This is a genomic window from Rhizobium sp. R635 (genome assembly GCF_002211285.1).
Lineage (GTDB): Bacteria > Pseudomonadota > Alphaproteobacteria > Rhizobiales > Rhizobiaceae > Rhizobium.
Window position 1 is genome coordinate 111804 of sequence record NZ_LOKX01000001.1, and the last position, 230686, is coordinate 342489.

211 protein-coding genes, 2 tRNA genes and 1 pseudogene (2 of these 214 only partly in view) are annotated in these 230686 nt (G+C 60.2%); 152 read left to right on the top strand and 62 right to left on the bottom strand.

What is annotated here, in order from left to right:
* The 3 genes from ATY78_RS00515 to ATY78_RS00525 all read right to left on the bottom strand — a co-directional run.
* Positions 1-509, bottom strand: partial view of a Ku protein gene (locus ATY78_RS00515; RefSeq protein ID WP_088680400.1) — the 5' portion only. 331 nt of this gene lie to the left of the window's left edge; the window shows 509 of its 840 coding nt (coding positions 1-509); it begins with the start codon at positions 507-509; its stop codon lies off the left edge, out of view.
* Between the two features lie 18 nt (positions 510-527).
* A complete protein-coding gene (locus ATY78_RS00520; RefSeq protein WP_088680401.1) occupies positions 528-758 on the bottom strand; it encodes a DUF2188 domain-containing protein in 231 nt (76 codons plus the stop codon).
* A 77-nt stretch (positions 759-835) separates the two neighbouring features.
* Positions 836-1096 carry a hypothetical protein gene (locus tag ATY78_RS00525; RefSeq protein WP_088680402.1) on the bottom strand — a complete coding sequence of 87 codons (261 nt, stop codon included), beginning with the start codon at positions 1094-1096 and terminating at the stop codon, positions 836-838.
* Positions 1097-1240: 144 nt separating this feature from the next.
* On the opposite strand from ATY78_RS00525, the gene ATY78_RS00530 reads away from it, so the two are divergent.
* The 3 genes from ATY78_RS00530 to ATY78_RS00540 all read left to right on the top strand — a co-directional run bounded on the left by ATY78_RS00530 (position 1241) and on the right by ATY78_RS00540 (position 4211).
* A complete protein-coding gene (locus tag ATY78_RS00530; RefSeq protein WP_088680816.1) occupies positions 1241-1684 on the top strand; it encodes an OsmC family protein in 444 nt (147 codons plus the stop codon).
* An 85-nt stretch (positions 1685-1769) separates the two neighbouring features.
* A complete protein-coding gene (locus ATY78_RS00535; protein WP_088680817.1) occupies positions 1770-3206 on the top strand; it encodes an FAD/NAD(P)-binding protein in 1437 nt (478 codons plus the stop codon).
* Positions 3207-3308: 102 nt separating this feature from the next.
* Positions 3309-4211, top strand: coding sequence for a DMT family transporter (locus ATY78_RS00540; RefSeq protein WP_088680403.1), 903 nt, complete (start codon positions 3309-3311; stop codon positions 4209-4211).
* Here ATY78_RS00540 and ATY78_RS00545 read toward each other — a convergent pair.
* The 4 genes from ATY78_RS00545 to ATY78_RS00560 are packed head-to-tail and all read right to left on the bottom strand — an operon-like array spanning position 4177 to position 10034.
* Positions 4177-5856: a VOC family protein gene (locus ATY78_RS00545; RefSeq protein ID WP_245313455.1), complete on the bottom strand. Its 1680-nt coding sequence runs from the start codon at positions 5854-5856 to the stop codon at positions 4177-4179. The two genes, ATY78_RS00540 and ATY78_RS00545, sit on opposite strands and share 35 nt — an antisense overlap.
* A 21-nt stretch (positions 5857-5877) precedes the next feature.
* On the bottom strand, positions 5878-7473 hold the full coding sequence (locus ATY78_RS00550; RefSeq protein ID WP_088680404.1) for a response regulator: 1596 nt from the start codon (positions 7471-7473) through the stop codon (positions 5878-5880).
* A gap of 4 nt (positions 7474-7477) precedes the next feature.
* Positions 7478-7903 (bottom strand): response regulator, encoded by a 426-nt coding sequence (locus ATY78_RS00555; protein ID WP_018244782.1) that lies wholly within the window; start codon positions 7901-7903, stop codon positions 7478-7480.
* Positions 7890-10034 (bottom strand): PAS domain-containing sensor histidine kinase, encoded by a 2145-nt coding sequence (locus ATY78_RS00560; protein WP_088680819.1) that lies wholly within the window; start codon positions 10032-10034, stop codon positions 7890-7892. Before ATY78_RS00560 ends, ATY78_RS00555 begins: the two co-directional genes overlap by 14 nt.
* 194 nt (positions 10035-10228) lie before the next feature.
* Here ATY78_RS00560 and ATY78_RS00565 point away from each other — a divergent pair, with 194 nt between their 5' ends.
* The 3 genes from ATY78_RS00565 to ATY78_RS00575 all read left to right on the top strand — a co-directional run bounded on the left by ATY78_RS00565 (position 10229) and on the right by ATY78_RS00575 (position 12259).
* Positions 10229-10600, top strand: coding sequence for a response regulator (locus ATY78_RS00565; RefSeq protein WP_088680405.1), 372 nt, complete (start codon positions 10229-10231; stop codon positions 10598-10600).
* 485 nt (positions 10601-11085) lie between these two features.
* Positions 11086-11790, top strand: a complete 705-nt coding sequence (locus ATY78_RS00570) for a LuxR C-terminal-related transcriptional regulator (RefSeq protein ID WP_088680406.1) — start codon at positions 11086-11088, stop codon at positions 11788-11790.
* Between the two features lie 31 nt (positions 11791-11821).
* Entirely contained in the window at positions 11822-12259 is a 438-nt protein-coding gene (locus ATY78_RS00575) for a response regulator (protein WP_088680407.1), read from the top strand.
* Between the two features lie 152 nt (positions 12260-12411).
* On the opposite strand, the gene ATY78_RS00580 is transcribed toward ATY78_RS00575, so the two are convergent.
* The 4 genes from ATY78_RS00580 to ybaL form a co-directional block, all read right to left on the bottom strand.
* Complete coding sequence (locus tag ATY78_RS00580; RefSeq protein ID WP_088680408.1) at positions 12412-13128, bottom strand: ATP-binding protein; 717 nt, start codon at positions 13126-13128, stop codon at positions 12412-12414.
* 91 nt (positions 13129-13219) lie between these two features.
* Positions 13220-15766, bottom strand: coding sequence for a protein translocase subunit SecD (secD, locus tag ATY78_RS00585; protein ID WP_088680409.1), 2547 nt, complete (start codon positions 15764-15766; stop codon positions 13220-13222).
* An 82-nt stretch (positions 15767-15848) separates the two neighbouring features.
* The gene (locus ATY78_RS00590; RefSeq protein WP_088680410.1) at positions 15849-16232 is read right to left on the bottom strand and encodes a hypothetical protein; all 384 of its coding nucleotides are present in this window, start codon (positions 16230-16232) and stop codon (positions 15849-15851) included.
* A gap of 54 nt (positions 16233-16286) precedes the next feature.
* The gene (ybaL, locus tag ATY78_RS00595) at positions 16287-18110 is read right to left on the bottom strand and encodes a YbaL family putative K(+) efflux transporter (RefSeq protein ID WP_088680411.1); all 1824 of its coding nucleotides are present in this window, start codon (positions 18108-18110) and stop codon (positions 16287-16289) included.
* 79 nt (positions 18111-18189) lie between these two features.
* Between ybaL and ATY78_RS00600 the strand changes: the two genes are divergently transcribed.
* Positions 18190-18450 (top strand): helix-turn-helix transcriptional regulator, encoded by a 261-nt coding sequence (locus ATY78_RS00600; RefSeq protein ID WP_088680412.1) that lies wholly within the window; start codon positions 18190-18192, stop codon positions 18448-18450.
* Between the two features lie 7 nt (positions 18451-18457).
* Here the strand turns inward: ATY78_RS00600 and ATY78_RS00605 are convergent, their stop codons facing one another.
* On the bottom strand, positions 18458-19879 hold the full coding sequence (locus tag ATY78_RS00605) for a glycosyltransferase family 39 protein (RefSeq protein WP_088680413.1): 1422 nt from the start codon (positions 19877-19879) through the stop codon (positions 18458-18460).
* 631 nt (positions 19880-20510) lie between these two features.
* On the opposite strand from ATY78_RS00605, the gene ATY78_RS00610 reads away from it, so the two are divergent.
* The 13 genes from ATY78_RS00610 to ATY78_RS00670 all read left to right on the top strand — a co-directional run bounded on the left by ATY78_RS00610 (position 20511) and on the right by ATY78_RS00670 (position 32669).
* A complete protein-coding gene (locus ATY78_RS00610; RefSeq protein WP_088680414.1) occupies positions 20511-22145 on the top strand; it encodes a globin-coupled sensor protein in 1635 nt (544 codons plus the stop codon).
* A 63-nt stretch (positions 22146-22208) separates the two neighbouring features.
* Positions 22209-22505, top strand: a complete 297-nt coding sequence (locus ATY78_RS00615; RefSeq protein ID WP_088680415.1) for an STAS domain-containing protein — start codon at positions 22209-22211, stop codon at positions 22503-22505.
* On the top strand, positions 22502-22867 hold the full coding sequence (gene cheY1 / locus ATY78_RS00620) for a chemotaxis response regulator CheY1 (protein WP_003570362.1): 366 nt from the start codon (positions 22502-22504) through the stop codon (positions 22865-22867). Before ATY78_RS00615 ends, cheY1 begins: the two co-directional genes overlap by 4 nt.
* Before the next feature lie 16 nt (positions 22868-22883).
* Positions 22884-25175, top strand: coding sequence for a chemotaxis protein CheA (locus tag ATY78_RS00625; RefSeq protein ID WP_088680416.1), 2292 nt, complete (start codon positions 22884-22886; stop codon positions 25173-25175).
* Between the two features lie 4 nt (positions 25176-25179).
* On the top strand, positions 25180-25647 hold the full coding sequence (locus tag ATY78_RS00630; RefSeq protein ID WP_088680417.1) for a chemotaxis protein CheW: 468 nt from the start codon (positions 25180-25182) through the stop codon (positions 25645-25647).
* The gene (cheR, locus tag ATY78_RS00635; protein ID WP_088680418.1) at positions 25644-26552 is read left to right on the top strand and encodes a protein-glutamate O-methyltransferase CheR; all 909 of its coding nucleotides are present in this window, start codon (positions 25644-25646) and stop codon (positions 26550-26552) included. The genes ATY78_RS00630 and cheR overlap by 4 nt, the downstream gene beginning before the upstream one ends.
* Positions 26549-27592 (top strand): protein-glutamate O-methylesterase CheB, encoded by a 1044-nt coding sequence (gene cheB / locus ATY78_RS00640; RefSeq protein WP_088680419.1) that lies wholly within the window; start codon positions 26549-26551, stop codon positions 27590-27592. Before cheR ends, cheB begins: the two co-directional genes overlap by 4 nt.
* Positions 27592-27981 carry a response regulator gene (locus ATY78_RS00645; RefSeq protein ID WP_003556488.1) on the top strand — a complete coding sequence of 130 codons (390 nt, stop codon included), beginning with the start codon at positions 27592-27594 and terminating at the stop codon, positions 27979-27981. The genes cheB and ATY78_RS00645 overlap by 1 nt, the downstream gene beginning before the upstream one ends.
* A complete protein-coding gene (gene cheD / locus ATY78_RS00650) occupies positions 27978-28532 on the top strand; it encodes a chemoreceptor glutamine deamidase CheD (protein WP_088680420.1) in 555 nt (184 codons plus the stop codon). Before ATY78_RS00645 ends, cheD begins: the two co-directional genes overlap by 4 nt.
* A gap of 16 nt (positions 28533-28548) precedes the next feature.
* Positions 28549-28938 carry a hypothetical protein gene (locus ATY78_RS00655; RefSeq protein WP_088680421.1) on the top strand — a complete coding sequence of 130 codons (390 nt, stop codon included), beginning with the start codon at positions 28549-28551 and terminating at the stop codon, positions 28936-28938.
* 168 nt (positions 28939-29106) lie between these two features.
* The gene (gene fliF / locus ATY78_RS00660) at positions 29107-30798 is read left to right on the top strand and encodes a flagellar basal-body MS-ring/collar protein FliF (RefSeq protein WP_088680422.1); all 1692 of its coding nucleotides are present in this window, start codon (positions 29107-29109) and stop codon (positions 30796-30798) included.
* Positions 30799-31164: 366 nt separating this feature from the next.
* Positions 31165-31911, top strand: a complete 747-nt coding sequence (locus ATY78_RS00665) for a LuxR C-terminal-related transcriptional regulator (protein WP_088680423.1) — start codon at positions 31165-31167, stop codon at positions 31909-31911.
* Between the two features lie 8 nt (positions 31912-31919).
* Complete coding sequence (locus ATY78_RS00670; protein ID WP_088680424.1) at positions 31920-32669, top strand: helix-turn-helix transcriptional regulator; 750 nt, start codon at positions 31920-31922, stop codon at positions 32667-32669.
* A gap of 57 nt (positions 32670-32726) precedes the next feature.
* Here the strand turns inward: ATY78_RS00670 and ATY78_RS00675 are convergent, their stop codons facing one another.
* The 6 genes from ATY78_RS00675 to motA form a co-directional block, all read right to left on the bottom strand.
* The gene (locus ATY78_RS00675; RefSeq protein WP_088680425.1) at positions 32727-33170 is read right to left on the bottom strand and encodes a hypothetical protein; all 444 of its coding nucleotides are present in this window, start codon (positions 33168-33170) and stop codon (positions 32727-32729) included.
* Between the two features lie 5 nt (positions 33171-33175).
* Positions 33176-34255, bottom strand: coding sequence for a flagellar biosynthesis protein FlhB (gene flhB / locus ATY78_RS00680; RefSeq protein WP_088680426.1), 1080 nt, complete (start codon positions 34253-34255; stop codon positions 33176-33178).
* Positions 34256-34485: 230 nt separating this feature from the next.
* Positions 34486-35526 carry a flagellar motor switch protein FliG gene (gene fliG / locus ATY78_RS00685; RefSeq protein ID WP_088680427.1) on the bottom strand — a complete coding sequence of 347 codons (1041 nt, stop codon included), beginning with the start codon at positions 35524-35526 and terminating at the stop codon, positions 34486-34488.
* 28 nt (positions 35527-35554) lie between these two features.
* Positions 35555-36142, bottom strand: coding sequence for a flagellar motor switch protein FliN (fliN, locus tag ATY78_RS00690; RefSeq protein WP_088680428.1), 588 nt, complete (start codon positions 36140-36142; stop codon positions 35555-35557).
* A 65-nt stretch (positions 36143-36207) separates the two neighbouring features.
* On the bottom strand, positions 36208-37158 hold the full coding sequence (locus tag ATY78_RS00695) for a FliM/FliN family flagellar motor switch protein (protein ID WP_088680429.1): 951 nt from the start codon (positions 37156-37158) through the stop codon (positions 36208-36210).
* Positions 37159-38031: a flagellar motor stator protein MotA gene (gene motA, locus ATY78_RS00700; RefSeq protein WP_088680430.1), complete on the bottom strand. Its 873-nt coding sequence runs from the start codon at positions 38029-38031 to the stop codon at positions 37159-37161. It abuts the gene before it with no gap.
* A 253-nt stretch (positions 38032-38284) separates the two neighbouring features.
* Between motA and flgF the strand changes: the two genes are divergently transcribed.
* The 13 genes from flgF (at position 38285) to fliP (ending at position 47226) form a co-directional block, all read left to right on the top strand.
* Positions 38285-39019, top strand: coding sequence for a flagellar basal-body rod protein FlgF (flgF, locus tag ATY78_RS00705; protein ID WP_088680431.1), 735 nt, complete (start codon positions 38285-38287; stop codon positions 39017-39019).
* A 14-nt stretch (positions 39020-39033) separates the two neighbouring features.
* Positions 39034-40431, top strand: a complete 1398-nt coding sequence (gene fliI, locus ATY78_RS00710) for a flagellar protein export ATPase FliI (protein WP_088680432.1) — start codon at positions 39034-39036, stop codon at positions 40429-40431.
* 2 nt (positions 40432-40433) lie between these two features.
* Positions 40434-40976 carry a flagellar protein gene (locus ATY78_RS00715; protein ID WP_088680433.1) on the top strand — a complete coding sequence of 181 codons (543 nt, stop codon included), beginning with the start codon at positions 40434-40436 and terminating at the stop codon, positions 40974-40976.
* Positions 40977-41140: 164 nt separating this feature from the next.
* Positions 41141-41533, top strand: a complete 393-nt coding sequence (flgB, locus tag ATY78_RS00720; protein ID WP_088680434.1) for a flagellar basal body rod protein FlgB — start codon at positions 41141-41143, stop codon at positions 41531-41533.
* Between the two features lie 5 nt (positions 41534-41538).
* The gene (gene flgC, locus ATY78_RS00725) at positions 41539-41955 is read left to right on the top strand and encodes a flagellar basal body rod protein FlgC (protein WP_028755550.1); all 417 of its coding nucleotides are present in this window, start codon (positions 41539-41541) and stop codon (positions 41953-41955) included.
* Between the two features lie 2 nt (positions 41956-41957).
* Positions 41958-42302 carry a flagellar hook-basal body complex protein FliE gene (locus ATY78_RS00730; RefSeq protein ID WP_088680435.1) on the top strand — a complete coding sequence of 115 codons (345 nt, stop codon included), beginning with the start codon at positions 41958-41960 and terminating at the stop codon, positions 42300-42302.
* Between the two features lie 19 nt (positions 42303-42321).
* A complete protein-coding gene (gene flgG / locus ATY78_RS00735; RefSeq protein WP_088680436.1) occupies positions 42322-43110 on the top strand; it encodes a flagellar basal-body rod protein FlgG in 789 nt (262 codons plus the stop codon).
* A 16-nt stretch (positions 43111-43126) separates the two neighbouring features.
* On the top strand, positions 43127-43609 hold the full coding sequence (flgA, locus tag ATY78_RS00740; protein ID WP_088680437.1) for a flagellar basal body P-ring formation chaperone FlgA: 483 nt from the start codon (positions 43127-43129) through the stop codon (positions 43607-43609).
* A complete protein-coding gene (locus tag ATY78_RS00745) occupies positions 43606-44727 on the top strand; it encodes a flagellar basal body P-ring protein FlgI (RefSeq protein WP_088680438.1) in 1122 nt (373 codons plus the stop codon). Before flgA ends, ATY78_RS00745 begins: the two co-directional genes overlap by 4 nt.
* Positions 44724-45263 carry a MotE family protein gene (locus tag ATY78_RS00750; RefSeq protein WP_088680439.1) on the top strand — a complete coding sequence of 180 codons (540 nt, stop codon included), beginning with the start codon at positions 44724-44726 and terminating at the stop codon, positions 45261-45263. The genes ATY78_RS00745 and ATY78_RS00750 overlap by 4 nt, the downstream gene beginning before the upstream one ends.
* Entirely contained in the window at positions 45260-45976 is a 717-nt protein-coding gene (gene flgH / locus ATY78_RS00755; RefSeq protein ID WP_088680440.1) for a flagellar basal body L-ring protein FlgH, read from the top strand. The genes ATY78_RS00750 and flgH overlap by 4 nt, the downstream gene beginning before the upstream one ends.
* Before the next feature lie 12 nt (positions 45977-45988).
* The gene (locus ATY78_RS00760; RefSeq protein ID WP_088680441.1) at positions 45989-46492 is read left to right on the top strand and encodes a flagellar basal body-associated FliL family protein; all 504 of its coding nucleotides are present in this window, start codon (positions 45989-45991) and stop codon (positions 46490-46492) included.
* Complete coding sequence (gene fliP / locus ATY78_RS00765; RefSeq protein WP_088680442.1) at positions 46489-47226, top strand: flagellar type III secretion system pore protein FliP; 738 nt, start codon at positions 46489-46491, stop codon at positions 47224-47226. Before ATY78_RS00760 ends, fliP begins: the two co-directional genes overlap by 4 nt.
* A gap of 80 nt (positions 47227-47306) precedes the next feature.
* Here fliP and ATY78_RS00770 read toward each other — a convergent pair whose 3' ends face one another.
* Positions 47307-49280, bottom strand: a complete 1974-nt coding sequence (locus tag ATY78_RS00770; protein ID WP_190237360.1) for a glycosyltransferase family 41 protein — start codon at positions 49278-49280, stop codon at positions 47307-47309.
* Between the two features lie 401 nt (positions 49281-49681).
* On the opposite strand from ATY78_RS00770, the gene ATY78_RS00775 reads away from it, so the two are divergent.
* The 26 genes from ATY78_RS00775 (at position 49682) to folD (ending at position 75087) form a co-directional block, all read left to right on the top strand.
* The gene (locus ATY78_RS00775; RefSeq protein ID WP_088680444.1) at positions 49682-50587 is read left to right on the top strand and encodes a flagellin; all 906 of its coding nucleotides are present in this window, start codon (positions 49682-49684) and stop codon (positions 50585-50587) included.
* A gap of 281 nt (positions 50588-50868) precedes the next feature.
* Positions 50869-51777: a flagellin gene (locus ATY78_RS00780; protein ID WP_088680445.1), complete on the top strand. Its 909-nt coding sequence runs from the start codon at positions 50869-50871 to the stop codon at positions 51775-51777.
* Positions 51778-52023: 246 nt separating this feature from the next.
* Positions 52024-52932: a flagellin gene (locus ATY78_RS00785; protein WP_088680446.1), complete on the top strand. Its 909-nt coding sequence runs from the start codon at positions 52024-52026 to the stop codon at positions 52930-52932.
* Between the two features lie 300 nt (positions 52933-53232).
* Positions 53233-54195: a flagellin gene (locus ATY78_RS00790; RefSeq protein WP_088680820.1), complete on the top strand. Its 963-nt coding sequence runs from the start codon at positions 53233-53235 to the stop codon at positions 54193-54195.
* A gap of 201 nt (positions 54196-54396) precedes the next feature.
* On the top strand, positions 54397-55026 hold the full coding sequence (locus ATY78_RS00795; protein WP_088680821.1) for a hypothetical protein: 630 nt from the start codon (positions 54397-54399) through the stop codon (positions 55024-55026).
* On the top strand, positions 55023-56348 hold the full coding sequence (locus ATY78_RS00800; RefSeq protein WP_088680447.1) for a MotB family protein: 1326 nt from the start codon (positions 55023-55025) through the stop codon (positions 56346-56348). Before ATY78_RS00795 ends, ATY78_RS00800 begins: the two co-directional genes overlap by 4 nt.
* 10 nt (positions 56349-56358) lie before the next feature.
* Positions 56359-57648, top strand: coding sequence for a chemotaxis protein MotC (gene motC, locus ATY78_RS00805; protein ID WP_088680448.1), 1290 nt, complete (start codon positions 56359-56361; stop codon positions 57646-57648).
* A gap of 1 nt (position 57649) precedes the next feature.
* Positions 57650-59110 (top strand): flagellar hook-length control protein FliK, encoded by a 1461-nt coding sequence (locus ATY78_RS00810; RefSeq protein ID WP_088680449.1) that lies wholly within the window; start codon positions 57650-57652, stop codon positions 59108-59110.
* A complete protein-coding gene (locus ATY78_RS00815; protein ID WP_088680450.1) occupies positions 59052-59615 on the top strand; it encodes a lytic transglycosylase domain-containing protein in 564 nt (187 codons plus the stop codon). Before ATY78_RS00810 ends, ATY78_RS00815 begins: the two co-directional genes overlap by 59 nt.
* Positions 59616-59895: 280 nt before the next feature.
* Positions 59896-60567, top strand: a complete 672-nt coding sequence (locus tag ATY78_RS00820) for a winged helix-turn-helix domain-containing protein (RefSeq protein WP_088680451.1) — start codon at positions 59896-59898, stop codon at positions 60565-60567.
* A gap of 126 nt (positions 60568-60693) precedes the next feature.
* Complete coding sequence (locus ATY78_RS00825; RefSeq protein WP_088680452.1) at positions 60694-61995, top strand: flagellar hook protein FlgE; 1302 nt, start codon at positions 60694-60696, stop codon at positions 61993-61995.
* 19 nt (positions 61996-62014) lie between these two features.
* The gene (gene flgK / locus ATY78_RS00830; RefSeq protein ID WP_088680453.1) at positions 62015-63502 is read left to right on the top strand and encodes a flagellar hook-associated protein FlgK; all 1488 of its coding nucleotides are present in this window, start codon (positions 62015-62017) and stop codon (positions 63500-63502) included.
* A 3-nt stretch (positions 63503-63505) separates the two neighbouring features.
* A complete protein-coding gene (locus ATY78_RS00835; RefSeq protein ID WP_088680454.1) occupies positions 63506-64552 on the top strand; it encodes a flagellar hook-associated family protein in 1047 nt (348 codons plus the stop codon).
* A gap of 36 nt (positions 64553-64588) precedes the next feature.
* Positions 64589-64936, top strand: coding sequence for a flagellar biosynthesis regulator FlaF (flaF, locus tag ATY78_RS00840; RefSeq protein WP_088680455.1), 348 nt, complete (start codon positions 64589-64591; stop codon positions 64934-64936).
* Positions 64933-65382, top strand: coding sequence for a flagellar biosynthesis repressor FlbT (gene flbT, locus ATY78_RS00845; RefSeq protein ID WP_085736226.1), 450 nt, complete (start codon positions 64933-64935; stop codon positions 65380-65382). Before flaF ends, flbT begins: the two co-directional genes overlap by 4 nt.
* The gene (gene flgD, locus ATY78_RS00850) at positions 65373-65795 is read left to right on the top strand and encodes a flagellar hook assembly protein FlgD (RefSeq protein ID WP_088680456.1); all 423 of its coding nucleotides are present in this window, start codon (positions 65373-65375) and stop codon (positions 65793-65795) included. The genes flbT and flgD overlap by 10 nt, the downstream gene beginning before the upstream one ends.
* An 89-nt stretch (positions 65796-65884) precedes the next feature.
* Positions 65885-66151 (top strand): flagellar biosynthesis protein FliQ, encoded by a 267-nt coding sequence (fliQ, locus tag ATY78_RS00855; RefSeq protein WP_011424049.1) that lies wholly within the window; start codon positions 65885-65887, stop codon positions 66149-66151.
* Between the two features lie 91 nt (positions 66152-66242).
* Positions 66243-68330, top strand: coding sequence for a flagellar biosynthesis protein FlhA (flhA, locus tag ATY78_RS00860; RefSeq protein ID WP_088680457.1), 2088 nt, complete (start codon positions 66243-66245; stop codon positions 68328-68330).
* Entirely contained in the window at positions 68327-69079 is a 753-nt protein-coding gene (fliR, locus tag ATY78_RS00865) for a flagellar biosynthetic protein FliR (protein ID WP_088680458.1), read from the top strand. The genes flhA and fliR overlap by 4 nt, the downstream gene beginning before the upstream one ends.
* Positions 69080-69086: 7 nt before the next feature.
* Positions 69087-69500, top strand: coding sequence for a hypothetical protein (locus ATY78_RS00870; RefSeq protein ID WP_088680459.1), 414 nt, complete (start codon positions 69087-69089; stop codon positions 69498-69500).
* Positions 69501-69531: 31 nt separating this feature from the next.
* Positions 69532-70095 (top strand): rod-binding protein, encoded by a 564-nt coding sequence (locus ATY78_RS00875; protein WP_088680460.1) that lies wholly within the window; start codon positions 69532-69534, stop codon positions 70093-70095.
* Between the two features lie 11 nt (positions 70096-70106).
* Positions 70107-70472 (top strand): hypothetical protein, encoded by a 366-nt coding sequence (locus ATY78_RS00880; protein WP_003570277.1) that lies wholly within the window; start codon positions 70107-70109, stop codon positions 70470-70472.
* Entirely contained in the window at positions 70472-71011 is a 540-nt protein-coding gene (locus ATY78_RS00885) for a hypothetical protein (RefSeq protein WP_088680461.1), read from the top strand. Before ATY78_RS00880 ends, ATY78_RS00885 begins: the two co-directional genes overlap by 1 nt.
* A 288-nt stretch (positions 71012-71299) precedes the next feature.
* Positions 71300-72142, top strand: a complete 843-nt coding sequence (locus ATY78_RS00890; RefSeq protein WP_088680462.1) for a WecB/TagA/CpsF family glycosyltransferase — start codon at positions 71300-71302, stop codon at positions 72140-72142.
* Positions 72143-72305: 163 nt separating this feature from the next.
* Complete coding sequence (locus tag ATY78_RS00895) at positions 72306-74066, top strand: succinoglycan biosynthesis protein exop (protein WP_088680463.1); 1761 nt, start codon at positions 72306-72308, stop codon at positions 74064-74066.
* A 121-nt stretch (positions 74067-74187) separates the two neighbouring features.
* Positions 74188-75087 carry a bifunctional methylenetetrahydrofolate dehydrogenase/methenyltetrahydrofolate cyclohydrolase FolD gene (gene folD / locus ATY78_RS00900; RefSeq protein WP_088680464.1) on the top strand — a complete coding sequence of 300 codons (900 nt, stop codon included), beginning with the start codon at positions 74188-74190 and terminating at the stop codon, positions 75085-75087.
* 6 nt (positions 75088-75093) lie between these two features.
* Here the strand turns inward: folD and ATY78_RS00905 are convergent, their stop codons facing one another.
* A complete protein-coding gene (locus tag ATY78_RS00905; protein ID WP_088680465.1) occupies positions 75094-76122 on the bottom strand; it encodes a substrate-binding domain-containing protein in 1029 nt (342 codons plus the stop codon).
* Positions 76123-76512: 390 nt separating this feature from the next.
* On the opposite strand from ATY78_RS00905, the gene ATY78_RS00910 reads away from it, so the two are divergent.
* The 6 genes from ATY78_RS00910 (at position 76513) to ATY78_RS00935 (ending at position 83567) form a co-directional block, all read left to right on the top strand.
* Entirely contained in the window at positions 76513-77874 is a 1362-nt protein-coding gene (locus ATY78_RS00910) for an ABC transporter substrate-binding protein (RefSeq protein ID WP_088680466.1), read from the top strand.
* A gap of 187 nt (positions 77875-78061) precedes the next feature.
* On the top strand, positions 78062-79075 hold the full coding sequence (locus tag ATY78_RS00915) for a sugar ABC transporter permease (protein ID WP_088680467.1): 1014 nt from the start codon (positions 78062-78064) through the stop codon (positions 79073-79075).
* Position 79076: 1 nt separating this feature from the next.
* A complete protein-coding gene (locus ATY78_RS00920) occupies positions 79077-80240 on the top strand; it encodes a carbohydrate ABC transporter permease (protein WP_088680468.1) in 1164 nt (387 codons plus the stop codon).
* Between the two features lie 34 nt (positions 80241-80274).
* A complete protein-coding gene (locus ATY78_RS00925; protein ID WP_088680469.1) occupies positions 80275-81927 on the top strand; it encodes an alpha-glucosidase in 1653 nt (550 codons plus the stop codon).
* A gap of 21 nt (positions 81928-81948) precedes the next feature.
* A complete protein-coding gene (gene ugpC, locus ATY78_RS00930; RefSeq protein ID WP_088680470.1) occupies positions 81949-83037 on the top strand; it encodes a sn-glycerol-3-phosphate ABC transporter ATP-binding protein UgpC in 1089 nt (362 codons plus the stop codon).
* A gap of 176 nt (positions 83038-83213) precedes the next feature.
* Complete coding sequence (locus tag ATY78_RS00935) at positions 83214-83567, top strand: hypothetical protein (protein ID WP_020920408.1); 354 nt, start codon at positions 83214-83216, stop codon at positions 83565-83567.
* 83 nt (positions 83568-83650) lie between these two features.
* Here ATY78_RS00935 and edd read toward each other — a convergent pair whose 3' ends face one another.
* The 5 genes from edd to ATY78_RS00960 all read right to left on the bottom strand — a co-directional run bounded on the left by edd (position 83651) and on the right by ATY78_RS00960 (position 90604).
* Entirely contained in the window at positions 83651-85471 is a 1821-nt protein-coding gene (edd, locus tag ATY78_RS00940; protein ID WP_088680471.1) for a phosphogluconate dehydratase, read from the bottom strand.
* A gap of 68 nt (positions 85472-85539) precedes the next feature.
* The gene (pgl, locus tag ATY78_RS00945; protein WP_088680472.1) at positions 85540-86238 is read right to left on the bottom strand and encodes a 6-phosphogluconolactonase; all 699 of its coding nucleotides are present in this window, start codon (positions 86236-86238) and stop codon (positions 85540-85542) included.
* A gap of 10 nt (positions 86239-86248) precedes the next feature.
* Entirely contained in the window at positions 86249-87724 is a 1476-nt protein-coding gene (zwf, locus tag ATY78_RS00950; RefSeq protein ID WP_088680473.1) for a glucose-6-phosphate dehydrogenase, read from the bottom strand.
* A 135-nt stretch (positions 87725-87859) separates the two neighbouring features.
* Positions 87860-89158, bottom strand: coding sequence for an FAD-binding oxidoreductase (locus ATY78_RS00955; protein WP_088680474.1), 1299 nt, complete (start codon positions 89156-89158; stop codon positions 87860-87862).
* A 9-nt stretch (positions 89159-89167) separates the two neighbouring features.
* A complete protein-coding gene (locus tag ATY78_RS00960) occupies positions 89168-90604 on the bottom strand; it encodes a glutamine synthetase family protein (protein ID WP_088680475.1) in 1437 nt (478 codons plus the stop codon).
* Positions 90605-90716: 112 nt separating this feature from the next.
* Here ATY78_RS00960 and ATY78_RS00965 point away from each other — a divergent pair, with 112 nt between their 5' ends.
* From ATY78_RS00965 to ATY78_RS00975, 4 genes are all read left to right on the top strand, one after another.
* On the top strand, positions 90717-91913 hold the full coding sequence (locus ATY78_RS00965) for an NAD(P)/FAD-dependent oxidoreductase (RefSeq protein WP_088680476.1): 1197 nt from the start codon (positions 90717-90719) through the stop codon (positions 91911-91913).
* Between the two features lie 177 nt (positions 91914-92090).
* Positions 92091-92234 carry a hypothetical protein gene (locus tag ATY78_RS28390; RefSeq protein WP_190237361.1) on the top strand — a complete coding sequence of 48 codons (144 nt, stop codon included), beginning with the start codon at positions 92091-92093 and terminating at the stop codon, positions 92232-92234.
* A gap of 300 nt (positions 92235-92534) precedes the next feature.
* Complete coding sequence (locus ATY78_RS00970) at positions 92535-95066, top strand: HAMP domain-containing methyl-accepting chemotaxis protein (protein ID WP_088680477.1); 2532 nt, start codon at positions 92535-92537, stop codon at positions 95064-95066.
* A 256-nt stretch (positions 95067-95322) separates the two neighbouring features.
* Positions 95323-97170 (top strand): methyl-accepting chemotaxis protein, encoded by a 1848-nt coding sequence (locus tag ATY78_RS00975; protein WP_088680478.1) that lies wholly within the window; start codon positions 95323-95325, stop codon positions 97168-97170.
* Here the strand turns inward: ATY78_RS00975 and ATY78_RS00980 are convergent.
* The gene (locus ATY78_RS00980) at positions 97143-97370 is read right to left on the bottom strand and encodes a hypothetical protein (protein WP_088680479.1); all 228 of its coding nucleotides are present in this window, start codon (positions 97368-97370) and stop codon (positions 97143-97145) included. The two genes, ATY78_RS00975 and ATY78_RS00980, sit on opposite strands and share 28 nt — an antisense overlap.
* A 90-nt stretch (positions 97371-97460) precedes the next feature.
* Here ATY78_RS00980 and ATY78_RS00985 point away from each other — a divergent pair, with 90 nt between their 5' ends.
* The gene (locus ATY78_RS00985; RefSeq protein ID WP_088680480.1) at positions 97461-98330 is read left to right on the top strand and encodes a LysR family transcriptional regulator; all 870 of its coding nucleotides are present in this window, start codon (positions 97461-97463) and stop codon (positions 98328-98330) included.
* A gap of 110 nt (positions 98331-98440) precedes the next feature.
* On the opposite strand, the gene ATY78_RS00990 is transcribed toward ATY78_RS00985, so the two are convergent.
* Together ATY78_RS00990 and aceA are read right to left on the bottom strand one after the other, a co-directional pair.
* Entirely contained in the window at positions 98441-98677 is a 237-nt protein-coding gene (locus ATY78_RS00990) for a hypothetical protein (RefSeq protein ID WP_088680481.1), read from the bottom strand.
* Between the two features lie 21 nt (positions 98678-98698).
* Positions 98699-99988 (bottom strand): isocitrate lyase, encoded by a 1290-nt coding sequence (aceA, locus tag ATY78_RS00995; protein WP_088680482.1) that lies wholly within the window; start codon positions 99986-99988, stop codon positions 98699-98701.
* A gap of 191 nt (positions 99989-100179) precedes the next feature.
* On the opposite strand from aceA, the gene ATY78_RS01000 reads away from it, so the two are divergent.
* The 5 genes from ATY78_RS01000 (at position 100180) to ATY78_RS01020 (ending at position 105784) form a co-directional block, all read left to right on the top strand.
* Positions 100180-101589 carry a helix-turn-helix transcriptional regulator gene (locus ATY78_RS01000; RefSeq protein ID WP_088680483.1) on the top strand — a complete coding sequence of 470 codons (1410 nt, stop codon included), beginning with the start codon at positions 100180-100182 and terminating at the stop codon, positions 101587-101589.
* A gap of 126 nt (positions 101590-101715) precedes the next feature.
* Positions 101716-102813, top strand: coding sequence for a polyamine ABC transporter substrate-binding protein (locus tag ATY78_RS01005; protein WP_088680484.1), 1098 nt, complete (start codon positions 101716-101718; stop codon positions 102811-102813).
* A gap of 90 nt (positions 102814-102903) precedes the next feature.
* The gene (locus ATY78_RS01010) at positions 102904-104046 is read left to right on the top strand and encodes an ABC transporter ATP-binding protein (RefSeq protein ID WP_088680485.1); all 1143 of its coding nucleotides are present in this window, start codon (positions 102904-102906) and stop codon (positions 104044-104046) included.
* Between the two features lie 4 nt (positions 104047-104050).
* A complete protein-coding gene (locus ATY78_RS01015; protein ID WP_088680486.1) occupies positions 104051-104962 on the top strand; it encodes an ABC transporter permease subunit in 912 nt (303 codons plus the stop codon).
* A gap of 3 nt (positions 104963-104965) precedes the next feature.
* The gene (locus ATY78_RS01020; RefSeq protein ID WP_088680487.1) at positions 104966-105784 is read left to right on the top strand and encodes an ABC transporter permease subunit; all 819 of its coding nucleotides are present in this window, start codon (positions 104966-104968) and stop codon (positions 105782-105784) included.
* Between the two features lie 28 nt (positions 105785-105812).
* Here ATY78_RS01020 and ATY78_RS01025 read toward each other — a convergent pair whose 3' ends face one another.
* Positions 105813-107705 carry an AsmA family protein gene (locus ATY78_RS01025; RefSeq protein ID WP_088680488.1) on the bottom strand — a complete coding sequence of 631 codons (1893 nt, stop codon included), beginning with the start codon at positions 107703-107705 and terminating at the stop codon, positions 105813-105815.
* 172 nt (positions 107706-107877) lie between these two features.
* Here ATY78_RS01025 and ATY78_RS01030 point away from each other — a divergent pair, with 172 nt between their 5' ends.
* Positions 107878-109830, top strand: a complete 1953-nt coding sequence (locus tag ATY78_RS01030) for an acetoacetate--CoA ligase (protein WP_088680489.1) — start codon at positions 107878-107880, stop codon at positions 109828-109830.
* A gap of 259 nt (positions 109831-110089) precedes the next feature.
* Here ATY78_RS01030 and ATY78_RS01035 read toward each other — a convergent pair whose 3' ends face one another.
* Positions 110090-113833: a PAS domain-containing sensor histidine kinase gene (locus ATY78_RS01035; protein ID WP_088680490.1), complete on the bottom strand. Its 3744-nt coding sequence runs from the start codon at positions 113831-113833 to the stop codon at positions 110090-110092.
* 212 nt (positions 113834-114045) lie between these two features.
* On the opposite strand from ATY78_RS01035, the gene ATY78_RS01040 reads away from it, so the two are divergent.
* From ATY78_RS01040 to ATY78_RS28395, 4 genes are all read left to right on the top strand, one after another.
* Positions 114046-114495 (top strand): phasin, encoded by a 450-nt coding sequence (locus ATY78_RS01040; protein WP_088680491.1) that lies wholly within the window; start codon positions 114046-114048, stop codon positions 114493-114495.
* Between the two features lie 129 nt (positions 114496-114624).
* Positions 114625-114701: transfer RNA gene (locus tag ATY78_RS01045), tRNA-His, on the top strand.
* A gap of 93 nt (positions 114702-114794) precedes the next feature.
* Positions 114795-115232: a DUF4174 domain-containing protein gene (locus ATY78_RS01050; protein ID WP_088680492.1), complete on the top strand. Its 438-nt coding sequence runs from the start codon at positions 114795-114797 to the stop codon at positions 115230-115232.
* Positions 115233-115281: 49 nt separating this feature from the next.
* The gene (locus ATY78_RS28395) at positions 115282-115449 is read left to right on the top strand and encodes a hypothetical protein (protein ID WP_088680493.1); all 168 of its coding nucleotides are present in this window, start codon (positions 115282-115284) and stop codon (positions 115447-115449) included.
* On the opposite strand, the gene ATY78_RS01060 is transcribed toward ATY78_RS28395, so the two are convergent.
* Both ATY78_RS01060 and ATY78_RS01065 read right to left on the bottom strand, forming a co-directional pair.
* Entirely contained in the window at positions 115446-116327 is an 882-nt protein-coding gene (locus ATY78_RS01060; protein ID WP_088680494.1) for a LysR family transcriptional regulator, read from the bottom strand. The genes ATY78_RS28395 and ATY78_RS01060 overlap by 4 nt on opposite strands.
* Positions 116324-116638: a putative quinol monooxygenase gene (locus ATY78_RS01065; protein ID WP_088680495.1), complete on the bottom strand. Its 315-nt coding sequence runs from the start codon at positions 116636-116638 to the stop codon at positions 116324-116326. The genes ATY78_RS01060 and ATY78_RS01065 overlap by 4 nt, the downstream gene beginning before the upstream one ends.
* A 178-nt stretch (positions 116639-116816) precedes the next feature.
* Here ATY78_RS01065 and ATY78_RS01070 point away from each other — a divergent pair, with 178 nt between their 5' ends.
* The 8 genes from ATY78_RS01070 (at position 116817) to ATY78_RS01105 (ending at position 125480) form a co-directional block, all read left to right on the top strand.
* Positions 116817-118313 (top strand): CoA-acylating methylmalonate-semialdehyde dehydrogenase, encoded by a 1497-nt coding sequence (locus ATY78_RS01070; RefSeq protein WP_088680496.1) that lies wholly within the window; start codon positions 116817-116819, stop codon positions 118311-118313.
* A gap of 217 nt (positions 118314-118530) precedes the next feature.
* Positions 118531-119013 carry an iron-responsive transcriptional regulator RirA gene (gene rirA, locus ATY78_RS01075; RefSeq protein WP_088680497.1) on the top strand — a complete coding sequence of 161 codons (483 nt, stop codon included), beginning with the start codon at positions 118531-118533 and terminating at the stop codon, positions 119011-119013.
* Positions 119014-119344: 331 nt separating this feature from the next.
* Positions 119345-120940 (top strand): ABC transporter substrate-binding protein, encoded by a 1596-nt coding sequence (locus ATY78_RS01080; protein WP_088680498.1) that lies wholly within the window; start codon positions 119345-119347, stop codon positions 120938-120940.
* Between the two features lie 87 nt (positions 120941-121027).
* Positions 121028-122032 (top strand): ABC transporter permease subunit, encoded by a 1005-nt coding sequence (locus ATY78_RS01085; protein ID WP_064693890.1) that lies wholly within the window; start codon positions 121028-121030, stop codon positions 122030-122032.
* 9 nt (positions 122033-122041) lie between these two features.
* Positions 122042-122932 carry an ABC transporter permease subunit gene (locus ATY78_RS01090; RefSeq protein WP_088680499.1) on the top strand — a complete coding sequence of 297 codons (891 nt, stop codon included), beginning with the start codon at positions 122042-122044 and terminating at the stop codon, positions 122930-122932.
* Positions 122932-123948: an ABC transporter ATP-binding protein gene (locus ATY78_RS01095; RefSeq protein ID WP_088680500.1), complete on the top strand. Its 1017-nt coding sequence runs from the start codon at positions 122932-122934 to the stop codon at positions 123946-123948. Before ATY78_RS01090 ends, ATY78_RS01095 begins: the two co-directional genes overlap by 1 nt.
* Positions 123945-124898: a peptide ABC transporter ATP-binding protein gene (locus ATY78_RS01100; RefSeq protein ID WP_088680501.1), complete on the top strand. Its 954-nt coding sequence runs from the start codon at positions 123945-123947 to the stop codon at positions 124896-124898. Before ATY78_RS01095 ends, ATY78_RS01100 begins: the two co-directional genes overlap by 4 nt.
* A gap of 42 nt (positions 124899-124940) precedes the next feature.
* Entirely contained in the window at positions 124941-125480 is a 540-nt protein-coding gene (locus tag ATY78_RS01105) for a gluconokinase (RefSeq protein ID WP_088680502.1), read from the top strand.
* Here ATY78_RS01105 and ATY78_RS01110 read toward each other — a convergent pair.
* From ATY78_RS01110 to ATY78_RS01120, 3 genes are all read right to left on the bottom strand, one after another.
* Entirely contained in the window at positions 125470-126717 is a 1248-nt protein-coding gene (locus ATY78_RS01110) for an FAD-binding oxidoreductase (protein ID WP_088680503.1), read from the bottom strand. The genes ATY78_RS01105 and ATY78_RS01110 overlap by 11 nt on opposite strands.
* A 73-nt stretch (positions 126718-126790) precedes the next feature.
* Complete coding sequence (locus tag ATY78_RS01115; protein WP_088680504.1) at positions 126791-127294, bottom strand: isoprenylcysteine carboxylmethyltransferase family protein; 504 nt, start codon at positions 127292-127294, stop codon at positions 126791-126793.
* Entirely contained in the window at positions 127291-128343 is a 1053-nt protein-coding gene (locus ATY78_RS01120; RefSeq protein ID WP_088680505.1) for a type III polyketide synthase, read from the bottom strand. Before ATY78_RS01120 ends, ATY78_RS01115 begins: the two co-directional genes overlap by 4 nt.
* A gap of 173 nt (positions 128344-128516) precedes the next feature.
* Between ATY78_RS01120 and ATY78_RS01125 the strand changes: the two genes are divergently transcribed.
* From ATY78_RS01125 to ATY78_RS01255, 28 genes are all read left to right on the top strand, one after another.
* Positions 128517-129053 (top strand): tetratricopeptide repeat protein, encoded by a 537-nt coding sequence (locus tag ATY78_RS01125; RefSeq protein WP_088680506.1) that lies wholly within the window; start codon positions 128517-128519, stop codon positions 129051-129053.
* Between the two features lie 35 nt (positions 129054-129088).
* A complete protein-coding gene (locus tag ATY78_RS01130; RefSeq protein ID WP_088680507.1) occupies positions 129089-129694 on the top strand; it encodes an RNA polymerase sigma factor in 606 nt (201 codons plus the stop codon).
* Positions 129691-130500 carry a Fis family transcriptional regulator gene (locus tag ATY78_RS01135; protein ID WP_088680508.1) on the top strand — a complete coding sequence of 270 codons (810 nt, stop codon included), beginning with the start codon at positions 129691-129693 and terminating at the stop codon, positions 130498-130500. Before ATY78_RS01130 ends, ATY78_RS01135 begins: the two co-directional genes overlap by 4 nt.
* A gap of 108 nt (positions 130501-130608) precedes the next feature.
* Positions 130609-131724 carry a glycosyltransferase family 4 protein gene (locus ATY78_RS01140; protein ID WP_088680509.1) on the top strand — a complete coding sequence of 372 codons (1116 nt, stop codon included), beginning with the start codon at positions 130609-130611 and terminating at the stop codon, positions 131722-131724.
* Between the two features lie 276 nt (positions 131725-132000).
* Positions 132001-132972 carry a glycosyltransferase gene (locus tag ATY78_RS01145; protein WP_088680510.1) on the top strand — a complete coding sequence of 324 codons (972 nt, stop codon included), beginning with the start codon at positions 132001-132003 and terminating at the stop codon, positions 132970-132972.
* Positions 132959-133576, top strand: a complete 618-nt coding sequence (locus tag ATY78_RS01150) for an acyltransferase (protein ID WP_245313458.1) — start codon at positions 132959-132961, stop codon at positions 133574-133576. Before ATY78_RS01145 ends, ATY78_RS01150 begins: the two co-directional genes overlap by 14 nt.
* A complete protein-coding gene (locus tag ATY78_RS01155; RefSeq protein ID WP_088680511.1) occupies positions 133540-134184 on the top strand; it encodes an acyltransferase in 645 nt (214 codons plus the stop codon). The genes ATY78_RS01150 and ATY78_RS01155 overlap by 37 nt, the downstream gene beginning before the upstream one ends.
* Positions 134184-135050, top strand: a complete 867-nt coding sequence (locus tag ATY78_RS01160; RefSeq protein WP_348626676.1) for a class I SAM-dependent methyltransferase — start codon at positions 134184-134186, stop codon at positions 135048-135050. Before ATY78_RS01155 ends, ATY78_RS01160 begins: the two co-directional genes overlap by 1 nt.
* The gene (locus ATY78_RS01165) at positions 135050-135922 is read left to right on the top strand and encodes an ABC transporter permease (protein ID WP_011424112.1); all 873 of its coding nucleotides are present in this window, start codon (positions 135050-135052) and stop codon (positions 135920-135922) included. The genes ATY78_RS01160 and ATY78_RS01165 overlap by 1 nt, the downstream gene beginning before the upstream one ends.
* The gene (locus ATY78_RS01170) at positions 135919-137250 is read left to right on the top strand and encodes an ABC transporter ATP-binding protein (RefSeq protein ID WP_088680513.1); all 1332 of its coding nucleotides are present in this window, start codon (positions 135919-135921) and stop codon (positions 137248-137250) included. The genes ATY78_RS01165 and ATY78_RS01170 overlap by 4 nt, the downstream gene beginning before the upstream one ends.
* Positions 137251-137334: 84 nt before the next feature.
* Entirely contained in the window at positions 137335-140175 is a 2841-nt protein-coding gene (locus ATY78_RS01175; RefSeq protein WP_245313459.1) for a glycosyltransferase, read from the top strand.
* Positions 140172-141341 (top strand): glycosyltransferase, encoded by a 1170-nt coding sequence (locus ATY78_RS01180; protein ID WP_088680514.1) that lies wholly within the window; start codon positions 140172-140174, stop codon positions 141339-141341. Before ATY78_RS01175 ends, ATY78_RS01180 begins: the two co-directional genes overlap by 4 nt.
* On the top strand, positions 141322-142506 hold the full coding sequence (locus ATY78_RS01185; RefSeq protein WP_088680515.1) for a glycosyltransferase family 1 protein: 1185 nt from the start codon (positions 141322-141324) through the stop codon (positions 142504-142506). Before ATY78_RS01180 ends, ATY78_RS01185 begins: the two co-directional genes overlap by 20 nt.
* A gap of 14 nt (positions 142507-142520) precedes the next feature.
* On the top strand, positions 142521-144362 hold the full coding sequence (asnB, locus tag ATY78_RS01190) for an asparagine synthase (glutamine-hydrolyzing) (RefSeq protein ID WP_088680516.1): 1842 nt from the start codon (positions 142521-142523) through the stop codon (positions 144360-144362).
* Entirely contained in the window at positions 144334-145071 is a 738-nt protein-coding gene (locus ATY78_RS01195) for an SGNH/GDSL hydrolase family protein (protein ID WP_141105608.1), read from the top strand. The genes asnB and ATY78_RS01195 overlap by 29 nt, the downstream gene beginning before the upstream one ends.
* Before the next feature lie 36 nt (positions 145072-145107).
* Positions 145108-146037, top strand: coding sequence for an SDR family oxidoreductase (locus ATY78_RS01200; protein ID WP_190237362.1), 930 nt, complete (start codon positions 145108-145110; stop codon positions 146035-146037).
* Positions 146034-146957: a glycosyltransferase family 2 protein gene (locus tag ATY78_RS01205; protein ID WP_190237363.1), complete on the top strand. Its 924-nt coding sequence runs from the start codon at positions 146034-146036 to the stop codon at positions 146955-146957. Before ATY78_RS01200 ends, ATY78_RS01205 begins: the two co-directional genes overlap by 4 nt.
* Positions 146958-146960: 3 nt before the next feature.
* Positions 146961-148043, top strand: coding sequence for a GDP-mannose 4,6-dehydratase (gene gmd / locus ATY78_RS01210; RefSeq protein ID WP_011424121.1), 1083 nt, complete (start codon positions 146961-146963; stop codon positions 148041-148043).
* Positions 148044-148047: 4 nt separating this feature from the next.
* Entirely contained in the window at positions 148048-148977 is a 930-nt protein-coding gene (locus ATY78_RS01215) for a GDP-L-fucose synthase (RefSeq protein WP_088680518.1), read from the top strand.
* Positions 148978-148980: 3 nt separating this feature from the next.
* Positions 148981-149724, top strand: coding sequence for a glycosyltransferase family 2 protein (locus tag ATY78_RS01220; RefSeq protein WP_088680519.1), 744 nt, complete (start codon positions 148981-148983; stop codon positions 149722-149724).
* A gap of 143 nt (positions 149725-149867) precedes the next feature.
* Entirely contained in the window at positions 149868-150896 is a 1029-nt protein-coding gene (locus ATY78_RS01225) for a lysylphosphatidylglycerol synthase transmembrane domain-containing protein (protein WP_245313462.1), read from the top strand.
* A gap of 3 nt (positions 150897-150899) precedes the next feature.
* Positions 150900-152231, top strand: a complete 1332-nt coding sequence (locus ATY78_RS01230; RefSeq protein WP_088680521.1) for a glycosyltransferase family 2 protein — start codon at positions 150900-150902, stop codon at positions 152229-152231.
* Between the two features lie 2 nt (positions 152232-152233).
* Positions 152234-153016: a methyltransferase domain-containing protein gene (locus tag ATY78_RS01235; protein WP_088680522.1), complete on the top strand. Its 783-nt coding sequence runs from the start codon at positions 152234-152236 to the stop codon at positions 153014-153016.
* Between the two features lie 2 nt (positions 153017-153018).
* A complete protein-coding gene (locus ATY78_RS01240; protein WP_088680523.1) occupies positions 153019-153768 on the top strand; it encodes an FkbM family methyltransferase in 750 nt (249 codons plus the stop codon).
* A 16-nt stretch (positions 153769-153784) separates the two neighbouring features.
* A complete protein-coding gene (locus ATY78_RS01245; RefSeq protein WP_088680524.1) occupies positions 153785-154645 on the top strand; it encodes an FkbM family methyltransferase in 861 nt (286 codons plus the stop codon).
* Between the two features lie 5 nt (positions 154646-154650).
* Positions 154651-156234, top strand: coding sequence for a hypothetical protein (locus ATY78_RS28065; protein ID WP_141105609.1), 1584 nt, complete (start codon positions 154651-154653; stop codon positions 156232-156234).
* A gap of 115 nt (positions 156235-156349) precedes the next feature.
* The gene (locus tag ATY78_RS01250) at positions 156350-157357 is read left to right on the top strand and encodes a fatty acid desaturase family protein (RefSeq protein ID WP_088680525.1); all 1008 of its coding nucleotides are present in this window, start codon (positions 156350-156352) and stop codon (positions 157355-157357) included.
* A gap of 20 nt (positions 157358-157377) precedes the next feature.
* On the top strand, positions 157378-158340 hold the full coding sequence (locus ATY78_RS01255) for a class I SAM-dependent methyltransferase (RefSeq protein WP_088680526.1): 963 nt from the start codon (positions 157378-157380) through the stop codon (positions 158338-158340).
* Between the two features lie 544 nt (positions 158341-158884).
* Here ATY78_RS01255 and ATY78_RS01260 read toward each other — a convergent pair.
* The 3 genes from ATY78_RS01260 to ATY78_RS01270 all read right to left on the bottom strand — a co-directional run bounded on the left by ATY78_RS01260 (position 158885) and on the right by ATY78_RS01270 (position 160920).
* Complete coding sequence (locus ATY78_RS01260) at positions 158885-159181, bottom strand: hypothetical protein (protein WP_088680527.1); 297 nt, start codon at positions 159179-159181, stop codon at positions 158885-158887.
* A 546-nt stretch (positions 159182-159727) separates the two neighbouring features.
* Positions 159728-160603 carry an ImmA/IrrE family metallo-endopeptidase gene (locus ATY78_RS01265; protein ID WP_088680528.1) on the bottom strand — a complete coding sequence of 292 codons (876 nt, stop codon included), beginning with the start codon at positions 160601-160603 and terminating at the stop codon, positions 159728-159730.
* On the bottom strand, positions 160600-160920 hold the full coding sequence (locus tag ATY78_RS01270) for a helix-turn-helix transcriptional regulator (RefSeq protein ID WP_088680529.1): 321 nt from the start codon (positions 160918-160920) through the stop codon (positions 160600-160602). Before ATY78_RS01270 ends, ATY78_RS01265 begins: the two co-directional genes overlap by 4 nt.
* A 150-nt stretch (positions 160921-161070) precedes the next feature.
* Between ATY78_RS01270 and ATY78_RS01275 the strand changes: the two genes are divergently transcribed.
* From ATY78_RS01275 to ATY78_RS01325, 9 genes are all read left to right on the top strand, one after another.
* Positions 161071-161295 (top strand): DUF2188 domain-containing protein, encoded by a 225-nt coding sequence (locus tag ATY78_RS01275; protein WP_003571562.1) that lies wholly within the window; start codon positions 161071-161073, stop codon positions 161293-161295.
* Between the two features lie 388 nt (positions 161296-161683).
* On the top strand, positions 161684-162109 hold the full coding sequence (locus ATY78_RS29040; protein WP_348626677.1) for a toll/interleukin-1 receptor domain-containing protein: 426 nt from the start codon (positions 161684-161686) through the stop codon (positions 162107-162109).
* 16 nt (positions 162110-162125) lie between these two features.
* Complete coding sequence (locus ATY78_RS01285; protein WP_088680531.1) at positions 162126-162794, top strand: hypothetical protein; 669 nt, start codon at positions 162126-162128, stop codon at positions 162792-162794.
* A gap of 966 nt (positions 162795-163760) precedes the next feature.
* Positions 163761-165536 carry a DUF262 domain-containing protein gene (locus tag ATY78_RS01300; RefSeq protein ID WP_088680534.1) on the top strand — a complete coding sequence of 592 codons (1776 nt, stop codon included), beginning with the start codon at positions 163761-163763 and terminating at the stop codon, positions 165534-165536.
* Positions 165536-167884 carry a DUF262 domain-containing protein gene (locus ATY78_RS01305; RefSeq protein WP_190237364.1) on the top strand — a complete coding sequence of 783 codons (2349 nt, stop codon included), beginning with the start codon at positions 165536-165538 and terminating at the stop codon, positions 167882-167884. The genes ATY78_RS01300 and ATY78_RS01305 overlap by 1 nt, the downstream gene beginning before the upstream one ends.
* A gap of 1300 nt (positions 167885-169184) precedes the next feature.
* Positions 169185-170849 carry an ATP-binding protein gene (locus tag ATY78_RS01310; RefSeq protein ID WP_210191789.1) on the top strand — a complete coding sequence of 555 codons (1665 nt, stop codon included), beginning with the start codon at positions 169185-169187 and terminating at the stop codon, positions 170847-170849.
* Positions 170850-171261: 412 nt separating this feature from the next.
* Positions 171262-171885, top strand: a complete 624-nt coding sequence (locus tag ATY78_RS28070; RefSeq protein WP_141105611.1) for a hypothetical protein — start codon at positions 171262-171264, stop codon at positions 171883-171885.
* Between the two features lie 310 nt (positions 171886-172195).
* Complete coding sequence (locus ATY78_RS01320; protein ID WP_088680538.1) at positions 172196-173065, top strand: DUF4747 family protein; 870 nt, start codon at positions 172196-172198, stop codon at positions 173063-173065.
* Between the two features lie 2 nt (positions 173066-173067).
* Positions 173068-173634, top strand: coding sequence for a hypothetical protein (locus tag ATY78_RS01325; RefSeq protein WP_088680539.1), 567 nt, complete (start codon positions 173068-173070; stop codon positions 173632-173634).
* A gap of 280 nt (positions 173635-173914) precedes the next feature.
* Here ATY78_RS01325 and ATY78_RS01330 read toward each other — a convergent pair whose 3' ends face one another.
* The 7 genes from ATY78_RS01330 to ATY78_RS01360 form a co-directional block, all read right to left on the bottom strand.
* On the bottom strand, positions 173915-174826 hold the full coding sequence (locus tag ATY78_RS01330; protein WP_088680540.1) for a DUF3883 domain-containing protein: 912 nt from the start codon (positions 174824-174826) through the stop codon (positions 173915-173917).
* Positions 174810-176714: a DEAD/DEAH box helicase gene (locus ATY78_RS01335; protein ID WP_088680541.1), complete on the bottom strand. Its 1905-nt coding sequence runs from the start codon at positions 176712-176714 to the stop codon at positions 174810-174812. The genes ATY78_RS01330 and ATY78_RS01335 overlap by 17 nt, the downstream gene beginning before the upstream one ends.
* Complete coding sequence (locus tag ATY78_RS01340) at positions 176714-178027, bottom strand: ParB/RepB/Spo0J family partition protein (RefSeq protein ID WP_141105612.1); 1314 nt, start codon at positions 178025-178027, stop codon at positions 176714-176716. The genes ATY78_RS01335 and ATY78_RS01340 overlap by 1 nt, the downstream gene beginning before the upstream one ends.
* A 1010-nt stretch (positions 178028-179037) precedes the next feature.
* Complete coding sequence (locus ATY78_RS01345) at positions 179038-179466, bottom strand: very short patch repair endonuclease (protein WP_088680543.1); 429 nt, start codon at positions 179464-179466, stop codon at positions 179038-179040.
* Positions 179447-180178 (bottom strand): GIY-YIG nuclease family protein, encoded by a 732-nt coding sequence (locus tag ATY78_RS01350; protein WP_088680544.1) that lies wholly within the window; start codon positions 180176-180178, stop codon positions 179447-179449. Before ATY78_RS01350 ends, ATY78_RS01345 begins: the two co-directional genes overlap by 20 nt.
* A 228-nt stretch (positions 180179-180406) precedes the next feature.
* On the bottom strand, positions 180407-181573 hold the full coding sequence (gene dcm, locus ATY78_RS01355) for a DNA (cytosine-5-)-methyltransferase (protein WP_088680545.1): 1167 nt from the start codon (positions 181571-181573) through the stop codon (positions 180407-180409).
* 265 nt (positions 181574-181838) lie between these two features.
* Entirely contained in the window at positions 181839-182774 is a 936-nt protein-coding gene (locus ATY78_RS01360) for an HNH endonuclease (protein ID WP_088680546.1), read from the bottom strand.
* Between the two features lie 309 nt (positions 182775-183083).
* Here ATY78_RS01360 and ATY78_RS01365 point away from each other — a divergent pair, with 309 nt between their 5' ends.
* From ATY78_RS01365 to ATY78_RS01405, 8 genes and pseudogenes are all read left to right on the top strand, one after another.
* On the top strand, positions 183084-184262 hold the full coding sequence (locus tag ATY78_RS01365) for a hypothetical protein (protein ID WP_141105613.1): 1179 nt from the start codon (positions 183084-183086) through the stop codon (positions 184260-184262).
* A 303-nt stretch (positions 184263-184565) separates the two neighbouring features.
* A complete protein-coding gene (locus ATY78_RS01370) occupies positions 184566-185726 on the top strand; it encodes a hypothetical protein (protein WP_245313464.1) in 1161 nt (386 codons plus the stop codon).
* A 126-nt stretch (positions 185727-185852) separates the two neighbouring features.
* On the top strand, positions 185853-186212 hold the full coding sequence (locus ATY78_RS28075; RefSeq protein ID WP_141105614.1) for a hypothetical protein: 360 nt from the start codon (positions 185853-185855) through the stop codon (positions 186210-186212).
* A complete protein-coding gene (locus ATY78_RS01380; protein WP_088680826.1) occupies positions 186212-188077 on the top strand; it encodes an ATP-binding protein in 1866 nt (621 codons plus the stop codon). The genes ATY78_RS28075 and ATY78_RS01380 overlap by 1 nt, the downstream gene beginning before the upstream one ends.
* Complete coding sequence (locus ATY78_RS01385) at positions 188074-188889, top strand: ATP-dependent Zn protease (protein WP_088680549.1); 816 nt, start codon at positions 188074-188076, stop codon at positions 188887-188889. Before ATY78_RS01380 ends, ATY78_RS01385 begins: the two co-directional genes overlap by 4 nt.
* A 26-nt stretch (positions 188890-188915) precedes the next feature.
* A complete protein-coding gene (locus ATY78_RS01390) occupies positions 188916-189839 on the top strand; it encodes a DUF429 domain-containing protein (protein WP_088680550.1) in 924 nt (307 codons plus the stop codon).
* 400 nt (positions 189840-190239) lie between these two features.
* Entirely contained in the window at positions 190240-190551 is a 312-nt protein-coding gene (locus tag ATY78_RS01400; RefSeq protein ID WP_088680552.1) for a hypothetical protein, read from the top strand.
* Positions 190552-190813: 262 nt separating this feature from the next.
* A pseudogene (locus ATY78_RS01405) lies at positions 190814-191806 on the top strand (hypothetical protein); the annotation flags it as partial.
* 21 nt (positions 191807-191827) lie between these two features.
* On the opposite strand, the gene ATY78_RS01410 reads toward ATY78_RS01405, so the two are convergent.
* Complete coding sequence (locus ATY78_RS01410; protein ID WP_245313465.1) at positions 191828-193939, bottom strand: integrase; 2112 nt, start codon at positions 193937-193939, stop codon at positions 191828-191830.
* 132 nt (positions 193940-194071) lie between these two features.
* Positions 194072-194145, bottom strand: a tRNA-Gln gene (locus ATY78_RS01415).
* Between the two features lie 244 nt (positions 194146-194389).
* Between ATY78_RS01415 and ATY78_RS01420 the strand changes: the two genes are divergently transcribed.
* From ATY78_RS01420 to ATY78_RS01430, 3 genes are read left to right on the top strand one after another with little or no spacing between them, the layout of a single operon-like run.
* A complete protein-coding gene (locus ATY78_RS01420; protein ID WP_088680553.1) occupies positions 194390-195946 on the top strand; it encodes a Ppx/GppA phosphatase family protein in 1557 nt (518 codons plus the stop codon).
* An 8-nt stretch (positions 195947-195954) separates the two neighbouring features.
* Positions 195955-196674, top strand: coding sequence for an RlmE family RNA methyltransferase (locus tag ATY78_RS01425; RefSeq protein ID WP_088680554.1), 720 nt, complete (start codon positions 195955-195957; stop codon positions 196672-196674).
* Positions 196675-196722: 48 nt separating this feature from the next.
* The gene (locus ATY78_RS01430; RefSeq protein ID WP_088680555.1) at positions 196723-197106 is read left to right on the top strand and encodes a VOC family protein; all 384 of its coding nucleotides are present in this window, start codon (positions 196723-196725) and stop codon (positions 197104-197106) included.
* 3 nt (positions 197107-197109) lie between these two features.
* Here ATY78_RS01430 and ATY78_RS01435 read toward each other — a convergent pair whose 3' ends face one another.
* Positions 197110-198534, bottom strand: a complete 1425-nt coding sequence (locus tag ATY78_RS01435) for an MFS transporter (RefSeq protein ID WP_088680556.1) — start codon at positions 198532-198534, stop codon at positions 197110-197112.
* Positions 198535-198768: 234 nt separating this feature from the next.
* Between ATY78_RS01435 and ATY78_RS01440 the strand changes: the two genes are divergently transcribed.
* From ATY78_RS01440 to ATY78_RS01470, 6 genes are all read left to right on the top strand, one after another.
* Positions 198769-199761 carry an MBL fold metallo-hydrolase gene (locus tag ATY78_RS01440; RefSeq protein ID WP_088680557.1) on the top strand — a complete coding sequence of 331 codons (993 nt, stop codon included), beginning with the start codon at positions 198769-198771 and terminating at the stop codon, positions 199759-199761.
* 276 nt (positions 199762-200037) lie between these two features.
* Complete coding sequence (gene guaB, locus ATY78_RS01450; protein ID WP_088680559.1) at positions 200038-201522, top strand: IMP dehydrogenase; 1485 nt, start codon at positions 200038-200040, stop codon at positions 201520-201522.
* 2 nt (positions 201523-201524) lie between these two features.
* Positions 201525-202079, top strand: a complete 555-nt coding sequence (locus tag ATY78_RS01455; protein WP_088680560.1) for a hypothetical protein — start codon at positions 201525-201527, stop codon at positions 202077-202079.
* A gap of 107 nt (positions 202080-202186) precedes the next feature.
* Positions 202187-202603: an MAPEG family protein gene (locus ATY78_RS01460; RefSeq protein WP_088680561.1), complete on the top strand. Its 417-nt coding sequence runs from the start codon at positions 202187-202189 to the stop codon at positions 202601-202603.
* 523 nt (positions 202604-203126) lie between these two features.
* Positions 203127-206189 carry an autotransporter domain-containing protein gene (locus ATY78_RS01465; protein ID WP_245313467.1) on the top strand — a complete coding sequence of 1021 codons (3063 nt, stop codon included), beginning with the start codon at positions 203127-203129 and terminating at the stop codon, positions 206187-206189.
* 323 nt (positions 206190-206512) lie between these two features.
* Positions 206513-207154, top strand: coding sequence for a TetR family transcriptional regulator (locus tag ATY78_RS01470; RefSeq protein ID WP_088680828.1), 642 nt, complete (start codon positions 206513-206515; stop codon positions 207152-207154).
* Positions 207155-207160: 6 nt separating this feature from the next.
* Here the strand turns inward: ATY78_RS01470 and ATY78_RS01475 are convergent, their stop codons facing one another.
* Entirely contained in the window at positions 207161-208114 is a 954-nt protein-coding gene (locus ATY78_RS01475; RefSeq protein WP_088680563.1) for a LysR substrate-binding domain-containing protein, read from the bottom strand.
* A gap of 255 nt (positions 208115-208369) precedes the next feature.
* On the opposite strand from ATY78_RS01475, the gene ATY78_RS01480 reads away from it, so the two are divergent.
* Positions 208370-208672, top strand: coding sequence for a DUF1127 domain-containing protein (locus ATY78_RS01480; RefSeq protein ID WP_088680564.1), 303 nt, complete (start codon positions 208370-208372; stop codon positions 208670-208672).
* A 121-nt stretch (positions 208673-208793) separates the two neighbouring features.
* On the opposite strand, the gene ATY78_RS01485 is transcribed toward ATY78_RS01480, so the two are convergent.
* The 6 genes from ATY78_RS01485 to ATY78_RS01510 form a co-directional block, all read right to left on the bottom strand.
* Positions 208794-209654: a DUF937 domain-containing protein gene (locus ATY78_RS01485; RefSeq protein WP_088680565.1), complete on the bottom strand. Its 861-nt coding sequence runs from the start codon at positions 209652-209654 to the stop codon at positions 208794-208796.
* A 97-nt stretch (positions 209655-209751) separates the two neighbouring features.
* Entirely contained in the window at positions 209752-211125 is a 1374-nt protein-coding gene (locus tag ATY78_RS01490; protein ID WP_088680566.1) for a glutamate--cysteine ligase, read from the bottom strand.
* A 145-nt stretch (positions 211126-211270) separates the two neighbouring features.
* The gene (locus ATY78_RS01495; protein WP_088680567.1) at positions 211271-212008 is read right to left on the bottom strand and encodes a 16S rRNA (uracil(1498)-N(3))-methyltransferase; all 738 of its coding nucleotides are present in this window, start codon (positions 212006-212008) and stop codon (positions 211271-211273) included.
* Between the two features lie 17 nt (positions 212009-212025).
* Positions 212026-213525, bottom strand: coding sequence for an inorganic phosphate transporter (locus tag ATY78_RS01500; protein WP_088680568.1), 1500 nt, complete (start codon positions 213523-213525; stop codon positions 212026-212028).
* Between the two features lie 62 nt (positions 213526-213587).
* Positions 213588-214115 (bottom strand): NUDIX hydrolase, encoded by a 528-nt coding sequence (locus ATY78_RS01505; protein WP_088680569.1) that lies wholly within the window; start codon positions 214113-214115, stop codon positions 213588-213590.
* A 268-nt stretch (positions 214116-214383) separates the two neighbouring features.
* Positions 214384-215280, bottom strand: a complete 897-nt coding sequence (locus ATY78_RS01510; protein WP_088680570.1) for a LysR family transcriptional regulator — start codon at positions 215278-215280, stop codon at positions 214384-214386.
* 146 nt (positions 215281-215426) lie between these two features.
* On the opposite strand from ATY78_RS01510, the gene ATY78_RS01515 reads away from it, so the two are divergent.
* From ATY78_RS01515 to ATY78_RS01535, 4 genes are all read left to right on the top strand, one after another.
* Entirely contained in the window at positions 215427-216866 is a 1440-nt protein-coding gene (locus ATY78_RS01515; RefSeq protein WP_088680571.1) for an FAD-linked oxidase C-terminal domain-containing protein, read from the top strand.
* Entirely contained in the window at positions 216863-218062 is a 1200-nt protein-coding gene (gene glcE / locus ATY78_RS01520; protein WP_088680572.1) for a glycolate oxidase subunit GlcE, read from the top strand. Before ATY78_RS01515 ends, glcE begins: the two co-directional genes overlap by 4 nt.
* 241 nt (positions 218063-218303) lie before the next feature.
* Positions 218304-219614, top strand: coding sequence for a glycolate oxidase subunit GlcF (gene glcF / locus ATY78_RS01530; RefSeq protein WP_088680573.1), 1311 nt, complete (start codon positions 218304-218306; stop codon positions 219612-219614).
* A 42-nt stretch (positions 219615-219656) separates the two neighbouring features.
* Positions 219657-220097 carry a hypothetical protein gene (locus tag ATY78_RS01535; protein WP_088680574.1) on the top strand — a complete coding sequence of 147 codons (441 nt, stop codon included), beginning with the start codon at positions 219657-219659 and terminating at the stop codon, positions 220095-220097.
* A gap of 24 nt (positions 220098-220121) precedes the next feature.
* Here the strand turns inward: ATY78_RS01535 and ATY78_RS01540 are convergent, their stop codons facing one another.
* The 3 genes from ATY78_RS01540 to ATY78_RS01550 all read right to left on the bottom strand — a co-directional run bounded on the left by ATY78_RS01540 (position 220122) and on the right by ATY78_RS01550 (position 222493).
* Positions 220122-220796 carry an outer membrane beta-barrel protein gene (locus ATY78_RS01540; RefSeq protein ID WP_088680829.1) on the bottom strand — a complete coding sequence of 225 codons (675 nt, stop codon included), beginning with the start codon at positions 220794-220796 and terminating at the stop codon, positions 220122-220124.
* A 122-nt stretch (positions 220797-220918) separates the two neighbouring features.
* Positions 220919-221611, bottom strand: a complete 693-nt coding sequence (locus ATY78_RS01545; RefSeq protein WP_088680575.1) for a L,D-transpeptidase — start codon at positions 221609-221611, stop codon at positions 220919-220921.
* A 135-nt stretch (positions 221612-221746) separates the two neighbouring features.
* A complete protein-coding gene (locus ATY78_RS01550; protein ID WP_088680576.1) occupies positions 221747-222493 on the bottom strand; it encodes a L,D-transpeptidase in 747 nt (248 codons plus the stop codon).
* A gap of 227 nt (positions 222494-222720) precedes the next feature.
* On the opposite strand from ATY78_RS01550, the gene ATY78_RS01555 reads away from it, so the two are divergent.
* Together ATY78_RS01555 and ATY78_RS01560 are read left to right on the top strand one after the other, a co-directional pair.
* On the top strand, positions 222721-223350 hold the full coding sequence (locus ATY78_RS01555) for a DNA-3-methyladenine glycosylase I (RefSeq protein WP_088680830.1): 630 nt from the start codon (positions 222721-222723) through the stop codon (positions 223348-223350).
* Positions 223347-223850, top strand: coding sequence for a hypothetical protein (locus ATY78_RS01560; protein WP_088680577.1), 504 nt, complete (start codon positions 223347-223349; stop codon positions 223848-223850). The genes ATY78_RS01555 and ATY78_RS01560 overlap by 4 nt, the downstream gene beginning before the upstream one ends.
* Positions 223851-223971: 121 nt before the next feature.
* Here the strand turns inward: ATY78_RS01560 and ATY78_RS01565 are convergent, their stop codons facing one another.
* Positions 223972-224676, bottom strand: a complete 705-nt coding sequence (locus ATY78_RS01565; RefSeq protein WP_088680578.1) for an HAD family hydrolase — start codon at positions 224674-224676, stop codon at positions 223972-223974.
* A 237-nt stretch (positions 224677-224913) separates the two neighbouring features.
* On the opposite strand from ATY78_RS01565, the gene ATY78_RS01570 reads away from it, so the two are divergent.
* Positions 224914-225963, top strand: a complete 1050-nt coding sequence (locus tag ATY78_RS01570) for an aldo/keto reductase (RefSeq protein WP_088680579.1) — start codon at positions 224914-224916, stop codon at positions 225961-225963.
* Between the two features lie 217 nt (positions 225964-226180).
* On the opposite strand, the gene ATY78_RS01575 is transcribed toward ATY78_RS01570, so the two are convergent.
* The 3 genes from ATY78_RS01575 to ATY78_RS01585 form a co-directional block, all read right to left on the bottom strand.
* The gene (locus ATY78_RS01575) at positions 226181-226540 is read right to left on the bottom strand and encodes a DUF305 domain-containing protein (protein WP_088680580.1); all 360 of its coding nucleotides are present in this window, start codon (positions 226538-226540) and stop codon (positions 226181-226183) included.
* A 74-nt stretch (positions 226541-226614) separates the two neighbouring features.
* Positions 226615-226983, bottom strand: coding sequence for a hypothetical protein (locus ATY78_RS01580; protein ID WP_088680581.1), 369 nt, complete (start codon positions 226981-226983; stop codon positions 226615-226617).
* 54 nt (positions 226984-227037) lie between these two features.
* Positions 227038-227796 (bottom strand): hypothetical protein, encoded by a 759-nt coding sequence (locus tag ATY78_RS01585; protein ID WP_088680582.1) that lies wholly within the window; start codon positions 227794-227796, stop codon positions 227038-227040.
* Positions 227797-227933: 137 nt separating this feature from the next.
* On the opposite strand from ATY78_RS01585, the gene hisS reads away from it, so the two are divergent.
* Positions 227934-229457, top strand: a complete 1524-nt coding sequence (hisS, locus tag ATY78_RS01590; RefSeq protein ID WP_088680583.1) for a histidine--tRNA ligase — start codon at positions 227934-227936, stop codon at positions 229455-229457.
* A gap of 174 nt (positions 229458-229631) precedes the next feature.
* Positions 229632-230686 carry the 5' portion of an ATP phosphoribosyltransferase regulatory subunit gene (locus ATY78_RS01595; RefSeq protein ID WP_088680584.1) on the top strand. 67 nt of this gene lie beyond the right edge of the window, so 1055 of the gene's 1122 nt are visible here — the first part of the coding sequence; it begins with the start codon at positions 229632-229634; the stop codon falls past the right edge of the window.

The window sequence follows — 230686 nt, forward strand, 5'->3', positions numbered from 1 at the left end:
TCGAAATTCAGCATCGTCGCGACGATATAGTCGTCATGGGGACGGATGAGCAGCGTCCGGTTGCGCCGGAAAAGCACGGCTTCGGCGAGTGCCACGACTTTGCCGTCGCGCATGCCCCGGCCGATCAGCGCCAGTGCTTCTTCATCATGGGGGTCGGCGGGCGCGAGGTAGTAGGGGCGGTCGAAGTAAAGCTTGTCGACGGCGTCGCAACCGATGAAGGCTTTGACATCCAGCACCTTGTCGCTTTGCGGCATGATTTTGGCAATCTCGTCGCCCTCGATGACGATGTAATCGCCATTCTCCATCCGGTAGCCCTTGACCTGATCGTCCCGATCGACCGGTTTGCCCGTCTCGCTGTCGATGAATTGCCGTTCGACCCGGTGCCCGGTCCTGCGGTTGATGATGTTGAAGGAGACGCGGTCGGAGGAGGAAATGGCCGTGTAGAGCCCGACGGCGCAGGCCAAGTCGCCCACTTTCAGATGACCTTTCCAGCTTGCCCGCGCGGCCATTCCATCCTCCGTCGCAAATCAGAGCCGACTGTTGCTCTTGTCGGTTTCGAGTTCTTGAAATGCCCAGCCGCCATCGGGTGAGGGATAGGCGAGCAGCGCATCGCCATCGCCGATTTTCTGGCGTGATGCGGCGTGCTTGGCGTGGACGATCGCCTCGTCCGCAGTGGCATAGGTTTCGGAAAGCGTGTTGCCGAGCTTGTAGGCCCAGCCATTGTCATGCGGCACGACCTGATAGGTGATATCGGCCATTTCGGATCTCCTCTCTTAATTCAACAATGGAAGCACGATGTCGTCCGAAAGCCGCTCACACTTTTCGGCATCATGCTCTAGTTCCGATTTGGCTTGCGACTTTCGTCGAGCGCGATGATCTTCTCGAGCGATGCGATGTCCTCGCTGGTGACGACGGGGACGGGATCGGCGGCGATCGCCTCCAGCACCTCCTGAGAGATTGCGCCGTTGCGGATTGCCCATTCCAGCGTCTCGCGCGTTTCCCGCTCGGCCTTCAGCTGTGCATAGAGCGCGACGATCAGCCGATCGCGGGCATCCATGCCCCGGCCCCGGCGATCCATGCTGCGGGCGTGCGCCATCGCAATCCACCTTTGTCACTGATTTCGTTCAGGTGTAATCAACTGATGAAGGATCGAAAGGTTCCGTCGCCGATGGGCTGCCGGCACCGTTGCGGGGCAGGGCGGAAATCATTATCCGAAGGTCTGTTGTCAGAGGATTTCATCATGGCCGATCTCAAGGCTCGTCCCCGTCCGACCGGCGCCACCGCCGTTCTCGGCCGTGTGGGCTTTCCGCATGTCACGTCCACCACCAAAGGCGAGATCGATATCGTCACCGCGCCCTCGCAGCCGGGTTTCAGCCCGCTCGATCTGCTCTATGCCTCGCTTTCGGCCTGCCTCGTGCTCAGCGCCCGCATTGCCGCCAGCCAGATGGGCGTTCTGGACAGGATCAGCAGGATCACGGCCGATGTCACCGGTGAAAAGGCAGCGGAAGGCCCCTCGCGCGTCGCAAAGTTCAACATCGCCTTTTCGATCGAGGGCGATATCGACGATGAAACGCGTGGCAAAATCGTCCATGCGGCAGAGGATGAGATCTGCACGGTGAGCAACACGATCCGCGGCAATCCCGATTTTTCCACGACGATATCGGGCAAGGCAGACTCTACATAATAATTATAGACAATTGCGGCCGGAGGATTGCGCGACCAATGCCCGGCTTCTATGCTCGGCCATCGAAAGCGATGATCCGGCCACCATGCAGCCCAAGCCAGTTCCGAAGTCTCAGCAGCCTGTCGTCGCCATCATCGGCGGTGGCGTTTCGGGCGCCGGCGTTGCCTATCATCTCGCCAGGGCAGATTGCGGCGGACGTCCCGTCATCGTGGTCTTCGAGCCGCGGGCCGAGCTCGGCCGGGGCCTCGCCTATGACACGGCCGATCCGGCCCACCGCATCAATGTCCCCGCCGCCAAGATGAGTCTGCAGCCCGGCGACATAGGCGAATTCCAGGCCTGGATCGAAGCGCGCGACGCCGTCGCCGACGATCCCGATGCGAAACGGCCCGATGGCATGCTTTTCCCCCGGCGCCGGCTCTTCGGCGAATATGTCGCCTCCCTGCTGAAGCCGCTGTTGGACGACGGCGCCGTGCGTCATCGCCGTGCTGCGGTGACGGCGGTCGAGCGCCGTGGCGGCCGCTGGTCGATCCGGGATGACAAAGGCGGCGTGACGGAGGCCGATATCGTCGCGATCGCCACCAGCCATCCGCCGCCGGCAGCTCCTGGCCGGCTCGCAGCAAGGCTTGCGGCCCATCCGCGGTTCGTCGCCGATACCACCAAACCGGGCGCGCTCGAGGTGATCCGCCGGCATGACCGGGTGCTCGTCATCGGCAACGGCCTGACGGCTGCCGACGTCATTGCCTCGCTGGCGCAGCGTGGGCACGACGGCCCAATTGCCGCGATCTCGCGGCGCGGCCTGCGTTCGCGCGGCCACGCGCCAGTGCCGCAGCAGCTTTTCGGCGATTTCGTCTCCGATGCCTCTCATTCCGCCGTCTCGCTGCTCGCGGTCATCCGCGTGGCGATAGACGCGGCGAAGATGCAGGGCATAAGCTGGCACGGCGTAATCGACCAGGTCAGGGCGCAGGGGCATGATCTTTGGCAGGCGCTGCCGATTACAGAACGATGCCGTCTCGTCCGCCATCTGCGTCCCTATTGGGATGTGCACCGGTTCCGCATTGCGCCGCAGGTCGAGGCCGTGCTCGATGCAGCGGTAGCCGCGGGTCGGCTCGAGATCCTTGCCGGTTCGCTCGCCGATGCACGTATGGAAGGCGAGCTCATCCTTTGCACCCTCCAGCCGCGACATCAGCGTCATCAGTTGGAGCGAAGCTATGACGCCGTCGTCGTCACCACCGGCCCGGCGCATGGCGGCATTCTCGAAACCCAGCCTTGGCTTGCGGCTCTTGCGTCAAACGGCCACCTGGCGCTCGATCCCACGGGCCTCGGTCTTGCCTGCACCGAGCGGTCGGAAGCGATCGGCTCGTCCGGGACGGCCGACCCGTCGCTGTTGATCTCCGGTCCCCTGGCGCGCGGCACGTTCGGCGAGTTGATGGGGCTGCCGCAGGTGACGGAACATGCCTTCTTCGTTGCTAGCGAGATCGCCGCGAAGCTGCGGGTGGATGCGCCAAATCCGCATCCCGCCTGATTTCTCAATCCGAATGTCGTTCTCCGGCTGTCGGGCGTGATTGACTTCTGATAATCACTCGGCGGCCAGCATCCCGCTTCGGCCGAGCAAAATATCGAAATCATGTCGCAGGCTGCCTCTACCGCTTCCGAAGCTTCGCCTTCCCGTTTCCCGCTTGCGGTCCTCCTCCTCGGCGGGGCGGCGATCGGCGGCTCGCCGATCTTCGTCAGGCTTTCCGAGGTTGGCCCGATGGCCACGGCTTTTTGGCGCGTGGCGCTGGCGCTGATCCCGATTTTCATCGTCTCGATGCTGAAGAAGGATGCGGGACCGAAGCCGCAAAGCCTTTCCGACTACGGCCTGCTCATTCTCCCGGGCGTCATGCTGTCGCTCGACCTTGCTGCCTGGCACCTTTCGATTACGATGACGTCAGTCGCCAATTCGACGCTGCTCGCCAACCTCGCGCCTGTTTTCGTCACGGTGATCGGCTTCCTCTTTTTCAAGGCGCGGATCAGCGGCGTCTTCATGGGCGGGCTTGCTCTGGCGCTGGCCGGTGTCGTCATCCTGAAGGGCGGGCCGGCGGCCTTGGGCAATGGCGACCTCCACGGCGATGGGCTGGCGATGATCGCCGCCTTCTTCTATGCCTGCTACATCCTTGCACTCGGCAGCCTGCGCAGCCGCTTCGATACGATGCGGATAATGCTGTGGAGCACGGCGTCCGCTGCCGTCTGCATCTTTCCGGTCGCGTTGTTATTTGAGGGCCATATGCTGCCGCTGAGCGTCTATGGCTGGTCGATGGTATTCGGCCTCGCCTTCATCAGCCATGCCGGCGGGCAGGTGGCGATCACCTATGCGCTGGCCTATCTGCCTGCGGCTTTCTCTTCGCTGACGCTGCTGCTGCAGCCGGTCGTCGCCGCAATCCTCGCCTGGGCGCTGCTCGGCGAGGCGATCGGCACGATGCAGGCGCTGGGCGGCGCCGTCGTGCTCGCCGGCATCATGGTTGCCCGAACGTCTCGCCCGTCGGCTTGACCGCCTGCTGCTCCAGTGGCGGCGGATCATCACCCATTCTCTGCAGCAGCCACTTCTGGATGATCGGCACATCGGCATCGCCGAGATCGTGTCCGCCGGGGATGACGTCGGAATCGACGGTGGCGCCCGAACTTTTCAGCCTTTCCTCCAGCTCGCTCGCATATTTGCCGTAGGCATCCGTCTTGCCGCTGATGACGAGCAGGTCCGTACCCTTCAGATCGGCATGCGGATAGTCGCTGAGCACGGGCATGGAGCGCAGCAGCACCGCTTTGTGTACGAGGTTCGGGTGCAGATAGAGCAGCGAGTTCAAAAGGTTCGCGCCATTCGAATAACCGACATAGACGGTCTTGTTGGGGTCGAGCCCGTAGGATTTGACGGCGCCCTCGATGAAGGCCGCGAAAGCCTCCGCCTCGGTCTTGATGTCGTTCTGGTCGAAGGAGAAGGGAGTAATGCGCTTGTACCAGCGCGGAAAACCTTCCTCCGTCGCCCGCCCGCGCACGCCGAGCAGCGTCGCGCGCGGTGCCGCCTTGTTCAGGAGCGGCATCAGCGTCGTCTCGTTGCCGCCGGAACCGTGCAGAAGCACGAAGACGCTGCCGTCTGGATTCGGCGGCGTATAGAAGCGATGGACGAAGGGCAGTTCGCGGTAATTGATGCGCGGTTCGCCGGGCATCGAAAATTGCGGCAGCACCACCTTCAGGTCGCCGAGATCGGTGATGGCGTCGGGCGGCGCGAAGAGCTTTGTCCCGAGGGCGGCGTGCTCCTCATCGACGATCATGCCGGGCTTGTCGGTGGCAAGCTCGATCAGCGTGCCGCTGGGTTCCCGGGCATAGAGCGAGCGGAAATACTTGCGGTCGTGCATATTGGTCGGCGACGCGTCAGTCGTCTCCAATGCCTTGCGGACGGACAGCAGCGTTTCCTCGTCCGGAGCGCGGAAGGCGACGTGATCGACCGTGCCGGTGCCCGGCGCGCCGGACCAGAAGCCGCGGGCATCGCGCACGTCGATGATGTCGCCGGATTGCGAAACCAGCCTGTCGATCGTGCCGCGATTGGCCTGGAAGCGATAGCCGAAATGGGTCTCGAGGAAGCTGCGGCTCTCGGCGGGCGTCTCGGTCAGCATGGTCGCGCCGCGCACGCGCTGGATCGCATGCTCGACCGGGATCGGGCCGCCGTCCCAGACGGCTTGTGAGGTGAGGTTCTTTGCACCTGCGAGCTTGAGGATGATGTTGTCAGGGTCCTTCATCCGCAGCACCGGCTCGCCGAATTCCTCGGCCGGCCCCTCGGAGCGCAGGCCGAAGCTCATGGCCCGTGTCAGCCAGTAGCCGATGCTTGCGGGGTCGATTGCCAGCGAAATTTCGCTGATCTGGCCATAACCGGCCCGTCCCGGCGAGCCGTCCTCCCAGGAGAGGAAGGTGAGCAGCGAACCCGGGGTTCCCGCTGCATCGCCGTAGAAGAGATGAAGTTGCGTTGCATCCTCGTAACCGGCTGTCTGCTTGACCAGCCGCATGCCGAGAAAGCCCGCGTAAAAATCCACGTTCGCCTGCACCTTGCGGGTGACGGCGGTGACGTGATGTATGCCAGATACCATCGAGAGCAGTCCTGATTGAAGCGGCGTCAGGAGCGCGAGTATGAGAGCTGCGACAGTCATACCGTTGCCAATGACCATCGCTTAGTTTTGTTCCGCACAAAGCGCAAGCGAATCGCCGCGCTGCAGCAATTCCAAATGATCGACATCCTCGAGTGCCTCTTCCAGTTGCTGGCGTGTCGGCGGCTTGACCATGTAGGCGAGCGCGCCGAGATCCCTGGCCCGCCGCATGTCGGTCTCGTCGCTCGATGTGCTGAGAATGCAGACGGGGATCTGCTTGAGGCGGGCATCGGCCGAAAGCGCATGCAGAACCTCGAAGCCGTCCATGATCGGCATGTTGATGTCGAGCAGCATCAGGTCGATCTGCGGCACGTCGGCAATGCCGGCCCGTTCTTCGAGCAGCCGCATCGCCTCACGCCCGTTGGTGGCGACATGCAGGTTGAAGTTCACTTTCTCCCGGTGCATCAGCTTGATCTTCAGAAGCTGGATATCGGCGGGGCTGTCTTCCACGAGCAGCACCTCGGCGAGCCGGCCGGAGCCTTCGCCCGGGTGCTCGGCCAGTTTGGCGTTGTGCGCCACGGGCGATGCGGCGGGCGCCGCGGACCTCGCCTCGGCGAGCGGCACTTCGACGACGAAGGTGGCGCCGGGCCCGCTTCCTGCCTCGCACCAGATCGAGCCGCCGTGCAATTGCGCGATGCGGCGGCAGATGGCGAGGCCGAGCCCGGTGCCCTCGATGCCGCGGCCGACGAGGCGCTTGAACGGCTGGAAGATCAGCTCGCGATGCTGCGGATCGATGCCCGGCCCGTTGTCATGCACGTTGAGGCGGCAGAGATCGCCCTGCGGCTCGCCCGAGATCCTGATCTCGGGAACCTTCTGTTCGCAGTAACGGATGGCGTTCGACACCAGGTTCTGCAGGAGCTGGACCAAGAGCGTCGCATCGCCCATCACCTCCGGCAGCGCTCCGCGGATGATGACGGCCCCGCGGCTTTCGATCTGCTGGCGCAGATTGTCCTCCACTTGGCCGAGCACATCGGACAGCGACACCGGCTTCAGCTCCGGCCCGCCGGAAGCCTCGAGCTTGGTAAAGCCCGAAACCTTGACGATCAGGTCTTCCATATGGTCGGCCGCACTCAGCACGTAATCGAGCAGTTCCCGGTCTTCGGCGGGAAGTGCTGCAGAACCGTGCAGGATACGGCTGAAGGATTTGATCGTCCGGAGCGGCTCCTTGAGGTCATGGGCCATGGCGCGTGTGAAGATCTCGAGCGATTGCCGCTTCTGCTCCAGCTTTGCTTCCAGAACACCGTGCATGATGGCGTTCTGGATGCAGCGATGCAGCGTCTCGGGTGACAGCGAATCCTTGGTCAGATAGTCGCGCGCGCCGCTCTTCATCACCTCGACGGCAACGGTTTCGCTGCCCTGGCCGGTCAGCACGATGACGTTGGCGGTGGGATCGTCCTCGAGGATGTCGGTAAGAACGCCGAGCCCGTCACGCCCCGGCAGCGAATAGTCGAGCAGGATGCAGTTCGGCCGCCTCTGGGCGTTCAGTGCACGGCCCTCTTCGCCCGTCTCGGCTTCGACCACCCTATAGGCGGTGCTGGAGACTCGGCCCAAGATCCGCCGATAGACCTCGCGGTCGTCGATATTGTCGTCGATGATGAGGATAGAGCAGTCTTCCGCCAATCTGTCAGTCCTCGAGCGGCAGGATTGCGATTTCGAACCAGTATTCCTTCAGCCGCTGGATGGCGGCGAAGAGCCCGTCGAGATCGACCGGCTTCTGCACATAGGTATTGGCGCCAAGCGCATAGCAGCCTTCGATATCCCGCTCGTCGTCGGAGGTCGTGAGGATGACGACGGGGATCTTGCGCCAGCCGGCGTTCGACTTGATCGCCTCCAGCGTCTTGCGGCCGTCGAGGCCCGGCATGTTGAGATCGAGCAGGATCAGCCCCGGTTTCGGCACCATCGAGGCGAGCATGTCGAGCGCTTCCTGGCCGGAGGCAGCCCATCGGATCGAGTTGCGCAGATTGGTGCGTTTGAAGGCGCGCATCGTCGCTTCGAAATCGTCTTCGCTGTCTTCGACGATCAGGATCGGTTGCGTATCACGCTGCTGCATTCTGCCCCTCGCGCTTTTTTCCCAAGGTGAAATAGAACGTCGTGCCGGCGCCGACCTCCGATTCCAGCCAGATATCGCCATTGTGCCGCGCGATGATCTTGCGGACGAAAGTGAGGCCTGCTCCGGTCCCGTCGTCGGAATCCTGCGACTTTTCCAGCCGCTTGAAAATGCGGAAAATATCCTCGTGGAACTCCTGCGGGATGCCCTTGCCGTTATCCTTAACGAAAAACACGTTGCGGGCAACCGTGCCGTCCTGGCCGACATAGCGGTCGAGATAGCCGATCGACACGAGCGGCGCCGGCTTGTCGTTGTATTTGATCGCATTGGTGATGAGGTTGCGGAACACTTCGGTCAGCCGCGGCGCGTCGCAGATCACCTCCGGCAGTCGGCCGTCGATGACGACCTTCGCATGCCGCTCCTCCAGGAGGAGCTCCATCGTCGAGACGACGTCCTTGACGATCAGGCCGATGTCCGTGCGCTTGACCGCCAGCTGCTGCCGCCCGAGCCGGGAGAAATACAGGAGGTCGTTGACGAGTTTCTCCATGCGCTGGCTGAGGCGCACGAGCCGGTTCAGCCGGCGCACCCCATCGCTGTCGAGCTTGTCTTCGTAATCCTCCAGCAGGAAGCGGGAGTGGTTGTGCAGGCCGCGCAGCGGCTCCTTGAGATCATGCGAGGCGATGTAGGCGAATTCGTCGAGGTCGTGGTTGCTGCGCTCGAGATCGGCCGTATAGGCTTCGAGCTGGGCAAGCGTGGTCTTCATCCGCTCTTCCTGCCGGGCGCGCTCGCTGATGTCGCGCACGATGCCGACGAAGGTCTTCGTGTTGCCGGTGACGACGGCGCTGATGGAAACGTCGATCGGAAAGACGATGCCGTTCCTGCGTCGCCCCGAGACCATGCGCGTCGTCCCGATGATGCGCTCCTCGCCGGTTTGCCGGTAATGGGAGAGATAGCCGTCATGCTCGGAATGGTAGGGTTCGGGCATCAGCATCTTGATGTTCCGGCCGATCGTCTCCTGCGGCGTGTAGCCGAACATAATTTCGGCTGCTGGATTGAAGCTTGCGATCGTTCCGCGCTCGTCGATGACGATGACGGCATCGGGCGTGCTGCGCACCAGCGCGCCGAAGCGGATACGCTCGCTCTCCAGGTGATGGGTGTTGCGCATGAAATAGAAGATGAGGATCGCGATCAGCCAGAGCGTGGCTGCGGTGATGGCGCGGTTGGCGATCTCCTGCCAGAACGAGGCCTCGTCATGCTTGACGGCGAAGAAGCCGAGCATGAGCAGCACGGTGCAGACGAAGGCGAAGAAAAGCGGCGCGTTCCTGTTGCCGAACCACAGCGCCGTCAGCACCAGCGGCACATAAAGAATACCGTTGGCGACGCCGAGCGGCGTATAGAGATCGACGAGAAGGCCGGTGAAGCAGACAGCCGCCGGGATCCAGAGCGGGATCTGCGCCCGGTTCGCCGGCTGCATCAGCCAGGACCGGGCAAGAAGCCCCGAGCCGAAGGTCACCATGCCGACGGCGGTGTGCAGCGCCATCGCCGCATAAGGCCCCCAGCGATAGCCTTGTTCGGCCGATGTGACATAACTGGCCAGCGCGATCATGCCGAGCGTGATGACGATGTAGCTCGCCAGTTCCTGTACCACCTGGCTTCTCGGGTTCTCCATTCGAAGCGATAGCAGCAGCGAAAGATTGCCGATCAGGAAGATCAGCGCGGTGTTCGGCCCCATGCCGCCGCCGATCTGCGCGGCGAAATCGGATGGGATCAGCAAACGCGTCACGAGCGTGTCGACATAGTGGAAGGTTCGCCCGATCGTAACGATCTCTAAGAGCCGCGCGGCCGCGATCGCCGCCGCCAAGCCCGCCGTGATCGCCGCCACCACCCGGAAGCGGCGGGCGGCCAGTGTCGAGGTGACAAGGCCCGCGCCGGAGAGCATAAAGCCGAGCGCCGTGTTGAAGGCCATGGAGGGAAAGCCGGGAATGACGGAAAGGATCATCTCGACCTGGAGCAGCCAGCCTGCCAGGACAGTCATGCCGAGAAGGAACATCAGGCAGCCGACGGCGATCGCGAAGGCACGGTAGCGCCACCGCCTCCGCTGGTCCTGCAGGTCCACGTCGTTCCTATCCTGCACCCGCGTATCCTCCTCGGTTCGCGCGGTCATTTTTTCCGAAATCGAGGAATACTCAATAGGCAAAGCCGAGGCTGTGCCGTGCTTTTTGCGAAATGATCTGCGGCAATGTATATCGAATTTTAGCAAAACGGCGTTATCGTGATGTGCACGGGCGGCAAGGATCATTCCCAACAATATCGAAGTTGCGGTGCTGGATGCCTACTTTATTTTACGTCGACGACAGCAGGGATGACCTCTTCTATCTCGACTATATCAGCAGGAAGCAGCAGATAGACGTCGATCTATTCTGTTTCTCGACCGTCGAGACGGCGTTCGACGCGCTGGAGCGACATTTAGCGGACGGCAAGAGCATGCCCGACCTGCTGATCGCCGATCTCTACATGCCGCTCGACAGCGGCATTGGGCTGATCAACCGGTTGCGCGGCGACGGCCGTTTCAAAATGATGCGGCTTGCCATCTGCAGCGGATCGGATGCCGACGAGGACCGCGCGCGCGCACTGGAGGCCGGGGCCGATTTTTATCTCGAGAAGCCGCTTGATCTTGTCGCGATTCTTCTCAATCTTTAAGTGTGGAAAACGGTGGAAGCCTCAAGGCCCATTCTCCGCCGTTCGTCCGTTGCCGGTGACAAACCGCAATTGACAAGGTCGAGGACGCATCCCAAGATGCAGCCGAAGCGAAGACAACGTAACGCAAAAATAAGCGCTGAGAGAACCGATTTACCCGCGTTCGCCGCCACGAACAACAGCCAACCCCTTAGCTGAATGGGCCAATCGGCTCTCCCGCGCTTACGTCTGGCACTGCCTTCTCGCATTCATGGATGTTGAGCACGAGAAGATTTACGATACCCAGGTAAGAACTACTGCCCCCAGTAAAATCTGCCCGTGCATCACCTGTAGTTGAGATAATTGATGATATCCGCCTTTCATATCGAAGTCCCCGTTCGATACTTGTCATCAACTGTCTCGCAATTTTTGTAGCTGTTCGCGTCTAAGACGTATATCCCAAGATTTCGGGATCGTCGGCATTGGGCGGGAGGAGAGGAAGAGTGGGAATGAACAATGCTCCGGCAATTCCCTTTCATGCCGGACCCGAGCTTAGCCGGGCGATCAATCGCACCGATTTTTTCCGCCTTTTGAAGGCGGCGGCGCAGCATTACAACTTCGACAGTTTCGCGCTTGCCCGTATTTCCGAGGCTTCGGCCCCCTTCGGCGAACGCGATATCGTCATTACCAACGTTGCTGAGCGGCGCGTCGGCCTTTTCATTGCGACGCTGAAGGAAGCGCTCGGGACCGTCCGCGCAAAGTCCGCCCAGTTTCTGGCGACGCCGGTCCACGGCCGGAGTGCGCAGCCGGAAGGCTTCGCGTCCGATCTCGTTTTCAACGAGTTCCGCAACGGCGTCTTTCTCTTCATCCCGCTGTTCACGCCGGAGGGGCGGCGATACTGCCTCGTTCTCAGCGGCGAGCGTCAGGAGCCGGATCAGGGCGAAATCGCCGATATGCTGCTCGATGCCATGCGCATTTTCGACAAGCTTTACGAGGAAATTCTGACGCCTGAAATGTCCGGGCGGTTGACCCAGCGCGAGTCGGAAATCGTCAAATGGACGAGCGAAGGCAAGACCTCGGCGGAAATCGCCATCATCCTCGGCCTGTCCGAACATACGGTCAATTCGCATATCACCGCGGCGGCCCGCAAACTCGACGCCGTCAACCGCGTGCACATGGTAGCGATCGCATTGAGAAACGGTTTGGTGTCGTGAAGTTGGTTTCGGGACTGGGGAAGTTGGGACTATGAGCACCGAAACAACTCGAAGGAGTGCTGTCAAAGTTCTCTTTGTGGACGACGAATTCATCGAATTTCGCGCGCTCAAGAAGAAGATCGCCGACCTTTCGGAGCCTGCCGTCGAGCTCGAATATTCGCCGTCGATCGGCGATGCGCTGGAAAAGATCGGTGCGGGGCGCTTCGATCTCGTCCTGCTCGATAACCGCCTTCTGCCCAATGCCGACTTCCGCGAAACGGTGCCCGAGCTACGCGGCATCGGCTACACCGGCCCGATCGGCGTCGTTTCGACCGATATTTCGGGGGGATATTTCCAGGAATTCCCGGAATACGGCGTCGATTTCCGCATCGGCAAGGACGAGATCGACGTCCAGACGCTCCAGCACATCATCCGTGAATATGTGACCTATGACGTCCCGGATTTCTGGAAGGACGATTACAGTATCTAAGCGGCGGTTTTTGCCGGGGAAAGGTGAAGCCTAAAGCATGTCGCGCAAAAGTGTGCAGCGGTTTTGCGGCAACGACATGCGTAAAACAAGGACCTAAAGCGCAAGGAGCGAATCTGAAAGATCGCGACGCGCTTTAAGACGCGGTTCTGCCGTCAGGCGACGGGCAGGCGGATGGTGAAGCGGCTGCCGGTTTCATCCGAATGTTCGAGGCTGACGTCGCCGCCAAGCGCCCTCAGAAATTCCCGCGCCGTCGTCAGCCCGAGACCGGCGCCGGGGATGGCTCCTGCCTTCGGCAGCTTCCAGAAAGCTTCGAATATTCGCTCGCGATAAGCAGGATCGATGCCCGTTCCATTGTCGGCAATCCGGATGAACCAGTCCGCTCCCTCTCGCTCCGCCGTGATGGTCACGTCAGGCGGCGCTTCGCTGCGATAGGTCAGGGCATTGGAAATGAGGTGCCGCAGCGCCAGGCCGAGCAGGGCAGGGTCGGTGCGGATAGAGGGAAGCCCGTCGCTCGTGAGCGTGGCGTTGCGGATCGACGTCTCGTCGGTCAGCTCACCCCAGATATTTTCGACAAGCGCCTGCAGATCGACCTCTTCGGGCGTCACCTGAGGCGTTCCGCCGGCGAGGCTCATCAGCGTCTTGGTGAGGCGCTGCGCGGTCTGCGCCTTTTCCATGATCATCCGCAGACTTTGAAGATGTTCGCTCTCGAGCGTCGCCTCGAGATCGTCGAGCAGCAGCTCGGCATACATGGCAATATGGCGCAGTGGCGATTGCAGGTCGTGCGAGGCGGTCGCGAGGAAACGCTTGATTCGCTCTTCGTTGTCGCCGGCTGCACTGGTTTCCGGCGGTGTCGTCGGGTTGGATGACATTGGCGGCTCTCGATCTCTATTCGCCGACAATAGAAAGAGGGCGCCGGCTCTGCAACCGGCGCCCTCTTCAAGGATGCGTTAACAACCGATTTTAGCCGGCGGACTTGCGCGGGCGGCCCTGTTCCGGCGGGATGATGTCCACGCCCGCATCGGTTGCCGATGCCTTGGCATGACGGCGGCGCCAGTCGCCGAGGAAGAGCAGGATCGGAGCCGCGATGAAGATCGACGAGGCGCCGGCAACCAGAATGCCGAAGACCATCGGGATCGCGAAGCTCGAGACGGCACTGCCGCCCCAGATCGCCATCGGCACCAGGGCGAGGAAGGCCGTCGCATTGGTGTAGAGGCTTCGCGCCAGGGTCTCGTTGATCGACTTGTCGATGATCTCGCGCAGCGGCATCGATTTGTAGAGGCGCATATTTTCGCGCATGCGGTCATAGACGACGACCTTGTCGTTCACCGAGTAACCGACCAGCGTCAGGATGGCGGCGATGGCCGTCAGGTTGAAGTCGAGCCCGGTGATCGCGAAGAAGCCGATCGCCTTGGTGACGTCGAGCACCAGGGTGACGATGGCGCCGACGGCGAACGGCCATTCGAACCGCACCCAGATATAGATGAGCATCGCGAAGCTTGCGATCACTACCGACAGGATGCCGGCCGAGGCAAGCTCGCCGCTGACCTTCGGGCCGATGACGTCGGTGCCTTCGACGGTGGCGGTCGGATCGATCCTGGCGACTTCGGCCTTCAGCTTGGTCACCGCTGCCGTCTGCGCCTCTTCGCCGCCTTCCTGCCGCTGAGCGCGAACGAGAATGCTGTTCTTGTCGCCGAAGGACTGAAGCGTGATTTCGCCGAGGCCGAGGCTATCCAGGCCTTCGCGGAACTTCGCAAGATCGGCTTCGCCCTGGGTCTTGACGGACATCTGGATGCCGCCGCGGAAATCGACGCCGTAGTTGAGGCCGGGATGGAGGAAGAGCACGACGGAAGCGATCGACAGCAGCGCAGAAACGGTGACGCCGAAGAAGCGCGCCTTCATGAACTGGATGTGCTTGTCGTAAGGGCTGAACGGGATCAGCGGCCGGATGTTCAGCACCTTGAACTTGCGGCGGCGGGTGATCTCGATCATGGCAACGCGCACAAAGGCGACCGAGGTGAACATCGAGATGATGAGGCCAAGCGCCATGGTCACGGCAAAGCCGCGAACCGGTCCGGAACCGAAGTAGAACAGGATGGCCGCAGCGATCAGGGCCGTCATGTTGCCGTCGATAATTGTGGAATAGGCACGGTTGAAGCCGGTATCGATGGCGGCGAAGGCGCTCTTGCCCTTGCGGGTTTCTTCACGAATGCGCTCGTTGATGAGGACGTTCGCATCGACCGCGAGGCCGATGCCGAGAACGACACCCGCAATACCCGGCAGCGTCAGCGTTGCGCCGACCAGCGTGAGCGCTGAGAAGGTCAGGATCGTGTGGATCAAGAGCGCGATGTTCGCCAGGATGCCCCAGGTTCCGTAGAGAACGAAGATGAAGGCTGCAACGAGGATAAAGCCGACGATACCGGAATAAACGCCCATCTTGATGGCATCGGCGCCGAGGTCGGCGCCGACGGTGCGTTCCTCGATGACGGTCAGCTTGGCGGGCAGGGCGCCGGCGCGCAGCATGGCGGCAAGCGTCGTTGCGCTGTCGGCCGAGAAGTTGCCGGAGATCTGGCCGGAGCCGCCGGTGATCGGCTCGCGGATGACAGGTGCGCTCAAGACCTTGTCGTCGAGAACGATGGCGAAGGGATTGCCGACGTTCTGGCGGGTGATGTCGGCAAAGCGGGTGGCGCCGGCGCTGTCGAAGCGGAAGCTGACGACCGGCTCATGCGTGTTGGGGTCGAAGCTGACGCGGGCATCCGAAAGGCGGTCGCCCGATATTTCGACGCGGTCGAGGACCGGATAGGAGTTTCCTTCGTCGTCTTTCAGCATGGTGACGCCGGGGCCGGGCTGGTTGTTCGGCGCGAGCATGTGGAACGACATCTTGGCCGTGGAGCCGAGCAGTTCGCGCAGGCGCGACGGGTCCTGTGCGCCGGGAAGCTGGACGAGCACGCGGTTGCCGCCGATACGCTGAATGGTCGGCTCGGAGACGCCGACCTGGTCGACGCGCTGGCGAATGACTTCAAGGCTCTGCTGGACGGCATTGTCGACATTGGCGGAGATGCCGGCCGGCGAGAAGCCGACGGTGATGGTCGCTCCGTTCGCGGTGACATCGAGATCCGCCTGGCCGGCGCTGAGGCCGGTGCTGATCGGATTGGCGAGCGTCTTGAGGTCGGTGACGGCCGCATCGCTCTGCGCGGCATCGGCGAGCGTCACGACGATCTGGTTCTGGCTGCGCACGACGGCCTTCGGCTGGATGCCCTTTTCGCGCAGGACGCGGCGAGCGTCCTGAAGCAGCGATTGCAGCCGCTCCTTGGTCAGATCGGCTTCGTCGACTTCCAGAACGAGGTGCGAGCCGCCGCGAAGGTCGAGGCCGAGCGACACCTGCTCATGCGGCAGCCATGCGGGGATGCGCTGGAGGGTGGATTGCGGCAGGACGTTCGGCAGGGCGATGAATAGGCCGAGAACGATGATCACCGTATAGGTGAGCACCAGCCATGGTGAAGTACGCATGTTGTATTCCTTGATAATCGGGAGGCCGGCGCTCGGGCGCTGGCGGCATGTCGTCAAATATCGGAAGCGCCTTGGCGCAACGTCAGGCAGCGACCGGTGGCGCGCGGGCCTGATGGGTCCTGAAGGCTGCGGCATGAAGCGGCGCTTTGAATGCCGGAAGAGGGACTGATATGTTCCAGCCGGAGAAATCGACAACCGGGGCGGTGGCAACGGTAAACGGTCCGGCGTCATGCGCCGCCTGCTTTGGCGCAAGCTTGCGCTCGGCGGCAAGCATGCCGCGCACCGCATCACGGGCGGTCAGCTGTTGCGGCTGCGGATCCCGGCCGGAAGAGGAAAGGGTATTGCTGACGGCCGCAGCCGGGGAAATGACCAGGTTGCCGCCGAGGAGCAGCCCGAGATAGGCAAAAATGGCGATGAGGATGGAAGCGGCGATACGGCCCGTCAGACGGTGCCGGTCCAGCTCCATCTTCTCCGTTCCGGCGATGTCACTCCCGTATCGGCTCAAAAGCGCGCCAATCTCTCATTCTTTTTCCAGCGGTGCAGTGCCCGTCGGAATGATTGTATCAGGCTCCTGCCTGTCTTCATAGGGAACACTCTCATGATGCACTTGGGCGAGCCGGTCAACCATGCCAAGCGCGATTTCGCGCTCGCCCATGATGACGGTGTCGGCGCCGTATTGCTTCAGTTCGTCGACCTCGGCGTCGGAATGGGCGCGCGCGACGATGAGGATCGATGGATTGACGGCGCGCGCCTGCTCGGCGATGCGGCAGGCCTCGAAGGCGTTCGGAATGGCGATGGCGAGGCTGCGGGCCGTTGCGAGATTGGCGAGATCGAGCGTCTCGCGCGCCACCGCATTGCCCATGAAGGCTTCGATCCCCTGCGCCTTCAATTCGCCGATGCGCTTGTCGGAATCTTCGATGACGAGGAAGGGTGTGCCGGATGATTTGAGGTTCTGCCCGACGATCCGGCCGACCCGGCCGTAGCCGATCAGGATGGCGTGGCCGGTAAGCGCGGTCGGGTGCACGTCGTCGTCCTCGGGCAGCGCCTGCTCCTGAGCGGCGCCCGTATCCGCGGCGGAGGAAGCGGGATCGGCCGCGGTCTCCTCGCGTCTTGCCCCTTCGAGAAGGGGCCGCATGCGGTCGCAGAGAAAGAACAGCAGCGGATTGAGGACGATCGATATGATGGCGCCGGCAAGGATGAGGTCCCTGCCTTCCTCCGGCAGAAGCCCGAGTTCGACTCCGAGCGCCGCGAGGATGAAGGAGAATTCGCCGATCTGGCCGAGGCTCGCCGAAATCGTCAGCGCCGTGCCGAGCGGCTTTTTGAAGGCGAGCACGATCAGCAAGGCGGCGACCGATTTGCCGATGACGATGATGAAGATGGTGGCGAGGATCAGCAGCGGCCGGTCGATCAGGATGTTCGGATCGAACAACATGCCGACCGAGACGAAAAAGAGCACGGCGAACGCGTCGCGCAGCGGCAGGCTTTCCTGGGCGGCGCGGTGGCTGAGCTCGCTTTCCGCAAGCACCATGCCGGCGAAGAAGGCGCCGAGCGCCAGCGACACGCCGAAGAGCTTCGCCGCGCCGAAGGCGACGCCGAGAGCGATGGCGAGCACCCCGAGCCGGAAGAGTTCGCGCGAGCCGGTGTGGGCGATGCGGTGCATCGTCCAGGGAATGAGCTTGCGTCCGAAGACCAGCATCAGCGCCACGAACAGCGCGACTTTCACCAGCGTCATTGCGATCATGGCGCCGATGCCGAGATCGAAGCCGAGCAGGCGGCTCAACCCGGCCGAAAGCGGCTCGACGGGCCCGTGGCCGTCACCGCCGATGCTGGCTGCGGCCGGGATCAGCACCAGCGCCAGCACCATGGCGAGATCCTCGACGATCAGCCAGCCGACGGCGATCCTGCCGCGTTCCGTCTCGACGAGCCGCCGCTCCTGCAGCGCCTTCAGGAGCACGACGGTGGAGGCGACCGAAAGCGCCAGGCCGAAGACCAGGCTGCCGCCTGTCGGCCATCCCAGGAAGGCGCCGAGCCCCCAGCCGAGCAATGTGGCAAAGGCGATCTGCGCAATCGCGCCGGGCACGGCGATGCCGCGCACGGACAAAAGGTCTTTCAGGGAGAAATGCAGCCCGACGCCGAACATCAGCAGGATGACGCCGATTTCGGCAAGCTCCGGCGCAAGGCTCTGATCCGCCACGTAACCCGGCGTATGCGGCCCGACGAGCACGCCGGCGATCAGATAGCCCACCAGCGGCGGCATGCGCAGCCGGTGGGCGAGGGCACCGAAGATGAAAGCCAGCACGAGGCCGCCGACGATTGTCGAAATCAAGGGCGTATCGTGTGGCATCGCTGTCTCCCGCTCTGGAAATCCCGTTCGTATTATGACATATATGGTCTATATCGACCAATATGGGTAATTTGAAATCATGGGTCAAGGCGCCAGGGAAACAATTCTGAGCCCCGCTCTCTGCCGGGCTGCACGCGGTCTGCTCGACTGGACCCAGACCGATCTCGCCGAGAAGGCGGCCGTCTCGCGCAGCACCATCCGCGATTACGAGGGACGCCACCACGACATCCACCGTGCGACCGAGGCGCAGTTGCGCCTCGCCTTCGAGGAAGGCGGCGTCAGGTTCGTGGAGATCGAAGGTGCCGGCACCGGCCTCTGCCTGCCCAATCGAACAGGCTGAAGCCGGCTCAGGGCGCCAGGCAGGCGGCGGAGACTTTGTAGATATAAAGCGTCTTGGGCTTGTAGTAGCCGTCGGCCGGCTGCCAGTTCTTCAGCACCTCGGGCGTCTCGGCGGCGCAGGTGAGGGGGGTGTCCGTCAGGAAAAGCACCTTGCCGGTGATGTCGGCTGGCAGGGCGAATTCCTGCTCGTAATAGCTTTCCGGCAGGCCCGCGGGCGCCCGCGCATAGATCCTGTAGGATGCATCGCGCAGCGTATAGAAAAGATCGGCGACCATGTCGCGGTTGTCGGTGACGATGATGTCGGTGCCGGCCTGACCTGTCAGCGCGGCCGCCTCACGGCTGACTTCGGCGCGGCCGAGATAGCGCTTCATGAGCTCGTCGCCGTTCGGCAGCAGCAACTGATGCGGAAAGATCGTCGCCAATGGGAAGAGCAGGCTTGCGATGCCGTTAATGGTGAGCGACAGCCTGAGCCCCTTCGGCCACAGCCGATGGAGCAGCCAGACGGCAAGGATGGTCCCGGCGACATAAGCGGTCACGGCCCAGTTGGCATAGGCCTTGGCGACCGTCGCCTGCAGGGTGATCAGCACCACCACCGGCATCGACAGCCAGACCAGCATCTTCTCCCGGTCGTCGCTCCTGCCCTTGATCATGCGGTAGACCGCCCAGAGCATGGCGAAAAATATGATCGGCCCGACGACGCCGAACTGGGCGGAGAAAAATTCGAGTCCGCGGCGCAGATTGATGCCGAGGTCGCTCCAATGGGCGATGTCCTGCGTATGGCGCACGGTCGTATTGTCGTGCTGCAGGTTCCACCAGAGGTTCGGCAAGGCGACGACAGCCGCGACCGCGACCGCGATGATGAAATCCCGGATGGCGATGCGCGCCGCCGGGATGAGGAGAAGGGCAAGCGCGCCGCCCGGAACGACGAACAGCACCGCATATTTCGTCAGGAAGGCGAGGCCGACGCCGAGACCCATGACGAGGGCCAGGCCGACGGAGCGCCGCTGCGTCAGGCCGAAATAGGCGAGCAAGGCGATGGCGATGAAGAACAGCAGGATCACATCGGTCGAGAAGAACACCGAAGACAGCGCAACGCCCGGCAGCGAGATATAGGTGGCGCCCGTCCAGCCCTCGATCTCCGGCCCGACGAAACGCTTCGCCACCTTCATCAGCACCAGTGCCGCGGCCATGTGGATCAGCGGCCCGAGCAGCCTGATCCAGTAGATGGCGTTGGAGCCGGAGAGTTCGGTCATCGCCCGGATCACCCAGGCGATCATCGGCGGCTTCGAATAATAGCCGAGGTCGAGATTCTGCGACCAGAACCAGTATTGCGCCTCATCGACGAAAAGGTCGGTCGCATCGAAATGGAGCGAAACGACGCGCCAAAGCGTGAAGCCAAGGACGATGAGGAGACCAGATCTGGGAGACATGAACCGAGTGTTCCGCTGACATGAAAGGCGCGAGTGCGATTACACCAAAGGCGCCGGACTGCCAACGGGAAAGGGCGAGGATACGGTTTAGAATACCCGAAGCGCGCGGATGTCGCGATTTGCGGCGAGGAAATCCAGGCGGGCAACGGCGGCAAGTACGCCCATTGCGATCAAGCAGGAACCCAATCCGAGAACAATCATTGCTCTGTCCTTGTCGACGTCATGTCTTGGTAGTCGACCGGCATATAACACGGAGCTTGCGTGTGCCTTGTAGCAGCCGTGCAACTCCGCGGGAGTATTTGTGGCGAACTGCTTTGAATTGCTTCAAAAGCCTGCAATGCGAAAGGCTTATTAACCTTCAAGCAAGGAATTAACCATAAACATTGGGTTACACGTCGGAATGGGAAGATGCACTCGTTCCCACCAGGCATGACGCCGTACCGCCGTACCGGGTCGATCCGGTATCCATCTCTTCAGACAGCTCCGAAACATAGCTGATCAGGGGGCTTCGATCCGCCGGTATAACCGGTGGTGAGAAAGGTCTCCACGCTTCGCGCTCATCGGATGCTGTGAAAGTTTTTGGCCGGGCATTCGCCCGGAAAGTGGTTGGGGACAGGCGTTGAGGCAGGACATGCCATCAGATCAGGCTCGTGGAGCGCAGGCAGGCAGCTTGCGCGACCGCCTGCGCTTTGCCGGTCTCGACGCCGATCAATGCGAACTGGTGCGCCGCAACCGGCCGGCCCTCGAAGCGCATCTGAAGGCGGGGCTGCGCGATCTCTTCCACAGGTTCCAGTCCTTCCCGGACGCCGCGCGCAATTTCGAGAGCGAGAGACAGGTCGATCGCCTGCACGATCTGCAGTCCTCGCATTGGGACGTGCTGACGGATGCACGGTTCGACAGCCTCTATGCCGAGCGCGTCAAGGTTCTCTCCGACACCGAAAGCAAGATGGGGCTCGACCCGCGCTGGCACGTGGCCGGTCACGGCGTCATGCTCGAGCATGTCGTTTCCGGTCTCGCCGAAGAGATCGCCGGTCGCCCGCTGCTACCTTCTGCCAAGCGCCGCACGCGTGAAATCTCCGATCTGATGACGGCGATCATCCGCATCGTCATGGTCGATGTGGAAATCGCCGTCTCGCTCCGCTTCAATGCGCTGCGGGCCGCCCAGAGCCGCGCGCTCGCCGATCAGCGCACCGATAGCGAGGCCGAGATCGCCCGGATCTTCGGCGATGTCATCGAAGGTCTTTCCGCCCGTGACCTGACGCGGCGCGCGCCCGTCGAGGGCGACAGCGCCTATGCAGGGATTGCCGCCGCGTTGAACGGCGCGCTCGACGGCCTGCAGGCCGAATTCACCGCCATCACCGACCGAACGGTCAAGGCCGAAGCAGCAACAGGCTCGCTTGCCGGCCTGTCGCGCCAATTCGCCGGCACCGCTTCCAGCCAGGCTGACCGCCTGCAGCTTTCCGCTGCCGCTCTTGCCGGCATTGCCGGCAGTGTCCGCGACGGTGCGGCCGAGAGCCGTGCCGCCGAACAGGCCGTTGCCTCGACACGTGCCGCGGTCGAAGAAAGCGGCGAGGTCGTCGGCCGCGCGATCAGCGCCATGGCGGACATCGAGCAGTCGGCCGAAAAGATCGGCCAGATCATCGGCGCGATCGACGAGATCGCCTTCCAGACCAATCTTCTGGCGCTGAATGCCGGCATCGAGGCCGCCCGCGCCGGCGATTCCGGCCGTGGATTTGCCGTCGTCGCCCAGGAAGTCCGGGCTCTTGCCCAGCGCTCCGCCGAAGCCGCCCGCGAAATCAAGACGCTGGTGACGACGACCAAGACGCAGGTCGATGCCGGCGTGCAGATGGTCGGGCGCACACAGGATTCGATCGGCAGCATCGTGCGGCAGGTCACCGACATCAACGCCGCCATCGCCGGTATCGCGACGAAGACGGGCGAGCATGCCGCAAGCCTCGACACCGTGTCCGCCGACGTCAGGGGCCTGGGCGCTGAGGTGGCGGACAATGCCGGCTTTGCCGAGCGCTCGGCTGAAGGCGCCGACGATCTCCATACCGTCATTGTCGAACTTGGCCAGACGATTCGCGAATTCCGGATCGCCCGCGAAAACGCCCATGCCGGGCGCTCGGGCCCGGTTCGTGTGACGTCCTCTCGCGCCATTGAAGCGGCCGCCCGTCCGGCACCGGTCGAAGACGCATATGAAAATGACGATTTTGGCCTTCCGCAGTCGTTCGCAAGCGTCGGAGGTGGGCGGAATGTTTACTAACCTATCGGATTATCGCCTCAGCTCGTCTTCTCGGGCCGGGGACAAGGGGACAAGGAAAAGCTGATGGTAGCAAAGAAGAGTGGCAAGACGCTGAATCTGACAGCGGTGCTCGACCTCAACGAGGCTTCCGCCTTGCGTGACAAACTCCTTTCCCTCAGGGGCAGCGGTCTTTCGATCGACGCATCCGGCGTCGAACGGATCGGTGCTCTCTGTGCTCAGGTTCTGATGTCCGCCGAGAAGACCTGGGAGCAGGACAAGCAGCCGTTCACCTTCTCCAAGGTGTCCGATGCATTTCAGAAAACCATGCAGCTGGTTGGCGTCAATATTGACCACCTGCTCGCCAAGGAGATTCGGCAATGAAGAAAAAAGTGCTTACCGTGGATGACTCCCGCACCATCCGAAACATGCTGCTCGTGACGCTGAACAATGCCGGCTTCGAGACGATCCAGGCGGAAGACGGCGTCGAGGGCCTCGAAGTTCTCGAAGAGTCCAATCCCGACGTCATCGTCACCGACATCAACATGCCACGCCTCGACGGTTTCGGCTTCATCGAAGGTGTCCGCCGTAACGAAAAGTATCGGGCAATCCCGATCCTGGTCCTGACCACCGAAAGCGACGCGGAAAAGAAGAACCGCGCCCGCCAGGCCGGTGCCACGGGCTGGATCGTCAAGCCTTTCGACCCGGCCAAGCTGATCGATGCCATTGAGCGTGTAACCGCTTAAACCCAGGATTTCTCCTATGGATATGAACGAAATCAAAGAGATCTTTTTCCAGGAGTGCGAGGAACAGCTCGCCGAACTGGAATCCGGTCTTCTGAAAATGAACGATGGCGATCGCGATCCGGAAACCGTCAATGCGGTGTTCCGTGCCGTGCATTCGATCAAGGGTGGCGCCGGCGCCTTCGGCCTTGACGACCTCGTAGCCTTCGCCCATGTCTTTGAGACCACTCTCGATTGCGTTCGTTCCAACAAGCTTGAGCCGACCCAGGACGTCCTGAAGGTGATGCTGAAGTCGGCTGACGTACTCGCCGACCTGACGAATGCTGCGCGCGACGGCGGCAGCGTCGATGAAAGCCGCAGCCGCGGCCTCGTCAAGGAACTCGAGGCTCTCGCCAACGGTGAATTGCCGTCTCCCTCGGCTGCCGCAGAGGCTCCCGCGCCGAAGGCCGCCGCAAAACCCGCGCCGGTCGCTGCCGCGCCCGCTCCCAAGCCGACCGACGACAGCGGTTTCCAGCCGATCCCCTTCTCCTTCGACGATTTCGGCGGCGAGGGCGATGCAGATTCCGGCCTGCCGGCCTATGAAGTCATCTTCAAGCCGCGCTTCGAGCTCTATTCCAAGGGCAACGACGCCACCCTGCTGCTGCGCGACCTCTCGCGTCTCGGCGAGATGAGCATCTATTGCAACACGGACGACCTGCCGGGCCTTGAGGAACTCGATCCGGAAGGCGCCTATTTCTTCTGGAACGTGACGATCAAGACGGACAAGGGCGAGGACGCCATCCGCACCGTCTTCGAATTTGCCGAGTGGGATTGCGACCTGACGATAAAGCCGGTCGACGACGCGGCGGGCGATGTACGCGCCAATGAAGAACTGCCGATGGTGCCGGTTCCCTTCGACCTGTCGATCCTGGACGAAACGAGCGCAGCGGAAGAGGTTTCCGCCGGCGCACGGGCTGACGAGACGGCCGCAGCCGTTGCCGCAGCCGAAACCGCTTCCAATGTGACGCAGATGGCCGCAGCTGCCGCCCGTGTCGAAAAGAAGGAATCGGCCGCTGCCGCGGCGGCCGCCGCAAATGCCGCCGCCCAGAACAATGCCGCCGGCGCCGGCCAGACGATCCGTGTCGATCTCGACCGCGTCGACCGCCTGATCAACCTCGTCGGCGAACTGGTCATCAACCAGGCGATGCTGTCGCAGAGCGTCATCGAGAACGACACGACCGGCACCTCCTCGATCAACATGGGCCTGGAAGAGCTGCAGCAGCTCACCCGCGAGATCCAGGACTCGGTCATGGCGATCCGCGCGCAGCCGGTGAAGCCGGTCTTCCAGCGCATGTCGCGTATCGTTCGCGAAATCGCCGACATGACCGGCAAGTCGATCCGCCTGATCACCGAAGGCGAAAACACCGAAGTCGACAAGACTGTCATCGACAAGCTCGCCGAGCCGCTGACCCACATGATCCGCAATGCCGTCGACCACGGCATCGAAACACCGGAAAAGCGCGCCGCCGCCGGCAAGAACACCGAAGGCACGGTCCGCCTCACCGCCAAGCATCGTTCGGGCCGCATCCTGATCGAGCTTGCCGACGACGGCGCCGGCATCAATCGCGAGAAGGTGCGCCAGAAGGCAATCGACAACGACCTCATCCCGGCCGATGCCAACCTGTCGGACGAGGAAATCGACAACTTGATCTTCCTGCCGGGCTTCTCCACGGCCGACAAGATCTCCGACATCTCAGGCCGCGGCGTCGGCATGGACGTCGTCAAGCGCTCGATCCAGGCGCTCGGCGGCCGTATCAACATCACGTCGAAGCCGGGCCACGGTTCGGTCTTCACCATGAGCCTGCCGCTGACGCTCGCCGTCCTCGACGGCATGGTGGTCACCGTCGCCGGCCAGACTCTGGTCGTGCCGCTGACGGCGATCGTCGAAACGCTGCAGCCGGAGGCTGCCGCAATCCACTCCTTCGGCGCGAACCATCGCCTGATTTCGATCCGCAACTCGTTCTGCCCCCTGGTCGATGTCGGCCGTATCCTGAACTTCCGTGCGACCCAGGCCAATCCGGTCGAAGGCGTAGCGCTTCTGGTGGAATCCGAAGGCGGCGGCCAGCGCGCCCTGATGGTCGATGCCATCCAGGGACAGCGCCAGGTGGTCATCAAGAGCCTGGAAGCGAACTACACCCACGTGCCGGGCATCGCCGCCGCCACCATCCTCGGTGATGGCCGCGTGGCCCTCATCCTCGATGTCGACGCGGTTGTCGGCGCTTCGCGCGGCCAGTCGCTCAAGGCGGAAATGTCGTTAGCAGCGGTAGGATAAGGCGATGTCGTACACCGTAAAAAGTCTGAGCGAAGGGGACCGCGAGCTGATCGCGTTCCGCATCGGCGATCAGGAATTTTGCGTGAACATCATGTCGGTTCGCGAAATCCGGGGCTGGACCCCGGCGACCGCGATGCCGCACTCGCCGGCCTATATGCTTGGAGTCATCAACCTGCGCGGCGCCGTGCTGCCGATCATCGACCTTTCGGCCCGGCTCGGCATGAAGCCGGCCGATCCCACAGCCCGTCACGTCATCATCGTCGCCCAAGTCCGGCGCAAGGTCGTCGGCCTCCTGGTCGATGCCGTTTCCGACATCCTGACGGTGACCGACGAGATCATCCAGCCGACGCCCGAGATTTCCTCCGACCTCGAGCGTCAGTTCGCCCGCGGCATCCTCGCCATCGATAAGCGCATGATCTGCCTGATCGAACTCGAAGCCCTCTTTTCCGAAACCGAAAGCGAAGCCGCATGAATGCAATGGGCGCAAAAGATCAGAGGCAGGGAGCCGACGAGGTCCTGGCGAGCGGGGAATACCCGCTGACGCGCCGCGATCTCACGGAAATCGCCGCGATGATCTATTCGGATGCCGGCATCTTCCTCAACGAGACGAAGGCTTCGCTCGTCTATTCGCGCCTGTCGAAACATATCCGCAATCTCGGCCTGTCCGGTTTCCGGGAATATTGCGCCCTCGTCGCTTCGCCGGCCGGTGCTGCGGCGCGCCGCGAGATGCTGTCGCATCTGACGACCAATTTCACCCGCTTCTTCCGCGAAAACCATCATTTCGAGCATCTGCGCGACCATGTCCTGCCGGAACTTCTGCAGCGGGCGAGGTCCGGCGGCAGGGTGCGCATCTGGTCGGCCGCCTCCTCCGACGGGCAGGAGCCCTATTCGATCGCGCTGACGGTCTTGTCGCTGATGCCGAACGCCGCCGACTACGACTTCAAGATCCTGGCGACCGACATCGACCCGAAGATCCTCGCGATCGCCCGCGCCGGCGCCTATGACGAAGCCGCGCTCGAAACCGTATCGCCCGCTATGCGCAAGCAGTGGTTCAGCGAAGTTGAGGTGCAGGGCCGCCGGAAATTCCAGGTCGACGACCGCGTCAAGCGGCTGATCACCTACAACGAGCTGAACCTGATGGCGCAGTGGCCGTTCAAGGGCAAGTTCGACGTCATCTTCTGCCGCAACGTCGTCATCTATTTCGACGAGCCGACGCAGATGAAGATCTGGCAGCGTTTCGCCGGCCTGCTGCCGGAAGGCGGCCATCTCTATATCGGCCATTCCGAGCGTGTGTCGGGCGAGGCGAAAAACGTCTTCGACAATATCGGCATCACGGCCTATCGCTACACGACCAAGGGTCTCGGGAGGAAGGCATGAGCGCGCCGGCAAGGGTTCTCGTTGTTGACGACTCGCCGACGATGCGCGGTCTGATCACCGCTGTCCTGAGTTCGGACCCCGAGGTCAACGTCATCGGCCAGGCCGGCGACGCGCTGGAAGCGCGCGAGGCGATCAAGCGGCTGAATCCCGATGTCGTGACGCTCGATATCGAGATGCCGAACATGAACGGCCTCGATTTCCTCGAAAAGATCATGACGCTGCGGCCGATGCCGGTCATCATGGTATCGACGATGACGCATCGCGGCGCCGAGGCTACCCTTGCGGCGCTGGAGATCGGCGCTTTCGACTGCGTCGGCAAGCCGGCGCCGGGCGAGCCCAGGCCCTTCGGCGACCTTGCCGAGAAGGTCAAGGCGGCCGCGCGCACGCAGCGCCAGTTCTCTCAGCCGGCCGCCGTCGTCGCGCCGCCGCCCTCCGTCGCCGATTTCCGCGTCGGCCGCAAGATCGTCGCGATCGGCTCGTCGACCGGCGGGGTCGAAGCTTTGATCGCCGTGCTGCAGAAGTTTCCGGCAAATTGCCCGCCGACCGTCATCACCCAGCATATGCCGCCGACCTTCACCAAGAGCTTCGCCGAGCGCCTCAATCGCCTCTGCGCGCCGGTGGTGCAGGAGGCGACGGACGGCGCCCGCCTCGAGATCGGCAAGATCTATCTGGCGCCCGGCGGCGAGCGTCATCTTCAGGTGAGCGGCGCCTCCGCGCCGTGCTGCCGTCTTATCGACCGGCCGCCGGTCAACGGGCATCGCCCATCGGTCGACGTGCTCTTCGATTCGGTCGCAGAACTGGCGGGCCGCAACGCCGTCGGCGTGATCCTGACCGGAATGGGCCGCGATGGCGCGGCCGGATTGTTGAAAATGCGCCACGCCGGCGCCAGAACGCTCGGCCAGAACGAAAAAACCTGTGTCGTTTACGGAATGCCAAGGGTTGCTCATGAACTTGGCGCCGTTGAGCAGCAGCTGCCGCTGTCTGCCATCGGTGAGGAAATATTGAAAATGACAGCCGCCCGAAAGGAAGGGACCGAATAATGTCGATCGCGGAGAAAATCAAAGTTCTGATCGTCGATGATCAGGTAACGAGCCGGTTGCTGCTCAGCGATGCGCTGACCCAGCTCGGTTTCAAGCAGATCACGTCCGCAGGCGACGGCGAGCAGGGCATGAAGATCATGGCCGAGCAACCGCACCACCTGGTAATCTCGGACTTCAACATGCCGAAGATGGATGGCATCGGCTTCCTTCAGGCCGTGCGCACCAATCCCAACACCAAGAAGGCGGCCTTCATCATCCTCACCGCCCAGGGCGACCGCGCGCTGGTGCAGAAGGCGGCCCAGCTCGGCGCCAACAACGTGCTCGCAAAGCCGTTCACGATCGAAAAGATGAAGGCGGCTATCGAAGCCGTGTTTGGAGCCTTGAAATGATCAATGAGGGGGCAGCCCGCCGCGTGCACATCATTCAGGGCGAGTACAAGGTTCTGAGCGACCCGAATGCGGTGCTCTCGACCATTCTCGGCTCGTGCGTGGCTGCGTGCCTCCGGGACCCCGTCGCCGGTGTCGGCGGTATGAACCACTTCCTGCTGCCCGGTTCGGCCACATCGCCGATGTCAGGCGGCGATGCCACGCGCTACGGCGTGCATCTGATGGAACTGCTGATCAACGGTCTCCTGAAGCAGGGCGCCCGGCGCGACCGGCTGGAGGCGAAGATCTTCGGCGGCGCGAAGACGATCTCGACATTTTCCAATGTCGGTGAGCAGAACGCGGCCTTCGCCATGCAGTTCCTGAGGGATGAAGGCATTCCGGTGGTCGGCTCCTCCACCGGCGGAGAACATGGACGCAAGCTTGAATATTGGCCGGTCTCCGGTCGTGCCCGGCAATACCCCCTGACCGGCGCCGAAACGCAGAAAACCGTCGCTCTCGAGCAGCGTCCCGCCGCTCCGCAGAAGCCCGCCGAAACCAGTATCGAATTTTTTTGATGGCGAGGATTTTCATATGACCTTTACCCCGGTGATCGAGCCGCCAGCGCCTGTCGAGGCGCTGAGCGACATCCTGATGCGCATCGTTTCCGAACTGCACGATGTTGCCTACCTCATCGAGCGTATCGAACCGCAGCTTCTCGACCTCGGCGGCGCCGAGATCCTGAACTCGCCTGACGCCATGAAGGTCATGCAGGGTATCGATCTGGCCGTGCAGAAGTCGCGCGGCATTGCCGAATTCATCGACACCATCACCGGCGAAATCCCGCATGGCTGGACGGTCGATGTCGCCACCGCCCTCAGCCTCGTCAAGCTGGCGGAGATGCAGAAGGCTCTGGGCGGCGCCCTGCGCCACGGCCATTCCCAGCCGCTGAGCAAGGCCGCCGGCGACTTCGATTTCTTCTAATTCTTGTCGCCCGGAAGCGTGCCGCGGTTCCGGGATGACGGCCTGCATGAAAACAAGGAGCTTTCCGCTCCGCTCGCGCTTCACGAAACGCTCGCACAAGTTTCGCCGATTATTCGTCAGATGAGGCAATAAGCCTGCTTTGTCTTTGACGGATCGTGCGAGAACAGAATGAATCTGTTAAATCAATTAGTTCAGATTTTTAAGAACTTTGGCGCCCTAGGCCGAACACGGCTGATGATTCTCGGAGGCGTCGGCGCCGTTTCCATCGCAATCGTCCTTGCGGCTGCCCTTTTCGTCAACAAACCGGCACAGGAAACGCTCTACGTCGGCCTGGATTCGCCGGATCTCAACCAGATCAGCATGGCGCTTGCCGAAGCCAATATCAATTTCCAGGTCGGCACGGATGGCTCCAGCATCACCGTCCCGGCAGGGATGACGGGCAAGGCCCGCCTGATGCTTGCCGAGCGCGGCCTGCCGAACAGCGCCAATGCCGGTTACGAACTCTTCGACAATGTCGGCTCCCTCGGCCTGACCTCCTTCATGCAGGAAGTGACGCGGGTTCGGGCGCTCGAAGGCGAAATCGCCCGCACCATCCAGTCGATCTCGGGCATCACGGCCGCTCGCGTCCATATCGTCATGCCGGAAGTCGGTAACTTCCGGAAGGCCGAACAGAAACCGACCGCCTCCGTCATGATTCGCGCAAGCGCTGCCACCGGACGCGGCGCGGCGACGTCGATCCGCCACCTCGTCGCCTCGGCCGTACCGGGGCTTGACGTCGACGACGTGACGATCCTCGATTCCGCCGGTCAGTTGCTCGCATCCGGCGACGAGACGAGCAACAGCTCGCTGAACCGCTCGCTCAACATCGTCCAGAACGTCCAGCAGGAAGTCGAATCCAACATCGACAAGGCCTTGGCGCCCTTCCTCGGCATGGACAACTTCCGCTCCAGCGTCACCGCCGATCTCAATACGGATGCCCAGCAGATCCAGGAAACGGTCTACGATCCCGAATCCAAGGTCGAACGCTCCGTCCGCTCGACGAAGGAAGCCCAGCAGTCGCAGCAGAAGCAGTCCGACAGCGCCACGACCGTCGAGCAGAACATTCCCCAGGCCGCTCCCGATGCGGGCGGCGCCGGCGGACCGGAATCGCAGGACAAGTCCGACAAGCGCGAAGAGCAGACCAACTACGAAATCAACAGCAAGACGACGGCGACGACCCGCAACAGCTACAAGGTCGAGAAGCTCTCGATCGCCGTGGTGGTCAACAAGGGCCGCATCTCGAAAATGGTCGGTGAACCCGCCGATCAGGCCAAGGTCGACGCCTATCTCGCCGAAATGCAGAAGATCGTCGCTTCGGCGGCCGGCATCGATGCCAAGCGTGGCGACGTCGTCACCGTCACGGCCATGGACTTCCTCGAGAACCAGCTGCTCGAAGAAGCCAGCGGCGGCGTCCACGTCATGGACATGCTGAGCCGCAACCTCGCCGGCATCATCAACTCGCTCGCCTTCGTCGCAGTCGCCTTCGTGGTGGTCTGGATGGGCCTGCGGCCTCTGGTGCGCAGCGTCAGCGGCAACGGTTCCAGCTCGGTACTCGGCGACGCCACGCCGGAAGCGGCCGGCCTCGAACTGCCGGACTTCGCCCCGGCGGCCGGAGCGCCCGGAGGGGCACTCATGGACGGCTTCGGATCCGACTTCGGCTTCGACAGCACCGAGGATCTGCTCAGCCTCGGCGACGACGACGGCAACTTCAATCGCCGCGTCAAGGAAGGCCCGGAACGCAAACTTTCCCGCATGGTCGAGATCAACGAGGAGCGCGCAGCGAAAATCCTCAGGAAATGGGCAATCGACGACGCAGCATAAGAAAGAGGCCGGGCAACCGGCCTTTTTTCATGTTCGCGCTGGGCTTAGCCCGGCCGCGTTGAAACGCCGTCCTGGAGAAACTGGATAAAACTGTTGAGGATCACTCGCGTAAAACGCGAATGAAGTTGCGATACAGCCAGAATCATCTTAGCCTTCCCTGTATTCTGAGGGGCGCAATTGGTCCTCGAATCACGGCACGAGCGGCAGCGAAAGTAAATCCCTAGAAGTCGGAGATGGTGATTTACATCGGCTGACTTACCCTTAGGTGATTCGAAATGGGATTCGAGCGGGGCTTGAGTTGAATCCTTTACAAAAAAAATGCTGTTGCACCGAGTTTGATCGTTCCTCAGCCGCAGGAAATTGCCAATGGAAATGACGATATTTCAGGCGAGCAAAGGCGAGAGGCAAATGGCGAATTTCGCGAGCGTGGTGGCACCGGCTTTATTGCCGCGCGACGAGCTGATTCAGCGCCTGCACGGTGTCGCCGACACTGGGAGGTTGCAGTCCGGTCTGCGTGCGCTGACCGAATATGTCGGTGCTTCGCACTATCTTCTGGCGCGCTGTGATCTCATCCAGGAAAACGGCCTCGATTTCATCGTTTCGTCGGATTGGCCGTTCGATCTGGTCAAGGATATCGCCAACGATCTGGTCAGCGGCTATGCCCGTTCGACCGAGCTGGAAAAATGCATGCAGGTCTTCCAGCCGAACTTCGCTCTTCTGCCCGATGACGCCGATGTGCCGGATGGCGCCAGCCGCCAATATTGTTCATTGACCTTCAATGTCGGCCGGTCGCGGCTGGCTTTGATGTTCCTGTTCGGCGAGGGGTTCATCCTTTCGCCGGAGCGCCTGCGGGACGTGGGGCTGCTTGCGGGTTATGTCGCCAGCTTCCTGCGCTGCGGCGGCACACGGGTCGATCGCGATTTCGAACTGACGGACCGGGAGCTGGAATGCCTGTTCTGGATCGCCGAGGGCAAGACCAGCGATGAAATCGCGATGATCCTCGGAATCTCCCGCAATACCATCAACAATTACATCACCAGCGTGATGCGCAAGACGGCGACCAAGACCCGGTCCGAGGCCATTGCCTTCGCCGTCCGCAACAATCTCGTATAGGGGGCTCCATGGCGCATCCATCATCAGGCAGGACGATGAGCAGCGCGGAGCAACTGCGCATGGTGCGTGTGAACAGGATTTCCAGCCGGTCCGACCTGTTCCCGCGGCTGATCGCGATGCAGAAGCTCGCTGATGCCCAAGGCTTTGCGATCTTTCGCGTCAGCGGCTCGGGGCTGCCGGCAAAGCAGCGCCTGGTCTGCGAGCTTGAGAACTGGGGCTCAGCCAATGCCGGATTCGGCAAGGCCTTCACGGATGCCTACGGCGATATTCTTCTCGATCATATCGATAAATCGCTGCTGCCGCTCTCATGGGCCGGCGGCTACGATCGCGCGGCACCGGGCCCGGCGGATTTCTCGCCGTTCATGACGCGGCTGCAGGACGGTATCCTGCCTTTTTCCGGCCTCGCCTTTCCCGTGCGGCTCGGCGCCGTCGGCAACGGCTTCATCCTTTTCACCGGCGATGAGATCGATCCCTCGAGCGATACGATCGTCGAATTGCACGGGCGCTGCTGCCATATCATGATGGATCTGCTCTCGCTCGATGAACGCCGCACGGCTGCCGCTGAGGCGCTCAGCGAACGCGAGATCGCCTGTCTCCAGCTTGCCGGCGACGGTCGCATCAGCGAGGAGATTGCCGAAAAGCTCGGCCTGTCGGTGCACACCGTAAACGCTTATCTCGGCTCGGCGACCATCAAGCTCGATTCCGTCAATCGCATTCAGGCGATCGCCAAGGCGATCCGGCTCGGCTACATCAGCTGAACCGGATGGATCGGCTCTTTCGAAAGAGCGGATGAAAGCTTTCTTGTCTTGAAGACGTCAGCCGGCCAGGGCCTGCGGCGGCTGATTCACGTTGTAGCGCGATTCCCGAAGGCTCTTTGCCAGGAAGCGGGTATTCTCATCGGGATCGGCCGAGGGATCCTGAAACGCGATGTGGTTGATCTCGATGCCGGCGTGGTCTTCGGCAAGGGTGAGCTGCGCGTAGACGGTGACGCCGCGCGGCTTGATCTCCAGATCGAGAACGACCTCGGGCTTGCCGCCCCACTCCAGCGTATAGTTCCCGCCAAGGCCGAAGTTCACCGTGCCCGGATGAAAGAAAAGCTCCGCCGCCGAAGCGACGAGATCGGAGAGATTGCCGTAATACTCGAAGCGCAGCAGTGAAATGAGGTCAGAAGCATCCAGAAGGCGCAGTTCTGTCGCGACCGGGCTGATCGCGTTGGCGAGGATCTTTTCACGTTGGGCAGAGTGAGGGCATTTTTTCATTCGGCTTATCTTACCCGTTTGTTCTTGGCGTTTGCGGCGTAGACCCGATGGATCAGCTCCGCAACGGCCTTATAGAAGACTGACGGTATGACACTATCGACCGAGACTTGCGCAAACATGGAGCGGGCAAGCGGCGGATCTTCGAACACCGGTATGCCGTTTTTCTCGGCGATCTCCCTGATCTTCAGCGCGATGAGGTCCTGGCCCTTGGCCAGCACCACCGGCGCGTCGTTTTCCTCGCGCGCGTAGCGCAGCGCCACCGCATAGTGCGTCGGGTTGGCGATGACGAGCGTCGCGCGGTGCACGTTGGCGATCATGCGCCGGCGCGCGCGGTCGCGCATCAGCGAGCGCTGCCGGCTCTTGACGAAGGGGTCGCCTTGCGCCTGCTTGTTTTCTTCCTTCACCTCATGCCGTGTCATCTTCAGTTCGGTGAACCAGTGATGCCGCGACCAGAAAAGATCGGCGATCGCGACGATCGCGGTGGCGATCAGCATGACGATGATGATCTTGCGCATCGCCGTCGTCATCCGCACGAGGATCGTCTGCGGATCGGAGAACATCGCGTCGATCGAGCTGAAATATTCGCTTCTCAGCACGAAGAACAGAATCACCCCGACGATGACGACCTTGAACAGCGATTTTCCGAATTCGATGAGGCCGGGCAGGCTGAAGAGCCGCGACCAGCCTTTGACGATGGAGATGCGAGAGGCCTGCGGCCGGATACGCTCGAGCACGGGCGTCGGCAAATTCTGGAAGATGGAGGAGGCGATGCCGAACACCATGAACAGGATGAAGGCAGGCGCCAGCAGCGCAGCGCTCGCCCAGCCGAGCCGGATGAAGAGCGCCAGAATATCCGGCCCCGTTTCTATCTTCCACTGGTCGGGCTGCTCGAAGATGTCGCGCAGCGTCTCGTTCATGCGCCCGACGGCGTCAGGAAGGAAGAACACTAGATAGATGAAGGTGGCGAGAATGGTCGAGAAGATCGACAGCTCGCGCGAAAACGGCACATTGCCTTTCTCCGCGGCATCGCTTCGTTTCTTCGCGGTCGGGGCTTCTGTTTTGCTGTCCTTGTCATCATCTGCCAAGTCGCGGCCCTCCGTCAAAGAAACAGGCCGCAGCCGATGCATGCCGCCCGAAAGCGTGCAGCGGTTTTGGGATGACGATATGCATCAAAGCAAAAACCTAAAGCGCCTCGCATGATTTAAGCATACGAGGCGCTTTGGAGCACGACCTATCATTGGAAGGGTAATCGCCCGTGACACGGCGATCAACAGCCGCCTTTCGGCATGCTTGATTTGTCAACAGTCTCGAAGAGTTAGGCGGCCGCCGAAGCGTCGCCTTCCTTCTCCTTGAGCTCGATCTGGCCCGAGTTGGCCAGGCGAATCGCTTCCTGCGCCACGGCGCGGCGAGCGATGGCGATCTCGCGCGGATTGACGCCGCCCATGCCGCTCTGCAGATCCGATTCGATCATGCGGCGCTGGCGTGGGCTGATGGCGGACAGAACCGATTCGCGGATCTCGGGGGGCGCACCGCGCAGCGCGACGGTAAGCACATCCGTCGAGATGTCGTTGAGCAGCATGACACGGCTGCGCTGCGGCATGTACATGAGGTCTTCGAAGAGGAAGATCTTCGGGCGGACCTTGTTGACCGATTCGCGGCTGATCGATTCGAGCGAGGTGAGCAGCGTGTCGACCTGCGGCTTGTCGAGCTCGTTCATCAGGTCGGCGACCTTCGTCGAGCCGGCCGCATTGCGCTCTGCCTCGACTTCGGCGAGCAGCGTCATGACCTGGTTTTCGATGATCTGCGCGGCCTTCGGGCTGACGGTCTTCATGTTGACCGTGCGGTTCATGATGTCGGCGCGGCGATTGTCGGGAAGCTGCAGCAGCACCTTGGCGCCGAAGGAGGAGGGCATCATCGAAAGAATATAGGCGACGGTCTGTGGATGTTCGCGCAGCAGGAACTGTGCGACGAACCCGGGCTCGGCTTCGCTCAGACGATCCCAGATCGAAGTCTCGTAGGCCTGGAATGCGGTGCGGCGGCCGAGCAGGCTGTCGACTTCGTCGGGCGTCAGGCCTTCTTCCAGAATGGCCTCGATCGCCTTGGCGTTGTCCATCAGGCCGGCGCCCTCGGTGAAGAGGTCTTCGAATTCGCCTACGAGCGACAGCAGTTCGTCCGGCGGAATGGCGCGCAGCGACTGGGCGGATGAGATAATGGTCTGCAATTCGGCCTGGGTGAAATATTTCAACAGCCGGCCGGCGACTCCCTTTCCCATAGCGAGAAGAACAGCCGCCGCCTTTTCAGCCTGGGTCAACGGTTTCCCGGCTAGCGCGCCGCCGAAATCGTCAAAGTCCATCATGGTCTAACCTCTCCGTCCCACACAGGGATCAGGCTTTCTTCGTGCTCAAAACTTCTATCAGTTTCACACCGAATCGCGTGTCGTCGTTATCAAGCACCGTAATCTCGCCGCGTGCAATCCTGCGGCCGTTCACCATAATCTCGACCGGTTCGCCGATCTTCTTGTCGAGGGCGATCGTCGCCCCTTCGTTGAGATTCATCAGGCCGGAAACCTGCATCCGGCTGGTGCCGAGCATGATCTGGACATCGATCGGAATGTCCATGATCAGTTCGAAGTTCGAACTCAGCGCGCTGCCGAGCGGAGCTGGCGACGCCTCGAACGATGAGCTGCCGCCGAAATCCATCCCTGCAGCCGGGCTGGCATTGCCGGCGCCGAAATCGCCGCCGAAATCGTCGCCGCCGAACGGGGAATCCGAAACCTCGCCGCCGAAGGCGGCCAGATCCGTTCCTGCTGCGAAAGCATCATTCTCGAGGTCGCCGCCAAACTGCGACAGGTCGCCGTCGGCATCCTGCTTCAGCACGCCGCGCAGATCGTCGATCGCCTGGTCGAGATCGGCCTCGCTGCCCGGAACGTCCAGGGGGAAGTCGCTGTTCTGCTGTGTTTTCTTCGTTGCCATGAAATCACTATTCCAGTTGAAACTTGCCTCAAACTGCCTTTGCAGCCCAAAAGCCCGAGAACCGATTAATTCATTAAATGACGGATGAGTTCGTCATCCGAATTCATCGTATCCTTGACGCGGACCATGTAGTTTTCGCCTGAACGTCCGAACTCGCACACGTAAAGTTCCTTGCTGTTGGCGCTGACCTCGACGCGAACGTCTTCGCGGTCGCGGAACGGAATGACGTCGCCGACCATCAGCTTCGATATAGTGCGCAGCGTCAGATCCTGTAGCCTGATCTTTGCCTCGAGCGTGACATGCGAGCGGCGGACCTGGTCGCCGAGCTGCTCGGTCCATTCCGGCGATTTGTTGGCGGCCTGGCGCTTCGGCTTCGGCGGCGTCACGTTGGTCTTGAGCAGCGCCGTCTGAGGAACGATCAGCGAGAATTCGGAAACGATGCCGGCCAGCGTGATCGACATGTTGATGGCGGCGGCGAACTCATCCGGCCGGTCTTCCGGCGGCCGGGCACGGGTGTCATGGGCGTGCGGAGCCGACAGGCTGAGTTCGAAACCGCCCGGCGCGTTGACGGCGGACCGCAGCACCTTGGCGATCTTGTCGAAGATCATGACCGCGAGGTCGAGTTCGATGACCGACAGCAGACGGTCGGCCGGTTCCTCGATCGTATCGGCCGTGGCGCCGAGCAGGTGCTCCATCAGCGTGATGACGAAACCGTTGCCGCAGGCGAAGGTGATGTTCTGCGACCAGTTGCGCAACACCGCGTCGACGAGCGTGACGTTGGCGCTCAGGTCGTCGATCAGGTGGTTCTTGTAGCCGATCTCGCAGCCGAGATAGTTGACCGTCACGTCGAGGCCGGTCTCGCTCTTGATGACGTCGGGGAAAAATTCGCTGTAGACGTCCCCGAAGGAGCTGCAGATCTTGGCGACCCTGCCTCTGTCGCCGAGCCCGCCTGTCAGCTTGGCGAGAAGGGCAGGATCCATTGCCGGTTTGTCATGCGAAGCATTGCTCATAGTCATTTAAGCCGCCTTGTTTTCGCCACCTGGGTTCATCATTTCCTGCTCGACTGCATCGATCGACGGACGCTCGTAGGCCGAGATCGTCTTGCGGCCGTATTCGAGAGCGACCTGCGGCACCGAGCCGTTCATGTAGGCAAGCAGCGTCTGCTTGACGATGACGTAGAGGCGGTGCTGCTTGTTGCGCACGATCTTGATCTGGGAGACCAGCGGCGAGCAGAGGCAGTAGGACAGGAGAATGCCGAGGAAGGTTCCGACGAGCGCCGAGCCGATCAGGTGACCGAGTACCTCAGGCGAATCGTTGATGTGGGCCATCGCCTTGATGACGCCGAGAACAGCCGCGACGATACCGATCGCCGGGAAGGAGTCGCCCATGATCTGTATCGCGTGGTACGGCTTCATCTTGTCGTGCATGATGGTGTTGAGCTCTTCGTCCATCAGCGCCTCGATCTCGTGGCTGCGGGCATTGCCGATGATGATCAGGCGCACGTAGTCGCAGATGAAGGCGGTCAGTTCCTTGTTTTTCAGAACGGTCGGAGCCTGCTGGAAGATCGTCGATTCGGCCGGATTGTCGATATGGGCTTCGATTTCGTTTCGCGACTTGGTGCGCAGGTCGCGCATCAGCGAATAGAGCACGCCGAGCGTATCGAGATAATTGCGTTCCTTGGGAACGGCGTGCTTGAAGGCTTCGCCGAGCGCCTTGCCGGAATCCTTCACCACCTTCATCGGGTTGGCCATGATGAAGCTGCCGAGGCCGGCGCCGCCGATGATGACGAATTCGAAGGGCTGGAACAGCGCTTCCACGTGGCCGCCCATCGCCATGAAGCTGCCGATGACACAGCCGCAAGTCACTATAAATCCGATAATGATGTTCATCGTCAGCCCAATCTGAACGTTGCTTTTCTTTGAGACCGATAGGGTTTCTGCCTTGCGTGAGGCTGATGAAAGGGCCGCTCGTGAGGCCATTGCGCGTGCCAGCTTCGCGCAAGCATCTGCCGTCAGGCTAAAGGTGACGAATGGGTGTCCGCACCCGTTTCTGAGATGCCGCCTCAGCGAATCCCGGCCGAACCAGATCAAACGACGCCCGGTTTTTCGTTCCGTTCATCGCCAATGCTTGGAGCTTACCGACATGCAATCCGGTCTTTATGTTTCTCTGTCGTCGCAGATGGCGCTGGAAAAGCGCCTGAACACCATCGCAGACAACATGGCGAACGTGAACACGACCGGTTTTCGCGGCACCGAGGTGAAGTTCGACGAGATGGTAACGAACACCAAGAACAAGCTGAATACCAAAATCGCTTTCGTTTCACAGGGCAACGACTATCTGAACGAGCAGAACGGCGAATTGCAGCACACCGGCAACATGCTCGATTTCGCCATCAAGGGCGATGCCTGGTTTTCGCTCGATACGCCGGCGGGCCGCGTTCTGACGCGGGATGGCCGCTTCACGATGAAAGAGACCGGCGAACTCGTCTCGATCCGGGGATATCCGGTTCTCGACGCCGGCGGCGCGCCGATCCAGCTCAACACGACAGGCGGCGAGCCGGCCGTCGGCACCGACGGCATCATTTACCAGAACGGCCGTCAGGTCGGCTCTCTCGGCCTCTTCGAAGCGGATATCAGCAAAGGTTATCTGCGGTACGAAAACAGCGGCATCATGACCACCGAGCAGCCGCGCGCCGTCGTCGACCGCTTCAACATCGGCGTCGAGCAGGGTTATCTCGAAAATTCCAACGTCAACGCCATGCGCGAGATCACCCAGCTGATCGAAGTCAACCGCGCCTTCGAAAGCATTTCGTCGCTGATGCGTGACAGCGAGGATTCGTTCAAGGAAGCCGTCCAGACGCTCGGAGGCAGCCGCTAGGGCGGGGTTGAAGAATGAGCAGCACGCTACTGTCCGAAGATAGTCTTTCCCCGAAGCTGACGCATCTGGCGGGCCTCGTCGATCGATACGTGTCGCCGGAGTTCGCCGTCGCCCATGGCGGTCGCGTGCAGACCATTGCCGCAGGCCATTACACGGTGCGCGGCCTTTCCCGCCATGTGCGTCTGGGGGAATTCGTCGCCCATAAATCGGCGACCGGCATCCATCTCGGGGAGGTCGTGCGCGTCGAGCCGGATCTGATCTATGTGTGCCCGATCGAACCCGGCGAGCCGATCGGCATTCACGATACGGTCATCCGCAAGGGCGCCTTCCGCATTTCGCCGTCGGACAGCTGGTGCGGGCGCACAATCAATTCGCTCTGTGAGCCGATCGACGGGCTGGGCCCGATCACCGAAGGGCTCGACCGCCGCTCGATCTCCAATACCGCGCCGCCTTCGATGACGCGCCAGCGCGTCGAAACCGGCTTCAAGACCGGCGTGCGCGCGATCGACATCTTCTCGCCGCTCTGCCTCGGGCAGCGTCTCGGCATCTTCGCCGGTTCCGGCGTCGGCAAATCGACGCTTCTATCCATGCTCGCCCGCGCGGACGCCTTCGACAAGGTGGTGATTGCGCTCGTCGGCGAACGCGGCCGTGAAGTGCGCGAATTCATCGAGGATACGCTCGGCAGCAATATGAAGAAGGCGATCGCCGTCGTCGCAACCAGCGATGAAAGCCCGATGCTGCGCAAGATGGCGCCGCTGACGGCGGTCACCATCGCCGAGCACTTCCGCGACAAGGGCGAGAACGTCCTCTTCATCGTCGACAGCGTCACGCGTTTCGCCCATGCCATTCGCGAGGTGGCGACGGCTTCCGGCGAGCCGCCGATCGCGCGCGGTTATCCCGCTTCCGTCTTCACCGAGCTGCCGCGCCTCCTGGAACGCGCCGGTCCCGGCCCCGAAGGCGCCGGCACGATCACCGCGATCATCTCGATCCTCGTCGACGGCGACAACCACAACGACCCGATCGCAGACTCCACGCGCGGCATCCTGGACGGTCATATCGTCCTGCAGCGCAGTCTCGCCGAAGAAGGGCGCTATCCGCCGATCGATCCGCTCGCCTCGATCTCGCGTCTCGCCCGAAAAGCCTGGACGCCGGACCAGGAAAAGCTGGTGTCGCGGCTGAAGGTGCTGATCCACCGGTTCGAGGAAACGCGCGACCTGCGCCTGATCGGCGGTTACCGCCAGGGCGCCGACCCCGATCTCGATATGGCGGTCAAGCAGGTGCCCATCATTTACGACGTTCTGAAGCAGTCTCCCGGTGACCGCGAATCGGCCGATGCCTTCGCCGATCTCGCCGGCGCGCTCAAGGCTGCGGCCGGCATGGGCAATCAGGGCGCACCCATCCAGAGGAGATAGACGTGGCTGAATTCGACGACGAACGCATCGCTTCCCTGAAGCCGCGCAGGAAGGCCGTCATTCTGGACCGGCTTCTGACGTTTGCCGGCCTGGCGCTGGCCGGCGCGTCGGCCTTCTTTCCCTGGTACGTCTTCTTCAACGAGGACAAGTTCGGCATCAACGTCGCCACAAGCGACAACGCCCGCGAGCTGCCGGATTGGCCGGCCCGCAACGTCTTCAGCGTCTCGCCGCTTGCCATGGTCAACAAGAACGAGGCGGACAAGAAGGTTCCGCCGATCGATACGCTGACGACGGCGACCGTCTCCAATCTCGGCAAGGAGCGTGATGGCGCCATGCTGAAGGAGGATCAGCCTTTCCCCGGCAAGTCTTCCTTCCGCCTGCTGCACGTTTCCAACGGCCGGGCGCTGATCGAGGATCCTTCGGGCATGTATGTGGTGCGGATCGGTTCGATCCTGCCCGACGAGAGCCGTCTCGCAACGCTCGAGCAGCGCGACGGCAAGTGGGTGATCGTCACGTCCAAGGGCGAAATCTACCAGAACAACTGACGCCGTTTGCAGAAGCATGAGGCAACAGGGGCTCCGCCGCGAACCGGCCGGAGCCTCTTCCTTTTGGAGGCCGCTTTCGCCCAAAGCCCTCAAAGCCTGAATTCCCGTAAGTCCCACGCAAGATTACCCCACTAGGTTCGGGACAGTAAAAACGGAGAGTTCTCATGCAACCGATCCAACTTTTCGACTTGGCTTCGCGGCAGGCGGAATGGCTGACGATCCGTCAGCAGGTTGTTGCCGGCAACATCGCGAATGCCAACACCCCGAAGTTCCACGCCAAGGACGTCACGCCCTTCGACGCCGTGCTGGATAAGTCCGAGATCACCATGGCGCGCACCAATCCGGCGCATCTGAGCGGCAACGATTTCAGCGAGAGCGGCGATATCGACGTCAAGGATGCCGCGCTCGATCAGGAAATCGGCATTCAGGAATCCGGCAACACCGTCGGTTTGGCCGAAGAACTTTCCAAGTCCGGCGATATCAAGCGCCAGTACGATCTGAACACCTCGCTGGTCAGCTCCTTCAACCGCATGATGCTGATGACCGTCAGGAAGTAAAAGTCATGGATCCGCTTTCAGCAGCAATGAAAATCGCCGGTTCGGGGCTCGAGGCACAGTCGACGCGCCTGCGCATCGTCTCGGAAAACATCGCCAACGCCCGCTCGACCGGCGACACGCCCGGCGCCGACCCCTATCGCCGCAAGACGATCACCTTCGGCCAGCAGATGGATCGCACCAGCGGCGTCGAGACGGTCAACGTCAAGAAGGTCGGTGTCGACGAAGGCGATTTCAGCACGGAATTCGACCCCAGCAACCCGGCTGCGGACCAGAAGGGCGTCGTCAAGCTGCCGAACGTCAATATCCTGGTCGAGATGGCCGACATGCGCGAAGCCAACCGCTCGTATGACGCCAATCTGCAGACCATCAAGCAGACCCGCGACCTCATCTCCTCCACGATCGATCTCCTGAAGAGCCAATAATAATGATCAGCAGCGTCCAGAATGTCAGCAATCTTTCCATGACCCGCGCGCTCGGCGCCGTCGACGCCGAAAATTCCACGTCGTCGTCTGCCGCAGCCACCATGCCGGGCACCGCGGGCGCAGCCAACGGCATGAGCTTCGCCTCTGTCATGGGCAACATGGCGACCGACGCCGTCAACAGCCTGAAGGGCGCGGAAAGCATGTCTTTCGCCGGCATCAAGGGCACGGCGACGACGCGTGAAGTCGTCGATTCCATGCTGCAGGCCGAACAGACGCTGCAGACCGCGATTGCCATCCGTGACAAGGTCGTCTCGGCCTTTCTCGACGTCACCAAGATGCAGATGTAACTGATTTGAGGACGAACAGATGAGAGCGCTCGCCATCGCAGCAACGGGCATGGATGCCCAGCAGACCAATCTGGAAGTCATCGCGAACAACATCGCGAACATCAACACGACGGGCTTCAAGCGAGCCCGCGCCGAGTTCACAGACCTTCTATACCAGACCGAACGCGCCAAGGGTGTCGCCAACCGCGCCAACCAGGCCGTCGTTCCGGAAGGCGCCAATATCGGCCTCGGCGTTCAGACCTCGGCTGTCCGCAACCTGCATCTCCAGGGCGAACTTACCCAGACCGGCAACGACCTCGACGTGGCGCTGATCGGCAAGGGCTTCTTCCAGATCCAGTCGACCGATGGCACCACGCTCTACACCCGCGCCGGCGCGTTCAACAAGAACGACCAGGGCCAGCTCGTCACCATCGACGGCTATGAGGTCCTGCCCGGCATCACCATCCCGCAGGGCTCGACAGAACTGACGATCAGCCGCTCCGGCGAAGTGACCGCCAAGCTGCCAGGCCAGACCGATCCGACCACGCTCGGCCAGCTGACGCTCGCCGATTTCGTCAACGAGGCGGGCCTTCAGCCGATCGGCGACAACCTCTTCCAGGAAACGCCGGCATCCGGCGACGCCGTCATCGGCAATCCCGACGAGGAGGGCTTCGGCTACATGAAGCAGGGCTACCTGGAATCCTCGAACGTCGACCCGGTGAAGGAAATCACCGAGCTGATATCGGCCCAGCGCGCTTACGAAATGAATTCCAAGGTGATCACGACAGCTGATGAAATGGCCTCCATCGTCAGCAAGAACCTGAAGTAAGGGGAAGGGCCGAAACATGATGTTTTGCCGGGTAGGACGCATCTCAGGATGGGTGGCGGCAGCCACGATCGCAATCGCGGGCATCGTTTTGCCCGTGAATGCGGATGCCGGCATGGGTTATGCCGTCGTCCCGACGACGATCATCTACCCCGGCGACACATTGTCGGGCAGCCAGCTTCAGGAAGTCGAGGTCACCAATCCCAACCTCGCCGGCGATTATGCCAAATCGATCTCGCAGGTCGAAGGCATGGTTTCCAAGCGCACGCTGCTGCCGGGCCGCACGATTTCGGTTTCGGCGCTGCGCGAGCCCTATACGGTGACGCGCGGCTCTTCGATCCGCCTGGTCTTCTCTCTCGGCGCAATGACGATCTCCGCCGCCGGCACGCCGCTCGAAGACGGCGCGACGGGGCAGCTCATCCGCGCACGCAATATGGATTCCGGCGTCATCGTCAGCGGCACGGTGCTTGCGGACGGCACGGTCCATGTGAGGGCAAAATGAAATTGTTCTTCCGTTTCCTTACCCTTGTCGCGGTTCTCGCCATGAGTTTGGCCGATGTCGCGCCTGCCTGGGCGCTGACGTCCCGCATCAAGGACATCGCCTCGCTTCAAGCCGGTCGCGACAACCAGCTGATCGGCTACGGCCTCATTGTCGGCCTGCAGGGAACCGGCGACGGTTTCCGCTCTTCGCCCTTCACCGAACAGTCGATGCGGGCGATGCTGCAGAACCTCGGCATCTCGACGCAGGGCGGCCAGTCCAATGCCAAGAACACGGCAGCCGTGATGGTCACCGCCAACCTGCCGCCCTTTGCAAGCCCCGGCAGCCGCATCGACGTCACGGTGAGTTCGCTCGGCGACGCGACGTCGCTGCGCGGCGGCACGCTCGTCATGACCTCTCTCTCTGGCGCCGATGGCCAGATCTATGCCGTCGCGCAGGGCGCCGTCATCGTTTCCGGCTTTCAGGCGCAAGGCCAGGCGGCGACTGTGACCGAAGGCGTCACCACCGCCGGCCGCGTGCCCGGCGGCGCGATCATCGAGCGCGAACTGCCGTCCCGCTTCAAGGACTCGGTCAACCTCGTCCTGCAACTGCGCAACCCCGACTTCTCCACTGCGATCCGCATTGCCGACATCGTCAACGGTTACGCCTCGGCGCGCTTCGGCGGCCCGGTGGCGGAGGCGAAGGATTCGCAGGAAGTGGTGGTCCAGAAGCCGCGCGCGGCCGATCTCACCAGGCTGATGGCCGACATCGAAAATCTCATCGTCGAAACCGACACGCCGGCCAAGGTCGTCATCAACGAGCGCACCGGAACGATCGTCATTGGTTCGGATGTTCGCGTCTCGCCGGTCGCCGTCAGCTACGGCACCTTGACGGTCCAGGTCACCGAAACGCCGCAGATCATCCAGCCTGAGCCCTTCTCGCGCGGCCGGACCGCCGTCCAACCGCAGACCGATATCGCGGCGGAGCAGACCGGCGGACGCGTCGCCATCATCGATGGCCCCGACCTCAGAACCCTCGTCGCCGGCCTCAACAATATCGGCGTAAAACCGGATGGCATCATCGCCATTCTCCAGGGCATCAAATCGGCGGGCGCCCTCCAGGCGGAGCTTGTGCTGCAATGATTGGTATCATCAACCTTGATATGACGGTCCTGCAGCTGCTGCGCCGGCTGGCGCTGCCGGCGGCAGGCCTCGTTCTTCTGTCGATCCCCGGCGCCTTCGCGCAGGAGCATCCGGAAGGCGCGATCACCTCTCAGGACGAGATCAAGCAGTTCTGCACGAACATTGCCGATCCCGCCCGCGACCAGCGTTATCTCCTGCAGAAGCAGGAACTGGAAAGACTTCGCGCCGACATCGACGCCCGCATGGCCGAGATGGACAAGCGCAAGGCCGAATACCAGGACTGGCTCAAGCGCCGCGACGATTTCCTGAAGCAGGCGGAAGCCGGCCTCACCGAAATCTATAAGAAGATGAAGCCGGACGCGGCGGCACTGCAGTTGCAGGACATGAAGATCGAAGTGGCCTCCGCCGTTATCATGCGGCTCGGGCCACGCCAATCGAGCCTCATCCTCAACGAGATGGATCCGCAGAAGGCTGCGGTCATCGCCAACATCATCGCCAGTGCGTCCGATCCCAATACGTCGAAGGATCCTTCATGAATATGCGTCTCACGGCTGCGATCGCCGCCCTCGCACTCCTTGCAGGCTGCCAGACTCCGACGGCGGTCAGCGAGATCGGCCGCGCGCCTGCCATGAGCCCGATCGGCAGCGGCCTGGCTTACGGCCAGACGCCGCAGATGGCGCTCTATCCGAAGCAGCCGCGCGCCGTCGCGCAGGGCTATTCGCTGTGGAGCGATTCGCAGGCCGCTCTTTTCAAGGATGCGCGCGCGCTTAACGTCGGCGACATCCTGACCGTCGACATCCAGATCAACGACAAGGCTTCCTTCGACAACGAGACCAACCGCAGTCGCTCGAATTCGAGCGGCATGAACTGGGACGTCAACGCCCAGATCTTCGGCTGGACACCCGAGTCCAAGACCGACCTGACCTACGGTTCCGACACCAGCACCGACGGCAAGGGCAAGATCGAGCGCACCGACAAGATCACCCTCCTGGTCGCGGCCGTCGTCACCGGCATCCTGGAAAACGGAAACCTCGTCATCTCGGGCTCGCAGGAAGTGCGTCTGAACCAGGAACTGCGCATCCTGAACGTCGCCGGTATCGTTCGCCCGCAGGACGTCAATGCCGACAACCAGATCTCCTACGACAAGATCGCCGAAGCCCGCATTTCCTATGGCGGCCGCGGCCGTCTGATGGAAGTGCAGCAGCCTCCGCGCGGCCAGCAGGCCGTCGACCTTTTCTCACCGCTTTGAGGTTGAACGACGATGGCAGAGCCAGACGCAGCCGCAGGTCAACCGAAGAAATCCGGCTTCCTGATGACGATCATCGGCGTGGTCGTGCTGACCCTCCTCGGCGCCGGCGGCGGCTGGGCGGTCGGCACGATCGTCGCGCCCAACATCAAGGGTGCCAAGGAAGCCGAACTGGCCAAGGAGACCGAGGCCAAGAAAAAGGCCGAAGAAGGCCTGGCGCGCATCTCGACCGAAGAGAACAACGTCGTCCAGCTCGAGCCGATCACCTCGAACCTCGCTTACCCCTCGGAGAACTGGGTGCGACTCGAAGTCGCGCTGCTGTTCAACGGGCCGCCGGATGTCAAGATTTCCGAGGATATTCACCAGGATATCCTCGCCTATATCAGAACCGTTTCCCTTCAGCAGATCGAGGGGCCGCGGGGCTTTCAATATCTCAAGGATGACCTGCAGGAACGTGTTGACCTTCGCTCGAAAGGGCGGGTATCGAAGGTCATGTTCAGGACATTTGTCATCGAATGATTCGATTCATAGTTTTCCTTGCCGCCATGATGGTGGTGCCGGAACTGGCGGTGGCGCAGCAGCTGCCGACTGATTTGTTGAACGTGCCGGTCGACGGCTCCGTCGCCGCCTGGATCATCCGCACGTTCGGCCTGTTGACCGTCCTTTCGGTCGCGCCGGGCATCCTCATTATGGTGACGAGCTTCCCGCGCTTCATCATTGCCTTTTCGATCCTGCGTTCCGGGATGGGCCTCTCCTCGACGCCTTCCAACATGATCCTTCTGTCGCTGTCGCTGTTCATGACCTTCTATGTCATGTCGCCGACTTTCGACCAGGCCTGGCAGAACGGCGTGCAGCCGCTGCTTGCCAACCAGATCAACGAGACCGAAGCCGTTCAGCGGATTGCCGAACCGTTCCGCACCTTCATGACGGCCAATACTCGCGACAAGGATCTGGCGCTCTTCGTCGATCTTGCGCGCGAACGCGGCCAGAATATTCAGACGACCGATCCGGTCGACTATCGCGTGCTGATCCCGGCCTTCATGATTTCCGAGATTCGCCGCGGCTTCGAGATCGGCTTTCTCGTCGTGTTGCCGTTCCTCGTCATCGATCTGATCGTCGCCACCATCACCATGGCGATGGGCATGATGATGCTGCCGCCGACTTCGATCTCGCTGCCTTTCAAGATTCTCTTCTTCGTGCTGATCGACGGCTGGAACCTGCTCGTCGGCAGCCTGGTGCGCTCGTTCAGCTGACCGGTTGCCGTCCATTTTCATCGCGAATAGAAAAACCCGCCGGATCGCTCCGGCGGGTTTTTCGTGCGGATTGAAAAGTCTCACTCGGCAGCGAAGGGCGCCGTGCGCGGCGGCAACGCCGGAATGTCCAGGTGATCGGGTGCAAGGCCCTGCTTGGCGCGCTCGGCCATGATTTCATAGGCCTGCTCGAGATGATGGCAGAAGCGCTCGGCGTCGAAGAGCGGCGCGATGTAACGCTTCTCCTTCAAATGCGCCTTGTATTCGGCGATCCGCTCCGGGTTCTGCGCCAGTTCGACGGCAAGGTCCTCATAGGCCTGCAGGTCGGCTGCGACGAGATCAGGTAGGTCGATAGCCCTGAGCAGGCTCTCGCTGACGCGTGAAGCGAAGTTGGTGCCCTTGACGGTCAAGACAGGCAGGCCGCCCCAAAGCTGCTCGGAGGTGGTCGTATGGCCGTTGACCGGGAAGGTGTCGATGCCGAGGTCGGCCGCCTGCTGGCGGCTGATATGGTCTTCGTAGGGTGCGCGCGGGCAGAAGATGATCCGCTTGGCGGAGATGCCCGCCGTCTGGAATTGCTTCAGGAGGTTCGCCTGGTTGCGCGGTGTATTCGCCATCAGCCACAGTACGCTGTTCGGCGCCCGCTTGAGAATCCGGCACCAACTGTCGATCGTCTCCGGCGTGATCTTACGGTTGCCGTTGAAGGAGGCGAAGATGAAAGCTTCTTCCGGCAGGCCAAGCTGCTCACGCGTGACCGGACGCGGCTTCGGGCGATGCATTGGATCGTTCGGCTGGTAGCTCTCCGGAAGCCGGCAGAATTTCTCATGATAGAACGGCTTTGCCATGTCGGGCAGCACCGAATGGTCGCCGATGACATAGTCGAGGTCGATATTGACGGTGCTGCCCGGAAAACCCAGCCAGCCAACATGCACCGGTGCGAGCGGCAGGTTGAAGGCCGTCGCGCGGCTGCCTGACGTATGGCCCTTCAGGTCGACCATGATGTCGATATTATGCTCACGCACCGCCTCCAGCATTGCCTGATCGGAGAAGCCGTGAACGTCCACGATCCTGCCCCAGCGGCTGCGGTCGGTATCGTTGTGCTTCAGGAATTCCGGGCCTGTATGGCAGAATAGCGTGACCTCGAAACGGTCTTTGTCATGCAGTTCCAGGATGCGCTGCAAGAGCTTCATCGTTGCGTGGCGATCCCAGAAGTCGGATGACATGTAACCGATCCGGATCTTGTCAGACCATTTGTGCGGCTGGTTACGGCGGAAGGCCACCCGTTCCTGGTTGAGGGGCGTGGTGCCGATCGTCGCATGCTGATTGTGTTCCTCGTTCCCGCACCAGTGCAGATGATAGAACGGATTGTCCTTGCGCAGGATTTCGATATCGCCTTTCGCAAGGGCCTCGTCGATCATGCCTTGATGCTTGCTGGCTTCTTCGAACTCATTGAATTCGCGGAGGAAAACAAGATGGAGGAAACGGAACGCGACGTTGCCGGGAAAGCGCTTGAAGAGGCTGCGCGCGAGCTTCTGGTTCGTTGGGTCATGGAGATCGTCGCCGAGCAGCAGGGCTGCCAGGCGGACGTGGTCGGGATTCATGCTCTCCGCCAGCACGGTCTTGAACGGGCTGATGATATCCCGCTGCTGGCGTTTCAGATAGATCGCGGTGATGATGAATGCGAGTTCCGCATCTTCCTGCGCCTTGGTCAGGTTGCGCATGGCGATCAGCAGCGCCTCATCCTCGTTGCCGGTCTCGTAGTAGAGCTTGGCCGCCTGCTTCAGATATTCGTAGGAATTCGGTCCTTCGCAGTTGCCGGCTAGGCCATAGGCTTTCGCGGCATCGGCTTTGAAGCCGAGCTGCACGAGGTTCTTGGCCAGCAGCGCATAGGTCTTGGCATCCTGCTGGATATCCATCAATTGGTTGAGCGTCGCCAGGGACTGTGTGTAGCGGCCCATCTGGTAATCCTTGGATGCCGCAGAGAACGAAACTTTGCTGTTCAAAACCCAACTCCGTGAAGGAAATGTTCTGGCGTGGCTGCCGATTGCCGACGCGCGCACGGGCCGTCCTCCCCGAAAATGGGGGATCGGTCCGATAATGCTATCCCGGCATCTGCCACACTCGCATTCGAAGCTTGCTTGAAACCGGTGGCGCGGTGAGCGCCCGCTCGTCCTGGAGGCTTCGCTTGTCCCAGAAAAGCGCCTACTCTTGCCGGTAAAGGTTGCTTTTCAGCAGCCATTAACTACGCCTTGTGAGGAGCCATTAACTATGCCGTGTGAGGGCAGGTAGAGCACCCGTATTTTTAAGAAGTTGGCAAGCATTGGCTGCGAGATTGCCCTGGACATGACGGGTTTGGGCCAAAACAAACAGGCGCCGAGTAGCATGAAGCTGGTCCGTCATCGCCGGTATTACAGTCCGGTATGTCCTCCTTTTTGTATCTAGTTTTCCAGGGGACAGACTTATGACAAGCATTAACACGAATTCTTCCGCACAGGCCGCTCTCCAGACGCTGCGTAGCGTCAACCAGGGCCTCAACCAGACGCAGAACCACGTTTCCTCCGGTTACCGCGTTGAAAAGGCCTCCGACAACGCTGCTTACTGGTCGATCGCAACGACCATGCGTTCGGACAACAAGGCTCTCTCGGCCGTTTCCGACGCTCTCGGCGTAGGCGCTGCGAAGGTCGACACCGCTTACACTGCCATGGACAGCGCCATCGATGTCGTCGGCGAGATCAAGGCCAAGCTCGTTGCTGCAACGGAAAGCGGTGTTGACAAGGCCAAGGTCCAGGAAGAAATCGGCCAGCTGCAGCAGCAGCTCCTGAGCATCGCTCAGTCGGCTTCCTTCAACGGGGAAAACTGGGTTGCCGGTGCTGCCGGCACCAAGAGCGTCGTTTCCTCTTTCGTCCGCGACGGCTCCAACGCCGTTTCGATCAAGACGACCGACTATGTTCTCTCGAGCGGCTCTTTGGGCAACGTCCTGTTCGGCATGAGCGGCGGCTCGGTCGAAACCTCCACCGGTATCCTCGGCACTTCGACGGGCGCGACCGGCTCGATCTACGCGATGAGCATCACCAACTTCACCGCCGGCCAGATCCAGACGGCTCTGACCAACGTTGAATCGGCTCTGAAGGCCATGACCAGCGCCGGCGCTGCTCTTGGCTCGCTCTCCAAGCGTATCGACGCCCAGGACGACTTCGTCAACGCGCTCAGCGACTCGATCGACTCCGGTGTCGGCCGTCTCGTCGACGCGAACATGGAAGAAGAATCCTCCAAGCTCAGCGCCCTGCAGACCCAGCAGCAGCTGGCAATCCAGTCGCTGTCGATCGCGAACTCCTCTTCGCAGAACATCCTGTCGCTCTTCCGCTAAGAGCGGCCGGCACAAGGTTTCCAAGTTTCGCGGCCGGGTCATCCCCGGCCGCGAAATGTTTTAAAATAAGGTTAATAAAAATCTCCCTAAGTATCAGATATTTTTAAGAAATTTTGATTTCAAATTTAGCTTTCCTTAACCATCTTGCTGTTTTCTAGGCCCATCGAAACGGCGAGTTAACCCTAACAGAGATGGTTAACAGGCATGATGCTGATCGCTGTGGGCCGGCCAAAATCCGGAATGTCCCTTTTTAAAATCTGCCAACAAGGGGCAAGCAAACTATGACGAGCATCAACACCAATAACGCTGCAATGGCAGCCCTCCAGACTCTCCGTGGCATCAACCAGGGCCTCCAGGAAACCCAGGCGCACGTTTCGTCCGGCTATCGCGTCGGCAAGGCTTCCGACAACGCTGCTTACTGGTCGATCGCAACGACCATGCGTTCGGACAACAAGGCTCTCTCGGCCGTTTCCGACGCTCTCGGCCTCGGCGCCGCCAAGGTCGACACCGCTTACGCCGCCATGGACAGCGCCATCGATGTCGTCGGCAACATCAAGGCCAAGCTCGTTGCTGCAACGGAAAACGGCGTCGACAAGGCCAAGGTTCAGGAAGAAATCAGCCAGCTGCAGCAGCAGCTCCTGAGCATCGCTCAGTCGGCCTCCTTCTCAGGCGAAAACTGGGTTGCCGGCAGCAACGGCACCAAGAGCGTCGTTTCCACCTTCGTCCGCGACGCCTCGAATGCCGTTTCGGTCAAGATGACCGACTACGTCCTCTCGAACGGCTCCATGGGCAACGTCCTGTTCGGCATGAGCGGCGGCTCGGTCGAAACCTCCACCGGCATCCTCGGCACTTCGACGGGCGCGACCGGCTCGATCTACTCGATGAGCATCACCAACTTCACGCTCGGCCAGATCCAGACGGCTCTGACCAACGTGGAATCGGCTCTGAAGGCCATGACCAGCGCCGGCGCTGCTCTCGGCTCGGTCTCTACGCGCATCGGCCTGCAGGAAGACTTCGTCAATGCGCTCAGCGACTCGATCGACTCCGGTGTCGGCCGTCTCGTCGACGCCAACATGGAAGAAGAATCCTCCAAGCTCAGCGCCCTGCAGACCCAGCAGCAGCTGGCGATCCAGTCGCTGTCGATCGCGAACTCCTCTTCGCAGAACATCCTCACGCTGTTCCGCGGCTAATAGCCCGCGCAAACATCGGCCCGCCGGTCATCCGGTGGGCCTCCGGAATCAAGCCGCGCTTCGATGGAGCGCGGCTTTTTTATTTTCATTAACTATTGATTAACCATAATGCTGTTTTCTCGGGTCAACGAGACGGCGAGTTAACCAAATTTAAGAACCGGTTAACAGGCATGAGGCTGATCCCCGTTCCCGGTGGCTTTCCGGAATGTCCCTTTTCCCATCAGCCAACTAGGGGCAATCACTTTCATGTCCAGCATTTTGACCAACGTTGCGGCAATGGCCGCTCTTCAGACGCTCCGCGGCATCAACGGCAGCCTTGAAGATACACAGAATCACGTATCGTCGGGTTACCGCGTCGAAAAAGCAGCCGACAACGCCGCCTACTGGTCGATTGCGACGACCATGCGTTCGGACAACAAGGCTCTGTCGGCCGTGTCCGACGCGCTCGGTCTCGGCGCCGCCAAGGTCGATACCGCCTATTCCGCCATGGACAGCGCGATCGACGTCATCAGCGAGATCAAGTCGAAGATCGTGGCAGCGACCGAAAAGGGTGTCGACAAGACCAAGGTGCAGGAAGAGATCAAGCAGCTGCAGGCGCAGCTGATGAGTATCGCTCAGTCGGCCTCCTTCTCCGGCGAAAACTGGGTTGCAGGCAATTCCACGAAGAGCGTCGTTTCGACCTTCGTTCGTGACGGCAACGGCAATGTTTCAGTCAAGACCACGGATTACGTCCTGAGCTCGGGTTCGATGGGCAACGTCCTGTTCGGCATGACTTCGGTTGGAGCGATCGAGACGACCTCCGGCATTATTGGCACATCAAGCGGCACGATCGGTTCGATCTACACGATGGATATCACCAGCTTCGGCTCGACCGAAATCTCCATGGCTCTGACGGCGATTGAAGCCGGCCTGGAAGCAATGACCAAGGCGGCCTCGCAGCTCGGCTCGATTTCCACTCGCATCGACCTGCAGGAAAACTTCGTCGCTTCCCTCAGTGACTCCATCGACTCGGGCGTTGGCCGCCTCGTCGATGCCGATATGGAAGAGGAATCAAGCAAGTTGACGGCGCTGCAAACACAACAGCAGCTGGCCATCCAGTCGCTGTCGATCGCCAACTCCAGCGCTCAGAACATCCTCACGCTCTTCCGCAGCTAAGTCGGACACTGAAGCTGGACCGAATCTTGCGCCCTCGTCCGGGGGCAAACGAAAAGCCTCTCGAACCGCGCCCGAAAAGGCGCGGTTTTTCTTTTTATTACAATATGTTAGTTGGCGGTGGAATAGGCGCGGCACGTTCGGTCCTCCGCTCTTGCCGAACAGGTTGATATCGAGTTAACTTCGCTTTGAGTTGATTTGCTCTTTTGCGACAAGCCGGTGGAACCTGCCGGAGGCATGACGCCACTTCCGTCGCCGCCGGCAATCCGGCCTGCCCTTTCATCTTATTCCGAGACCCTGTCGATGACCGTTAAGATTACCAGCGCGGCCGCGGTGAATGCGCTTGCGGTGCTGCGCAGCATCAACAAAGAAGCCAGCCAGACCCAGCAGCAAGTTTCCTCGGGATATCGTATCGAAACGGCCGCCGACGATGCGTCTTACTGGTCGATCGCGACCGTCATGCGCTCGGACAGCACCAATCTCGGCACGATCGGAGATGCGCTCGGCCTCGGCGCCGCCAAGGTGGATGCGACCTATACGGCGATGAATTCAGCGATCGATCTCATCACCCAGATCCGCACCAAGCTGGTTTCGGCAAGAGAGCCCGGCACCGACAAGGATAAGATCAATGCCGAGATCAGCGAATATAAGCAGCAGTTGCAGACGGTCGTCGAATCGACATCGTTTGCGGGTGAAAATTGGCTGTTGAATGGTGATGCGGCCGCCCCGCCGACATGGTCTGTAATCTCCGGCTTCGTGCGCGCGCCGACCGGCGAGTATCAGGCCCAGAGCATCGATTTCCCCTCGTCGCAGACCATCCTCATCGACAAGAACAATGCCAGCGGCGGCCTGTTGACCAAACCGGTCGACGCCCAGGCAATCAACAACAGCGGGACGGGTCCCCGCAACTACTACCTGTTGAACGCCAATTCGACGACGCCGGCGACGGGTACGGAGATTGCGATCGGCAAGAACACGACCGACGCGCAGCTCGCCGACATGCTCGACGTGACCGACGCGCTGCTCTCCTCACTGACGACGACGGCCGCTTCCATCGGCGTGATGAAGGCGCGCATCGACGATCAGGTCGACTATACCGCCAACCTGTCCGATTCGATCGACAAGAGCGTCGGCGCGCTCGTCGATACCGACATGGATGAGGCTTCGATCCGCCAGAAGGCGATCGAAACACAGAAACAGATGGCCGTCGAAGCGATCTCGATCCTCAATACGGCGTCAAGCAAGATCCTCATTCTGCTGGAATAGGGGAGGGCGCGATTACGGATGGCGGCAGGGCCATTCATCCTCGCGCAAGTTTGACTTCCTAGTTTCCGGCATGAAGGCATCGTCCGAATCCGTGCCGGTGCAAGGTCAAGCCCTTGCCCGTTTCGAGAGGGCATGACGGCGCGCAAGGTCGTTTAGAGCGGGGCAGGCATGCTGCATGCCTCGCGAATGCTGGATGGTTTTATGAGCATTTCGCTTTCCCGGTATTTGAAGGATTTCGGCGAACCGGAATCGCCGGCGCCGATCATCGACGTGGATGATTTCGCCGGCAATGGTTTTCCTGAAATGCCGAGCGAACCGGCGATCGACGTCGAGGCGGAGCGCCGCGAGGCCTATGCGGAAGGCCATGCGGCGGCAACTGCGGAATTGACCGAGAAATACGAACTCGAGGCGCGGGCACTGGCAGAGGTCCATGCGCGTGAGCTCGAGGAACTGAAGCTTCGTTACGAAGTCGAGGCGGCGGCGGTTATTGCGTCCCGTATCCGCGATATTGCCGAAGAGGTCGCCGAACTGGTCAGCGCCGGCGCCGCAGCCGCCATCGCGCCTGTCATGACCGAAGCGCTCGCGGCCAAGGCTGCCGAAAACCTTGCCGCGCTGCTGCGCGACGCGATCCTCGAAGGCGCTGCCGGACCGATCGTCGTCAGGGGGCCGGTACGGCTTTTCGACAGGTTAAAGACCGAGCTCGGCGACCATGCCGGAGCGGTTCGCCACATTGAGACCGACGATATCGATCTTGCCGTCGAAATCGGCGAATCCGTCATCGTCACCCGTATGTCCGCCTGGGCGGCCAGCTTGAAGAAAGTTCTCGAATGAGTGAAGGCGAAAACCACCACCACGGCAAGAACGAGATCATCATCGTCAAGAGACATGGCGGCGGCGATCACGATGGCGCCCATGGCGGTGCGTGGAAAATTGCCTATGCCGACTTCATGACGGCGATGATGGCGTTCTTCCTGGTCATGTGGCTGGTCAATGCCGCCAACGAGGAGACCAAGGCTGCGGTCGCGACCTATTTCAACCCGATCAAGCTTGCCGACGAAAAGCCGACCGAGAAGGGCCTGAAGAAGCCCGTCAAAAATGACGAGGGCGAGGAGAAGCAGGAAAAGTCGAAGCAGAAGGAAGAAAATCCGACCGAGGGCAAGTCAGCTGCGGACGGTGACGACCAGACCTCGACCTCAGGCGACCATACCAATTATTCTGAAGCCGATTTCTTCGAAAATCCCTATTCGGTTCTCGCCGAGATCGCGCAGGAAGTCGGCCAACAGGCCAATGTCAGCGCCAAGGGCGATGGCGGCGCGGCTGATTCCGGCCCCGCTACGGGCGCCGATGGCGGCGAAGCCTATCGCGACCCCTTCGATCCGGATTTCTGGACGAAGCAGGTCGAGGTCACGACGGCCGGCAAGTCACAGCCTCCCGGCAAGAGCGATGAGCAGCCGAGCGAGACAACCGAGATCGCAAAGGCCGAGATTGTGAAGCCCGAGGACGTGAAGCCGGTGACGCCGGCCGACCAGAAAGCGGCCAAGGACGCCAAGGGCGCGGCCGAAGCAGGGGATGGCAAGGCGGTTGGCAAGACGCCCGACGACAAGAAGGCCGACGCGCAAAAGGACGCCGATCATCAGAAGGACGCGGACAAGAGCGCGGCAAAGACGGAAGAGCAGCAGAAGGAAGCGGAGCAGCAGGAAGAAGCAAAGCAGCTCCAGCAGCAGATCGCCCAGCAGATCGGCGGGGTTGCCGGCAAACTCGCAGAAGGTTTGACCGTGACGGCGGCCGAAGGCGGCCTTCTCGTCAGCATCTCTGACCAGAACGACGACTCGATGTTCAACATCGGTTCCGCGGTTCCGCGCCAGGAAATGGTGCTCGCCATGGGCAAGATCGGCGAGATACTGAAGGATAGGGGCGGGGCTGTGGCCATCCGCGGCCACACGGACGGGCGCCAATATAAAGGGACGCAGAACGAGAACTGGCGGCTTTCGATGGATCGCGCCCAGAGCGCCTATTACATGCTGGTGCGCGGCGGGCTCGACGAGAAGCGCATATCCCAGGTCTCCGGCTTCGCCGATCGCCGGCTGAAGGTGACGACCGATCCGTTCGACGCGGCCAACCGCCGGATCGAGATTCTGGTGCAGGCGGATTAAGGATAGTCGGATGGCGCGTCGTCAGCATCGCTACCTCGGATTTGTGGCTCTCGGCCTGGCTATATTCTCGCCGGCCGCAGGCAATGCCGAGGATCCGGACGACCTTGCGCCGTACAAGATGCTGCGGTCGCTTCAATTCGTTCAGGATTCCGTGGCCGCCGGCGACCATTCGGCCGGCGAGATGCAGCGTTTCATGCTGGGCACGATCGATCAGCGGCTGCGCACCGTCGATCCCTCGGTCTTCGACGACGATCGCAATGTCGATGCCGCATTGATCTACGCGATGAGCGGCGGCAATCCCCAGACGCTCGAATATCTGATCGCCCACGACGTCAACGGCTATTTCGACAACCGTGTTACCGATGTGCTGCGCAAATATCTGAGCGGCAAGGGCCTTCTCGTCGCAAAGACGCTGGAGGAGACGGCAGGCGAGTATCGCGACAAGAAGATCGGCCCCTATCTTGCGCTGATCGGCGGCAACGTGCTGATCGCGACGAAACCGACGGACGCACTGGATCTTTACGACCAGGCGCGTCTCGCCGCGCCGGGTACGATCGTCGAGGAGGCGGCGTTGCGCCGCTCCGTCGCAATCTGCCTCGACAAGGGTATGCTCGACAGGGGGCTCGCCTATTCGCAGCGTTATATCAGGCGCTTCCTGCATTCGCCCTATGCCGGCCAGTTCGCCGATCTCTTCGTCAAGCTCGTCGTCGATCATGACCATGATGTGAAGCCGCAGGATGTTATCGACATTCTGTCCTTCATGGATGCTCCGCGCCAGCGCGAGGTCTATCTGCGCATCGCGCGCGCCGCCGCAATATCAGGCAAGCCGGAGCTGGCGCGCATGGCGGTGGAACGCGTGCAATCGCTCGGCGCCGGCACCGACAATGCCTTCGGCCCGCTTGCCGATTTCTACGGCGGCATGGCCGGCTTGCCGACCGACGACATCGATCGGGCGGCGAAAAATGTCAGCGGTATCGACGGCAATGCGCTTTCGCCGCGGGATCAGGCGCTTCAGGAGGCGGCGAGATCCGTCGCCGAGCAGATCCTGCGCGCTCCCGATCCGGCAAGCCTGACGCAAGCATCCAACCCTAATGATGATCATCAAGAAATCACTTCTGAAAAGGCTGCGGCTCTAGCCACGCAACCGGGAGCGCCAAGCGCACATCCCGAGCCTGTTCCAGGAGGTGTGGCATCGACTGGCCAGAGCCAGGATACCGACCCCTCATTCAACGCATTTGTGACGACCAGTCGATCCAGACTCGACCAGATCGACAGTCTTCTGGCGCAGGAAGGCAATTAAAATGATGGATATGAGCGTCTCGGGCGGTGCCCCAGGTACGGAGGCGGCTGCGGCTGCGAAGTCTTCGCGCCAGGCCGGAAAGGCTGACGCCGCCGACCAGAAGAACGGATTCTCCGATGTGCTTGCCAAGGCGAACGGCGGTTCGGCCAACGACCAGGCCGATGAGACACAGCCGGACCAGGGCGTGGTTGCCGAAGGCGCGGCCGAAAAGGCGGCGCGGGCGATCCGCGGCCGCAGCGGCGCAAAGCCATTGATCGATCTCAGCGATGCCGCGCTGAAGGCGCAGGCTGACGCAGAACCGGAAACGATCACCGATCTGGCCAATGTCGGAAAGGTTGCGGCCAAGCTCGCCAAGAACCAGACGAAAATGCCCGCCGATCTGGCCTTCGGCAAGCTCAATCCGAACGACGGTGCTGCAGCCGAGGTCGCGCAGGCAACCAAGGGCGTGAAGCATGCCAAGGCCGACGCACTGGAAGCGGATACGGATAAAGATAGCAGCGGGGATGACGACGGCGGCATTTCCGATGTCCTCGGCCTGTTGAAGCAGGACCCTGCCGAAAGTGCCGTGGCTTTGCCCGGCGCAGTCGTCGCGCATCAGGCGTCCGCAAAGGCCGATGAAGCGGTAACAGGCGACAAGAAGATCGACCGCGCCGACGCCAAGCTTGGCGGCCATGCGTCCGACGCGCTGGCGGCCGTCAGCAGCGCCGAGAGCAGCAAGGCGGACGACGTCGGGCTTGCCGGAGCGGAAAATGCCGACGCCGCCGATGGCAGGACGTTCAGGATCAGCCGCGCCGATGGCCGCGGCGTATCGATGGATATGCATATCGGCGCGGATCAAGCCGGACCGAAGGATGGCTCCAAGAAGGCTGATCTCGAAAATGTTTCGGTCCTCGAATCACGCCGCTATATCGGTCTGGCGCAGAACTCGAATTCCGCCGCCGTCACGGCGGCCCTTTCCGGCGATTCCGAATGGGCCCGCGCCATGCAACCGAGCTCGGCGCTCTCCAACGCGGCGGAATGGACGAGCACCGGCAAGGTGGTCAATACGCTGAAGATCCAGATGAACCCGATCGATCTCGGTCTGGTGACGGCGACCATGCGCCTGTCCGGCGATGCGCTGAACGTCGATCTCAAGGTCGAGACGGGCGCGGCTTATCGTCAGTTGAAGGAAGATCACGGCAAGATTCTCGAAGCTCTGCGCAGCCAGGGTTACACGATCGAGAATGTCACCGTCAGCATGGCGCCGGTCGAGCGTGCCGATGCCGGCAATCAGGCAGGCAGCCAGGGCCAGGGCTCCCAGCAGTCGCTTGCCCAGCAGGGGCAGGGCGGCGAGGCGCGCGAGCGCCACTATCAGACGGCGCAGCGGACGGACGGAGGCTTCAATGGCGCAGGCGAGACCGGGATTGAAGAGGTTTCTGCTGGCCGGCCTGGCAGCGGCAGCGCTGGCGGCGTTTACCTCTGAGGCGTCGGCCTCCACGGGTGCCTGCGAACGCGAGATCCAGTCGGCAGCGGCCAAATACGGCATCCCGGAGGGCATCCTCTATTCGGTCGGTCTGACGGAGACCGGCCGCAAGGGGTCGCTCTATCCTTACGCCATGAATGTTGAAGGCAAGGCGATCTTTCCCCCCTCCGAGCAGGACGCCATGAAGCAGTTCGATGTCGCCCGCAGAAGCGGGGCGAAGCTCATCGACATCGGCTGCATGCAGATCAACCACTATTATCACGGCGGGAATTTCGGCTCCGCCGAGGATATGTTCGACCCCCATCGCAACGTGGAATACGCAGCAAAATTCCTCCGCAACCTGCATGATCGTCACGAAACATGGACGATGGCGGTAGCCAGATACCATGCCGGGCCGAACAATGACCCTGCCCAGAAGCGATATGTCTGCCGCGTCATCTCCAATCTGGTCGCTACCGGCTATGGCAAGTGGACTCCCAATGCGAGTAACTTCTGCCAGAATTAATTCAATCAAAAATTGAAGATGGGTATTGTGACGAAACTGTGTCACAATATGGCAGGAATCCGGCACGAATCCCGTGCGCAAGTCATAATTAAGAGAGCGTTAACTTTTCCACGAAATTTTTGTGTGCATAAATATGGGCGCCTACTAGATATAGATCAAATCGCCACCCGGATCTTAATCAATTATTAATTTCTGCCATTAACTTTAACGAGTTGTCGCCGATTCGCGCGATTCGTACCCATAGATCATCGAAGTGCCACACTGATTCGGAGGCGGACGAATGATCGTAGTGGTTGATGAGCGTGAGCTCGTGAAAGATGGATACACATCTCTGTTTGGCCGTGAGGGCATTCCCTCCACCGGCTTTGATCCAGCGGAATTCGGCGAGTGGGTGCAGACCGCCGCGGATTCCGACATTGCAGCCGTCGAGGCTTTCCTGATCGGCCAGGGCCAGCGCAATCTGGAACTGCCCCGGGCGATCCGGGATCGGTCGATGGCGCCGGTGATCGCGGTCAGCGATCAGCCCTCGCTGGAAAACACCCTTGCGCTTTTCGATTGCGGCGTCGACGACGTGGTGCGCAAGCCGGTTCACCCCCGCGAAATTCTCGCAAGGGCGGCGGCCATTCGCCGCCGGTTGAAGGCGATCACCAACTACACCGATATCGGTGCGATCCGCGTCTTTTCGGACGGCCGTGATCCCGAGATCAACGGCGAGGTCTTCGCGCTTCCCCGGCGCGAGCGCCGCATCCTCGAATATTTGATCGCCAACCGCGGTCGCCGGGTTACCAAGACCCAGATCTTCAACGCCATCTACGGCATCTTCGATGAAGAGGTCGAGGAGAACGTCGTCGAAAGCCACATCTCGAAGCTGCGCAAGAAGCTGCGCAAGAAGCTCGGCGTCGACCCGGTCGATTCCAAGCGCTTCCTTGGTTACTGCATTGATTGGGCTTGATTTTTTCAGCCGGACGGAAGCGCCCGGCTGAACCTGGATATTTGGCCTCGCTGTCCGCATCACAGACAGCTTCACGCAAGGCCCGCCAAATACTCTTGAGCTTAACAGGTAAAACGAGGTTTTCAGATGAGCATTTTCGGCAGCATGAAGACGGCAGTATCGGGGATGAACGCGCAGGCGAACCGCCTCAGCACCGTCGCCGACAATATCGCCAACGTGAACACCACCGGCTACAAGGCCGTGTCGACGAGCTTCTCGTCGCTCGTTCTGCCTTCCTCGGGCGGCAACTACAATTCTGGCGGCGTTCAGACCTCTGTCCGCCAGGCCGTCTCCGATCAGGGTGACATTTCCTACACAACGTCGACCACCGACCTCGCCATTTCGGGCGACGGCTTCTTCATCGTCCAGGGTCCTGACGGCACGCCGGTCCTGACCCGCGCCGGCGACTTCCAGAAGGACGACGAAGGCAACCTCGTTAACGCAGCCGGCTTCCAGCTGATGGGCTATTCATACAATTCCGGCTCCCCCGCAGTCGTCGTCAACGGCTTCGACGGCCTCGTTCCCGTCAACGTCAGCCAGGATGGCCTGACCGCCATCGCCTCGACCTCGGGTGTCTTCAAGGGCAATCTCGATTCCAACGCCAATATCCCGGTCGCGCCTGCGACAGTCCCGAGCGCCAACCTTGCCACCACCACGGCCGATACCAAGAAGGTCTCGATGGTCGCCTATGACCGTCTCGGCAATAAAGTGATGTACGACTTCTATTTCACGAAAACCTCGGTCGCGGCAGCGCCGCCGCCGGCCCCTCCCGCGACTGCGGCCACCTGGGAAGTCGCGATGTTCCGCAACGCCAACGCGGCGGTTGGCGGCACTACATCCTTCCCTTACAGCGCGGGTGGCGCAGTCGGAACCGGATCGCTCACTTTCGATGCGAACGGCAAGATGACATCGAGCGGCGCCGTCACGATCACCGATGGCGTGACCGGCCAGACGATCGCCATGAATTTCTCCGGCTTGACGCAACTCGGCGCCGACTTCTCCGGCACCGGCACGCCGAACGGCCAGGCGGCGACCCCCGTCAAGGATGTGACGATCGACGGCGACGGCATCGTCTACGCCAAGTACGAGGATGGCAGCACCAAGCCGCTTTACCGTATCCCGCTCGCCAACGTCGCAAGCCCCGACAAGCTGACGCTGATGAGCGGCAACGTCTACAGCGCCAACGGTCAGTCCGGCGTTACCGTTACCGGCTTCCCGCAGACCAACGGCCTCGGCACGATCAAATCGGGTGCTCTGGAAGGTTCGAACGTCGACCTCGCCGGCGAACTCACCGAGATGATCGAATCGCAGCGCAGCTATACCGCCAATTCCAAGGTCTTCCAGACGGGTTCCGACATCATGGACGTACTCGTCAACCTCAAGAGATAAGTAAGGTAACGGGTAAGCCATGTCGCTCACGTCCGCACTTAATACCGCACAGAACATATTCAACAATACCGGCACGCAGAGCAGTGTCGTATCGAACAATATATCGAATGCGGGCAACAAGGATTACGTGCGCCGGCAGGCGATGCTCACCACGTCCCTGAACGGGGCGCAGGTCGTCCAGATCAACCGGGCACAGGAAGATGCCCTGTTGCGCCAGTATCTGAAGACGTCTTCTCAGGACAGCGCCCAGCAGGCCTTGCTGGGCGGTCTCGAGGACCTGAAATCGATCATGGGCGGCAACGACTACGAAACGTCGCCGTCCACCTATCTCGGCGTTTTCCAGGAGAAGCTTCAGGCTTTCAGAACCTCGCCTGGCAGCACGGTCGCCGCTCAGGGCGCTATCACCGCAGCCCAGGACGTCGCTACCTCGCTCAACAACGCGTCGAAATCCGTGCAGGACGTTCGCGCCACCGCCGACAAGCAGATCGGCACCGCGGTCGATAAGCTGAATACGCTGCTGAGCGAGTTCGAGAAGGCCAACAATGCGGTGAAGACCGCCACGGCTTCCGGCGCGGATGCATCCGGCGCGCTCGACGAACGTGAGAAGGTCCTCAAGCAGATTTCGCAGATCGTCGGCGTCAGCGCGACGACGCGCGACAATAACGACATGGTGCTGAGCACGCCTGATGGGACGATCCTCTTCGAGACGATCCCGCGCAAGGTGACGTTCAAATCCCAGGATGTCTATACCGCCACGACCGTCGGCAATTCCGTCTATATCGACGGTGTCGCACTGCCGCTCGGCAAAGGCTCGACGACGACGGGGCAGGGGAGCCTCCAGTCGCTCCTGCAGATCCGCGATGAGATCGCTCCCAATTTCCAGAAGCAGCTCGACGAAGTCGCCCGCGGCCTGGTCTCGCTCTTCAAGGAGCAGAACACCGCAGTTGGCCCGGCCTATGTTCCCGGCCTCTTTACCTGGAGCGGCGGCACCGTGGACACCGGCGGCACGGCCGTCGCCGGCATGGCGGCGAGCATCACCGTCAGCACCCGCGTGATCACCTCGCAGGGCGGCGATCCGATGCGCCTGCGTGACGGCGGTGTCAACGCCACCGGCCTCGTCAAAAATACAACTGGCGTCAGCGGCTACACAACTGAACTTGATCGCCTATATACCGCGATGAGTTCCGACATCGATTTCGACCCGGCAGCGGGAGCGCCGGTCGGTTTCGACGCTACCACGGGTATCGATTCGAACGTCAGTATCCTGGAATACGCCACGAATTCCCTGGGCTGGCTCGAGCAGTACCGCAGCAACGCCACGACGGCGGCGGAAAATACATCGGCGGCGTTGTCGCGCTCCGATGAAGCTTATTCCAACGAGACGGGCGTCAATCTCGACGAAGAACTGACGCTGCTTCTCGACATCGAGCAGTCTTACAAGGCGGCGACCAAGATCCTGAACGCCGTTGACGAAATGCTGAAATCGTTGCTGGATATTGCGAGTTAAGCCATGAAGAGCTCATTTATTTCAAGTTCGGCCATTCAGAATGCGATGCGACTGACGATCCGTCAGGCGCAGAACCAGATGACAAAGGCGACGATGGAAGCAACGACCGGAGTCTATGCGGATATCGGTGTCTCGCTCGGCGGCAATGCCGCCAGGAGCGTGGATTTCAGCCGCGAGGTCGACAGGATAGACTCGATCAAATCGAGCAATTCGCTTGTGACCGCGCGCATGGAATCCTCGCAGCTCGGCCTTTCCAAGATGAAGGACGTCGGCGACGGTCTCGTTTCGAAGCTGACGGCGCTCCAGGGCAGCCACGATCCCGGCAGCATCACGGTCGCCATCCAGTCAGCGACCAGCGCCCTGTCCACGATGATGGACACGTCCAATACCATGGTGAACGGCGAATATCTGTTCTCGGGCATCAACACCGACGTGCAGCCGCTGACCGACAAGACGACTGCGACGAGCGCAGCCATCGTTACGGCGTTGAACACTTATGCGACGGGTCTTGGCAAACCGGTCAACCAACTGACCGGCGCCGAAATGGACACCTTCATCACCACTCAGGTCGAGCCGATGTTCAGCGAGACCGCCTGGACAGACCCGACGACCGGCTGGTCGCAGGCATCGAGCCAGAACATGACGAGCCGCATCAGCAACTCGGAAGTGATCGAATCCTCGACCAACGCGAATTCCGAAGGCATGCGCTACTTCGCGCTTGCCTCGGTCGTGACCTCGGCGCTGCTGGGCCAGAACCTGAGCACCGATGCGATGAGCACGGTTTCGAAGAAGGCAATCAGCTATACGACGAAGGCGACCTCGGGCCTCGTGACCCAGGCAAGCCAGCTCGGCCTTTCCCAGGAACGCGTCAAGAAGTCCAACGATGCGCTCGACGCTCAGTCGAACATCATCAAGAACAAGCTCGTGGATCTGCAGGGCGTCGATCCATACGAAGCCTCGACCCTCGTCAAGACTTTGGAAACGCAGCTTGAAACCGCCTACACTATCGTTTCGAAGATCCAGCAGTTGAGTCTAGTAAACTACCTTTGATGAGCAAAGGCGCGCGATATCAAGAAGGATGCATGAATGTATCAGTTCTCATATGCCGAAGTCATGCAGGACTCGGTGGCCGACGCGAAAGAGCGGGAATGGCAGGTCCTCGACCGCTCCATTGAACTGCTGTCGGTGGCGCGCGACAAGGAAAAATATGGACGGGAAGCCATTGAAGCCCTGTTTTACACGAGACGGGTGTGGATCAGCTTCATTGAGGATCTGAAACATCCCGACAACCAGCTGGAGATCGAGCTCAGGGCCAACCTCATCTCGATCGCGATCTGGATCTTGAAGGAATGCGACAGGATCAGAAAACGTCTGTCTAATAACTACCAGGGCATTATCGACGTTACCACCATCATCAGGGATGGACTTAAATGAAAAGTACACTTCGCATTTCTCTGAAAGCCGGGGAAAGAATCTTCATCAACGGCGCCGTCCTGCGCGTTGACCGCAAGGTCGCGCTGGAATTCCTGAATGATGTGACGTTCCTTCTCGAAAACCACGTTCTCCAGCCGGAAGGCGCCACGACGCCGCTGCGCCAGCTCTATTTCATCGCGCAGATGATCCTCATCAATCCCGAGGGCAAGGACCATTCGACGGCGATGTTCCGCAAGTCGATCACCATGCTGCTCGCCTGCTTCAAGAATGAGGAGATCCTTGCCGAGCTGAAGCGCATCGACGCGCTCGTCTCGACCGGCCGTGCCTTCGATGCGTTGAAGGCCATTCGTGGCCTCTACGCCATCGAAGACAATATCCTCAACAACCACGAAATGCCGCCGACCATGGTCGAGCAGATTCGCAGGGAGATCGCACCATGGCGGTAGATGCAACGTCGAGCGTAACCAGCTCGACCTCGACGAGCACGTCGAGTGCGACCAAAAAAGCGACAATGAACTACGACAACTTTCTTCAGCTGCTGATCGCGCAGATGAAGAACCAGGATCCGACCGATCCGATGGACGCCAGCGAACAGGTGGCACAGCTTGCGACCTTCTCGCAGGTCGAGCAGACGATCCAGACCAATACCAAGCTGGACACGCTTCTGGCGAGCTCGAGCCTCACCCAGGCCAGCAGCTATGTCGGCAAGTACATGGAAAGCGCCGACGGCACCGTCAAGGGCGTCATCGATTCCGTCAAGGTTTATTCCGACGGCATCATTGCGACGACCACGGATGGCGGTAAGATACTCGTGCAGGCGGGAATCACTGTTGCCGACGAGGCTCCGAGCAGCTCCTGATGCGACAGGCGCCGACGCGCCTGTTGATGCCAACCAACGCGGCCCGGCAATGGCGGGGCCGCCTCAAGGCGATATGAGGTTGCCTTCGGATGAATGAAGCTGATGCATTGGATCTGTTCCAAGCGGCGATCTGGACCGTGCTGATTGCCTCCGGTCCGGCGGTCCTCGCCGCGATGGTGGTGGGTCTCGTCATTGCCTTGATCCAGGCGCTGACCCAGGTGCAGGAAGCGACGCTGACCTTCGTGCCGAAGATTGTCGCCGTGCTGGTCGTGGTCGGCATCACAGCCCCCTTCGTCGGCTCGCAGATCTCCATTTTCACCAATCTCGTCTTCTCGCGCATCCAGTCCGGCTTCTGAGCCCACCTTCGCGCAAGCTTCGCCATTTAATTCTCGATCCGAATTGGGCGGACCTCGTGTCCGCCTCCTCTCATGAAGAGACGGAATCGTCATGGCGCAACCACCTGCACTCCCCCTTCCGAAAGTCGCCCCGAGCCTGCGCGATATCGGTTTTGCCCTCGGCATCATCGGCATCATCTGCATTCTCTTCCTGCCGATTCCGCCGTTCCTGATCGATATGGGGCTGGCCTTCTCAATCGCCTTCTCGGTGCTGATCCTGATGGTCGCGCTGTGGATCCAGAAGCCGCTCGATTTCTCGTCCTTTCCGACCATTCTGCTGATCGCGACGATGACCCGGCTGGCGCTGAACATCGCGACGACCCGTGTCATCCTGTCCCACGGCAATGAAGGCCACGATGCGGCGGGCGGCGTCATCGCCGGCTTCGCAAGCCTCGTCATGTCCGGCGACTTCGTCATCGGTCTGATCGTCTTCCTGATCCTCATCACCATCAACTTCATTGTCATCACCAAGGGCGCCACGCGTATCGCCGAAGTCGGCGCGCGTTTCACTCTCGATGCCATCCCCGGCAAGCAGATGTCGATCGATGCCGATCTTTCGGCCGGCATCATCGATGAGAAAGAAGCCCAGCGCCGGCGCAGGGAGCTCGAAGAGGAAAGTTCCTTCTTCGGCGCGATGGACGGTGCGTCGAAGTTCGTGCGCGGCGATGCCGTCGCCGGCCTCATCATCACCGCCATCAACGTCTTCGGCGGCATCATCATCGGCTATTTCCGCCACGGCATGCCGATCGGCGAAGCGGCCGACGTCTTCGTCAAGCTCTCCGTCGGTGACGGCCTCGTCTCGCAGATGCCGGCCCTCATCGTTTCGCTCGCAGCCGGCCTTCTCGTTTCGCGCGGCGGCACCACCGGCTCCACCGACCAGGCGGTCGTCAACCAGTTGAGCGGTTATCCCCGCGCGCTTTCCGTCTCGGCCGTGCTGATGTTCGTCCTCGCCCTGATGCCGGGCCTGCCCTTTGTCCCCTTCGTGATCCTCGGCAGCCTTCTCGCCTTCGGCGCCTGGTTCATTCCGCGTCAGGTCGAAGCTGAAAACAAGCTTCGCCGCGAACAGGAGGAAAAGAAGGTCGTCCAGACCAAGGAGCTGGAGAAGGACTCGGTCAAGTCGGTGCTGCGTACCTCGGAGATCGAGCTCGCGCTCGGCAAGATGGTGTCGACCCGCCTGCTCGGCGCTCATCAGGAGCTCGCCTTCCGCGTCGGCAAGATGCGCAAGAAGTTCGCCACGCAATACGGCTTCGTCGTGCCGGAGATCAAGGTGACGGACGATATCGCCATCGCCGAGAAGTCCTACCAGATCCGCATCCACGGTACGACGGTGGCCTCGAACCTGCTGCGTGTCGGCGAAGTCCTCGTCGTCACCGGCGCCGGCCGCCGGCCGAGCATTCCGGGCGACGAAATCCGCGAACCCGCGTTCGGCATGCCGGCCGTCTCGATCCTCGAAAACTTCGCCGACGATCTGAAACGCGAGGGCTTCCAGCCGATCGACAACGTGTCTGTCGTGCTGACGCATATGAGCGAGGTCATCCGCAACAACCTGCCGCAGCTTCTGTCCTACAAGGACGTCAAGGTGCTGATCGATCGGCTCGATCCCGAATACAAGAAGCTTGCCGACGAAATCTGCTCGTCGCACATGTCCTATTCCGGCCTGCAGGCGGTACTGAAGCTGCTGCTTGCCGAACGCGTCTCGATCCGCAACCTGCATCTCATCCTCGAAGCGGTGGCAGAACTCGCCCCGCATGTCAGGAAGACCGAGCAGATCGTCGAGCACGTTCGCATCCGCATGGCTCAGCAGCTCTGCGGGGATCTCGCCGACAACGGCGTGCTGCGCGTGCTGAGACTCGGCAGCAAATGGGATCTCGCTTTCCATCAGGCGCTGAAGCGCGACGCCAAGGGCGAAGTGATCGAATTCGACATCGATCCTCGCAGCCTCGAAGAGTTCAGTGAGCAGGCCACCAAAGTTATCCGTGAGTTCATGGATCGCGGCCTGCCATTCGCACTTGTCACGTCGCCGGAAACACGCTCCTATGTGCGCATGATCATCGAACGGCTGTTCGCTACGCTGCCGGTCCTGTCGCATGTCGAACTGGCCAAGGGCATCGAGATAAAGATTTTGGGCTCTATTTCATGATAACAGACCCGCAAGGGACCGTTCTCGCGCTGTTTCTGGTTTTCTGCCGGATCGGCGGCTGTGTCCTGGCTCTTCCGGGTTTTTCCTCGGCGCGCGTGCCCGAACAGCTGCGCGTCTTCATCGCAGGCGCGCTTTCGATCGCCGTCATGCCGCTTCTCTGGGACACGATCTATCCCGCAGTCCACACAGGGGCGGGGACCTATATCGGCCTGATCTTCAGCGAAACGCTGATCGGCGTCATGTACGGCATGCTGGCGAGGATCTACACGCTCGGCATGCAGTTCGCCGCCTCTATCCTCGCCATGATGGTCGGCTACACCCAGCCGGGTTCTGCCGACGTCATCGAAGACACGCCGGAGACCAGCCTTTCGGCCTTTGTCACCTTTGCCGGCATGATGATTCTCTTCATCATGGATTTTCATCACATCGTCTTCCGTGCGCTGATCGATTCCTACACGACCATGCCTTTCGGCGGACTGGTGCAGATGCGCTCGACGTTGATCTCCTTCACCGATACGCTGGAACAGACGACCTACATCATGCTGCGGCTGGCTAGCCCCTTCCTGATCTACGGCCTGATCTTCAACGTCTCGATCGGCTTCATCAACAAGCTGGCGCCGCAGATCCCGGTCTACTTCATTTCAACACCGTACCTGCTGCTCGGCGGGCTCTTCCTGATTTATTTCTCGATTGCGGCGCTGGTCAGCCAGTTCGGCCAGTCCTTCGATTCGATCTATATCGGGCGATGAGGCGGGCATGATCGAAAAGAACCGTTCCCAAAGGCTGAAGCGCCTTCTCTCTGTACAGCGCCACATCGAACGGATGGCCGAGAACGACCTCGCCGAAACCAGCCGCCAGCGCGTCGAGGTCAATGCCGCGATGGACGATGTCATCCTTGCGCTCGGCTCGATGGACCCCGTCCATCACGCCTTCTCGCAGAATTACGCCGACCGATTCGGCAGGCTCACCATCAAGGACCAGCAGCTGACCGGCATGCAGCAGGTCCATGAGATGCGGCTGAGCCGTGAGCGCGCCAAGGGCGATCGCCTGGAAGAGGGCATGAAGGACGCCCTGGAGGCCGAGCGCCGCGAGGCCGACGACAATGCGGTCTATGATGTCATCGACCAGCAATTCGCAACGCCAGCCTCCAGCAAGCTTCAAAAACCATAATCGCTACGATCTTAATTTAGAGGATTGTAACGTGGCTATTTCGCCCCCCAGTGATCTGGTCCTGGACGTTGTCAAAGCTGCCGACCCCATGGAGGTTCAGGTGGCCCAGGAAAAATTGAAGGCAAACCGTGCGGCCTTTGCCGCCACGAGCCTCGCCGAGAACGGCAAGGGCTTCTCCAATACCGTGGACGTTCTCGACCATATCGGCCAGAAGAGCGGCCTTTCCAACATCCAGAATCGCACCAAGACCGAGGAAGTTCCGGAAAGCTACCGGAAGTTCGAGGCGATGGTTCTGCAGAATTTCGTCAAGTCCATGCTGCCGAGCGAAAGCGAAGACGTCTACGGCAAGGGCGCGACCGGCGATATCTGGAAGGGCATGATGGCCGAGCAGCTCGGCAACACCATGGCCAAGGGTGACGGCATCGGCATCGCCAAGCAGATGTACAGCGAACAGCTGCGCCGGCAGGAAGGCAAGATCGTCAATGCCTCGACCGATGACCGCGACCGCAATACCGCACTCAGCATGATCGACGACTTCCAGCGCAAGACCTTTGGCACGCCGACTGCCGAAGCCAAGAACGCAAGCGACGCATAACCGAGGGTACAATGGAAATAGTTTCGAACGAATACAGGATCAAATCCGTTCTCGGACGCCTCGAAATGATCATCGACAATGAGAACACCCGGATCGGCAGCGATCCGCAGTTCGACCTCAAGGTCTCCAACGCGCACAAGAGCCGCTGCCTTTACGAGCTGTCGATGCTTTTCCGCGATACCGATCCGGCCGAGCTCGCCGCTGCCCACCTCGATCAGCTGCACGGCCTGAAGAAGAAGCTGGTTCTCAATGCCCGCCGCGTCGAAGCGCATCTCGAAGCAGTTCGCGCCGTGGCCGACCTCCTGAAGAATGCGGTTCAGGATGCCGATGCTGACGGCACCTATTCCCAGGAACAATTCGCCGCGCGTGGAAACTGATGATCAAGCTCGTCCTCACCGGTGTCTGGGTTTGCGCCATCACCTTGGCTTCCGTCTATTTTTCGGTGTACCTGGCGACCGCGCCGGCGCCTGTGGCAACGGATTCCAAGCAGAGCACGCTCGAGCTGGTCAAGGGTGAAACGATCACGGTCCCGATCATCGGCGACGGTGCGATCACCGGTTATTTCCTTGGCCGCGTTTCCTTCATGATGAACAAGGAGATGCTGAAGGGTGTGACGCTGCCGTTGACCGAGATGACGACGGACGAGCTTTTCAGCCTGCTCGTCGGCAACAAGATGGTCGATATCGCTCACCTCAAATCCTTCGATCCGCAGGCCTTCCGCGAGGAGATCAAGAAGGGCATGAACGAGCGCCTCGGCGGCGAATATGTCGCCGAAGTGATGCTGGAACAGCTCGACTATCTCTCCAAGGAGGATGTCAAGGAAGGCGCCGCCGGCAAGCCGACGAAAGTGGGCAACCCCGTCAAGATCGTCGAGACCGAGCCGGCAGCGGAAGCGCCGGCGCCAGCCGCGCATTAAGGTCTTATCGATCATCGACGAAAGCGGCGCTGAAGGGCGCCGTTTTGCATTGGCGCTTGTGGTTAATAAACCACTTATGCGAGTAGGGAAATCCGAGGGATTTTCCTAAGGGTTGTTTGAACCAGTCCTGTTATATCAGACGTCACAGCTTGGTCTGCGCTGCCTCCCCTCGGGAGCGACGCCCTCCCGGCGTGACGCGACCGGTCCTTTTCGAGACCTCCGTTGCGGAAATGTGGGCTTGTTTTCCGGGATGTCGGGCGCATGACGCACCCTCGGCAGGAGGTTGGGATGAATCTGATTGCAAACTTCGCGGTGCTCGCATCGCGGCGGACGATCTTCGATCTGCCGGTGTGCGATCTTGGCTGGGACGATGCCCTCGTTTTCATCAACGAGCTGGCCTCCATTCCCGTCGGCCAGACCGTGGTTTGCTTCGTCAACGCCCATAACATGCTGACGGCCCTGCGCGACGACGAATATTATCGGATCATGTCGCACAATCTGGTTCTGCCGGATGGCATCGGCCTCAACATCGCATCGCAAATTGCCCATGGCGGGCCGTTTCCCGCCAATCTCAACGGCACCGATTTCGTGCCGGCCTTCCTCACTTTCATGGAAGCCCCGCGCCGCATCGGCCTCATCGGCGGCACGCGCTCGGTCATCGAGGCGGCGGCGGAAAACTTCCGCAAGCACACGCCCTGGCACGAATTCGTCGTCGTTTCCGACGGCTACTTCGACAAGGTCAATTCCGGCCCCGTCATCGAGGAGATCGAGCGTCAGAAGCTCGACATTCTGATCGTCGGCATGGGAACGCCGCTGCAGGAGAAATGGGTTCACGACAATATCCGCGCCGATCATGCGCGTCTGGTGCTGACGGTGGGCGCGCTCTTCGACTTCGTCTCCGGCGCCGTTCCGCGCGCCCCGAAGACGGTGCGGATGATGCGCATGGAATGGGCCTATCGCCTGATACAGGAGCCGGCCCGCCTCTGGCGCCGCTACATCATCGGCATCCCCGTCTTCCTCTATCATGTCCTGCGCTACCGCTTCCGCCGGCGCGAAAGAATGCTGAGCTATCCCGAAGAGCACACCAGCGCGCCGCAGCAGCCGCGGCTGGATCACAAGAAGGCAAGCTGACCGAGCGGATAATGCAGCGCCCGTCGGGCGTCTGAAAGCGGCACTGTCGTTTCTTGCCGCCGCGGTTAACCATTTCTTTGCCATGAATATTTAGAGTAGCTTAATCATCTGCGTTTCGTGCGGATGAGCGAACTCGGCCATCATGTGCATGAGATGTGGCGCAATGTACGATATCAGGGCCAGAAGCAGCTTCCACGATCGCGCAGGCGCGGGCCGGCGCGCCGATGACGATCCCTATCGACTGCCCCAGCCGAAAGGGCCGGATATCGCGCCGCCCGAAGCGGAGCTGCTGCGCGCCATTGGCCGCGCGCTCGAAGAGCAGCGCGCGAGGGCTGCGCGCACGGCGCCGCTGGTCGATCGCATCGAAACCATCCTCGGCAATCGTCTGCATGCCGCCAACGACGTCGGCCATCGTCTTCCGCAGGACGCCGCGCGCTATGAAGAGCAGATCGCCCCGGCCGACGAGCCGGTGATTTCAATCGAACCGCCGGCCGCAAGTTACGACGAGCCCGCCGAAGCCCGGCCGGCAGCGTCGCAGCGGGGCAGGGGACACTTCGGTCTAGCCGCGATGGTCGCCGCTGCGACGGTCCTCGGCGCAGGCTTCCCTCTGCTGATGCCGGCCTCGCCTGCGCTTTACCGTGCCGAAACGACGCTTGCGGTAAAGACGGATGCCGCAAGCCGGGCCGCCTTCACGCAGGCTGCCGCGAAGGGGCTGTTGTCGGCGCGGATGGTCGCATCGACGGTCGCCGCCTTGAAGCTCGATCGCGATCCTGAATTCGCCGGCGCAAGCGCGAACGCGTTGGGCGTCGCACTCGATCTCCTGTCGGCGACCGGCGCTGCCGCCGATCCGGCCTCGCGCGCCGAGGCGACGCTGAAACATGCGGTCGAGATCCTGCCGGATGCAGCCGCAGGCACGATCCTCGTGAGAGTGACGACCGGCGACAGCGGCAAATCCACGCGCATCGCGGCAAGGCTTGCCGAAGCAGCCGGCGGAGACGGGCGAGGCGGCAATGCGGAGACCGATGCCGCCTTGCGCAAGACCTACGACGACGCCAAGGCCGAGCTCGCCGCATTCACGGCAAAAAGCGGCGAAGGCAATGTCAAGGTGGCGATCGACCTTCGCCGCCAGATCGACGGGCTCGATGCCGATCTGAAAGAGGCCGACCAGAACATCCTGACCGCCAAGGCACAGGCCGATCGGCTGAAGGCAGCAAAGCTTGCCGAAGTGCTCGCCGGTTCGTTGCCCGCCGAGATGCTGTCGCCGGCGCTGCAGGATTGGCGAGACAAATATGCCGTCGCCAAAACGGCGCTGGCGCAGCTTTCCACCGAACTCGGCCCGCGCCATCCGCGCCTGTTGCAGCAGCAGGCCGAAACCGATGGTCTGAAGGAAAATATGGGCAAGGAGCTTACCCGCCTTGCCCAGGTCGCCAACGCCGCTGCCAAGGCTGCCGTCGATGCCCGCAAGGGCCTGAATGACCGCCGCAACACGCTGATCGCCCAGAGCCGGGACACCGGCGTCGATTTGTCACGCCTGACCGAGTTGCGGGAAAAGGCGAATGCTGCCCGCTCGCGCCTGGAGGAAGCAACATCCGCAGCGGCGGAAACGGCCACCGACGGTCGTATCATTCTCCTGAAGCCGCCGTTGGCAACAGCGGTATCGGGAACCGATGGCCTGGCCGCCCGGTCGCTTACCGGTGCAGCGGCGGGCCTCGCGATAGGCCTTGCCGGGGCTTTCCTGCTGCGGCTGCGCAGGCGCGCCGCCGATCCCACAGGGAAGGATATGGCAGTATTCCGGCCGCAAGTCCCACCGCTGCCGGCGCCTGTGCAGCATTCCGCGCCAGCCGATGAGGTGGAGGTTTTGCGCTCCGAAATCTCCGGCCTGCGTGACCAGCTTCGTGTTCATGCGCGGCAGCCGCTGCGCTGAACGAAACATTTCCTTGCAAGTTTGATATTGCGCTGCCGCTTTCGGACAGGATAGGGCGTTAGCGGGCAATCGGCGCCCGCCGAACATCCATAGATTGGCGCGAAACAAGGCGGAGAGACGCGTGACGACAGTAATCGATGGCAAGAACGTAGCTGCATCCGTAATCCAAACGGTCAAGAGTGCGACGGCAGCGCTGGAAAAGAGCAGCGGCGTGACCACCGGTCTTGCTGTCATCATCGTCGGCGACGATCCGGCAAGCCACGCCTATGTCGGCTCCAAGAGCCGCATGGCCAAGGAGTGCGGCTTCAAGTCCGTCCAGCATACGCTGCCGGCAGAAACGAAGCAGGAGGAACTCGCCGCCCTCGTCGCCACCCTCAACGTCGATCCGTCGATCCACGGCATCCTGGTGCAGCTGCCGCTGCCGAAGCCGCTCGACAGCGAGCCGATCATCCAGTCGATCCTGCCGGAAAAGGATGTCGACGGCTTGAGCGTCGTCAACGCCGGCAAGCTCGCCACCGGCGATCTGAAGACAGGCCTGGTCTCCTGCACGCCGGCCGGCGCCATGGTCTTCGTCCGTCGCACCCATGGCGAGGATCTCTCCGGCCTCAATGCCGTCGTCATCGGCCGTTCCAACCTGTTCGGCAAGCCGATGGCGCAATTGCTGCTCAACGCCAACGCGACGGTGACGATCGCGCACTCGAGAACCAAGAACCTCGCCGAGGTCTGCCGCAATGCCGATATCCTGGTCGCCGCCGTCGGTCGGCCGGAGATGGTCAAGGCCGATTGGGTCAAGCCGGGCGCGACGGTGATCGACGTCGGTATCAATCGTGTGCCGGCTCCCGACAAGGGAGAGGGCAAGACCCGGCTCGTCGGCGACGTGGCCTTCCGCGAAGTCTCCGAGATCGCCAGCACCATCACGCCGGTTCCGGGCGGCGTCGGCCCGATGACCATCGCCATGCTGATGGCCAATACGGTCATCGCTGCCCATCGCACTGCCGGGCAGACGCCGCCGCAGTTCTGATGATGGTTATGGCTGCTGCGGCGCAGGGCCGGTCGAGGCCCTGACGATCAACTCGGTCTTCCAAAGCTCCTGATCGGGGAAGGGCCCGGCCTGTTTCACCGTGCCGATCAGCCGCTGGGCGATGCGCACGCCCGCCGCCCGCAACGAGGAGCGCGTCGTCGTCAGCGGCACGGAGAAGCTTTCCGGCTTCAAGAGCGGCAGCACGTCGTCATGCGCGATCAGCGAAATATCCTCGCCGAGCCGCAAGCCCGCCTGGTTGACGGCGCGGATCGCGCCGAGCGCCAGCACCGTGCTGGAGCAGAGGATCGCCGTCGGTCGGTCCGGCAGCTGCAGGAAGCGCTCCATCGCCAGCAGGCCTTGCTCGTCCGTCATCAGCGCGTGGCTGGTGCAGTCTTCGTCAAGCGTCAGGCCGCGCTCGGCAAGAGCGGCGATGACGCCGTTCTTCCTGCGGATGGCGAAATCCAGATGCATCGGTCCGTTCATCAGCGCAAAGCGCGTATGGCCGAGCTGCAGCAGGAGCCGCGTCGCATCGTAAAAGGCGCCCTCATTGTCAATGTCGACGAAAGGGTAATCCGGCTCCGATCCGAAAGAGCGGCCGTGCACGACATAGGGTATGGCGAGCGATTTCAGCATGGGAAGCCGTGGGTCGTGGCCGCGCATATAGGCGACGAACAGTGCATCGACATTGCCGCTGATCGCAAGGCGGCGGAGCGCCGCCACCTCGTCATCCGGGTCGGCCGGCATGATGACGAAGTGGAAATCGTGGCGCACGGCCTCTTCGCCAAGCCCGGCCAGGAATTCGCCGAAATGCACGTCGGACTGATGGCCGGGTGCGGTCGGCATGACGAGGCCGATCGAGCCGGCCTTGCCGGTCGCAAGGCGCTGCGCCGCCTTGTTCGGCCGGTATCCGGTTTCCTTGACAGCCTGGAGCACGCGCTCCCGGGTCGCCTCGTTGACCTCGGGATAGCCGTTGAGCGCCCGGCTCACGGTCGTCTGCGAAAGTCCCAGCAATTCCGATAGCTGTTTGAGATTCACCTGCTACGCTCCCGGCTCGCCCTGGACCTGGATAAAGGCTAGTCGCCCTCCAGCGCCCAAAGCGCTTTCAATTATGTATCATTTGATGCGCTTGACTCAAGAAAAATCGCTCCATATTTCCCAAGAGGCGCTGTCGAACAGCGCTAGCGCATCGGCTCGAAAATTGGAATCGATTTTCGAGGCGCACGATACGTAGATTCAAAGGCTTAGAGTGTCCTTTGTGAATCCGGCAGGATGCAAGGCGCTCCAAGTCGCATGTTTATAGCGAGTTTTCGTGAAATCACTTGACTCTATTCCGCCGAAAGTGGAATGAGTTTAAGTGTCAAAGCGCTTTGAAATCCTTTTTGAGGGAATTCGGTGCGGTTGGGATTGTGATGGGAGGTTGATCACATGAAAAAGTCATTTTTGATGGGCGTTGCCGTCGCGGCGCTTTTTGCCGGTACTGCGTCCGCGGCCGATCTGAAGTTCGCGCCCGGGCAGGATGCCAAGTTCAATTGGAAGAGCTATGATGAATTCAAGGCCGCTCATGCCGATCTGAAGGGCGAGCCGCTGACGATCTTCGGACCGTGGCGCGGTGAGGACGAAGCCTTCTTCATGAGCGTTCTCGCTTATTTCACCGAAGCGACCGGCGTCGAAGCCAAATACTCCTCTTCGGAAAACTACGAACAGCAGATCGTCATCGATACGCAGGCGGGCTCGCCGCCGAACATCGCCGTTCTGCCGCAGCCGGGCCTTCTGGCCGATCTCGCCGGTAAGGGCTTCCTGACGCCGCTCGGCGACGACAATTCCAAGTGGATCAAGGACAATTACGGCGCCGGCGACAGCTGGGTCGGTTACGGCACCTACAAGGGCAAGGACGGCAAGGAAGCCTTCTACGCCTTCCCCTATAAGGCCGACGTCAAGTCGCTCGTCTGGTACGTGCCGGAGAATTTCGAGGAAGCCGGCTACAAGATTCCGACGACCATGGAAGAACTGCATGCCCTGACCGATCAGATCGTCAAGGATGGCGGCGTTCCCTGGTGCATCGGTCTCGGTTCCGGCGGCGCGACCGGCTGGCCGGCGACCGACTGGGTCGAGGACATCATGCTGCGCACCCAGCCGCCGGAAGCCTACGACAAGTGGACGACCAACGAGCTGAAGTTCACCGATCCGGCCGTCGTTGCCGCGATCGATGAATTCGGCAAGTTCGCCAAGAACGAGAAATATGTCGATGGTGGTGTCGCGGCCGTGGCCTCGACCGACTTCCGCGACAGCCCGAAGGGCCTCTTCGCCGTTCCGCCGAAGTGCTACATGCACCATCAGGCCTCGTTCATCCCGTCCTTCTTCCCTGAAGGCACGAAGCTCGGCCAGGACGCCGACTTCTTCTACATGCCGACCTATGCCTCGCATCCGGAACTCGGCAAGCCGGTTCTCGGCGCAGGCACGCTCGTCTCGATCACCAAGGATTCGAAGGCCGCCCGTGCCTTCATCGACTTCCTGAAGACCCCGATCGCGCATGAAGTCTGGATGGCGCAGTCGAGCTTCCTGACCCCCTACAAGGGCGTTAGCACCGAGGCCTATGCCAATCCGCAGATGAAGAAGGAAGGCGAGATCCTGACCTCGGCCACCACATTCCGCTTCGACGGTTCCGACCTGATGCCGGGCAAGATCGGTGCCGGCGCCTTCTGGACGGGCATGGTCGATTTCGTCGGCGGCAAGTCTGCCGAAGAGGCCGCTGGCGAAATCCAGAGCGCCTGGGACGGCATCAAGTAATCTTCCAAAACGATGCCGCCGGTTTGCCGGCGGCATGGCCTGCATGACTGGCCGGGTTCGCAAAGAGCCCGGCCATCGCGGGATATGTTGCGATTGGGCAATGCAAACGGGTTGACGATGACCGGCCTCGATCCGTCAGAAGAAAAGCCGGTCTGAATAAGATCAGGGGAAGCAGGGGAGGGACGTAATGCTGTTGCAGATAGTGTCCGCTTTGGGCGTCGTGGTCGTCGCCGTTTTCGCGTGCTCGGCCTATTTCTATTTTTCGAACAAGATTCTGGATCTGGCCCTACCGGTCGGCGATGGCGACATCCGCGCCGCATCGCGCAACCTCAACCGCCGCGCACTGATCCGGCCGTGGCTGTTCATCGGCCCGGCGCTCTTCCTGCTCTTCGTCTATCTCGTCTATCCGGTTGTCGCCACCTTCATCCTCTCCTTCTACGACCGCACCGGCCAGCAATTCGTCGGCGTCGCCAACTACAAATGGGCGATCGGCGACCGCGAATTCCGCCAGTCGATCTTCAACAACATCCTCTGGCTCGCCGTCGTGCCGGCCGCCTGCACCTTTTTCGGCCTCGTCATCGCCGTGATGACCGACCGCATCTGGTGGGGCAATATCGCCAAGAGCATCGTCTTCATGCCGATGGCGATCTCCTTCGTCGGCGCGTCCGTCATCTGGAAGTTCATCTATGAGTATCGCGGCGGCAACGACGTCCAGATCGGCCTCCTGAACGCCATCGTCCAGCTGTTCGGCGGCACGCCCGAAGTGTGGATCTCCGTGCCCTTCTGGAACAATTTCTTCCTGATGGTCATCCTGATCTGGATCCAGACCGGTTTTGCCATGGTCATTCTCTCGGCAGCGCTGCGCGGCATTCCCGAGGAGACGATCGAAGCCGCCGTCATCGACGGCGCCAATGGCTGGCAGATCTTCTGGCGCATCATGGTGCCGCAGGTCTGGGGCACCATCGCCGTGGTCTGGACGACGATCACCATCCTCGTCCTCAAGGTCTTCGACATCGTGCTGACCATGACCAACGGCCAGTGGCAGACCATGGTTCTGGCGAACCTGATGTTCGACTGGATGTTCCGCGGCGGCGGCGACTCCGGCCGAAGCGCCGTCATCGCCATCATCATCATGCTCGCCGTCACGCCGATCATGGTTTGGAACGTGCGCCGCGCCAATCGCGAATTGAAGGGCCATTGAGATGACCGCTGTCGGAAGCTACTTCAAGATCGGCCCCGCCCGCCTCTTCGTTCACCTTGCCGTTCTGCTGATCGTCATCATCTGGCTCATCCCGACGCTCGGCATCTTCGTCAGCGCCTTGCGCGACAAGGACCAGATCGTCGTTTCCGGCTGGTGGACGTCCTTCGTCGGCTCGACGCAGACCGTCGCCGTCCGCCTGGGCACGTCAGACCAGCAAAAGCAGGAAGGCGCCAACTACGTCATTTCAGGCAATGTGCTGGAAGGACAGGACGGCCGCTCGGTAAAGGCCTTCGGCAACCGCGTGCAGCAGCCGGCCGCTTTCGAGGCGGGCGCGACCGCCGATCTCGGCGATGGCGAAACGCTGCAGATCAACGGCGACGGCAGCTATCGCTACATGAAGAACGCGGCCTTTTCGCCCGACGAGCGGCCGCGGCGCATCTATGTGTCCGTCTCTGCGCCGCCGGAATTCACCATGCAGAACTACAACACGGTTCTGACTGGCGAAGGCATCGGCCAGTCCTTCATCAATTCGCTGACGGTGACGATCCCGGCGACGATCATCCCGATCCTGATCGCCGCTTTCGCCGCCTATGCGCTGAGCTGGATGGAGTTTCCCGGCCGGGCGCTGCTGATTGCGCTCGTCGTCGGCCTCATCGTCGTGCCGCTGCAGATGTCGCTGATCCCGCTGCTGCGCCTCTATAACGAGGTCGGCACTATGCTCGGTCAGCCGTCGAAAACGTATCCCGGCATCTGGCTCGCCCATACCGCCTTCGGCATGCCGCTCGCCATCTTTCTCCTGCGGGCCTATATCGCCGGCCTGCCGAAGGAGATCATCGAATCCGCCCGCGTCGACGGCGCGAGCGATTTCGAGATCTTCACCCGCATCGTTTTGCCTTTGTCCTTCCCGGCACTCGCCTCCTTCGCCATCTTCCAGTTCCTGTGGGTGTGGAACGACCTGCTCGTCGCCATGGTCTTCCTCGGCACCGACAAGGATCATCTCGTGCTGACCGGCAGCCTGAACGCGCTGCTCGGCTCGCGCGGCGGCAATTGGGAGATTTTGACGGCGTCAGCCTTCGTCACCATCATCGTGCCGCTGCTCGTCTTCTTTGGGCTGCAGCGCTATCTGGTGCGCGGTCTGCTGGCCGGGTCGGTCAAGGGAGGCTGACCATTTCCGAACGTGACTTCAGACAGGATATCCCATGAACGTGGCTCCCCAATCGATCATGACCGCCGACAAGGACTGGTGGCGCGGCGCGGTGATCTACCAGATCTATCCGCGCTCCTACCAGGATTCGAACGGTGACGGCATCGGCGACTTGAAGGGCATCACCGCCCGCCTGCCGCATGTGGCAAGCCTCGGCGCCGATGCCATCTGGATCTCGCCCTTCTTCACATCGCCGATGCGCGATTTCGGCTATGACGTCTCCGATTACGAGAACGTCGATTCGATCTTCGGCACGCTGGTCGATTTCGATACGCTGATATCAGAAGCCCATCGCCTCGGTATCCGGGTGATGATCGATCTCGTCATTTCCCACAGCTCGGATCAGCACCCCTGGTTCGTCCAGAGCCGCTCCAGCAAGACCAACGCCAAGGCCGACTGGTATGTCTGGGCCGATGCCAAGCCCGACGGCACGCCGCCGAACAACTGGCTGTCGATCTTCGGCGGCTCGGCATGGGCGTGGGATCCGACGCGCATGCAATACTACCTGCACAACTTCCTGACCTCGCAGCCGGATATGAACCTGCATAACCCGGAGGTGCAGGACCGTCTGCTCGATGTCGTGCGCTTCTGGCTCAATCGCGGCGTCGACGGCTTTCGCCTCGATACCATCAACTTTTATTTCCACGACCCGCTGCTGCGCGACAATCCCGCACTTGCTCCCGAGCGGCGCAACGCCTCCACCGCGCCGGCGGTCAATCCCTATAACTTCCAGGAGCATGTCTACGACAAGAACCGGCCGGAGAACCTCGCCTTTCTCAAGCGCTTCCGCGCCGTTCTCGAGGAATACCCGGCGATTGCCGCGGTCGGCGAGGTTGGTGACAGCCAGCGCGGCCTTGAGATCGTCGGCGAATACACGTCAGGCAATGACAAGATGCACATGTGTTACGCCTTCGAATTCCTGGCGCCCGATCCGCTGACGCCGGAGCGTGTCGAGGAGGTGATGCAGGATTTCGAAGCCGCCGCACCGGATGGCTGGGCCTGCTGGGCCTTCTCCAATCACGACGTCGTGCGCCATGTCAGCCGTTGGGGTGGGCTGGTCGCCGATCACGACGCTTTTGCCAAGCTCTATGCCTCGTTGCTGTTGGCTTTACGTGGCTCCGTCTGCATCTATCAGGGTGAGGAACTCGGCCTCACAGAGGCGGATCTCGCCTATCAGGACCTGCAGGACCCATACGGCATCCAGTTCTGGCCGGAATTCAAGGGCCGTGACGGCTGCCGCACGCCGATGGTCTGGGACAGTCAGGTCGCCCAGGGCGGTTTCTCCAGCGTCAAGCCTTGGCTGCCGGTGCCGGTCGAGCATATTCTGCGGGCGGTCAGCGTCCAGCAGGGCGACGAAAATTCAGTGCTGGAGCACTACCGCCGCTTCATCGCTTTCCGCAAGCTGTACCCGGCTTTCGCCAAGGGCGAGATCGAATTCGAGGAGCAGCAGGACGAAGCGCTGGTCTTCACCCGCGAATATGGCAATGAGAAGCTGCTCTGCATCTTCAACATGAGTCCGGTTGAATCGGGCGTCATACTGCCTGCGGGAGAGTGGCAGGCATTGACGGGCCATGGCTTTACCAGCAACAACTATGGCGACAAGATCGATATTCCGGCCTGGGGGGCGTATTTCGCCCGTCTCGCCTAAGGATCAGGAGGGGAGAGAGAAATGACTGGACTGACACTGAAGGACATCCGCAAATCCTACGGTTCCGTGGATGTTCTCCATGGTATCGACCTCGATATCAAGCAGGGCGAATTCATCGTCTTCGTCGGTCCGTCCGGCTGCGGCAAGTCCACGCTTCTGCGCATGATCGCCGGTCTCGAGGCGATCACCGGCGGCGAGATGTATATCGACGGCATGCTCGTCAATGACGTGCCGCCGTCCAAGCGCGGCATTGCCATGGTCTTCCAGTCCTATGCGCTCTATCCCCACATGACCGTTTACGACAACATGGCCTTCGGCATGAAGATCGCCGGCGAAAGCAAGCAGGAGATCGAGCGCCGTGTCCGGGCGGCGGCCGAAAGCCTGCAGCTGACCAAATATCTTGAGCGGCTGCCGAAAGCGCTGTCCGGCGGCCAGCGCCAGCGCGTGGCGATCGGCCGCGCCATCTGCCGCGATCCCAAGGTCTTCCTGTTCGATGAGCCGCTGTCCAACCTCGATGCCGCGCTGCGTGTCGCGACCCGCATCGAGATCGCTCGTCTCAACGAGCAGATGGCCGATACGACGATGATCTACGTGACCCACGACCAGGTCGAGGCGATGACGCTTGCCGACCGCATCGTCGTCCTCTCCGCCGGCAATATCGAGCAGGTCGGCGCGCCGCTGGAGCTCTACGAGCGCCCGGCCAACCTCTTCGTCGCGAAATTCATCGGCTCGCCTGCCATGAACATCATCCCCGCCACGATCACGGCGACCGGCAGCCAGACGACGGTGACGCTGACCGGCGGCATGTCGGTGACATTGGATGTGGCGACCGACGCGTCCGAGAAGGGCAAGCAGGCGAGCTTCGGCGTTCGCCCGGAAGATCTGCGGATCGCCGATGGCGCCGACTATGTTTTCGAGGGCGAAGTCTCGATCGTCGAGGCGCTCGGGGAAGTGACGCTGCTTTACATCGAAGGCCTTGTTCCGGGCGAGCCGATCGTCGTCAAGCTGCCCGGCATCTATGATGTCCACAAGGGCCAGAGGATGCGCTTTGCCGCCGACCGGCAGAAGTTGCATCTCTTTGACGCGACCGGCCACACCTACCGGAAATGAGGTGGCCATTTTTGGGGGAGTAGTCCGGGGAATTATACTTGGCGGGCCGAATTCTCACTTTCTGTTAAAGATCAGCTGCTACCTTTTCCCAGTCAATTTATGAGGGGGATAAGCAAGTGGCCGCTTCCAATCCGTCACAGCCAAGGTCTCATTTCCTGAGCAAGGAAGAATCCTTCATGTATGACCGCGAGGCGCGGTTCAAAATGGAGGACACAATGAATGCCGCGCGCATCGAATATACGGAAAAGGGCGTCATGCACGCGGCCTCGCGCCGTTGCGATATCGTCCGGATCTCGATGAGCAGCGCGACGCTCGCGATTCTGACCCAGTTCAGCCTGCCGAAGCAGTTCTATCTGGATATTCCGGATGCCCGCATCACCAAGGTCGGCTGCCTGCTGATGAAGGTGAATGCCAACAACACGATCGAAGTCCGCTTCCTGCGTCTGCTGACGCAGAAGGAGCTGAACAAGATCTTCGTTTACAGCACGCATCCGGCGCACAAGGATTACGTTCTCGATATCCGCGCCTGACGGATAGTTCTGGGCTGACGATATGAAAAACCCGCGGGTGCTTCTTGCGCCACGCGGGTTTTTGTTTGCGCCGAGCCTTCTGCTCAGTGGAAGAGCACGCTCGCGCCTTGGTCCGAAGCGCCGACGGCGCGGCGGAACGGGGCGAAAAGCTCACGGCCCATGCCGAATTCATTATCGGAGAGATCGACGGTCACCGGCTCGCGCTCGGCCATGTCGGCCGCATCGACGAGCAGTTCGAGCGTGCCCTTGATCGCGTCCAGGCGAATGATGTCGCCATCCTTGATCCGGGCGATCGGGCCGCCGTCGACCGCTTCCGGCGTGACGTGGATCGCCGCCGGCACCTTGCCGGATGCGCCGGACATGCGCCCGTCGGTCAGGAGCGCCACGCGGAAGCCGCGGTCCTGCAGCACGCCGAGCGGCGGCGTCAGCTTGTGCAGTTCCGGCATGCCGTTCGCCTTCGGTCCCTGGAAGCGCACGACGGCGACGAAGTCGCGGTTGAGCTTGCCTTCCTTGAAGGCGTCCTGCAGCTCCTGCTGGCTGTGGAAGACGATCGCCGGCGCCTCGATGATATGACGCTCCGGTTTGACGGCGGAGATCTTGATGACAGCCTTGCCGAGATTGCCGCGCAGCATCTTCAGCCCGCCATTCGCCTGGAAGGGCGTCTCGATGCTGGAGAGCACCTTGGGGTCGTGGCTCTTTTCCGGCGACGGCTCGCGCAGCACGGTGCCGTTTTCGCCGAGACGGGCATCGACCGTATAGGCTTCGAGACCCTGGCCGAAGACGGTGCGCACGTCGTCGTGCACGAGCCCGTGCTTCAGGAGTTCCTTGATGAGGAAGCCCATGCCGCCGGCCGCCTGGAAATGGTTCACGTCGGCAAGCCCGTTCGGATAGACGCGGGCAAGCAGGGGCACGATTTCCGAAAGCTCGGCAATGTCCTGCCAAGTGAGCTGGATGCCGGCTGCCCGCGCCATGGCGACGAGGTGCAGCGTGTGGTTGGTCGAGCCGCCCGTCGCATGCAGGCCGACGACGCCGTTGACGACCGAGCGTTCGTCGATCATCTCGCCGGCCGGGGTGAATTCATTGCCGAGCGCGGTGATCGCCAAGGCCCGCTTGGCGGCTTCGCGCGTCAGCGCTTCGCGCAGCGGCGTGCCGGGATTGATGAAGGAGGAGCCCGGCATATGGAAGCCCATGATCTCCATCAGCATCTGGTTGGAGTTGGCCGTGCCGTAGAAGGTGCAGGTGCCGGGTCCGTGATAGGATTTCGATTCCGCCTCCAGCAGCTCGGCGCGCCCGACCTTGCCTTCGGCGAAGAGCTGGCGCACGCGCGACTTCTCGTCGTTCGGCAAGCCCGTCGTCATCGGACCGGCCGGAACGAAGATCGATGGCAGGTGCCCGAAGGAGAGGGCGGCGATGACAAGGCCTGGCACGATCTTGTCGCAGACGCCGAGGAAGAGGGCGGCATCGAACATGTTGTGCGACAGGCCCACACCGGCTGCCATGGCGATCAGGTCGCGCGAGAAGAGCGAGAGTTCCATGCCGGGCTGTCCCTGGGTGACGCCATCGCACATGGCGGGCACGCCGCCCGCCACTTGCGCCACGCCGCCCGCTTGGGCGGCCGCCTCGCGAATGATCGCGGGATAGGTCTCGAACGGCTGGTGGGCCGAGAGCATGTCGTTATAGGCGGTGATGATGCCGAGATTGGGGATGCGGTCGCCGGCGAGCGCATCCTTCTCGGCGGGGGAACAGACGGCGAAACCATGGGCGAGGTTTGCGCAGCCGAGCACCGAACGCTGCACGCCCTTGGAAGCGGCGGCGCGCAGGCGTTCCAGGTAGCGCTCGCGGGTCGGCTTCGAGCGTTCGACAATACGGTTCGTGATCGCAGCAATGCGTGCGTGAGCGGACATGGAAAATCCCTGCCTTGTTCTGGTTCGTCTCTGTCTGTTCGCGGGTTCCGGCGGCCTGTCAGGCCGTGTCAGGGAGCCCAGTAGATCTCGACCGGGGAAGTGGCCCGGCGCAGAACGGCGCGGATCGGCATTTCTGCCTCGTCACCGCTGCCTTCCGCCTTGGCGAGAACGTCTTTTTTGCCTTCGCCCTCGATATGGAGAACCAGGAGTGCGGCATCCTCAAGACTGGAGAAGGTGAAGGTCAGGCGCGGCTCGCCGGCCCCTTCCGCCTCCATGGTGATGATGCCGCGCGGCGTCGATGCGTCGAGCGCCTTGGCGAGATTGCTGCCGTTGGGAAAGAACGAGGCGGTGTGGCCGTCGCCGCCCATGCCGAGGATGACGACGTCGAAGGGGATGCCGATCTCGGCGCTCTTTGCCGTCGCAAGCCGCGCGGCCTCCTCGACGGAAGCCGCCGGCTGGTAAAGCGGCACGAAACGCGCCGACTTCGCCTTGTTCTGCAAGAGATTGGCATCGACCAGCAGATGGTTCGAGCGCGCATTGTCGGCCGGCACGAAACGTTCGTCGACGAGGGTGATCGTCACCTTGTCCCAGGCGATGTCGCGCGTCGACAGCACCTGGAAGAAGACTTTCGGCGTGGAGCCGCCGGAAACGGCGATGGACGCCGCTCCTCGGGCAGCGATCGCTGCCGAAAGCGTGTTGGCGACCTTGTCGGCAAGGCTGTCGGCGAGGTCTGCGGCGCTGGTGAAAGAATGCAGGGTCGATGCCATCGGTGTTGTCCTAGATATCGTCATGCCAGGTGCGGCCGTCGCGCTCGATCAGCGCGATGGCCTGGCTCGGGCCCCAGGTGCCGGCGGTATAGCCCTGCACCTGCTGGCCGGTCGTTTCCCAACCTTTCAGGATCGGGTCGACCCACTGCCATGCGGCCTCCACTTCGTCGCGGCGCATGAACAGGGTCTGGTTGGAGCGCACCACGTCCATCAGCAGGCGCTCGTAGGCGTCGGGATTGCGGACGTTGAAGGCCTGGGCGAAACTCATGTCGAGCGAAACGTTGCGAAGGCGCATGCCGCCCGGACCCGGATCCTTGATCATCAGCGACTGTTTGACGCCTTCGTCCGGCTGCAGGCGGATGATCAGCTGGTTCTGGCTGATGCGGCCGGCGGCCTGGTCGAAGATCGCATGCGGGATCGACTTGAAGGTGATGACGATCTCGGACATACGGCCGGCAAGGCGCTTGCCGGTTCTGATGTAGAAGGGAACGCCCGCCCAGCGCCAGTTGTTGATCTCGGCTTTGATGGCGACGAAGGTCTCGGTGTTCGAGACGCCGCCTTCCAGCTCTTCCAGATAGCCCTTGACCGGGCCGTTGCCGGACGCGCCGGCGCGGTACTGGCCGCGAACGGTCGCCTGCTCGACATTGGAGGCGTTGATCGGCTTCAGGGCACGCAGCACCTTGAGCTTCTCGTCGCGCACGGCTTCCGAATCCATCGAGGAGGGGACTTCCATCGCCGTCAGGCAGAGCAGCTGCAGAATGTGGTTCTGCACCATGTCGCGCAGCGCCCCGGCGGTATCGTAATAGCCCGCGCGGCCTTCGAGGCCGACGGCTTCGGCGACGGTGATCTGCACGTGGTCGATGTAGTTGGCATTCCAGAGCGGCTCATAGAGCGCGTTGGCGAAACGCAGCGCCATCAGGTTCTGCACAGTCTCCTTGCCGAGATAGTGGTCGATGCGGAAGATCTGCTCTTCCTTGAAGACGCGGCCGATATTGTCGTTGAGCTGCAAGGCTGAGGCGAGATCGCGGCCGATCGGCTTCTCGACGACGATGCGGGTCGACTTGGTGATGAGCTTATGGTCGTGAATCTTCTGCGAGATATCGCCGAAAATCCCGGGCGCGACGGCGAGATAGAAAGCGCGCACGCGGTCCTTGCCCTCGTCGAGCAGCTTCTTCAGCTGATCCCAGCCGCTGTCGGCGCGGGCATCGACCGAGACGTAATAGAGGCGGGCGCAAAACTTCTCCACTTCCGCGTCGTCATATTCGCCCTTCTTCAGATGTTCCTTGAGCGCATCGCGAGCGAATTTGCGGTATTCCTCGTGGGTCAGCGGGCTGCGGGATGCGCCGATCACGCGGGTCGGTTCGCCAAACTGGCCTTCGATCTGGCGATGATAGAGGGCGGGCAGCAACTTGCGTTCGGCAAGGTCGCCGCTGCCGCCGAAGACGACATAATCAAAAGGCTCAACGGGAATGATCTGGCTGCTCATGAGCTTTGTCTCTCAATCAGGCTGGTTGACGGCCCTTTTAATCTAATCGATTTAAAAAAGCCAGTGTGCAGTGCAATGAATCTGTCAGGCACCGGTTTTAGAGCGAATTCCGCGAAGAGGAAATCCGCAAATGGACTAAAACTTGTCGCGAAGGGCAAACCACGACAAGGCGAGGAAAAGCAACGGCGCCCGCATTCGGGCTCCGCCGGGAAAGGCCGGAATATCGAGCGATTTGAACAGGTCGAGATCGCTGGATTTTCCAAGCACCGCTTCCGCGTAGAGCTTGCCACAATAGTTTGACAGCATGACGCCATGGCCGGAATAACCGCCGATCGAGGTGACGCCGGGCATCACCTCGCGTACGAAAAGCTGGCGCGGCATGGTGATGCCGACGCTGCCGCCCCAGGAATGGGTGATTTCGATATCTTTCAGCGCGGGATAGATTTCGGCGATCTGTCGGCGGATATGCTGCGAAATGTCCTTCGGATTATCAGACGTATAGGCCTCCCGCCCACCGAACAGCAGGCGGCCGTCCCCGAATTTGCGGAAGTAGCGCACGACGAAGCGCGAATCGGCCACGGCTTCGCCGCCCGGCAGCACATCGGGATGCCCGTCGAGCGGGACTGTGGCGCCGATGAAGGAACGGATCGGCATGACATGGCTTGCCGTCACCGGCTCGAGATTGCCGATGTAACCGTTGCAGGCGATCAGCGCGCGGTCGGCGGTGATCGTTCCGCGTTCGGTTTCGATCGTCACCTTGCCGCCGCCCTGGCGCACCGCCGTTGCCCTGGTCATCTCGTAGATGGCAGCGCCGGCATTGGCGGCGACACGGGCAAGCCCGACCAGCAGCTTCAGCGGATGGATATGCCCGGTGCCGACATCGCGCACGCCGCAATGAAAACGTTTCGAGCCGAGCCTTTCCTGCGTTTCCTTCTCGTCCATGAAGCTGAGATGCGGATAGCCGTAGCGTTGCGCGGCGATCTCCGCATTTTCATAATAATCGCGCTTGTAGCTCGCCTTGTGGGCGACGTTGAGTTGGCCGGGCGCATAGTCGATCTCGATCTGATGCTCACGGGCGAAATCGATGAGATGGCGCTTTGCGTCCTCGGCAAGATCGAACAGCGCCTTGGAGCGTTCGTAGCCGATCTTTTCCTCGAGTTCTTCCGGCCACCATCGCTGGCCGGTGCCGAGTTGGCCGCCATTGCGCCCGGACGCTCCGTCTCCGAAACGGCAGGCCTCGATCAGCACCACCGAAACGCCCGATTTGGCAAGATGATAGGCGGCCTGCAGGCCGGTATAGCCGCCGCCGATGATGGCGACGTCTGTTGTTCTGGAGCCGTCGAGAGCGGGATAGGTGGGCCGCTCGCCGACGGTGGCCTGATACCAGGACAAGCCCGGCGCGATCGGGCTCTGCCACATCTCTTGCGATGCCATGACGCTCCCTCACACGTTGAGCAGAAGGAATTCCCGCTCCCAGGGGCTGATCACCTGCATGAAGGTTTCGAATTCGCCGCGCTTGACGCCGGCATAAAGGCCGATGAACTGCGAGCCGAACACCTCTTCGAAGGCCGGTTCGTCTTCCAGCAGCGCCACGGCTTCCAGCAGGCCGCGCGGCAGGTCGATCGAGCCCTCATTGGCCGAATCCTCGGTCGGCGCCGTCGGCTCGATCTGCTTCATGATGCCGAGCAGGCCGGCGGCGAGCGAGGCGGCGAGCGCCAGATACGGATTGGCGTCCGAGCTCGGCAGCCGGTTTTCCACGCGTCGGGCCTGCGGATCGGAGACCGGGACGCGGAAAGCGGTCGTCCGGTTGTCGTAGCCCCAGGCATTGTTGACGGGGCAGGACATGTCGGGCTGCAGGCGGCGGTAGGAATTCACGTAGGGCGCCAGCATCGCCATCGCGCTCGGCACGAATTTCTGCATGCCGCCGATGAAATGGAAGAATTCCTTCGAGGCCGATCCATCCGGATTGGAGAACACGTTCTTGCCCGTCTCGATATTGACCACCGACTGGTGGATATGCATCGCCGAACCCGGCTGGCCCTGCATCGGCTTGGCCATGAAGGTCGCATAGATGTCGTGTTTCAGCGCCGCCTCGCGGATCGTGCGCTTGAACAGGAACACCTGGTCCGCGAGCTCGATCGGATTGCCATGGCGCAGGTTGATCTCCAGCTGCGCCGGTCCTTCCTCGTGGATCAGCGTGTCGATCTCCAGGCCCTGCTTTTCCGAGAAGTGGTAGATGTCGTCGATCAGTTCGTCGAACTCGTTGATGCCGGCGATCGAGTAGCCCTGGCCGCCGAGGATCGAGCGGCCCGAGCGGCCTTTGGGCGGATGCAGCGGATAGTCGGGGTCGTCATTCTTGGCGACCAGGTAGAATTCGATCTCGGGTGCTACGATCGGCTTCCAGCCGCGCTCATGATAGAGGCTCATGATCCGCTTCAGCACGTTGCGCGGCGTATAGGGCACCTCCCCGCCGTCCGAATCGACGATGTCGCAGATCACCTGCGCCGTCGGATCGGTCTCCCAGGGCACGACCGAAAGCGTCGAAAGGTCGGGCATCAGCTTCAGGTCGCTGTCGCGCGGTTCGTAGCGGAAGCTCTCGGTCTCCTCGGGATACTCGCCCGAAATCGTATGCCGATAGATCGCCGAAGGCAGCGCAAGCGAGGTGTTCGAGGTGAATTTCGAGCTCGGCATCATCTTGCCGCGCGGAACGCCGGCAAGGTCCGGCGTGATGCATTCGATGTCTTCGATGCCCCTGGCCCTCAGCCACTGTGCTGCTTCCTTCCAGTTCGCAACGCCGCGCAGAGATCCGGGGTCCGGAGGTGTTTTCGTCGAGGCGGATACGTTTCTGGCAGGCTTCAGCGTCGTCTTTTTTGGGGACATGACACACCGGTTTGGTTGATCGTGGCGCCATCATAACCGGACTTTGCCAATTGGCGAGGGGGCGCAAACGTTGACTTTCGCCCTTTGATGGAAAAAGAAGACGCGACTTTCGATTGGGGAAACGGGTTTGCAGCGCAAAAGCGACGTCATCGTCATCGGCGCCGGGGCGGCGGGCATGATGGCGGCCATCCGCGCGGGAAAGCGCGGCCGCTCCGTCGTGGTCCTCGACCATGCGAGGGCGCCCGGCGAGAAGATCCGCATATCAGGGGGCGGCCGCTGCAATTTCACCAATATCCATGCCGGTCCGAAGAATTTCCTCTCCGCCAATCCGCATTTCTGCAAGTCCGCGCTCGCCCGCTTCACGCCCGCCGATTTCATCGCCATGGTCGACCGGCACGGCATTGCCTGGCATGAAAAGACCTTGGGTCAGCTCTTTTGCGACGATAGCGCCAAGGACATCATCCGCATGCTGTTGGACGAGATGCGCGCAGCCGGCACTGCGCTGCATCTCGGCACCGAGATTGCGGGTGTTGAAAAGATAGGCGAGGGCTTCCGCGTCTTAACCGGTGGGGGTGCTTATGAAGCGTCGGCGCTCATCGTTGCGACCGGCGGCAAATCGATCCCGAAGATGGGCGCGACCGGCCTTGCCTATCGTCTTGCCGAACAATTCGGCCTGGCCGTGCTCGAAACCCGTCCCGGCCTCGTGCCGCTGACGCTCGATCCCGGCCTGCTCGAAAGCATCGCGCCGCTCGCCGGCATTTCCGCTCCCGCCGAGATCCGGCACGGGAAGACGGCTTTCCGGGAAGCGCTGCTCTTCACCCATCGCGGGCTCAGCGGCCCCGCCATTCTGCAAATCTCCTCCTACTGGCGCGAAGGCGACGAGATCGTCGTCGCGATCGAACCGGATATCGACATCGCGGCGCATCTGAAGACGGCAAAGCAGCGCAATGGACGCCAGTCGCCGCAGACGGCGCTCGGTGAGATCCTGCCGAAACGGCTGGCGCAGTTTCTCGCGGAGCGCGAAAAAATCTCCGGCAACATGGCGGACTTGCCTGACAAGGCGCTGCTGCGCCTTGCCGCCAGCGCTCAGAACTGGCCGGTCAAGCCTTCCGGCTCGGAAGGTTACCGTACCGCCGAAGTGACGCTCGGCGGCATCGACACGGCAGGACTCGATTCCCGCAGCATGGAGGCGAAGGCCGTGCCCGGCCTTTATTTCATCGGCGAATGCGTCGACGTCACCGGCTGGCTCGGCGGCTATAATTTCCAGTGGGCCTGGGCCTCCGGTTTTGCCGCGGGCGAATACGCCTGAAGCTCTGTTTTTCTGCACGTCACTCCTGCATATATTAGCAATATCGATTCAAGACTTCTTAATAGAGGTGCGCCATCCTGTCTCAATTGGCGGTTTGCAGAGCTCTTCCTAAATTAAGCTTTACGGACAAGCCGATTTGTTGGATTGTTGTGTCACATGAGAAGTGAGGTTTCGAGCATGACCAGAAACGCACGACGCGCCCGCGCCATCGCAATTGCCGAGGCAAAGCCGAACGCCCGGATGGTCGCCCTGCATTGCCTCATGCTCGCAGCCGGCGCCACCGCAGCCAGCCTCGCACTGCTGCTCTCACACGTCATCTGATCCTGTCGTCAGGGCTCTACGAAGGCCTCGGCATCGCGATCGCCGGACGGTCCACAATTTGCAACTATTTCACCGCCTTGGCTTAACCCGCCATAACCGCTTATCCGAAAATTAAGATCTAATCTGACACAATTGCCCGCGAATATTTGGGCATCTCCAAGTTGTTGGAAATGAACTGGCAATGACTGCCGCCTGGCTTCCGGGTTTCCCAGTGTAAATTTTTAGAACAGCTCGATGTGCACCCGGCGGCGCCATGTGGCCGCCTGCCGGAGGAGTGGTGTATGAAAGGCCCGGAACGCCATGTTGATTGATAAGATTCTTTCCCGTTTCAGGATCAAGACGAAGGTTCTGATCTTCGTTCTGCCCTTCGTGGTCACCATTTCGGCCGTGGGCCTCACGGGCCTTTACGCTTCCGGACTTCTGCAGGGGCGCATGGAAATATCCAACAGCGTGCTGCAGTCGCTGAGCGGCTTCAAGGACCTCTACGGTTCGATGGACGATTTCCTGCGCATCACCAGCCAGCAGGCGCGCGACAAGCTGCTCACCGACCTGAAGACCCAGCAGGGCGTGCTCGACGCGACGCTGGACCAGGTGGGCGAAGAGGCCGCCGGCCGCGACAGCCTTGCGGAAGCTTCGCGCCGCACCAAGGACATCTCGGGCGTCGTCGACAAGCTCTGGGCGCTGCATGAGCAGGAACAGGCCTTGCACGAGTCGATCGACGCGGCGCAGAAGAGCCTGATTAGCACCCGCTTCACGGTCACCTACCAGGCCGATGAACTGCAGACCGCGCTGCAGCGCGACGAGGGCGCCGCCACCATCACCCTTCGCACGGCCGACCGCCTGCTGAAGGGCGGCGATTTCCTCGGCAGCGTCGCCAGCGGCTACAGCAAGCCACAGACGCCTGAGGACAAGATCGCCTACATCAAGCAACAGCTGCCTGAGATCATGAAGTCCCAGCGGCTGATCGCCATCTCGGTCCCCACCAACCAGAAGAACGTCATCGACTCGCTGGCTGCGACCATCGACAGCATCAAGACGATCGCCGAGATGCCCAGCCCGACCGAAGAGAACATCACCGAGCTCGGCCGTCTCGTTTCGCGCTTCCGCCAGACCTCGACCTATACGCAGCTGACCGCGACGCAGAAGATGCGCGAGGCGACACAGCGCTTCGCCGAGCTCGAAGGCCGCATCGCCCAGACCAATTCCGTCCTTCAGGACACGCGGCGCCTCGAAAATTCCGTCTATTCGCTGCAGATCGTTCTTTCCGATTTCCTCGCCAACTCGAGCAAGGAGAACCTCGTGCGTTTGCAGCAGCAGGCCGGCACGCTCGGCAAGGATATGCAGGTGCTGACCACCAGCGCCAAGGGCATGGGCTTTGCCGAGGGCATCTCCGGCGCGATCCAGCCGGCGCTCGATGCCATCTCCGGCGGCGGCTCAAAGATCGTCGAGACGATCGGTGAGCGCGTCACCGCATATGCTGCGGCCCGCCAGGAACTGGATGATATCTGGAAGAAGCTCACCGATTTCGCCGAGCTGCAGAAGCAGACGGCCGGAACCGAACGCACCCAGGCAAACAGCATCTCCGTCATGACCACCGGCCTCGGTATCCTCCTGTCGATCCTCGGCGGCATCGCCCTGGTGCTGACGCTGCAGCGCCCGATCAGCCAGATCACCGCCGCCATGCGCCGCATCGCGGAAGGGGCGCTGGACACCAGCATCTCCGGCGAGAAGCGCTACGACGAAATCGGCGACATGGCCCGCGCGCTTGGCATCTTCAAGGAAAACGCCATCTCGAAGATCCGCATCGAGGAGCAGAGCGACGAGGAACGCGCCGCCGCCGAACACGAGCGCCAGCGCAACGACGCGGAAAAACGCGAAATGGATCGCCAGATCGAATTCGCCGTCAACCAGCTCGCCGCCGGCCTCGAGCGCATGTCGCAGGGCGACATTTCGACGACGATCGAAACGCCGTTCATCGGCCGTCTCGAACAGCTGCGCCAGGATTTCAACGGTTCGATGATGCGCCTGCAGGCGACGATGAGCCAGATCCGCGACAATGTCGAACTGATCCAGGGCAACGGCAACCAGATGGCCCAGTCGGCCGAGGACCTCTCCAAGCGCACCGAGCAGCAGGCCGCCTCGCTCGAAGAGACCGCGGCCGCCGTCGACGAGATCACCGTCACCGTGCGCTCGTCGGCCGAACGCGCCAAGGATGCAGACCAGATCGTCCGCCAGGCCAAGCGCAGCGCTGATGATTCCGCTGTCGTCGTCAGCAACGCAATCGATGCGATGAGCCGCATCGAAGAGGCCTCGCGCCAGATCGAGCAGATCATCGGCGTCATCGACGAGATCGCCTTCCAGACCAACCTGCTGGCGCTGAACGCCGGCATCGAGGCGGCGCGCGCCGGCGAGGCGGGCAAGGGCTTTGCCGTCGTCGCCATGGAAGTGCGCGAACTTGCCCAGCGCTCCGCAGCCGCGGCGCAGGAGATCAAGGGTCTGATCAACAAGTCGACCAACGAGGTCAGTTCCGGCTCGCAATTCGTGCAGGAGACCGGGACGGTGCTTGCCAAGATCAGCGCCCAGATCGTCACGATCAGCCAGCATGTCGAGATGATCGCCCGCGCCAGCCACGACCAGTCCAACGCGCTGCAGAGCGTCAATGCGACGGTCAACCAGATGGACCAGATGACGCAGCAGAATGCCGCGATGGTGGAAGAGACCACCGCCGCAAGCCGGGAACTCGCCGACGAGGCGGACTCGCTGCGCCGTCTCATCCAGCAGTTCAAGATCGACGGCGGTGCGGCCGAAGCGCCGATCTACCGCGCCGCCTGATCATCGATCGATCCTGTCCCTTTCGAGCGGCCTCGGACCTCCGGGGCCGCTCTATTTTATTGTGCGGAAGTCGCGCTGTGATTGAAAAGATCTGAATGGCGAAAGAATAGGTGGAGAGCCAGGGACGGTCTTTCGTGCGAATAGGCGAAAATATCTGAAAACAGGCGAATAATACCTTCGGCAGCACTGATTTACGGAAAATTTTCCTTAACGCTTTTCGTCTAATTTAGCACTGGTTCTTCTGCCGGGGGTTTTGATGCTGCGCCTTTTCTCTACGTCGATCGTGCGTCAGATCGTTGCGATCACGCTGTTTCTGCTGGCCGTCAGCACGGCTGCCATCGTCGGCGCGACCTATTACAATCTGAGTGGCCATGTCATGGACGGGGCCGTCGCTGACGCCAGGGACGCCACCCGCGCGATGGCCGTCCTCTACGGCGCGGCCGATCAGGCGGCAAAGATCGAGCTGAAGGACAATCAGCTTACGGCCGTCACGGAAGACGCCATTCCGGCCCTTGCCGATCATTCGCTGGTTGACCGGACGGCGCAATCGATCGCAGGCGTTGCCACGATCTTCCAGAAACAGGGCGGCGACTACGTCCGCATATCCACGAACGTCAAGAAGGAAAACGGCGACCGCGCCGTCGGCACCAAGCTCGCCGCCGATCATCCCGCCCAGCCGGTTCTCGCCAAGGGCGAGGCCTATTATGGCCAGGCGCAGCTTTTCGGCCGAAAGTTCATGACCGGTTATTTCCCCATCAAGAGCGCATCGAACGCCAATGTCGGCCTTCTCTTCATCGGCATTCCGATGGAAGTCTACTATGAGCGTTTGAACGAACTGCAGATGCTGGTTCTCGGCGCCGGCACCATCGTCATGCTGCTCGTCGGTGTTCTCGCCTATTATACGATCCGCCTGTCGGTGCAGCCTATGCAGGCGCTGACCGCGAGCGTCCATTCGATCTCCTCGGGCAATCTCGATGGAGCGATCCCCTGCACCGAGAAGAAGAACGAGTTCGGCGAGATCGGCCGGGCCTTGGCGCTCTTCCGCGACAGCGCCCGCGCCAAACGCGATCTGGAAACGCAGGCGGCCGAGCAGCGCGCGTTCAGCGATGCCGAACGCGCCAGGAACGATGCGGACAAGCGCTCGCTCGACGGCCAGATCGACTTTGCCGTCAACCAGCTGGCGGCCGGCCTCGGGCGCCTGTCGCAGGGTGACGTCTCGCAGACGATCAGCACGCCGTTCGTCGGCCGGCTGGAACAGTTGCGCGTCGATTTCAACGCTTCGCTCCTGCGGCTCCAGGATACGCTGTCGGGTATCCGCGACAGCGCCTCGACGATGCAGCGCAACAGCGGCGCAGTCTCCGCCTCCGCCGACGAGCTTTCCAAGCGCACCGAGGCGCAGGCGGCAAGCCTCGAAGAGACGGCGGCCGCCGTGGAGGAGATCACCGTGACGGTCCGCTCTTCCGCCGAGCGTGCCCGTGAGGCGAATAACGTGGTGGCTGCCACCAAGCGGACGGCCGACAATTCCGGCGCTGTGGTCGGCGATGCCGTCGCCGCCATGGAGCGTATCGAGCAGGCCTCGCAGCGCATCGAGCAGATCATTGAGGTGATCGACGACATTGCCTTCCAGACCAATCTTCTGGCGCTGAACGCCGGCATCGAGGCGGCGCGCGCCGGCGAGGCGGGCAAAGGTTTTGCCGTCGTCGCCCAGGAGGTCCGCGAACTCGCCCAGCGTTCGGCCGATGCGGCGCGCGAGATCAAGTCGCTCATCGAGACCTCGAGCCGGGAAGTGACGGCAGGCTCCGAGCTGGTCCAGAAGACCGGCAGCGTGCTTGCCTCGATCAGCCACGAGATCATTGCGATCAGCGGCCATGTCGAGACCATCGCCACCGCAAGCCGCGATCAGTCGGCCGCATTGCAGGAGGTCAACGGCTCGGTCAACGCCATGGACCAGATGACCCAGAAGAACGCCTCGATGGTTGCCGAGACGACGCAGGCAAGCCGCCTGCTCGCAGGCGAGGCCGATACGCTGATGGCGCTGATCGAGCGGTTTCGTATCGTGGCGGAATCCGCACCCGCTCACCTTACGGCCAGGAAAGTCGCCTGAGCCCCGCAGCCGGCGTCGGTTCGGGCCGGCGCCGTGCGGTCTTTTCGCCACCTGAGGTCTCTCGATGTCAGCCAGGTGGCGAACCGGACGAGGGGGCTATCTCCGAATTCGGCGTAGAATTCATCCTCGCTCTGTTTCGGATGATATCCCAGGGAATGTTGAACATCGCGGATACCTGCGATTGCGATCATGTCGATCATGGGAGTGTCCTTTCCATTGCCAGACACCCCATGATTTAAGCGTCGAATTTCTCTTCATAAATAGCAGAAACCCGGCTATGTTTTTCATCGATGAAAAACGCAAACTGGGACTCCTACCAACTATTCCTGCAAGTCGCCCGGCTCGGCGGCCTGACCGGGGCAAGCACCGCAAGCGGGCTCAGCCCCGCGACCATCGGCCGGCGCATGCTCGATCTCGAACAGGAGATCGGCCGCGGATTGTTTTCGCGCAGCCAGACGGGATATCGCCTGACGCAGGACGGCCAGGCGCTGCTCGATCATCTTCAGGAAATGGAAGCCGCCGCCCGCAAGGTGGAAGCGTGGCGGCAATCCGGTGAGGGCGGCACGACGGTCAGGATTGCAGCCGGCACCTGGGTCGCCTGGCTTCTGACGGAGAATTTCGCGGCGATCCGCATGCCGGGCGATAGCTTCGCCATCTCGCTGACCATCGGTGAGGCGCGCGCGAGCCTTGCCTATCGCGAAAGCGATATCGGCATTCGCGCCTTCGAACCGGCAGAGGCCAACCTTGCCGCACGTCTGCTCGGCGAGGTGGCCTATGCCGTCTATATCAGACGCAATGCCGCTGAAACGGATGACCGCTGGATCGCGGTCGCCGAGGAGGAGGCAATATCGGCCTATCTGCGCTGGCCGCACGCCAATGCCGCGGCCGGCATCGTCGCCACCGTCAATCGGCCGCGTTCGCTGCCGGATATGGTGCGCGCCGGCGCCGGCAAGGCGGTGCTTCCCTGTTTCGTCGGCGATCTTCATCCCGAATTGCAGCGGCAGGGCGGCGAGCTGCCGGAATTGCGCCACCGGCAATGGATCGTCATGAATGCCGAGGACCGTCATCGCCCGGAGATCCGCACGGTCGCCGACCGCATGACGAAGCTGATCAGAAGTTATGCCGATCTCTTCGCCGGAAAACGACCAAGCCGCGGTTGATGCTCAAGGACATAGGTTCCAGACGATGACGCCCGCGCGTCTCTTGGGATGCGCGGGCGCTCTGAGTTGATGGCCGGGACCGGTAAGGTCAGGCCCGTCTGCGTCTTTTCTCAGTGCCGGTTGGTGACGACGACGGGGATCAAGAGATCGCCCCAGTTGCCGTCGCCGCCGTGGTGACGGGCCGAGCGCACCAGCTCGACCGAGACGCCGGCTTCGACGGCTTTCATGACCGATTGGTTCAGCCGATGCAGGTCGTTGGCGAGCATGCGGATCGTCGTCTGCTGATCGTCGCTCATGCTCGATGCCTGCTCTTCAGCCCGTTCCCGGACGCGTGCGATGGATGCCATGGTCTTCTCCTCCTCTTCGGGTTATTCCGCAGCCGGTTTGAACTGCGCATGTTCGGTTGAATCGTGCATTGCCGTGGTCGAAGACCGGCCGCCGGTGATGGCGAGCGATACCGCGTCGAAATAGCCGGTGCCGACCTCGCGCTGATGCTTGGTGGCGGTATAGCCGTTGACCTCGGCGTCGAATTCCGCCTGCTGCAGCTCCGAATAGGCCGACATCTGCCGCTGCCGGTAGCCGCGCGCCAGTTCGTACATGCCGAAATTCAGCTGGTGGAAGCCGGCGAGCGTGATGAACTGGAACTTGTAGCCCATCGCGCCGAGCTCGCGCTGGAACTTCGCGATCGTCGCCTCGTCGAGGTTCTTCTTCCAGTTGAACGAAGGCGAGCAATTGTAAGCGAGCAGCTTGCCCGGATAGACCTTGTGCACGCCTTCGGCAAAGCGCCGCGCCTGCTCGAGATCCGGCTTCGACGTTTCGCACCAGATCAGATCGCAATGCGGCGCATAGGCGACGGCACGGGCGATGCAGGGCTCGATGCCGTTCCTGACCTGGTAGAAACCTTCGACCGTGCGCCCAGCATCATAGTCGACGAAGGGCTGGTCGCGCTCGTCGATATCGGACGTCAGGAGTTTCGCCGCTTCCGCATCGGTGCGGGCGATGACGAGTGTGGCAACGCCCATGACGTCGGCGGCAAGCCGGGCGGCGTCGAGATTGCGGATATGGGCGGCGGTCGGGATCAGCACCTTGCCGCCGAGATGGCCGCATTTCTTCTCCGAGGCCAACTGGTCCTCAAAATGAACGCCGGCGGCGCCCGCCTCGATATAGGCCTTCATGATCTCGAAGGCATTGAGCGGCCCGCCGAAGCCTGCCTCCGCATCGGCGACGATCGGCGCGAACCAGGTGTCGACGGAAAGGCCCTGGCCTTCCGAAGTCTCGATCTGATCGGCGCGCTGCAGCGTGCGGTTGATGCGCTTGGCAAGCTCCGGCCCGGCATTGGCCGGATAGAGAGACTGATCGGGATACATGGCGGAGGCCGTATTGGCGTCGGCCGCAACCTGCCAGCCGGAGAGATAGATCGCCTTGAGTCCGGCGCGCACCATCTGCATGGCCTGGTTGCCGGAAAGCGCGCCGAGCGCATTGACGAAATCTTCCTGATGCAGGAGCCGCCACAACCGGTCCGCCCCCATTTCCGCCAGCGTATGGCGCAGTGTCACCGAGCCCCTGAGCCGCTGTACGTCATCGGCCGAGTAGGGCCTCTCGATGCCGTCGAAGCGGGTTGCCGTTGTATTTGGGACGAGTTTGTAAAAATCGGTCACGCTGTTCTCCTCGCTGAAATCCTATGCAAAGTGGATGCATGACAAGATTGACAATAACGTCCGAAATGACCAGGAAAACCTTTGATTTCTGGCTTGGAAAGAGGTTAAGATGACGAGGATTGACAGACGGAAGCTGTGAATTTGTAACAAATTGTAAATAAGCTCCTCCCTGCGTTGTCAAAAGGTGTGACATGGCGGAACGCAAGATATTCGCAGGCGCGAAAGTGCGGCGCATCCGCAATGCGCTGGCGCTGACGCAGACCGCCATGGCCGAGGCGCTGGAGATCTCGCCTTCCTATCTGAACCTCATCGAGCGCAACCAGCGGCCGCTGACGGTGCAGCTCCTTCTCAAGCTTGCGGCCGTCTACAGGGTCGACCTGGAGGAGCTGCGGGGCCAGACCGGCGGCAGTCTCGGTCAGCTCAAGGAGATCTTTGCCGACCCGCTGCTATCCGGCGAGCTGCCGGGCGATCAGGAATTGGTGGAGGTTGCCGAGGCGGCTCCCAATGCCGCGAGCGGTATGATCAAGCTCTATCGCGCCTATCGCGAGCAGGCGGCAAGATTGTCCGACCTGACGGCGCTGATGGCCGCCGAAGGCCATGCGCCTATTGCCGCCGGCCGGTTGCCGCTGGATGAGGTGCGCGAGACGCTGGAGCGCAGGTCCGCCTATTTCGCGCGGATCGAGGCGGCGGCGGAAGCCTTTGCCGCAACGCTTCCCGGCGGAGCCGATCTCGGCGCCGGGCTGAAGGACTGGCTGCGCTCGGAGCGCGGCATCGCGGTGCGTGTGCTGCCGGTGCATGTCATGCCGGATCTGCGCCGCCGTTTCGATCGCCATTCGATGCGGCTCTTCATTTCCGAACGTCTGTCGCAGGCCGACCGCGCGCATGAGATAGCCATTGAAGCGGTGACGCTGGCGTTGTTGCCGGCGATCGAGGCCGAGCTCGACGACCTCTCGCTCTCCTCGGCCGAGGCGCGCCGCATCGCCCGTTTCGAGCTTGCGCGCATCGCCGCCCTGGCGCTCGCAATGCCTTACGAGGCCTTCTTGTCAGCGGCGAAATCGACGCGCTACGACATCGATATCCTGCGTGCCCGTTTCGGGGTCTCCTTCGGCCATGCCGCCGCACGTCTTGCCATGCTGCAGCGTCCCGGCGCTGCCGCGATCCCCTTCTTCGTGATCGAGATCGATGCTGCCGGCCACCGGCTGCGCAGGGCGGGCGCCCAAGGCTTTCCGCAGGCCGGCTTCGGCGGAGGCTGTCCAAAGCTCAACATTCACGCCGCTTTTCTGCAGCCCGGGCAGATCCTTGCCGAAACGGTCGCCATGCCGGACGGCGCATCCTTCCTGACGATCGCCCGCACGCTGGAGGGACCGAGCGTCGAATTCGGCGAAAGGGTGAGGCGCACCGCGATCCTGATCGGCTGCGACGCTGCCCTCGGCGAGGGGCTGGTTTACGGGCAGGCGACGGCGCTCGATCCGGTCGCGATCGGTCCGGCCTGTCGGCTGTGCGAGCGGCGCGGCTGCCTTTCCCGCTCCGAGCCGCCGGTGACGAGACCGCTCGGGCTCGATGAGATGGTGGCGGGGCTGAGCGCCTTCGACTTCCAGTGATTGTGAAATCGTTGAAGACACAGGATTTTGCGCTTGTGGGCTCCGGAATTCCTTCTTAGTCTGCGGGCAAAACCAGAGGGAAAAGATGTCCGGGGATGCGGAATCTTTGAACAAACAGGAGAAGTCATGAGGTCAACCATCCTAACCGTGACGGCCGCCGCCGTTGCCGCACTCCTTGCTGCCGCTCCGGCCCTTGCGCAGGAGCGCGTGGTCAACGTCTACAACTGGTCGGATTACATTGACGACAGCATCCTGACCGACTTCACCAAGGAGACCGGCATCAAGGTCGTCTACGATACGTTCGATTCGAACGAGACCGTGGAAACCAAGCTGCTTGCCGGTGGCACGGGTTATGACGTCGTCGTCCCCACGGCCGACTTCCTGCAGCGCCAGATCCAGGCAGGGGTTTTCCAGAAGCTCGACAAGTCCAAACTGCCGAACCTCTCCAACATGTGGGACGTAATCCTGCAGCGCACCGCGTCCTATGATCCGGGCAACGAATATGCGGTCGACTACATGTGGGGCACCGACGGCATCGGCTACAACGTCAAGAAGGTCGCCGAAATTCTCGGGCCGGATGCCAAGCCCGGCCTCGAAGTGATCTTCGATCCGAAGGTCGCCGAAAAGTTCAAGGACTGCGGCATATACGTGCTCGATACCCCGAAGGACGTCATGACCACGGCTTTGCGGTATTTGGGCCTCGATCCGAACTCCACCAAGGCCGAAGATTTCAAGAAGGTCGAGGAACTGCTGACGGCGGTGCGCCCCTATATCCGCAAGTTCCATTCGTCCGAATACATCAACGCCCTTGCCAATGGTGATATCTGCATCGCCTTCGGCTATTCCGGCGACATGCTGCAGGCCCGCGACCGTGCGGCCGAAGCCAAGAACGGCGTCGAGGTCAACTACTCGATCCCGGTGCAAGGCGCCCAGATGTGGTTCGACATGATGGCGATCCCCGCCGATGCCAAGCATGTGGCCGAAGCGCATGAATTCCTGAACTACATGATGAAGCCCGAGGTCATCGCCAAGGCGAGCGACCACACCTTCTATGCGAACGGCAACAAGGCCTCGCAGCAGTTCGTCAGCAAGGAAGTGCTGGAAGATCCGGCCGTCTATCCGACGGAGGAGGTGATGAAGAACCTCTTCACCGTCAAGCCGTGGGACCCGAAGACCCAGCGCACGGCGACGAGAATCTGGACGAAGGTCGTCACCGGCCAGTAAGTGATGCCAGGCCCGGACGGAAACGTCCGGGCCTTTCCATTACCGGCCAGGGTGAGGAGGCCGGCTGAATCTGTATTTTCGGGGAATAATATGAAATCTTTGGGCAATATCCGCCGCGCTTTCGCACCCTGGACCGATCCGTCCGCAAAACCTTTCATTGCCTTCAAGAATGTCACCAAGCGCTTCGGCGATTTCACCGCCGTCGATAATCTGTCGCTTGATATCTATCACCGCGAGTTCTTCGCGCTGCTCGGCGCGTCCGGCTGCGGAAAGTCGACGCTTCTGCGCATGCTCGCCGGCTTCGAGCAGCCGACGTCGGGCGAAATCGTTCTCGACGGCACCAATCTCGCCGGCACGCCGCCTTATAAGCGGCCGGTCAATATGATGTTCCAGTCCTACGCGCTTTTCCCGCACATGACGGTCGAGAAGAACATCGCCTTCGGCCTGAAGCAGGATGGCATGCCGAAAGACGAAATGGCCGAGCGCGTCGCCCAGATGCTGAAGCTCGTAAAGCTCGAGCAGTTTGCCTCGCGCAAGCCGAACCAGCTCTCCGGCGGCCAGCGCCAGCGCGTGGCGCTCGCCCGTTCGCTCGCCAAGCGCCCGAAAGTGCTGCTGCTCGACGAGCCGCTCGGCGCGCTCGACAAGAAACTGCGCGAGGAAACCCAGTTCGAGCTGATGGACCTGCAGCAGAACCTCGGCCTCACCTTCGTCGTCGTCACGCACGACCAGGAAGAGGCGATGACCATGGCAGACCGCATCGCCGTCATGAGCCATGGCAAGGTGGTGCAGGTGGCAACGCCGGCCGAAATCTACGAGGCGCCGAATTCGCGCTTCGTCGCGGACTTCATCGGCGACGTAAATATCTTCGACGGCAAGGTGACGACGTCAGGAAATGGCGCTGTCGAGATCGCGGTCGAAAGCGGCTTCACGATCCGCAGTGCCGCGGCGGAGACGCCCGCCATTGGCAATACCGTGGGCTTTGCCATCCGCCCGGAAAAGATCCGCGTGACGCGCGCAGCACCCGCGAACGCCTCGGTCAATACCGCCAAGGGCGAAATCTGGGATATCGCCTACCTCGGCGACATGACCGTCTTCCACATCAAGCTGCCGAGCGGCAAGTTCGTCAGAGCCTCTTCCCTCAACGCGCAGCGTTCCGTCGAAGACCCCTTCAGCTATGATCAGGACGTCTGGGTCTCCTTCGATGAGAATGGCGGCGTGCTGCTGAAGGATTGAGATCATGGGAACCCTTGCCTCACGCTTCTACAGCCGCCTCGTCATCATCATTCCCTATGCCTGGCTGCTGCTTTTCTTTCTGGCGCCGTTCTTCATCGTCTTCCGCATCTCGCTGTCGACGACGGCGATCGCCATCCCGCCTTATGAGCCCGTCTTCTCATTTGCCGACGGCTGGGCCGGTTTCTGGAGCAAGGTCGCGACTTTCTCCTTCGACAATTATAACTACCTCATAGACGATCCGCTCTATTTCAACGCCTATCTGTCGAGCGTCATCATCGCTGGTATTTCGACCTTCCTGATGCTGCTGATCGCCTATCCGATCGCCTACGGGATGGCGCAGGCCCCGCGCCGCATCCGCCCGACGCTCTTGATGCTCGTCATCCTGCCGTTCTGGACGAGCTTCCTGATCCGCGTCTATGCCTGGATCGCCATCCTGAAGCCGGAGGGGTTGCTGAACCAGCTTCTCCTGTCGCTGCATATCATCGACAGCCCCTTGATCATCCTCAACACCACGACGGCCGTCTACATCGGCATCGTCTATTCCTACCTGCCCTTCATGGTGCTGCCGCTCTATTCGGCGCTCGAAAAGATGGACGGCACGCTGATCGAGGCGGCCCAGGATCTCGGCTGCACTCCGACCCAGGCCTTCTGGCGCGTCACCTTTCCGCTGTCGATCCCCGGCGTGGTGGCCGGCTGCATGCTGGTCTTCATCCCGGCCGTCGGTGAATTCGTCATCCCGGATCTTCTCGGCGGTTCGCAGACACTGATGATCGGCAAGACACTGTGGAACGAATTCAACGCCAACAGAGACTGGCCAGTCTCCTCGGCAGTCGCGACGATCCTGCTGCTGATCCTGGTGATCCCGATCGTCTTCTTCCAGAATGCGCAGGCCAAGGCCGAAGAGCGGGGGAAATAAGCCATGCTGAGATGGACCCGTTTCAACATCATCTCCGTCGTGCTCGGTTTTGCCTTCCTCTACCTGCCGATCGTGCTTCTGGTGGTTTTCTCCTTCAACGAGTCGAAGCTCGTCACCGTCTGGGGCGGCTTCTCTATCAAGTGGTATGTCTCGCTGCTCTCGAACCAGGCCCTGCTCGATGCAGCCTGGGTGACGATCCGTGTCGGTGTGCTGTCGGCCACCTTCGCAACCGTCCTCGGCACGATGGCGGCGCTGACGCTGGTGCGCTACACGCGCTTCCGCGGCCGCATGCTCTTCTCAGGCATGGTCTACGCGCCGCTTGTCATGCCGGAGGTCATCACCGGCCTGTCGCTGCTGCTGCTCTTCGTGGCGATCGGCCTCGACCGCGGCTTCTGGACCATCACGCTGGCGCATACGACGCTGACCATGTGCTTCGTCGCCGTCGTCGTGCAGTCGCGCCTCTTAAGCTTCGACCAGTCGATCGAGGAGGCGGCTCAGGATCTGGGTGCGCCGCCGGTGCGGACCTTCTTCGAGATCACGTTGCCGATCATCTCGCCGGCGGTGTTTTCGGGCTGGATCCTGGCTTTCACCCTGTCGCTGGATGACCTCGTGATCGCAAGCTTCACCTCCGGCCCCGGTGCAACCACGCTGCCGATGAAGATCTACAGCCAGGTGCGCCTCGGCGTGACGCCTGAGATCAATGCGATCTGCACGATCCTGATCGCCATCGTGGCGGTCGGCGTCATCTGCGCATCCATCGTCACCAAGCGGCGCGAAGTGCAGCGCGAGCGCGATGAGCGGGCGGCTGCTGCCGGCGCCTGAGCGGTTTGCCCTGTCCGGAGTGGGCTCTCTACTGCGCGTGGGGCGCGTTGTTGAGAAGTGGAACCGGCGAGATCACCGGGTTCGGCCATGAGCCGCCGACGAAAAACGGCAGAAGCGGCAACTCTGCCGCCTTGGCCGGATCGGTCGCCTCCAGCGACCCGGAAAGTGCCAGCCCGTTCGACTGATAGGTAATTACGCCGGAAAGCGTCAGCGTCTGCTCCGGCCCGGCGACACGGGCGTCATGGATTTCGGCCGAGCCGTTGGCGAAATCGGCTTGAAGGTCCAACTGATTGAAGGCGAAGGCGCCGTCTGCTGCTGCACTCAGCGGGAAGAATGGCTTCTGGGCCGCCTGTACCCTGAGCGCTCCGGCGTCGATGCCGGGAATCGTGCCTTGCCTCGTCCAGAAATGCAGCTTGCCGGTGACGTCGCCAAGGCCGGACGTCCAGATCGCCTTCGACGACTGCAGGTCGAGGTCGAGCGATCCCGTGGCAAGCGGCAGCGGCCCCTTGAGCTGCAGTCGTTCGGCAAGGGTTGCGAAGTCGGCATTCCGGATCGACAGCTGCAGCTTTCCGCCGCCATCGAAATCGCGCTGCGTCGCTTCCAGATGCGCCGTCAATTCACCACCTTCGAACTGGCTGTCGCCGATATCGAATTTCGCCTCGCCGCCCGTCACGATCATGCTGGCGCCGAGATCGGAAAGCTCGAAGAGACCCATCTGCGCACGGCGGGCCGAAAGCCTGACATCGACATCGAGCACCTTCAGCGGCTCTCGCATGTCGGCCGAGATCTCTTCCGCCTCGCCGGCGGCGAGCCGCAGCGCGAAGGCGTCGAGGAATGGCTTGAGGTTCATTTGGTCGAAGGCGAGCGTACCGCCGATCTTTGGCCGCTTGCCCGGCGCCGTAGATAGATCCATCACGCCGGTGGCGCTCGCTTCGTTCAGCGATAGGCTGAGATCGTTGAAGCGCAGCCCGTTGCCTGACGACATGATGTCGGATTCCAGCGAGGCGCTCTTCAGCGTGCCGATGCCGGGGATCGATTTGCCAGACCATGTGAGAAGCGCCGGCATGTCGGGAATGCTGATGGCGATGTTGCCGGAAAGGGAAGAAAGGCTGGCGATGCTGGCGACACCCTGGAAGCGCGCTGTCATCAGGTTCGACGTGAGCGACGTCCTGGCCTCGGCATTCCTGCCGGCAAAGGCGAGCAGCGGCTGGCGCGAGGCGTAGTCGACCTTCAGGTCCTCGCCGTTGATGCGGGCGATGACGACTGCCGAGATGGCGCCTGAAAGCCTCGGCCAGGCAATGTCGGCCGTGACGCTGTCGAAGCGGTAGATCTTGCTGCTCTTGACGTCGGTGACGACGAGCGTGCCGTCCTCGACGGTCACCGCACCGATTTCGGCGTCGAGATCGGTGTCGAGCACCTCCGCGCCATTTTCGTAGCGAACGCCGGCAATCGCGCGCGCAAGCAGGCCGGCATAACTCCAGTCGATCAGCCCTTTCTCATCACGCGTCAGCGCCAGGTTCGGACGCAGCAGGTGGAATTCGTGGAAGCTGGTCCGGCCTCTCAGCGCATCGATGAGGCTGAAATCGGCCGACAGGCTTTCAATGCTGCCGAGCAGCTTGTCGCCGCTTTCGCGCGGCTGGCGGATGGTGACCTGATTCAGCGTGATGCGTGGCGTCGGCCAGAATTCCAGAACCGGGTTTCCCTTGATCTCGGCATGATAGCCCGTCCATTTGGACAGCGCGTCCTCGATGCCGGAACGCACGAAGCCGGTCGTGATCAGATAGGGCGCCGCGACCCTGAGAGCCACGAAAAGCCCAAGTGCGATCAGGAGGAACAGCGTCGAAAGACGGGCAAAGGCCGGGAGCCACCGCGAAACGGGTCCGATCTTCCTGCGCCACCTGCGATGTCTTGACGTGCTCATGATCTCCGCCGGTAATTCAGCCGGTTACCCCGTTATGCGCTGATTTCGCCGGATATATGAAATGCCGGGCGTATGCAAATCCCCTCCGGCGTCCAGGCGCCCGATGACGCGGTTCCGCACTTTATAATGCAATGCAGCATGATATAAAGACCGGATTGGGGAGGAGGATTGAATGCAGGATAACAGACCACTTTGGGCGCCTTCGGAAGACGCCGTCGCAAAAAGCCCGATCCATGCCTTCATGGAGCGTTGCAACGCCGAATTCGGCCTTTCTCTTTCTGGCTTTCAGGATCTGCACGCATGGTCGGTGGCCGAGCGGGAGAATTTCTGGTCGGCGGTCTGGGATTTCTGCGGCGTGAAAGGGGAGCGCGGCGCAAGGGTCCTGGTCGACGACGACCGCATGCTGGGCGCGCGCTTCTTTCCCGACGCGACGCTGAACTTTGCCGAAAACCTGCTGTCGGGCCGCGGCGAGGCCGATGCCATCATCTTCCGCGGCGAGGACAAGGCCCGGGATCGCTGGTCTTGGGACCGGCTGCGCGCGCTCGTCTCGAAGCTGCAGCAGGCCTTCAAGGCGCAAGGCATCTCTGAAGGCGACCGCATTGCCGCCATGATGCCGAACATGCCGGAGACCGTCGCCGCCATGCTCGCCGCCGCCTCGATCGGCGCCATATGGTCGTCCTGCTCCCCCGATTTCGGCGAGCAGGGCGTGCTCGACCGCTTCGGCCAGATCGGCCCCAGGCTTTTCATCGCCTGCGATGCCTATTGGTATTCCGGCAAGCTGCAGGATGTCGGCCCCAAGGTCGCCGCGGTCGCAAGAAGCCTGGGCGTGCCTGTCGTCGTCGTTCACTATGCCGGCGATGCCGAGGCCGTGGCGCGCAACACTCCCGATGCGTCGACGTTGGAAGCCTTCGTCGCGCCCTATGAGTCAGCGGAGGTCGAGTTCACGCGCCTTGGCTTCTCGCATCCGCTCTACATCCTCTTTTCGTCAGGCACGACGGGGGTGCCGAAATGCATCGTGCATTCGGCCGGCGGCACGCTGCTGCAGCACCTCAAGGAGCAGCGGCTGCATTGCGGCCTGGAGGCCGGCGAAAAGCTCTTCTATTTCACCACCTGCGGCTGGATGATGTGGAACTGGCTGGTCAGCGGATTGGCGAGCGGCGCCACGCTCTGCCTGTTCGACGGCTCGCCTTTTGCACCTGACGGCAACGTATTGTTCGACTATGCCGAGGCTGAGAAATTCGCGATCTTCGGCACCTCGGCGAAATATATCGATGCGGTGCGCAAGAGCGGCCTGACGCCGCGCGTGAGCCATGATCTCTCCAGCCTCCGGCTGATGACCTCCACCGGCTCGCCGCTGTCGCCCGAAGGCTTCACCTTCGTCTATGAGGGCATCAAGCAAGACGTGCAGCTCGCCTCGATTTCGGGCGGCACCGATATCGTCTCCTGCTTCGTGCTCGGCAATCCGCTGCAGCCGGTCTGGCGCGGTGAGATCCAGGGGCCGGGCCTCGGCCTTGCCGTCGACGTGTGGGACGATGACGGCAAGCCGGTGCGGGGAGAGAAGGGTGAGCTCGTCTGCACCAAGGCCTTCCCCTCGATGCCGGTCATGTTCTGGAACGACCCCGATGGCGCCAAATATCGCGCCGCCTATTTCGACCGGTTCGACAATGTCTGGTGCCACGGCGATTTCGCCGAATGGACGGAGCATGGTGGTCTGATCATCCACGGCCGTTCGGATGCGACGCTCAATCCCGGCGGCGTGCGCATCGGCACGGCGGAGATCTATAATCAGGTCGAGCAGATGGAGGAGGTGGCCGAAGCGCTGTGCATCGGCCAGGAGTGGGACGACGATGTGCGCGTCATCCTCTTCGTCCGCCTCGCATCCGGCGTCACGCTGACAGAGGATCTCGTCAAGGCGATCAAGACGCGCATCCGCACCGGCGCCTCGCCGCGGCACGTGCCGGCGAAGATCATCGCCGTTGCCGATATTCCCCGCACCAAATCCGGCAAGATCGTCGAGCTTGCCGTGCGCGAGGTCGTTCACAACAGGCCGGTGAAAAACCTGGAAGCGCTTGCCAATCCCGAGGCGCTGGGGCTCTTTGCGGGCCTGAGCGAGCTGAAAGATTGAGGTGCGCGGGACTGCTAATTTTTACCATTCATCAATTCGGTGTCATGGAAACCTTTCGTTAAGAAAGGTTGGTCAAAGGTGAAGCAACTTGGGGGTCGCACATGAACGAGGCGGCCTGGAGTCTTCGGGCTTCCGAAACATGACGTTGATCGACTGAGCTCTTGTTGAACAGCACAAATTCAAGGCAGCCTCTGGCTGCCTTTTTTTATCGCCGACGTGCAAAGGACGCCTGCAGCCCTTACGATTTCGGACCGCAGCCTCAGCCGGCGAGCACACGCTGCGACGGGAAGGTGATCTCGACGAGCGTGCCCTCGTTCGGCGCCGAATTGATCGAGAAGATCGCCCGGTTGGCATCCACCATCGCTTTGGTTAGCGGCAGGCCGAGCCCGGTGCCGTCGCCGCGATGGCGCGATTGCGTCGATGAGACCTGCCGGAACGGCTTCATCGCCTGGTCGAGTTCGCTGCGTGTCATGCCGACGCCGGTATCGCGGACCCTCAACACGACGCTGCCATTCCCCTCATAAGAGGTAGAAACGACAATCTGTCCGCCCGATGGGGTGAAGCGGATGGCGTTCGACAGGATATTCAGGGCGATCTGCTTGATCGAGCGCAGATCCGCCACGACGTCGGGTACCGAATGCGACAGTGCCGTGCGGATGATGACGCGCTGGCCGTTCGCCTGCGGCTGCACCAGCGCCACGGCTTCCGAGACCGCCTCGTTGAGGCCGACGGCGGCAAAATCGAGATCCATCTCGCCCGCCTCGATCTTCGAAATGTCGAGCAGGTCGTTGACGATGTCGAGGACGTGCCGGCCGGAGCGGCCGATGTCGTTGGCATATTCGATATAGCGGGGATGGCCGATCGGCCCGAAGCGCTCACCCGCCATCATGTCGGAAAAGCCGATGATGGCGTTGAGCGGCGTGCGGATCTCGTGGCTGACGCGGGCGAGGAAATCGGTCTTGTGGGCGTTGGCGGTTTCGGCAGCACCCTTGGCGTTGCGCAATTCGTCCTCGGTGCGCTTCCATTGTGTGATGTCGCGGATGACGGCGCAATAGCCGTTGGAGGAGGTAAGCTGCCCCATCGTCATGAACAGCGGCACGAAGCCGCCGGCGGCCTCGCGGCCGATCACTTCGCGCCCGTCGTTCAGCACGCTCGCCACGCCATGGCCGGAGAGGCCGTTCAGATAGTCGAGCACCGCCTTCTGGCTCTCATGGGCAAACAGCATGACGAAGGGTTTGCCGCGCGTCTCCTGCTCGTCGTAATTGAAAAGCGCGCTCGCCGAGCGGTTCATCGAGCGGATGTCGCCTTCCGTGCCGATGACGACGACGCCATCGGTCGCCGTTTCCAGGATCGAGCGCAATTCTTCCACTTCGACCTGCAGCTTGGCGACTTTCTCGACCATCCGCTCGGGCCGCGCTTCGGACCGGCTGCTGTCGCTGCGGCTTTCGTCCTTGCCTTCCACGGGCATCAGCGCCAGCATCAGGGCATTGGCGTCTTCCCAGCGCACCGATTGCAGCCGCGCGGTCACCGGGACCAGCCGGTCGTCGGCCTTGACGAGCATCATGGTGCCGGAGCCCGCCGCCTTTTCCTCGAGATCGCGGCGCTGCAGCAGGGCCTCGATGCCGCCCACCTCGCGCAACTCATCGAGCGAAGCGTAGCCCGTCAGCCGCATGAATTCGGGATTGGCATGAAGGAGCGCATCGCCGACATGAATGAGCACGGCGACGGGCAATTGGTCGACCGTTCCGGCCGACAGCCCGTCCGTCATCTTCACGCGCGGCGGAATGAAGCTGGTGAGAACCTCGATCTGGCTGACCGTCTCCTCGAGCCCTTCCGTCGCCTCGTCTTCGGATATGGTGGCCGGCTCGTCGTCTTCGCGCTCGGCATCGGCCGCATTCTCGAAGATCGCTTCCTGCGGAGCAGCTTCCTCGGCGAAGGATACTTCGGCCTCCTCAACTGCCGGCGCTTCCTCGAAGCCGGCCGTTTCGGTGGCGGCGGGTTCCACCGCTTCCGGAACGGCTGGCTCATCCTTGCGCGCGCCGAAAGCCTCGAGACGCTTGGCGATCTCGCGGAAATTCGCCTGTTCGGCGGCCGTCAATGCAGCGCCGGTGCTGTGAAGCTGAACGACCTTATCCGTGAAACGGCGATTCGGTGTATCGGAAATGCGCAGCGCCGGCGGCTCTTCCATGGGGGCGGTCGGCTCGGTGGCGGCTTCGGCATTGCCCTCCGGTTCCTCTGTGACGCTTTCAAAGGCGGCCTCTTCGGCGGCAATCCCTTCCGGTGCCGTCTCCTGGCGCTCCGGCTCGGCTGCCGCAACTGTGTCTTCCGTCACTGTGGCTTCGACCGGAATCTCTTCGGGCGCGGCTTCCTCTTCGGAAACGGGCTCGGGCACCGGGCCGAGGCTTGCCGCATCATGGCCGACCCCGTCCGGGCCGAGCGTCAGCCCAAGCGCCAGCGGATCTTCCTGCGCATCGGAAAGCCGAACGACGCCGAAACCGCGGAAACCGTCGAAGTCGCGGTTGCGGGTATAGGTCGGCAGTGCGGCGAGATCGACAGGAACGACAAGGCTGGTGCCTTCGACCGGCCAGAAGATCGTCTTGCCCGACCATGTGTCGCGGCGGGCGAGCGCCTCGGAGAGCTTGCCGTCCGGATCGAGGTTGAAGAGGGCGGCGATATCGCTGAAAGCCGAGCCGATGATGTCGGAGGCATGTGGGCCGACGGCTTCGGCGAATTCGTGGCTGACCTCGTTGAACCGGCCCTCGGCATCGATCTTCCAGACGAAGCGCGTGGCGCGGCTGTTCGGCCTGAAGACGAAGCCGGGTTCGGCCGCAAGCTTTGGGGCAGCGGGCATGTCGGAAATTTCAGGGGTCGCGACGGGTTCTTCGAAAACTGTTCCCAGTGCGTCGTCGATCTGCGTGTCGCTGGCTTCGGCGGGCGGCTCCACCGTCTCGGCCGTTTCCGCGGTCGCGGTCGCGTCGTCCTCGATGATCGCGGCAGGCTCGTAGGCTTCATCCGCGTGGCTGTCGGTCACGCCGCTGCCGCCTTCCGGTTCCTCGTGCGCGGCAGGTTGAAACTCCCCGACGGTCTCGTCTTGAGATTCAACAGCCGTCTCGGCCGGCGGCTCGGTTTCGCCGGCGATCTCTTCCAGCGTCTCGTCGACCTCTTCGATCCCCGAGACGGCATCGATGATGTCGGTGAACTCAGTCGCAGCGGCGGCTTCGTCCTGAAGCGCTTCGGCCGGCGCCGGATTTTCTTCCCACGCAGGCATATCGGCGGCCTGCGGCACGTGCGTATCGATGGCTTCCTGCGCGGGCGGATCGATGGGGTCGAGATGGCCGAGCACGGTCTCCACGGCAAAGAGCAGATTGAGTGCCGGTTCGTCGCTGAGCTTGCCGACCGCGGCCGGGAGATAGCCCCTGCCGGTGGCGACCGGGCGCTTCACCAGGCGGTCGGGATGGGCGCCGGCAAGGTTGATCAGGGTTTTTGCGGTCTCACCGGAGATGGCGAGCGAGGCAAAGCCCGGCGAGGCGGCGATGACCTCGCCATTGGCGCCGATGACGGCCATATGCGTATCGGGGTCATCAAGGCCCTGCAGCATCTGGGCGGCCGCAGCGCCTGACGTCAGCGGCCGTGCCGAGACCGGCACCGAAAACAGGATGGCCTTTTCGCCGGATGAAAGCCGGATCAACTCGGCCGCGGCCTGCACCTGCACGCGCTGGAAGCCTTTGGCGACGCGGATCATCAGGTTTCTGTAGTCGCCGATATCGGCAAGCTGGCGCGCGGCCGTTTCCAACTGGCGGAAGGTAATGTCGCCGCGGTCGGCGCCCTGGTCGAGCAGGTCATAGACCGCCGAATGGCCGAAGAGCTCCGCACCCGCGCCGTTCGCCCAGAGCAGCCGGGCGAGATCGGCCGAAAACAGCACCATCGCCTCGCCGCGTGAAAAGCGTTCCCGCACCCGTGCATGCACAGCGATGTCGATGAACGGGTATTGGACTGCGGGCATGATCGAACCTTGTCGCTGTCGGCCTCTTAAATTAACGGCTTATTAATAACTGCAGGCGGCATGCCGGTCCAGAACAGCGGGGTGCTTTCGGCCCATAGGGTTAACGACTTGTGCGTCGCACAAAAAATGTTGCAATGCACAATAAACTATCCTATATAGACGTCATTCGATGATCACAGGCAGGGAATGCCTTCAACCCAAAGGAATGCGACATGGCTACCATAAAGACCGATGACGTTTTTTCAATCGCTTCTTTCGACCCGTCCAAGCTCGCGGAATCCTTCCGTGAATTCGCTGAAAAGGGCGCCCAGCAGTCGAAGGACGCCTATGCCAAGCTGAAGACCGCTGGCGAGGAAGCCGGCAAGACGCTCGAAGCCACCGTCCAGACGGCACAGGCAGGCAGCGTCGAACTCGGCCTGAAAGCGATCGACGTTCTGCGCGTCAATGCCGAGAGCTCGCTCTCGCACCTGGAAGCGCTGCTCGGCGTCAAGTCCCCGGCTGAATTCTTCGAGCTGCAGACCACTTTCCTGCGCAAGCAGGCCGAACTCGCCGTTGAACAGGCGAAGTCGATTCAGGAAACCACCAAGCAGGTTGCCGAAAAGCTGGCAAAGCCCTCCAAGGACGCCGCCGAAAAGGCCATGGCTTCCTTCAAGAAGGCCTGATCGGTTTTACCATTCAGCGACAAAGGGCTGGACCTCGTGTCCAGCCTTTTTGTATATTGACGAGGAATGGGGCTTGAATTCATCGTCAAGTCCTCGTATGTGACCCCCGTCGCGCCAAGCGTGACATATGCGGTTGTAGCTCAGTTGGTTAGAGCGCAGGTTTGTGGCACCTGAGGTCGGAGGTTCGAGACCCCCCAACCGTACCATTTCTCCCCATGTCAGCAATGAACCAGGTTCCGCCCATTTCGATGGAACCCATGCCGTGCAGGCCCGTTTTCTCTGTTAACGGGAGAATACGCATGTCGAAAACGCTTCTCTACGGCGCGACCAAAATCGACGAGACGAACAGCGCCTATTCGCCGGCAGAAAGCCTCGCAGCCTTCCAGTGGAAGAACCGCGTCTTCATCCTTTTCGCCGACCGGGAGAATGCCCGCGCCGCCCGCCAGGAAAATCAGCTGCTTGCCGATCGAAGCGCGCTCGACGAGCGGGATATGGTGGTGTTGAAGGTGTCGGGCGATAGCGTGCGGCCGCTCTTCGGCGCGGCTGAAGGTTTGAACGGGCAAGCGATCCGCCGTGATCTGGAGGCGCCCGAACCGGGTGAGTTCGCTGCCTTCCTTGTCGGCAAGGACGGCACGGTCAAGCTCAAGGTCAGCGAGCCGATTACCACGGGCGAACTCTTCGCCATCGTCGACAGCATGCCGATGCGTGCTGCCGAAGCGCTGAAGCCGGACAAATAATCCCGACCGAACCTCGTTTGCGACGAATATCATGAAAGGAAGGGCAGTCATGTCCCTGCCGAACGAACCCATTCCCGATCAGCCGCCGATGCCGGCGCCCGGCTGGAAGCCGGTGCCTCCGATCAAGGAGCCGGAGCCGGATCGGTTGCCCGACGAGGCGCCGGTTCCCAATCCCGACGAGAACGACGAGCCGGCAAAACACACTTTCGAGACTTAAAAAAAGATATGCCGTTCGGCGCTGACGAGTTCCTGGAGGAAGTCGGCAACGCTTCGGACGCGCAGCAGGTCGCGCGCCGTTTCGTGATACGTCGTCCAGTAGGCGCGCCGGATCGAAACCTCCGGCAGGATGCGCTGCAGTTCGGGATATTGCCGGGCGATATAATCGTGCAGGATGCCGATGCCGGCGCCTGATCGTACCGCCTCCGTCTGGCCGATCGACGTCGAGATCTCGAAGCTTGCGTCCCAGCTGCGCATCACTTCGCCGGAGAAATTGAGCGACGCGGTGAAGATGAGGTCTTCGACATAACCGATGCGCGGATGCGCCTTCAGCGCCTCGATATCGCCGGGCGTGCCCTGCAAGGCGAGATAGTCGCGTGAGGCATAGAGACCGAGTGTATAGTCGGTGAGCTTGGACGAGACGAGCCGGCCCTGTTCGGGCCGCTCCAGCGTGATGGCGATATCGGCCTCGCGCTGCGACAGCGAAAACGAGCGCGGTACCGGTACGAGCTGGATCTTCAGCTCGGGATGGCGCTCGATCAACCTGCCCATGCGCGGCGCCAGAAACGAAACGCCGAAGCCATCCGGCGCCCCGACGCGCACGGTCCCGGCAATGGCCGTATCGGTGTGGCCGAGGCTGGCCTGCACCGCCAACATTTCCGTTTCCATCCGCTCCGCGGATGCCAGGAACACTTCGCCTTCGGCCGTCAGCTCGCAGCCATTCGTGCGGCGGATGAAAAGCCGCGTCTTCAGCGCCTCTTCCAGCGACGTCAGCCGGCGCGAGAGCGTGGCATGATTGAGCCCCAGCCGCTTCGAGGCGGCAAGGATCTGCCCGGTGCGGGCGACGGCAAGGAAAATACGAACATCGTCCCAGTTCATGGCTTGGCACACATTGCGATCGGATCGACCTCGATAAGCGCCAGCGATGTCACCATGCCCGCCGTCTGGTTCTTGTACTTAAGGAAATGCGGCGCCTGCAGATGGGCCTCGTATGCCTTCTGGTCGGCATAGACCTCAAGAATACGAATGCGGTTTGGATGGTCCCTGATGGAAACGGCGCTGAGGGAAAGAACACCCTCTTCCAAGGCGACGGATGCCTCGATTTCTTCGGTGAGCAAAGCGCGATAGGTTTCGAGCATGTCCGGATCGATCTCCAGCTCCGCCATTCTGACAATGGGTTTCCGGCTCATGGGTTTGACCTCTCTCGTTGGATTTGACTTGTCCACGTGCCGTTCCAAGTTTGGAAACAGCAGGCCTGATGCAATGACAGGACTATAATTTGCGCACAACAGTTACTTATATCAGCGCATTGATTTGTGCAAATTGAAGTGCGATTGTAGGCCATCCCAAAAACAGGAGGAGCATACCATGCGCGAGATCGGTCATTTCATCGGCGGCAAGCATGTTGCCGGCACCAGCGGCCGCGTGAGCAACGTCTACAATCCGGCGACCGGCGAAGTACAGGCGACGGTGGCGCTCGCAAGCGTCGAGGAATTGCGCGCCGCAGTCGAAAACGCCAAGGCCGCGCAGCCGAAATGGGCTGCCACCAATCCGCAGCGCCGCGCCCGTGTCTTCTTCAAGTTCGTCGAACTCCTGAACACGCACATGGACGAGCTTGCCGAACTGATTTCCAAGGAACATGGCAAGACGATCGAAGACGCCAAGGGCGACGTCATCCGCGGCCTCGAAGTCTGCGAATTCGTCTGCGGCATTCCGCATCTCGCCAAGGGTGAATTCACCGAGGGCGCGGGTCCTGCGATCGACATGTATTCGATCCGCCAGCCGGTCGGCATCGGCGCGGGCATCACGCCCTTCAACTTCCCCGGCATGATCCCGATGTGGATGTTTGCGCCGGCGATCGCCTGCGGCAACGCCTTCATCCTGAAGCCGTCCGAGCGTGATCCCTCCCTGCCGATCCGCCTCGGCGAACTGATGATCGAAGCCGGTCTTCCTGTCGGCATCCTCAACGTCGTCAACGGCGACAAGGGTGCGGTCGACGCGATCCTCACCGATCCGGATATCGGCGCCGTTTCCTTCGTCGGCTCCACGCCGATCGCCCGCTACGTCTACGGCACGGCGGCGATGAACGGCAAGCGCGCCCAGTGCTTCGGCGGCGCCAAGAACCACATGATCATCATGCCCGATGCCGATATGGACCAGGCCGTCAACGCGCTGATGGGCGCAGGCTACGGTTCGGCCGGTGAGCGCTGCATGGCGATCTCGGTTGCCGTTCCGGTCGGCGAAGAAACCGCCAACCGTCTCGTCGAGAAGCTGACGCCGAAGATCGAATCGCTGCGCATCGGCCCCTACACCGACGACAAGGCCGATATGGGTCCGCTCGTCACCAAGGAAGCCTATACCCGCGTTCGCGGCTTGATCGACCGTGGCGTCGAGGAAGGCGCCAAGCTGGTCGTCGACGGCCGCGATTTCAAGCTCCAGGGCTATGAAGACGGCTATTTCGTCGGCGGCTGCCTGTTCGACCATGTCACGCCCGAGATGGATATCTACAAGACCGAGATTTTCGGACCTGTCCTCTCCGTCGTTCGCGCCCAGAACTACGAGGAAGCGCTGTCGCTGCCGATGAAGCACGAATACGGCAACGGCGTTGCGATCTATACCCGCGACGGCGACGCCGCCCGCGACTTCGCCTCGCGCATCAATATCGGCATGATCGGCATCAATGTTCCGATCCCGGTTCCGCTCGCCTATCACTCCTTCGGCGGCTGGAAGGCATCGAGCTTCGGCGACCTCAACCAGCATGGCACGGACTCGATCAAGTTCTGGACGAAGACCAAGACCGTCACCGCCCGCTGGCCTTCCGGCATCAAGAGCGGCGCCGAATTCGTCATGCCGACGATGAAGTAATCCGCACGACGGACCGATCTGCAATTCGGGGGCCTTTCGGCCCCCGTTTTATTTGGCGCTAGCAGACCACTTTGGATTACAACTAGAAGATCGTGGAACGGGATTGACGCAGCGGCAAATGGCCTCATAAGCTGAATGCGAATTTCATATTTTGGAATTGTTCAAAACTAGCAAACCGCCTATATAGGTCTGAACAGGCACGAGTCAGGAGATCGGCATGCGGTTGACGAAGCAGACCAACTATGCGGTTCGCATGTTGATGTATTGTGCTGCCAATGAAGGGCAGTTGAGCCGGATTCCTGAGATCGCCAAGGCTTATGGCGTTTCCGAACTCTTTCTTTTCAAGATCCTTCAGCCGCTGAACAAGGCGGGTCTGGTCGAAACCGTGCGCGGCCGTAACGGCGGCGTGCGTTTGGGCAAGCCCGCGGCTGAAATCACCCTCTTCGATGTCGTGCGGGTGACGGAAGACAGTTTCGCCATGGCTGAATGCTTCGAAGACGACGGCATGGTCGAATGCCCGCTGGTCGACAGCTGTGGCCTGAACTCGGCGCTGCGCAAGGCGCTGAACGCTTTCTTCGGCGTGCTTTCGGAATATACCATCGACGATCTCGTCAAGGCGCGTCCGCAGATCAATTTCCTTCTCGGGCTCACCGGCGAGCAGGAATACCGCAAGCCCGCGGTTGTCGCCCCCGCCGCCTGATCAAAACAGCAGCACGAACCTTGTGAAACCGCGATTGCCCAGGCGATCGCGGTTTTTGCTTTTGCTCAACCTCCCCGGGCGGGGGAATGACGGCGGCATGTCGTTGTGGGAGGTGTAATTATACCAAATGCGACAAAAATCCGGCTATTTTTGTGCGAATATTTCCAAATAAGACTGATTTTTGGCCGAAAATTTCTAAAATTGTCCAACTGGAAAAATTTTCTCCGTAGCCCGTTGCTTTCAGTAGATAAATGTCGTTCCATCGACCGTCGATCGGGATGCCTATCTGCGGTCTCCAGACATCAAAAAAGAACAACCGGGAAACAATACTATGAAAAAGATCTCTGTCATGCTGGCAGCGACGGCCCTGATTTCGGTCATGGCAACGTCGGCCTGGTCCAAGACCCTTGTCTATTGCTCCGAGGGCTCGCCGGAAGGCTTCGACCCGAGCCTCTATACGGCAGGCACGACCTTCGACGCGTCGTCGCGCACGGTCTACAGCCGCCTCGTCGAATTCAAGCATGGCGGCACCGAGATCGAACCCGGTCTGGCCGACAGCTGGAGCGTTTCGGACGACGGCAAGGAATACACCTTCAAGCTTCATCCCGGCGTCAAGTTCCAGACCACCGACTTCTTCACCCCGACGCGCGATTTCAACGCCGACGACGTGGTATTCTCCTTCGAGCGCCAGCTGAAGTCCGACAATCCGTGGAACAAGTATGTCGAGGGCGGCTCTTACGAATACGCCGCCGGCATGGGCTTTCCGGAACTGATCAAGTCGGTCGAGAAGGTCGATGACCTCACCGTCAAGTTCACGCTCAACCATCCGGAAGCGCCGTTCCTTGCCGACCTCGCCATGGACTTCGCCTCGATCGTTTCCAAGGAATATGCCGACAAGCTCGCCGCTGACGGCAAGATGGCGCAGCTGAACCAGCAGCCGCTCGGCACCGGCCCCTTCACCTTCGTCGCCTACCAGCCGGATGCCGTCATCCGCTACAAGGCGAACGAAAGCTATTTCAAGGGCAAGGAAAAGATCGACGATCTGGTTTTCGCCATCACCTCTGACGCCGCCGTCCGCGCCCAGAAGCTGAAGGCCGGCGAATGCCACCTGATCCCGTATCCGAATGCTGCCGACGTTCCCGAACTGAAGAAGGACGGGAACCTGGTCGTTCAGGAGCAGGCCGGCCTCAACGTCAGCTACCTCGCCTACAACACGCAGATGGCTCCCTTCGACAAGCCGGAGGTTCGCCGTGCGCTCAACATGGCGATCAACAAGCAGGCGATCGTCGACGCGGTCTTCCAGGGTGCGGCTACCGTTGCCAAGAACCCCATCCCGCCGACCATGTGGTCTTATAATGACGCCGTTCAGGACGAAAAGTACGATCCGGACGCCGCCAAGAAGGCTCTTGCCGATGCCGGCGTCAAGGATCTCAGCATGAAGGTCTGGGCGATGCCGGTATCGCGCCCCTACATGCTGAACGCGCGCCGCGCCGCCGAACTGATGCAGGCCGACTTTGCCAAGGTGGGCGTCAAGGTCGAGATCGTCACGCATGAATGGGCCGAGTACCTGAAGCTCTCCTCCGACGTGAAGCGCGACGGCGCCGTCATCCTCGGCTGGACCGGCGACAACGGCGATCCTGACAACTTCATGGATACGCTGCTCGGCTGCGATGCCGTCGGCGGCAACAACCGCGCCCAGTGGTGCAACAAGGAATACGACGACCTGATGACCAAGGCCAAGCTCACCGCCGATGTCGGCGAGCGCACCAAGGCCTATGAGCAGGCTCAGCTGATCTTCAAGAAGGAAGCGCCCTGGGCGACCCTCGACCACTCACTCGTCTTCGTTCCGATGAGCAAGAAGGTCTCGGGCTTCCATATGGACCCGCTCGGCATTCACCGTTTCGACGGCGTCGACGTATCCGAATAACAAGAATAATGTAAGAATGCCCGGCAGAGCTGGGCGCAACCGGCGGTCAGGCACCCCCTGACCGCCGGAAACTATTGGACATCTGCCATGTTGCGTTTTTTCATCGGCCGCCTCGCGGTGCTGATACCGACATTCCTCGGCGTTTCCCTCATTGCCTTCTCGTTCATCCGCCTGCTTCCCGGCGATCCCGTCATGCTCCTGTCGGGTGAACGTGTCATGGCGCCGGAGCGGCACGCCCAGATCATGCACGATCTCGGTTTCGACCGGCCCATGTACGTGCAGTATTTCGATTATCTCGGAAAAGTGCTGCAAGGCGATCTCGGCACCTCGATCGTCACCAAGCGGCCCGTTCTCGGCGAATTCCTGACGCTGTTTCCAGCAACGCTGGAGCTTTCTTTCTGCGCCATCATTCTCGCTGTCTGTCTTGGCGTGCCCGCCGGCGTCTTTGCGGCCGTCAAGCGAGGCACGTGGTTCGATCAAAGCGTGATGGGTGTCGCTCTCGTCGGTTATTCCATGCCGATTTTCTGGTGGGGGCTTCTGCTCATCATCTTCTTCTCCGGCTATCTCGGCTGGACGCCGGTTTCGGGCCGCATCTCGCTGATGTATTTCTTCAAGCCGGTTACCGGCTTCATGCTCATCGACAGCCTGCTGTCTGGCCAGAAGGGAGCGTTCGCCTCGGCCGTCAGCTATCTCATTCTGCCGACCATCGTGCTGGCGACCATTCCGCTCGCCGTCATCGCGCGCCAGACCCGGTCGGCCATGCTCGAGGTTTTGGGCGAGGACTATGTCCGCACGGCCCGCTCGAAAGGCCTGAAACCGTTGCGGGTCGTCGGCGTGCACGCGTTGCGCAACGCAATGATCCCGGTCATCACCACGATCGGCCTGCAGATCGGTGTTCTCCTTGCCGGCGCCATCCTCACCGAGACGATCTTCTCCTGGCCGGGCATCGGCAAATGGATGGTGGATTCAGTGTTCAAGCGCGACTACGCCGTGGTCCAGGGAGGCCTTCTCCTGATCGCCGGCGTCATCATGTTGGTCAACCTGATTGTTGATGTCCTCTACGGCTTCATCAATCCGCGCATTCGTCACTAGGAGCGGCCTATGAGCACGGTCACCGTCAAAACCGGCCAGCCATCCGCTCTTGCGGAGTTCTGGCATTATTTCTCGCGCAACAAGGGCGCCGTCATCGGCCTCGTTGTTTTCGTCATCATTCTCGTCGTCGCGGTCTTCGCGCCGGTCTTTGCGCCGCATGCGCCGAACGAGCAGAACCGTGCGGTGCTGCTCGCGGTGCCGGCCTGGATGGAAGGCGGCAGCGCTTCCTTCCCGCTCGGAACGGATGCGGTCGGCCGCGATATCCTCTCGCGCCTGATCTATGGTGCACGGTTCTCGCTCTTCATCGGCGTCGTCGTCGTCACGCTTTCGGTCATATCAGGCGTGCTGATCGGCCTCGTCGCGGGCTATTTCCGCGGCAAGATCGATACCGCGATCATGCGCCTGATGGATATCATCCTGGCCTTCCCGTCGCTGCTGCTCGCTCTCGTGCTGGTGGCGGTGCTTGGTCCCGGCCTTACCAACGCGATGATCGCGATCTCTCTCGTCAACCAGCCGCATTTCGTGCGCTTGACGCGCGCCTCGGTCATAACAGAGCGTGAGAAGGAATATGTGATTGCCTCGCGGGTCGCAGGTGCGGGCACTTTCCGCCTGATGTTCAAGACGATCCTGCCGAACTGTCTGGGGCCGCTGATCGTCCAGGCGACGCTCGCCTTCTCGGCGGCGATCCTCGATGCCGCCGCCCTTGGCTTCCTCGGCATGGGCGCCCAGCCGCCGACACCCGAATGGGGCACGATGCTCGCCGAATCCCGCGAATTCATCTCGCGCGCCTGGTGGGTCGTGACATTTCCGGGTCTCGCCATCCTGATCACCGTTCTTGCCATCAATCTGATGGGCGACGGCCTGCGCGATGCGCTTGACCCCAAGCTGAAGAGGTCGTGATGCCACTTCTCGAAATCGAAAATCTGACCGTCGAATTCCAGACGTCTTCCGGTCTGTTCCGCGCCGTCGACGGCGTATCGCTCACCTGCGACAAGGGGGAAATCCTCTCGGTCGTCGGTGAATCCGGCTCGGGCAAATCCGTTGCCATGCTGGCACTGATGGGGCTCCTGCCGTGGACGGCGAGGATCACCGCCGACCGCATGCAGTTCGACGGCCAGGACCTGCGCGGCATCTCCGCCCGCCAGCGCCGCAAGATCGTCGGCAAGGACATGGCGATGATCTTCCAGGAGCCGATGTCGAGCCTCAACCCGTGCTTCACGGTCGGCTTCCAGCTCGGCGAGACGCTGCGCGTCCATATGGGCCTCAACCGGAAGGAACGAAGGGAGCGCTCGATCGAGCTCCTGAACCTCGTCGGCATTCCCGCACCCGAAGACCGCCTGTCGAACTTCCCGCACCAGATGTCGGGCGGCATGAGCCAGCGCGTCATGATCGCCATGGCGCTCGCCTGCAATCCGAAGCTTCTGATTGCCGACGAGCCGACGACGGCGCTTGACGTGACTATCCAGGCGCAGATCCTCGATCTGCTGGTCCGCCTGCAGAAAGAGCAGGGCATGGCGCTGGTGCTGATCACTCATGACATGGGTGTCGTCGCCGAAACCGCCGAGCGCGTGCAGGTTCAATATGCCGGCCAGAAGGTCGAGGAGCAGCCGGTGAAGGCGCTGTTCCGCGATCCGCATCACCCCTATACGGCGGCATTGCTTGCCGCGCTGCCGGAACGCGCCCAGGTCGGCCAGCGTCTTCCCTCGATCGCCGGCGTCGTTCCCGGCCAGCATGGCCGCCCGACGGGCTGTCTTTTCGCGCCGCGCTGCGGCTACGCCACGGTCGAATGCGATCGCGGCGTTGTCCGTCAGGGGCCGGAGCTTGGCCGGGCGCTCTGCAACTATCCCTTGAAGGACGGCAAGCCGCTCGGGCATCCCGGTGTCATCGCCGTTCAAACTGCAGGAGACCTGGTATGACGGGCGCTGTTCTCGAGGGCAGGGATCTCGCCCGTTTCTACACCGTCAATCGCGGCCTGTTCAAAGCCGACGCGACCGTCAAGGCGCTGAACGGCGTCAGCTTCAGCCTTCATTCCGGCAAGACGCTCGCCGTCGTCGGCGAATCCGGCTGCGGCAAGTCGACGCTCGCCCGCCTGGTCACGATGATCGAGGACCCGACGGCCGGCGAATTGCTGATCGACGGCAAGCCTGCCCGTGTCGGCGACCGCAGCCTGCGCAGCCAGGTGCAGATCGTCTTCCAGAATCCCTACGGCTCGCTCAATCCGCGCCAGAAGGTCGGCGCCATCCTCGAGGAGCCGCTGAAGATCAACACCGATCTCGATGCCAGCGCCCGCCGCCGCAAGGTGGAGGAGATGATGGCCCGCGTCGGCCTGCGTCCGGAACATCACGGCCGCTATCCCCACATGTTCTCCGGCGGCCAGCGCCAGCGTATCGCCATCGCCCGCGCCCTGATGCTGCGGCCGAAGGTGCTGGTGCTCGACGAACCGGTTTCGGCGCTCGACCTGTCGATCCAGGCCCAGGTCCTGAACCTGCTGATGGACCTGCAGAAGGAGATGGGGCTGGCCTATCTCTTCATCTCGCACGGCCTCTCGGTCGTCCATCACATCGCCGACGAGGTGATGGTGATGTATCTCGGCCGCCCGATCGAAACCGGTCCTGCCGCCGAAGTCTTCGCCCGGCCGCGCCACCCCTATACCGCAGCCTTGCTCTCGGCCACGCCGATCGCCGATCCCGAACGCGCGAAGAACCGTATCCGCCTGCAGGGCGAGCTGCCTTCGCCGCTGAAGCCGCCATCCGGCTGTCACTTCAATCCGCGCTGCTGGAAGGCGCAAGACTATTGCCGCCAGGTTTCTCCCGAACTCAGTGGAGAGGGCGCACAACAATATGCCTGTCACTTCCCGCTCGACTGAGCGGGAATTGCGTGGACAAAAGGTTAGATGCGGGGAGGAAGCATGCGGGATACGCGGATGAATAGGCCCCATGCGATCATCGTCATGGGAGTCAGCGGCTGCGGCAAATCCTCGGTCGGCGAGAAGCTCGCCCATGCCCTGAAATTGGTCTTTGTCGAAGGCGATGCGCTTCATCCCGCCGCCAATGTCGAGAAGATGTCGAAGGGCATTCCGCTGAGCGATGAAGACAGAATGCCCTGGCTCGACTTGATCGGCGAGCGAATGAAGGCTTCGTTCGAAAAGGGAGAAGGCATCATCGTCTCCTGTTCGGCGCTGAAGCGCATCTATCGAGACAGGCTGCGGACGGCTGCCGGCGGCAACCTCTTCTTCGTCTATCTCGAAGGCTCCAGGGCGCTGCTGACGAAACGCATGGGCGAGCGCAAGGGGCATTTCATGCCGGTTTCGCTGCTCGAAAGTCAGCTGGCGACGCTCGAGGCGCCGATGGGCGAACCCGGTGTCGTCACCGTCGACATAGACGACACGATCGAAGGCATCACGGCGACGGCCCTCAGGGACCTCGCCGGTCTCGGCGTCACGGCTTGAAACGCTGCGGCGAATAGGCCGCGATATCGATGAACGGCGTCTCGCCGGTGATGGCTTCGGCAAGCACGCGGCCCGTCACCGGCCCGAGAGTCAGCCCGTGATGGGCGTGGCCGAAGGCAAACCACAGGCCTTGATGGCGCGGCGCCTTGCCGATGATCGGCATCATATCGGGCGTGCAGGGGCGTGAGCCCATCCAGGGTTCGGGATCGAGCCTTTCGCCGAGCGGGAAGATGGTGCGGGCCACGGCTTCGGCCCGGTCGAGCTGAACCGGCGTCTTCGGCGCATCCAGCGTTGCGAACTCCGCTCCCGTCGTCAGGCGGATGCCACGGCTCATCGGCGCGAGGAAATAGCCGCGCTCGGCATCGAGCGTCCAGTTGTTGAGCACGGCATTGCCCTCGACGCCATAATGCATGTGGTAGCCGCGCTTGACGCCGAGCGGAAAGGAATAGCCGAGCCGGCGTGTTGCGACGGCCGCCCACGGGCCGAGCGCGATCACCGCATCATCGGCTTCGAGCGAACCTTCCCCAGTCATGATCTTCCATCCCGAGCCGAACTGGCCGAGAGAGGCGGCATCGCCTGCGAGGAACCTTCCGCCGAGGCTTTCGAAATAGCGGCGATAGGCCGATGTCAGCGCATGCGGGTCGAGCACCGACCACGGGTCGCGCCAGCGAAGGCCGCCGACGAAATCGCCGCTGATATCCGGTTCCATGCGGGCGATATCGGCCGCAGTCAGGCGGTCATATTCCACGCCGAACTCGTTCCGCCAGAGTGCCGCCTCCTCAAAGGCCTCGTCGCGCCTGGCCTCCGTCCGGAAAATCTTCATCCAGCCGTCCTTGCGGATCAGCTCTTCAGCCTGCGAGGCCTCGATCAGGTCCTTGTGTTCGGCAATCGAATTCTCGATCAGCGGCGCATAGGCCCGGGTGATGGCTGCGTGGCGCCGCGCATTGGAGTTCCACCAGTAGCGGGCAAGGAAGGCGATCTGGCTCGGCAAGGTGCGCAGATGATAATGCGCGTCGATCCGATTATTCACAGCATAGCGCAGCAGGAGACCGAGCTGCTGGGGAAAACCGTAGGGCACGACGCCTTCGCGCTGGATCAGCCCGGCATTGCCGAAGGAGGTTTCCCGGCCCGGATCCTTGCGGTCGATCAGCGTCACCTGCCGGCCGCGCCGCTGAAGATGGATGGCCGTGGAAACCCCGACGATGCCGGCGCCGAGCACGATTGCGTTCTTCGTCATTTCCCCTGAATTCCGCTTTGTTATCAGGTGAAAATGCCTCTGCCGTCACCGGTGCGCAAACGAAAAATCGCATTCATTTCAAAATCATTGCGCTTTTGAGTGCGGCATTTTCGGCCTTCATCCTGATATGGAGGACGAAGGCGTTGAGAAGCGAAAAGACCACCGCGTAAAGCGGCAGGCCGAAGGCAAGCGGAAGGGCGGCGATCTCGCTGACGACGATCATGTAGTTGGGATGCCGGAGAAAGCGGTATGGCCCCGATCTCACCAGCGGCGCGCCCGGCAGGACGATGATGCGCGTCGTCCAGCGGCCTTTCAGCGTCGCCAGAACCCAGAGCCTGAGCGCCTGCAGCCCCATGAAGATCAGAAACCAGAGGAGCTCGACCGGCCTGCCCGGTGCAAGCAACCAGAGACCGATGATCCAGCCCGCATGCAGCGCCACCATGAGGGGGTAGTGCTGCGGCGCCACCTCCCTGGCGCCTCTTGCGAGAAGGGCGGCGGTGTTGCGCTGGGCGAGCACGAGCTCTCCCAGCCGCTGCAGCGTCACGAAGGTCAGGAGCGCGATCGACGGCCACATCATGCCGTCCTCCGAAGCGTCACGCAGCTCGCCGAAAAGCCCGGTCCCATGGCAATCATCGCCGCGCGCTCCGGCAACCCGGCGTGGATTGCCCGCTCGAGCACGAACAGCACGGTCGGCGAGGACATGTTGCCATACTCGGCAAGCACGGCGCGTTCGTGATCCAGCGAGCCGGGCGTCACCGAAAGCGCACTCTCCATCGCGGCCAGCACCTTCATGCCGCCGGGATGACAGATGAAGCGGCCGATATCCTCCCGCTTCAGCCCGTTTCGCGCCAGAATGCCATCCACTGCTGGGCCGAGCTCTTTTTCGGCGAAAGGCGGCAGCGATTGCGCCAGCACGATGCCGAAGCCGCCGTCGTCGATCTTCCAGCCCATGATATCGAGCGTATCGGGAAAGAGATGCTCGCCGGTCGATTCCACCTCCGCCAGCCCATTTTCGCCCGAGCGCAGCACGCAGGCGGCAGCACCATCCCCGAAAAGCGCCGTCGCGATGATGTTCGGCCGCGTCAGCTCGTCCAGCCGGAAGGCAAGCGTGCAGAGTTCGACCGAGACGAAAAGCACGACAGCGCCCGGACGGCTGCGTGCCAGCCGCGAGGCGATCGCAAAACCTGAGACGCCGGCGGCGCAGCCGAGCCCGAAGACCGGCACGCGCTCGATATCGGCCCTGAAGCCCACGCGGCGGGCAAGCTGCGCATCGAGGCTCGGCGTCGTAAAGCCGGTGGAAGAAACCGTGACGACGCAATCGACATCGCTGGCCTCAAGCCCTGCCTGAAGAAGCGCCGAGGTGGCGGTCTTGACGAAGAGCGCACCCGCCACCTCCGCATAGGCCTCCATTCGATCCTGCCAACCATGCCGCTCGTCGAACCAGGAAAGCGGCCGTGCCGCATGGCGCTTGTCGATGCCGGCGCTGTCGAAAACGCGGGCAAGATGGCGGAAATCCTCGAAACGATCGCCAAAAAGCCGAGCCGAAGCTTCGGCCGCCTGCTTCTGGGAAATGACATGTTCGGGCGCGGCGACGGCGAGGCTGACGAGTTTTACGCTATTGGTCACGGAATTCTCCTTGTCGTTCCCGGCGCAACGACTGAGAAAACACGCGGTTCCGATGATTTATTCGGCGGTGATCGCTTCACGAAGCAGTGATGAAGAAAATGGGAGACGCTGCCGAATAAATATCGAGGCAGCCGTGTTCTCTCCTCGCAACGTCACTTTCGAGGAGTTTTCCCATGACGACCACGACAATTCGCGCCGCTTCCATCCTTCTCGGCGGCTGCCTCGCCGCTGCCTCGTTCTCCGCCCCGGTCTTTGCGATCGGCGATGACAACAGCACGATGCCGACCTGCAAGAAGGGCGAGATCTACGACCAGAAGACCAAGAAATGCGTCAAGCAGCAGAGCGCCAATGTGTCGGACGAAAACCGCACCGACTATGCCTATTCGCTTGCCAAGGCCGGCCGCTATGAAGAGGCGCTTGCCATGCTCGACACGGTCAAGGACCAGAACACGGCCGAGGTGCTGAATTATCGCGGTTATGCCACCCGCAAGCTCGGCCGCACCGATGAAGGCATCTCCTACTATCTGCAATCGGTGAAGATGGACCCGCAATATGCCAAGGTCCGCGAATATCTCGGCGAAGCCTATGTCATCAAGGGCCGGCTCGATCTCGCCAGGGATCAGTTGAACACGATCAAGACGATCTGCGGCACGACTTGCGAGGAATATCAGGACCTGAACGCCGCGATCCTCGACCCGTCGAAGATCTGATCGGCAGGCCAGGGCAGGAGAGGAGAGGGATCCGAATGTCGGTCGCGCGCCCCATATTTCCTGCCTATAGTCGCACGAGAGTGGAATCGCCGGTTCATCGGGCGGTTCCGAAAGATGCAAGATCGGCGGAGGCGGCCATCGCGAGCGAAGCGGACATCAGGAGCGGCCTGACGGAAAATCTGGCTAGGCTCTGGCGTTATGGTCTCGTTCTCTCGCATCAGCGGGATGTGGCCGACGACTTGGTGCAGGCGACCTGCCTTCGCGCGCTGGAGCGCGCCGAGCAATTCATTCCCGGCACGCGGCTCGACCGTTGGCTGTTTTCGATCCTGCATTCCATCTGGCTGAACGAGATCCGCTCGCGCCGGGTGCGCCAGGGCCAGGGTTTCGTCGATGCCGGGGAGACGCTGACCTTCGACGGTGCGCACGACACCGAAACGCATGTGATGGCCGGGCAGGTGCTGAAGCAGGTGAGCGCGCTGCCCGAGGCGCAAAGGACGGTGGTCTTCCTCGCCTATGTGGAAGGACTTTCCTATCGCGAGGTAGCAGGCATACTGGATATTCCGATCGGAACCGTGATGAGCCGGCTGGCTGCTGCCCGCGCCAAGCTCTCCGGCGCCGGAGCGGAAGGGGGACGGCCATGAACACGAAACACACCATTCCCTCCGACGAGGACCTCACCGCCTATATCGACGGCGAATTGCCGGCCGACGAGGCCGCGCGCATCGAAACCATGGTGAATGAAGACGAGGCCGTCGCCGAGCGGCTGGAATTCCTGGCGCGCGCCAGCCTGCCCTTCAAGCAGGCTTTCACCCCGCTTCTCGCCGAAGCCCCGCGCGAAAAACTGCAGGCGATGCTCGCCGCGATTCCCGCGCGCGAGAGTGAAAAATCCGCTTCCACGCCCGCTCCCCCAATCGTCACTCGCCGCCGCTTGCTCGGCGCGCTCGCCGCCTCGCTCGTGGCCGGCATCGCCATCGACCGCGCCGTCATCGGCATCGGACGGAACTTTTCGGCAAAGGACGAAAACAGCGAATGGCGCGCCGTCGTAGCCGAGTATATTTCCCTCTACACCCCGGAAACGCTCGCCGGCCCCGTCCCTGCCAGAGAGGACCAGACCGCCCAGCTCGCCAGCCTTGACGAAAAACTCGGCCTGTCGCTCTCCCCCGAAGCCGTCTCGCTCCCGGGCATCGATTTCAAACGCGCCCTGCTGCTGCAATATGACGGCAAACCGCTCGCCCAGATCGCCTATCTCGATCCCGAAACCGGGCCGATGGCGCTCTGCATCGTCAGGTCAGACGCGGGGCCGAAGGCGCCGGACGTCGAAAGCCGCAAGGGTATGAATGTCGTCTACTGGTCGAATGGCACGCACGCCTTCATGCTGATCGGGCATGCGCCGGCGGACAGGATGACGGCGATTGCGGATGAGATGCGGGGGAGGGTGGCGGTGTGAGTTTTGATCGCCAGAAGCACCTGGACATAGGTATCCTGTTGGCGTAGCGCTCGTAATCGGCTAACGGCGTCGTGAAAAGCGCGGCGAACAACGGATACCGAATCCCGGATGAGAGTCCTTCATTTCTTCAAGACCTACTGGCCCGATACTTTCGGCGGCGTGGAACGAACAATTCATGCCATTGCCAAGGGCACGCAAAAACATGGTATTTGCTCCGAGGTTCTTTCCCTGAGCCCGTCTCCCGATACGAATACGATGTTGTTCGACGGTCATATGGCTTACAAGGCAAAGCTTGATTTCGAGTTCGCCTCGACCGGTTTCTCCCGCGATGTTTTCCGTCACTTCCGAAAGCTGAGCAAAGAGGCGGATATCATTCACTTCCACTTTCCCTGGCCGTTGATGGACATTGTCGACCTTGCAACCCGCCACGGCAAGCCGGCCATCGTGACCTACCATTCCGACATCGTGAAGCAGAAGACGCTTCTCAAGTTCTACCGGCCGCTTATGTCTCGTTTTTTAAGAGGCATGGATCGCATCGTCGCGACCTCTCCAAACTACCTTCAGTCCAGCGAGGTCCTACGAGCTTTCAGTTCCAAGACCAGCGTCATTCCACTCGGATTGAGCGAGGGTGACTATCCTGTCGTGGCGGAAGAAACCAAGGCCCGGTGGCGCAGCCGGCTTCCGAAGCGGTTCTTTCTCTTCATCGGCGTGTTGCGCTATTATAAGGGCGTGCACGTCCTGCTGGAAGCGGCCCGGCAAACGGGTTTCGACGTCGTTCTAATTGGTAGTGGACCGACTGAGGATGAATTGAAAAGAACGGTTCACCAGCAGAATCTGTCCAATGTTCATTTTCTCGGAGGCTTGCCGGATGCCGACAAGGTTGCGATTCTGGATCTCAGCCTGGGTCTAGTATTCCCTTCGCACCTGCGCTCCGAGGCGTTCGGTCTGTCGCTTGTCGAGGCTGCCATGCGCGGCAAGCCGATGATTTCATGCGAAATCGGTACGGGGACCAGCTTCGTCAACCTGGATGGAGAAACCGGATTGGTCATTCCGCCGAATGATACGACTGCTTTGTCACAGGCCATGGCAAGGCTCTGGAACGATGATCCGTTGGCGATCTCCTATGGGGTCAATGCCCGGCAGCGCTATGAGGTCAATTTCACCGCCGAACGGATGGCGCAATCCTATGCGGAACTCTATCGGAACGTGGCCGGTTCCCGCTGAGCACTATCTTTTGCTTTCATGTCAGGTGGTCGGCGGCGAGTCCTTGTGGTGGGAAGTCGACCAGAATGGATATGAATAAAGGCATAATTCGCTTGCAAAAGCACAACCCCTAAACTAATCGAACACAGAAATGCACGACCGCAGATGTTGGACGGCGGTCGCTGGACCGTATTGTCGCTCGCACAACATGATGTTGAAGACCTATGGAGCACGAATCGTGGAATGCATGGCTCTGTCGGTCATTCTGATGCAGCGAACAGAATTGGGTTTTGATCGATGAGCAGCAGAACGCCGGTTGCCATCTTCACCTACAATCGAGCCGAGCATACCGAGCGCGCGCTTGACGCCTTGTGCAGGGCGAGACGGATAGAGGATTGCGACTTTTATTTTTATTCTGACGGTCCCAAAACGGAAGCCGCTCAGGCAGGTGTCGAGGCGACACGCGAAGTTCTGCGCCGCTGGGCGCCAAGGCTGAACGCAACCGTTGTCGAGCGGCCCGGCAATCTTGGCCTCGCAAAATCTATCTTCACGGGCGTGAGCGATCTTTGCGATCGATATGGACGCGTTGTCGTCGTTGAGGACGATCTCGTCGTCAGCCCTGATTTTCTTTATTTTATGATCGACTCTCTCGATCGATACGAGAATGAGACGAGCGTGATGCAAGTCGGCGGCTTGACGCTGAGCCCGCCGTCCGACGTGGAAGCCGACGCTTTCATGCTGCCGGTCACGACGACATGGGGCTGGGCCACCTGGAAGCGCGCGTGGCAGCATTTTTCCTGGGTGCCTGAGGACCTTGAGGAGGCCAGGCGAGACAACGCGTGGCGGCAATTATTCGATCTCAACGGAACATGTATGTTTTCAGCAATGCTGGAAGACCGCATCGCCGGACGCAATGATTCCTGGGGTATCCTGTGGTGGTACGCTGTGTCGCGCCGGCGCGGCCTAGTTCTTTATCCGCGCCGCAGCCTTGTCTGGAATGGCGGTTTCGACGGATCCGGCGTCCATTGCGGCGATGATGATTTTCTTGGTCAGGGAGAGGTGACGGATTACGTGACGCCTGTGCTTCCATCTGCAGTGTCGTTTCCTTCCGGCGTCACCTACGATGCTAGGCATCTCTCGCAACTGGAAGACTTCTTCCGCTCGATGCAGGCGGATACGGCGCTGCGGACGCATAAGGCGGGTGAGGGGCTCAAGCTCAAAGCTTTTGCACGGGGACTCAAGTCAAGGCTGCTTCATGCATTTGGGTGACCGTGTAAAACGTCGGTTCTTTTCGTGGTTCGCCCGGCAGCTAGATGAGGTTCATGGACGCAGGGCAAGGCTGAAGAGCTGTACACTTGGCAGCGGCTCACAACTCGGCGAAGAGGCTGAAATCGGAAATTTCGCCGGCGGTCCGGAGCGTATCGCAATAGGCGATCATTCCTTCGTAAGGGGTAGACTTCAGACATATGGTCATGGTGGTCAGGTTACCATCGGGGACTGGTGCTATGTGGGCATTCGCAGCGAGATATGGTCGATGGAATCGATTACGATCGGTAATCGCGTGTTGATTGCTCACGACGTCAATATCCATGACGGAACCGCTCATTCGGCAAATGCGACTGAGCGGCATCAGCATTTCAGGGACATTATTCAGAAAGGCCATCCGGCAGCGAAGGAGGATCTTCCGGGCATCGTCTCCGCTCCTATTGTTATTGAGGACGATGTTTGGATCAGCTTCGGCGTGACTATTCTGAAAGGAGTTCGTATAGGAGCGGGCAGCGTAATTTCGGCCGGCGCAATCGTAACGCATGACGTCCCGCCTGGAGTGGTTTATAGATGCAAAATATCGCCAGAAATATCTCCACTCGATTAGCCGGGTTTGTCTATCGCCAGATGCGTAAGGCGCATGCGAATGCAAATTCAACCGTTGGCTACTCAGTAAATGCCAATGGCGCCTTGCTGGCCGGATGTGTCATTGACTGCAGATCCGGCAAGTCCGACGGACGGGTATTCTTTGGCAAGGATTCCGTTCTCTCTTGCAGGATTGTTCTCGAGCGTGATGTTGGCACGGTGCACATTGGGAATGACAGCTATGTAGGAGGTTCTCAAATCATTTGCGCCGACCACATCGAGATTGGAAACAATGTCCTTATCTCCTGGGGCTGCACAATTGTCGATCACGATTCACATTCCGTCGATTGGCGCAACCGTGCCGAGGATGTTCGTAGGTGGCGCGAAGGGCTTTTGTCGGGAGGCCTTGAAAAGGCGAGCGAATCCAAGGACTGGGCGGTTGTCGAGAAGGCTCCGATAAAAATTGGAGATAAGACTTGGCTCGGTATGAATGTAACCGTGTTGAAAGGAATAACGATTGGAGAAGGGGCGGTCGTCGCCGCTGGATCTGTCGTCACAAAGGATGTTGACCCGTGGACTCTGGTTGCCGGAAATCCCGCGCGGGTGATCAAGGAATTGCCGAAATCATGATGAGTATGAGTTGGGAAGAAGCTGTCCAGTGGTTGCGCAATCAGCCTGATCAACAATTTCTCGTGCGTGCGTGTTATTTTGACGATCCGTTGGAAGACGCCGCACTACGGTTTTGGCAGAGTGCTGAATGGAAAGCTATTGCGGCGCTGTTGCCGCGGCCTGACGGCAAGGCGTTGGATCTTGGCGCAGGGCGCGGTATCAGCAGTTATGCGCTTGCCCGCGATGGCTGGGAGGTGACTGCTCTGGAACCGGATCCGAGCGACCTAGTAGGAGCCGGCGCTATTCACTCATTGGCGCGCGCAAGTGGCCTAAACTTTAATGTAGTGAGCGAATTTTCCGAGCAATTGCCTTTTGCCGACAACACATTTGATGTCGTCAATTGCCGTCAGGTCCTTCATCATGCGCGAGACCTGCCGCAGACTTGCCGTGAGATTTTCCGTGTTCTGAAGCCCGGCGGTGTCATGGTGGCGACTCGCGAGCACGTGCTGAGCAAGAAAGACGATCTCCAGGCATTTCTGAATGCTCATTCGCTTCATAAATTCTACGGCGGGGAAAATGCTTTCCTTCTGGACGAATATACATCGGCGATAAAAAATGCCGGTCTGCATCTCGACAAAGTTATGGCGCCGCTCGATTCGCCGATCAACTATTTCCCAATGACGCCTGAGCAATGTTTCGTTCATTGCACTCGCCCGGTTGCAGATATTGTTGGGAGACCGTTGACGAACATGCTGTTCAGCCAGGGCCACGTGCTCGGCAGGGCGCTGATGAAGATGCTGGTTTCCGCCATCAACGGCCGGGACAATACGCCGGGGCGACTTTATTCCTTCGTCGCAATCAAGGCAGAAATCAATGGAAAGCGTTGATGCTGCAGAATAGCTTCGATAGCCGGCCAGCCAAGGTCATCCGTAGGTACGAAGCCCAAGGCGAAGCGTTGGGGCCTGTTCGGTCACTCCTGCTCGCAAGCCGTGAACTCTACTGGTCGCGCCATATTCTCTGGCATCTTTTCGTGCGCGATTTTGTCGCCGGTTTTCGACAGAAGCTGCTTGGCTATCTCTGGATCGTTCTCGTGCCTCTGCTCGGTATCGCCAGCTTCGTTTTCATGCAATTGACCGGTATCCTCAATCCGGGCGACACGGCATTTCCCTATCCGATCTATGTTTTCGTCGGCACGACAATCTGGGGTGTTTTCGTCAACGCTCTGATGGTGGTTGCAAATGGTTTGATCAGCAATAGCGATCTGGTAATGAGGACCAACATTCCGAAGATCGGGCTGGCAATTACGGGCTTGGCGTCGCTCTTCTATAACCTTTTGGTCAATCTCTTCGTCCTGGCGCTTCTCATGGCCGTGTTCGGCCGTATGCCATCGGCGTGGGCTCTACTTTATCCTCTGGCCGTTTTGCCGATCATCATGCTGGGTGTTGGAATAGGACTGATGCTTTCGGTCATCGGTGCGGTTGCGCGTGATGTAACCGGTATGTTCAGTACCCTGATCAATCTTGTGATGTATGTCACTCCGGTCGTCTATACCGCTGATTTCCAAAATCTGACGCTGCAACGGATCGTCCGCTGGAATCCGCTCACCTATCTCGTCGACACTCCGCGAAGCCTGTTTGTACTCGGCACCGTTCCGGACGCCTGGGGGTATGTATTTTCGACTGTTTTTTCAATTCTGGTGCTTTGGCTCGGTGTGCATGCCTTTTACCTCATTAAAGACAAAGTAGCAGAACGACTATGAGTGCTGATGAATGGGCCATTCGGGCTGAGGGTGTTTCCAAGAAGTTCGGCCTTACCCTGCGTCAATCCATGAAATACGGAATGAGGGACGTCGGTCGAAAGCTTGTCGGCCGATCCAGCACGACCGACGTACTGCGCGAAGGCGAATTCTGGGCCGTGAATGACGTCGGTTTTGAATTGCATCGCGGCGAAGCGCTCGGGATCATGGGTGTCAATGGCTGCGGCAAGACCACGCTCCTGCGGATACTGAATGGCGTCTACGCGCCGGATAAGGGTCGTGTCGAGGTAAGGGGCCGTGTGGGCGCCTTGATCGCGGCGGGCGCAGGCTTTGCTCCGATGCTGACCGGCCGTGAGAATGTTTACGTGAACGGCGCACTGCTTGGCTTGTCAACCAAAGAGATTGACGGGTTGATGGACGAGATCATTGCTTTTTCGGAGCTTGGCGAGTTCATCGATCTTCCGGTCAAGAATTACTCCAGCGGGATGTTCGTGCGTCTCGGTTTTGCCATTGCGGCGATGAGCCGCCCCGATATCCTGCTGATGGATGAAGTTCTTGCGGTCGGCGACCTTAATTTCCAGAAGAAGTGCTATGACCATATCCTGCAATTGAAGCGGAATGGGACTGCCATCATCCTCGTTTCACATGCTCCGGGCGCTATTTGGGCTGTGTGCGACCGCGGTCTCTTCCTGGATCGGGGAAAAGTTCATGTCGATGGGCCAATCGAGGACGTCATTCGCGCCTATGACGATCAGAATTCGAAGAACGCACGTAAATCGGACATTCAGTTCTCGCAGGCGGAAGCCCATGCACAGCAGGCCGGAGAACTGCAAGCCGCTGCAGGTCCTCTGGGCCAATCTGAAAAGAGACCTGGAACGGGAGATGTGATCTGCACCGATTTTCGGGTGCTTTCAGTCAATGGTGACGGACAAGTTTCGGAACTGGAATTTCGCCAGCCCTTCATAATAGAGGTCGATGTCACTGTAATCCGCCCCGTCGAAAATTTTATTTTACGTGTTGTTCTGGATGCTGTGCATTATAGAAGTATTGTGACGCTGGATAATTATGAGCAGGGATCACCGATCCCCCTGCTGCAACCCGGAAAGTATACCTTCAAGATCGAGGTTCCTAACCAGAATTTCCGTCCGGGCGCCTATGCGTTCAATGTTTCGGTCGTCAGCAAACATGTCGGTACGCATCTCTTCCTCTGGTGGAAATGCGCGCATTTGGTTGTGCTGAGTCCTCGAGATCAGTTTCTTTATTCCGAGCCGAACGCTGTCATGCATTTTGACGCTGAGTTCACGCACAGTGCTCTGGATGGCGATAAATAAGTGTTGGAAAGAAGGCTACTCATCAAGCGAGCGTCAATGTTCCGTATCTTCGGATAAAAATGCTCCTCGTGATTGTTGATGGGGATGACGGGCGTCGATCTGCAGGGGGCTGAGTTGATGTATACCTTTGATCTGAGCGATATACGGTGCGTAGCCTGCAACAATGACATTGTGCCGGCGGGTGACGGTCAATGCAATATTTTTGCATGTGCCGACTGCGCTCGTAACTATCAAAAAGTGCTCGGCGTGCCTTTCTTTGGCGACTATGAAGAAGAAGATCTTCTTGGGTTGATCGAAATCGCCGCCAATGTTGGAAATCGTGACAGGTTCGGGATAACGCCAAGTGTTGTAGAAGAATGGGAAGCTTTGTTGCTTGCCTATGATCGAGCGACAGACAAAGATGCCTTTCTTAAAAAGGTCCCGCCGGAGAAAGCATCGGTTTTTTTGAATCGGTACGGGGAGTGGTCCGAGGTCAGCCATCTGACCCGGGACATATCCCTTGCCGGATTGAAGGTCCTTGATGTGGGAGCGGGGCTAGGTTTCGACAGCCATCGTCTTTCTTTGCTGGGCGCCGATGTAACGGCGTTGGAGTTTTCTCCGCTTCTTGCCGAATCAGGGCTGAAGAATTTTCCCCATATCCGCTGGGTCGGGGGGTTCTCCCATTGTCTACCTTTTAAGAATGCAAGTTTTGATGCCGTATTTTGTAACGCCGCCTTACATCATATGCGGAATGTGCCTGCGGCAATCTTCGAGATGTTGCGTGTTTTGCGGCCGAATGGTGTTCTAATCACGACCTGCGATTCGTTCCGGCCAAGTGAAACGGGCGATGATCTGGAGCTTGAGATATTCGATAAGGATCCCGCCGTCCTGCTGGGCGTTAATGAAGGCATTCCGCGATTTTCCGATTTCATATCTACGCTCGAGCGACAGTCGGAGATTCTGGACGTTGAGGTTTTGACCCATATTCTCTATGACGCGCCGGATATCGGCACGATCACTCATCTAAAGCAATGGAATCTCAGGAAAGATGGGCCGATGCTCGCGAAGCGCAGCGGGTCCATCGCAATGAGAGTGCGACTCAAGGACGTTTGGCCGGAACCCGCGCGGCTACAGACAAACGGAGTGTTGTCTGCACAGGAATACGTATCGTGGATGAGTTCCGCGTCGAACGCAGTCAGTAAGCTCGCGCCGATGATGCCTCGGAAATACGTTGATCTGCCATTTCCAGGAGATCAGGGGAGTAAGTTTGAGCTGCTGAACGGCTGGCGGCGACCGCAAAAGTATCAGCATGCCCGCACCGCATATCGGCGTGGGCGCTGGTTCATGCGGCGCCCTTCTGAGCACTCCATTGTTGCTTTTGATCTGTCGTTACCTCTTGGTGGTTCTTCAGGAGTTGAAGCTGTCAAGGTCATGCTGAACGGCGCTGCCGTCGGAACCTATCCGGTCAGCAGCAAGAACTGGGTGTCGGCACAGGTGGATATAGCCACGGTTCCTTCTGGAGACGTACTCAGTATCGAGTTGGAGGCGATAGGCGGAGGAACAGCCGTAGAGGAGGCTGCTTTTGTTGTTCGCAACCGCCGGCTTGTTTCGGGGACTTCCGAATTTGACGCCGGGGTTGGAAGCAGAAATTTTCAAAATTCGACTGTCTATGCGGTTGTTCCAGTTTTTAATCGTCTTCATTTTACTCACGAGTGCATCAGATATCTCAAAGAACAAACCTATGGTCCGCTCCAGATCATCATAGCCGACGGCGGTTCTACGGACGGGACGCAGGAGATCATCCGTTCGGAATTTCCCGATGTCACGGTCCTCACCCCCTCGGACGCCGAGCTTTGGTGGAGCGGTTCGGTAGCCATGGGTGTCGACTATGTCTTGCGTCACAGCGGCAGTATCGACGACTATGTACTTATGATGAATAACGATACGCAATTTCCGCCCGACTATGTGGAGAAATTGGTTGAGACATCTGAGTTCCATGATGCGGCAGTTGGGGGATTGATTGTCGACAGTCGTGACGCGACACGTGTCCTTGATGCTGGCGAATATATCGATTGGGCGACCTATACGTTTTCCGTAAGGCATTCCATTAATGATGGTGAGCGTTTCTGCGATGACGTTGACGTGCTGCCTGGTCGCGGAAGCCTGATACCTTTGCGTATGATACGCGCTGTCGGAAATATTGACGCAGATATGCTGCCGCATTATCTCGCCGACTATGAATTCTTCTGCCGGCTTAAAGAACAGGGGTTCCGGTTAGGGGTCACCTACGAAACACAGATTCTGGCTCATATAGAAGAAACCGGGATCGTACCGACAAATGGAAGTTCCAGTTTTAGAGCAATCTGGCACGAAGTATTTTCACGTCGCTCAATGAGTAATTTCGGGGATCACTGGCGTTTCGTCGCGCGGCATGCACCAGATGAATATCGCAACCGTATTCGATTTCGTTTGGTTAAACGGGTCGTCGCCGATTTCACCTTGAGGACGCCGGCGAGGTGGTTCTTTTTCCCCCTCTACGTTCTCCTGACGTTGCCTTGGAAAATATTGGCTGTTGTTAAGGGCCAGAAAAGAACCTTTTCTCGGTTCGCCGCAGCCATCCGCAGGGATGGAGCGGACGTCGTTTGCCAACCTAAGCTTATTCCGGGCATCATTCGGTTGCCGGTCTACCTCGCGATGGCACCAGGGCCTCTCAAACGTGAACACATAGAAGAGCAGGGGTTGATTGCCGACGAGCTTCTGCAAAGAGGTATTTTGCGTCACACTCGTTGTCATGAATGGTATGCGTTGAACACCATAAATTTTGGCGGCGAAGCTGCAAACACGGAATTGGGGCAGCTCCGCAGGAGGGCGTGGAATCCCGTTACCAAGATCGGGCGCACGGTTTCTTGGTATTTGGCCACGCGCAAGACGAGGGTGGCCGAATGAGAGGCTCGTCCAGGCAGTTCCGTATTGGCATCGAACTTATCGACGATCCAGCCTGGATGGGCGGAATGCTCTATCTGCGGAATCTTGCAATCGGCTTGTCCCAATTGCCCGAGAGCGAACGTCCCACTGTGCGCTTGCTGGGCGCGGCTCACGTCATTGAGCGGTTCCTTGATGGGTATGAAGATCGGGCGATCTTCGAGGCCGATGCCGCGGGTCTCGTGTCGCGAATTCGGCGCCGATTAGGTTGGGCGCAGAAAAGCGCAGGTTCGGTTGACGTGGTCTATCCCGGTTTTGGTTCCGAGGTTCCGGGCGCGGTCACCGTGCGCTGGATCCCCGATTTTCAACATCGTTATCTGCCGCATCTATTTTCTGCCGAAGAGATTGCTGCACGTGATCGTTCAATCGGTGAGATCGCGGCAAAGCCAGGTGTTGTCGTGTTGAGCAGTGAGGTGGCGGCCGCCGATTTTCGAAAATTCTACCCGGGTCACACTGCCGTAGCCCGGGTGTGGCGGTTTCATTCCCGGCTCGATACCAGGCAGCCGGCGTCTCGTGCTACGGTCGATCGGTTTGAACTACCTGAAAAGTATCTCTATCTGCCAAATCAGTTCTGGGCTCACAAGAACCATATCACCGTTCTGCGAGCGTTGGCGCGTCTCAAACGGGATCGCAATCTGACAATCCCACTCGTTTGCACGGGTGCTCAGTCGGATCGACGCAATGAGGCTCATTTTATGGAATTGGTGGAATTCATCAAGGATGCGGGCTTGTCGGACCAGGTTCATCTCCTTGGATTGATCGAGCGCGAGGAGCAGACTGAAATTTTCCGCCATGCTGCTTCCGTCGTGCAGCCATCCTTATTCGAAGGATGGAGTACCGTCGTCGAAGATGTTCGTGCGGTAGGCCGGCCGATCTTTCTTTCAGATCTTCCTGTTCACAGGGAGCAGGCGCCGAGCCGCTGCTTTTATTTCGACCCACAGTCGGACGAAGAACTGGCGGGCTTGCTGGCGGAAAGGTGGGAGCAACTTCCACCTGGCCCAGACGCTGAGATGGAACGGAAATCGCGCGCGGAAATGCAAGGATTGCTGCTGAACTCCGCTCGGGAATTCTGCGATATAGCACGTCAGGCATGGAAAATGGGCAGAGCCGATGTCGACCCTTTGTGTTGAATTCCATGAAGACGACCAATGGCTTGGTGGTTCGATCTATATCGACAATCTGCTTGCCGCTTTGTCCGTGCTTCCTTCGGATCAACGCCCTGATGTTCGTCTTGCCTTCCTGTCGTCGTCGAAAACGGCGCTGGCGAAGCGGCTGTTGGCTCACTCGGCAGTCGAGCAGAACCAATCGGCAGCCGCATATTCGAATTCGGTTGCCAAATTGCGCCGGCTTCATCGCGCGTCCATTCGTCGGTGGCCGCGGATCGGCCGCTTTTTCCGGGCGCGCGGAGACGAGGTATATTTCCCAGTGTTCGATGTCACGCAACGCTGGAGGAGGAATCTCTACTGGATACCCGACTTTCAGCCGCTCTACTTCCCGGCGCTCTTCGAGGCGCGTGAACTGGGGATCAGAACGAAAAGCATGGCCGACATCGCCGGCTCGACCGGCCTATTGTTGCTCTCCAGCAACGCGGCTATGAACGATTTTCGAAGCTTCTACCCTGAAGCCACGGTGATGCCGCGCGTATGGTCGTTTTGCAGTAGCCTGGAGCCGGCGTCGCAAGACAGGCATCGGGAAGTTCTGCAGCGTTATGATTTGCCGCGGAAGTTTCTTTATATTGCCAATCATTTCTGGAAGCATAAGGATCACGAGACCGCATTCAGAGCGTTGAAGCTTTTGAGCGACCGTGGTGAGGACATATTTCTTGTATGCACCGGCCTCCAGGCGGACAGGCGCAATCCCGGCCATTTTGAATCGCTGGTTCAGGCTCTTGAAACATGGGGCCTTCAGGACAGGGTGCGGTTTCTAGGGGTTGTGCCGCGCGAGGATCAGCTCGAATTGTTCCGGATGGCTGCAGCAGTGCTCCAACCCTCACGATTCGAAGGTTGGAGCACTGTGATCGAAGATGCTAAGGCATTGGGGCGACCGATGATCGTATCCGATATTGCGGTTCATACGGAACAGGTCGAAGGGCTCGAGCATGCCCGCCTCTTCAAGACATCGGATGCAGAAGATCTCGCGGGCGCGATCTCCGACCTGTGGCCAACCTTGACGCCGGGGCCTCAGCTGGATCTGGAACAAGAGGCGGTCAAGCGAAGAAATTCCGTGCGCATCGAGGCGGCGCGCAAGTTTGTAGCGATAGTGGAGGAGGCGGTGGCCTTTTCCCGGACAGTCTGAAAGGAACGGAAGATATGTGCGGTATAAGTGGAGTGATTTCTCTTGCTCCTTTGACAGAGGTTGAAATCTCGAGCGTGCGCGAGATGAACAGGTTGCTCGAACATCGCGGACCTGATTCTGAAGGCATATTTTCTGCAGAACACGCGATGCTGGCGATGCGTCGTCTTTCGATCATCGATCTTGCCGGCGGCAAGCAGCCGCTCTTCAACGAGGCCGGCGACATTGTCATCATATGCAACGGTGAAATATACAATCATAACGAGTTGCGGGAAGACCTCCGGACACGAGGGCATCAATTCAGTTCGTTGAGCGATGTCGAGACCATCATTCATGCCTACGAAGAATATGGGATTGAATGTCTCGCCAAACTGCGCGGCATGTTTGCGTTCGCTCTTTGGGATGCGAAGAAGCATGTTCTTCTGCTGGCGCGGGATCGGATGGGCGAAAAGCCGCTCTACCTCCACCGGGATGGGGCAGGTCATTTGTGGTTCTCCAGTGAAGTTCGCAGCCTGACGACGGTGATGCCGAAACCGTTGAGGCTGTCGCCGGAGGCTTTCAATCTCTTTTTGACGTTTCAATATGTGCCCGAGCCTGCGTCGGTCTTGCAGGGTCTGGAGCAGCTGCCTGCAGGGCACTATATGCTGTTGAAGCCTGATGACTTGGAGGCGTTGCCGCAACCATATTGGGATACGTCGAAGGTTCACGAAGATTCGCGCGATCCCGTAGCCGTAACAGAAGATATATTGGACAATGCCTGCCGCCTGATGGGAACGGCGGATGTGCCTGTTGCAGTCGCCCTATCGGGGGGGATCGATTCCAGCCTCGTGGCGGCTTTGACCGCACGTCATTTTCCGGGTCAACTGCATGCCTTCACCATCGGTTACAAGGGGCGACCCGATACTGACGAGCGCGGTTTCGCGGCAACCCTGGCAAAGGAACTCGGCATAGGTTTCACCGAAGTGGAACTCGATACCGGCACAGTGATCGACTCCTTCCCGGAGTTGATGTTGGCCATGGATACGCCGATTGGCGATATAGCAGCCTTTGGCTACTACACCGTTGCCAAAGCCTCTCGGGAGGCGGGCTATCCTGTCTTGTTGTCCGGACTTGGGGGAGACGAATTCTTCTGGGGTTACGGGTGGGTGCGCGACGCCATGACGCGAAACGAGGCGCTGCTTGCCGGGACACCAATCAAATCGCCCTGGTGGAAGCGCCTGACCGGTAAGAAAGTCGCGCAGAAGCCCGATTTCTTCGGTGTTCATGCCGATTTACGCAACGGTGACATCTGGTCGCGCAAGCTTATGCCGGCGGGGGAACGAGACAGGCTGCCCGAACATCTATGGTTGGATGGCGCAAGTCTCGATCTGTCGCAGCCGCTTCATCTTGCCGTCTCCAATCTGCTGAACCGCACCTGGTTGCGGTCCAACTGTTTGGCGCTGATGGATCGGATGACGATGGCGCATTCGGTGGAAGGCCGCTTGCCTTTGCTGGATTCGGAATTGGTGGACCGCGTTACCGGGATGCGAAACGACGGATTGACAGACTGGCACAAGCCTCACAAGTGGCTTCTGGTGGAAGCGCTCCGCGATGTTTTACCCGCCGATGTTCTGGCGCGGAAGAAACAAGGCTTCACGCCGCCCGTTCGGGAATGGATGAGTGGAATTGTGAAACGCTTCCTGCCGCTTGTTTCGGATGGTGCGTTGGTGAGGCAGGGGTTGGTTGATGCGAACCGGTCCCGCACCGGTCTTGGCGAGTTCGATCTTCCATTCCTGTACAAGCTGGTGTTGCTCGAATGCTGGGTTCGTATCCATATCGAAAAGCAACCCATTGCTGAATTCACACGCGAATATGCGTAAATTGCGGGTTTTTATGCGAAATTACGCTATTTCTGGCGCCGTTTTCGGATCTCTCCTCCTTTCCGGCGGCCCGGTATTGGCGGGAGAGCACATCAATATTCGCGACACTATGATTCTTTCACATTTGGCGCAGCTTAACGAAGACGGCGTGTTGGTTCTCGGCGACAGTATAATCGAGGCATGGCTTGGCGAGCCATTTGGCCGTTGCCGGATGATAAATGCAGGTCTTGGCGGCGGGGGTATAAAGGATGTCTCTAATCTCGTGACCGCGATTTCTCGCAGTCCGAACTCCTCGAAATTGAAGGAAGTGATTGTTGCGATCGGCGTTAATGACGCGCGACGAGGTCAGGATTTGCCGGCCGACTATGTAGAAAGGTGGAAGACGGACTATGCTCGTCTAATAGATCAGTTGCAGAGCATGATTCCGGCGGTGACCGCATCGACGATTCTGCCGGTTGAACCCGGCATGCCGCTCGGCGCCGATTATTTCGATCCATCGCTTATCGATCAGCTAAATGATGCCATTCGCCAAGTGGTGGAAGAAAAGGCGGGTGTCAGGCTTCTTGATATGAACCAGGAAATTAAACGGATCGAGTGGCAGGGACACTATACCGTCGATGGTGTTCACCCCGCAGCCAAAACCTATCAGGTCATTGCGGAAAAGCTGCTTTCAGGCTTGTCGGGTTCTTGCGCTGCCGCAAACAAGTAGTGTAACGGACCTGTCAATGATGGAGAGTGGTTAAAATTGACCGGACAAAAGATTGCTTTGGTCACCGGCGCGTACGGCTCAATCGGCCGCCATGTTGCATCGGCGCTGGCCAGGCACGGCTGGTCGGTGCATGGTATCGGCCATGGAGAATGGAGCCGGGACCAGATGTCGCAGTGGGGCCTTTCGGCCTGGCATCAACAGGATGTAAGCCTTGATGGACTGAGGGCCATGGAGGTTCGGCCGGCGCTGATCGTTCATTGTGCGGGGAGTGGTTCCGTTGGCGCGTCGGTCGCGGAGCCTTATACCGATTTTCTGCGTACCGTTGTGCCAACTGTGGCTGTCCTGGAATTCCTCAGAGTCGATTGTCCCAGCGCTGCTCTCGTTTATCCATCGAGCGCCGCAGTTTACGGAATTGCGGATAAATTTCCCATGTCCGAGGATTCTTCTCTGCGGCCAACGTCTCCATATGGCGTTCACAAGAGAAGCGCTGAAGAACTTATCAGGGAATATGCCCGCCTCTTCGGTCTGAATGCTTCCATCGTGCGCCTTTTTTCTATCTATGGCGAAGGTTTCCGTAAGCAGTTGCTATGGGACGCCTGTCGCCGCATTATTGCGAACGAGTACGAATTTTTCGGGACGGGTAACGAGACGCGCGATTGGCTCCATGTTTCCGATGCGGCGGACCTGATGATCCACGCAGCAGACCATGCATCTCCTCGATGCCCGGTCGTGAATGGCGGCGGGGGTGTTGCCATCACTGTCAGGGATGTGGTTGCCGAGCTTTTTGCATTGTTGAGCCGCAGGAATGCGGCCGAGTTCTGTGGTACCGTTCGTCCGGGTGATCCGAGTGACTATCAGGCGGATATTCGCCAGGCGCTTGCCTGGGGCTGGCAGCCGCGTATTTCCTGGAAGGAAGGGCTAGCTCTTTATGTCTCGTGGTTCCAGCGAGAGCATGGTTTGTCATGATCCCCCGGTTTTCGTCGCTACGCCTTGGTATCGCGATGCGGCGCCTCCTTGGCGTCCGATTGGGTCGATTTCATCAGTATCAGCCTCGCCAGCTGTCTGTAGCTTCTGTCAATCATGCGGACGATAACGACCGGCTTCCCGCGATATCGCTGGTGACGCCGTCATTCAACCAAGCGAGTTTCGTCGAGAAGACACTTGAAAGCGTTCTCGGGCAGAACTACCCCAAGCTGCAATATATAGTGCAGGATGGGTTATCCACCGATGGCACGCGAGAAATCCTGGGTAGATACGCGACACGCAACGTTGATATACGCATCGAGACCGACGGTGGACAGACGGATGCGTTAAACAAGGGCTTTGCCCATGCGGACGGCGAGATAATGGGATATCTCAACTCGGACGACCTTTTGTTACCGGGTACGCTGTGTCTCGTCGGCCGCTATTTTCGCGATAATCCTTCGGTCGATGTAATTTACGGCAATCGTCTGATTGTCGATGAGGCTGGCAGGGAAGTCGGGCGCTGGGTATTGCCGGAGCACGATTCCGAAATCCTGACTTTTATCGATTATGTCCCACAGGAGACGATGTTCTGGCGTCGCCGCATATGGGAGAGGGTTGGCGGACGATTCGATACGGATTTCCACTTCGCCATGGATTGGGAATTGCTTCTGCGCTTTATTCACGCTGGTGCGGTTTTCCGGCATTTGCCAGGATTATTTGGTGCCTTTCGCGTGCACGGGCAGCAGAAATCGCAGGCTGAATTTCTTGTTCGCGGAATTGGAGAGATGAACGGTCTTCGATTGCGTTATGGTGGTAGAAATATGAGCTTCGTGCGACGTATCGCGCTTCATTGGGCGTATCTGTCGCAACATAGGCTGGCTGACGCAGCTTTTGAAGCCTCCTTGCGGAAGAATGGATAGAATATGAAAAAGGCGCTTATCACAGGTGTAACTGGTCAGGATGGCTCGTATCTCGCTGAGCTTCTTCTCAGCAAAGGCTACGAGGTCCATGGCATAAAGAGGCGTGCTTCCCTCTTCAACACCGATCGTATCGATCACTTGTACCAAGATCCGCACGAGGACCGGCGACGTCTCATCCTGCACTATGGCGACATGACCGACTCGTCCAGCCTGATCCGCATCATGCAGAATGTTCAGCCGGATGAAATCTACAACCTTGCTGCGCAGTCGCATGTGGCGGTTTCGTTTGAAGAGCCGGAGTATACGGCAAATTCGGATGCTCTAGGCGCCCTGCGCATTCTTGAGGCGATCCGCATTCTCGGCCTCGAAAAAAAGTCTCGTTTCTATCAGGCCTCGACGTCGGAGCTTTATGGTCTCGTTCAGGAAACGCCTCAACGGGAAACGACACCGTTCTATCCCCGCTCTCCTTACGCTGTCGCCAAGCTTTACGCTTATTGGATCACCGTAAATTACCGTGAAGCATACGGTATTTACGCCTGCAACGGCATTCTGTTTAACCACGAGAGCCCGGTGCGCGGCGAGACATTCGTTACGCGCAAGATCACGCGCGCACTCGCCCGCATCAAACTCGGCCTGCAGGATTGTCTTTATCTCGGCAATCTCGATGCCAAACGTGACTGGGGACATGCGAAGGACTATGTGGAGATGCAGTGGCTCATGCTACAGCAAGAGCAGCCGGAGGATTTTGTCATCGCGACCGGCATCCAGTACAGCGTTCGCGATTTCGTAAATGCAGCGGCTCGTGAAATCGGTCTTTCGGTCAACTGGGTTGGTACCGGGATTGACGAGAAGGGGTTCGATGCCAACGGCAAATGCATCGTTTCCGTCGATCCGCGCTATTTCCGGCCGACCGAGGTAGAAACGCTGCTTGGAGATGCATCCAAAGCGAAAGACAAGCTTGGCTGGGAGCCCCAGATCAGCTTCGAAGCGCTTGTCGCTGAAATGGTACGGGAAGATCTCAAATCAGCCGAAAGAGATGAACTGGTCAAACGGCACGGGTTTTCGGCCTATGACTATCACGAGTGATACGATGAACAAGTCATCGAAGATTTATGTCGCAGGTCATCGGGGGATGGTTGGGTCGGCGATCCTGCGCCGTCTTGCTTCGGCAGGATATACGAACGTCATTACCCGAACCCACGCGGATCTCAATCTCGTCGATCAGGCCGCGACGGTGCGGTTTCTCGCCGAGGAAAAACCCGATTATATCTTCATGGCGGCGGCCAAGGTCGGCGGCATTCATGCGAACAACACCTATCGGGCCGAGTTTCTTTATCAAAATCTCATGATCGAGACCAATATCGTCCATGCTGCTTGGCAGGCCGGTGTGCAGGGCATGCTTTTCCTGGGCTCAAGCTGCATCTATCCTAGGGATTGCCCGCAGCCGATCCGGGAGGACTATTTGCTTACCGGGCCGCTCGAACAGACCAACGAGCCCTATGCCATAGCAAAGATCGCCGGCGTCAAGCTTTGCGAGAGCTATAATAGGCAATACCGAACGCAGTATGCCTCCGCAATGCCGACCAATCTCTATGGTCCAAACGACAGCTACGATCTCAACAACAGTCATGTCCTGCCGGCATTGATCCGCAAGGCGCACGAGGCGAAGATTCGCGGCGAGAAGGAACTGGTCGTCTGGGGCTCCGGTCAGCCGATGCGCGAGTTTCTCTATGTCGATGATATGGCGGATGCCTGTGTCTTCCTGATGGAAAATCAAATCAGCGAGGGACTTTTCAATATCGGCACGGGCGAGGATGTGACGATCCGGCAGTTGGCCGAGACGGTCATGGAGATCGTCGGTTTCGAGGGAGGTATCGTCTATGACCACAGCAAACCCGATGGCACCCCCCGCAAACTCCTGAATGTCGACCGCATGAAGGCTCTCGGCTGGCAGGCTCGCACATCGCTCGCCGACGGCATTGCGAAAGCTTACGCCGACTTCCGGTCGCATGCCGCCTGAAACATGATCGAACCGCTTGTCACGATCGCCGTCCCCTCGTTCAATCAGGGCCGCTTTCTCGATAAGGCGTTGGCATCGATCTTCGAGCAGGACTTACCGGTGGAGGTTTTTGTCCTCGATGGCGGTTCGTCGGACAATTCCATCGAGGTCATCCGCACATGGGAAGCCAGGCTCGCCGGGTGGCGCAGTCATCAGGATGGCGGGCAGGCGGCCTCTATCAATGAAGGCATAGCATCCGGCCGTGCGCCTTATGTCTGCTGGCTCAACAGCGACGACTGGCTTTTGCCCGGTGCGCTGAAAACTCTGCTCCGGGCGCTGGAGGATCGGCCACAGGCATCGGCTGTCTATGGGCGCGCCTGGAATGTCGTTGAGAAGAGCGGAAAGCGAACGCCTGTCTGGGTCGAACCTTTCAGCGAGCGACGCCTGGCGATGCGCTGCATCGTTTCTCAGCCTGCCACATTGATCCGTCGTTCTGCCTGGGAGGCTGTTGGCGGCGTCAACGAAAAACTGCACATGGTCATGGATTATGACCTTTGGTGGAAGCTTTTTAAGAGTGTTGGGCCGCTGCATTTCGTCGACGAGTTCGTTGCGGTGAACCGTGAACATGAACTGACCAAGACACGAAGGCTACGCCGGCGGCATTATAGTGAGGCGATTGATGTCGTCCGCAAATATCACGGCAGGGTTCCGTTGAAATGGTGGATCGCGCAGCCCTATGCCGTCTGGTACAAGTCGATCAGAGGTTAGGAGCCGGGCGCTGGCTGTCATTACGGCAAGAGGGTCGGACTTGAGGCTGCAAGCCCCTGTGAAAAGCGAGAAGCCACGGGGTTGCTCCTGATTGTTGTAATATGTTAGGGGCAGCGGTCCGGGCCGAGAGGAGGCGCTCTCGATTGAAAAGCAGCGCCCGCTTCGAAAAGGAACATCAGACGAACGTGATACGTGATCTCCTCAACCATCAGCGCCTGCAGATGTTTATTGCATCGGCGATAAGCCTTGTCTTCCTGGCTTTCCTGCTTCGGGCCGTGGATTGGGAAGATGCCATTCGCATTTTCCGCAATGGAATATCCGCAGCATCGCTTTTGGGTTTTTTACTTGTTGTCTTCGCTATCGCTGTGGGCTACGCGCTGCGATGGCAACTGTTGTTGGACGGAAAGATCGGCTACGGCACCTCACTAATGGCCACCCTGCTCGGTCTGGGTGCTAACATGTTCCTTCCCGCGAGAGGTGGAGACCTTTTGCGCGTGCATTATAGCCGTGTTGTTGCGGCTGTTCCCTATGCCGATGCACTTGGCAGACTTCTTGTCGAAAAGGTGGTTGACTTGGTGACCATCGTTTCTGTCGGCATGTTTTCTTTGATCTTGTTGAGCCGTGAGTTGAATGCTGATTATCGCAATGTTCTTTTGATCCTTATGCCCGGTGGAATTCTAGTGCTATTTTTGGCGGTAATTCTGATAAGGCGTTTCGGCGAGCAGCTTGTCCCGTTGCTACGACCCGTCTTCCGTATTGTGCGGCTGCAGAATTTCTTTGACCGTCACATAGCCTATATCGTTCGAAATTCAGCACGGAGCCTATCTCTTTCCGTGGCCATCCTTCCCGCGGTTGTTACGCTGGGTATGTGGCTTTCGGTATATGCGCTCGCATATATCTTTGTCGCCCGATTTGTCGGTGTCGCATTGAGTTATGACGAGTCGTTGTTCGTATTATTCGCTGGCGCGTTGGGGCTGATGATTCCAGCCGCCCCCTCTGGGGTCGGTACTTTTCATGCATCAATTGTTTCGGCTTTCGTACTTCTGGGGCGTTCGCCATCGGAAGGGCTGCTCCTGGCAACGGCGGTTCATTTTCTCTTTTTCGTGGTGTATGTCGTGCCTGCAGCCCTCATTCTGGGACATTGGCGCCTGAACCGCTTGGCGCCGAGGTAACTTATGAAGAACTATTTTTATTCTCTTTTAAGAAAATATATCGGCCTTTTTGTCTTGAGTCAGAATTCCGTCGTCGAGATTGATCCGACGACGCCCCTTTTGGTTGGTAGATTTCCCCAGGGCAAAGTTACGTTTCGTACGGGGATGCCATCGACAGAGCTTGCGAGTGAGTTTGACGAACACAGGATCGTCAAAATAGAGAACGTTGCTGAAACCAAGCCTGAATACCTGATCATCAGCGGCCTGATACACTACGAGCGTGACATACAAAGCATGTTCGCGCAGACGCGTGCCTTGTGTTCGCCCGAGACGCGCCTCGTGCTTACCTATTACAGCAGCATGTGGCGGCCGCTCGCCGCTTTCGCATCAAGGTTCGGGCTGCGCCGGCGGGTGCCTGAATCAAATTGGCTTGCCCACGAAGATGTCCAGAACCTTTTGACGCTCGAAAATTTCGAGTTGATACGACTGGACCAGAAGGTTCTCATCCCCTTCTATATCCCGCTTGTAAGCGGCTTTGTTAATCGTTGCCTTGCCCCTCTCCCCTTCTTTCGAAATCTCTGCCTTCTGAATATCGCGCTTGCGAGGCCGGTGGACTATGTCGCGTCGAAGACGGAGCCGTCGGTGTCGATCGTCGTTCCCGCGCGAAACGAGGCGGGAAATATCGAGGATATTGTCAAACGGCTGCCGGAAATGGGTCCGGATGACGAGCTCATCTTCATCGAGGGCAATTCCACGGATGCGACTTGGAAGACTATCCAAGAGGTTCAGCAGCGATACGGGAGCGAACGGTCCATTCTGATTGCCCAGCAGGAAGGCAAGGGAAAAGGCGATGCCGTCAGAAAGGGCTTTTCCCTCGCCACAAAGGACGTTCTGATGATCCTCGATGCGGACATGACCGTGCCACCTGAGGATTTGCCCAAATTCTACAATGCCATCAAGGATGGGAAAGGTGAGTTCATCAACGGTACTCGTCTAGTCTATCCCATGGAAAAAGAAGCGATGCGCTTCTTCAACCTTTTGGGTAACAAGTTTTTTGCATTGGCTTTCTCTTTCGTTCTCGGCCAGAGGTACAAGGATACTTTGTGCGGAACCAAAGTGATCCGCCGCTCCAACTATCTAAAGCTTCAAGCAAACAGATCCTACTTCGGCGATTTCGATCCCTTCGGCGATTTCGACTTGATCTTCGGTGCCGCGCGGATGGGCCTGAAAATCGTTGAGGTCCCAATCGGCTATCGTGAAAGACTATATGGTGAGACGAACATTTCGCGTTGGCGTCACGGCGCCATTCTTTTGGCCATGCTGGTTTTTGCCGCAAGACGAATAAAGTTTCTCTGACGATGGAAGCCGAGAGCGCCCTCTATGACGCCGACCTTGCGCAGACGCTGGCAAATCGCGAGCGGCTGAACGCTAATTCGAACCTGATGCATTGGTACGGTGAGCTTTATCGGGAGATGTTTCGGCAGGAGCCGGACATCGCCGCGAAGACTGTCCTGGAGATCGGAAGCGGAACTTCACCTCTCAAGCGCTTCTTGCCGAACGTCATCACCTCCGATGTTTTGAAGTTGGACTATCTCGATATTGTCTTCGATTGCCACGAAATCGCGGAGCTTCCCGATATTGCGGACCATAGCGTCGACGTGATTACCATGACGAATGTTCTGCATCATCTGAAAGACCCGCTCGCTTTTCTGCGGGGCGCGACGCGTAAGCTTGTAAAAGGCGGCAGGGTATATGCGACGGAGCCTTATCTGTCTCGGCTGTCCTATCCGATGTATAAGCTTCTGCATCATGAGCCGGTGGATCTCAGCATCCGCCGTCCAGTTCTAAATACAGTGGAAGGCCCTCTTTCTACGTCAAATCAGGCGATGCCACATATGATTTTCTTTCAGCGGCCGGACTGGCTTGCTGAGCTTTCGGATTGTTACTGCCTCGAAAAGACGCGGATCAGCTATTTCACGTCTCTTGCCTATATGGCAACTGGCGGGATATCCAAGAAATTTCCTGTGCCTGGTTGGGTTTATAGGCCTTACTTCAAATTCGATAGGGCTGTGGGTCGTACCTTGCCCAAGGCATTCGCCTCATTCTTCACAGCCTGTCTCACGTCAAGAGGCGAGGCGTGAAGATGGTTTTGCTTCGCCTGGCTGACTGGCTATATCGGTACTGCTACCCCGTTTACTATCCGCTCTACTCCGTGTGGAAGGCAATTTCGGAGCGGCGTGAGCGCAAGCTCATGCGCGGCATGATTTCTCCGGCAATGACCGTCGTGGATGTCGGCGCGAATATTGGAATATATACTCGCATGTTTTCCGCTCTGACGGGCGCGGCAGGCCATGTGCACGCCTTCGAGCCGGCTCCTGCGAACTTTGAGAAGCTTGAAGCGACGGTAAACGGCTTGTCGAATGTATCGTTGCAGCATGCTGCGGTAGGGGCCGGCAATGGTACGATAAAGCTCTACGTGTCGAACGAACTGAATGTCGACCATCGAACATTCGATAGCGGCGACGGGCGAGCGAGCATCGATGTCCCGTTGGTGAGACTGGACGATTACTTTTCGCCGGGACAGCGGGTCGATTTTATCAAGATCGATGTACAGGGCTATGAGCTCAGCGTTCTCCAGGGCGCAGAGCGGATTCTACGCGAAAATCGCGATATTCGAATATTCATGGAATTCTGGCCTTACGGTTTGTCGAAGGCGTCCGTGGATCCGTCCGAACTGACTAGATTCCTTGAGAAGTTGAATTTCGAGTTCCATAACATAGCCGATCCACCAGGCACGGCTTTCCATCATGGGGGCCTCGATCCAAATAATGCGGGCCAATATTGCAACCTCATCGTTGCAAGAAAAGTGCCCGCCAATCGCGATATCAGCTAAAGGCGGCCTAAGGACGATGTTATCCACCAGCAACAAAATCCTGATCGCTCGCTATCTGTCCAGGGTAGTCTTGTTTGTCCGCGGTTGTCTTGGCTTGCCAGCAACGGTGCAGGTGAGGCGCCGCGGAATAAATTGGTCGCTGGATCTGAAGGACGGTGTCGATTTCGCGATCTACCTGCTGGGTGGATTCGAGGTTCGAACGCTCGATAGATACAAAGAGCTGGTGAGGGATGGAAACATAGTCCTCGATATCGGCGCCAATGTCGGTTCTCATACCTTGCCTTTGGCTGAACTGGTAGGGGGGACGGGCAAGGTGATCTCCTTTGAGCCTACGGCTCATGCGTTTGGGAAACAGAAGACGAATATCTCGCTCAACCCGACTCTCGCCCAACGAATCGACGCTCACCAGATGATGCTTATGGCAAGCGCATCTGAAACAATGCCGGAAGCAGTCTATTCGAGTTGGCCGCTTGAAGTTGCGGAAGACCTGCATAGCGAGCATCATGGCCGTCTCATGTCGACACAGGGCGCGCGACTCAATACGCTGGACGAAACCCTTCGAGAGCTCGGAGTCGATAAGGTCGATTTCGTAAAACTTGACGTTGACGGTAACGAGCTTGATGTTTTGCTCGGGGCTAGAGCGACTCTTGAAGAATTCAAGCCGCGCATAATGCTTGAATTAGCCCCCTATGTTTATGGCGAGAATCCAACGAACTTCGATCAATTGTTAAAGCTTCTTTGGGAAAGCGGCTATGAAATTGAAGATGTGGCCTCTGAGAGTAAATTACCGGAAGACGCCAGCAAGGTACGTGCGATGATAGCGGAGGGTGGTGGTATGAACGTGATAGCTGGAAATAAGAATCAAAAACGGATGTAGAAAACATGTTTCCTAGACAAGTTGGCGAGCGGATAGGAGGATATAGAAAAATTCATTCTTATGGATGCGAGCCGTCTCAGCGAATATTTGGACGTGTTTCAGCGGCGTTAATTGTCGGCGCTCATATATATGCACTTGTAGTGTTTGGTTCGACGTTCTGGATCGACAGCAGCGTTTACATCGCTCTTTCCGAAGCGTTGAAATCGCCGCAAGGCATGGCAGAATTTTATCATGAAGGCGGTCGCTGGATGTTTAGCCATATCCAGCCTGGAGTATCGATATTATGGTTGTGCTTAAGTATTTTCAACGAGACATGGCGTTGGCCTGTTCTGGCTAGCTGTCAACACACAATTGCAGTGGTGGCGTTGTGGTTTACATTCTGCACAATTAATCGCTATTGGCCAACATGGCTTCATTTAGTACCTTTAACTATATTGATCTTGCTTCCGACTTATCAGTCATTTCATAATGCGTTGCTTAGTGAATCCCTTACATCTTCTCTTTTTTTGATAGCTTTTTCGGCCTGTTTGCGTATTGGCTACGAACCGCATTTCCAAAAATTGAATATTTTTACTGTATTATTGGTGATTTTCCTAATAACTCAATTTCGAAGTTATTGGGGTGTCACGGTTGTTTTAATGTTATGTTGTGCCTTGCAGAGAAGAAGGCTAATTTTATCCGCTTGGATGCCGCTGTTGCTCCTTGTTGCCACGAGTGCCGCCACAGCTTTTCCGGTCTATCGCTTCATTCAAACTGGGCAGTTTTTTCTTCCGCAAGGCGGCATGAACTCCTTCATCACAGGATTACAGGTCAATCCGAATCCTTCAAATAAGGTGCGCGAGGTGTTTGACGGACTTGAGTTTCCTCCCTCACTGCCCGCCTCGGTAATTTTGTCCAGCGGACTCAATCTGCGGCTTACTTTAGATATAGGCCATTTTTGGCGCAATGGCGGGCTTGATGATGAAGCAATTAATGACCGTGCAGAAAGATTAGGAAAAGCACTTACAAATGATGGGCTTGAAATTCAAATCAGACGCGTGATCTATGGCGTCGCTTCCCTTGGCTCTACAATGGTTTATAGCCTTGGGGATCCTCATCGCGAGATATTCAGGGGAATGACCATGAAGGCGATGATGGATCATCAGAACTATTATTATCGCTGGTTTGGATGGATATCCGGAGAAAACTATCAACGTTATCTCGATTCTTTCTTCGGGTCGACGTCCGACCTTCCGCCTTTCCCTTTTAGCAGTCTAGCGGCGGCGCAAATAAAGAAGGCTTGGCAACCCTATCTCTCTTCAAATCCATCTTCCTATCTTCGCGATCCGGTCGGCTTCGGTTCCCTGCCGCCAGATGTGTGGCTGGCTTCTGGTTTTGCAGCATTTCTAATTTTGATCGTACGGTTGCCATTTGTTGCTATACTTTTTTTCCTTGCGGTGGCTGTCGCTTTTTGTGCGGCGTTTTCATTTCCTGTCGGAGACACGCGGTATGCAAACGCCTTGATCCCATTCTACTTGGTTGCAATCTCAATTGCGGTGGGTGTATTAAGCCGGGATAAAGAGCCGCAAGTAGTTGATACAGCCGCTTAACGGTATCGCCGGAAAGGCGGGTTTTGGGCGCAGGACTCAAGCGGCTAGGATATCGATCGCTGGATAGCTGCTTGCAAATGCGCGCAATCTTCAAATTATGAGAATTGGCTGCTGAATGGACGCACAGTTCAATGAATGTATGAAAGTCGCGAGAAAACTTGTTGACCCCAGTTTTCTCGAAGCGTTGAAGCGGCCTCAACCGCACGCAATCATCGCGGCGACCACCATGATTTGGCTTCAGATAGCTATCTCTTGGGCGATTGCGCTTCTTGGACCGTGGTGGCTCGTGTGGCTGCCGTTCCTAGTCAACTGCGCCGTAACGCAAGGCATGTTGCTCTGGGTTCACGAAGCATCGCATTTCCATCTTTTCTCAGACCGCCGTAAGAACGATATCTGGTGTGATGTGTTCTTTGCAGCACCTGTCGGCATGTCGGTCGCCGCATATCGACTGCGCCATATGAGCCATCATGCTCATCTGGGTACTGAAAAGGATGCAGATGGCTATCCCTATCGCGAACCCATCAAGGGGTTCCGGGCACTTGCCTGGGTGATGGTGAAGGCGTTGAGCGGCGGTATGGGAGTATGGTTGGCGGCAGACAAATATGGCGGTTCAGCGCGAAAGGCGGCGTTGGGAAACTCGCTCTCGCCCTCATGGCTTGCGCCGAGCGCGACCATCATCTTCAATGGCTTGCTGTTTGCGCTATGCATTTTCACGGGTCGCTGGTACCTCTATATTCTGCTATGGGGCTATCCCATTGCAGCCGTAGCAATCGCGCTGAATATCGTGCGCACCATTGCAGAACACCAGCCCGAAGACTATCCGCTTTATAAGGACGCGCGGGAGCACGCAATGATGCCGCTTGCCCGAACGACGGTGCCTAATTGGTTCGAAAAGTGGCTGATGTATCAGGCAAATTTTAACTATCACATCGAACATCACCTTTTCCCCGCCATTCCGCAGCACAATCTTGCTAAACTCCATAGGCACCTTTCCGAAAAAGGGTTCTATGAGCATTTCCCAGGATGTCTGCAACGCAGCGGTTTTGGAAAATTCATCCGACTCTCGAGAAATCGCAGAAACGATGATTTCTCAGATTCTGTTCAAGACGCCCTAGCTCTTTGAGCTGTAGTACACGGAAAAAAATGAATTCTCACACAACAAACCGGATAAAGTCGACATCAACGATTTGCTCCAATTGTGGTAGTCAACGTTTCGCTGTTGCGGCTACCGGGCGAGACTACATATATCACGGCACTGAAGACACCTTCAGATATGTCCGCTGCGATGACTGCGGTCATTTTTATCTTAATCCGAGGCCAGACATCAGCCAACTGTCCCTTATGTATCCCGCCAACTACGGTACCTTCTCAAAGAGATTTCAGGGTCGTGCAAATCTCCTTGGGCGAATCAAGACCATCGTCAATCGCAAGCGCCTGAAGGGCGTTGTTGCTCATCTGCCTTTGCGGGGAAGGATACTCGACGTTGGGTGCGGCAATGGCGAACTTTTGATTGCACTTCGTGAAGCGCGGCCCGATCTTGAACTTTTCGGCCTGGATTGGCATTTTCCGGCTGAAACGCGTAGCGCTTTGGAAAGACAGGGAATTGCTGTGATCGAAGCGCCGCTTGAAGCGGCAGAGTTGCCGCCGGAACCTTTCGACCTTATCGTCATGCTCCAGCTTATAGAGCATCTTTGGGAGCCAGAGGAGAGCTTGCGACGTCTCGTCCGTGCCCTAGCGAAGGACGGCCGTCTGTTGATTGAAACGCCCAATACCGATGGTTGGGACAGACGGCTTTTTGCCGGCGGGGCCTGGGGCGGATATTATTTCCCGCGACATCTGAATCTTTATAACTTCGAGCGATTGGCGGATCTCTTGCGCAGGGTAGGGCTATCAGTCGAATCTCAGCGTAATCTGCCAGCACCCCTGATCTGGATTTATTCCCTTCAAGGTGTTGTTCAGGCGAGTTTCGGCTGGAAGAGCTTTTTGACGAGGCTTTTCGGGGTTAAAAATCTACCATTGATTGCTGCCTTTGCCTTCCTTGATAGCGCCTGTATCACAATGGGCTTCACGACATCAAATCAACAGACGATATCAAAGAAGACGTAGTTTGGAGCGCTTCACGCGGCAGCGTCTTCGGGAAGGGGTCGCTACCTGAAGGGCCGCAAACTCTGGCCGACGGTTTGAAGCGGCGTTCGCGTCGACACTGCACGCGGTTGCTTGTGCCGGATCGCTAACGGCAAGTGCGTTTTGGTTACTAGCTGCGGGCCGATCGGCGTGCATGCCATCATCGGCGCACGCACCCATGGCGCTTGGGAGATTGTCGCGGCCGATGTAATGGATGCCGCCCTTACAAAGACGCGAGATGGGAACTTACGAAGCCTCAATCTCGGCAGCAATCGGCAGAGACTGGTCGCCTATTCCATGGGTCCGACGGCGACGTTTCCATCCCACAGAATCTCGTCGTCGCCGTCAAAGCGCTCGAGGTTGCCGGCGACAGAAGCGAATCGGTGAAGGTGCAACTCACACTTTTACAGCCGCATTGTCCTCTCGAGCGATGGCGTTCTCAAATAACGTGCAGGCCGCCTACGCGTTTAAATCGCTAAGCCAGCCTTCTCCTTCGGGATTGAATGAAGACCTGACCGATCAATGCTCAATGGGTGATGCCAATCACTTGGAAGGTAGTAAAAAGCACAATCCCGACGATGCCGCTCACGAGCCCTGAATAGCTGCTGCGCGCCTTCTTGCTCGTAAACAGATAACGTGCGGCGAGAGCAAATATAAGACCAAAAAATAGATGACTTAGCGCGATCCCCAATGCGGTACCGATATTATGTCCGATATAGAAAGGGCCGCTATATCGATCATTTCCGAGCGATACATTGAGCGCCTGCATGCAGCTTCCGGAAATTACCGACAGAAGGGTCAACCAGCCGATCACGCGCAGCATATATTTCTCCAAATCAATAATCGAAATATGGGAACATCGGCATAAGCGCAGGAATATTGTCAATTTCCAACGGCGCAGCAACGGAAACTATCCACAACGCCGTTTACGTTCTTATATTCGATAAGAGAGAATTGGCTGGGGAACCTGGATTCTCACATGATTTCAGAGGCTTAACGAAAAGTCCTTAGGATTCCCTCTTTTTTCCCATCGCGAGCGACCGTGGATGCCACCTTTGTGCCCTGGCTTTGGGCATCAGTCAACCGGACGGTCGAGCGGCAATAATTTCCGCTTTCGGGCCTCAATCTTGTGGTGAGGCAGCCGGACAGCGACCGGCAGCTTTGCGCCTTCACATCAGACATGGATAGTGCGTCAGCAGACACCTGGAAGCGGACATTGCTGGATGGCAATGACCTACGAGCAAACTCAATCGAGTGAGCAGCGTAGCGAAATTGGCTTTATGCGCCGTCGCAAAACCTGAAAATCGCGATGTTGCTTAATAGCTTGGCCGAGGGGGTAAAAGCAGCAATCTCCCAAGGGTAGGCCATCTTAACGGCGGAACCGTGGTGTCCAACTTTCTTCAAGGGCTTCCATCTCCTCGGCGTCGTCAATTTCATCGGGAGCAATGAAAAGCAGGGTGAGCTGGTACCCGTCCCGTTGAAGCAGCGTCTGCTCCAACACCTTTGGGCAATGAGAACGGCCTTCACCGGTTAGCCAGACACTCCCCTGAATTTCAGCCCATTCTGACGGACCGGATTGTGTGCGGTCAGAAGATCGCCCGGATAGGCTTCGCTCTGGAAGATGATGTTTCGAGCGAACCGACAGAGGTGGAAAATCCTTGGTCGCCCTAGTGTATCGAATAACCCCGTCTTTCGAGAAGACGAAGGCGCAGCAATCTTCCGTCAGCTCGACATACCGGGCCACAGTCGCCTCGACGCTTGTCCCGTATTGTCTAGCAAGCGATTTGACGTGCTCTACGTCGGCATCGCCCAGCTTACGCATATCGGAAACGAACCATGGCCTGGGCATAAGTATGCCAGCCGCGAACCGGTTGGCTTCTGTTTCCTGTTTCTGAACTAGCGTTTCGATCCGCCGCTCGCTCATGTCCTTTTTTGTGCAGCGCTGATCCCCCTTATGCCACGGAATCAAGAAATGTCCGATCTCGTGGGCGATGGTGAAGCGTCGACGCCCACCTTTTGTCCCGGCCTTATAGAGGATGACACCCTTCCGTTTGTCTGGATCGGTGGTGAGGCCGCCCTCGAACTCCTCTGTTTCCATCTCCAGAATGTCGATAATGTTGATGGAGCGGGCCAGATCTTCGATTGGGACTGGCGCCGTCCAGTCCGGGTGATGGCGAAGGATGCAAGAGATGATAGACTCTGGGGCGGCACAGTCCGCGAGATCCATCATCAGCTCGTCGTTCATTTCGTGTCCTTATCTTTCAGGCGGTCAGCGACAACGCGCAGCGTTTCCCAATCCTTATCAGAAAGCTTGCCGCCGAACTCGCGGAAAAACTGTAATGAGGACGGGTCGTGCTCGTCTTTTTCGTCCTCGGCGAGGTATTGAACGGTCACGTTAAAATGAGCGGCAAGCTTCTTCAGGAGCTCCAGTCCCGGATTGGTACTGGTTCCCTTCTCCAGTTCCCAAATATGAGCCTTCGAGACTGATACGGCATCGCCAACCTGTTGTAGCGACTCTCCGCGCTTCAACCGAAGCTCCTTGAGCTTCGAAGCTAATGACATTTCTGATCTCCCTTACATGCTCTGCGGAAGCAGCCAGTATGTGGAAAACGCCGTTCTGTCAAATGAACGACACGTTCGCAGTTGACAACGCTACGATCGTTCACCATATCTTACGGCATGTCCATATTGGGACGGAAAGGAGGTGAGAAAATGTCAGGAAAGAACCAACACGTTGTGCCGCATGCTAATGGTTGGGCAGTGCAGGGTGCCGGGAACAGTCGCGCCACTGCGGTTCACTCTACCCAAGCTGAAGCAACGGCTCATGCTCGTTCGATCGCGCAGAACCAACAGTCTGAACTGTTGATCCACGGCCGAAACGGTCAGATCCGTGAACGAGACAGTTATGGCAATGATCCCTACCCACCAAAGGGCTGATCCACCAAGACCGCGTTCATTCAGAACGCGGTCTTTTTTGTGAGAGGATTCGCAAATTGGCGGATCGTGGAAGGAGAAGAAAGATATGGCTAGATGCACCGCTCCAGTAAAGGGCCATCGATCAGCCGCTGCGGCCGCCGACTGTCCTGCTTGCGGAAGCCGCTATGGTCGCTATAGCAGCTACAGGGGATATGGCGGCGCGTACAGCTCGGGTCTGACTTCTTCATACTTCCCGTCAGGAAGCAGCAGCGGCCGAAGCAGCAGTAGTGGCGGGTCGGGGCGCCGCACTGCAAAGCCGCGTTGGTCCGAAGCCGGCTCGACCGTGTGGTATACGCCCGAACAAGTGCAATCACTCACGCCTGTTCGCGAAAATGTCGAGAATCTAGCAGTGTCGCAGCCCGACCTTCGAGACGTTTTTCTTTGTCATGCGTGGGATGACAGGCGGGGATCTGCCAAGGAACTGCATGACCTGCTCGAAGCGCGGGGTGTCCGTGTGTGGTTCAGTGAGAAGGATCTTGGCCTCGGGGTACCGATGATGCGGGCAATCGATAGGGGCTTAGTGAATTCCCGCATCGGTATCGTTCTTGTGACCCCGGCTATGCTACGCCGCCTACCGGCAGAAGGCATTGCAGACAAAGAACTGTCAGCCCTTCTAAGGCGTGAGCGGCTCATCCCAGTTGCCCACGGAACAACCTATGAAGAGCTTGAGCAGGTCAGCCTTCTGCTGGCCTCCCGAGCTGGGTTGAGCACTGCAGAAGAGTCGATGGCGGAAGTCGCAGCTAAGATCGCCGAACTGGTTGCCACTCATTCTTGATATCCGGGAGACAGAGATGTCGATGCGCCGCGTGCACCTTCGCAAACTGCTCAAGATTGTGTTCCTGCAGGAGGGCCCTCGCCGATCGGCGCTCCGGGCCGACATTCGAGAGGATCGCGCACGGGCGGCGGAGGACCATGGCGAGGGCGGTGGAGATTTCTACGGGCCCTTCTGGAGCGACGCGAAGCGGCATGTTTTTGGCATGCACGATCTGCACGCTGCGACCGATGGACGGATAACGGGAAATGCCCGCCGCCAAAACCTCTATCCGCGGCTACGGGATGGCTTCCTCCATTGGTGGGACGAGAGGCGTCGCTGGACGAACGCACCCTTTGTGCCCGGACGGCAGCTCGGGACGCATTTTCCGTTTCCCGGACTCGATGCCGTTGTGAAGATCGATAACATCTTGTCTGCCCGCGATGGTCGTGGTGATGAGCATTACGTCTACCCCTATTTTTCAGAGACCCCTGTTCTGGGTGAGCAGGCTGCGCGGCTCGGGCTTTGGCTATTAGGCCAAGCACTCGTCACTGTACCTCACGAGGAGATCCGGATTCTGGATATCATTCGCGGCGAACCCTTTTCGATTGATCGCTATCCGCTTACGGGGAACGAAGAGGACGAGTTTCGCGACCGATATGCGACCCTCCTTGAAGAATGGGAAGCGCTTCGAGGAGAATACGACTGAGGATGCCAACGTGAGCAAGCAACTGAATGGGCTATTGCGAACGCAGCAGCCGCTGACCGCATCCTTGGCGCGCTCTAAAGTCGGGGGCTTGGACGACCTTCTTCGCTGCGAAGCGGACGGAAAGATAACGGCCCCATTGCACTCACTAATCGCGGGTCCCAGCCAGTTTTTCCTAGCCGTCTTCGAACGCGACGGATAGCCGAAGAAACTGTGGAAGAGATCGCCCAACTTATTGAGAAGACGCCACTTTTTCGTGCGGGAGATGGTCGCCGATTTGGATCAAAAAATCGGTCAAAGACGACTTTCCTGGGAGATCTGGATTCTCACATGATTTCAATGGCTTAGTAGAAGAGCCTTGAAATTCCCTCTGTTTTCCCGCCGCGGGCGACCTTGGATGCCACCTTTGTGCCCTGGCTTTGGACATCAGTCAACAGGAGGGTATAGGGCAATAATTTCCGCTTTCCGGACCGCAGCCGGCATCTGGCGATTACCGCGTGCATAATCGTCTTGCCCCGTCATCTCGGTCGCTAAGGCGCCTTCGGCGCTGTGCCCGGAAACAGCGATTTGATGGCTTGCACCAACGGGCAGAAGGGCAGGAAGTTTATCGATCAGTTCGATCCCACAAACCCGAGCCGCTTCCTGTTCAATGTGCGCTGCCAGTCCGTGCGAGCCACTCAACTAATGCGCTGCTTCGAGCAGATGCTAGGATGGAAAACTCCCCATACGACTGGGTCCTTGGACCTGCTCACCCAAGTGATCTCGCCGCGGTTCGTCGCAAGAAGGAGGTCGCTGGAGAAGCCGATCCGGACCGGTGCTGCTGCTTGCCGAAGGAGTAGGGCGTTGCCGAGCCTGGAGGCGGGAATGACTTGGCTTCCAGAGGCTGTGCACCACGCAAAAAGCCAAAAAAAGTCAGTTGCGGAATGGTCTGAAATACTCGTAGAACGAAAATAATTACCGGAGTCGTCCATGCCTCATCAAAGTGCAGCCATAGAATTGCGGCCGATCGTACAATTGCTCACAGACGAAAATCGTGAGCAGGCAAGATACTTTATCCCATCCTACCAGCGTGGCTATCGTTGGAACCAGATTCAGGTGCGACAACTGCTCAACGATATCTGGGATTTCGTCCAGGCAAGCGACGGACGGCCCAGATCCTCGTTCTATTGCTTGCAGCCACTGGTGGTAAAAAAGCTGCCCGATGGCAGCTATGAAGTGGTTGATGGCCAGCAACGCCTTACTACCATTCACATCATCCTGTCGCGCCTTGGCTCGATGATGGCCATGTTGGAGAAGACCAGCTTCCAGATCAAATATGAAACGCGGGATGATGCCTTTCTGGGCGACATAGATCTCGAACGGAGCGATGAAAATATCGACTTCCACCATATGGCCGATGCTTGGCGCGCCGTCGACGAATGGGTCAACCAGCATGGCGCGCCCCGTGCCCTCAAGCTGCTGCAGCATCTGCTGGCCGACGAAGAGATTGGCCACAATGTCAAAGTCATTTGGTACGAGTTGACCTCACAGGACGACGCCGTCGCTGCCTTCACACGTCTCAATATCGGAAAGATTCCCCTCACCGAATCTGAACTGATCCGCGCCCTCTTCCTGCGCAAGGCGGGCAAGGAGGGAACTGCCGCGCAGTTGCACATTGCCTATCAGTGGGACCGCATCGAACACCGCCTGCAGGATGATGCGTTCTGGTATTTCCTGCAAAATTCGGGCGCCCAGACTAACCGCATCGGCCTGCTTTTCGATCTTGTCGCCCAGACCTGGGAGGATAAAGCTAACGACGACCACGCTGCCTTTTCTTATTTTTCCGCTGCCCTGGGCGAGCGAGGAGCCGACGCGGTTTGGAAGGAGGTCAATAATACATTCCTCGCGCTCGAGGAATGGTTCGAGGACCGCCATCTCTACCACGTCATCGGCTTCCTGCTACATCACAGCGATCGGAGCGAACGTGAAATCGGGAGCCTGCTGCAGGAGAGCCGCAAAATATCCAAGCAGGCCTTCCAGGCCCGCCTCCGTCAACGCATTTTCAGTTCTCTTTTTGGGACGCCCAAACAGGCGGACGGTGAAACCATCACCGACTGGGTGCGCGATCAATGCGCGGCCGTGCAGTACCGCCACGCCGTAAAAGTGCGGAAGCTCCTGCTGTTCTTCAACATTGCCACGTTACTGGAAAACGACAAGTCTAATATCCGCTTCCAGTTCGACAGCTTCAAGAAGCATAGCTGGGATATGGAGCATATCCGCTCCGTCAGTGATGAACGGCCGAATAGTACGGGCGATCGCGCGAGTTGGCTGAAAGAATGTCGGGCCTTTTTGGCCACAGCAACCGACGAGAAAGCCCCCCAGCTAATCAAACAGATCGACAAATATCTCCAGAGCAAAACCATCGGGCCCGATGACGGCGCATTCGAAAAGATTGATGGCAAGCTCCTCGTTTATTTCGGGGAAGCCGGTGAAGGGGGCGGCAACGCACTGTCGAACCTAACCTTGCTCGATAGCCGCACCAATCGCGGCTACAAGAACGCCGTCTTTGCGGTGAAACGCAAAATTCTGCTTGAAAATGACCAAGCCGGAACGTTCGTCCCGCTCTGCACGCGCAATGTCTTCCTTAAATGCTACAGCGACACCGTCGCCAACGTGACTTTCTGGCGCGACGAAGACGCCAACGACTATTTCAGCGCGATATGGAAAACACTGACCAGCTTCCTGGTCCCGGCGGAGGCTGTTTGATGGAATCCAGAACCACCTTTGCCCAGTTGATTGCAAACCGCGGACGGGTCCAAATTCCGATCATCCAGCGCGACTATGCTCAAGGCCGCACCGAGCAAAAAGACGTCCGCAACGATTTCCTCCGCGCTCTCCATGATGCCCTATCATGGCCGCCAGACGATAACCGTCTGCCTCTCGACCTCGATTTCGTTTATGGCAACGATGCCTCAGGCGCCTTCCAGCCGCTCGACGGCCAGCAAAGACTCACCACGCTGTTCCTGCTGCATTGGTATCTAGCCTGGGTCGATGGGAAGCTGGACGATTTCCGCAGCAGATTCATGGCCGATGGACAATCGCGTTTCGGCTATCAGGTGCGGCCCAGCAGTAGGGATTTCGTCGATGAAATGGCCGGCTTTGATCCGGGTTCTTTCGCGCCCGAGATTGATCTGGCTGCGTTGATCATGGACCAGCAATGGTATGTGCGCGCCTGGCAATACGACCAGACTGTTCGCTCAGCGCTGGGCATGCTGGGAGCCATGCATGTCGAATTCGGCCAGTCTTCCAGTCTCTATCAACGTCTTATCGACCCCGAAAACCCCGCTATCGCTTTTCAACTGCTGGATCTAGAAGATTTCGCCCTCACGGATGAACTATACATTAAGATGAATGCGCGCGGCAAACCGCTGACGCAGTTCGAGACCTTCAAGGCCCGTTTCGAGCAGCATTTAAAGGTCAATTTTGCAAACCTGAAACTTCCTCAGTCTGGGGTTGAGCCGCTCGACAAGTTCTTTGCCAAACGCATAGATCGAGAGTGGTCCGACTTCTTCTGGGTCTACCGGGATAAGCAAACCGCAACCTTCGACGCGGCGATCATGAACCTGCTACGTGTGCTCATCATCGTTACGCGCGATCCAGAGCGTGGCACCATAACCGATGCCGAGCTCGCCGAGCTGCGTGGAGACTTGCCCAACACCTTCATGGCGTTCCACGAGCGAGGTTGGCTCGACCGGAGCTTTGTCGCCGCCTTGGTGGCACTACTCGAATGCTGGAGCGGGCCGGGCCAGGATCTAACTACGCATCTTCCCGACGACAGCCCATTCGATGTAAGCGCGACTTTCAGTAAAATCATCACCGACCCTTCTAGGCTGACCTTCCAAGACCTAATCCTCTTCGCCGGTTATGTGCAATTCCTGACAGTAGCGGCGGGAAACATCGAAAAAGGCGCTTTAGGTGAATGGATGCGCGTGGTGTTCAACCTCGGCGTCAATACTGACTACAATCGTAATGAAGACCTCCGCCGCAGTTTTTCGGGACTGGCATCGGTCAGGTCGCGCATGAGCGACATCAACACTTATCTGACCGAGCCAAGTGCAGAAATTCGCGGCTTCTCGCAGCCCCAAGTGCTCGAGGAGCGCCTCAAGGCTAGGCTTTTTGCGTTGGACAATGGCTGGCTAGTACGGATCACCGCCGCCGAGCGGCATGACTATCTCAAGGGGCAGATCGGTTTCTTGCTAAAGTTTGCTGGATTCGATCTTGGCGAGGCCAATCGTGAACCGGTGCCGCCACAAGGTGCCGAGGCGCATGACGCGATTAAGGCTTTTGAACATTATCTCGCCTGCGCTAGGCAGATGCTCAAGGACCTAACGAATAGTGGCAACGACGGTCGTGCTTGGGAATTGGCACTGCTTTCGGTTGGCGATGTTCTGTTGGAAGCCGGTCGGAACTGGGCCTTGCCAAGCTTTAAGGAGGGGCAAGGCAGTTGGAAGCGGCTACTACGGGTGGCTGCAACAGGCGAGCCTCAAGGCGATGTCGTCAAGGGTCTATGGGACAAGCTGCCCGACCCTGGTGATGCCCAAGAGACGCTGAAGCGAATCATCAAGACCGAATGGGACGACGAGCCTTGGCGCCGTGTGGTCATAGATACACCGGCCATCTTCCAATATTGTCGCGAGAGCTTGATCCGCTTCGATGAAGCTGGGATCTACCCCCTTAAGAGGTCGCAGATGAACGGCGCACACGTGGAACTATACACTTATGCCGCCTATATCGCTCTGCAGGAGGGCGGCGGACTGACGTCGCTAACGATGGAGTATCATGAAACCTTCTCAGCCGAAGAACCATCTCTCGGACTTGATTGCATGATTGATGACAAGAAGTATGAGTTTTGGCTCATGTCGCGCCAAGATGACGACTATTTTGACTTATGGTTGGATCAGCCTAAATCACCCATTGCACCGGTAGCCGCCCTTCTGAAGAAACAAGGTTTCTCAATTGACGGCGGCGTCCTTAACAAGGAACTGGGATTGGATGAACTGCAATCGGCCATTCTCACCCTCGACGCCGCCCTCGTTTCGGTCGTCGACCGGTAAGTGGTCTCACTCTCGAAAGTCCGTTTTACCCTTCCGCTCGTTGGAGCCTCGGGGCAGCACACCGTCCGCGGGCCCCGACACTTCCATAGGTCACGGCTTGTTTGAGGCAGCGAAACAGAGTCCCCAGCCGTCTTTTACGGAGCTCCAGCAAGCACAAGGGATCTGGAGGACGTCACATTCTTCTTGATGCGAAATTGCCAAGTGTCTGCAAGGACGTCACTTTTCTGGTGGAGAATGGCACTTTACTGGAAAGAGGGAATAGGTCAAAAAATGACTTGCATGGGGCCTTGGATTCTCACATGATTTCAATGGCTTAATATATGGCCCTAGAAATTCCTTCTGTTTTCCCATCGCGAGCGACCGCGGATGTCACCTTTGTGACCTGGCTTTGGGGGAGGCGCATTGCGGCAATTATTTCCGCTTCGAGACCTTATATCAGCGTTAAGGTGGCCATATAGCGCCAACAGCTTTGCGCCCTCCAGAATAGCCGTTGCAGGCACTGCCGACATTTCCCAAAAGGTGCCATTACATTATCGGGGACCCTTGTCGCCGTGTGCTTGCCTTTTCGCCGTTGTTGGTGATGTTTCCTCAATGAATAGAGACGGCGACATTGGGGAGAGGAATGCAACATTTCAGCAGAACTGGTGTCGAGGCACCATCGTGCCTCGCAGACGAAAGGTCGTCTCTGGCCAGGGAGGCGCTGGAGCGTATCTTTGTGATGGACAGCGCGCGACTCGAACAGGAGAGGGTGAGAATGGCACCTTTCGCAGTGGAGGACGGCGAGCTCCTGCAAGCAGTCCGGACACTCTTTCGTGGACGGTGCGCCTTTTGCGAATCTGCAGTCGAGGTCGCGCCATACCGCTTCAGACCTCCTGAGGAGGCGGGGCCGTCCTCTAGTGTCGCCCCCGAGTTTGCCAGGCTTAGTCACCTCTACTACACTTGGCTCGTCAACGATTGGGCGAACATCTACGCTATCTGCGACAGTTGCAGGCCGCTCGAGCCCTCCGTGTTTCCTATCCGCATAGGTCAGAGGATGCCGCTGCCGCAAGCCGGGCAGGTACAGCTCTATACACAAAACCCCTCTGGTCTCTGGCCCTTTCCTGGAACCGAGCGACAGGTTTTCTTGGACCCATGCGGTGACGAGAACTTCCGCCTAAATCTAGTTGCCACGCCGGATGGTCAGTTAATGGGACTTTCGGAGCGGGGAGACGCGACCATACGCCATTTTCGCCTGGACCGTGAGGATCTGTGCTCACGACGTCGTAGGGCATTCGAGCGCTACCTTCGTGAACTGTCCCAAATGGCTGAGCCAGGTTACCCTGCTTCCGGTCCCTTCAAGTTTGCCGACATGGAGTATGGTGGTTGTTGGTATCTGTTGCTGTACCATCTTGCTAAAAAGATTGGCAGAGGATCCTCTACCTCTCCCCGGCTAACGCCGAGCACAATCCGTGACTATTATGCCCAGGGCATCGGCGCGCCGAACTTTCGGAAGCAGCTTGACGAGGCGCTGCTTTCCTTAAACGCAAACCCGCAGGCCCTGCGCCGTCCCGCGCGAGGACGTCGTATCGTCATGCGCGGAAAGGCACGGCCAGTCGCGTTCGAAGTCCATAATTTTAAGTCGGTGGACTACTTGCGGCTCGAATTGCCTCTTCACAACGACGCGTTTTCGAAGATTGGCGTGGCTTCCGCGACGGGCGAGATTGCGAAACGTGCGGGCGACGATCATGGCGCCCCAGCTATTATGATTTTGGGCGAGAACGCTGTTGGGAAAAGCTCGATCCTAGAAGCGATCGCCTTCCTGTTAGCAGGCGACACGGCACGGTCCGATCTCGCCATTCCGGCCGGCTCGCTGATGTTGGACCCGGACCTAGTCGGAGGCAGCGGTGAGCTGCGTCCCGCGAAACTCATTGCCGAGTTTGAGGACGGCAACAGGGTTCAGCTTGAGGTGAGATCCGGCGAGGTCTTCGGCGATCACGATGACAGCGAAGGCCGGACGCCAGTGTTTGCTTACGGGGCATTCAGGATATTCGCGGATAGCGTGGCAGGCCAACGTGCAAGCTCGTCAGTCATATCGATCTTCCGACCAGAGCACGTATTGCCGAACCCGGAAAGGTGGCTCGTTTCGATCTCAGAAAAGCCTCTTTTCGCGGAGGTTCGACGTGCGCTAAACCAAATCCTCGCAGTTGACGACGAATACGACGGGATTGTCGTACAACAGGGCAGATGCTGGCTGATCACAAGCGGTGTAGCAGGCGATGGGGTTCGTGTTAAAACCCGCACGCCCCTGAACCTCGTATCTTCAGGCTTCAGGTCGGTCCTAAGCATGGCTTGCCACGTGCTGCGCGGGCTAGCGGAGGCGCAGGACGCCAACAGCGCGTCACTTGCAAACGCGAGAGCTGTCGTTCTGATCGACGAAGTCGAGGCCCACCTCCACCCACGATGGAAGATGCGAGTTGTCCAGGGCCTCCGCAGGGCGCTGCCAGGTGTAACTTTCGTCATGACCACTCATGACCCTCTTTGTCTGCGTGGGCTGTCTACAAGCGAGCTTGTGGTACTTCGCAGGGCGTATAGGCGAGGCGACGTGGAACTACCTTCAGCGATCGAGCAGATCGAGGATCTCCCCCCCGTTTCCGCGCTCACTGTGGAACAGTTACTCACGTCAGACTTCTTCGACCTATTCTCCACTGACGAGGTCGGCACGGAATTGACTTTGGCGCGGGCCGGCGATCTCTTGGCGTCCAATCCTGCCGACGAGGAGGGCGCCCTAGCCCTCGAAGTTCTGCGCCGGTCGATTGGTGATCAGGTTGCACGCGCCCTGCCCATCGGATCAACAGAAATCGAGAGGTTGGTTCAGGAGGCAGTCGAGGAATTCCTGAGGCTCAGAGCAGCCGCTACGGTCGGAGAACGGCGTCGCATTCGAGAGAGCACCCGCGCGAAGATTGTTGACCTACTTGGTCGGTACTGACATGCGGAACGTTATTCGCACTGGAGTTAGGGCACCCGGTAGTCTAACGGGCGCGGGAAAGGCTGGAGCGAGCGAGCTCAGTCGCGCACGGATTTTCTTCGGTGCGCCGATCCAGTATGACGCTACGGGCCGCAAGAAGGTGTTCCCTTTCGCTGCTTACAAGGCAGATGATGTTAGGCATACGCTTCATCTACTTTTTCACGGCAAATGTGCCTATTGCGAAGCCCGCTACGAGACCGTCGGACCCGTCGATATCGAACACTTTCGACCCAAGGGTGAGGTAGAGGGAGAGCCCGCGCACCGAGGCTACTGGTGGCTTGCGTCAGCCTGGGATAATCTACTGCCAAGCTGCATCGACTGCAATCGCCGGCGGTTCCAACAGACCCCCGCCGATTTGCGGAGTCTTACCGCCATGGTGGGATCGACGCGCGCAAATGCTTTCGTCAGCATCAAGACGGGCAAAGAAGCATGCTTCCCGATCGAAGGCGTCAGGGTGACGACGGAACCTAACGAGCGTGACCGCTCGCGCGTTCTTGCGGCGGAACGTGCGCTCCTCCTAAACCCGTGTGAGGACCGGATTAACGACCACTTGCGGTACTGGATCAATCGACGCGAGCACATTGGGCTAGTCCTTCCGGTGGCAGCAAATGGTGTGGACGCGGCGCTCCCGGCACTGACCGACGATGCCGAAGCCATCATCACCCATGCCAGGAGAGTCGGTCTTAGTGTTAGGGGAGCGGTGTCGATCCAAGTCTTTGGTCTTAATAGGCTTGGACTCGTCCAAGAACGCACTCGGCTTCTTCGCCGTTTGGAGTTTTTGGGCGCACTCCTTGTCGATGTGTCGACACTTGCGGATGACCTAGAGGAGGCGCTACTTCAAGCGCCCGCTCTCGCGGACTTAATGCGCGCGGCAGCTGACCGGCTCCGGGCGATGTCCGACCGCATAATGGCCGAGATTACAGCACTGGCTGAACCCTCATCACCCTTTTCCGAGCTTGTAAAGCAGTGGATAAGCGCATTCAGGGATGAGTTGTAGTGACAATTGAAGGACCAGCGCTCATATGGCGAAGCGAAACGCGACCATCAATGTTGATGCGACATGGCTTGGGTACATCGTGGGCGTGAGGATGGACTGTGAGTGGTGATGGTGTGTCCGCTCAATAGGTGATAATCAAGCCCGCCGGATATGCCATCGGCTAGCCTTGACTTTGGGCAGCAGTTGGAACATATAGAGAACATAGATCCGCCAAACATATTCTCACGGTTCATCTGCATTGATCCCTTGACTACCTTATCTGGGGTTGCAAAAGCTTTTTCGTAGTGCCGCAGGTGATACGGGGGAACAAATGGCGCGTCAGATTAAGATTTCTGCGTCTTCGCTGAATATTAGACTTCATCCTCATAGCCCAGATATTTATATTTCGTGGCTCGATAAATTATATCGCAAGCGCCTTATCTCCCAAGTCTACGGCGACAGATACGGAATGTTATCTTCGCTTGATCGGTCGAAAGCAGATGAAAAGGTTTTGTCCGGGATAATTACGACGTTCGTGAAATTTGATAAAGGGGGCCAGTGGTTTAACTCATCGGAGTTGAAAGAGGCGACCGAGGATGAGGTTTCCAAGATATCTATCCCGGTTGACCTGCATTGGAATCCGGCATCTTTCTACTTTAAGTTTTTCGCGAAGTCGCACAGGCTGTATTTTCAGACCTACTCCGAAGGCAAGTCCATTACGCAGCTTTCGGCGCTGAACTTTTTTAAGAACTTAGCGCGCGATTTGGAGGTCATCGGAGAGTTTGGAGAGGCGCAAATATCGGTGGTTCAGGACCGGGCAAGCCTCGACAAGATGTTCAAGATTGATCGGATCAAAGAAATATCGATCACAATTCTGAAGCCCAATACGGACATCTTCGATGATGATTTTGAACAGAACATAGAGGCTCACCTTGCTCAAACCCGCAGCCGCGAAATCACCGTGACCTATAAAGCGGATGCAGGCGGCTCGATTGATCCGGACGATGACATAAAGAAAATCAGCAAGGTCGCGCTCGATAACGGGTCCGTAAAGGTGGTCGGTAGAGATGCAAAAGGTGCTGTTAAGATGAACAGTGAGCAGTTTCCGGAAGAGCTGCATGACAAATTTGATCCAGATGTAACAAATGAGCGCAGTGCCTTCCTCGCGCTCTTGCCGCCGTCACCCCCCATCGTGGAATAGCTATGACTGGTCAATGGAAGACGCTGATTAAGTGGCTTGCTCGCTACTTCCACGCATACGGCGGTATGCGTGGTGCAGTGGCGTCTCCATTTTTTGGCTTTGCCATAATTGTAACCGGGTTGAGTTATGCAAGTTGGCTGAAACCGGAGCCCGACTGGATCGTGAAGATTGAAAGCCTAATCCCGAGCTTGCTAGGCTTCAGCTTGGGCACCTATGCCATACTTTTCAGCATAATTGGCAGTCGCCTGAAGGGAGCGCTGAGGCAGATAAAAGCTCCGCATGGCGTGAGCTATCTTGAGTCAATCAATGCGACGTTTTTTCACTTCATCTTCGTGCAAGTGGTAGCTTTGATCTGGGCGTTCCTCTTTCAAGGATCGTGGCTTGTAGACTTGGTAAAGCTCCTGAAGCCTTATTATCCGCCAATTGAACAGGTCGGTATATGGGCGTTCCGCTGCGGGTCATTCATAGGCTTCTTCTTGTTAGTGTATTCGGTGCTGTTGACCATAGCGGCTGCTCTTGCTGTTTACCGCCTCGCACTCATTCGCGATCCTATGGAAGAGAAGCAGTAGGTTGGAACGGTCGGGTCGGGGGCTGCGATTTTGTGCCGATTCCGATGAAGCCGCCCCTTTTGCCACCATCAATCAGCGTGAGCTGGCAGAAGAGTTGAGGGGACAGCGGCTCCACCTAAGTGGCTTTCGGCTGCACGCGTGATCATCGACCGCATCGGGTCCGCCTGCGCATTTCGGACGAGGAAGCGCTGTTGTAGGAAGAAGAGTGAAACTCTCCCCCGTCGCCACTAACTGAGCGAGGGTCACGTCCGATAAACGCGCAGAGACCGTTCCCTCGCAGTCAAGCCCGAAGGGAAAAGGTGAAGTTCGAGGGCACCTGCAGGTCGCTCGGCGACCACATGGAGTCCAGGGGGTGGAACTCGGCGCTCTCGCTCCATTGAAATGTTGAGGTGTCAGGTGGTGCCATTTGCACCAATGAAGAGCTGGAAAGCTCGCGTATGCATATGACGTCAGCAGCGCAAACGACGCCACGTACCACGGCAATAGAGGAAATCGCAATCTGCACGATCTTCCAACGGTCCGCCATACGCGCAGCAACATCGAACTCATGTCGTGATAACAGTACGCGATCAGCAGTGGAAGGAACGACAGTCTTTATTTCCAGACCATACCGATACTGCTGGGAGTTCAGCTCGATGTCGTAACCGAAGCGATCAGACACGAGGGAGACATGCCGAGGCTGACGGTTCAACGCGTGGAGGGCCGCTATGATCATCAGCTCACCCGCATCACCGATACGTTTGAGAAGGTCGTCATCTTGGCGACCGTATAGCTGTTGGTGGGCTGCAACAATGATCGGGTCCAAATCTGGTCCGAGCCAGGACAGCGCTTCGAGGTCTTGTGCAGGGATGAATTCGGTAGCTAGCTGACCTTCGACTACGGAGCTGCGAAGCCAGTCTGGTGGTCGACGGACAATAAGAAGACGAGCAATGCCCTTCAACGTCGAAAGATCAGCAGCCTGGTCGAGCTTAGATAGCTCGTGCATGATCTGTACGCCACCTTCGACCTTTGCCAGTCCCACATCGAGCAAGAGCTCTGCGGTGCCGTTCAGATCTAGTGACGCAGCCATATGGGTGGGCTTGTCCAAAGCAGCGGTGATCCACGCCTCGGCGTCCACGCAATGCCGCACCCGCGCGCTATAGGCGAGCAGGAAAGTCGCGTGACATCTTCCTCTGCTAGGAAGGTCGGGCATCGCTGCTCGCTACTAGGTGTGCGTTAACTGCTGAAAGGTCATCTTGAAACGCCGGAGTTCCACCCGATCCCTCGTCTGATGCAGGGAGGGCGATCCGAACTAAGCCTGGATCGTCCATCAGGCGAGCAAGCGCTTCAACCTTATCAACGAGACGCCCATCCACAGTGTCGTCTATGGAACCGGCGCTGATCAGAAGAGTGAAGCGGGTTATCACATCACTCGCCAAACCAAGTCGATGGATACGGTCCTGGCTCTGAAGAAAGTGGCCGGCATTAAAGGTTCGATCGAGGTACACGGCGTGATGGCACCAGTGATGCAAGCTGACGCCTTCGCCGCAAGCCGCTGGATTAGCGAACAGCACGGTGCAATTTGGATCATGCCGAAAGCGATCGAATTCTTTCTCTCGAGAGACTTCGTCGTCTGTGGCCATGTCGTCTGACGGAACGCCTCCGTGAACTAGCGCTGGTTGGTAGCTATCAACTCTGCGGGCCAGCGCCTTGATATTCCGAACAAAGCTCGACCAAACGAGAACCTTTTCCCCTCGAAGCGCAGCATTTTTGATTATTTCTTCAACTCGCTCATACTTCCACGGAAGTTCGAAGCTCCCGTAGCGCGCCAGTAAATCCGCCAGCGGTTCCCCCCCATGTAATTTGATAGGCGGATGCAGAAAGGCGGGATCGTCTCCGTCATCGGAGCCCGCGGTCAGCAGCATTGGGTTCGTGGCGGCCTCAAGCAGGTACATAACGATACGCCCAAGTCGTTGCATCTCGTGCCTGCCACGATCCGGTAAAGCGAAGGACGATCTGTATTCGCCCACCAGTGCCTGATAGATTGCAGACTGGATTGGCCTCATTGGCTCCCGCACAACTTCGAATTTCGTTCTAGGAAGCTCGAGCGCGGTTTTGGGCGTTCGCACGAAATATCGACGTACCGCCTTGTTGGTGTCGATGAGCACTTGCTCGTCACGACCAAGCCTTTCGAAATACGCAGCGTCGGGTAGAATCTGCCTATCTTGCCCTGGATAAAGGAAGCTCACCAAAGCGACGAGGTCATTGGCCCCTTGAGGCGCAGGGGTGCCCGTAAGAACGTCGCGACGCTGAGCAGCATACGCGAGGTCTAGAACTGCGCGTCCGTGAACGCCTGCCGCCCCTCGTTTGACCCGATGAGCTTCATCGAGAATGACTTGAGTCGCATCGGCGGCAACAAATGCACGGACTGTTTCGTAATCGCTCGCGGTGCGGTTGTAGTTCGACAAGAGGACGGTCGTGTCCTGCGGGATGATTGTGCCAGGGCCGGTATGGATTACGAATTTTGGCGGGACCTCGAAACAGGCGACAAGTTCCTCTTTCCAGGCTCCGAACGCTGCGATTGGGCCGATGACCGCCAGGCGACGGATTGCACCACGGGCGCGATGAAGAGCGAAGCCCGCGAGTGCGACCGTTGTCTTACCTGCACCCGGTACCGAGAAGTCGGCCCCGTGAGGCAGGCTCATGAGCCGATGCAGGTTTCTTAGCTGGAATTCCTTCAAAGCTCTCTTGAAGCCCGATGCTCCTAGTTGCTTCGCCAATGTATCTAAAGAGGCGAAGTCGGGTTCTCCAGCGTCAACAACCGCTTCACGATTTTTCCGATCCGAGGCCATAGATCGAAGCTTATCCGAGAGTGTCGGCCCGGGCTCAAAGCGCTCTCCAAAAACCGCCTTCAGCTCCCGCAGAACGTTGAGCTCGGCGAGAAATACATCGGCGTGAACAACAGTGTGATTTTGTGAACCTGACTCGATACCTCTAGCAAGGGCTTCCTGAAGGCGCGCCCACGCACCAGGGTTCGTGTCTGCTGCACGCTCGACGATCACTGTCGGACGACCTTGGCGGTAAAGCTCTGCTTTGATCATTACATCGACTCAAGTTTGCCGACGGCAATCTTCACATCTTCGATCAGCTTCTTGAATCCGTCCTCGTCCCATCCACTCTGAGCGCGAGCTTTCGGGAGAGACGTTCCTGCGCGAGTAATCTCATCTAAAGCTCCCGATAGCCGTAGGATCGGTGCAATTACCGCCTGCACATCCTTTGCTTCTTCACTCGCCTCTTTGGCGGCCGCAGTGACAGCGCTCTTGACGGAGTTTAGCAGATTCTCGACCGGAACGGTCGCTCCATCGGGCAAAGTAACGATTTCGTCAGGCGTGCGCCGGGCTAGAAACGAAAGAACTGCAGTTAGGTTTTCGGGCTGTGCTAGGTTGTCGCCAAGCACGTCGTCCAGAAAATCGTCGGCAGAATCGGCTGGCTCGCTTACGGCGACTGTCAATAATTGAGCGAGGGTTGGATCCGAGATGAATTCATCCTTGACGAACGCGGCCGCGTCCTTTCGCCGGAGGTGTCTTAAGTCGCGGTAGTTTACACCAGCGAGCGTGCCAATGAAGTAGACACTGCGAACGGACGCTGCCTCGTCCGAAGCTTTGTCCTTAATATGTTTGGTTAGTTCCTCGAAGGCGGATTCGTTTCCAACGAAATCTGCGTGATGACGTGTTCCCTTTGAAAGGGCGACGAGCTGATGAAGTTGCTGCAGCTTCTCATACTGTGCCCGAACCTTCTCTGGCTTTAGGCGCATTCGTTGCGCGACGCGATCCCAATCCTTCTTAGATGCAATGAAGATCTCCTCGATCAACAACGCTTCGTTGACCCAAGAATAATCTTCCCGGAAGTCCTTCGCGACCTGTAGCTCGGTCTCGAGATCGATTAGCTCATCCGCGGTCGCGTCTGACGGTAACACATACGCCCTCACGTATCGTGCTGTCGGCAAACTCTCGTCCAACCACAGTGATCTCAGTCCGGCAGTACGCCTGTTTCCATTGATCAGGACACCTTCGGCCGTAACAACGGCCGGCTCTTGCTGACCCCGCGCGCGTAAATCGTTCTTTAGGTCGTCGAAACCCTCTTGACCGGCGAGGATCATGAACTGTGCATTCTGAGCAGTAGTTCCAAGGGGGTCCGATGAGAACAGGTCGAGAACGCCTTTAGTTTCGATTTCCCTCATCTGTTCGGCGCGGGTTCGGTGATTCAGCGTTGAAAACCGAACCCAATCTGTCGGGACGTTTACAAGCGGAAGCTCCTTTTCAGGTCTTATCCACTGAGGGAGCAACTGCTTCGGTGCAGTCGCAACGCGCGCTGCGAGAAAATCGGCCCGTTCTTGATCCAATACAGGGTTCAACGTGGTTCACTCCTAAATACGGTAGAGCGTCCTGGTCCAAACCGCGACGCTATAGTAGTTCTTGTACCGCGGTCACCGCGCGAGAAACCGACATACCCTTCGTAAGACTGCAGCAATGTTGGGTCGATGCCAAAAGCCGAATATAGGACAGTAGGGAAACGGAGCCGGCGGCCACCCTGCCAATTCCAGTCGGACCGCTCGGCCGACACTTCGTAATCGACCCGCTCCGGCATTACCCACAAGCACGGTGGAGGAATTCTCTTGCCGGCGACTTCGACAGCGAGCGATGCCTTTGGGCATGGACGGAGGGGTGTTCCACACGTTGCGTTGTGAAAGATCACTCCGTCAACGGCATCTTGATAGGTCGATGAGAAAAAGCGATTTCGGAGTCGGTTCACGCCTTTGGCGACATGCTCCCCAGGTTCATACTGTAAGCTGTCGCACAGCCACCAAAGATACGACTCTACGGCCCACTCGGGTGTAGACCAGTTCACGCTACTATGCGCCCCATCTGGGCATCCCTTTTGAACAATCGCGACGCTTCCGATGCCTGGCACCTCAAGCCTGTAAACGGTGTCGTCGCCATAGTCAGGTATATCGAAGCTGGAGATGGATCCTGTATCGGCTAACCACTGCAGCAGCCCAACCATAAACTCACGACGTGCGGAGTTACTGGCAGCGGCACTCCCGCGGATTCTCTGGATGGCAGCAGGCAGTGCAAGTTCAAAGTCGGCGGAACTTAAACCCTGCCGCTGGAGAAACGCATGATCAGCAGCCATGGCTTTAACTGCGTTCACGACCAGATTGATGACTTCTTCCGGAGGTGCACCCGGATGTCGGCACGGTGCCGCCGTTTCGCCCGCCACGTATTAACTCCCGATTGATAGTTGATTCCCCAAGTCAGGAGGATGACGGCAAGCGCTCTGTTAGGCAAGAAGTTGATTAGCAAACGGGATCCGAAACAGCGCATGGCGACGTCCACAGCTCTGGGTTCTGTATCCTTCGTTGTATCAGCGCCTACTTTCCGAGCCGAGAAACGCCATCAGCCTTGCCGAAAGGTCTTCACGGGCAGAGACCTTCGTATCGCACTCCCAAACCGTCATCACGTCCCATTCGGCTTCTCGCAGCGCTTCGTTGTTCCTTTCGTCGCGCTTGATATTGCGTGCAATCTTAGCTTGCCAATAATCCGCGTTGGATTTCGGCTTCCGGGCCCCACGTGAACACTCGTGCCCATGCCAAAAGCAGCCATGCACGAAGACTACCTTCCGTCGGCCTGGGAATACAAGATCCGGTGTGCCGGGAAGCTCCTTCTGATGTAACCGATAGCGGAAACCCATGCTGTGTATTAACCGGCGCACGATCAATTCGGTTGTTGTGTCCTTCGACCTAACTGCTCGCATAACCGCACTGCGCTGAGGGTCAGTCGTTGTCGCTTTCATCACTATTCTCGGTCTCCACCGACGTCGCGCCTCCTAGTGCCTGATACCTGCGGTCAGCGAGCCACTGCAACCGTTTGGCCTGTGTCAGCAGCACCCGCCTCAAGCCGCCCTGGACCTTGCGTTCTGAAATGACCTGAGCAAGGCGGGAGATGATCAACGAGCGTCGAGCAATACGAAAATCGGGATGACTGCGGATCCCGGCTACTTTGTCGGACACGACCCGCATACGAAATGGTTGCGGCATTTCTATTTCTACTGTGGGCGGGGGTGGATCCTTCTCGTTCAAAATCGCCTTGAACTCGCTGCCAGCCACTGCTTTGGCGTAGACCGCATGTTCCAGAGCGTTAAGGCAGGCTTTGGCATACTCACGTTGGCCGGGTTGCAGGTTCTCGAACTGCGCCAACGGATAAACCTCAATCTCGAAGACTTCGAACGGGTCAAGCACTGACATTGCCACTGCGTCGGTACGCTGGTTTGTCAAGTGACGACGAATGCGCGAGCGCAAACGCTCGTTCGTCTGTCCTACGTAGATCGGCTCGCCGTCGTAGTCGTAGAAGATGTAGACACCCCATCGAAAGTTTCCGACGGGTCGTTTGGTGCCGGCAACGGGATCATCGATGGTAGTGTCTAGGAACTTGGCTAAGTTAGCGCGAAGGTCCTCCGTCTCGAAAGGTGGGATATTGGTCCCGTCCGGTTTGTATTCTTCCGCCATTCAGCGCCTCCGGATCGGCGTGATCTCCGATTGGACCGTAATTTTCAGGCACGGGTGACAATCGTCTTGTGGCAGTCCGGATGCGCTCAGTCGCGCCGCAGAATACGTCCGAATTATCAAGCTCTTTCTCATCCAGTCCGTGCTTAACAAGCTAGTGGGCTTCAAGTGCCTCAGCAAACTTTTCGATCTGTTCCCAAAGGTCGCCGTTTTGTTTGCGGGGAATGACGCTCATGCTGCAGCGGCATCTTCCGTTTTGAGCTTGCGTAGCAGCGGTTCGATCACATACTGGGTGAGGTGCCGTACAACTGGGACTGCGACACCGTCGCCTGTGAGGTGATAGGCCTCGTTATAATTCTTGGGCAGGACATATCCCTCGGGCAAGCCCATAAGTCGAGCTGTCTCCCGCGAGGAGATCAAGCGCGACCGTATGCGATTTCCATCAACAACCACGATCACCTGGCGGCTAGACCCGCCGGAAGGCGTGCGCAGGCAGCCGGCGAGATCATCGAACCGCACTTCGGCGCGTTGATATTTCACGCCATCCTCTACACGAGTGCGTTTGTAGACGGCACCGACCATGCGACGGCCGGCGCGCTTAGCGGCCTCCACTTTCGCTAAGTTGATCGGAGACATCTGGCGGAGCAGCTTCTTTGTTTCGACCGTAGAATGCCACTGGACGCTATCCGGCTCTTCCTCGATTAAGTCAGCAAACACAGTGGTTCGGTGCGGCGGCGTGGGCATGTTCCACCAAAGCCACTTCGCCTTCGCTGCTTCATTCACCCGCTCATATGCAGCCCGTAGCCCACGTGTATGGAACGGCTCAATCGGACCCGGAGCAACAATGGCATCGTCGATATCGATGTCCTCACGCACGCCGACGACGAAAAGGCGCGGGCGCGAATGTGGCACAAACAGCGCGGCATCGATTACTAGCGCACCGTAGCGGTAGCCATTATCCGCAAAGGTCTGACAGATTGCCGCGAAATCCTTGCCGCCATGAGATGTCAGTGTGCCTGTAACATTTTCTAGCGCAACGACCCGAGGTGCACGGCCCTCAACAATGAGCGACTTCACGATGTCCCAGAAAGGATAGAACGTGCCCGAGCGCTCGCCGCGGAGGCCTGCGCCACCGCCGGCGAGAGACAGGTCCTGGCAGGGAAAGGAGGCCCAAGCGAGATCGGCGATGCCAGGCAATTCGCTCGTCTCGACCATCCGGATGTCGCCGACCTTCAGCACGGTCTGCTTGTCTTTGTCCCAATTGGACTGATACGCAGCACCCTTTTTAAAGTCAAAGTCGTTGGAGAAGACGCATTGCCAGTCAGAACCTAGTCCTGCTCGCGCCATTCCTCCACCAGCGAAGAACTCGTAAAATGTCCCTTTGCTGCCGTCAGTCATTTAGCCCTCTTAAGACCCGGATGCGTCCGAGTCGGCATGCTTTAAAGATCGTTTACGGTTCGTTCTCCTTCTAGCATCTTTTGCGCAAATTCCTAGAGCTTTCGGGCCCATTAACAAGAAAGTTCCGGCGGCGTGGATGGGGGGTGGGTTGAGGGTGCCGGATCGAATGCCTCTCTGCCTTCGCTGTTGAGTTCAATGCTGGGCGAGAGTTTTGCGGTGAGGAGTGGAGCGTCTTATAAGGAGGGCGGAAATAATTTCCGCCTCGTCACCCCTTGAATACCTTCTCGCGGTGATATTGCAGAAACTGCGAATGTGGCCGCTCGTCCAGGCGTGACGGCACAAGCAGGTGCCGCTCGGTGTTGATGAGCCGCGTGATGGTATCAGGAACGCCGCCGCTCGCGATCAGTAGGCTGTAATCGTCATCGACGGAAATCAGACCGCGATCAAACATCCAGTGCACGGTTCCGGAAAGTGCGAGGCCGTTGCGAACACTATCCGGCCCGCGGTCAGCCACAGGGCGGATGTGTGCCGCCTGAACCTCCGATCGCCCGCCGCCGTTTATCAGCTTGAGGCCCGTGACAGCGCAGGTGTCCTGATAGGCCGCCTTGATCGCCACGGAAAACGCCCTGTCGCGAAAGGGTCGCTGCACCACCTGAGAGACGATCCGTCGGTCGATGTTGTCGACCTCGTAGGGCATTTGCGGATTGTCACCCAAACCGATGCTTGCCTCCTCAGCCGCATCGGGCGCCGGGCGTTCCCGATCCCTTTTGCCTAGTACATGTGCGAAGCCAGCGGCGAGGATCAGGTCGTATTCTTCATCCGAGATGTTGCGGACAGCGCGCCCGAAGGCGCCCTTGTTCGTAGAGCCGTCCTCCTTGCGAAGGCCGCCCTCATAATAGTGGTCCGCGTCCTTGAAGGGTACGGCATGATCGAAGGGAAGGAAGTCGTCTATCAGCGCATAGAAGTGGTCGGCCTTCGACGGATCCTGGATGATGTCGGTGATCCTGGCTGTTGCGAAATATGCCTGCTTGCCGCCCGCTTTCATCACATCGCCGCTCGGCCGCCGCGGCTCATAGTAGACGATCCAGTCTCCCCGCGCGGCCTCCACCTGGCGCAGATAGGTGCGCGGGAAATGGTACCGCTGCTCCGGAAGATCGTCGTAGGTCGGATCGACTTTTGTTGTCAGGACCGCTTTTGACATCGTTGTACCTCTATGAACTGTCGCGGTGTTACCAGGTCGGCAGGTTTCCGAAAACACGCATGGCCGCGCAAGGTGGTGCGCCCTAAGGTTGTGGTTTATTGCTTTGGTCAAGTCGAAGTAATAAAAATTTGAATGCGCTAAAAATGAAGTATTTTAAATATTAGTGCATGTAAGATCTTTAAGTCTCTAAGTAAAATTTGAATGGACAACTTTTGATACGTCTTGCGTTACTTTTAATCTCAAGGGATAATTTGTGTATCAATTGCGCAGGTGCAGTTGATGCTTTTGCAACACGCAAGGATCTTTGACATGACGAAGAAAACGAACGAAGCGGCATCCGGCCGCTTTGACTACGACGCGCTCAACATCGGTGCGCAGAGCAAGAAAGAGTTGGAAGCGACAGCCTTCAACATCCAGGCTTTGGGACGCCGCTCCACGGAGCAGGCGTTCGAGCTGGGCGACCTGCTGGAGCAGGCGTCCACACTCGTTGAGCCGGGTACTTTCGAGAAATGGGTATCGCAGCGATGCGACATCTCCTCGAAAACCGCACGCAACTATCGGGCTGTTGCTCGCAATCTCGCTCCGTACCGTACTCGTGCGGTCGAGCTGGCCGTCAGCCCCACGGTTCTTTTTCATCTGGCGTCCGCGCCGGACGAAAAAGTTGAGGCTGCCCTGGCCTTTGCGAAGGAGAACGACGGCATTCGCGTCAGTGAGGTGAAAGCTCTTCTGACGGACGGTCCCGAAGCAGTCTCCGAAGAGGTCACCGCAACGGAGCTTCCCGACGTCGGCGGTCTGTCCGGACTGCGGGCGCTGATCGACCTCAAGACGAAAAGCGGTCTTGCCTCTTTCGTTGAGAATGCGGCAATGCTTGCCAAGACTGTCGAGGACATTCTCGAACGCAAACCTCGGGGCAAGCGTCTTCAGAAGAAAGCAGTCGTTCCGGTGCTTGAGCCTTTGGGCCGACTTGCCAAGCGCAGCCTGGGCAACGTCCTGCTTCTCGACGCACCAGGCGACATCGACGTCCGAAAGCTCTCCGCGACTGAGCTTGCCCCTGGAAGCCGATGGCACAAAGTGTTCGAGACGCTCGACGACGTGGGCGATCGAGAGGCCTGGCCTGAGGCGAAGGAGCTCGAACTGTGGCTGAGCCAGGAGCTGCTGCCGCTCCTCGATTGGGCAACCTCGAGAGCGAAGCAGCCTGAATGGCCGCTCGAGGCCGCCGTTGCCTCGAAATCACCCGACCAGGTGATGCGCAATGGGCTGGAGGCGCTGGGTGGCGTCGTGCGGGTTGACGCGCCGAGGCTCGATGCGTCCGAGGACGAGGATGAAACGCTCGAGGACTACGTACCGCCGGCGATGTTCACCCGGAGGGGTGAAGCATCTGAGACCGCCGGTTCCAACATCCTTTCTTTCGGCTCGACCGAAGGGCTGCCTGGACTAAGGAAGCCAAAGGCGCTCACGCGCAAACCCGCCGAGGCGTCGGCGGACTGAACATAAGAAAGGGGCTTTCGGGCCCCTTTCTTGATTCCGGCTTTGCGTTTGGCGCCGTGCTCAGCGCGACCTCATCGCGCTTCACCGATCGTTTACCATCGCGCGTGGACAGAATTCGAACGTGAGCCCGCCGTTAACCTCGTTCAGGATCTGTTCTCATTCTTCGCTTCCAGGGTGCTTGAGATCCGGTCCGGGTCCTGTCAGGACTGGGTGGCTCCACGAGATGGAGCAAGCGGCCCAAGCCGGTGCTGGAACACCGACAAGGGCCTGACCCTCAAGCCTTGTTGAAGAAGGAATCGGGCTATGACCATTCATACTGCCAACACCCCAGCCGGGGAAGTTCTGCGCGCCGCATCAACGGCATCCTCCACCATGTCTTTTGCGGCCGGCTCGGCGTCGCGTCGCCAGTTCGGTGAGCGCTTCGCTGTTCACGCCGAACCGCCGGCGCTGCGTCGGCATGCGCATCTAGTACGCTACGCGCATGTCGAGGCGGACTTCGACGTTCTGATCGAGAAGGCGATTGCCGCGATCGCCGACGGCGAGCCGGTCGAGGACGAGATCCTCGGGCACTACGTCAATGTGGCGTCGCTCGTCCGCGCCGTCTCCTTCCGCGAGGGTAAGCTGCTGGAGCAGGCCGTTGAGCGGCTAGCCAAGGCTAATCCGAATATCCTCGTGCTGATGCAGTCGATCAAGCTGCCGCTGGTCAAGGCGGCCATCGAAGCGGTTGCCGGCAATCACTGGCGCCAGCTTGAAGGCGTCCGGCTTGACTGCGAGGCGCCGGCCAAAGGCAGCTACACGCCGGACCTGATCATCGTGAACCGCGCCAAGCGGGCCGCCTTCGTGTTGGACCTGAAGCGCTCGCTGGCATCCTACGGCGACACCAGCCGGCTCGAAGAGTTGAAGCTGAAAATGTTGGCGTCGGCCATGGTGGTGCCGGACTGGCTCTACAAAACGCAGAAGCGGCTGATGGTCGAGACGGTCGGTGTCGCGATCATCGATGGCGCCAGCCGTCCGAGCGATCATGCGGCGGGTGTCTGGGCGCTCTCGGAGATCGACGATCTTCTGGAGATCGATGGCGCCGCGGCTTGCATGGCGGAACTGCGCCTACGCTTCGGGCGCCGCGTGCAGCAGCTTCTCGAGGCTGAGGCTCGCCTTGCGCTTGGTCTCCCGGAGACGCCAATGGTGACGGCCACCCCACCGCTCGCCGCTGATGCCTTCACGACGTCGCTCCATGCGCGCCGCTTTGGGACGCTGCGGGCGATCCCACGCGTGATGGTCTGCGAGGGCGTCACGGGCGACACCGAGGATCACGGACCCGGATGCCGTTGCGGCGACTGCGAAGGATCGAGCTTCGATGATGCCGACGATGGTCGCGATGATCCGGAGGCGCTGGCGGATGACATGGTCTGCTGGCCACCCGAGCATATCCGCATTGGCTTTGCCCGGCGTCTGCTCGACGTCTAACGCAAGTCCGGCTTTGCTTAAGGAGGCTATCGCTGCGGTGCGTGACGCCGCGGCGACCTCCTTGCCGTTCCCATCATCCTTGAGAAGACGCCGTCCGCTGAAGCCGGACCGGCGAGGAGATCCTGCATGCCCGCAGACATCATGTCCACCCAACCAGCATCATCGACGTCACCCCGCCTGAAGTGGACCAGCGCGAGAGCTTCCAAGCTCAATCAGCCTCTCGTTGCTCCACGTCTGCAGGACGACCCGGCTCTGATCATCGGCCTTGCTCTTGCGTTTGCCCGGCAGGTGTCGTCGGACACGCGCGAGATTCCCTCCGTGGTTCTGGAACCACTCCGCCGCCTGGCAGAATCCGGTGATCCTGCCTGCCGGCTGGTTCTCGACTGCCTCAACAGGAGGGCAGGCGCCAATCATCGGACGTTCGCTCGTCAGGGCGTGCCGCCGGAAATTGTTTCCGCTCATCCGGCAATCCAGGAGGAATGCTGATGGATCGTCTGGCTTCCTTCCTCCTTCGACGTCTCGCCCATGTCGAACGCCGGGCCGTTCGGCGTCTCGCGGTCCGCAACGGTCTTCTGACGATGAGCACCGCCATCGTCGACGGCCATGTCATCGGCCGCTTCAGCCCCGCCTTCGATGTCTCCCATCTCACCGGCGATGTCGAGCGGGACCGTCAGTGGATGCGGGATCATCTCGCCGGCTTCCTGATCGAAGCACCGCAGGACGGACACGGTCGCCCCGTTCTCGTACCAGCCTTGCCAGCTTGGCCAGACCACCTCAGACGGCATCCGGCAAACATCAAGGCTGCTGACACGGCTGCGCATGCCTACGTGGTTCGAGTCGCTGCCGAAGCAGGGTATAATCCGAGCATCAAGCATATAGCTACCCTGCTGCTGCTTGCCGCGGCAATGGAGCAATCGGGCGTCACACTGCGCGATCTGGTCGCGATCCTGCGGCAGCCCGCACCCATCTTCTCCGTAGCTGTCCTCGCCGACGGCTTTGAGCGAGCCTTGTCGCAGCTCATCGAAGACACCGGCATCGTGCCATACGGACCTTACACCGGCGTGGCGGCGGATTTTGCTTTCACCAACGATCTATGGAAGTGGGTAGACAGCGAGACCCGGCGCGTCTTCTTGCAGGTCCCGGCTGGAGAGACCAACCGCCCAAGCCGGGCGGCCCTGCGCGGACAGTTGCTGCGAGCTCTGGCGGATGGCACGCCTGTGCTTGCTGTGTCGGAGACGCACAATGGCGTTCCGGATCACGTTGATCTGACCTGCGACATCAGGCTGACGGGCGCCGGGATCGATCGCCTGCTGATCGCCGATCTACTTGAAGCTGTCTATGGCAGCGAGGCGGTCATGCGTCACGACAGCAGTATCGCGAAACTCAATGCCGGGGCGCTCACGCTCGACGATCTGGCCATTGCCATTCGGCCGGGCCGCCCAATCCTCTCCAGCCTCGATGCGCTCTCAGGGCTCGCGGCGCTGAACCGCGACGATAAGAACGATGAGAAAGACGGAGACAAGGCGGCCTCCGCACGGCGTCTCATCACGCAAAGCCCGAGCGAGCGCAGCGGACAGAACTCGGGGAATAGCGGCGGTACTGACGGTCATGCATCGTCGACCTCCTCGTCCAAGGGCAAGCGCAAGGACAGGTCACGACAGAAGCCAACCGGTGCCGAGGTGATCCAGCCGGAGCCTTTCGATGAGTCATCGACGCTGGACGCGCCGCCCGTGCTGCGCGTTGAGACGCTAACGGGCTATGGTGCAGCAAAAGATTGGGCGCTCGGCTTGAAGGGCGATCTGGGCGACTATCTCGGCGGCGAGCTTGCGTGGTCACAGATGAGCACCAAGCTCCTCCTTTCTGGACCGCCAGGGACCGGCAAGACAACTTTTGCACGGGCGCTTTGTAATACGCTGCAGGTGCCACTGGTCGTCACGTCCGTGTCGACATGGCTGCAGGGTGAGTATCTGCACGATGTGCTGGACCGCATGGCAGACACTTTTGCGGAAGCCCGGCGTCACGCGCCCTGCATCCTGTTCATCGACGAGATCGACGGCATTGGTCAGCGCGCTCCGGCGTCGAGGTCCTATGCCGACTATTGGAACGCCTGCGTCAACAAGCTGTTGGAGCTTCTCGACGGCGCCCTGAAAGCTGACGGCGTCATCGTCGTGGGTGCGACGAACCGGCCGGACGAGATCGATGAGGCGATCCGCCGCTCGGGACGGCTGGAAACACATATCGAAATCCCGCGACCAGATATTCCAACGCTCGCTGGAATTCTCGCCCATCATCTAGGCAGCGACCTCGATGCCGTCACCGCGCCTGACACCCAAATAGGAGGTCAGCCATGATGGAAAACACCAAAGTTGGCGGCTCGGTGGACGAGATCGAAATCATCCTGGAGAATGACGGTGAGCGCGGCATCGACAGGCCAGACACGGCCGAGCATGATAATCCAGTGCTTCAGGCGTTGCGACGTCTGGCAACACGAGCAATGGGCCTGACTGGCGCCGACATTGAACGGATCGTCCGCGAAGCGCGATTGAAAGCTCGCCGAGAAAAGCGCCGCCTCGCCTATGCAGACATCGAAGCGGGCATTCGCGGTCACCGCCCGCCGGTCTCATACGATGTCCGATGGCGCTTCGCCATCCACGAGTCCGGTCATGCGGTCGTTCATCACGCTCTGCGGCTCGGGTCGATCAAGGGGCTGACGATCGACGCCAAGGACGGCGGCCACAACACGGTAACCTTTGCGACCAGTACGCCAGATACCGAAGATTGGTACGGGCGGCTGCTGGCAATGCTGATGGCAGGCCGCGCCGCCGAGCTGATTGTGCTCAAGACCGTATCGGCAGGCTCCGGCGGCGCCGAAGAGAGCGACCTGGCGCGCGCAACTCGTGTTGCGCTGGATATGGAGCAGGCGCTGGGATTTGGTGGCCGCCATCCGCTGCTCTATCTCGAGCACAAGAATCCCACCACGATCCTCAGTCGCGACGCCGAGCTGGCAGAGCGCGTGCATCGCCGACTCGAGTTCGCGCAGGCACGGGCGACGGACGTCATCATCGAGAACCGGCGGGCCTTCGACCGATTGGTGCGCGCGCTCTTCGACGCCCAGGCGCTCGATGGTCAGGCGGTCATGGACATCCTGGTCGCTGACTCGTAAATCCGGAGCGAGGTATGGAGGACGGAATGTCTGCAACGGTTATCGCACATTGCGACTGGAGCATCGAAGCCAAGAAGCGGTGGTTGTGCGTGGCGGTCCGCCAGGGCGAGACATGGGTGCTGTTGGCGCCGGAGCCTGTCGGCGACACGCGGAACCTCACACATCGACTGCGACAGCGGTCGCCAGACGCCGGGGTGCTGATGGGTTTCGACTTCCCGATCGGTCTTCCAGCCGCCTACGGCAGAGCTTTAGGAACCCTCGACTTCCGTTCCTTTTTGCGGTCGTTCGGGGACGCACGCTTTGCGCGATGGTTCGACGTAGCGGAGCATCGCAACCAAATCACCATCGATCGACCGTTTTATCCCATGCGGCCTGGGGGCACGCAGCGGCAGCACCTTTTTGACGCTTTAGGGCTGAGCGGTAAGGATCTACTGCGCCGCTGCGAGCGGGCGACGCCGGATCGCGGCGACGCCTGCATGCTGTTCTGGACGCTCGGCGGTAATCAGGTAGGCAAGGCCGCCCTGACCGGCTGGCGCGAAATCATCCTCCCGAACCTCGAGAAGCTATCGCTATGGCCGTTTGACGGAACGCTCCATGACCTGATGATGCCGGGCGCCACTGTCGTCGCCGAGACATATCCCGGCGACGTCTACGGCCAGCTTGGGATACCTCGACGTCCGGTATGGAGTAAGCGACAGCAAGACGGACGCCGGTCCGTGGCAAGTCATCTGATGCGGTGGCTGGATAACAGACCGCACGTCGACGGGAGCGGACTCCAAAGTCTGATCAGGGGTGGCTTCGGAAACGGCAAGGACGGGGAGGACAGGTTCGATGCGACAGTCGGCCTGCTCGGCATGATCGACGTCGTCGATGGCCGCCGGAGCGAAGGCGTACCGGAAGCAGATGACGTCAAAACGTGGGAAGGCTGGATCCTCGGTCAGCGGGCTTAAGTCTCCCGCAAGTTGATTTACCTTTGAACGAGCTGATGCAGGTCGCCGGCAACTCGAAACAAATTGCGCTCATTCGATTCGAACTTCCGGGGGAACGATTCGAAAGTCGAGGGCAACGTTTCCAAGCTCTGGGCAAACGTTTCGATCGTCCAGATTTCCGATTCACCCGAAATCGGAATGGTTGCACCCTATGCGTCCGGCGCCGTCAACGTAGCCGCGAGATTGCCGGCAACCTGCCTCGACATGCCCGCAACTTGAAGCAAATTGCGCGCATTCGATTCCAAACTCGAAATTTCCGATTCAAAACACAACGATTCCGTTTCGGCGACAAACGCCTTGCGCCGTGCCGCCGGTCCCCTGACCATAAGAGTGCCATCAACGAAAACAGGGGGAAGATGATATGGCACGACAGACTTTGGACGAGCGGAACGCCAAGCAGAGGGAGCGGCAGCAGCGGCTGAGGGACCGGCATCGGGCCGAGCGGCGTCCGGATCGTGACGACGTCGCGCGGGCCATGCTGTTCTGGACGATCAGCAGCTATCTCGACCAGGGACGGCAGGACTGGATAGAAGAGCTGGCTGACGCCGTGGTTGGGGTTCTCGTCGACCAAGGCTTCGACGAGCGGGCAGCCGACGAAGTCTTCGATGATCTCGTCGATCGCTATGCCCGCGATGACCGTCCCTTCCGAAGCAAGCCTCACCTGCGGGGCTGACGATTCCTGGCCATCTGCTCTGCCTGATCACCAACTATTTGTGCAAGCGGCGTTATCATTGGGGACTTCGTCCCCCCGTTACTTCGTGAAACGCCGTTTGCAACTGAATCGTTTTTATGAAGCCATTCGCTCACGGAAACCCTTGGTTACCGGAGGTTAACCCCATTCGCATAGCTCGCGTGCCCCGCATCTGCGGGAACGAACAACAACAGCTACGTGAATGGAAATGAACCAATTTTCTGCCAAAGCCTTTCAACGCAAGATGGCGATTGCCAAGGAGGGAACCGGTTGGCTCCGGCAGCATCCGGAGCTTCTGGCGCGGGTCCAGCCGATTGCCGGCCTCGTTTCGCAAAATGAGATCGACTATGCCAATGCGGACTGGCACGGCGCCTGCGACGACTTCCACAAGCATGCTGCCCACCGTGTCAAAGAGATCCAGCGGATCGCGCGCGTCCATCGCGATCCGTTCGAGCCGATCATGCCGGTCCTTGAGGCGGCGAGCCCCGTTGGCGAGTACCGCAAAATCACCGAGGAGATCATCCGCTTGATGCCGGACGAGCATCGTTATCCTCGGCCGGCCGCTGAAGCGGTCCGATCATTCCTGATGCTGAGGCTGGGGTTGCATCTTGGGCTTCGCCAGAAGAACCTCAGGCAACTGATGCTCAATCCGAAAGGCTCGGTGCCGCGCTCGGAACGCGCGCTGGAAAAGATGAAGCGCGGCGAAATCCGGTGGAGTGATCGGGAAGGTGGCTGGGAGGTCTTCATTCCTGCTGTTGCCTTCAAGAACGCACACTCATCCTTCTTTGGCGACAAGCCGTTTCGGCTCGTGCTTCCGGACCTTTTGGATCTCTACAAGTACATCGACGCCTATGTCGATCGGCACCGCGCGGTGCTCTTACGGTCGGCCGCGGATCCCGGCACGTTCTTCGTCAAGACTGTCAAGACGACCAGCACAAACGCGGCCTACGACACGACCAGTTTCTACGAGGCCTGGCGTCACACCATTCAGCGCTACGGCATCTACAACCCCTATACCGGACGAGGCGCGATCAAGGGGCTGCTACCGCACGGGCCCCATAATGTCCGTGACGTGCTGGCGACCCACATTTTGAAGCAGACTGGCTCGTATGAGCAGGCGAGCTACGCCATACAGGACACCGCCGAAATGGTCGCCAAGCACTACGGGCGCTTTCTCCCGCAGGACAAGGCGGCACTTGCGGCGCGTATCCTGAACCAGGTCTGGGAAGCTGCTTAACGAAGAAGGAGGTGTCGGAAATTATTTCCGACGTCTCGCTTCGTTCTTTGCCTCGCGTGCCCACGGTGGCGGCAGCCGCTTTTCGATCCATGGCAGCAGTTTGATCGGCTTCGGTTCTATGCCGGCGGTGATGATCGGATACTTGCTGAGAGCATCGCGCATCAAGGGCAGACCAGCGGGGTTGGTGTAGCGAAGGCTGGTCTCGCCCCCTTGGCTCAGCCGTCCGGAGATGTCGTCGATAACCACGGGCGGGACGCCAGCCTGGAGGAGTGTATCTGCCATGCCGTGGCGCAGCGCATGAAAAGCCCGAGCCCACATCTTCTCTCCGAGGGACTGCTTCATGATCGGGACAAAGACATCGTAGAAGCGGTCGCCCGGATCGTTCGCGGTCTTATCGGAGAAGAGGTCAGGGAACACGGCCTCGTACCCCAGGTTCTGGAGCGCAGCGCAATAGTCCAGGAAGCCCAAGCGAACCAGCTCTTGCGGGAGCGGCAGCAGCCGCTCAGATTGCTCCGTTTTGAGCCGCCGGAATTTGTTTGTCCGCAGGATCAGCACCAGGCCGCCATCGTCTTCGGCAATATCGTCTAACGCAAGCCCTGCAAACTCGCGCCGCCGGGCCCCGAGGTATGAGAACATGATCGGCAAGAAATAGGCGGCGTCATGAAAGACGTGCGGGCCCGGCTTTTTCCGGCCTCGATCGTGGTTCAGCGAGCCAGTGTAGATTGGGCTGGAAAAAATCGGTTTGATTTCGTCGGGCGTGGGCTTGTGCTGCTGTTTGCGAATAGAGCCAGGTTTCGGCTTTTTCGGTCTCAAGCCTTCAAACGTCCAATCGTCAACTTCGAATCCGTGGCCGCGGACATGCTTCAGAAAGTGGTTTAGATTTCCAAGGTGTTTGCGAATGGTGCCTGCTTTAAGGCCCACGGCCGCCTCTTTGCCCTCCGTCCCGGCCTTCTCGCGCAACCTCTCGCCCTCAGCGCGAAGCTCGGGTGCCGACATCGCCCTCATTCTGGCGCTCTGTCCCCAGCGAGCGGGAATATCGTTGAAGTGCTGGCGAAGCTCGCCGATATGATACTGGGTAATTTGGCCGGTGTGTTCGACGCCGTGTTCTTCGAGCACGCCCTTGAACATGCGAACGAGAGCGCGAGCATCGCGGGCGGTCGGCTCATCCCAAGCGTCCCCCATGTTCTTGACGAGCTTTTCGCACTCGGCTTCGAAAGCCGCGAGGTGAATGACCGGTCGGGTGTTTTCCTCAACCGGTGCTTTGATGGCGGCCCGCGGCGAGGGCGGAAGATCAAGCATAGTAACCGGCGGCACTTCAGGCGCAGAGGGCTCGACAACATCATCAGCGGGAACTGCGATCTCCGATAACGGCGGCGTCGCTTTCAAGGGTGCGACCTTGATGAACGCAGACTGTAGTTTCGAAGCCGAACCGCCCGTGAGTTCGCTCAGATCACGATCGGCGAGTGGATGCCGTTCCGCGACATCGAAGAGCGCTTCCGCCCGCCCGCTGAAATAGGCCTTCATGGCCTTTTCCTCGTTGAGCGGGTTTGGACTGATTTCGAAGAGGTGCATCAATCTTCGAATACCCGCCTTGAAGCCGCGAGTGTTCGCCTCTTGAAGCAGTTCAAAATAATTGGAGCCGATCGCGAAGATATGGGAGGCGGGAACTCCGTTTTGCCTGAGGTAGGCTAAGCCGCGGCAATTGTCCTTCAGCGTCAGGTGATGGGTAATGCCGAACATACCGAGCAACCGATAGGCCCATCCATTTTCCAAATCCATTTCCAGCTCTGAAATGTCGGCGGGCCGGCCATAGCGCCGCGCTACCATCGAGACGTCTTCGAGATGCATGAGCATCATGTCTCGTTCGTGTTCGCAAAGCTTTTGGAGCTGCGCCTTTGACATGGGTTCCTTCTGCTTCAACTTCAGTTCGGCGACCAGCATGTTGAGCTTGCGGCCGATCGCCTGCGCTTTTTTATGATCAGAACAGTGAAGGCTCAATGAAAGCCGGCTGCCTGGTCGGCACTGCCCGAAGGCGCTTGGGACGCGCGCACGCCAATAGAAGATATTGCCGCGGCGGGTGAGGTTTTCGACGTCGTGGCGGACCGCCATGAGATTGTTGCCCTTGCCTGCCACCGGCGACGCCGCGACGTGGGTCGCGTGGGCATCACCTGTGGGCTACAGTTCTGGGCATCAGGTCGCCGATGATGCCAAAACGATACCCGGCACAACTGGAAAATCAAGGAATTAAGGACATTTAGGGAGAATTGGCTGGGGAACCTGGATTCGAACCAAGATCGACGGAGTCAGAGTCCGCTGTTCTACCATTGAACTATTCCCCAGCAGGCGAACCGGTGGGCGGTTCGGCTGGTGTGCGGCGCTTATAAACAAAAGCCGGGGGAATGCAAATACCTGTTTTGAAAAAAATCCGGTCATGTTGGGAACAGGTGAAAGCACCGGCAAATCGCCTGTCCAAAAAAGAATTTGGCGATTTCGGTGGGCGCTGATATCTTTGCGGCAACGCAAAAATCGAATGAGCGCCTGCTGCATGCCTTAAGGAGTTGCGCGGCGCGATGGAAAAAGAACGTGGAAGACCCCGAAGGCGGCGCGAAGCCGCAATTTGACGGGGCGTCGGCGGCAGGGCGCAGGGACGGCAAGAAGTCCAGGCGCCGCAAGGGCAAGCGTGGCGGGCAATCCCGCAACGCCGCTCATTCCGCTTCGCATGAGCTTTCCGGCGGTGCTGGACAGCCTGCGCGCCCGATAGAGGATGCAGCCGGGAATCCGGCCCGCAAGCGAAAGCGTCGCCGTCGTGGCGGCCAGGGTGCTGCGCAGGACGGTTCACCTCACCCCCATGCCATGGAACAGGCGGCAGCGGCAGGCCAAGCCGGCCGGGCCGATGGCGATTCGGCTCCGAGCCGGCGCAACCGCCGCAAACATCGCGGCAAGCGCGGTCTGCAGGGCCGACCGCTGACGTCGGCAAAGCCTTCTCTGCAGCATGAGAGCCGCGTGGAACAGACGCCACGCAGTGTCGAGCCGCGCGAAGCGCAGAATGGCGCAGCGTCGAGCCGCAAGGGCAGGGATGGCGACGCCCATCCCGGTCGCGACGGCGATCGCCAGGCCGGCGAGCATGCATGGCCGGAAGAGCTCTATGCCGCCCTCGATCTCGGCACGAACAATTGCCGTCTCCTGATCGCCCAGCCGACACGTCCGGGTCAGTTCCGCGTCGTCGATGCCTTTTCCCGCATCGTGCGCCTCGGCGAAGGGCTCGCGGCAAGCGGCCGTCTGTCGGACGAGGCGATGGACCGGGCGATCGAGGCGCTGAGGATCTGCGCTTCCAAGCTCAGGAATCGTGAAATCCGCCGCATGCGGCTGATCGCCACCGAGGCCTGCCGCCAGGCAGTCAATGGTGAGGAATTCTTGAGCCGGGTCGTTGCCGAAACCGGCCTCGCCCTCGAAATCATCGATCGCGAGACAGAAGCGCGGCTTGCGGTCTCCGGCTGCTCGTCGCTGGTCGGGCGCGAGACGCGCTCCGTCGTGCTCTTCGATATCGGCGGCGGCTCGTCGGAGATCGCCGTCATCCGCATCGGCGACAACCGCTTCAGCCGGCTGGCCAATCACATCACCCACTGGACCTCGTTGCCTGTCGGCGTCGTGACCCTGTCGGAGCGCCACGGCGGACGCGATGTCACGCCCGAGAGCTTCGAAGGCATGGTGCGCGAGGTCGAAGGCATGCTCGGGCGTTTCGATTGCCCGGAGATCGAGATCGCCCAGACCGGCGACTTCCACCTGATCGGCACGTCGGGCACGGTGACGACGCTTGCCGGCGTCCATCTCGATCTGCCGCGTTACGACCGGCGCAAGGTCGACGGCATCTGGCTGTCCGACGGCGAGGTCTCCGCCATGCAGGCGAAGCTGCTCTCCTGGGATTTCGAAAGCCGCGCCGCCAATCCCTGCATCGGGCCGGATCGCGCCGATCTGGTGCTCGCCGGCTGCGCCATCCTCGAGGCGATCCGCCGCCGCTGGCCGAGCCCGCGCATGCGCGTTGCCGATCGCGGTTTGAGGGAAGGGCTGCTGACCGACATGATGGCCGATGACGGCGTATGGCGGCGTCACCGCAACCGCCGCGGCCAGCGCGCGAAATAGGAGAAGGCATGACCAAGGCACCGATCGCGGGAAACCGCACCGGCCGCAAGCTCGGCCAGCGCGTCAAGAACAAGAAGATGAAGGCGTCCTCGCGCCAGTGGCTGCAGCGCCATATCAACGATCCCTATGTGCAGCGCGCCCAGCTTGAGGGCTATCGCGCCCGTGCCGCCTTCAAGCTCCTGGAGATCGACGAGAAATATCATATCCTGCGCGGCGCCAAGCGCATCATCGATCTCGGCGCCGCTCCCGGCAGTTGGTCGCAGATCGCTGCCAAGGTCACCGGCTCGACGGATGAGGATATCCGCGTTGCCGCGATCGATTTCCTCGAAATGGCCCAATTGCCGGGCGTCAAGATCCTGCAGCTCGATTTCCTCGATCCGACAGCGCCGGAAAAGCTGATGGAAGCCGTCGGCGGCACGCCCGATCTCGTCATATCGGACATGGCGGCCCCGACCACCGGCCACCACCGCACCGACCATCTGCGCACCATGCATCTCTGCGAGGTGGCGGCCCATTTCGCGATCGAAGTCCTGGGGGAAGGCGGGCATTTCCTGACCAAGACCTTCCAGGGCGGCACCGAGCGCGACCTGCTCGCCATGCTGAAGCAGAATTTCCGGCAGGTCGTCCACGTCAAGCCGAACTCCTCGCGCGCCGAATCGGTCGAGATGTTCCTGCTCGCCAAGGGCTTCAAGGGGCGTAAGGCGGAAGGCGAAGCAGAGGAAGCTTGATCTTCGGGCCTGTCCTGGCCGATGATGGCTATACCAGGATCTGATCCCATGCTTCTTTACGTCACGCTCGGAACCAACGACCTCTATCGCGCGGGCCATTTTTACGATGCTGCGTTGCTTCCGCTCGGCTATCGGCGCCAGCATTATTCGCAGGAGGAAATCGGCTATTCCGCCGACGGCGATACGCGCTGCCGTTTCTGGGTGGTGACGCCTTTCAATCGCCGCCGGGCGACGTCAGGCAACGGCGCCATGGTCGCGTTCGCGGCCGAAACGCGGGCGGCTGTCGATGCCTTCCATGCGGCGGCGATAGCGGCTGGCGGAATGGATGAAGGCGGGCCGGGCCTGCGTTCCTACCATGCCCATTTCTATGCCGCCTATGTCCGCGATCTCGACGGCAACAAGCTCAGCGCGGTCTGCGAGAGTCCCAGATAGGACCTATTTCACCGCCGGCTGTTCAGCTTCCATAGTCGACGGCTTCATGTGTCTCGCACGGTGGCCGGAAACGACGGCCCCGGCATTGCGGTCCATCCTGATGAAGGGAATGGTCGCAATGACGGTCAGGCTGGCGATGACGTAGAAGGCGAGGTGGAAATCGGCGACCTGCAGGGCCTCGCCACGGAAATAGATCGAGGTTTCCAGTATCGCGGCGGCGACCGCGACGCCGAGCGCCAGGCTGATCTGCTGCATCACCGAACTCATCGATGTCGCCTGGCTCGCTTCCGCATCATCGATCTCGGCAAAGGCAAGCGCATTGACGCCGGTGAACATGAAGGAGCGGGAGAAGCCGCCGAGAAGCAGCACGCCGATGATGACGAGGTGCGGCGTTGCCGGCGTGAAGAAGCCGGTGATGACGGTCACGAGCGTCGTCACCATGGCGGCGCCGAGAAGCGTCGTGCGGAAGCCGGTGGCGGCGAAAACGCGCTTGGCCATGAATTTCGTGGTGATTGCCCCGATCGCTCCGGCAAAGGTGATGAGGCCGGATTGGAACGGCGTCAGCCCGAAGCCGAGCTGCAGCATCAACGGCGTGAGGAACGGCATGGCGCCGACGCAGATACGAAAGAGGTTGCCCCCGGTGGTCGAGGCCCGGAACGTCGGATTCTTGAACAGGTTGAGGTTGAGGATCGGCGCCGGATGGCGCTTGGCATGGCTGACGTAGAGGAAGCCGCAGGCAAGGCCGATCAAGGTGGCGGTGATGCCGATGATCGGGGGCAGGGCCGGTAGGCTGACCACCGACAGGCCGAAAACGACGCCCGCAGCCGACAGCGAGGTGAGTATGAAGCCGATGACATCGAGCTTCGGCGGCGCCGTCGCTTCCACCTCCGGCAGGAAAATCGTCGCAAGCCAGATGCCGATGATGCCAACCGGCACGTTGATCAGGAAGATCCAATGCCAGCTGAAATAGGTGGTGATGAAGCCGCCGAGCGGCGGGCCGGTGAGCGGGCCGACGAGGGCGGGAATGGTGAGCAGCGCCATGGCGGAAACGAGATCGCTGCGCTGCGTGGTGCGCACCAGCACGAGACGGCCGACCGGCGTCATCATCGCGCCGCCCATGCCCTGCAGAAAGCGGGCAAATACGAATTCGACGAGATTGGAGGAGGCGGCACAGAAGATCGAGCCGATGACGAAGACTGAGATGGCGAGGCGGAAGATCTTCTTGGCGCCGAACCTGTCGGCCATCCAGCCGCTGACCGGAATGAACACCGCCAGCGCCACCATGTAGGAGGTCAAAGCGAGCTTCAGCGTGATCGGTCCGACATTGAGATCCCTGGCGATTGCCGGCAGCGCCGTCGAAATCACGGTGGAGTCCATCTGCTCCATGAAGAGAGCGACGGCGAGGATCAGCGGGACGATGCGGTTCATAGGCGGGAGCCTTGATAGGCTGCGGATCGGAGGCCTTTGCTGTGTAGTCCCACTTCCCCGGCCTGCCAATCCTTCAATCTGCGTCGACGACACGTTTGGTTCACGTCTGCGTGAGATGGCTTGCCCGACAACCTCTTGTGTCAAGATTGACATATGTTTGCTTCGCCGGGGCAAATCCGGTGGACATATCGTCGGGACGGCGTGGAGCACACCGCGCATCGGAGGGGATGGGATATGGCAATTTCAACGAGAATAAAGCGGCGCACGCTTTTTGCCGCAGGCCTCGGACTGCTGGCGGCGCCGATGATTTTAAGAGAGAAGGCCGAAGCGGCCGCGACTGGAGAAAGCAGCAATATGAATGCAGCGCCCTTGCCCGAAATCAATCAATTCAAGCTTGGTTCCTATAAATTCACCGTCGTGCGCGACGGCATCAACATCTCCGAAAAGCCCTATGAAACCTTCGGCACCAATCAGGACCCGGAAACCGTCAAGGCATTGCTGACCGCAAATTTCCTGCCGGCGGATAAATTTCTCAACGGATATTCGCCTGCTCTCATCGATACCGGCTCGGATGTCATTCTCGTCGATACCGGCTTCGGTGCGGCCGGGCGGGCGCGCGGCGCCGGCCAGCTTGCCGAAGGCCTGAAAGCCGCGGGATATTCGGCCGACGATATCACTGTGGTGGCTCTCACCCATCTGCACGGCGATCATATCGGCGGCCTGATGGAAAATGGCGCTCCTGCCTTCAAGAATGCCCGCTATGTCATCGGCCAGGCCGAATATGATTTCTGGTCGAACAAGGCGCGTGAAGGCACGCCCGCCGAAGGCGGCCATAAGGCCGTGCTCGCCAATGTCGCGCCGCTCGTCGAAAAAGCCACCTTCATCAAGGACGGCGACAGTGTCGCGCCCGGCATGACGGCAATGCTGGCCGCCGGTCACAGCCCAGGGCATATGGTGTTCCATCTGGAATCCGAGGGCAAACGCCTCGTCGTGACCGGCGATACGGCCAACCACTATATCCTGTCGCTGCTGCGCCCGGATTGGGAAGTACGCTTCGATATGGACAAGGCGCAGGCGGCGGCCAGCCGCCGCAAGGTTTTCGACATGATCGCAACCGACAAGATCGCCTTCCTCGGCTACCACATGCCGTTCCCGGCGGTCGGCTTCGCCGAGAGGCAGGATGGAGGTTATCGCTTCGTGCCGAAGACCTATCAGTTCGATATTTGATCCGAACGGTTCAGCTTTTCACCGAAGCCGGAACCGCTCGACCTCCTGTTCGGTGCAATTTCTGGTAAAATTGCTTCTGGCTTTACCTGGGAATTGCTCTCCGTGCATGGCACCCATGACGAGCCCGGCTGATATGCCGGGCTTTTTGCTATTTCCTTCCTGTCATAGACGTGTTACCAGCCCTCGCCAACTTCCAAGCAACTCATGCACACCGCCGGGGCGGACGATTCGTTTCCGGGCAGGGATTGCATTTTTCTAAAATGAAGGAATTTGGCCATGGCACGCATCATTGAAACGGCAACCGGCGCGGACGCGCTTACCTTCGACGACGTGTTGCTGCAGCCGGGGCACTCCGAGGTCATGCCCGGCCAGACGAACATCGCGACCCGCATCGCCCGCGACTTCGACCTCAACATCCCGATCCTCTCTTCGGCCATGGATACCGTCACCGAAAGCCGGCTGGCGATCGCCATGGCGCAGGCCGGCGGCCTCGGCGTCATCCACCGCAACCTGACGCCGGTCGAGCAGGCCGAAGAGGTTCGCCAGGTGAAGAAGTTCGAAAGCGGCATGGTCGTCAATCCCGTCACCATCGGCCCGGAGGCGAAACTCGCCGAAGCGCTCTCCCTGATGAAGTTGCACGGCATTTCAGGCATCCCCGTCGTCGAGAAGTCGGGCCGCCTCGTCGGCATCCTGACCAATCGTGACGTCCGCTTCGCGTCCGACCCGGAGCAGAAGATCCACGAGCTGATGACCAAGGACAATCTGGTCACGGTCAAGGAGAACGTCGAGCAACAGGAAGCCAAGCGCCTCTTGCATTCGCACCGGATCGAAAAGCTCCTGGTGGTCGACACCGAAGGCCGTTGCGTCGGTCTCATCACCGTCAAGGATATCGAGAAGTCGCAGCTGAACCCGAACGCGTCCAAGGATGCGCAGGGCAGGCTTCGTGCCGCCGCCGCCATCAGCGTCGGCGATGACGGCTTCGAGCGTGCCGAGCGCCTGATCGAGGCCGGCGTCGACCTTCTCGTCGTCGACACGGCCCATGGCCATTCGCAGCGCGTCCTCGATGCCGTCACCCGCGTCAAGAAGCTCTCCAACTCGGTGCGCATCATGGCCGGCAACGTCGCCACCTATGACGGCACGAGAGCGCTGATCGATGCCGGTGCGGATGCGGTCAAGGTCGGCATCGGTCCTGGTTCGATCTGCACGACGCGCATCGTCGCCGGCGTCGGCGTTCCTCAGCTCGCCGCCATCATGTCGGCCGTTCAGGCTGCGCAGGATCAGGGCGTGCCCGTCATCGCTGACGGCGGCATCAAATTCTCCGGCGACCTTGCCAAGGCGATCGCCGCCGGCGCTTCCGCCGTCATGATCGGCTCGCTGCTTGCCGGCACCGATGAGAGCCCGGGCGAGGTCTATCTCTACCAAGGCCGCTCCTTCAAGGCCTATCGCGGCATGGGCTCCGTCGGCGCCATGGCCCGCGGCTCGGCAGACCGTTATTTCCAGGCTGAAGTGCGCGACACGCTGAAGCTCGTGCCGGAAGGCATCGAGGGCCAGGTGCCGTACAAGGGACCGGTCTCGGCCGTCGTCCACCAGCTCGCCGGCGGCCTCAAGGCGGCCATGGGCTATGTCGGCGGCAAGGACCTGAAGGATTTCCAGGAGCGGGCCACCTTCGTGCGCATCTCCGGCGCCGGCCTTCGCGAGAGCCACGCCCATGACGTGACGATCACCCGCGAGAGCCCGAACTATCCGGGCGCCGGCCTCTGATCATGAAAGCGGGCAGCGCAATTCCCCTCTGGGTCGTCGCGCTGCTCGCAGCCCTCTGCCTTGCCGTGCTCGCCTGGACGACCTTCGGCTTCGTCGTCCCGTTCAAGCACGAAACCGGGCAGGCGGTGCTGGACACCTATTTCGCCGGTTACGACGAATCTGCCGTCTTCCACATGCAGAAGCTGCTCGATGAGAACGAGACAGCGACGAGGCTGTTGCGCGCCATGTATTTCGGGCCGGAACTGATCTTTCCGGCCTTGCTGACGGCGCTGCTGTTCCTCGTCTTCGTCAAGCTTGGCCCTGTCGGCTCATGGTTCGGCCGGTCGCTTCATCCGCTCGTCGCCAAGGCGATCTATCTGCTGCCGTTCATCTACGGCATTGCCGACTACGGCGAGAATATTTCGAGCCTCATTGCCTTCGGTAACGGCGCATCTACAGGTCTTGCGACATACCTGTTGCCGTGGATGACGCGGCTGAAATTCGCAAGCCTCGCCGTCTGCTTCATCGTCGCCGCCCGGCTTGTCATTGCCCGCTGGCTCTCTCCGGGCGAAGACTGAAGGGCGCTTGCTCCGCCTGTCTCTGCGATTTAAGGCCGCGTGGTATCCTGTTCCGCTTTCGGCTATTGCTCGAAAGACTGCAAAAGCGGAAAGGACTTCAGGCTGATATGACCGGCTATCAAATCTTCTGGCCACTCCTTGCCCATGTGGCCCTGGTCTATGGTCTTTATGCGCTTCTGGGTATGCGTCGCGGGAGAATGGTCCGTGCCGGCAAGATCGGAAAATCGGATTATCGCGAAAATCGCGACGAGCCCGCCGAAAGCCTGGTCGTCAAGAATTGCCTTGCCAACCAGTTCGAACTGCCTGTGCTCTTCTATGCCTGCTGCGTGCTTCTCTATGTCACCGAGGCCGATAATCTCGTCTCCGTCTGCCTCGCCTGGGTCTTCGTCGCCCTGCGTTATGCTCATGCGGCCATTCACGTCACCAGCAACGATCTCCGCTACCGCAGCCCGATCTTTGCCGCCGGTTATCTGGTGCTCGCCGCCATGTGGATCTGGCTCGCCGCTTGGATGGCGATGGGGTGAGGCTGCCCGCGCCGCGTGTTCTGCGCGTCACTCACATTCGACAGCTGATCGAAACGAATGCGGCCTCTAGTTGGGCGACGTCGTTGTTCGCGGCAACATCTGTTTTGACAAAGGGCGGGTGCCGCTACTGTCCTGTCGATCTATCCTCTCGGCTAAGATTGTCTCCTTTAAATTCAAGTTGTTACTCCAGAATCGGACCCTTCGAAGTTACAGATGTCATCGCAAGATCGATGACGTCTGTAATCGTTTTTCTGTGGCAGCTATTTCAAATCCGCTGAGAGGCCGGTCGATGAAGCACAACATGATTTCGACAGGAGAATGTCTCGTTGCAGTCGGCCGCTTACCCTGAAAAACGACAGGGATGTCGTTGAAAATGCAACCTCCGCAGGGGTTATTCTAGCCCTAAATATTTTTGGTGGCATCGTTACTAAATCTTAAATCGATTGCTCTTATTTCTGCTTCGAGCGGTACGATTTGCGAGCGGGGCATGGGCAAACGGCGAGATGTGGCGGCAATCCATGGGATGGCAGTGCTACGACTGACGAGATGGGCGAGTACAGCGCTGCCGCTGCTTCTGGCCGTGGAGCCGGTATGGGCGCAGCAGGTCATCGGCGGCAACGACACGGAGATTGTCGATGGCAGTGATGCTAGCGGCACCGGCCCGGGCACACAACCGAGCCCATGGACGAACAATGCCGACCTCCTCATCGGCAGCCAGAACGGCGACGATGCAGCCCTGATCATTCGCAACGGCGGCGTTGTGAGCAATGATACCGGCGGGCTCGGTATCGACCTCGGCGCCAGTGGCACGGTGACGGTCACGGGAACAGGCTCGACCTGGAGCAATTCCGACGACCTGTACGTCGGTTTTGATGGCACCGGAATGCTCAGCATCGATGATGGAGGCGCCGTCGATAATATTGACGGCTATGTCGGCTATTTCTCCGGCGCCGCCAGCGGCATGGTGACGGTCACAGGTAGCGGCTCGAGCTGGACGAATTCACAGGATCTCACCATCGGCTATAGCGGCGCCGGCACTCTGATCATCTCCAATGCTGGAACGGTCAGCAGCGCATTCGGCTATATCAGCAATGATTCCAGCGGCTACGGCGAGGTCATGGTAACAGGCGCAGGCTCGCTCTGGAGCAATTCCGCCGATCTCTCGGTCGGCGAGGCGGGATTGGGAACGCTGACCATTTCGGATGGCGGCTCGGTCACCGCTAGCGAAGGCTATGTCGGCTTCAGCACAGATGGTAATGGTGTGGTCAGCGTGACCGGCGCGGGGTCGAGCTGGGTCAATTCCGGCGGGCTCTATGTGGGCGAATTCGGGACAGGCAGTGTGACTGTCGAAAATGGCGGCTTGGTTTCCGCCTCCGGGGTCCTCATCGCCGACGATTCGGGCGCTGCCGGAACTATAGAACTCGTCGGCAGCGCTGGCAGCGGACGCGGCGTTCTGGAGACTGGTTATATCGATGGAGGCGCTGGCGACGCGAACCTCGTTTTTGACGGTGGCATTTTGCGCGCAACCGGCAATGAGGCGAATTTCCTGGGCGGTTTCAACGCCGGAGAGGTAACGTTCGACACCGGCGGCGCCTTTATCGATACGAACGGCTTTGCCGTCGGCATCGCCACGGATCTGCAAGGCGCCGGCGGTCTTACCAAGCAGGGCACGGGCACGCTGACGCTTTCCGGCACCAACAGCTATACCGGCGTGACGACGGTTGAGGCCGGTACGCTGCTGGCGGGCAGCGCCGGCGCTTTCGTGCAGAACGGCGCCTATGCGGTCAACGGCGGCATCCTTGATCTCGGCGGCTTCGACCTGACCATGACGCAGCTTTCCGGTAGCGGCGGCGAGATCGCGATCGGCAGCGCCGACCTCACGCTCGATCAGGCGAGCGACAGCACCTATGCCGGCATACTCTCCGGCACCGGCGATTTCACGATGCTCGGCAGCGGCACCTTGCGCCTGACCGGCAACAGCTCGGGCTTTGCCGGCACCACCACGGTTTCGAACGGCCGGCTGATCGTCAATGGCAGCCTTGGCGGCATCCTGATGATGACGGGCGGCAGGCTGGCCGGATCGGGTCATATCGGTGCGGTGACTGCCGGCGCGGGCGTTACCATCGCGCCTGGCAACTCCATCGGAACACTGACCATCGGCGGCAACCTCACTTTCGATCCCAACTCCACTTATGAAGTCGAGGTCGATCCCGCCGGCACCGCCAGCGATCTCATCTCGGTCACTGGGATCGCGTTCCTCAATGGCGCCAGCGTTACCCATGTCGGGATGAATGGCGACTACAAGCCTTTCTCTACCTATACGATCCTGACCGCTACCGGGGGGATCAACGGAACGTTCGGGACGGTCACGTCCAATTACGCCTTCCTGGCAGCCGACCTCTCCTATGACCTGAACAACGTCTATATGGAGATCGCGCGCAATGACGTCAGCTTCGCCGACATGGCGGCGACGCGCAACCAAATCGCCGCCGCGCAAGCCGCCGAAAATCTCGGAACCGGCAACGACATCTACGATGCCATCGTCACATTGCCCAATGACGAAACAGAGGTCCAGGCGAGTTACGACGCGCTTTCCGGCGAAATCCATGCCTCGATCAAAACGGCGCTGATCTCGCAAAGCCTGTTTGTCCGTCAGGCCGCCAACGAACGGCTGCGGTCTGCTTTCGGCGATCCGGGCGCGACGATGGTTCCGATACAGGCCTTCTGGCCGGGCGGACCGGAACTGATTGCCGCCGACACGTCGGACAGGCCGGTTTTCTGGAGCACGGCCTTTGGTGGCCTCAGCGAAACATCCGCGGACGGCAATGCCGCGACGCTCCGCCACCAGACCGGCGGCTTTCTCGCCGGCGTCGACACCACCTTCGACGACGTCAGGTTCGGCGTGATGGCAGGCTACAGCAACTCCGGGTTCGATCCGCGGCACCGCGCCTCGTCTGGATCGAGCAATGATTATCACCTCGGCCTCTATGCCGGCACGCAATGGGGCAATCTCGCTTTTCGCTCCGGCCTTGCCCATAGCTGGCACGAGATCGACACCAGCCGCCGGGTCGTCATCGGAAGTTTCGAGGACAGGCTGGAAGCGAGCTACGGCGCCGGAACGCTGCAGGCCTTTGCAGAGCTGGGCTACCGGTTCGATACGGCGGCGGCTTCTTTCGAGCCCTTCGTCAATCTTGCTCACGTGGGCATTCGGGCGGCGGGCTTTACCGAAGAGGGCGGGGCGGCGGCACTCGACAGCGCCAGCCGCACGACAAACACCACGATCGCCACGCTGGGCCTGCATGCCGAAATGGATATCCGCCTGGGTGAGACGAATGCGACCCTGCGCGGCATGTCGGGTTGGCGGCACGCCGCCGGCGACATCGTTCCGCTGTCGACGCACGCTTTTGCCGGCGGCGACGACTTCACCGTCGCCGGTGTGCCAGTGGCGCGCAACGCCTTCGTTCTCGATGCCGGGCTCGATTTCGACCTCAATGCAAACTCCACTTTCGGCATTGCCTACTCCGGCCAGATTGCGGGCAATGCGCAGCAGCACGGGGTCAAAGCGACGCTGTCGGTCGAGTTTTGAGGCGCACCGCGGTTCATGCGACCGAGGGCGTTCAAATCACTGAATCGTCGCCTTGGCGGCGAAGGAGAGGGCTGCCGACCGAACGCTGCACTATCGCGCCCTCCAACCCTGCTTCCATCGTGGAATCCGCAACCATTTCAAGCTTTTCCATGGCGGCGCAACTCAGTCGAGCAGAGCTAGAGTCCCGATTTTAATAGGCTTTTACCGGTCGTTAAAATACGAGCGTTTCCGTTTACGGCCGATGAACACCTGCATGTCATATCGGCTCGATGCGCCGGTGGCAGATCGCTTCCGCCGCGAAAAACGATAAGAATGGGAACGACATGGGCGCGGAAAGCATGGATCGCATCGGCCTGCGCAGGACGCCGAAGCAGGAGCGCAGCATTCAGAGGCTGGATCTCATTCTTGCCGCCGCCGCCAAGATCATCGCGAAAAAAGGCGTCAGCGCCATGCGGATGACGGAGCTTGCCGTCGCCGCCAAGGTGCCGATCGGCTCGGTCTATCAATATTTCCCGGAAAAGGCGGCGATCGTCAAAGCGCTGTTCGATCAGCACGCGTCGGCGATCCAGGCGAAGACGGCGGCGATGTTCACCGATGTGCAGTCGCTGGACCAAGCGCTCGACCTCGTCTGCGCCACCATCGACTGGTATTACGAATCCTATCGCGACGATCCCGTCTATCTCGGCGTTTGGATGGGCACGGAGACTGATCAGGATCTGCTGCAGCTGAACATCGAGCATAGCGGCCGCGTCGCCGGCATTTTCCACGCCGCTGTGGGACGGCTGGCGCCCGACCTGTGCGACGAGGAGATGTACGCGCGCACTTATTTGTTCAGCCACTTGATCGGAGCCGTCATCCGGCTCGCCGCCGTCAGCGAGGAGGCCTTGGCGCGGCGCATGCTCGACGAGTGGAAACGCGTCATCCGCGCCTCCCTTTTCACTGCGAACGTCCAGACCGCCGCCTGAGCGCTATTACCAGCTCGGCACCATATTGGCGGCCTTCAGCCTGGGATAACGCCCCTGGGCGGATTTGACGTCGGCCTCGAGATTGTCGTCGATGACGGCAGGCGTGATGTTGTCGAGGCAGGCGGTGATGTGGGCGGTGATCGCGTTCATCAGCGAGATCGAAACACCCGGCCGCTTCATGATGCCGATCTGCACCGGTGGCAGCGCGGGGAAGCCGTCCGCCTGGCTCAGCACCTTCATACCCGTCCGCAAAGCCGATTCCGGCATCACCGAAACCGCCATGCCGGCAAGCACGGCCGCGGCAACGACGGTGCAGGACCAGCTGGTGAACAGGATCTGGTGTTCGCGGCCGACGGCATCGAGCGCCGAACAGGCAAGCTGGCGCCACTGGCAGTCGCGCCGCCCGACCGCCAGCGGCACCGGCGCGTCGTCGCGGATCGGATGGTTGGCCGACCCGACCCAGCAGAGCGGCTCGGTTCTGACCACATCGGACATACGCTCGCGTGGGTTATGGGTGACGAGCGCGATATCGAGCTCGCCCTTATGCATGCGCTCGGCAAGATCCACCGAGGGCTCGCAGACGATGTAGAGTTCGACATTCGGATGCGTCTTGGCGAAACGGCCGATGATCTCCGGCATATAGCGGTCGGCATAATCGTCCGGCGTGCCGATGCGCAGCGTTCCTTCCAGCCTGTTGTCGTCGAAGGCGGCGATCGCCTCGTTGTTGAGGCGGATGATGCGCCGGGCGTAGTTGAGCAGCTTCTCGCCCTCAAGCGTCAGCCGGTTGCCGCGGCCGTCCTTGATGAAGAGCTGCTTGCCGATGCGTTCTTCGAGACGGCGCATCTGCATGGAGACGGCCGACTGGGTCTTGTACACCTTATCGGCGGCCTTGGTGAAACTGCCGGAATCGACGATGGCGATGAAAGTCTGCAACTGGTCGAGATCAAGAGGCGCGGACATGGCTTCACCCATAAAGATAGCTGATGATAACCATTAGAAACATTCGTTGGACTGATCAATAGGTCTTTGGCATCTTCGGGGTGCAAATCAAGCAAAGTGAAGGACAGACACCCTGCCTGTCCAAGCGGAATTCAGCTTGCTCCTTCCCGCACGACCTCGCGGGAGGGGTGGGTTGCGTTGCGCCCGATCTAAAACGTTACAGCGCCCTTCGTACGTCTGAAAAGACGCGCGGCGCTGTACAGAAAGGAGAGTTCAATGCGCATGACAGACCAGACACTCGAACTCGACTGCGGCAAGCCGACCCCGACGTTTTCCCAGCGTCTGGTGGCAGGTCTCGCACCGTTGGGCTCTCTCTTTCGCGGGTTCCGCAATCGTATGGAGATCAACAGGCTGCATGATCTGAGCGATACTCAGCTGAGGGATATCGGCCTCACACGGGCCGACCTCACCTCTGCGTTCCTGGCTTCGACCTTCTTCGAGGACCCGTCGGAACATCTGACGCGCTCGGCCCGCAATCGCTGGCGCTTGTCGTCATTTCTGCGCTCCTACGAAGAGTAGGAGCGTCGAGTTTCCCCGCAGGGTGATAGCCAATAGCCCTGCCGCTTGACCCGGTGATCGGCTTTTCCCAAGCCATCTCCGGGTTTTTTTATGCGCGCCGCATGAACCGGTTTCACCCGCCTTAGGTTTCCGAGGAAGGCTTTGGCCGATAGGTTTCGAAGATCGCTTCCAGGTTCTTCTGATAGCTCTTCTGCACTTCGAGGCCGCTGTCGAACATCGCGTTCAGCATCGCCGCATAGCTTTCGGCATTGGCCTTCGCCTCTTCCTTCGGTGCCTCAGGAGCCTTGGGAGCCGGCTGCTGAGCGGCCGGCTGCTGGCCAAGTCCCATCATTTCCTGGAAGGCTTTGGTGAAGGGATTGTCGAGGAAAGGGTTCGGCTGCGGCGTCGGCTCCGGCTTCGGCACCGAAAACATCAGCTGCATCGCCTGCGTGAACGGATTGTCGAAGATGTTGGGTTCCGGAGCAGCCTTCGGCTTCGGTGCGAAGCCGGTGCTCTCGAGCCATTTCTGGATGCTCTCGCCCATCGCGGTGTTGACGAAGGGATTGACGGGCGACGCCATCTGGCCGGTCGTCTGCTTGAACAGCCCGCCCATCAGCGTGTCGGCCAGCACCGGCAACATCTGCTTGTAAATGTCCTGGCCGATGCCGGTCATCTGCGCAGCCTGGGCGGCGACCGCGCGCGAAACTTCCTTCGAGCCGAAAAGCTGGGCAAGGATGTTGTTGCCGTCGGAAATGCCCTCCGGCGTGAAGGCCCGGCTCATATCCTCGAAATAGCGGGCGTAGTTGCCGGAGGCGACCGCCTGCATCAGCCCGACGAAATCATAAGGGTTGCTGGTGCTGCGCTTCAGGCCGGCGGAAAAGGCCGGCATCAGGGCGGCCATCGCCTTCGTCGCCTGTTCCTGCGCCAGATTGAACTGCCGGGCGACCGCCTCCATCGCCGCGCCGTTCTGCGCCTGCATCATCATGTCGAAGAGTGGCAGCATGGAGGTCCCTTTCCCCGAGTCGTGACGCGTGTAACGTCACTATATCCGGAAATGGTAATGCGCAAACGGCTTTTTGCCAGAGGCGCTTAGGACGGTCTCAGTACTGATAGTCCTCGAAGACCGGCTCGACGGAACCCTGCCAGCGGCCGTTGTAGAGCGACAGCAGATCCTCGGCGAGCGTCGCCTTCTTGGCGAGCACTTCGTCGAGCGGCGCCAGGAAGATGCTCTCGTCCTGGCCTTCCCCATTGAGCTTGCCGCGCGCCTTGAGGCCGGCCCTTGAAATGCCGACCACTTCGCGCGCCATGTCGAAGAGCGCATGCCCGCGAAACTCTGCTTTCAATCCCTCGGCGGGAACGGCGTTGCGCAGGGCGCTGACCTCGGCAAAGCTCCAATCCTTGGTCAGTTCGTCGGCCGCGTCGAGTGCCGCGTCGTCATAGAGCAGGCCGACCCAGAAGGCCGGCAAGGCGCAGATGCGCCGCCAGGGGCCGCCGTCCGCGCCCCGCATTTCGAGGAAGCGTTTCAGCCGCACGTCGGGGAAGAGTGTCGAAAGATGGTTGGTCCAGTCGCCCATCGTCGGCGAGGGATCGGCGACCTCGCCCTTCAAGGCGCCGTTCATGAACTGGCGGAAGGTGACGTGCGTACAGTCGTGATAACGCCCATCCCGGACAATGAAATACATCGGCACGTCGAGCGCCCACTCGGCATAGTCGTGGAAGCCGAAATCGTCGCGGAAAGTGAAATCGAGCAGGCCGGAACGCCGGTTGTCGACATCGCGCCAGATATCGCCGCGCCAGGAAAGCAGCCCGTTCGGCTTGCCCTCGGTAAACGGGGAGGAGGCAAACAGTGCCGTCGCCATCGATTGCAGCTTCATCGAGACGCGTATCTTCTTGCGCATGTCGGCTTCCGAGGAGAAGTCGAGATTCACCTGGATCGTGCAGGTGCGGTACATCATGTTGAGACCCTTGGTGCCGACTTTCGGCATATAGCGGGTCATGATCTCGTAGCGAGATTTCGGCATCTGCGGGGTTTGCGCATAGGTCCATTTCGGACTGCCGCCGATGCCGAGGAAACGGATGCCCATCGGCTCGGCAATCTCGCGCAGCGTCGCCAGATGCTGGTTCGATTCCTTGCAGGTCTGATGGATCGTCTCCAGCGGCGCGCCCGACAATTCGAACTGGCCGCCGGGCTCGATCGAGATCGCGCCCATGCCGTTCTGTTCGGCAAGGCCGATGATGTTGCTGCCGTCCAGGATCGGCTCCCAGCCGCTCTTTTTCTGCAGGCCGGTGAGCAGGGCGGAGATGCTGGCATCGCCGAAGTAGGGAACCGGGCTGTTATCGGCGCGGAAGAAGGCGAACTTCTCATGTTCGGTGCCGATCCGGAAGCGCTCCCGCGGCTTGTTGCCCGCGGCGAGATAGTCGGTCAATTCCTGGACCGAAGAGAGCGGCGTCTGGTCGGTAGTGTCGCGGGCCATGCGGGGTACCTGTATTCGAAAAGCGCCCAGGGGGCCGGGCAATTGGAAGGTGATTAGGACCCAAGCCACGTATGTTGCAAGTGAAATTCTTTCAACGAGGCATCAAAAAAACAGCAGTGATTTCCGCGTCAACCCGTTTTCGCAGTCACGTCCAGTCGCCGATCGCCGCCTGGACCACCGCCAGCGCCGCAACGGCCGCCGTATCTGCCCTGAGGATGCGCGGCCCGAGTGGAATGGCAGTGACGAAATCGAGGTTTCGAAGCCGCGCCCGCTCTTCTTCCGAAAAGCCGCCTTCCGGCCCGACGAGCAGAGCGAGATGCCTTTCCTGGATGCCTGCCAGCACCGGCAGCGGGTTTTGCCCGGCATCGCCCTCATCGCAATAGATGATGCGCCGCTCGCGCGGCCAGCGGTCGAGCAGGTCGGAAAGCCTCACCGGCTCGGCCACCTCAGGGATGCCGAGAACGCCGCATTGCTCGGCGGCTTCCACGACATTGGCGCGCAGCTTGTCGAGATTGGTGATCTTGCCCTGCACGTGCTGGGTCATGACGGGCTGCAGCAGGCCCGCGCCCATTTCGACCGCCTTCTGCACGAGATAATCCATGCGCCCGACCTTGAGCGGCGCGAAGAGATAATGCAGGTCGCAAGGGGCCGGCTGCGGCCGCGTCTGCTCGGTGGCCATCAGCTGGATGCGCTTGCGCGTGGGGAAGGAGAGGGAGGCCTTCCACTCGCCGTCACGGCCGTTGAAGAGCAGGATCTCCGCAGCGTCCTCCATCCTCAGCACATTGGCGAGATAGTTGAACTGATCGGCATTCGCCTCCACGACGCCGCCGCTGGAAAGCGGTGCATCGACGAAAAGCCGTTGCATGCGGAAATTGGCGCGCATTCGAAAAACCTGGGGTCTCAGACAAAGAGCGCGAACATAACCCAATAAATCATCGCCGCAAGCACTGCCGACACCGGCACGGTGATGATCCAGGCAGCGATGATCGTCATGAAATGCGAGCGGCGCACCAGATAGCGCCGCCGCGACTCGTGGATATTGGGCTCTTCCGGCTCGTCGATATCAAAGCTCTCGGTTTTGCGCCTGATATAGGCGATGCGCCGCTTGGAATGGCGGGTGTACCATTCGCGGAAGAAACCGACGCCGAAGACCGCGCCGACGGCGATATGGGTGGTGCTGACCGGCAGGCCGAGCCAGGAGGCGACGATGACGGTGAAAGCGGTCGACAGTGCCACGCAATAGGCGCGCATCGGATTGAGCTTGGTGATCTCTTCGCCGACGAGACGGATGAGGCGCGGCCCGAAGAGCAGCAGGCCGACGGAGATGCCGAAGGCGCCGATCAGCATCACCCAGAGCGGCGGATGCCCGGCGCCGCCATCACCGCCGACACCGGCCGAATGGACGATCGCCGAAAGCGGCCCGACCGCGTTCGAAACGTCGTTTGCCCCATGCGCGAAGGAAAGCAGCGCCGCGGAGCCGATCAGCGGCAGCCGGAACAGCACCCGCAGCGAGCTGTTGCGGTTTTCGAGATTCTGCGCTTGGGCGAGGACGAGCGGCCGGGCGCCAAGCCAGCTCACCAGCCCGATGCCGATCCCGATGAGGATGATCGTCAAAGAAGGAAACCGGCCGGCAGGCGACAGCTGCAGCACCATATAGGCCATGAAGCCGCCGGCCATCACCGCGACCAGGACCGGCACCCAGCGCCGGGCCGCCGCGATCTTGTCTTCGCGATAGATGATGAGGGTCTTGACGAGATAGAGCAGGCCGGCCGCGATCAGCCCGCCGATCAGCGGTGAGGTGATCCAGCTCGAGGTGATCTCCAGCATCACCCGCCAGTTCACCGGCTCCGGCCCGACGGCGGCGATGCCGGCGCCGATCACCGCGCCGACGATCGCATGGGTGGTGGAAACCGGCGCATTCATCCAGGTGGCGAGGTTGATCCAGAGGGCCGCCGCGGTCAGCGCCGCCATCATGATCCAGCCGAGCACCGCCGGCGGCACCCGGCCGGCATCGACGATGTCGGAGGAAATCGTCCTGACCACTTCGCCGCCGGCGATCGTGGCGCCCAGGACCTCGAAGATCGCGGCGATGACGAGCGCCTGGCCCATCGTCATGGCGCGTGCACCGACGGCCGCGCCGACATTGTTGGTCACGTCGTTGGCGCCGATATTCATCGCCATGTAGCCGGCAAGGGCCGCCGCCGCCACGACGAGCACGGCTCCCGGCCGGTCGAAGACGTAAACGCCTGCAAAGAGCATGACGAGGCCGACGAAAATCAGCCCAAGACCGGGCGCCACCAGCAGTCGCACAACATGTTTCGTCACGTCCTCGGCATGGCTGATCTTGTCAAGATCTTTGTCGAGCGTGCGTTTCGTGAGAACTGCGGGACGTGGCGGCATTCTACTTCCTGAGGATGAACCTGCTTTGACACCGCTTTTCTAGCAGCGCAAGATGGCAGGATTCATTCCGCCGGAATCTGCTTCGCCTGAACCCGTTTCGCTTGGCGGGCCGCAAGTCTGTCGGCCATCTTTTGCTTGAAGGCGAGGAAAAGGTGGCGAAGCTCCGGTTCGCGCACGCGCCCGGCGGCTTCATCGAGCGAAACCCATTCGATGGTGCGCTCGCCCTTTTCCTTGAAGTTCTTCGCCATGTCGGTGACTTCGAGTGCATAGACCTGCACCCTGCAGACCACCTGCACCCCGTCGCGCAGCACTTTCGGATAGGTGTAGGAACCGAGCGTTTCCGCCTCGACGGAGCCGCGGACGCCGGCTTCCTCCAAGGCTTCCTGCATGGCAACCTCATGCGCGCACTTGCCGTTCATCGGCCAGCCCTTGGGAATGACCCAGCGGCCGGTGTCGCGGCTCGTCATCAGGAGCGCCTCGACCTCACCGCCCTTCTTCTTTACCCGGTAGCAGAGCGCACCATATTGCTGTCGCGGCGGGCGCCGGAACATAAGCTGCACATCGGATGCCAATCGGGCGAGAAGAGTCAATTGTCGGGTCACCTTCACAGTGGTTGTTAGGAATCACTCATATACGTGTATCACGGAACGCTGACACAATCCAAAGCCGCAGGCGATCCGAAACATGATTTTATCGCCGTTCATAGGGGAAATCGAGCTGGGGCAGGCTCAGAAATCCGTCACGACCTGTCTCGAATGCGCCAATTGCACAGGTGTACAATATGGCTTCGTCCGGACGCCTAATCAATGGCGGGAGCAATTGTTCCACGATAATTTTGCGAGTGTGGTAACTATGCGTCTATCGCTCCCAATAGGGAACGGGTCCGTAAAGCTCGGCGAGATAGTCGATGAACAGCCGCACCTTGGCCGGCAGGAACTGCCGGCTGGGATAGACGGCCGACAGCGCGACATTCTGCGAGCTCTCATAGGCCGGCAGCACCTGCACCAAACGGCCGCTCCGGAGTTCATTGCCGATATCCCAGGTGGAGCGTAGCGCGATCCCGAGGCCGGCGATCACCGCCTCGCGGATCACTTCGCTGGAATTGGTGATGAGCATGCCCTCCGGGCGTAAGCTCAGCGGGCCCTCCGGCCCGTTCAGCCGCCAGGTGTCGTTGTTGTGCGCCGGCAGGCAGCGGTGGTGTTTCAGATCGTCGATGGTTCCGGGCTCGCCATGCGCGGCAAGGTAATCCGGCGAAGCACAGAGCAGCCGGCGCACCGGCGCCAGCCGGCGGGCGACGAGGCTGGAATCGGTGAGCTCGGCGATACGGATCGCCAGATCGAAGCCGCCGCCGACGATGTCGGAGAATTCGTCGGTCAGCACCAGGTTGATCGCAAGCTCCGGATGCGCCTCCATGAACTGCTTCAGATGCGGCGCGATATGCATGCGCCCGAAGGAGGTCGGCGCCGAAATCTTCAGCGTGCCGTGCATCTGCGCCGAGCGGCCGGAAATGTAGAACTCGGCCTCCTCCAGCCCGGCGAGAATGCCGAGGACGCGATCATAGAAACCCTGGCCGGCTTCGGTCAGCGAGATCTGCCGCGTCGTGCGCTGCAGAAGCCGGGTGCCGAGCCGATCCTCCAGCCTTTTGATCCGCTTGGAGACGACGGCCGGGGAAAAGCCGAGCGCGCGCCCGGCGAGCGACATGCTTCCCGTTGCGACGACCTTGGCAAAGATTTCGAGATCACCCAGATTGGTCATGAGGTTTACGACTTTTTCCCCTTTTGACATAAGTGCTTAGCATTTGCGCCGCTTTCGGGAAAGTGCTAAGCCGATGATCGGCGGCAGGCAGATTTGCGGGCCTCTTTCCGCCGTCATTTTCCGTCGTCAGGGCCAGGGAGAACGCCATGTCCGACGCCATTCCGTTTCTCGCCCCGCGCGCTGATGTTCTGGCGCGGCGCGCTCAGATCGTCGCCGATCTGAGCGACCTGCTGCCGCCGGAATGCCTGGTCCACGAGGCGCGCGAGCTGGTGCCGTTCGAAACCGATGCCTTCGTTTCCTACCGTCGCCTGCCGCTCGCCGTCGCGTTGCCGCGCACCACGGCCGAGGTGGCGGCCGTCATGCGCTATTGCCATCGCTATGGGATTCCCGTGGTGCCGCGCGGCGCCGGCACCTCGCTCTCCGGCGGCGCCATCCCGCAGGAGGATGCCGTCGTGCTCGGCCTGTCGAAGATGAACAGCATTCTCGAAATCGATCTGCCGAATCGCGTCGCCGTGGTGCAGGCTGGTGTTACCAACCTCAATATCTCCGAAGCTGTCTCCGCCGACGGCTTTTTCTATGCGCCCGATCCGAGTTCACAGCTTGCCTGCACGATCGGCGGCAATATCGGCATGAATTCCGGCGGCGCCCACTGTCTGAAATACGGCGTCACCACCAACAATCTGCTCGGCGTCAGAATGGTGCTGGTCGACGGTACGGTGATCGAACTCGGCGGTAAGGCGCTGGATGCGGCGGGTTACGATCTGCTCGGCTTGGTCTGCGGCCATGAAGGCCAGCTCGGCATCGTCACCGAGGCGACGGTGCGGCTGATCGCCAAGCCGGAAGGCGCGCGCCCCGTGCTCTTCGGCTTCGAAACCTCGGAAGAGGCCGGCGCCTGTGTTGCCGATGTCATCGCCGCCGGCATCATCCCGGTTGCGATCGAATTCATGGACAAGCCGGCGATCGAGATCTGCGAGGCCTTCGCCCATGCCGGCTATCCCCTCGATGTCGGGGCGCTGCTGATCGTCGAGGTCGAGGGTTCGGAAGCCGAGATGGACGCCACGCTGAAGGAGATCGTGGAGATCGCCCGCCGGCATGGCGTGAAGACCGTGCGTGAATGCCAGTCGGCGACGGAAGCGGCCTTGATTTGGAAAGGCCGCAAATCCGCCTTCGGCGCCACCGGCCGTATCGCCGACTATATCTGCATGGACGGCACCGTGCCGCTCAGCCAGCTTTCCCATGTGCTGAAGAGGACCGCCGAGATCGTCGACCACTACGGACTGCGCGTCGCCAACGTCTTCCATGCCGGCGACGGCAACATGCACCCGCTGATCCTCTTCAACGCCAATGACCCGGAGGATGCCGCCCGCGCCGAAGCGGCCGGCAACGACATTCTGAAGCTCTGCGTCGATGCCGGTGGCTGCTTGACCGGCGAGCACGGCGTCGGCATCGAGAAGCGCGACCTGATGCGGCATCAATATTCCGAGGCCGATCTCGCACAGCAGATGGCGGTGCGCGCCGCTTTCGATCCCGGCTGGATCCTCAACCCATCGAAAGTCTTCCCGCTCGAAGGGCGCCCTGCCGCATGATCGATCTGATGCCGACCAGCGAGGAACAGGCGGCGGCGATCGTCGCCGCCCATGCGGAAACGAACCGGCCGCTCGCCATCTGCGGCGGCGATACGCGCTCGGGTTTCGGCAATGCCGTTGCATCGGAAGACCGGCTGCGCTCGATCAGGCTTTCCGGCATCGTCGCCTACAATCCCGGCGAGATGGTCATGACGGTCCGCTCGGGCACGCCGCTTGCCGAGGTCGAGGCGGCGCTTGCCGAAAGCGGCCAGATGCTCGCCTTCGAGCCGATGGATCATCGCCCGGTCATGGCCAGGTCGGGCGAGCCGACGATCGGTGGTGTCTTCGCCGCCAATGTTTCCGGCCCGCGCCGCCTCATTGCTGGCGCTGCTCGCGACAGCCTGCTCGGCGTGCGCTTCGTCAATGGCAGGGGCGAGATCATCAAGGCCGGCGGCCGGGTGATGAAGAATGTCACCGGCCTCGATCTCGTCAAACTGATCGCCGGCTCGCATGGCACGCTCGGTTTTATCACCGAAGTCACCTTCCGCGTGCCGCCGTCTCCGAAGACCGAGCGGACGGTGGTCTTGTCCGGCCTCAACGATGCCGAAGCGGCCAATGCCATGGCGGCGGCGATGGCCCTGCCGGTCGAGGTTTCGGGCGCGGCCCATCTGCCCCTGACGGTGACGTGGAAATTCCTCGCCGGCAAGCTGCCGGAAGGCGAGGCGACGGTGCTGCGTATCGAGGGACTGCCGGGCTCGGTCGACGTGCGCGTCGAAAAGCTTGCGGCGGCGATGTCTGCGTTCGCAATCGTTACCAGACTGGAGCAGCCGGAGAGCCGCAGGCTCTGGCAGGAAATCCGCGACGTGCTGCCCTATGCTGACGGCACCACGCGACCCGTCTGGCGCGTCTCGGTCGCCCCCGGCACCGGTCATCAGCTGGTGGCAGCCCTTCGTTTGGAGGCTGGCGTCGACGCCTTCTACGACTGGCAGGGCGGCCTCGTCTGGATGAGGATGGAAGCAGGCCCCGAAGCGGAGTTGGTGCGCCGCTACATCAAGGCGCTCGGCGGCGGCCATGCGACGCTGATCCGCGCGTCGGCTGCGGCGAGGGCGGCAACGGCGGCCTTTCATCCCGAGCCCGAGGCGGTGGCGACGCTGTCGCGGCGGGTCAAGGAGAAGTTCGATCCGGCGGGGATTTTTAATCCGGGGAAGATGGGGTGAGAAGATGAGTTTGCGCGCGAGGCACCCCCCTCTGTCCTGCCGGACATCTCCCCCACAAGGGGGGAGATCGGCAAGATGCTGGATCATTGTTCCCCATCTACCGTATAGGCGTCATGGCGCCTTAGTTGTTTGGGGAAGCCGTCAACCCCATCCGATCTCCCCCCTTGTGGGGGAGATATCCGGCAGGACAGAGGGGGGTATCCCCGGCAAAACTTCCAATATTCATGGGAGGCGCCGCTAGATGCAAACCAACTTCACCCCCGCCCAGCTCCTCGACCCCGATGTCGCCGAATCCGAGCAGATCCTGCGCAAATGCGTCCATTGCGGTTTCTGCACAGCCACCTGTCCCACCTATGTGACGCTCGGCAACGAGCTCGACAGCCCGCGCGGCCGCATCTATCTGATCAAGGACATGCTGGAAAACGGCCGTGCCGCTGATGCCGAGGTCGTTACTCATATCGACCGCTGCCTCTCTTGCCTCGCCTGCGTCACCACCTGTCCCTCGGGCGTCGACTACATGCATCTGGTCGATCACGCCCGCGCCCATATCGAAAAGACCTACAAGCGCCCGTTCATGAACCGGCTGACACGCGCCATCCTGGCTGCCGTACTGCCCTATCCCGACCGGTTTCGCTTGGCGCTCAACCTCGCCCGCCTGGGACGGCCTTTTGCCGGCCTGATGCGCGGTAATACGCTGAAGCCCTTCGCCGCCATGCTGGCGCTTGCGCCGCGCCGCGTGCCCGCCGCTTCGGCCTTCGCAAAGCCCGGCACGCATGGGCCTGAGGCGCAGCGGCGCGGCCGGGTAGCCATCCTGACCGGTTGCGCCCAGCCGGTGCTCGACCCTGGGATCAACGAGGCGGCGATCCGGCTGCTGACTCGGCTCGGCATCGAGGTCGTGGTGCCGGAAGGCGAAGTCTGCTGCGGCTCGCTCGTCCATCACATGGGCCGCGCCGAGCAGGCGCTCGCCAGCGCCCGCGCCAATGTCGATATCTGGACGCGCGAGATCGAAGGGCAGGGGCTCGACGCGATCATCATCACCGCCTCGGGCTGCGGCACGACGATCAAGGATTACGGCCACATGCTGCGCCTCGACCCCGCCTATGCCGCAAAGGCGGCCAGGGTTTCGGCGCTCGCCAAGGACGTCACCGAATATCTCGCGACCCTCGACCTGCCTGCGCATATGCCGAGGGGCCTCACGGTCGCCTATCATTCCGCCTGTTCCATGCAGCACGGCCAGCGCATCACCCTTGTGCCGAAGCAATTGCTGAAAGCGGCGGGCTTTACGGTGCGCGATCCCGCCGAAGGCCATCTCTGCTGCGGTTCCGCCGGCACCTACAATATCATGCAGCCTGACATTTCGGCGGCGCTGAAAGCGCGTAAAGTGAAGAACATCGAGGCCACCAAGGCCGATATCATCGCCACCGGCAATATCGGCTGCATCACCCAGATCGCCACCGGAACCAACATTCCGATCCTGCATACGGTTGAGCTTCTCGATTGGGCCTATGGCGGCGCTGTGCCTGAAAAATTAACGGGTTTGCCCTTAGGCTGAAACCTCTGACGGCCCGCCTGGCCGTTCTCGGGAGGTTAGGCGATGTGGCGCGGAATGATTGTTTTTGCGGGTTTGCTCGGGCAGGCGGGCATGGCCCACGCCGACAGCCGCTTTTTCTGCTCGGCCGATGACAAGCAGGCACGCTTCACGCTCGAAAGCGGCTTCGAAAGCGATGCCGGCCATCGGCTCAACCATTTCCGCGGTGCGATCGTCGTCAAGGATCCGGCCCAGGCGACCGCATTCGGAAAGCGTGTTTTTGAATCGCAGCATCTGACCAATCATTGGTCCCATGACGGCGATCTGCTCCTGGAAGTCTTCGACGGGGGTGATGACGATACCGGCGGGGCAACGCTGGATCTGGTGGTGGTGGCCGGCGAGCGCGGCAAGGCCGCGGCAAATTTCGGCGGCACCTATTCCCTGACGATTGCAGGCGGCAGCGCGCCCTATGCCGTCGTGGGCAAGGTCAGCTGCGGCACGAAATAAGCGCCGCAGCCGAATTTCAATTCATTACCAGTGGAACGATACGCCGACGTTGACGGCATTGGTGAAGATGTTGGTCTTCAGCCGGTCGCCGCTGTCGATCGGAACGTCGACGCGCGAATAGGTGCCCTTGTATTCGACGAAGGTCGACCAGCGCTCGGTCACCTTGAAGTCGACGCCGGCCTGAGCCTGCAGCGTCACGCCGCCGAACTCGTAAGCCCAGGTCTTGCCCTCGGGGCGAATCACTTCGACATGCGGAATGTTCACGCCGACACCGGCGCCGAGATAGGGCGTCCAGCGGCGGGTCGGATCCTGGAAGCGATAGAGACCGTTCACCGTGAGCAGGTTCAGGCCGTCGGTGAATTCGAAATGCGACCAGCCCGCCTTGGCGAGCGTGTCGTCGTCGGCATAGACCTTGTCATGGGTGTAATCGAGCGAAATACCCCAGTTCGGCTTGTTGAAGTTCTCGAGCCACCAGGTAACGCGGCCGCCGTAGTAAGGCGGGCTGCCGAAGGACTTGCCTTCCCAGCCGGCGGTGAAATGCGTGCCGTCCGAGACGTCGACGCCGCTGTGCGGCGCTGTCTGATAACCGCCGTAAATGGAGAATTCCAGATCTTCCGCCGAGGCGGAGGCTGCTGAACAGATGGTGAAAAGCGCGATGCCCGCAAGCAGGGAGGCGGAGGAACGCAGCGCATATGTCATTGAATAGCCCCGATATTGCAAATATGTCGACTCTTAGGCACGTGTGCCAGCTTTCCGCCGTAAAGTCTAAGGAAAAGAAAAGGCGCGTCAAACCGCGCCTTTCGTTTTTTCGAAAGTGTTGCTCAGCCGCCGAACATCGTGCGCAGCACGTCGATGCCCCTGTCCTCGAACGCCACCTTGCCCTGGCGGTTGCCGGGGCCGACGACGATCACCTTGGTGCCGACGGGGGCGCGATCGTAGAGATGCATCACGTCGGCGTTCATCATGCGGATGCAGCCGGAAGACATGTTGAGGCCGATCGTCCAGGGCTGGTTGGTGCCGTGGATGCGGAAGATGGTGTCGCGGCCGCCCTGGTAGAGATACATGGCGCGGGCGCCGAGCGGATTGTCCTCGCCGCCTTCCTGGAAAGCGGGAATGATGTGGCCCTTGGCGGCCTCGCGGCGGCGCATCTCGGCCGGCGGCGTCCAGCTCGGCCATTCGGCCTTGCGGCCGATCTTGACGATGCCCGACCAGCCGAAGCCGTCGCGGCCGACGCCGATGCCGTAGCGGGTGGCGCGGTTGTTGCCCTCGATGAGGTAGAGATACTTGTTGTTGGTATCGACGATGACGGTGCCGACCGCTTCCGTCGTCACCAGGCGCACTTTCTTGCGCTTGAACTGTGGCTTCACATATTTCGGCATCTGCGCCACGCGCACGATCTGCGCCGGCCGCTGTGCGCCGTCGGAAGCCGGGCCGGCAGGCGCGGCAAAGGCTGACGTGGACATCAAGGACAGGACAAGTCCGGCCGCGGCCAGTCCCGGCATCAATTTGATCATATTTGGCTCCCCTCAAGCAAATCCGCTCGAAGCTACATGATCTTTTGCCCGATTCAAGATCGGTATGGCCGGATAAAGCAATTTTGGCGAGTGGGGCCGCTTGTTCTTGCCGCCCCCAAGCTATTGCAGGCGCCGTTACATGACGATGACGCGGGTTCCGACGTTGACGCGGTCGTAGAGATCGACGACGTCCTCGTTGCGCAGGCGGATACAGCCGGAAGAAACGGCGCTGCCGATCGACCAGGGGGCATTGGTGCCGTGGATGCGGTAGAGGGTCGAGCCGAGATACATGGCGCGTGCGCCGAGCGGGTTTTCCGGGCCGCCGTCCATGCGTGCCGGCAAATAGTGGCCCTTGGCGGCTTCGCGGCTGATCATCTCGGAAGGCGGCGTCCAGTCCGGCCATTCCGTCTTGCGGGTGATCTTGTGGACACCCGCCCATTCGAAGCCCGGCTTGCCGACGCCGACACCGTAGCGCCGCGCCTTGCCGCCTTCCATCACCAGGTAGAGAAAGCGGTTGTTGGTATCGATGACGATCGTGCCGGGGTTTTCTTTGGTGTCGTAGTCGACCATCTGCGGCAGGAATTGCGGCTCGATCGGATTGCGGATCGACGGTATGCCGGGCTTGATCGCCGAAACGGTCTGGGGTGCCGCCTGCGGCGCCTGACGCAGGACGCGGCGCTGGAAGAGGCCGCGCTGCTGCCGCTGGACGACCGGGCGCTGATAGACGACCGGGCGAACCGTGCCGCCGAGCTGATTGATCCATGGTGCGGTCAGGTCGGGGCTGAGCACGACGGGCGGGCGGGTGGCGTAGCGGTCGTCTGCAAGGGCGGCCGTGGAGAAGATGCCGGCAAGGGCTGCGGCAAGAACAAGGTGTTTCATCATCGGACGAACTCTCTACAAATGACCGAAAATGCGCTGGCGGGACATCGCCGCCCGCTGAGACGCTGCCACCCTATCCGCCAGCGAATGGTAAAGATCGAATCATGAAAAGCCGACCGACCGGATAAACTTTTCGTCAGGGTTATCGATCGGTTTGGAAAGACGGTTGGCAAATGGTAAAGCCGGAATCAGAACCGGAGAACGGGGCCGACCCGGAGAACGAAGCGGACATGAGCACGACTGGCATCATCATCGGCGAGGACGGCAGGAGCCGCTGCCACTGGCACGCCAACCTGCCGGATTATCTCAAATATCACGATGAGGAATGGGGCCGCCCCGTCACCGACGACATCCGCCTCTTCGAGAAGATCTGCCTCGAAGGCTTCCAATCCGGCCTTTCCTGGCTGACCATCCTGCGCAAGCGGGAGAATTTTCGCGCCGCCTTCGCCGGTTTCGATTTCGAGAAGGTCGCCCTCTTCGGCGAGGGGGATGTGGCGCGCTGCCTTGCCGATGCCGGCATCATCCGCCATCGCGGCAAGATCGTCTCCACGATCAACAATGCCAGGCGCGCCATCGAGCTCCGCGACAAATTCGGCTCGCTCGCCCATTATTTCTGGCGTTACGAGCCCGGCCATAACGAACGGCCGGCGGTGGTCGACCGGGACCACATCGTCGCCAATCCGACGACGCCGACGTCGGTGGTCATTTCGAAAGATCTGAAGAAACGCGGCTGGACCTTTGTCGGCCCGACCACAGTTTATGCCTTCATGCAGGCGATGGGTCTCGTCAACGATCATCTGGAGGGCTGTTATTGCCGGCCCGAGGTGGAGGCGATGCGCAGCGCTCTGGTGCGCCCATGAGAGATGCATTGATGAGAACCATGATCGCCGCTGCTACGCTGTTTCTGCTGACGGCCCCAGCCATGGCGCAGGCGCCGCAGCTGGAGCCTGGCGAGAAGCTGGAAAAGCTGCAGTTTCCCGCGGTCGCCATGCAGCTGAAGGGCTGGACGAAGTTCGGCAGCAGCCACGTCTATACGCTGCCGGTGCGCGCCGGCCAGCATGTGAAGGTCAGCTTTGCCACGAAGAGCAAATATGCCTTTCTGGCGATTTTCGACCTGTCGAAACCCGATGACGAGGCTTTCTTCGGCACCGACGAAGACGGCATGAACTTCGAAACGACGGTCAAGGAAAATACGACCTGGCTGCTGCGGCCTTATTATTCCAAGGTCTCGCCGCGCCGCGGCCTCGGGGCTCCCTTCAGCGTGCTGATCGAGCCCTTGGCGGCTGCCCCGCAGCAGCCGCAGCCGGCGGCCGAGCCGGAGCGCCCGTCGCTCTTTCCGAAGGCGCCCCCCAGGCAATAAGCGCTTCGATCCGGGCTTAGAGCATGTCGCGCAAAAGTGTGCAGCGGTTTTGCGGATAACGACATGCGTAAAAACAAAGACCTAAAGCGCGGGGAGCGAATCTGAAAGATCGCGAGGCGCTTTAGGCCAGCCGGTCGATCAGGTCGCGCAATTCACCGAGATGGCCGATCTTGCGAAAGCGTGGCGCCTCCGTCGGCTCGTCGACATGTTCCAGCACCCAGGTCAGTTCATGCGGCACGAAGACGCCGTAGCTGCCGGCGGCGATGGCCGGCACGATGTCCGATTTCAGCGAATTGCCGACCATCATCGCCCGCTCCGGCCCGTCGCCCACCTTGGCGAAGATGCGGCGGTAGGTGACGGCCGTCTTGTCGGAAACGATTTCGATGGCGTCGAAGAAGTCGCCGAGCCCGGATTGGGCAAGCTTGCGCTCCTGGTCGAAGAGATCGCCCTTGGTGATCATGACGAGCAGATATTTGCCGGCAAGCGCCTCAAGCGTATCGCGCACATGCGGCATGGTCTCGACCGGATGGTTGAGCAGATCGCGGCCGGTATCGAGGATCTTGGCGATGACGCTTGCGGGGACCTTGCCCTCGGTGATTTCGATCGCCGTCTCGACCATCGACAGCGTGAAGCCCTTGATGCCGAAGCCGTAATGGCGAAGGTTGCGTTTTTCCGCCTCCAGCAGCCGTTCGGAAATCTTCGGTCCTTCGGCGAAATCCGCAAGCAATTTCGTGAAATGCTCTTCCGTCAGCCGGTAATATTGTTCGTTCTGCCAGAGCGTGTCGTCGGCATCGAAGCCGATCGTGGTCAGTGGACGCGTCGCCATATGCGCACCTCTTGAATAGGGCCGGCAATCTATCGGCCGCCTGTGTCGAGACAAGGGCGATTACCTCAAGCTGCGGCAAGTCGCGGCGTTGAAAAGCGCCGCCGCCGCACTACATCGAGGTTGCCTCACCCTGCAGCCAGCTACGGCTGTGCCTGTCACGCGCAGGCCAATAATCAAAAAATGAAGTTCGCCAGTTCGCAAGCCCCTCTTGCGGCAGACACAAGGGAATTTTCGACCATGCGTTACAATCAGCTCGGAAATACGGGACTTTTCGTCTCGGAAATTTGTTTGGGCACCATGACCTTCGGCGAAGCCAAGCAGGGCAGCGCCTGGGGCGCCATCGCCGACGTCGACCAGAATGCCGCCGACCGGATCGTTGAGCGCTCGCTGGCATCGGGTGTCAATTTCATCGATACGGCCGACGTCTATTCTTTCGGCGAGTCCGAAAGGCTGCTCGGCCAGGCGCTGAAGAACCTCGACGTACCCCGCAAGGACGTCGTCATCGCCACCAAGGTCTATGGCGTCATGGGCGACAAGCCGAACGACCGCGGCGCCTCGCGCGGCCACATCATGGATTCCGTCGAGGCGAGCCTGAAGCGCCTGCAGACCGATCATATCGACCTCTACCAGATCCACGCGACCGATACGGTCACGCCGATCGAAGAGACGCTGCGGGCCTTCGACGATCTCGTCTCCCGCGGCCTCGTGCGTTATATCGGCGTCTCCAACTGGCAGGCTTGGCGTATTTCCAAGGCGCTCGGCCTCTCCGAGCGCCGCGGCTTTGCCCGTTTTGAGAGCGTGCAGGCCTATTATTCCATCGCCGGCCGTGATCTCGAACGCGATATCGTGCCGATGATGCAGGAGGAGAAGCTCGGCCTGATGGTCTGGTCGCCTCTTGCCGGCGGTCTGCTCTCCGGCAAATACGGTCCCGGCGCGCCCGGCAACGGCGAGGGCCGCCGCGCCAATTTCGATTTCCCGCCGGTCGACAGGGACAAGGCCTGGGCCTGCGTCGCCGTCATGCGCGAAATCGCCGAAAAGCACGGCGTCAGCGTCGCCACCGTGGCGCTCGCCTATATCCTCGCCAAGCCTTTCGTCACCTCTGTCATTATCGGCGCCAAGCGCGTCGACCAGCTCGACCAGAACCTGGCGGCGGTCAAGCTGAAGCTCGATGAAGGGGATATGAAGAGGCTCGACGAGGTGAGCGCCCTTGCGCCCGAATATCCCGCCTGGATGCTGGCGCGACAGGGCGCCGGCCGCCGCCCGGCGGATTTCGAGCCGAAGGGCTGACAGCGCGGCTGAACTGCTGGGAAACGCCTGATATCAGGCGTTTCAGTTTGTTGACAAAGTCTCCTCCGTCATGCTCGGCCTTGTGCCGAGCATCTAACCACCGCAATTGTTTGACAGGAAACAGCACAAGGCCGAGGATGACGTCGTGGGTGTTGCCGCGGTTTGTCAGCAGCCTCTGGGAACGCCTGAAACAGGCGCTCCCTTCCCTTAATCATGTTTACTTGCCGTGGGCCTTGAGCCAGGCATTCATCTCGGCGATCTCGGCTTCCTGCGCCTTGATCACCGCTTCGGCGAGTTTGCGGATTTCGGGATCCTTGCCGAATTGGAGCTCGACCTTGGCCATGTCGATCGCGCCCTGATGGTGCGGGATCATACCGCGGACGAAATCGACGTCGGCATCGCCGCTATATTCGATCATCATATCCTTGTGCATTTTGTCGTTCGCCTCGCTGAAGGCATGGCTGGCCGCGTCATGGCTGCCCATCGGCTTGCTCATGTCCATGGGCATGTCCTCGGCAAGGGCAGGCGCGGCAATGACGGCGAGCATGGCGGATAAGGCGATGATTTTCAAAGACATGAGAGTTCCTTTCTCTGTCTGCAATAGGTTTACCGGACGGCCGAGGCCGCCCATTCTGCGTGGAGAATGCGGTGTCAGGCCAGTCGGGGAGGTGGCGCCTGCGGAGCGGGCCTGTTGTCATCCAGCGCGCGGGCAAGCGGCGGCGCGGGATAGCCGAAAACAGATTTTCCGCCGGCCGTGACCACCACTGTCGGCGGCAACAGAAGACAGACAGCGCAAAGCGGCATATGTGCGGAGTTTCCGCTGGCGCAGGGATCTTTCGGGATAGCAGCCTGGCCAGCTCCCTCGGGCATGTTCATGCCTGATATCTCGTGGTGCATGTTGCCGCTCTCGGCGGCGACCGGTGCATTCATCGACACGCATGTCGGACAGCCCGCCCATGCGGACATGGCGCCGTAGACCAGCCAGCCGAGAAACATCGTGATGAGAGCGAGCGTGCGCATGATGTTTCATATAGGCGCGCGATGGCAGCAAGCCAAGCGCGGCCGGCGGTCACATCATGACCAGGCAGCAATGACCTTGTGCTCGATCCGGTAATCCCTGCTTTCCTCGCCGAGCGGCGCGACCGGCCATGTCCAGGCTGCTTTTGCCGGTGGCGGCGAGACGCCGTGCAGCAGGTCGGCCTCCTCATGCGTTTTGCCGTTGCGGTCGATGACGGCATAGGAAATATCGGTCACCAGGCAATGGCGGCAGGCAAGCCCCGAGAGCCCGTCAAGATGCGCGCCGATCAGCCTTTCCACGGTATCTTCAGGCATTCGACCGGCGTCGGCCTCGTGCCGCCGTTTCACGCCGCGGCCGATCTGCGACAGCAGATTGGCGGAAACCACGAAATCGAGATAGGGCACGGAGCGCAGGAAGCCGAGCGGTTCCGGCTCGCCTCCGGCCGCAAGCTCGTCATAGCCGGAAAGATCGCGCTCGATCAGCCTGATATTGCGATAGCCCTTGACCGCAAGCCACAGGCGTACCGAGGCGAGATGAACGAGATCGATGAGGACGACGGTGTCGAAGCTCCTTGCCAGTTCCTCGATCGGCACGTCCCGCAACAGGCCGGAACCGAGCACGACGGCGGTGCGCTTCTGCCTGAGACCGGCCGCTGCCGCCCGGATCGCATCGCGGCTCATCTCTTCATGCCCAGCCCAATCCTTGGCGCAGCGGCCGGCGCGGGACCAGAGATTGACGGAATAGCGGATGAACTTTCGGTGCGGCTTGCCGGTAAGCGGCAAGGTCGCGGCATAGAGAAGCGCTTCAGCGATCATGATGCATATCCCGCATTCTGATGGATGCCCCTTCGTTCAATCGATTCTGGCAGCCACATCAAGACCCTTCACCCTTGCCGCTCCCCGCCCGATCGGTTAGGAAACCGCCACTGTCACAGTCAGCGGAACTCCCGGAAATGAACGACAAGCAGAAGAAACCGCAAAAGCTCAAGGCCCGCCTGCCGCGCGGCTTCGTCGACCGTGCGGCCGACGATATCCGCGCCGTCAACGAGATGACGGCAAAGATCCGGGAAGTCTATGAGCATTATGGTTTCGACCCCGTAGAAACGCCGCTGTTCGAATATACCGATGCGCTCGGCAAGTTCCTGCCCGACAGCGACCGGCCGAATGAGGGCGTCTTCTCGCTGCAGGACGACGACGAGCAATGGATGTCGCTGCGTTACGACCTGACGGCGCCGCTCGCCCGTCATGTCGCGGAAAATTTCAACGAGATCCAGCTTCCCTACCGCACCTATCGCGCCGGTTATGTCTTCCGCAACGAGAAGCCGGGCCCGGGCCGCTTCCGCCAGTTCATGCAGTTCGACGCCGATACGGTCGGCGCGCCTGGTGTTCAGGCCGATGCCGAAATGTGCATGATGATGGCCGATACGCTGGAAGCTCTCGGCATCAAGCGCGGCGACTACGTCATCCGCGTCAACAACCGCAAGGTTCTGGACGGCGTGCTGGAGGCGATCGGTCTCGGCGGCGACGACAAGGCCGGCCAGCGGCTCAACGTGTTGCGCGCCATCGACAAGCTCGACAAGTTCGGGCCGGAAGGTGTGGCGCTGCTGCTCGGTCCCGGCCGCAAGGATGAATCCGGCGACTTCACCAAGGGCGCTGGGCTCAACCAGGAACAGATCGACAAGGTGCTGTTCTTCGTCGGCATCAAGGATTATGCCGAAAGCGCAGCAAGCCTTGCCGAACTCGTCGCCGGAACCTCCAAGGGTGTCGAAGGCGTCGAGGAGCTGAATTTCATCGGCGCGCTCGTCACGAGCGCCGGTTACGGCTCCGACCGCATCAAGATCGATCCCTCCGTCGTGCGCGGCCTCGAATATTACACCGGCCCGGTCTACGAGGCCGAGCTGACCTTCGACGTCACCAACGAGAAGGGCGAGAAGGTCGTCTTCGGCTCGGTCGGTGGCGGTGGCCGTTATGACGGCCTCGTCTCCCGCTTCATGGGCCAGCCGGTTCCGGCGACCGGCTTTTCGATCGGCGTCTCGCGCCTGATGACGGCGCTGAAGAACCTCGGCAAGCTCGGCGCGAGCGCTGTCATCGAGCCGGTGCTGGTCACCGTCATGGACGGCGACGTCGAGGCGATGGGCCGCTACCAGAAGATGACGCAGCAACTGCGCGCCGCCGGCATCCGGGCCGAGATGTTCCAGGGCAACTGGAAGAAATTCGGCAACCAGCTGAAATATGCCGACCGCCGCGGCTGCCCCGTCGCCATCATCCAGGGCGGCGACGAACGCGCCGAGGGCGTCGTGCAGATCAAGGATCTGATCGAGGGCAAGCGGCTCTCCGGCGAGATCGAGGACAATGCCAGCTGGCGCGAAGCCCGCGTGGCCCAGGAGACGGTGCCGGAAGCCGATCTCGTCGCCAAGGTGAAGGAGATCCTTGCCGCGCAGGCGGAGGATCGGAAGAGGGCGACGAATGCGCAGTAGACCCCTCCCCAACCCCTCCCCACAAGGGGGAGGGGCTTCACGCGGCGCCGTTGTGCCCAACTCGACGTTCGCTTCGCCCACGGCGCTCTCGATTCGTTTCGACGGTCGCCGCGAGTTAGTCCCTCCCCCTTGTGGGGAGGGGTTGGGGAGGGGTCTTCTCCCGGGAGCGATCCAATGCCCCTGATCAACCTCCCCGAATTCGCCGCCGACCTGCTGGCCGAATTTACCACGCGTAACGCCGAGCGCATCGACACGCCTGTCATCCAGCCGGCCGAACCCTTCCTCGACATCGCCGGCGAAGACCTTCGCCGCCGCATCTTCATGACCGAGAGCGAAACCGGCGCCAGCCTCTGCCTGCGGCCCGAATTCACCATTCCCGTCTGTCTGCGCCATATCGAAACCGCGACCGGCACGCCGAAACGTTATGCCTATCTCGGCGAGGTTTTCCGCCAGCGCCGCGACGGCGCCAACGAATTCTATCAGGCCGGCATCGAGGATCTGGGCGATATCAATCTTGCCAGCGCCGATGCCCGCGCCATCGGCGACGCCACCGGCATTCTCGCCCGTCTGCTGCCGGGCCGGCGCCTGTCGGTGACACTTGGCGATCAGGCGGTGTTCGAGGCGGTCGTGCAGGCGCTTGGCCTGCCGCTCGGCTGGCAGAAGCGCCTGATCCATGCCTTCGGCAACATGACGCAGCTGGAGGCGCTGCTCGCCAGCCTCGTCAGCCCGCAATTCGTCACCGGACTTGACGACGATATCGCCAGGCTTGTCGCAGCAGGCGACGAACAGGCGCTGATCGCCCATATCGAGCACGAAATGCAGGCGACGGGTTACTCGACCAATGCCAGCCGCTCGCCGCTGGAAATCGCCCGCAGGCTGAGGGAAAAGTTGATCCTCTCCGAAACACGTCTCGACGACGCGGCCTTCCACGTGCTGGAAGAATTCCTGTCGCTCGACGTGCCGCTCGTCAACGCGTCCGCGGCCCTTGCCGGTTTCGCCGACGCGGCCGGCCTGAAACTCGGCAACGCGCTCTCCCGTTTCAACGGACGGGTCGCGGCCCTTGCCAATGCCGGCGTCGATCTCTCCAGTCTTGGCTACCGCGCCGCCTTCGGGCGGCCGCTCGACTATTACACCGGCCTCGTCTTCGAGGTGAAGGCGGAGGGTTCGGCCGCGGTTCTGGCCGGCGGCGGCCGCTTCGACAAGCTCCTGACGTTCCTCGGTGCGACGGA

What these genes read in the sequence shown, in the direction of transcription:
- ATY78_RS00520 (WP_088680401.1), bottom strand. Translation starts at nt 758, where the DNA reads ATGGCCGATATCACCTATCAGGTCGTGCCGCATGACAATGGCTGGGCC.
- ATY78_RS00525 (WP_088680402.1), bottom strand. Translation starts at nt 1,096, where the DNA reads ATGGCGCACGCCCGCAGCATGGATCGCCGGGGCCGGGGCATGGATGCC.
- ATY78_RS00530 (WP_088680816.1), top strand. Translation starts at nt 1,241, where the DNA reads ATGGCCGATCTCAAGGCTCGTCCCCGTCCGACCGGCGCCACCGCCGTT.
- ATY78_RS00535 (WP_088680817.1), top strand. Translation starts at nt 1,770, where the DNA reads ATGCAGCCCAAGCCAGTTCCGAAGTCTCAGCAGCCTGTCGTCGCCATC.
- ATY78_RS00540 (WP_088680403.1), top strand. Translation starts at nt 3,309, where the DNA reads ATGTCGCAGGCTGCCTCTACCGCTTCCGAAGCTTCGCCTTCCCGTTTC.
- ATY78_RS00545 (WP_245313455.1), bottom strand. Translation starts at nt 5,856, where the DNA reads ATGACTGTCGCAGCTCTCATACTCGCGCTCCTGACGCCGCTTCAATCA.
- ATY78_RS00555 (WP_018244782.1), bottom strand. Translation starts at nt 7,903, where the DNA reads ATGCAGCAGCGTGATACGCAACCGATCCTGATCGTCGAAGACAGCGAA.
- ATY78_RS00565 (WP_088680405.1), top strand. Translation starts at nt 10,229, where the DNA reads ATGCCTACTTTATTTTACGTCGACGACAGCAGGGATGACCTCTTCTAT.
- ATY78_RS00570 (WP_088680406.1), top strand. Translation starts at nt 11,086, where the DNA reads ATGAACAATGCTCCGGCAATTCCCTTTCATGCCGGACCCGAGCTTAGC.
- ATY78_RS00575 (WP_088680407.1), top strand. Translation starts at nt 11,822, where the DNA reads ATGAGCACCGAAACAACTCGAAGGAGTGCTGTCAAAGTTCTCTTTGTG.
- ATY78_RS00580 (WP_088680408.1), bottom strand. Translation starts at nt 13,128, where the DNA reads ATGTCATCCAACCCGACGACACCGCCGGAAACCAGTGCAGCCGGCGAC.
- secD (WP_088680409.1), bottom strand. Translation starts at nt 15,766, where the DNA reads ATGCGTACTTCACCATGGCTGGTGCTCACCTATACGGTGATCATCGTT.
- ATY78_RS00590 (WP_088680410.1), bottom strand. Translation starts at nt 16,232, where the DNA reads ATGGAGCTGGACCGGCACCGTCTGACGGGCCGTATCGCCGCTTCCATC.
- ybaL (WP_088680411.1), bottom strand. Translation starts at nt 18,110, where the DNA reads ATGCCACACGATACGCCCTTGATTTCGACAATCGTCGGCGGCCTCGTG.
- ATY78_RS00600 (WP_088680412.1), top strand. Translation starts at nt 18,190, where the DNA reads ATGGGTCAAGGCGCCAGGGAAACAATTCTGAGCCCCGCTCTCTGCCGG.
- ATY78_RS00605 (WP_088680413.1), bottom strand. Translation starts at nt 19,879, where the DNA reads ATGTCTCCCAGATCTGGTCTCCTCATCGTCCTTGGCTTCACGCTTTGG.
- ATY78_RS00610 (WP_088680414.1), top strand. Translation starts at nt 20,511, where the DNA reads ATGCCATCAGATCAGGCTCGTGGAGCGCAGGCAGGCAGCTTGCGCGAC.
- ATY78_RS00615 (WP_088680415.1), top strand. Translation starts at nt 22,209, where the DNA reads ATGGTAGCAAAGAAGAGTGGCAAGACGCTGAATCTGACAGCGGTGCTC.
- cheY1 (WP_003570362.1), top strand. Translation starts at nt 22,502, where the DNA reads ATGAAGAAAAAAGTGCTTACCGTGGATGACTCCCGCACCATCCGAAAC.
- ATY78_RS00625 (WP_088680416.1), top strand. Translation starts at nt 22,884, where the DNA reads ATGGATATGAACGAAATCAAAGAGATCTTTTTCCAGGAGTGCGAGGAA.
- ATY78_RS00630 (WP_088680417.1), top strand. Translation starts at nt 25,180, where the DNA reads ATGTCGTACACCGTAAAAAGTCTGAGCGAAGGGGACCGCGAGCTGATC.
- cheR (WP_088680418.1), top strand. Translation starts at nt 25,644, where the DNA reads ATGAATGCAATGGGCGCAAAAGATCAGAGGCAGGGAGCCGACGAGGTC.
- cheB (WP_088680419.1), top strand. Translation starts at nt 26,549, where the DNA reads ATGAGCGCGCCGGCAAGGGTTCTCGTTGTTGACGACTCGCCGACGATG.
- ATY78_RS00645 (WP_003556488.1), top strand. Translation starts at nt 27,592, where the DNA reads ATGTCGATCGCGGAGAAAATCAAAGTTCTGATCGTCGATGATCAGGTA.
- cheD (WP_088680420.1), top strand. Translation starts at nt 27,978, where the DNA reads ATGATCAATGAGGGGGCAGCCCGCCGCGTGCACATCATTCAGGGCGAG.
- ATY78_RS00655 (WP_088680421.1), top strand. Translation starts at nt 28,549, where the DNA reads ATGACCTTTACCCCGGTGATCGAGCCGCCAGCGCCTGTCGAGGCGCTG.
- fliF (WP_088680422.1), top strand. Translation starts at nt 29,107, where the DNA reads ATGAATCTGTTAAATCAATTAGTTCAGATTTTTAAGAACTTTGGCGCC.
- ATY78_RS00665 (WP_088680423.1), top strand. Translation starts at nt 31,165, where the DNA reads ATGGAAATGACGATATTTCAGGCGAGCAAAGGCGAGAGGCAAATGGCG.
- ATY78_RS00670 (WP_088680424.1), top strand. Translation starts at nt 31,920, where the DNA reads ATGGCGCATCCATCATCAGGCAGGACGATGAGCAGCGCGGAGCAACTG.
- ATY78_RS00675 (WP_088680425.1), bottom strand. Translation starts at nt 33,170, where the DNA reads ATGAAAAAATGCCCTCACTCTGCCCAACGTGAAAAGATCCTCGCCAAC.
- fliG (WP_088680427.1), bottom strand. Translation starts at nt 35,526, where the DNA reads ATGATGGACTTTGACGATTTCGGCGGCGCGCTAGCCGGGAAACCGTTG.
- fliN (WP_088680428.1), bottom strand. Translation starts at nt 36,142, where the DNA reads ATGGCAACGAAGAAAACACAGCAGAACAGCGACTTCCCCCTGGACGTT.
- ATY78_RS00695 (WP_088680429.1), bottom strand. Translation starts at nt 37,158, where the DNA reads ATGACTATGAGCAATGCTTCGCATGACAAACCGGCAATGGATCCTGCC.
- motA (WP_088680430.1), bottom strand. Translation starts at nt 38,031, where the DNA reads ATGAACATCATTATCGGATTTATAGTGACTTGCGGCTGTGTCATCGGC.
- flgF (WP_088680431.1), top strand. Translation starts at nt 38,285, where the DNA reads ATGCAATCCGGTCTTTATGTTTCTCTGTCGTCGCAGATGGCGCTGGAA.
- fliI (WP_088680432.1), top strand. Translation starts at nt 39,034, where the DNA reads ATGAGCAGCACGCTACTGTCCGAAGATAGTCTTTCCCCGAAGCTGACG.
- flgB (WP_088680434.1), top strand. Translation starts at nt 41,141, where the DNA reads ATGCAACCGATCCAACTTTTCGACTTGGCTTCGCGGCAGGCGGAATGG.
- flgC (WP_028755550.1), top strand. Translation starts at nt 41,539, where the DNA reads ATGGATCCGCTTTCAGCAGCAATGAAAATCGCCGGTTCGGGGCTCGAG.
- ATY78_RS00730 (WP_088680435.1), top strand. Translation starts at nt 41,958, where the DNA reads ATGATCAGCAGCGTCCAGAATGTCAGCAATCTTTCCATGACCCGCGCG.
- flgG (WP_088680436.1), top strand. Translation starts at nt 42,322, where the DNA reads ATGAGAGCGCTCGCCATCGCAGCAACGGGCATGGATGCCCAGCAGACC.
- flgA (WP_088680437.1), top strand. Translation starts at nt 43,127, where the DNA reads ATGATGTTTTGCCGGGTAGGACGCATCTCAGGATGGGTGGCGGCAGCC.
- ATY78_RS00745 (WP_088680438.1), top strand. Translation starts at nt 43,606, where the DNA reads ATGAAATTGTTCTTCCGTTTCCTTACCCTTGTCGCGGTTCTCGCCATG.
- ATY78_RS00750 (WP_088680439.1), top strand. Translation starts at nt 44,724, where the DNA reads ATGATTGGTATCATCAACCTTGATATGACGGTCCTGCAGCTGCTGCGC.
- flgH (WP_088680440.1), top strand. Translation starts at nt 45,260, where the DNA reads ATGAATATGCGTCTCACGGCTGCGATCGCCGCCCTCGCACTCCTTGCA.
- ATY78_RS00760 (WP_088680441.1), top strand. Translation starts at nt 45,989, where the DNA reads ATGGCAGAGCCAGACGCAGCCGCAGGTCAACCGAAGAAATCCGGCTTC.
- fliP (WP_088680442.1), top strand. Translation starts at nt 46,489, where the DNA reads ATGATTCGATTCATAGTTTTCCTTGCCGCCATGATGGTGGTGCCGGAA.
- ATY78_RS00775 (WP_088680444.1), top strand. Translation starts at nt 49,682, where the DNA reads ATGACAAGCATTAACACGAATTCTTCCGCACAGGCCGCTCTCCAGACG.
- ATY78_RS00780 (WP_088680445.1), top strand. Translation starts at nt 50,869, where the DNA reads ATGACGAGCATCAACACCAATAACGCTGCAATGGCAGCCCTCCAGACT.
- ATY78_RS00785 (WP_088680446.1), top strand. Translation starts at nt 52,024, where the DNA reads ATGTCCAGCATTTTGACCAACGTTGCGGCAATGGCCGCTCTTCAGACG.
- ATY78_RS00790 (WP_088680820.1), top strand. Translation starts at nt 53,233, where the DNA reads ATGACCGTTAAGATTACCAGCGCGGCCGCGGTGAATGCGCTTGCGGTG.
- ATY78_RS00795 (WP_088680821.1), top strand. Translation starts at nt 54,397, where the DNA reads ATGAGCATTTCGCTTTCCCGGTATTTGAAGGATTTCGGCGAACCGGAA.
- ATY78_RS00800 (WP_088680447.1), top strand. Translation starts at nt 55,023, where the DNA reads ATGAGTGAAGGCGAAAACCACCACCACGGCAAGAACGAGATCATCATC.
- motC (WP_088680448.1), top strand. Translation starts at nt 56,359, where the DNA reads ATGGCGCGTCGTCAGCATCGCTACCTCGGATTTGTGGCTCTCGGCCTG.
- ATY78_RS00810 (WP_088680449.1), top strand. Translation starts at nt 57,650, where the DNA reads ATGATGGATATGAGCGTCTCGGGCGGTGCCCCAGGTACGGAGGCGGCT.
- ATY78_RS00820 (WP_088680451.1), top strand. Translation starts at nt 59,896, where the DNA reads ATGATCGTAGTGGTTGATGAGCGTGAGCTCGTGAAAGATGGATACACA.
- ATY78_RS00825 (WP_088680452.1), top strand. Translation starts at nt 60,694, where the DNA reads ATGAGCATTTTCGGCAGCATGAAGACGGCAGTATCGGGGATGAACGCG.
- flgK (WP_088680453.1), top strand. Translation starts at nt 62,015, where the DNA reads ATGTCGCTCACGTCCGCACTTAATACCGCACAGAACATATTCAACAAT.
- ATY78_RS00835 (WP_088680454.1), top strand. Translation starts at nt 63,506, where the DNA reads ATGAAGAGCTCATTTATTTCAAGTTCGGCCATTCAGAATGCGATGCGA.
- flaF (WP_088680455.1), top strand. Translation starts at nt 64,589, where the DNA reads ATGTATCAGTTCTCATATGCCGAAGTCATGCAGGACTCGGTGGCCGAC.
- flbT (WP_085736226.1), top strand. Translation starts at nt 64,933, where the DNA reads ATGAAAAGTACACTTCGCATTTCTCTGAAAGCCGGGGAAAGAATCTTC.
- flgD (WP_088680456.1), top strand. Translation starts at nt 65,373, where the DNA reads ATGGCGGTAGATGCAACGTCGAGCGTAACCAGCTCGACCTCGACGAGC.
- fliQ (WP_011424049.1), top strand. Translation starts at nt 65,885, where the DNA reads ATGAATGAAGCTGATGCATTGGATCTGTTCCAAGCGGCGATCTGGACC.
- flhA (WP_088680457.1), top strand. Translation starts at nt 66,243, where the DNA reads ATGGCGCAACCACCTGCACTCCCCCTTCCGAAAGTCGCCCCGAGCCTG.
- fliR (WP_088680458.1), top strand. Translation starts at nt 68,327, where the DNA reads ATGATAACAGACCCGCAAGGGACCGTTCTCGCGCTGTTTCTGGTTTTC.
- ATY78_RS00870 (WP_088680459.1), top strand. Translation starts at nt 69,087, where the DNA reads ATGATCGAAAAGAACCGTTCCCAAAGGCTGAAGCGCCTTCTCTCTGTA.
- ATY78_RS00880 (WP_003570277.1), top strand. Translation starts at nt 70,107, where the DNA reads ATGGAAATAGTTTCGAACGAATACAGGATCAAATCCGTTCTCGGACGC.
- ATY78_RS00885 (WP_088680461.1), top strand. Translation starts at nt 70,472, where the DNA reads ATGATCAAGCTCGTCCTCACCGGTGTCTGGGTTTGCGCCATCACCTTG.
- ATY78_RS00890 (WP_088680462.1), top strand. Translation starts at nt 71,300, where the DNA reads ATGAATCTGATTGCAAACTTCGCGGTGCTCGCATCGCGGCGGACGATC.
- ATY78_RS00895 (WP_088680463.1), top strand. Translation starts at nt 72,306, where the DNA reads ATGTACGATATCAGGGCCAGAAGCAGCTTCCACGATCGCGCAGGCGCG.
- ATY78_RS00910 (WP_088680466.1), top strand. Translation starts at nt 76,513, where the DNA reads ATGAAAAAGTCATTTTTGATGGGCGTTGCCGTCGCGGCGCTTTTTGCC.
- ATY78_RS00915 (WP_088680467.1), top strand. Translation starts at nt 78,062, where the DNA reads ATGCTGTTGCAGATAGTGTCCGCTTTGGGCGTCGTGGTCGTCGCCGTT.
- ATY78_RS00920 (WP_088680468.1), top strand. Translation starts at nt 79,077, where the DNA reads ATGACCGCTGTCGGAAGCTACTTCAAGATCGGCCCCGCCCGCCTCTTC.
- ATY78_RS00925 (WP_088680469.1), top strand. Translation starts at nt 80,275, where the DNA reads ATGAACGTGGCTCCCCAATCGATCATGACCGCCGACAAGGACTGGTGG.
- ugpC (WP_088680470.1), top strand. Translation starts at nt 81,949, where the DNA reads ATGACTGGACTGACACTGAAGGACATCCGCAAATCCTACGGTTCCGTG.
- ATY78_RS00935 (WP_020920408.1), top strand. Translation starts at nt 83,214, where the DNA reads ATGTATGACCGCGAGGCGCGGTTCAAAATGGAGGACACAATGAATGCC.
- edd (WP_088680471.1), bottom strand. Translation starts at nt 85,471, where the DNA reads ATGTCCGCTCACGCACGCATTGCTGCGATCACGAACCGTATTGTCGAA.
- pgl (WP_088680472.1), bottom strand. Translation starts at nt 86,238, where the DNA reads ATGGCATCGACCCTGCATTCTTTCACCAGCGCCGCAGACCTCGCCGAC.
- zwf (WP_088680473.1), bottom strand. Translation starts at nt 87,724, where the DNA reads ATGAGCAGCCAGATCATTCCCGTTGAGCCTTTTGATTATGTCGTCTTC.
- ATY78_RS00955 (WP_088680474.1), bottom strand. Translation starts at nt 89,158, where the DNA reads ATGGCATCGCAAGAGATGTGGCAGAGCCCGATCGCGCCGGGCTTGTCC.
- ATY78_RS00960 (WP_088680475.1), bottom strand. Translation starts at nt 90,604, where the DNA reads ATGTCCCCAAAAAAGACGACGCTGAAGCCTGCCAGAAACGTATCCGCC.
- ATY78_RS28390 (WP_190237361.1), top strand. Translation starts at nt 92,091, where the DNA reads ATGACCAGAAACGCACGACGCGCCCGCGCCATCGCAATTGCCGAGGCA.
- ATY78_RS00970 (WP_088680477.1), top strand. Translation starts at nt 92,535, where the DNA reads ATGTTGATTGATAAGATTCTTTCCCGTTTCAGGATCAAGACGAAGGTT.
- ATY78_RS00975 (WP_088680478.1), top strand. Translation starts at nt 95,323, where the DNA reads ATGCTGCGCCTTTTCTCTACGTCGATCGTGCGTCAGATCGTTGCGATC.
- ATY78_RS00980 (WP_088680479.1), bottom strand. Translation starts at nt 97,370, where the DNA reads ATGATCGACATGATCGCAATCGCAGGTATCCGCGATGTTCAACATTCC.
- ATY78_RS00985 (WP_088680480.1), top strand. Translation starts at nt 97,461, where the DNA reads ATGAAAAACGCAAACTGGGACTCCTACCAACTATTCCTGCAAGTCGCC.
- ATY78_RS00990 (WP_088680481.1), bottom strand. Translation starts at nt 98,677, where the DNA reads ATGGCATCCATCGCACGCGTCCGGGAACGGGCTGAAGAGCAGGCATCG.
- ATY78_RS01000 (WP_088680483.1), top strand. Translation starts at nt 100,180, where the DNA reads ATGGCGGAACGCAAGATATTCGCAGGCGCGAAAGTGCGGCGCATCCGC.
- ATY78_RS01005 (WP_088680484.1), top strand. Translation starts at nt 101,716, where the DNA reads ATGAGGTCAACCATCCTAACCGTGACGGCCGCCGCCGTTGCCGCACTC.
- ATY78_RS01010 (WP_088680485.1), top strand. Translation starts at nt 102,904, where the DNA reads ATGAAATCTTTGGGCAATATCCGCCGCGCTTTCGCACCCTGGACCGAT.
- ATY78_RS01015 (WP_088680486.1), top strand. Translation starts at nt 104,051, where the DNA reads ATGGGAACCCTTGCCTCACGCTTCTACAGCCGCCTCGTCATCATCATT.
- ATY78_RS01020 (WP_088680487.1), top strand. Translation starts at nt 104,966, where the DNA reads ATGCTGAGATGGACCCGTTTCAACATCATCTCCGTCGTGCTCGGTTTT.
- ATY78_RS01025 (WP_088680488.1), bottom strand. Translation starts at nt 107,705, where the DNA reads ATGAGCACGTCAAGACATCGCAGGTGGCGCAGGAAGATCGGACCCGTT.
- ATY78_RS01030 (WP_088680489.1), top strand. Translation starts at nt 107,878, where the DNA reads ATGCAGGATAACAGACCACTTTGGGCGCCTTCGGAAGACGCCGTCGCA.
- ATY78_RS01035 (WP_088680490.1), bottom strand. Translation starts at nt 113,833, where the DNA reads ATGCCCGCAGTCCAATACCCGTTCATCGACATCGCTGTGCATGCACGG.
- ATY78_RS01040 (WP_088680491.1), top strand. Translation starts at nt 114,046, where the DNA reads ATGGCTACCATAAAGACCGATGACGTTTTTTCAATCGCTTCTTTCGAC.
- ATY78_RS01050 (WP_088680492.1), top strand. Translation starts at nt 114,795, where the DNA reads ATGTCGAAAACGCTTCTCTACGGCGCGACCAAAATCGACGAGACGAAC.
- ATY78_RS28395 (WP_088680493.1), top strand. Translation starts at nt 115,282, where the DNA reads ATGTCCCTGCCGAACGAACCCATTCCCGATCAGCCGCCGATGCCGGCG.
- ATY78_RS01060 (WP_088680494.1), bottom strand. Translation starts at nt 116,327, where the DNA reads ATGAACTGGGACGATGTTCGTATTTTCCTTGCCGTCGCCCGCACCGGG.
- ATY78_RS01065 (WP_088680495.1), bottom strand. Translation starts at nt 116,638, where the DNA reads ATGAGCCGGAAACCCATTGTCAGAATGGCGGAGCTGGAGATCGATCCG.
- ATY78_RS01070 (WP_088680496.1), top strand. Translation starts at nt 116,817, where the DNA reads ATGCGCGAGATCGGTCATTTCATCGGCGGCAAGCATGTTGCCGGCACC.
- rirA (WP_088680497.1), top strand. Translation starts at nt 118,531, where the DNA reads ATGCGGTTGACGAAGCAGACCAACTATGCGGTTCGCATGTTGATGTAT.
- ATY78_RS01080 (WP_088680498.1), top strand. Translation starts at nt 119,345, where the DNA reads ATGAAAAAGATCTCTGTCATGCTGGCAGCGACGGCCCTGATTTCGGTC.
- ATY78_RS01085 (WP_064693890.1), top strand. Translation starts at nt 121,028, where the DNA reads ATGTTGCGTTTTTTCATCGGCCGCCTCGCGGTGCTGATACCGACATTC.
- ATY78_RS01090 (WP_088680499.1), top strand. Translation starts at nt 122,042, where the DNA reads ATGAGCACGGTCACCGTCAAAACCGGCCAGCCATCCGCTCTTGCGGAG.
- ATY78_RS01095 (WP_088680500.1), top strand. Translation starts at nt 122,932, where the DNA reads ATGCCACTTCTCGAAATCGAAAATCTGACCGTCGAATTCCAGACGTCT.
- ATY78_RS01100 (WP_088680501.1), top strand. Translation starts at nt 123,945, where the DNA reads ATGACGGGCGCTGTTCTCGAGGGCAGGGATCTCGCCCGTTTCTACACC.
- ATY78_RS01105 (WP_088680502.1), top strand. Translation starts at nt 124,941, where the DNA reads ATGCGGGATACGCGGATGAATAGGCCCCATGCGATCATCGTCATGGGA.
- ATY78_RS01110 (WP_088680503.1), bottom strand. Translation starts at nt 126,717, where the DNA reads ATGACGAAGAACGCAATCGTGCTCGGCGCCGGCATCGTCGGGGTTTCC.
- ATY78_RS01115 (WP_088680504.1), bottom strand. Translation starts at nt 127,294, where the DNA reads ATGATGTGGCCGTCGATCGCGCTCCTGACCTTCGTGACGCTGCAGCGG.
- ATY78_RS01125 (WP_088680506.1), top strand. Translation starts at nt 128,517, where the DNA reads ATGACGACCACGACAATTCGCGCCGCTTCCATCCTTCTCGGCGGCTGC.
- ATY78_RS01130 (WP_088680507.1), top strand. Translation starts at nt 129,089, where the DNA reads ATGTCGGTCGCGCGCCCCATATTTCCTGCCTATAGTCGCACGAGAGTG.
- ATY78_RS01135 (WP_088680508.1), top strand. Translation starts at nt 129,691, where the DNA reads ATGAACACGAAACACACCATTCCCTCCGACGAGGACCTCACCGCCTAT.
- ATY78_RS01140 (WP_088680509.1), top strand. Translation starts at nt 130,609, where the DNA reads ATGAGAGTCCTTCATTTCTTCAAGACCTACTGGCCCGATACTTTCGGC.
- ATY78_RS01145 (WP_088680510.1), top strand. Translation starts at nt 132,001, where the DNA reads ATGAGCAGCAGAACGCCGGTTGCCATCTTCACCTACAATCGAGCCGAG.
- ATY78_RS01150 (WP_245313458.1), top strand. Translation starts at nt 132,959, where the DNA reads ATGCATTTGGGTGACCGTGTAAAACGTCGGTTCTTTTCGTGGTTCGCC.
- ATY78_RS01155 (WP_088680511.1), top strand. Translation starts at nt 133,540, where the DNA reads ATGCAAAATATCGCCAGAAATATCTCCACTCGATTAGCCGGGTTTGTC.
- ATY78_RS01160 (WP_348626676.1), top strand. Translation starts at nt 134,184, where the DNA reads ATGAGTATGAGTTGGGAAGAAGCTGTCCAGTGGTTGCGCAATCAGCCT.
- ATY78_RS01165 (WP_011424112.1), top strand. Translation starts at nt 135,050, where the DNA reads ATGCTGCAGAATAGCTTCGATAGCCGGCCAGCCAAGGTCATCCGTAGG.
- ATY78_RS01170 (WP_088680513.1), top strand. Translation starts at nt 135,919, where the DNA reads ATGAGTGCTGATGAATGGGCCATTCGGGCTGAGGGTGTTTCCAAGAAG.
- ATY78_RS01175 (WP_245313459.1), top strand. Translation starts at nt 137,335, where the DNA reads ATGACGGGCGTCGATCTGCAGGGGGCTGAGTTGATGTATACCTTTGAT.
- ATY78_RS01180 (WP_088680514.1), top strand. Translation starts at nt 140,172, where the DNA reads ATGAGAGGCTCGTCCAGGCAGTTCCGTATTGGCATCGAACTTATCGAC.
- ATY78_RS01185 (WP_088680515.1), top strand. Translation starts at nt 141,322, where the DNA reads ATGTCGACCCTTTGTGTTGAATTCCATGAAGACGACCAATGGCTTGGT.
- asnB (WP_088680516.1), top strand. Translation starts at nt 142,521, where the DNA reads ATGTGCGGTATAAGTGGAGTGATTTCTCTTGCTCCTTTGACAGAGGTT.
- ATY78_RS01205 (WP_190237363.1), top strand. Translation starts at nt 146,034, where the DNA reads ATGATCCCCCGGTTTTCGTCGCTACGCCTTGGTATCGCGATGCGGCGC.
- gmd (WP_011424121.1), top strand. Translation starts at nt 146,961, where the DNA reads ATGAAAAAGGCGCTTATCACAGGTGTAACTGGTCAGGATGGCTCGTAT.
- ATY78_RS01215 (WP_088680518.1), top strand. Translation starts at nt 148,048, where the DNA reads ATGAACAAGTCATCGAAGATTTATGTCGCAGGTCATCGGGGGATGGTT.
- ATY78_RS01220 (WP_088680519.1), top strand. Translation starts at nt 148,981, where the DNA reads ATGATCGAACCGCTTGTCACGATCGCCGTCCCCTCGTTCAATCAGGGC.
- ATY78_RS01230 (WP_088680521.1), top strand. Translation starts at nt 150,900, where the DNA reads ATGAAGAACTATTTTTATTCTCTTTTAAGAAAATATATCGGCCTTTTT.
- ATY78_RS01235 (WP_088680522.1), top strand. Translation starts at nt 152,234, where the DNA reads ATGGAAGCCGAGAGCGCCCTCTATGACGCCGACCTTGCGCAGACGCTG.
- ATY78_RS01240 (WP_088680523.1), top strand. Translation starts at nt 153,019, where the DNA reads ATGGTTTTGCTTCGCCTGGCTGACTGGCTATATCGGTACTGCTACCCC.
- ATY78_RS01245 (WP_088680524.1), top strand. Translation starts at nt 153,785, where the DNA reads ATGTTATCCACCAGCAACAAAATCCTGATCGCTCGCTATCTGTCCAGG.
- ATY78_RS28065 (WP_141105609.1), top strand. Translation starts at nt 154,651, where the DNA reads ATGTTTCCTAGACAAGTTGGCGAGCGGATAGGAGGATATAGAAAAATT.
- ATY78_RS01250 (WP_088680525.1), top strand. Translation starts at nt 156,350, where the DNA reads ATGGACGCACAGTTCAATGAATGTATGAAAGTCGCGAGAAAACTTGTT.
- ATY78_RS01255 (WP_088680526.1), top strand. Translation starts at nt 157,378, where the DNA reads ATGAATTCTCACACAACAAACCGGATAAAGTCGACATCAACGATTTGC.
- ATY78_RS01260 (WP_088680527.1), bottom strand. Translation starts at nt 159,181, where the DNA reads ATGCTGCGCGTGATCGGCTGGTTGACCCTTCTGTCGGTAATTTCCGGA.
- ATY78_RS01265 (WP_088680528.1), bottom strand. Translation starts at nt 160,603, where the DNA reads ATGAACGACGAGCTGATGATGGATCTCGCGGACTGTGCCGCCCCAGAG.
- ATY78_RS01270 (WP_088680529.1), bottom strand. Translation starts at nt 160,920, where the DNA reads ATGTCATTAGCTTCGAAGCTCAAGGAGCTTCGGTTGAAGCGCGGAGAG.
- ATY78_RS01275 (WP_003571562.1), top strand. Translation starts at nt 161,071, where the DNA reads ATGTCAGGAAAGAACCAACACGTTGTGCCGCATGCTAATGGTTGGGCA.
- ATY78_RS01285 (WP_088680531.1), top strand. Translation starts at nt 162,126, where the DNA reads ATGTCGATGCGCCGCGTGCACCTTCGCAAACTGCTCAAGATTGTGTTC.
- ATY78_RS01300 (WP_088680534.1), top strand. Translation starts at nt 163,761, where the DNA reads ATGCCTCATCAAAGTGCAGCCATAGAATTGCGGCCGATCGTACAATTG.
- ATY78_RS01305 (WP_190237364.1), top strand. Translation starts at nt 165,536, where the DNA reads ATGGAATCCAGAACCACCTTTGCCCAGTTGATTGCAAACCGCGGACGG.
- ATY78_RS01310 (WP_210191789.1), top strand. Translation starts at nt 169,185, where the DNA reads ATGGCTGAGCCAGGTTACCCTGCTTCCGGTCCCTTCAAGTTTGCCGAC.
- ATY78_RS28070 (WP_141105611.1), top strand. Translation starts at nt 171,262, where the DNA reads ATGGTGGGATCGACGCGCGCAAATGCTTTCGTCAGCATCAAGACGGGC.
- ATY78_RS01320 (WP_088680538.1), top strand. Translation starts at nt 172,196, where the DNA reads ATGGCGCGTCAGATTAAGATTTCTGCGTCTTCGCTGAATATTAGACTT.
- ATY78_RS01325 (WP_088680539.1), top strand. Translation starts at nt 173,068, where the DNA reads ATGACTGGTCAATGGAAGACGCTGATTAAGTGGCTTGCTCGCTACTTC.
- ATY78_RS01330 (WP_088680540.1), bottom strand. Translation starts at nt 174,826, where the DNA reads ATGCCCGACCTTCCTAGCAGAGGAAGATGTCACGCGACTTTCCTGCTC.
- ATY78_RS01335 (WP_088680541.1), bottom strand. Translation starts at nt 176,714, where the DNA reads ATGATCAAAGCAGAGCTTTACCGCCAAGGTCGTCCGACAGTGATCGTC.
- ATY78_RS01345 (WP_088680543.1), bottom strand. Translation starts at nt 179,466, where the DNA reads ATGAAAGCGACAACGACTGACCCTCAGCGCAGTGCGGTTATGCGAGCA.
- ATY78_RS01350 (WP_088680544.1), bottom strand. Translation starts at nt 180,178, where the DNA reads ATGGCGGAAGAATACAAACCGGACGGGACCAATATCCCACCTTTCGAG.
- dcm (WP_088680545.1), bottom strand. Translation starts at nt 181,573, where the DNA reads ATGACTGACGGCAGCAAAGGGACATTTTACGAGTTCTTCGCTGGTGGA.
- ATY78_RS01360 (WP_088680546.1), bottom strand. Translation starts at nt 182,774, where the DNA reads ATGTCAAAAGCGGTCCTGACAACAAAAGTCGATCCGACCTACGACGAT.
- ATY78_RS01365 (WP_141105613.1), top strand. Translation starts at nt 183,084, where the DNA reads ATGACGAAGAAAACGAACGAAGCGGCATCCGGCCGCTTTGACTACGAC.
- ATY78_RS01370 (WP_245313464.1), top strand. Translation starts at nt 184,566, where the DNA reads ATGACCATTCATACTGCCAACACCCCAGCCGGGGAAGTTCTGCGCGCC.
- ATY78_RS28075 (WP_141105614.1), top strand. Translation starts at nt 185,853, where the DNA reads ATGCCCGCAGACATCATGTCCACCCAACCAGCATCATCGACGTCACCC.
- ATY78_RS01380 (WP_088680826.1), top strand. Translation starts at nt 186,212, where the DNA reads ATGGATCGTCTGGCTTCCTTCCTCCTTCGACGTCTCGCCCATGTCGAA.
- ATY78_RS01385 (WP_088680549.1), top strand. Translation starts at nt 188,074, where the DNA reads ATGATGGAAAACACCAAAGTTGGCGGCTCGGTGGACGAGATCGAAATC.
- ATY78_RS01390 (WP_088680550.1), top strand. Translation starts at nt 188,916, where the DNA reads ATGTCTGCAACGGTTATCGCACATTGCGACTGGAGCATCGAAGCCAAG.
- ATY78_RS01400 (WP_088680552.1), top strand. Translation starts at nt 190,240, where the DNA reads ATGGCACGACAGACTTTGGACGAGCGGAACGCCAAGCAGAGGGAGCGG.
- ATY78_RS01425 (WP_088680554.1), top strand. Translation starts at nt 195,955, where the DNA reads ATGACCAAGGCACCGATCGCGGGAAACCGCACCGGCCGCAAGCTCGGC.
- ATY78_RS01430 (WP_088680555.1), top strand. Translation starts at nt 196,723, where the DNA reads ATGCTTCTTTACGTCACGCTCGGAACCAACGACCTCTATCGCGCGGGC.
- ATY78_RS01435 (WP_088680556.1), bottom strand. Translation starts at nt 198,534, where the DNA reads ATGAACCGCATCGTCCCGCTGATCCTCGCCGTCGCTCTCTTCATGGAG.
- ATY78_RS01440 (WP_088680557.1), top strand. Translation starts at nt 198,769, where the DNA reads ATGGCAATTTCAACGAGAATAAAGCGGCGCACGCTTTTTGCCGCAGGC.
- guaB (WP_088680559.1), top strand. Translation starts at nt 200,038, where the DNA reads ATGGCACGCATCATTGAAACGGCAACCGGCGCGGACGCGCTTACCTTC.
- ATY78_RS01455 (WP_088680560.1), top strand. Translation starts at nt 201,525, where the DNA reads ATGAAAGCGGGCAGCGCAATTCCCCTCTGGGTCGTCGCGCTGCTCGCA.
- ATY78_RS01460 (WP_088680561.1), top strand. Translation starts at nt 202,187, where the DNA reads ATGACCGGCTATCAAATCTTCTGGCCACTCCTTGCCCATGTGGCCCTG.
- ATY78_RS01465 (WP_245313467.1), top strand. Translation starts at nt 203,127, where the DNA reads ATGGCAGTGCTACGACTGACGAGATGGGCGAGTACAGCGCTGCCGCTG.
- ATY78_RS01470 (WP_088680828.1), top strand. Translation starts at nt 206,513, where the DNA reads ATGGGCGCGGAAAGCATGGATCGCATCGGCCTGCGCAGGACGCCGAAG.
- ATY78_RS01475 (WP_088680563.1), bottom strand. Translation starts at nt 208,114, where the DNA reads ATGTCCGCGCCTCTTGATCTCGACCAGTTGCAGACTTTCATCGCCATC.
- ATY78_RS01480 (WP_088680564.1), top strand. Translation starts at nt 208,370, where the DNA reads ATGCGCATGACAGACCAGACACTCGAACTCGACTGCGGCAAGCCGACC.
- ATY78_RS01485 (WP_088680565.1), bottom strand. Translation starts at nt 209,654, where the DNA reads ATGCTGCCACTCTTCGACATGATGATGCAGGCGCAGAACGGCGCGGCG.
- ATY78_RS01490 (WP_088680566.1), bottom strand. Translation starts at nt 211,125, where the DNA reads ATGGCCCGCGACACTACCGACCAGACGCCGCTCTCTTCGGTCCAGGAA.
- ATY78_RS01495 (WP_088680567.1), bottom strand. Translation starts at nt 212,008, where the DNA reads ATGCGCGCCAATTTCCGCATGCAACGGCTTTTCGTCGATGCACCGCTT.
- ATY78_RS01500 (WP_088680568.1), bottom strand. Translation starts at nt 213,525, where the DNA reads ATGCCGCCACGTCCCGCAGTTCTCACGAAACGCACGCTCGACAAAGAT.
- ATY78_RS01510 (WP_088680570.1), bottom strand. Translation starts at nt 215,280, where the DNA reads ATGACCAATCTGGGTGATCTCGAAATCTTTGCCAAGGTCGTCGCAACG.
- ATY78_RS01515 (WP_088680571.1), top strand. Translation starts at nt 215,427, where the DNA reads ATGTCCGACGCCATTCCGTTTCTCGCCCCGCGCGCTGATGTTCTGGCG.
- glcE (WP_088680572.1), top strand. Translation starts at nt 216,863, where the DNA reads ATGATCGATCTGATGCCGACCAGCGAGGAACAGGCGGCGGCGATCGTC.
- glcF (WP_088680573.1), top strand. Translation starts at nt 218,304, where the DNA reads ATGCAAACCAACTTCACCCCCGCCCAGCTCCTCGACCCCGATGTCGCC.
- ATY78_RS01535 (WP_088680574.1), top strand. Translation starts at nt 219,657, where the DNA reads ATGTGGCGCGGAATGATTGTTTTTGCGGGTTTGCTCGGGCAGGCGGGC.
- ATY78_RS01540 (WP_088680829.1), bottom strand. Translation starts at nt 220,796, where the DNA reads ATGACATATGCGCTGCGTTCCTCCGCCTCCCTGCTTGCGGGCATCGCG.
- ATY78_RS01545 (WP_088680575.1), bottom strand. Translation starts at nt 221,611, where the DNA reads ATGATCAAATTGATGCCGGGACTGGCCGCGGCCGGACTTGTCCTGTCC.
- ATY78_RS01550 (WP_088680576.1), bottom strand. Translation starts at nt 222,493, where the DNA reads ATGATGAAACACCTTGTTCTTGCCGCAGCCCTTGCCGGCATCTTCTCC.
- ATY78_RS01555 (WP_088680830.1), top strand. Translation starts at nt 222,721, where the DNA reads ATGAGCACGACTGGCATCATCATCGGCGAGGACGGCAGGAGCCGCTGC.
- ATY78_RS01560 (WP_088680577.1), top strand. Translation starts at nt 223,347, where the DNA reads ATGAGAGATGCATTGATGAGAACCATGATCGCCGCTGCTACGCTGTTT.
- ATY78_RS01565 (WP_088680578.1), bottom strand. Translation starts at nt 224,676, where the DNA reads ATGGCGACGCGTCCACTGACCACGATCGGCTTCGATGCCGACGACACG.
- ATY78_RS01570 (WP_088680579.1), top strand. Translation starts at nt 224,914, where the DNA reads ATGCGTTACAATCAGCTCGGAAATACGGGACTTTTCGTCTCGGAAATT.
- ATY78_RS01575 (WP_088680580.1), bottom strand. Translation starts at nt 226,540, where the DNA reads ATGTCTTTGAAAATCATCGCCTTATCCGCCATGCTCGCCGTCATTGCC.
- ATY78_RS01580 (WP_088680581.1), bottom strand. Translation starts at nt 226,983, where the DNA reads ATGCGCACGCTCGCTCTCATCACGATGTTTCTCGGCTGGCTGGTCTAC.
- ATY78_RS01585 (WP_088680582.1), bottom strand. Translation starts at nt 227,796, where the DNA reads ATGATCGCTGAAGCGCTTCTCTATGCCGCGACCTTGCCGCTTACCGGC.
- hisS (WP_088680583.1), top strand. Translation starts at nt 227,934, where the DNA reads ATGAACGACAAGCAGAAGAAACCGCAAAAGCTCAAGGCCCGCCTGCCG.